Annotated in this window: 198 protein-coding genes and 1 riboswitch (2 of these 199 cut by a window edge); of the genes, 71 read left to right on the forward strand and 127 right to left on the reverse strand. The window is 67.8% G+C overall.

Going from position 1 to position 227,683, the window contains the following annotated elements:
* The 3 genes in view from AC07WC_RS07590 to birA are tightly spaced (at most 9 nt apart) and all read right to left on the reverse strand, a layout consistent with a single transcriptional unit that may run on beyond the window.
* Positions 1-7: the 5' end (the start) of an SPOR domain-containing protein gene (locus tag AC07WC_RS07590; RefSeq protein WP_495209462.1), read on the reverse strand. 812 nt of this gene lie to the left of the window's left edge; the window shows 7 of its 819 coding nt (coding positions 1-7); the start codon lies at positions 5-7; its stop codon lies off the left edge, out of view.
* Between the two features lie 9 nt (positions 8-16).
* Positions 17-754, reverse strand: a complete 738-nt coding sequence (locus AC07WC_RS07595; RefSeq protein WP_495209463.1) for a type III pantothenate kinase — start codon at positions 752-754, stop codon at positions 17-19.
* Entirely contained in the window at positions 751-1,716 is a 966-nt protein-coding gene (gene birA, locus AC07WC_RS07600; protein WP_495209464.1) for a bifunctional biotin--[acetyl-CoA-carboxylase] ligase/biotin operon repressor BirA, read from the reverse strand. Before birA ends, AC07WC_RS07595 begins: the two co-directional genes overlap by 4 nt.
* A 129-nt stretch (positions 1,717-1,845) precedes the next feature.
* On the opposite strand from birA, the gene AC07WC_RS07605 reads away from it, so the two are divergent.
* Complete coding sequence (locus AC07WC_RS07605) at positions 1,846-2,121, forward strand: hypothetical protein (protein ID WP_495209465.1); 276 nt, start codon at positions 1,846-1,848, stop codon at positions 2,119-2,121.
* Positions 2,088-2,873 (forward strand): M90 family metallopeptidase, encoded by a 786-nt coding sequence (locus AC07WC_RS07610; RefSeq protein ID WP_495209466.1) that lies wholly within the window; start codon positions 2,088-2,090, stop codon positions 2,871-2,873. Before AC07WC_RS07605 ends, AC07WC_RS07610 begins: the two co-directional genes overlap by 34 nt.
* A 5-nt stretch (positions 2,874-2,878) precedes the next feature.
* Here the strand turns inward: AC07WC_RS07610 and AC07WC_RS07615 are convergent, their stop codons facing one another.
* The 4 genes from AC07WC_RS07615 to dusA all read right to left on the reverse strand — a co-directional run bounded on the left by AC07WC_RS07615 (position 2,879) and on the right by dusA (position 6,681).
* Positions 2,879-4,303 carry an ATP-binding protein gene (locus AC07WC_RS07615; RefSeq protein ID WP_070474511.1) on the reverse strand — a complete coding sequence of 475 codons (1,425 nt, stop codon included), beginning with the start codon at positions 4,301-4,303 and terminating at the stop codon, positions 2,879-2,881.
* Positions 4,304-4,323: 20 nt separating this feature from the next.
* On the reverse strand, positions 4,324-5,007 hold the full coding sequence (locus AC07WC_RS07620) for a response regulator transcription factor (RefSeq protein ID WP_019185514.1): 684 nt from the start codon (positions 5,005-5,007) through the stop codon (positions 4,324-4,326).
* Positions 5,008-5,084: 77 nt separating this feature from the next.
* Positions 5,085-5,453 (reverse strand): hypothetical protein, encoded by a 369-nt coding sequence (locus tag AC07WC_RS07625; protein WP_495209467.1) that lies wholly within the window; start codon positions 5,451-5,453, stop codon positions 5,085-5,087.
* 211 nt (positions 5,454-5,664) lie between these two features.
* Complete coding sequence (dusA, locus tag AC07WC_RS07630) at positions 5,665-6,681, reverse strand: tRNA dihydrouridine(20/20a) synthase DusA (protein WP_495209468.1); 1,017 nt, start codon at positions 6,679-6,681, stop codon at positions 5,665-5,667.
* Positions 6,682-6,850: 169 nt separating this feature from the next.
* Between dusA and AC07WC_RS07635 the strand changes: the two genes are divergently transcribed.
* Positions 6,851-7,807, forward strand: coding sequence for a cation diffusion facilitator family transporter (locus AC07WC_RS07635; RefSeq protein WP_495209469.1), 957 nt, complete (start codon positions 6,851-6,853; stop codon positions 7,805-7,807).
* Between the two features lie 21 nt (positions 7,808-7,828).
* Here the strand turns inward: AC07WC_RS07635 and AC07WC_RS07640 are convergent, their stop codons facing one another.
* Positions 7,829-8,665 carry an AraC family transcriptional regulator gene (locus tag AC07WC_RS07640; RefSeq protein WP_495209470.1) on the reverse strand — a complete coding sequence of 279 codons (837 nt, stop codon included), beginning with the start codon at positions 8,663-8,665 and terminating at the stop codon, positions 7,829-7,831.
* A 110-nt stretch (positions 8,666-8,775) separates the two neighbouring features.
* On the opposite strand from AC07WC_RS07640, the gene AC07WC_RS07645 reads away from it, so the two are divergent.
* Complete coding sequence (locus AC07WC_RS07645) at positions 8,776-9,201, forward strand: organic hydroperoxide resistance protein (RefSeq protein ID WP_346469083.1); 426 nt, start codon at positions 8,776-8,778, stop codon at positions 9,199-9,201.
* Positions 9,202-9,373: 172 nt separating this feature from the next.
* Here AC07WC_RS07645 and mmsB read toward each other — a convergent pair whose 3' ends face one another.
* The 5 genes from mmsB to AC07WC_RS07670 are packed head-to-tail and all read right to left on the reverse strand — an operon-like array spanning position 9,374 to position 14,918.
* Positions 9,374-10,264 (reverse strand): 3-hydroxyisobutyrate dehydrogenase, encoded by an 891-nt coding sequence (mmsB, locus tag AC07WC_RS07650; RefSeq protein ID WP_483001666.1) that lies wholly within the window; start codon positions 10,262-10,264, stop codon positions 9,374-9,376.
* A complete protein-coding gene (locus AC07WC_RS07655) occupies positions 10,261-11,436 on the reverse strand; it encodes an enoyl-CoA hydratase/isomerase family protein (protein WP_495209471.1) in 1,176 nt (391 codons plus the stop codon). Before AC07WC_RS07655 ends, mmsB begins: the two co-directional genes overlap by 4 nt.
* The gene (locus tag AC07WC_RS07660; RefSeq protein ID WP_495209472.1) at positions 11,433-12,230 is read right to left on the reverse strand and encodes an enoyl-CoA hydratase; all 798 of its coding nucleotides are present in this window, start codon (positions 12,228-12,230) and stop codon (positions 11,433-11,435) included. Before AC07WC_RS07660 ends, AC07WC_RS07655 begins: the two co-directional genes overlap by 4 nt.
* Entirely contained in the window at positions 12,227-13,393 is a 1,167-nt protein-coding gene (locus AC07WC_RS07665) for an acyl-CoA dehydrogenase family protein (RefSeq protein ID WP_495209473.1), read from the reverse strand. The genes AC07WC_RS07660 and AC07WC_RS07665 overlap by 4 nt, the downstream gene beginning before the upstream one ends.
* A 19-nt stretch (positions 13,394-13,412) precedes the next feature.
* Positions 13,413-14,918, reverse strand: coding sequence for a CoA-acylating methylmalonate-semialdehyde dehydrogenase (locus AC07WC_RS07670; RefSeq protein ID WP_495209474.1), 1,506 nt, complete (start codon positions 14,916-14,918; stop codon positions 13,413-13,415).
* 111 nt (positions 14,919-15,029) lie between these two features.
* On the opposite strand from AC07WC_RS07670, the gene AC07WC_RS07675 reads away from it, so the two are divergent.
* Positions 15,030-16,400 carry a helix-turn-helix domain-containing protein gene (locus AC07WC_RS07675; protein ID WP_495209685.1) on the forward strand — a complete coding sequence of 457 codons (1,371 nt, stop codon included), beginning with the start codon at positions 15,030-15,032 and terminating at the stop codon, positions 16,398-16,400.
* Positions 16,401-16,555: 155 nt separating this feature from the next.
* Here the strand turns inward: AC07WC_RS07675 and AC07WC_RS07680 are convergent, their stop codons facing one another.
* The 12 genes from AC07WC_RS07680 to AC07WC_RS07735 form a co-directional block, all read right to left on the reverse strand.
* A complete protein-coding gene (locus tag AC07WC_RS07680) occupies positions 16,556-18,445 on the reverse strand; it encodes an RpoH suppressor (RefSeq protein ID WP_495209475.1) in 1,890 nt (629 codons plus the stop codon).
* A gap of 153 nt (positions 18,446-18,598) precedes the next feature.
* Positions 18,599-19,096, reverse strand: a complete 498-nt coding sequence (locus AC07WC_RS07685; RefSeq protein WP_495209686.1) for a lipocalin family protein — start codon at positions 19,094-19,096, stop codon at positions 18,599-18,601.
* 67 nt (positions 19,097-19,163) lie between these two features.
* Positions 19,164-20,237 (reverse strand): cyclopropane-fatty-acyl-phospholipid synthase family protein, encoded by a 1,074-nt coding sequence (locus AC07WC_RS07690; protein ID WP_495209476.1) that lies wholly within the window; start codon positions 20,235-20,237, stop codon positions 19,164-19,166.
* Entirely contained in the window at positions 20,234-21,031 is a 798-nt protein-coding gene (locus tag AC07WC_RS07695; protein ID WP_495209477.1) for a DUF1295 domain-containing protein, read from the reverse strand. Before AC07WC_RS07695 ends, AC07WC_RS07690 begins: the two co-directional genes overlap by 4 nt.
* A complete protein-coding gene (locus AC07WC_RS07700) occupies positions 21,028-21,585 on the reverse strand; it encodes a DUF2878 domain-containing protein (RefSeq protein ID WP_495209478.1) in 558 nt (185 codons plus the stop codon). Before AC07WC_RS07700 ends, AC07WC_RS07695 begins: the two co-directional genes overlap by 4 nt.
* A 1-nt stretch (position 21,586) precedes the next feature.
* Positions 21,587-22,843: a class I SAM-dependent methyltransferase gene (locus tag AC07WC_RS07705; protein ID WP_495209479.1), complete on the reverse strand. Its 1,257-nt coding sequence runs from the start codon at positions 22,841-22,843 to the stop codon at positions 21,587-21,589.
* Complete coding sequence (locus AC07WC_RS07710) at positions 22,840-23,607, reverse strand: DUF1365 domain-containing protein (protein WP_495209480.1); 768 nt, start codon at positions 23,605-23,607, stop codon at positions 22,840-22,842. Before AC07WC_RS07710 ends, AC07WC_RS07705 begins: the two co-directional genes overlap by 4 nt.
* Positions 23,604-24,884 (reverse strand): NAD(P)/FAD-dependent oxidoreductase, encoded by a 1,281-nt coding sequence (locus AC07WC_RS07715; RefSeq protein ID WP_495209481.1) that lies wholly within the window; start codon positions 24,882-24,884, stop codon positions 23,604-23,606. The genes AC07WC_RS07710 and AC07WC_RS07715 overlap by 4 nt, the downstream gene beginning before the upstream one ends.
* Before the next feature lies 1 nt (position 24,885).
* Positions 24,886-25,845, reverse strand: a complete 960-nt coding sequence (locus AC07WC_RS07720; protein ID WP_495209482.1) for an acyl-CoA desaturase — start codon at positions 25,843-25,845, stop codon at positions 24,886-24,888.
* Positions 25,846-25,935: 90 nt separating this feature from the next.
* Positions 25,936-26,721: an anti-sigma factor gene (locus AC07WC_RS07725; RefSeq protein ID WP_495209483.1), complete on the reverse strand. Its 786-nt coding sequence runs from the start codon at positions 26,719-26,721 to the stop codon at positions 25,936-25,938.
* Positions 26,718-27,287 (reverse strand): sigma-70 family RNA polymerase sigma factor, encoded by a 570-nt coding sequence (locus AC07WC_RS07730; RefSeq protein WP_495209484.1) that lies wholly within the window; start codon positions 27,285-27,287, stop codon positions 26,718-26,720. The genes AC07WC_RS07725 and AC07WC_RS07730 overlap by 4 nt, the downstream gene beginning before the upstream one ends.
* A gap of 70 nt (positions 27,288-27,357) precedes the next feature.
* Positions 27,358-28,140 carry a hypothetical protein gene (locus tag AC07WC_RS07735; protein WP_495209485.1) on the reverse strand — a complete coding sequence of 261 codons (783 nt, stop codon included), beginning with the start codon at positions 28,138-28,140 and terminating at the stop codon, positions 27,358-27,360.
* Positions 28,141-28,226: 86 nt separating this feature from the next.
* A riboswitch (cobalamin riboswitch) is annotated at positions 28,227-28,460 on the forward strand.
* A gap of 214 nt (positions 28,461-28,674) precedes the next feature.
* Between AC07WC_RS07735 and metE the strand changes: the two genes are divergently transcribed.
* The 3 genes from metE to AC07WC_RS07750 all read left to right on the forward strand — a co-directional run bounded on the left by metE (position 28,675) and on the right by AC07WC_RS07750 (position 32,411).
* On the forward strand, positions 28,675-30,972 hold the full coding sequence (gene metE, locus AC07WC_RS07740; RefSeq protein WP_495209486.1) for a 5-methyltetrahydropteroyltriglutamate--homocysteine S-methyltransferase: 2,298 nt from the start codon (positions 28,675-28,677) through the stop codon (positions 30,970-30,972).
* 70 nt (positions 30,973-31,042) lie between these two features.
* On the forward strand, positions 31,043-31,732 hold the full coding sequence (locus AC07WC_RS07745; protein WP_495209487.1) for an epoxyqueuosine reductase QueH: 690 nt from the start codon (positions 31,043-31,045) through the stop codon (positions 31,730-31,732).
* Positions 31,733-31,784: 52 nt separating this feature from the next.
* Positions 31,785-32,411: a nicotinamidase gene (locus AC07WC_RS07750; protein ID WP_495209488.1), complete on the forward strand. Its 627-nt coding sequence runs from the start codon at positions 31,785-31,787 to the stop codon at positions 32,409-32,411.
* 13 nt (positions 32,412-32,424) lie between these two features.
* On the opposite strand, the gene purU is transcribed toward AC07WC_RS07750, so the two are convergent.
* Positions 32,425-33,276 carry a formyltetrahydrofolate deformylase gene (gene purU / locus AC07WC_RS07755; RefSeq protein WP_495209489.1) on the reverse strand — a complete coding sequence of 284 codons (852 nt, stop codon included), beginning with the start codon at positions 33,274-33,276 and terminating at the stop codon, positions 32,425-32,427.
* A gap of 75 nt (positions 33,277-33,351) precedes the next feature.
* Positions 33,352-36,024 carry a pyruvate dehydrogenase (acetyl-transferring), homodimeric type gene (aceE, locus tag AC07WC_RS07760; protein ID WP_495209490.1) on the reverse strand — a complete coding sequence of 891 codons (2,673 nt, stop codon included), beginning with the start codon at positions 36,022-36,024 and terminating at the stop codon, positions 33,352-33,354.
* 224 nt (positions 36,025-36,248) lie between these two features.
* On the opposite strand from aceE, the gene AC07WC_RS07765 reads away from it, so the two are divergent.
* Complete coding sequence (locus AC07WC_RS07765; protein ID WP_495209491.1) at positions 36,249-37,181, forward strand: LysR family transcriptional regulator; 933 nt, start codon at positions 36,249-36,251, stop codon at positions 37,179-37,181.
* Positions 37,182-37,229: 48 nt separating this feature from the next.
* Here AC07WC_RS07765 and AC07WC_RS07770 read toward each other — a convergent pair whose 3' ends face one another.
* The 5 genes from AC07WC_RS07770 to AC07WC_RS07790 all read right to left on the reverse strand — a co-directional run bounded on the left by AC07WC_RS07770 (position 37,230) and on the right by AC07WC_RS07790 (position 43,888).
* Entirely contained in the window at positions 37,230-38,339 is a 1,110-nt protein-coding gene (locus AC07WC_RS07770) for an NADH:flavin oxidoreductase/NADH oxidase (protein WP_495209492.1), read from the reverse strand.
* A gap of 95 nt (positions 38,340-38,434) precedes the next feature.
* The gene (locus AC07WC_RS07775; RefSeq protein WP_495209493.1) at positions 38,435-39,253 is read right to left on the reverse strand and encodes an NAD-dependent protein deacetylase; all 819 of its coding nucleotides are present in this window, start codon (positions 39,251-39,253) and stop codon (positions 38,435-38,437) included.
* 54 nt (positions 39,254-39,307) lie between these two features.
* Positions 39,308-39,721 carry an acyl-CoA thioesterase gene (locus AC07WC_RS07780; protein WP_019184839.1) on the reverse strand — a complete coding sequence of 138 codons (414 nt, stop codon included), beginning with the start codon at positions 39,719-39,721 and terminating at the stop codon, positions 39,308-39,310.
* Positions 39,722-40,333: 612 nt separating this feature from the next.
* Positions 40,334-41,353, reverse strand: a complete 1,020-nt coding sequence (locus tag AC07WC_RS07785) for a ribonucleotide-diphosphate reductase subunit beta (RefSeq protein WP_019184840.1) — start codon at positions 41,351-41,353, stop codon at positions 40,334-40,336.
* Between the two features lie 150 nt (positions 41,354-41,503).
* Positions 41,504-43,888, reverse strand: a complete 2,385-nt coding sequence (locus tag AC07WC_RS07790; RefSeq protein WP_495209494.1) for a ribonucleoside-diphosphate reductase subunit alpha — start codon at positions 43,886-43,888, stop codon at positions 41,504-41,506.
* Between the two features lie 578 nt (positions 43,889-44,466).
* Between AC07WC_RS07790 and AC07WC_RS07795 the strand changes: the two genes are divergently transcribed.
* A complete protein-coding gene (locus tag AC07WC_RS07795) occupies positions 44,467-45,288 on the forward strand; it encodes a DUF2884 family protein (RefSeq protein WP_495209495.1) in 822 nt (273 codons plus the stop codon).
* A gap of 25 nt (positions 45,289-45,313) precedes the next feature.
* On the opposite strand, the gene zapE is transcribed toward AC07WC_RS07795, so the two are convergent.
* A complete protein-coding gene (gene zapE, locus AC07WC_RS07800) occupies positions 45,314-46,414 on the reverse strand; it encodes a cell division protein ZapE (RefSeq protein WP_495209496.1) in 1,101 nt (366 codons plus the stop codon).
* Entirely contained in the window at positions 46,411-47,097 is a 687-nt protein-coding gene (locus AC07WC_RS07805; protein WP_495209497.1) for an alpha/beta hydrolase, read from the reverse strand. The genes zapE and AC07WC_RS07805 overlap by 4 nt, the downstream gene beginning before the upstream one ends.
* A 56-nt stretch (positions 47,098-47,153) precedes the next feature.
* On the opposite strand from AC07WC_RS07805, the gene AC07WC_RS07810 reads away from it, so the two are divergent.
* Positions 47,154-48,020, forward strand: coding sequence for an EamA family transporter (locus AC07WC_RS07810; protein WP_495209498.1), 867 nt, complete (start codon positions 47,154-47,156; stop codon positions 48,018-48,020).
* A gap of 82 nt (positions 48,021-48,102) precedes the next feature.
* On the opposite strand, the gene AC07WC_RS07815 is transcribed toward AC07WC_RS07810, so the two are convergent.
* From AC07WC_RS07815 to AC07WC_RS07825, 3 genes are all read right to left on the reverse strand, one after another.
* A complete protein-coding gene (locus AC07WC_RS07815; protein WP_495209499.1) occupies positions 48,103-49,548 on the reverse strand; it encodes an ExeM/NucH family extracellular endonuclease in 1,446 nt (481 codons plus the stop codon).
* Between the two features lie 94 nt (positions 49,549-49,642).
* Entirely contained in the window at positions 49,643-50,161 is a 519-nt protein-coding gene (locus AC07WC_RS07820; RefSeq protein WP_495209500.1) for a c-type cytochrome, read from the reverse strand.
* A gap of 114 nt (positions 50,162-50,275) precedes the next feature.
* The gene (locus AC07WC_RS07825) at positions 50,276-50,881 is read right to left on the reverse strand and encodes a TetR/AcrR family transcriptional regulator (RefSeq protein WP_495209501.1); all 606 of its coding nucleotides are present in this window, start codon (positions 50,879-50,881) and stop codon (positions 50,276-50,278) included.
* Positions 50,882-51,026: 145 nt separating this feature from the next.
* Between AC07WC_RS07825 and AC07WC_RS07830 the strand changes: the two genes are divergently transcribed.
* From AC07WC_RS07830 to AC07WC_RS07840, 3 genes are read left to right on the forward strand one after another with little or no spacing between them, the layout of a single operon-like run.
* Positions 51,027-52,190, forward strand: a complete 1,164-nt coding sequence (locus tag AC07WC_RS07830) for an isovaleryl-CoA dehydrogenase (RefSeq protein WP_495209502.1) — start codon at positions 51,027-51,029, stop codon at positions 52,188-52,190.
* A gap of 10 nt (positions 52,191-52,200) precedes the next feature.
* Complete coding sequence (locus AC07WC_RS07835; protein WP_495209503.1) at positions 52,201-53,811, forward strand: carboxyl transferase domain-containing protein; 1,611 nt, start codon at positions 52,201-52,203, stop codon at positions 53,809-53,811.
* A gap of 55 nt (positions 53,812-53,866) precedes the next feature.
* Positions 53,867-55,849 carry an acetyl/propionyl/methylcrotonyl-CoA carboxylase subunit alpha gene (locus AC07WC_RS07840; protein WP_495209504.1) on the forward strand — a complete coding sequence of 661 codons (1,983 nt, stop codon included), beginning with the start codon at positions 53,867-53,869 and terminating at the stop codon, positions 55,847-55,849.
* A 6-nt stretch (positions 55,850-55,855) separates the two neighbouring features.
* Here the strand turns inward: AC07WC_RS07840 and AC07WC_RS07845 are convergent, their stop codons facing one another.
* Complete coding sequence (locus AC07WC_RS07845) at positions 55,856-57,025, reverse strand: putative peptide maturation dehydrogenase (protein ID WP_495209687.1); 1,170 nt, start codon at positions 57,023-57,025, stop codon at positions 55,856-55,858.
* 148 nt (positions 57,026-57,173) lie between these two features.
* Between AC07WC_RS07845 and AC07WC_RS07850 the strand changes: the two genes are divergently transcribed.
* Positions 57,174-57,482 (forward strand): NHLP-related RiPP peptide, encoded by a 309-nt coding sequence (locus tag AC07WC_RS07850; RefSeq protein WP_495209505.1) that lies wholly within the window; start codon positions 57,174-57,176, stop codon positions 57,480-57,482.
* On the opposite strand, the gene AC07WC_RS07855 is transcribed toward AC07WC_RS07850, so the two are convergent.
* The 4 genes from AC07WC_RS07855 to aceB form a co-directional block, all read right to left on the reverse strand.
* Positions 57,436-59,967, reverse strand: a complete 2,532-nt coding sequence (locus AC07WC_RS07855; protein ID WP_495209506.1) for a putative peptide modification system cyclase — start codon at positions 59,965-59,967, stop codon at positions 57,436-57,438. The two genes, AC07WC_RS07850 and AC07WC_RS07855, sit on opposite strands and share 47 nt — an antisense overlap.
* Positions 59,968-59,980: 13 nt before the next feature.
* Positions 59,981-61,027, reverse strand: a complete 1,047-nt coding sequence (locus tag AC07WC_RS07860; protein WP_495209507.1) for a GGDEF domain-containing protein — start codon at positions 61,025-61,027, stop codon at positions 59,981-59,983.
* Positions 61,028-61,251: 224 nt separating this feature from the next.
* Entirely contained in the window at positions 61,252-62,544 is a 1,293-nt protein-coding gene (gene aceA / locus AC07WC_RS07865) for an isocitrate lyase (RefSeq protein WP_421117192.1), read from the reverse strand.
* 52 nt (positions 62,545-62,596) lie between these two features.
* Positions 62,597-64,243, reverse strand: coding sequence for a malate synthase A (aceB, locus tag AC07WC_RS07870; protein ID WP_495209508.1), 1,647 nt, complete (start codon positions 64,241-64,243; stop codon positions 62,597-62,599).
* A 108-nt stretch (positions 64,244-64,351) separates the two neighbouring features.
* Between aceB and AC07WC_RS07875 the strand changes: the two genes are divergently transcribed.
* Positions 64,352-65,317 (forward strand): LysR family transcriptional regulator, encoded by a 966-nt coding sequence (locus AC07WC_RS07875; protein ID WP_495209509.1) that lies wholly within the window; start codon positions 64,352-64,354, stop codon positions 65,315-65,317.
* 10 nt (positions 65,318-65,327) lie between these two features.
* Positions 65,328-66,230, forward strand: coding sequence for a LysR substrate-binding domain-containing protein (locus AC07WC_RS07880; protein WP_088434797.1), 903 nt, complete (start codon positions 65,328-65,330; stop codon positions 66,228-66,230).
* Here AC07WC_RS07880 and AC07WC_RS07885 read toward each other — a convergent pair.
* Positions 66,220-67,497: an MFS transporter gene (locus AC07WC_RS07885; protein WP_495209510.1), complete on the reverse strand. Its 1,278-nt coding sequence runs from the start codon at positions 67,495-67,497 to the stop codon at positions 66,220-66,222. The genes AC07WC_RS07880 and AC07WC_RS07885 overlap by 11 nt on opposite strands.
* Before the next feature lie 132 nt (positions 67,498-67,629).
* Positions 67,630-68,262, reverse strand: coding sequence for a signal peptidase I (gene lepB, locus AC07WC_RS07890; protein WP_495209511.1), 633 nt, complete (start codon positions 68,260-68,262; stop codon positions 67,630-67,632).
* Positions 68,263-68,440: 178 nt separating this feature from the next.
* Here lepB and AC07WC_RS07895 point away from each other — a divergent pair, with 178 nt between their 5' ends.
* Positions 68,441-68,851 carry a hypothetical protein gene (locus AC07WC_RS07895; protein ID WP_046272279.1) on the forward strand — a complete coding sequence of 137 codons (411 nt, stop codon included), beginning with the start codon at positions 68,441-68,443 and terminating at the stop codon, positions 68,849-68,851.
* 3 nt (positions 68,852-68,854) lie between these two features.
* Positions 68,855-69,304, forward strand: coding sequence for a 3-dehydroquinate dehydratase (locus tag AC07WC_RS07900; RefSeq protein ID WP_046272278.1), 450 nt, complete (start codon positions 68,855-68,857; stop codon positions 69,302-69,304).
* Between the two features lie 123 nt (positions 69,305-69,427).
* Here the strand turns inward: AC07WC_RS07900 and dcp are convergent, their stop codons facing one another.
* The 3 genes from dcp to arfB form a co-directional block, all read right to left on the reverse strand.
* Entirely contained in the window at positions 69,428-71,584 is a 2,157-nt protein-coding gene (dcp, locus tag AC07WC_RS07905) for a peptidyl-dipeptidase Dcp (RefSeq protein WP_179460526.1), read from the reverse strand.
* A 146-nt stretch (positions 71,585-71,730) separates the two neighbouring features.
* The gene (locus AC07WC_RS07910) at positions 71,731-72,291 is read right to left on the reverse strand and encodes a lysophospholipid acyltransferase family protein (protein WP_253247775.1); all 561 of its coding nucleotides are present in this window, start codon (positions 72,289-72,291) and stop codon (positions 71,731-71,733) included.
* A 46-nt stretch (positions 72,292-72,337) separates the two neighbouring features.
* Positions 72,338-72,769: an alternative ribosome rescue aminoacyl-tRNA hydrolase ArfB gene (gene arfB / locus AC07WC_RS07915; RefSeq protein WP_293983559.1), complete on the reverse strand. Its 432-nt coding sequence runs from the start codon at positions 72,767-72,769 to the stop codon at positions 72,338-72,340.
* A gap of 138 nt (positions 72,770-72,907) precedes the next feature.
* Here arfB and AC07WC_RS07920 point away from each other — a divergent pair, with 138 nt between their 5' ends.
* On the forward strand, positions 72,908-73,444 hold the full coding sequence (locus tag AC07WC_RS07920; protein WP_495209512.1) for a DUF2059 domain-containing protein: 537 nt from the start codon (positions 72,908-72,910) through the stop codon (positions 73,442-73,444).
* 70 nt (positions 73,445-73,514) lie between these two features.
* Here the strand turns inward: AC07WC_RS07920 and AC07WC_RS07925 are convergent, their stop codons facing one another.
* The 3 genes from AC07WC_RS07925 to AC07WC_RS07935 all read right to left on the reverse strand — a co-directional run bounded on the left by AC07WC_RS07925 (position 73,515) and on the right by AC07WC_RS07935 (position 75,404).
* Positions 73,515-74,228: a pseudouridine synthase gene (locus AC07WC_RS07925; protein ID WP_495209513.1), complete on the reverse strand. Its 714-nt coding sequence runs from the start codon at positions 74,226-74,228 to the stop codon at positions 73,515-73,517.
* A gap of 64 nt (positions 74,229-74,292) precedes the next feature.
* Positions 74,293-75,171, reverse strand: a complete 879-nt coding sequence (locus tag AC07WC_RS07930; RefSeq protein ID WP_495209514.1) for a DUF7687 domain-containing protein — start codon at positions 75,169-75,171, stop codon at positions 74,293-74,295.
* A complete protein-coding gene (locus AC07WC_RS07935) occupies positions 75,168-75,404 on the reverse strand; it encodes a helix-turn-helix domain-containing protein (protein ID WP_495209515.1) in 237 nt (78 codons plus the stop codon). The genes AC07WC_RS07930 and AC07WC_RS07935 overlap by 4 nt, the downstream gene beginning before the upstream one ends.
* A 57-nt stretch (positions 75,405-75,461) precedes the next feature.
* Here AC07WC_RS07935 and AC07WC_RS07940 point away from each other — a divergent pair, with 57 nt between their 5' ends.
* Positions 75,462-76,346, forward strand: coding sequence for a DNA adenine methylase (locus AC07WC_RS07940; protein ID WP_495209516.1), 885 nt, complete (start codon positions 75,462-75,464; stop codon positions 76,344-76,346).
* Between the two features lie 169 nt (positions 76,347-76,515).
* Here the strand turns inward: AC07WC_RS07940 and ubiB are convergent, their stop codons facing one another.
* Both ubiB and AC07WC_RS07950 read right to left on the reverse strand, forming a co-directional pair.
* Positions 76,516-78,174 (reverse strand): ubiquinone biosynthesis regulatory protein kinase UbiB, encoded by a 1,659-nt coding sequence (gene ubiB / locus AC07WC_RS07945; RefSeq protein WP_495209517.1) that lies wholly within the window; start codon positions 78,172-78,174, stop codon positions 76,516-76,518.
* A complete protein-coding gene (locus AC07WC_RS07950) occupies positions 78,171-78,812 on the reverse strand; it encodes a ubiquinone biosynthesis accessory factor UbiJ (protein ID WP_495209518.1) in 642 nt (213 codons plus the stop codon). Before AC07WC_RS07950 ends, ubiB begins: the two co-directional genes overlap by 4 nt.
* 162 nt (positions 78,813-78,974) lie before the next feature.
* Here AC07WC_RS07950 and ddlA point away from each other — a divergent pair, with 162 nt between their 5' ends.
* The gene (gene ddlA / locus AC07WC_RS07955) at positions 78,975-80,081 is read left to right on the forward strand and encodes a D-alanine--D-alanine ligase (RefSeq protein WP_495209519.1); all 1,107 of its coding nucleotides are present in this window, start codon (positions 78,975-78,977) and stop codon (positions 80,079-80,081) included.
* An 81-nt stretch (positions 80,082-80,162) separates the two neighbouring features.
* Here the strand turns inward: ddlA and AC07WC_RS07960 are convergent, their stop codons facing one another.
* From AC07WC_RS07960 to oleC, 3 genes are all read right to left on the reverse strand, one after another.
* Entirely contained in the window at positions 80,163-80,318 is a 156-nt protein-coding gene (locus AC07WC_RS07960) for a DUF1328 domain-containing protein (RefSeq protein WP_019184873.1), read from the reverse strand.
* A gap of 63 nt (positions 80,319-80,381) precedes the next feature.
* Positions 80,382-81,392, reverse strand: a complete 1,011-nt coding sequence (oleD, locus tag AC07WC_RS07965) for a 2-alkyl-3-oxoalkanoate reductase (protein WP_495209520.1) — start codon at positions 81,390-81,392, stop codon at positions 80,382-80,384.
* Complete coding sequence (gene oleC, locus AC07WC_RS07970) at positions 81,389-83,044, reverse strand: olefin beta-lactone synthetase (protein WP_495209521.1); 1,656 nt, start codon at positions 83,042-83,044, stop codon at positions 81,389-81,391. The genes oleD and oleC overlap by 4 nt, the downstream gene beginning before the upstream one ends.
* A gap of 103 nt (positions 83,045-83,147) precedes the next feature.
* Here oleC and AC07WC_RS07975 point away from each other — a divergent pair, with 103 nt between their 5' ends.
* Positions 83,148-83,573, forward strand: a complete 426-nt coding sequence (locus tag AC07WC_RS07975) for a YkgJ family cysteine cluster protein (RefSeq protein WP_495209522.1) — start codon at positions 83,148-83,150, stop codon at positions 83,571-83,573.
* Between the two features lie 122 nt (positions 83,574-83,695).
* Here AC07WC_RS07975 and AC07WC_RS07980 read toward each other — a convergent pair whose 3' ends face one another.
* The 4 genes from AC07WC_RS07980 to AC07WC_RS07995 all read right to left on the reverse strand — a co-directional run bounded on the left by AC07WC_RS07980 (position 83,696) and on the right by AC07WC_RS07995 (position 89,150).
* A complete protein-coding gene (locus AC07WC_RS07980) occupies positions 83,696-84,586 on the reverse strand; it encodes an alpha/beta fold hydrolase (RefSeq protein ID WP_495209523.1) in 891 nt (296 codons plus the stop codon).
* Between the two features lie 107 nt (positions 84,587-84,693).
* Complete coding sequence (locus AC07WC_RS07985; protein WP_019184878.1) at positions 84,694-85,710, reverse strand: 3-oxoacyl-ACP synthase III; 1,017 nt, start codon at positions 85,708-85,710, stop codon at positions 84,694-84,696.
* Between the two features lie 112 nt (positions 85,711-85,822).
* Positions 85,823-86,140, reverse strand: coding sequence for a DUF4156 domain-containing protein (locus AC07WC_RS07990; RefSeq protein ID WP_046272272.1), 318 nt, complete (start codon positions 86,138-86,140; stop codon positions 85,823-85,825).
* A 127-nt stretch (positions 86,141-86,267) separates the two neighbouring features.
* On the reverse strand, positions 86,268-89,150 hold the full coding sequence (locus AC07WC_RS07995) for a M16 family metallopeptidase (protein ID WP_495209524.1): 2,883 nt from the start codon (positions 89,148-89,150) through the stop codon (positions 86,268-86,270).
* A gap of 342 nt (positions 89,151-89,492) precedes the next feature.
* Here AC07WC_RS07995 and AC07WC_RS08000 point away from each other — a divergent pair, with 342 nt between their 5' ends.
* The gene (locus AC07WC_RS08000; protein ID WP_495209525.1) at positions 89,493-89,972 is read left to right on the forward strand and encodes an XAC0231 family protein; all 480 of its coding nucleotides are present in this window, start codon (positions 89,493-89,495) and stop codon (positions 89,970-89,972) included.
* 43 nt (positions 89,973-90,015) lie between these two features.
* A complete protein-coding gene (gene trmL, locus AC07WC_RS08005) occupies positions 90,016-90,495 on the forward strand; it encodes a tRNA (uridine(34)/cytosine(34)/5-carboxymethylaminomethyluridine(34)-2'-O)-methyltransferase TrmL (protein WP_495209526.1) in 480 nt (159 codons plus the stop codon).
* A 35-nt stretch (positions 90,496-90,530) separates the two neighbouring features.
* Here trmL and AC07WC_RS08010 read toward each other — a convergent pair whose 3' ends face one another.
* On the reverse strand, positions 90,531-91,694 hold the full coding sequence (locus AC07WC_RS08010; protein WP_495209527.1) for an acyl-CoA dehydrogenase family protein: 1,164 nt from the start codon (positions 91,692-91,694) through the stop codon (positions 90,531-90,533).
* Positions 91,695-91,980: 286 nt separating this feature from the next.
* Here AC07WC_RS08010 and AC07WC_RS08015 point away from each other — a divergent pair, with 286 nt between their 5' ends.
* Positions 91,981-93,657: an electron transfer flavoprotein-ubiquinone oxidoreductase gene (locus AC07WC_RS08015; protein WP_495209528.1), complete on the forward strand. Its 1,677-nt coding sequence runs from the start codon at positions 91,981-91,983 to the stop codon at positions 93,655-93,657.
* A 47-nt stretch (positions 93,658-93,704) separates the two neighbouring features.
* Here the strand turns inward: AC07WC_RS08015 and AC07WC_RS08020 are convergent, their stop codons facing one another.
* A complete protein-coding gene (locus tag AC07WC_RS08020) occupies positions 93,705-97,277 on the reverse strand; it encodes an ATP-binding protein (RefSeq protein ID WP_495209529.1) in 3,573 nt (1,190 codons plus the stop codon).
* A gap of 74 nt (positions 97,278-97,351) precedes the next feature.
* Between AC07WC_RS08020 and AC07WC_RS08025 the strand changes: the two genes are divergently transcribed.
* Together AC07WC_RS08025 and AC07WC_RS08030 are read left to right on the forward strand one after the other, a co-directional pair.
* A complete protein-coding gene (locus tag AC07WC_RS08025; protein WP_495209530.1) occupies positions 97,352-97,990 on the forward strand; it encodes a response regulator in 639 nt (212 codons plus the stop codon).
* 257 nt (positions 97,991-98,247) lie between these two features.
* Complete coding sequence (locus AC07WC_RS08030) at positions 98,248-98,820, forward strand: OmpO family porin (RefSeq protein WP_495209531.1); 573 nt, start codon at positions 98,248-98,250, stop codon at positions 98,818-98,820.
* 286 nt (positions 98,821-99,106) lie between these two features.
* Here AC07WC_RS08030 and AC07WC_RS08035 read toward each other — a convergent pair whose 3' ends face one another.
* From AC07WC_RS08035 to AC07WC_RS08055, 5 genes are all read right to left on the reverse strand, one after another.
* Positions 99,107-100,132, reverse strand: coding sequence for an NAD(P)H-dependent glycerol-3-phosphate dehydrogenase (locus tag AC07WC_RS08035; RefSeq protein WP_495209532.1), 1,026 nt, complete (start codon positions 100,130-100,132; stop codon positions 99,107-99,109).
* Positions 100,133-100,152: 20 nt separating this feature from the next.
* Positions 100,153-100,668 carry a protein-export chaperone SecB gene (secB, locus tag AC07WC_RS08040; RefSeq protein WP_495209533.1) on the reverse strand — a complete coding sequence of 172 codons (516 nt, stop codon included), beginning with the start codon at positions 100,666-100,668 and terminating at the stop codon, positions 100,153-100,155.
* Positions 100,669-100,774: 106 nt separating this feature from the next.
* Positions 100,775-101,212: a rhodanese-like domain-containing protein gene (locus AC07WC_RS08045; RefSeq protein ID WP_495209688.1), complete on the reverse strand. Its 438-nt coding sequence runs from the start codon at positions 101,210-101,212 to the stop codon at positions 100,775-100,777.
* 78 nt (positions 101,213-101,290) lie between these two features.
* Positions 101,291-101,725, reverse strand: coding sequence for a hypothetical protein (locus AC07WC_RS08050; protein ID WP_495209534.1), 435 nt, complete (start codon positions 101,723-101,725; stop codon positions 101,291-101,293).
* A gap of 30 nt (positions 101,726-101,755) precedes the next feature.
* Positions 101,756-102,226 (reverse strand): YiiD C-terminal domain-containing protein, encoded by a 471-nt coding sequence (locus AC07WC_RS08055; RefSeq protein ID WP_495209535.1) that lies wholly within the window; start codon positions 102,224-102,226, stop codon positions 101,756-101,758.
* Between the two features lie 43 nt (positions 102,227-102,269).
* On the opposite strand from AC07WC_RS08055, the gene AC07WC_RS08060 reads away from it, so the two are divergent.
* From AC07WC_RS08060 to AC07WC_RS08070, 3 genes are all read left to right on the forward strand, one after another.
* Entirely contained in the window at positions 102,270-103,046 is a 777-nt protein-coding gene (locus tag AC07WC_RS08060) for a uroporphyrinogen-III synthase (protein ID WP_495209536.1), read from the forward strand.
* A gap of 109 nt (positions 103,047-103,155) precedes the next feature.
* Positions 103,156-104,133, forward strand: a complete 978-nt coding sequence (locus AC07WC_RS08065) for a uroporphyrinogen-III C-methyltransferase (protein ID WP_495209537.1) — start codon at positions 103,156-103,158, stop codon at positions 104,131-104,133.
* Between the two features lie 3 nt (positions 104,134-104,136).
* On the forward strand, positions 104,137-105,501 hold the full coding sequence (locus AC07WC_RS08070) for a heme biosynthesis protein HemY (protein WP_495209538.1): 1,365 nt from the start codon (positions 104,137-104,139) through the stop codon (positions 105,499-105,501).
* Positions 105,502-105,631: 130 nt separating this feature from the next.
* Here AC07WC_RS08070 and AC07WC_RS08075 read toward each other — a convergent pair whose 3' ends face one another.
* Complete coding sequence (locus AC07WC_RS08075) at positions 105,632-106,927, reverse strand: acetyl-CoA C-acetyltransferase (RefSeq protein WP_088434825.1); 1,296 nt, start codon at positions 106,925-106,927, stop codon at positions 105,632-105,634.
* Between the two features lie 92 nt (positions 106,928-107,019).
* Here AC07WC_RS08075 and AC07WC_RS08080 point away from each other — a divergent pair, with 92 nt between their 5' ends.
* Complete coding sequence (locus AC07WC_RS08080; RefSeq protein ID WP_495209539.1) at positions 107,020-107,907, forward strand: hypothetical protein; 888 nt, start codon at positions 107,020-107,022, stop codon at positions 107,905-107,907.
* A gap of 63 nt (positions 107,908-107,970) precedes the next feature.
* On the opposite strand, the gene AC07WC_RS08085 is transcribed toward AC07WC_RS08080, so the two are convergent.
* The 10 genes from AC07WC_RS08085 to glnA all read right to left on the reverse strand — a co-directional run bounded on the left by AC07WC_RS08085 (position 107,971) and on the right by glnA (position 117,879).
* Complete coding sequence (locus AC07WC_RS08085) at positions 107,971-108,606, reverse strand: superoxide dismutase family protein (RefSeq protein ID WP_495209540.1); 636 nt, start codon at positions 108,604-108,606, stop codon at positions 107,971-107,973.
* 53 nt (positions 108,607-108,659) lie between these two features.
* The gene (locus AC07WC_RS08090) at positions 108,660-109,226 is read right to left on the reverse strand and encodes a superoxide dismutase family protein (protein ID WP_495209541.1); all 567 of its coding nucleotides are present in this window, start codon (positions 109,224-109,226) and stop codon (positions 108,660-108,662) included.
* A 93-nt stretch (positions 109,227-109,319) separates the two neighbouring features.
* Positions 109,320-110,771 (reverse strand): nitrogen regulation protein NR(I), encoded by a 1,452-nt coding sequence (ntrC, locus tag AC07WC_RS08095; RefSeq protein ID WP_495209542.1) that lies wholly within the window; start codon positions 110,769-110,771, stop codon positions 109,320-109,322.
* On the reverse strand, positions 110,764-111,822 hold the full coding sequence (locus AC07WC_RS08100; RefSeq protein ID WP_495209543.1) for a two-component system sensor histidine kinase NtrB: 1,059 nt from the start codon (positions 111,820-111,822) through the stop codon (positions 110,764-110,766). Before AC07WC_RS08100 ends, ntrC begins: the two co-directional genes overlap by 8 nt.
* A 54-nt stretch (positions 111,823-111,876) precedes the next feature.
* Positions 111,877-112,227, reverse strand: a complete 351-nt coding sequence (locus AC07WC_RS08105; RefSeq protein WP_495209544.1) for a VOC family protein — start codon at positions 112,225-112,227, stop codon at positions 111,877-111,879.
* Positions 112,228-112,293: 66 nt separating this feature from the next.
* Positions 112,294-113,472 (reverse strand): murein transglycosylase A, encoded by a 1,179-nt coding sequence (mltA, locus tag AC07WC_RS08110; RefSeq protein WP_495209545.1) that lies wholly within the window; start codon positions 113,470-113,472, stop codon positions 112,294-112,296.
* Positions 113,469-114,218, reverse strand: a complete 750-nt coding sequence (locus AC07WC_RS08115) for an N-acetylmuramoyl-L-alanine amidase (RefSeq protein ID WP_495209546.1) — start codon at positions 114,216-114,218, stop codon at positions 113,469-113,471. Before AC07WC_RS08115 ends, mltA begins: the two co-directional genes overlap by 4 nt.
* A 141-nt stretch (positions 114,219-114,359) precedes the next feature.
* On the reverse strand, positions 114,360-115,793 hold the full coding sequence (locus AC07WC_RS08120) for an ammonium transporter (protein ID WP_495209547.1): 1,434 nt from the start codon (positions 115,791-115,793) through the stop codon (positions 114,360-114,362).
* An 18-nt stretch (positions 115,794-115,811) separates the two neighbouring features.
* A complete protein-coding gene (locus tag AC07WC_RS08125; protein WP_088434834.1) occupies positions 115,812-116,150 on the reverse strand; it encodes a P-II family nitrogen regulator in 339 nt (112 codons plus the stop codon).
* A 319-nt stretch (positions 116,151-116,469) separates the two neighbouring features.
* Entirely contained in the window at positions 116,470-117,879 is a 1,410-nt protein-coding gene (gene glnA, locus AC07WC_RS08130) for a type I glutamate--ammonia ligase (protein ID WP_179460567.1), read from the reverse strand.
* Positions 117,880-118,156: 277 nt separating this feature from the next.
* On the opposite strand from glnA, the gene AC07WC_RS08135 reads away from it, so the two are divergent.
* Positions 118,157-118,951: an undecaprenyl-diphosphate phosphatase gene (locus AC07WC_RS08135; RefSeq protein ID WP_495209548.1), complete on the forward strand. Its 795-nt coding sequence runs from the start codon at positions 118,157-118,159 to the stop codon at positions 118,949-118,951.
* Positions 118,952-119,022: 71 nt separating this feature from the next.
* A complete protein-coding gene (locus AC07WC_RS08140; protein WP_495209549.1) occupies positions 119,023-119,847 on the forward strand; it encodes an META domain-containing protein in 825 nt (274 codons plus the stop codon).
* A gap of 133 nt (positions 119,848-119,980) precedes the next feature.
* On the opposite strand, the gene AC07WC_RS08145 is transcribed toward AC07WC_RS08140, so the two are convergent.
* The 9 genes from AC07WC_RS08145 to AC07WC_RS08185 all read right to left on the reverse strand — a co-directional run bounded on the left by AC07WC_RS08145 (position 119,981) and on the right by AC07WC_RS08185 (position 129,007).
* Positions 119,981-120,592, reverse strand: a complete 612-nt coding sequence (locus tag AC07WC_RS08145) for a YbhB/YbcL family Raf kinase inhibitor-like protein (protein WP_495209550.1) — start codon at positions 120,590-120,592, stop codon at positions 119,981-119,983.
* Between the two features lie 10 nt (positions 120,593-120,602).
* Complete coding sequence (locus tag AC07WC_RS08150; protein ID WP_495209551.1) at positions 120,603-122,672, reverse strand: tetratricopeptide repeat protein; 2,070 nt, start codon at positions 122,670-122,672, stop codon at positions 120,603-120,605.
* A gap of 61 nt (positions 122,673-122,733) precedes the next feature.
* Entirely contained in the window at positions 122,734-123,729 is a 996-nt protein-coding gene (locus AC07WC_RS08155; RefSeq protein ID WP_495209689.1) for a YheT family hydrolase, read from the reverse strand.
* Positions 123,730-123,786: 57 nt separating this feature from the next.
* The gene (locus AC07WC_RS08160) at positions 123,787-124,578 is read right to left on the reverse strand and encodes a lysophospholipid acyltransferase family protein (RefSeq protein WP_495209552.1); all 792 of its coding nucleotides are present in this window, start codon (positions 124,576-124,578) and stop codon (positions 123,787-123,789) included.
* Between the two features lie 181 nt (positions 124,579-124,759).
* Positions 124,760-125,197 (reverse strand): hotdog fold thioesterase, encoded by a 438-nt coding sequence (locus AC07WC_RS08165; RefSeq protein WP_495209553.1) that lies wholly within the window; start codon positions 125,195-125,197, stop codon positions 124,760-124,762.
* Between the two features lie 24 nt (positions 125,198-125,221).
* A complete protein-coding gene (locus AC07WC_RS08170; protein ID WP_495209554.1) occupies positions 125,222-127,288 on the reverse strand; it encodes a phospholipase D family protein in 2,067 nt (688 codons plus the stop codon).
* Complete coding sequence (locus AC07WC_RS08175) at positions 127,285-127,839, reverse strand: YceI family protein (RefSeq protein WP_495209690.1); 555 nt, start codon at positions 127,837-127,839, stop codon at positions 127,285-127,287. The genes AC07WC_RS08170 and AC07WC_RS08175 overlap by 4 nt, the downstream gene beginning before the upstream one ends.
* Before the next feature lie 45 nt (positions 127,840-127,884).
* Positions 127,885-128,361, reverse strand: coding sequence for a SixA phosphatase family protein (locus tag AC07WC_RS08180; protein ID WP_495209555.1), 477 nt, complete (start codon positions 128,359-128,361; stop codon positions 127,885-127,887).
* Positions 128,362-128,374: 13 nt separating this feature from the next.
* Positions 128,375-129,007, reverse strand: coding sequence for a ParA family protein (locus AC07WC_RS08185; RefSeq protein ID WP_495209556.1), 633 nt, complete (start codon positions 129,005-129,007; stop codon positions 128,375-128,377).
* A 132-nt stretch (positions 129,008-129,139) separates the two neighbouring features.
* Here AC07WC_RS08185 and AC07WC_RS08190 point away from each other — a divergent pair, with 132 nt between their 5' ends.
* Entirely contained in the window at positions 129,140-130,624 is a 1,485-nt protein-coding gene (locus AC07WC_RS08190; protein ID WP_495209557.1) for an AAA family ATPase, read from the forward strand.
* Between the two features lie 25 nt (positions 130,625-130,649).
* On the opposite strand, the gene AC07WC_RS08195 is transcribed toward AC07WC_RS08190, so the two are convergent.
* The 3 genes from AC07WC_RS08195 to AC07WC_RS08205 form a co-directional block, all read right to left on the reverse strand.
* The gene (locus AC07WC_RS08195; protein ID WP_495209558.1) at positions 130,650-131,582 is read right to left on the reverse strand and encodes an AEC family transporter; all 933 of its coding nucleotides are present in this window, start codon (positions 131,580-131,582) and stop codon (positions 130,650-130,652) included.
* A 110-nt stretch (positions 131,583-131,692) separates the two neighbouring features.
* Positions 131,693-132,331, reverse strand: coding sequence for a tetratricopeptide repeat protein (locus tag AC07WC_RS08200; RefSeq protein WP_495209559.1), 639 nt, complete (start codon positions 132,329-132,331; stop codon positions 131,693-131,695).
* Positions 132,332-132,422: 91 nt separating this feature from the next.
* A complete protein-coding gene (locus AC07WC_RS08205) occupies positions 132,423-133,046 on the reverse strand; it encodes a DUF938 domain-containing protein (RefSeq protein ID WP_495209560.1) in 624 nt (207 codons plus the stop codon).
* Positions 133,047-133,190: 144 nt separating this feature from the next.
* Between AC07WC_RS08205 and AC07WC_RS08210 the strand changes: the two genes are divergently transcribed.
* The 9 genes from AC07WC_RS08210 to AC07WC_RS08250 all read left to right on the forward strand — a co-directional run bounded on the left by AC07WC_RS08210 (position 133,191) and on the right by AC07WC_RS08250 (position 145,774).
* Positions 133,191-134,819 carry a TldD/PmbA family protein gene (locus tag AC07WC_RS08210; protein ID WP_495209561.1) on the forward strand — a complete coding sequence of 543 codons (1,629 nt, stop codon included), beginning with the start codon at positions 133,191-133,193 and terminating at the stop codon, positions 134,817-134,819.
* Between the two features lie 132 nt (positions 134,820-134,951).
* A complete protein-coding gene (locus tag AC07WC_RS08215; RefSeq protein WP_495209562.1) occupies positions 134,952-136,586 on the forward strand; it encodes a TldD/PmbA family protein in 1,635 nt (544 codons plus the stop codon).
* A gap of 20 nt (positions 136,587-136,606) precedes the next feature.
* Complete coding sequence (locus AC07WC_RS08220; protein WP_495209563.1) at positions 136,607-137,941, forward strand: TldD/PmbA family protein; 1,335 nt, start codon at positions 136,607-136,609, stop codon at positions 137,939-137,941.
* A 67-nt stretch (positions 137,942-138,008) separates the two neighbouring features.
* Positions 138,009-138,710 (forward strand): DUF4159 domain-containing protein, encoded by a 702-nt coding sequence (locus AC07WC_RS08225; protein ID WP_495209564.1) that lies wholly within the window; start codon positions 138,009-138,011, stop codon positions 138,708-138,710.
* 61 nt (positions 138,711-138,771) lie between these two features.
* Positions 138,772-139,755, forward strand: a complete 984-nt coding sequence (locus AC07WC_RS08230) for an AAA family ATPase (RefSeq protein ID WP_495209565.1) — start codon at positions 138,772-138,774, stop codon at positions 139,753-139,755.
* Between the two features lie 10 nt (positions 139,756-139,765).
* Positions 139,766-140,662 (forward strand): DUF58 domain-containing protein, encoded by an 897-nt coding sequence (locus AC07WC_RS08235; RefSeq protein WP_495209566.1) that lies wholly within the window; start codon positions 139,766-139,768, stop codon positions 140,660-140,662.
* The gene (locus AC07WC_RS08240) at positions 140,659-141,780 is read left to right on the forward strand and encodes a BatA domain-containing protein (protein WP_495209567.1); all 1,122 of its coding nucleotides are present in this window, start codon (positions 140,659-140,661) and stop codon (positions 141,778-141,780) included. Before AC07WC_RS08235 ends, AC07WC_RS08240 begins: the two co-directional genes overlap by 4 nt.
* On the forward strand, positions 141,777-143,948 hold the full coding sequence (locus AC07WC_RS08245; protein ID WP_495209568.1) for a hypothetical protein: 2,172 nt from the start codon (positions 141,777-141,779) through the stop codon (positions 143,946-143,948). The genes AC07WC_RS08240 and AC07WC_RS08245 overlap by 4 nt, the downstream gene beginning before the upstream one ends.
* Positions 143,945-145,774: a hypothetical protein gene (locus AC07WC_RS08250; protein ID WP_495209569.1), complete on the forward strand. Its 1,830-nt coding sequence runs from the start codon at positions 143,945-143,947 to the stop codon at positions 145,772-145,774. Before AC07WC_RS08245 ends, AC07WC_RS08250 begins: the two co-directional genes overlap by 4 nt.
* A gap of 30 nt (positions 145,775-145,804) precedes the next feature.
* Here AC07WC_RS08250 and AC07WC_RS08255 read toward each other — a convergent pair whose 3' ends face one another.
* Positions 145,805-146,272: a hypothetical protein gene (locus tag AC07WC_RS08255; protein ID WP_495209570.1), complete on the reverse strand. Its 468-nt coding sequence runs from the start codon at positions 146,270-146,272 to the stop codon at positions 145,805-145,807.
* A gap of 186 nt (positions 146,273-146,458) precedes the next feature.
* Between AC07WC_RS08255 and AC07WC_RS08260 the strand changes: the two genes are divergently transcribed.
* Genes AC07WC_RS08260 through AC07WC_RS08270 form a run of 3 tightly spaced genes read left to right on the forward strand, consistent with a single transcriptional unit; the run spans position 146,459 to position 150,426 of the window.
* Positions 146,459-148,939, forward strand: a complete 2,481-nt coding sequence (locus AC07WC_RS08260) for a DEAD/DEAH box helicase (RefSeq protein ID WP_495209571.1) — start codon at positions 146,459-146,461, stop codon at positions 148,937-148,939.
* Positions 148,936-150,042: a ribonuclease H-like domain-containing protein gene (locus AC07WC_RS08265; protein WP_495209572.1), complete on the forward strand. Its 1,107-nt coding sequence runs from the start codon at positions 148,936-148,938 to the stop codon at positions 150,040-150,042. Before AC07WC_RS08260 ends, AC07WC_RS08265 begins: the two co-directional genes overlap by 4 nt.
* A 48-nt stretch (positions 150,043-150,090) precedes the next feature.
* A complete protein-coding gene (locus tag AC07WC_RS08270) occupies positions 150,091-150,426 on the forward strand; it encodes an I78 family peptidase inhibitor (protein ID WP_495209573.1) in 336 nt (111 codons plus the stop codon).
* An 80-nt stretch (positions 150,427-150,506) separates the two neighbouring features.
* Here AC07WC_RS08270 and AC07WC_RS08275 read toward each other — a convergent pair whose 3' ends face one another.
* Both AC07WC_RS08275 and AC07WC_RS08280 read right to left on the reverse strand, forming a co-directional pair.
* A complete protein-coding gene (locus tag AC07WC_RS08275; RefSeq protein ID WP_495209574.1) occupies positions 150,507-152,351 on the reverse strand; it encodes a M56 family metallopeptidase in 1,845 nt (614 codons plus the stop codon).
* A 15-nt stretch (positions 152,352-152,366) separates the two neighbouring features.
* Positions 152,367-152,753, reverse strand: coding sequence for a BlaI/MecI/CopY family transcriptional regulator (locus AC07WC_RS08280; RefSeq protein WP_495209575.1), 387 nt, complete (start codon positions 152,751-152,753; stop codon positions 152,367-152,369).
* 210 nt (positions 152,754-152,963) lie between these two features.
* Here AC07WC_RS08280 and AC07WC_RS08285 point away from each other — a divergent pair, with 210 nt between their 5' ends.
* Positions 152,964-154,115 (forward strand): serine hydrolase domain-containing protein, encoded by a 1,152-nt coding sequence (locus AC07WC_RS08285; protein WP_495209576.1) that lies wholly within the window; start codon positions 152,964-152,966, stop codon positions 154,113-154,115.
* On the opposite strand, the gene AC07WC_RS08290 is transcribed toward AC07WC_RS08285, so the two are convergent.
* Positions 154,072-155,193 carry an SDR family oxidoreductase gene (locus AC07WC_RS08290; protein ID WP_495209577.1) on the reverse strand — a complete coding sequence of 374 codons (1,122 nt, stop codon included), beginning with the start codon at positions 155,191-155,193 and terminating at the stop codon, positions 154,072-154,074. The genes AC07WC_RS08285 and AC07WC_RS08290 overlap by 44 nt on opposite strands.
* Before the next feature lie 205 nt (positions 155,194-155,398).
* On the opposite strand from AC07WC_RS08290, the gene AC07WC_RS08295 reads away from it, so the two are divergent.
* Positions 155,399-155,740: a hypothetical protein gene (locus AC07WC_RS08295; RefSeq protein ID WP_495209578.1), complete on the forward strand. Its 342-nt coding sequence runs from the start codon at positions 155,399-155,401 to the stop codon at positions 155,738-155,740.
* A 9-nt stretch (positions 155,741-155,749) separates the two neighbouring features.
* Here the strand turns inward: AC07WC_RS08295 and AC07WC_RS08300 are convergent, their stop codons facing one another.
* Positions 155,750-156,823 (reverse strand): DNA topoisomerase IB, encoded by a 1,074-nt coding sequence (locus tag AC07WC_RS08300; protein WP_495209579.1) that lies wholly within the window; start codon positions 156,821-156,823, stop codon positions 155,750-155,752.
* A 134-nt stretch (positions 156,824-156,957) separates the two neighbouring features.
* Between AC07WC_RS08300 and AC07WC_RS08305 the strand changes: the two genes are divergently transcribed.
* The 3 genes from AC07WC_RS08305 (at position 156,958) to AC07WC_RS08315 (ending at position 163,521) form a co-directional block, all read left to right on the forward strand.
* The gene (locus AC07WC_RS08305) at positions 156,958-157,359 is read left to right on the forward strand and encodes an I78 family peptidase inhibitor (protein WP_495209580.1); all 402 of its coding nucleotides are present in this window, start codon (positions 156,958-156,960) and stop codon (positions 157,357-157,359) included.
* Between the two features lie 166 nt (positions 157,360-157,525).
* Positions 157,526-161,980: a glutamate synthase large subunit gene (gene gltB / locus AC07WC_RS08310; protein WP_495209581.1), complete on the forward strand. Its 4,455-nt coding sequence runs from the start codon at positions 157,526-157,528 to the stop codon at positions 161,978-161,980.
* Between the two features lie 95 nt (positions 161,981-162,075).
* Positions 162,076-163,521 (forward strand): FAD-dependent oxidoreductase, encoded by a 1,446-nt coding sequence (locus AC07WC_RS08315; protein ID WP_495209582.1) that lies wholly within the window; start codon positions 162,076-162,078, stop codon positions 163,519-163,521.
* Between the two features lie 21 nt (positions 163,522-163,542).
* Here the strand turns inward: AC07WC_RS08315 and AC07WC_RS08320 are convergent, their stop codons facing one another.
* Positions 163,543-163,839 carry a hypothetical protein gene (locus tag AC07WC_RS08320; protein WP_495209583.1) on the reverse strand — a complete coding sequence of 99 codons (297 nt, stop codon included), beginning with the start codon at positions 163,837-163,839 and terminating at the stop codon, positions 163,543-163,545.
* A gap of 173 nt (positions 163,840-164,012) precedes the next feature.
* Between AC07WC_RS08320 and AC07WC_RS08325 the strand changes: the two genes are divergently transcribed.
* On the forward strand, positions 164,013-164,885 hold the full coding sequence (locus tag AC07WC_RS08325; RefSeq protein ID WP_495209584.1) for a methylglyoxal synthase: 873 nt from the start codon (positions 164,013-164,015) through the stop codon (positions 164,883-164,885).
* Positions 164,886-165,001: 116 nt separating this feature from the next.
* Here AC07WC_RS08325 and AC07WC_RS08330 read toward each other — a convergent pair whose 3' ends face one another.
* Genes AC07WC_RS08330 through ttcA form a run of 3 tightly spaced genes read right to left on the reverse strand, consistent with a single transcriptional unit; the run spans position 165,002 to position 167,715 of the window.
* Positions 165,002-165,790, reverse strand: coding sequence for a M48 family metallopeptidase (locus AC07WC_RS08330; protein ID WP_495209585.1), 789 nt, complete (start codon positions 165,788-165,790; stop codon positions 165,002-165,004).
* A gap of 57 nt (positions 165,791-165,847) precedes the next feature.
* Entirely contained in the window at positions 165,848-166,753 is a 906-nt protein-coding gene (locus AC07WC_RS08335; RefSeq protein WP_495209586.1) for a recombination-associated protein RdgC, read from the reverse strand.
* A gap of 50 nt (positions 166,754-166,803) precedes the next feature.
* Entirely contained in the window at positions 166,804-167,715 is a 912-nt protein-coding gene (gene ttcA / locus AC07WC_RS08340; RefSeq protein WP_495209587.1) for a tRNA 2-thiocytidine(32) synthetase TtcA, read from the reverse strand.
* 105 nt (positions 167,716-167,820) lie between these two features.
* Between ttcA and AC07WC_RS08345 the strand changes: the two genes are divergently transcribed.
* Entirely contained in the window at positions 167,821-168,015 is a 195-nt protein-coding gene (locus AC07WC_RS08345; protein ID WP_495209588.1) for a YdcH family protein, read from the forward strand.
* Positions 168,016-168,244: 229 nt separating this feature from the next.
* Here the strand turns inward: AC07WC_RS08345 and plsB are convergent, their stop codons facing one another.
* The 4 genes from plsB to AC07WC_RS08365 all read right to left on the reverse strand — a co-directional run bounded on the left by plsB (position 168,245) and on the right by AC07WC_RS08365 (position 173,723).
* Entirely contained in the window at positions 168,245-170,959 is a 2,715-nt protein-coding gene (plsB, locus tag AC07WC_RS08350; protein ID WP_495209589.1) for a glycerol-3-phosphate 1-O-acyltransferase PlsB, read from the reverse strand.
* A complete protein-coding gene (locus AC07WC_RS08355; RefSeq protein ID WP_495209590.1) occupies positions 170,959-171,927 on the reverse strand; it encodes a hypothetical protein in 969 nt (322 codons plus the stop codon). Before AC07WC_RS08355 ends, plsB begins: the two co-directional genes overlap by 1 nt.
* 150 nt (positions 171,928-172,077) lie before the next feature.
* Positions 172,078-172,803, reverse strand: a complete 726-nt coding sequence (gene pyrF / locus AC07WC_RS08360) for an orotidine-5'-phosphate decarboxylase (RefSeq protein WP_495209591.1) — start codon at positions 172,801-172,803, stop codon at positions 172,078-172,080.
* Entirely contained in the window at positions 172,800-173,723 is a 924-nt protein-coding gene (locus AC07WC_RS08365) for a 5'-nucleotidase, lipoprotein e(P4) family (RefSeq protein ID WP_495209592.1), read from the reverse strand. The genes pyrF and AC07WC_RS08365 overlap by 4 nt, the downstream gene beginning before the upstream one ends.
* Positions 173,724-173,834: 111 nt before the next feature.
* On the opposite strand from AC07WC_RS08365, the gene AC07WC_RS08370 reads away from it, so the two are divergent.
* Positions 173,835-174,500, forward strand: a complete 666-nt coding sequence (locus tag AC07WC_RS08370; RefSeq protein WP_495209593.1) for a YceH family protein — start codon at positions 173,835-173,837, stop codon at positions 174,498-174,500.
* 76 nt (positions 174,501-174,576) lie between these two features.
* On the opposite strand, the gene AC07WC_RS08375 is transcribed toward AC07WC_RS08370, so the two are convergent.
* Both AC07WC_RS08375 and AC07WC_RS08380 read right to left on the reverse strand, forming a co-directional pair.
* A complete protein-coding gene (locus AC07WC_RS08375) occupies positions 174,577-175,107 on the reverse strand; it encodes a GNAT family N-acetyltransferase (protein WP_495209594.1) in 531 nt (176 codons plus the stop codon).
* Positions 175,108-175,309: 202 nt separating this feature from the next.
* Positions 175,310-177,286, reverse strand: a complete 1,977-nt coding sequence (locus AC07WC_RS08380; protein ID WP_495209595.1) for a UvrD-helicase domain-containing protein — start codon at positions 177,284-177,286, stop codon at positions 175,310-175,312.
* Positions 177,287-177,418: 132 nt separating this feature from the next.
* Between AC07WC_RS08380 and AC07WC_RS08385 the strand changes: the two genes are divergently transcribed.
* Entirely contained in the window at positions 177,419-178,039 is a 621-nt protein-coding gene (locus AC07WC_RS08385; protein ID WP_495209596.1) for a thymidine kinase, read from the forward strand.
* Here AC07WC_RS08385 and AC07WC_RS08390 read toward each other — a convergent pair whose 3' ends face one another.
* From AC07WC_RS08390 to AC07WC_RS08415, 6 genes are all read right to left on the reverse strand, one after another.
* Complete coding sequence (locus AC07WC_RS08390) at positions 178,040-179,641, reverse strand: OpgD/OpgG family glucan biosynthesis protein (RefSeq protein ID WP_495209597.1); 1,602 nt, start codon at positions 179,639-179,641, stop codon at positions 178,040-178,042.
* Between the two features lie 92 nt (positions 179,642-179,733).
* Complete coding sequence (locus AC07WC_RS08395; protein WP_495209598.1) at positions 179,734-182,565, reverse strand: serine/threonine-protein kinase; 2,832 nt, start codon at positions 182,563-182,565, stop codon at positions 179,734-179,736.
* Between the two features lie 30 nt (positions 182,566-182,595).
* The gene (locus AC07WC_RS08400; protein WP_179460610.1) at positions 182,596-183,159 is read right to left on the reverse strand and encodes an ECF-type sigma factor; all 564 of its coding nucleotides are present in this window, start codon (positions 183,157-183,159) and stop codon (positions 182,596-182,598) included.
* Between the two features lie 65 nt (positions 183,160-183,224).
* Positions 183,225-184,037, reverse strand: coding sequence for a bifunctional DNA-formamidopyrimidine glycosylase/DNA-(apurinic or apyrimidinic site) lyase (mutM, locus tag AC07WC_RS08405; RefSeq protein WP_495209599.1), 813 nt, complete (start codon positions 184,035-184,037; stop codon positions 183,225-183,227).
* A 23-nt stretch (positions 184,038-184,060) separates the two neighbouring features.
* Positions 184,061-184,438, reverse strand: a complete 378-nt coding sequence (locus tag AC07WC_RS08410) for an EF-hand domain-containing protein (protein WP_495209600.1) — start codon at positions 184,436-184,438, stop codon at positions 184,061-184,063.
* A gap of 3 nt (positions 184,439-184,441) precedes the next feature.
* Positions 184,442-185,644 (reverse strand): DesA family fatty acid desaturase, encoded by a 1,203-nt coding sequence (locus AC07WC_RS08415; protein WP_495209601.1) that lies wholly within the window; start codon positions 185,642-185,644, stop codon positions 184,442-184,444.
* 150 nt (positions 185,645-185,794) lie between these two features.
* Between AC07WC_RS08415 and AC07WC_RS08420 the strand changes: the two genes are divergently transcribed.
* Complete coding sequence (locus tag AC07WC_RS08420) at positions 185,795-186,625, forward strand: ABC transporter ATP-binding protein (RefSeq protein ID WP_495209602.1); 831 nt, start codon at positions 185,795-185,797, stop codon at positions 186,623-186,625.
* Between the two features lie 135 nt (positions 186,626-186,760).
* Positions 186,761-187,609, forward strand: a complete 849-nt coding sequence (locus AC07WC_RS08425) for an acid phosphatase (protein WP_495209603.1) — start codon at positions 186,761-186,763, stop codon at positions 187,607-187,609.
* A gap of 148 nt (positions 187,610-187,757) precedes the next feature.
* On the opposite strand, the gene AC07WC_RS08430 is transcribed toward AC07WC_RS08425, so the two are convergent.
* The gene (locus AC07WC_RS08430; protein ID WP_495209604.1) at positions 187,758-190,025 is read right to left on the reverse strand and encodes a TonB-dependent receptor; all 2,268 of its coding nucleotides are present in this window, start codon (positions 190,023-190,025) and stop codon (positions 187,758-187,760) included.
* A gap of 240 nt (positions 190,026-190,265) precedes the next feature.
* On the opposite strand from AC07WC_RS08430, the gene AC07WC_RS08435 reads away from it, so the two are divergent.
* Complete coding sequence (locus tag AC07WC_RS08435; protein ID WP_495209691.1) at positions 190,266-191,264, forward strand: patatin-like phospholipase family protein; 999 nt, start codon at positions 190,266-190,268, stop codon at positions 191,262-191,264.
* Between the two features lie 107 nt (positions 191,265-191,371).
* Here AC07WC_RS08435 and AC07WC_RS08440 read toward each other — a convergent pair whose 3' ends face one another.
* The gene (locus AC07WC_RS08440) at positions 191,372-191,854 is read right to left on the reverse strand and encodes an Lrp/AsnC family transcriptional regulator (RefSeq protein ID WP_019184100.1); all 483 of its coding nucleotides are present in this window, start codon (positions 191,852-191,854) and stop codon (positions 191,372-191,374) included.
* Positions 191,855-191,981: 127 nt separating this feature from the next.
* On the opposite strand from AC07WC_RS08440, the gene phhA reads away from it, so the two are divergent.
* Positions 191,982-192,878: a phenylalanine 4-monooxygenase gene (gene phhA, locus AC07WC_RS08445; RefSeq protein WP_495209692.1), complete on the forward strand. Its 897-nt coding sequence runs from the start codon at positions 191,982-191,984 to the stop codon at positions 192,876-192,878.
* An 87-nt stretch (positions 192,879-192,965) separates the two neighbouring features.
* Here the strand turns inward: phhA and AC07WC_RS08450 are convergent, their stop codons facing one another.
* The 10 genes from AC07WC_RS08450 to AC07WC_RS08495 form a co-directional block, all read right to left on the reverse strand.
* Positions 192,966-194,069, reverse strand: coding sequence for a GDSL-type esterase/lipase family protein (locus AC07WC_RS08450; RefSeq protein ID WP_495209605.1), 1,104 nt, complete (start codon positions 194,067-194,069; stop codon positions 192,966-192,968).
* A gap of 173 nt (positions 194,070-194,242) precedes the next feature.
* Positions 194,243-194,998, reverse strand: coding sequence for a 2-dehydro-3-deoxy-D-gluconate 5-dehydrogenase KduD (kduD, locus tag AC07WC_RS08455; RefSeq protein WP_070426315.1), 756 nt, complete (start codon positions 194,996-194,998; stop codon positions 194,243-194,245).
* 66 nt (positions 194,999-195,064) lie between these two features.
* Positions 195,065-195,913 carry a 5-dehydro-4-deoxy-D-glucuronate isomerase gene (kduI, locus tag AC07WC_RS08460; RefSeq protein ID WP_495209606.1) on the reverse strand — a complete coding sequence of 283 codons (849 nt, stop codon included), beginning with the start codon at positions 195,911-195,913 and terminating at the stop codon, positions 195,065-195,067.
* 222 nt (positions 195,914-196,135) lie between these two features.
* Positions 196,136-197,194, reverse strand: a complete 1,059-nt coding sequence (locus AC07WC_RS08465; protein WP_495209607.1) for a LacI family DNA-binding transcriptional regulator — start codon at positions 197,192-197,194, stop codon at positions 196,136-196,138.
* A gap of 43 nt (positions 197,195-197,237) precedes the next feature.
* Positions 197,238-198,818, reverse strand: a complete 1,581-nt coding sequence (locus AC07WC_RS08470; protein WP_495209608.1) for a family 43 glycosylhydrolase — start codon at positions 198,816-198,818, stop codon at positions 197,238-197,240.
* Between the two features lie 38 nt (positions 198,819-198,856).
* Positions 198,857-200,014 carry a pectate lyase gene (gene pelA / locus AC07WC_RS08475; protein ID WP_495209609.1) on the reverse strand — a complete coding sequence of 386 codons (1,158 nt, stop codon included), beginning with the start codon at positions 200,012-200,014 and terminating at the stop codon, positions 198,857-198,859.
* Complete coding sequence (locus AC07WC_RS08480) at positions 199,987-201,270, reverse strand: TRAP transporter large permease (protein ID WP_495209610.1); 1,284 nt, start codon at positions 201,268-201,270, stop codon at positions 199,987-199,989. Before AC07WC_RS08480 ends, pelA begins: the two co-directional genes overlap by 28 nt.
* 3 nt (positions 201,271-201,273) lie before the next feature.
* Entirely contained in the window at positions 201,274-201,804 is a 531-nt protein-coding gene (locus tag AC07WC_RS08485; protein WP_495209611.1) for a TRAP transporter small permease, read from the reverse strand.
* Between the two features lie 11 nt (positions 201,805-201,815).
* A complete protein-coding gene (locus tag AC07WC_RS08490; RefSeq protein WP_495209612.1) occupies positions 201,816-202,820 on the reverse strand; it encodes a TRAP transporter substrate-binding protein in 1,005 nt (334 codons plus the stop codon).
* Positions 202,821-202,857: 37 nt separating this feature from the next.
* Positions 202,858-203,679, reverse strand: a complete 822-nt coding sequence (locus AC07WC_RS08495; protein ID WP_495209613.1) for a 2-keto-4-pentenoate hydratase — start codon at positions 203,677-203,679, stop codon at positions 202,858-202,860.
* 152 nt (positions 203,680-203,831) lie between these two features.
* Between AC07WC_RS08495 and AC07WC_RS08500 the strand changes: the two genes are divergently transcribed.
* The 5 genes from AC07WC_RS08500 (at position 203,832) to AC07WC_RS08520 (ending at position 208,931) form a co-directional block, all read left to right on the forward strand.
* A complete protein-coding gene (locus tag AC07WC_RS08500; protein WP_495209614.1) occupies positions 203,832-204,824 on the forward strand; it encodes an alpha/beta hydrolase in 993 nt (330 codons plus the stop codon).
* Positions 204,817-206,439: a carboxylesterase/lipase family protein gene (locus AC07WC_RS08505; protein WP_495209615.1), complete on the forward strand. Its 1,623-nt coding sequence runs from the start codon at positions 204,817-204,819 to the stop codon at positions 206,437-206,439. The genes AC07WC_RS08500 and AC07WC_RS08505 overlap by 8 nt, the downstream gene beginning before the upstream one ends.
* A complete protein-coding gene (locus tag AC07WC_RS08510) occupies positions 206,439-207,302 on the forward strand; it encodes a rhamnogalacturonan acetylesterase (RefSeq protein WP_495209616.1) in 864 nt (287 codons plus the stop codon). The genes AC07WC_RS08505 and AC07WC_RS08510 overlap by 1 nt, the downstream gene beginning before the upstream one ends.
* Positions 207,303-207,418: 116 nt before the next feature.
* Positions 207,419-208,009, forward strand: a complete 591-nt coding sequence (locus AC07WC_RS08515; protein ID WP_495209617.1) for a cysteine dioxygenase family protein — start codon at positions 207,419-207,421, stop codon at positions 208,007-208,009.
* Positions 208,010-208,169: 160 nt separating this feature from the next.
* On the forward strand, positions 208,170-208,931 hold the full coding sequence (locus AC07WC_RS08520) for a PhzF family phenazine biosynthesis protein (protein WP_495209618.1): 762 nt from the start codon (positions 208,170-208,172) through the stop codon (positions 208,929-208,931).
* Between the two features lie 27 nt (positions 208,932-208,958).
* On the opposite strand, the gene AC07WC_RS08525 is transcribed toward AC07WC_RS08520, so the two are convergent.
* From AC07WC_RS08525 to AC07WC_RS08535, 3 genes are all read right to left on the reverse strand, one after another.
* Positions 208,959-212,777 (reverse strand): LamG-like jellyroll fold domain-containing protein, encoded by a 3,819-nt coding sequence (locus tag AC07WC_RS08525; protein ID WP_495209619.1) that lies wholly within the window; start codon positions 212,775-212,777, stop codon positions 208,959-208,961.
* 151 nt (positions 212,778-212,928) lie between these two features.
* Positions 212,929-216,108 (reverse strand): TonB-dependent receptor, encoded by a 3,180-nt coding sequence (locus AC07WC_RS08530; RefSeq protein WP_495209620.1) that lies wholly within the window; start codon positions 216,106-216,108, stop codon positions 212,929-212,931.
* 262 nt (positions 216,109-216,370) lie between these two features.
* Positions 216,371-219,130 carry a TonB-dependent receptor gene (locus AC07WC_RS08535; protein ID WP_495209621.1) on the reverse strand — a complete coding sequence of 920 codons (2,760 nt, stop codon included), beginning with the start codon at positions 219,128-219,130 and terminating at the stop codon, positions 216,371-216,373.
* Between the two features lie 271 nt (positions 219,131-219,401).
* On the opposite strand from AC07WC_RS08535, the gene AC07WC_RS08540 reads away from it, so the two are divergent.
* Both AC07WC_RS08540 and eda read left to right on the forward strand, forming a co-directional pair.
* Positions 219,402-220,418 (forward strand): sugar kinase, encoded by a 1,017-nt coding sequence (locus AC07WC_RS08540; protein ID WP_495209622.1) that lies wholly within the window; start codon positions 219,402-219,404, stop codon positions 220,416-220,418.
* Complete coding sequence (gene eda / locus AC07WC_RS08545; protein ID WP_495209623.1) at positions 220,405-221,043, forward strand: bifunctional 4-hydroxy-2-oxoglutarate aldolase/2-dehydro-3-deoxy-phosphogluconate aldolase; 639 nt, start codon at positions 220,405-220,407, stop codon at positions 221,041-221,043. Before AC07WC_RS08540 ends, eda begins: the two co-directional genes overlap by 14 nt.
* A 19-nt stretch (positions 221,044-221,062) precedes the next feature.
* Here the strand turns inward: eda and AC07WC_RS08550 are convergent, their stop codons facing one another.
* The gene (locus AC07WC_RS08550; RefSeq protein WP_495209624.1) at positions 221,063-222,946 is read right to left on the reverse strand and encodes a sigma-54-dependent Fis family transcriptional regulator; all 1,884 of its coding nucleotides are present in this window, start codon (positions 222,944-222,946) and stop codon (positions 221,063-221,065) included.
* Between the two features lie 146 nt (positions 222,947-223,092).
* Here AC07WC_RS08550 and adh point away from each other — a divergent pair, with 146 nt between their 5' ends.
* The 4 genes from adh to AC07WC_RS08570 all read left to right on the forward strand — a co-directional run bounded on the left by adh (position 223,093) and on the right by AC07WC_RS08570 (position 226,637).
* Entirely contained in the window at positions 223,093-224,580 is a 1,488-nt protein-coding gene (adh, locus tag AC07WC_RS08555) for an aldehyde dehydrogenase (protein ID WP_495209625.1), read from the forward strand.
* An 86-nt stretch (positions 224,581-224,666) separates the two neighbouring features.
* Positions 224,667-225,695, forward strand: a complete 1,029-nt coding sequence (gene adhP, locus AC07WC_RS08560; RefSeq protein ID WP_481434681.1) for an alcohol dehydrogenase AdhP — start codon at positions 224,667-224,669, stop codon at positions 225,693-225,695.
* Between the two features lie 112 nt (positions 225,696-225,807).
* Positions 225,808-226,185, forward strand: coding sequence for a DUF779 domain-containing protein (locus tag AC07WC_RS08565; protein ID WP_495209626.1), 378 nt, complete (start codon positions 225,808-225,810; stop codon positions 226,183-226,185).
* A gap of 56 nt (positions 226,186-226,241) precedes the next feature.
* Positions 226,242-226,637 carry a hypothetical protein gene (locus AC07WC_RS08570; RefSeq protein ID WP_495209627.1) on the forward strand — a complete coding sequence of 132 codons (396 nt, stop codon included), beginning with the start codon at positions 226,242-226,244 and terminating at the stop codon, positions 226,635-226,637.
* Here AC07WC_RS08570 and ligD read toward each other — a convergent pair whose 3' ends face one another.
* Positions 226,638-227,683: the 3' portion of a DNA ligase D gene (gene ligD / locus AC07WC_RS08575; protein ID WP_495209628.1), read on the reverse strand. The gene runs 1,507 nt beyond the window's last position; 1,046 of the gene's 2,553 nt are visible here — the last part of the coding sequence; the start codon falls outside the window, past its right edge; the stop codon is at positions 226,638-226,640. It abuts the gene before it with no gap.

A 227,683-nucleotide genomic window follows, 5' to 3' on the forward strand; every position in this document is an offset into this window, starting at 1 on the left:
TAAGCATCGGCTGATCCTAGCCTGCCGACGGCGGTTGGTGCACGGCCCAGCGGGCCAGCCCATCGAGCACCAGCGAGGGCTGGAATTCGGCATCGCCAAGCAGCGGCAGCAGCGCGGGTGCACCGCCACCGTGCACCAGCAGATGTGGCAGCGAGCCGAGGCGCTCGCCGCCCTGCACGCGGCTGCGTTCGATCAACGCCACGGCCGCGCCATCGCAGCCGGAAGCCAGCGCGTCGGCGGTGTCGTTGGCGAACTCGCTGTAGTCACCGCCTGCGGCCGGCAACTGCACGGCGCGCGCATGCAGCGCTTCGCGCATGGTGGTCGGCGAGGCGGCAATGCGTCCGCCGTGATGCTGGCCATCGGCGTCGAGCAGGTCGATGGTGAGGGCGGTGCCCACCCCGGCGATCAACACGGCCTGGCCACGGTCCGCTACGGCCAGCAGGGCCAGGTAGCGATCCACGCCGAAGCGGCTGGGATCGGCGTAAGCGATCCGCACACCGGCGTACTCGGCTTCGGTGCGCGCGACCCGGACGTGGCGGAAGCGCGCCTGCAACACATCCAGCATGGCCGCCGTCAGCGACGGTGCCGCGACGCTGGCGACATAGGCGGTATCACCTGAAGGCAGTGCTTCCAATGCCAACGCAGGCATCGCTTCGGCGCCATGCGGCCACGCCTGCACGTCACCCGCGCGCACGCCCTGCAGCGGCGCGAACTTGAAGCGGGAATTGCCCAGATCAAACAACCAGTCGCTCATTGCGCCCTCACGCTGACTTCGCCCGCATGGAAACTCCGCTCGCTGCCGTCGATGCGCACGCGCAGCGCACCATCGGCGGCCAGACCCAGTGCCGTGCCGACGAACAGCGCGCCGCCCTCTTCCACCTGCACCTCGCGCCCGGCCAGGCTGTCCAGCGCGGCGTAACGGGCAAGGAACGGTGCCAGTCCCTCCTGCTCGAACGCTTCCAGCGCGGGCAGCAGGGCGGCCAGGATGCGTGCGACCACGGCGTTGCGCGAGGTCTGTTCGCCGGACAGTGTGTCCAGGTCGGTCCAGGGCTGGGTGATCTCTGCGGCAAAGGCCGCGGGCATGCGCACATTGACCCCCAGGCCGATCACCGCGCGCGCGGGGCCGGCGAATTCACCGCCCCCTTCGATGAGCAGGCCGCCGAGTTTGCGCCCTTCAACGATCAGATCATTCGGCCACTTCAGCGCAACGTCGCGGAAACCCGCGTCGCGCAGCGCTTCGGCCACCGCGACACCGGCGACCAGACTCAGCCCGCCCAGCCGCGATAATCCACCGGCAAAGCCGCGCAGCACCGAGAGATAGACATGCGCCGCCAAGGGCGAGGCCCAGACCCGCCCGCGCCGGCCACGGCCCCGGGTCTGCCGCTCGGCCAGCAGCACCGCTACGCCGCGCTCTGGCGCGCTGCAGCGCAACAATTCACTGTTCGTTGACGCAACCGACCAGGCGATCTCCAGCGAGGCCAGCTGAGTGGCGACTGCAGCCGGCAGCGCGGCCTGGATCGTCCCGGCGTCCAGCAGGTCCAGCGGCTGCTGGAGTTGGTAGCCGTCACCGGCGCGCCCGTCGATATCGACGCCAGCCGCCCTAAGTCCTTGAATCCGCTTCCAAATCGCGGCACGGGTCTGGCCCAGTTCGCGCGCCAGCGCGTCGCCGGACAGGCGACCGGCGCCCAGTTTGGCCAGCAGTTGGCGGTCGTCCACGGCAGCTTCCATCGGGTAAACGGGAAAAGTATGCGGGAAAGCCGGCGCCAGCGCCCGCCCGGGGCCTTCCAATCCCCTGACGGAATCGGGCTAGAATCGAGAACTTGACCCGCCCTGTGGATGTTGACGATGCGCCCGTTCGCCCATTGCCTGCTCCTCCTGATGGCCCCGCTGGTCGCGCACGCTTCCGATGCGCTCACCACGGCGGGCCGCGGCGCGTGTGTCTATTCGGGTAGCGAGAACGAGCGCAGTGCGCCCGCATCGGCGTCGGCCTCCGCAGCGCCGGCCACCGTCAAGCCCAGCGCCAGCAGCGGTACCAGCACCGGCGGCGGGGGCGATGACGACGTGCTGCCGCGCATGCGCGCGCCGAAGTGGCACAGCTTCCTGCCGGGTATGTTCCGCTGATCGAACGACTGTTGGGCTGGCTGCGTCGCACGCCACGCCAGATCGACCCCACCCTCTGGGAGAGCACCTGCCGCCGCGCCGCGTGGCTGCAGCAACTCGGTCCTGACCGCCGCGAACGCCTGCGCGCCCTCGCCGCCCGTTTCCTGCATGAAAAGACCATCAGCCCTGCTGCCGAGCTGCAGTTGGACGACGCCGATGGCGTGTTGCTGGCCGCGCTGTGCTGCCTGCCGCTGATGGAGCTGGGTGAGATCGGGCTGCGCGGCTGGTCGCAGCTGATCGTTTATCCCGATGCCTTCCGCGTGCATCGCAGCCATGTGGATGCGGCGGGCGTGCTGCACGAATGGGACGACGCGCTGATCGGTGAGTCGTGGGACAGCGGCCCGCTGATTCTGTCGTGGGCCGACATCCAGGCCGACATCGCCGATCCCGAAGCCGGGTTCTGCGTGGCGGTGCATGAGATGGCGCACAAGATCGATGCACTGGACGGCGCGATCGACGGCACGCCGCCGCTGCCGCGTGCGTGGCAGAAACAATGGGCGGCGGACTTCCAGCCGGCCTACGATGCGTTCTGCGCCGAGGTGGACAGCGGTCGGCAGACGCTGATCGATCCGTATGCATCCGAGGCGCCGGAAGAATTCTTCGCGGTGGTCAGCGAGTACCACTTCTCCGCACCCGCGCTGCTGGCGCGTGAGATGCCGGCTGTGGCCGGGCACCTGCGGCGGTTCTACGGTCCGTCGCCGCTGATGCGGTAAGGCCGTTACGGCCCCGGCGGCAGTTTCACTTCGAAGCGCGCGCCGCCCAGCTCCGGTGAGCGCTTGACCTGCAGTTCACCGCGGTAGTCCTTGATCAGGTCCTGCACGATCGACAGGCCGATGCCGTGGCCCTGCACCCGCTCGTCGCCACGCACGCCACGCTGCAGCACCTTGGCGATGTCTTCCGGCGCGATGCCCGGGCCATCGTCATCCACCGACAGCACCAGGCCGGCGCGGCGCGCGCCCGGTGCCGGCAACGGATGCGCGGTCAGCAGCACACGGCGCTTGGCCCACTTGAACGCGTTCTCCAGCAGGTTGCCGAGCAGTTCCTGCAGATCGCCGGGCTCGCCATGGAAACGCGCGGCCGGATCGATGTCGAATTCGCACAGGACACCCTTGGACGCGTAGACCTTCTCCAACCCGCGCACGATTTCTTCGGCGTTGGATTCGATCGGCAGTGGGGCGGAGAACAGCTTGTGCCCGGACGATGCCGCGCGTGCCAGCTGGTAGGACACCAGGTTGTTCATGCGCCGCAGCTGCACGTCGAACTCTTCGCGCAGATCTTCGTCACGTGCGCCGCTGTCGAGCTGCGTACGCAACACCGCGAGCGGTGTTTTCAGACTGTGCGCGAGATCGGCCAGGGTGTTGCGCTGGCGTTCGAGGTTCTCGCGCTCGCTTTCGATGAAGGCGTTGATGCTGTCGGTCAGCGGCTCGAGCTCGCGCGGATGACGTTCGCTCATGCGCTCGGTTTCACCGCGCTGGACCTTGGTCAGTTCGTTGATCACGCGCCGCATCGGGCGCAGGCTCCACTGCAGGATGACGGTCTGCAGCAGCAGCAGGATCAGGCCGATGCCGCCGAGGTAGAACCACACCCGCCCACGGAACACGCGCAGCTGGGCGCCGAGCGCGCGCGAGTCTTCGAGCACGTAGATGGTGTACGGGAATTCGGTGGCCGGGTCGGCGTCGGCATCCCAGACCAGGCCCATGCCATAGCGGTAGGCCGAGCCCTCGCTGCCGTCGATCTGGATCATCGGCAACGGGCCTTCGAAGACTTCCTGGCGCGGGGCCAGCATGCCGCCGCCCACGGTGGGCAGCATCGGGCCTTCGGCGGACATGGAGTTGCCCTTGCCGTCCGGCATCACGACCTGCAGATAGAGGCCACTGCCGGGAACATCGAAGCGCGGGTCCGGTGGCTGCTCGCGGATGTACAGCGAGCGGTCGCGGGTGAAATCGATGCCGGCCGCATAGGCGGTGGCGTAGTTCTTCAGCCGCTCGCGCAGGTTGGCCTTCGCGGTATCGGCGAAGGCAGCGTCCAGCGCGTAGCCGGCCAGGGCCAGGAAGGCCACCAGGCCCACCGAGGCGGCCAACAGCTGGCGCGCCTGCAGTGAGCGCGGCCGCCAGCGTTTAAAGAACCACAGACGACCGGACATCATCTATCGGCAGCCGCAGCTCAGCCTTCGTTGCGCGGAATGGCGAAACGGTAACCGCGGCCACGCACGGTTTCGATCGGCTTGAGTTCGCCGTCGGCGTCGAGCTTCTTGCGCAGGCGGCCGATGAAGACCTCCAGCACGTTCGAGTCGCGGTCGAAGTCCTGCTGATAGATGTGTTCGGTGAGGTCGGCCTTGGAGACCAGTTCACCGGCATGCATCATCAGGTACTCCAGCACCTTGTACTCGTAGCTGGTGAGGTCCACGTTGCTGCCATTGACGCTGACCGTCTGCGCGGCCAGATCCAGCGCGACCGGACCGCACTCCAGCGTCGGCTTGCTCCAGCCGGCGGCACGGCGCAGCAGCGCATTGACGCGGGCCAGCAGCTCTTCGACATGGAACGGCTTGACGAGGTAATCGTCGGCGCCCTGCTTGAGCCCTTCGACCTTGTCCTGCCAGCTCGAACGCGCGGTCAGGATGAGCACGGGGAACTTCTTGCCCTCGTCGCGCAGCGCCTTGATCAGTTCCATGCCCGACATCTTGGGCAGGCCCAGATCGATGATGCCCACGTCGAACGGTACTTCGCGGCCCATGTACAGACCTTCCTCACCGTCCTGCGCGGCATCGACGGCAAAGCCTTCGCGCTTGAGCCGGGCTGCCAGTGTTTCCCGCAGCGGGGCTTCGTCTTCGACCAGAAGGATACGCATGAACTCTCCCTAGTGTCCTGGGTATGGCCCCATGGGGCCAGTGGGTAATGCAGATGACTGCGGACAACTATCCCTGTTCAGGGGTTATCGCCGCGTAGTGATGACATATCCGAGCGCGGCGTGCGGGGCTGTGAACGCGATGTCGCGGGATCGTCCATGTAGCGGACGCGACCGCGGTCATCCATGTACTTGACCCGGTTGATGTCACGCCCGTCGAAGGGCACGCGCTCGGCGCCGAGGATGTGTCCACCGGTAGTCCGCTGTACCCGGCGCACCGCATCGGACAGCGAGCGCTCCTGCGGACCACCCCGTTCGGCCGTGCGCATCATCTCGGCACGGGCCGCTTCCGGCGGCATCTGGGCCCACGCACTGCCGGTGGAGGCAGCAGCGCCCGTCACCAACAAGGCGAAGGCGGCAATGCGGCGGTGGCGGGTCACGGAGAACATCGGTCTGATCCTAGCGGAGCGCGGCTAAACGTTCAAAAGTTGTGAATCGGCAACCGCCGGCCTGGGCCGGCGCTTTACGAATCTTTAGCGAATTCTTGGTTTTAGCCAGTGAATCCGGTCTGAACTTTTCCGGTTGCCCCTCCGCGCCGTTCATCTAAGTGAACATTGGCGGCCAAAGCAGCGCCCTTGTCAAGCCGACAAGGCAGGCGGCTTACGCCGCAACGCGTTCCGCCTGGGCGCGGGTCACCGCCAGCGCCTGCTCGATCAGGCTCCAGTCGGCCCCGGCGCGGTGCGAGCCCTCGCTCAGGATCTGGCGGAAGGCACGCCCCCCCGGCTGCCCGTGGAACAGCCCCAGCAGGTGGCGGGTGATGTGCTTGAGGGCCAGCCCGCTGGCCAGCCGGGCCTCGATGTAGGGCTGCATGGCGCGCAGCAGCGCCTCGCGTGACTGCAGCGGGGCACCGGTCTGGGCAGCCTCCAGCTGATGCAGCACGTAGGGGTCATGGTAGGCCGCGCGGCCCAGCATCACCCCGTCCAGCGCCGGCAGGTGGGCCTGCGCGGCCTCGACCGTGGCCAGGCCACCGTTGAGCACGATCCGCAGCTGCGGACGATCGGCCTTGAGGCGGTGCGCCCAGTCGTAGCGCAGCGGCGGCACTTCGCGGTTTTCCTTGGGCGACAGGCCCTTCAGCCACGCGTTGCGGGCATGCACCACCAACATCGAACTCCCGGCGTTGGCCGACTGATCGACGAAGTTGACGAAGCTTTCGTAGTCGTTGTCGTCATCCACGCCCAAGCGGCACTTGACCGTGACCGGGATGTCCACCGCGGCAACCATCGCGCCCACGCACTCGGCGACCAGCGCCGGCTCGCGCATCAGGCAGGCACCGAAGCGCCCGGCCTGGACCCGATCGGAGGGGCAGCCACAGTTGAGGTTGACCTCGTCATAGCCCCATTCCTGTGCGATGCGCGCGGCCTGGGCGAGCAGGGCCGGATCGCTGCCACCGAGCTGCAGCGCGAGCGGATGCTCGCTGCCATCGAAGCCGAGCAGGCGCTCGCGGTCGCCATGGATCACCGCGTTGGCGTGCACCATCTCGGTGTACAGCCGCGCGCCCGGCGCCAGCAGCCGGTGGAAGTACCGGCAATGGCGGTCCGTCCAGTCCATCATCGGGGCGACGGACAGGCGCAGGGAGGCGGCGTAACGCACGGCGGCGTCGGTGGCAGGCTGGGTCATGGGGCGCAAGGCTATCTGGATTCACTGGCAATGCCAGCGCAATCAATAGTTTACCCCCTTCCCATGAACGCTGCCCGAGGGTGCGGCCGGCCGCCGGATCGCGTGCGGAGTACCCGCCCGCAACGACGGCAGTAGACAATGCAGCCCTGCACGTCCCTCCCAGGCATCCATGCCCGCGCTTCGTCTGCCCAGTTTCGACCCCTCCACCGAGCAAGGCGTCCTGCGCCTGTCGATCGCCGCGTCGTTGGCGATGGCCGCCGCGGCCGTGGCGTTCGGCCTGTTGGCCAACTCCTCGCTGATCATCTTCGACGGCATCTACGGGCTGATCGACGTGGTGATGACGTGGCTGTCGCTGCTGGTGGTGCGCCTGATCAGCCTGTCGACCCAGGTCGATACCCTGCAGTCGCGCTTGAACCAGCGCTTCACCATGGGCTTCTGGCACCTGGAGCCGATCGTGCTCGGGGTCAGCGGCACGTTGATGATCGGTGCGGCGCTGTACGCGGCGGTCAACGCGGTGGATGCCCTGATGTCCGGTGGGCGCGAGATCGCGCTGGGGCCGGCGATCCTGTTCGCGGTCATTTCGATCGCGGCCGAAACCGGCCTGGCACTGTTCGTGCGCCGGGCGAACCGGTCGATCGGCTCGGACTTCATCGCCCTGGATGCCAAGAACTGGGTGGTCGCGGCCAGCATGTCCGCCGCGTATCTGGTCGCGTTCGTCGGCGGCTATGTGCTGGGCGGGACGCAGTGGGCATGGCTGGTGCCGTACATCGATCCGGCGATCCTGCTGGTGGTCTGCCTGTTCGTGGTCGTCGCGCCCATGGGTACGGTGCGCCAGGCGTTGTCGGACATTCTGCTGATCACCCCGCTGGATCTGCAGACCCATGTGGACGAGGTGGCGCGCGACATCGTCGCCAGGCACGGTTTCCTGGAATACCGCAGCTACGTGGCCAAGGTCGGGCGCGGTGAGCAGATCGAACTGTTCTTCGTGGCGCGCGCGGATGATCCGCCGCGGCCGCTGATCGAGTGGGACCGGCTGCGCGATGAGATCGGCGAGGCGCTGGGCGAGGAGTCGCCGGACCGCTGGCTCACGATCATGTTCACGACGGATCGGGAGTGGGCGATCTGAGCGAGGCCAACGTGCCTCGCCCTATCGTTCGGTCACCACGCTGCCCTGCTTCCACTGCCGCGGTGACTGCCCGGTCTGCGCCTTGAACGCGCGCGACAACGCCGCTTCGCTGCCGTAGCCCACATCGATGGCGATGCGCTTGAGCGGATGGCCGCGGCGCAGTGCCTGTTGCACCAGGCGGGTGCGCCAGCCCTGCAGATAGTGCCCGGGCGTGCTGCCGATGGTGTCGCGGAAGCTGTCGGCGAAGGCGCTGCGCGACATCCCGGCGCGCTGGGCGAGCGACGCCAGCGTCCACTCGTCGGCCGGTGCCTCGTGCATGGCCACCAGCGCGTGGCGCAACCGCGGATGGGCCATGCCGGCAAGCAGGCCGACGCGGATCTGGCCGCTCTCCATCAGCGCGCGCAGGATCTGGATCAGCACGACTTCAAACAGGCGATCCAGCAATGCCTGGCGGCCGCAGCGCTGCGCGAACGCTTCTTCGAACAACAACGAGAGCACCGGCTGGCCGCCATACAGGCCGTCCAACGGCAGGCAGACGACCGGCGGCAGTGCGGCGGCGACCGGGTTGTTGGCGCCGCCTTCGAACTGCAGGTTGGCGCAGGCAAAGTCGGCACCCCGGGTGGCATCGGTGACGAAGCGGTGCGCGAGCGGGCGCGGGTACAGCAGTACGCTGGGGGTGCTGATCTGCAGCACGCTGCCGTCCGGATGCTCGACGCGTACATCGCCATCGCGGATCAGATGCAGCTGGCCGCGCTCGCCGTCGGCCGGCAGATCGGTGATGCCGCACAGCGCGCCGGCATGGAAGACCTCGGCCGACACCGCGAAACGGTCCAGCAGGGATTGCAGTCGATCGACCATGGCGGACTCCAGATCAAGTTTTCTGGACTAAATGTTGCCACAAGTACGGTTCAGGCGCGCACAGTACACCTGCCATCTGGCCCACCCCTTTCACTCCGCAGGAGATTCCCATGTCCATTGCCAACGTTCTGTATACCGCCCAGGCCACTGCCAACGGCGGCCGCGACGGCCGCGCCGTCTCTTCCGACAACGTGCTGGACATCCAGCTCTCCACCCCGCGCGAGCTCGGCGGTGCGGGCGGCCCGGGCACCAACCCGGAGCAGCTGTTCGCCGCCGGCTACTCGGCCTGCTTCCTGGGCGCGCTGAAGTACGTGGCCGGCCAGGCCAAGGTCGCCCTGCCGGCGGAAACGCAGATCACCGGCAAGGTCGGCATCGGCCAGATCCCGACCGGTTTCGGCATCGAAGTCGCGCTGGAGATTTCGGTCCCGGGCCTGCCGCGCGAGCAGGTTGAAGACCTGGTGCAGAAGGCGCACATCGTGTGCCCGTACTCGAACGCGACCCGCGGCAACATCGACGTGACGCTGACGGTGGTCTGAAAAAAATGGGCGGCTGCCTGACTTGATCGTCTGGCAACCGCCCATCCCACCGCGGTGGATCCCGTGGGCGTGCCCGCAGGATGCATCTTGTTCCGTTGCAACGACCAACGGTCGTTGCCTACCTGGGGCACCGTCGTTGTCGGCCAGCGGCCGGCACTGCCGGAACCGGCTCTTATTTGTCGTGCGTGATCAGCTGCACCACGCTGGAGAAATCCAGCTTGCCGCGGCCGGCCTGGTGGTTCATCGAATACAGGTTGCGGGCCAGCTCGCCCAGCGGAATCGAGGCGCCGACACTCATCGCCGCTTCCACTGCCAGGCCCATGTCCTTGAGCATCAGGTCGCTGCCGAAGCCGCCGCTGTAACCACGCGAGGCCGGGGCGTTTTCCAGCACACCGGGCCACGGGTTGCACACTTCGGTGGCCCAGCTGCGGCCCGTGCTGACCGCCATCATCTGCGAGAGCACCTTCGGGTCCAGCCCGTGCGCGACGCCCAGTGCGATCGACTCACCGGTCACCGCCATGATCACGCCCAGCGCCATGTTGTTGCACAGCTTGGCGACCTGTCCGGCACCGCTGGCGCCGACATGGAAGATGTTCTTGCCCATCGCCTGCAGCAGCGGACGCGCACGCTCCAATGCTTCGGCTTCACCACCGACGATGAAGGTCAGGGTGCCGGCCTGGGCGCCAGCAGTGCCGCCGGAGACCGGGGCGTCCAGCATCTGCAGGCCACGTGCCGCGGCCGCTTCGGCGACCTTGCGGGCGGTGGCCGGGGCGATGGTGCTGCAGTCGATGACCAGCGCGCCACCGGGGATATCGGCCAGCAGGCCGTCGTCACCGAGGTAGACGCCTTCGACGTGGCGGCTGGCCGGCAGCATCGAGATGACGATCTCGGCGTCGGTCAGCGTATCCAGTGCCGAGCTGGCGGCGGTGGCGCCGGCATCGACGGCGGCCTGCACGGCGGCGGGCACCAGGTCGAACACGCGCACCGCGTGGCCGGCCTTGGCCAGGTTGGCGGCCATCGGGCCACCCATGTTGCCCAACCCGATGAATGCAATACGGCTCATGCGTGGCTCCTTTCAGGGACGGTGGCACCGAGGTCGGCCAGCGGATGCGCGGCATCGGACCACGGCGAAACGAAGAACGTGCGGGCCCACTCGCCAGTGGCTTCGGCCAGCGTGCGCGGCTGCCACTGCGGGTTGCGGTCCTTGTCGATCAGCAGCGCGCGGATGCCTTCGGCGAAGTCGCCATGGGCCGCCGCGTGGAGTGCTGCGACGTATTCGATGCGGTAGACCTCGGCCAGCGAGGCGCCCTCGGCCAGGCGCTGCAGCTCGAACGCGAGCCGTGCCGAACCCGGCGCGCCGGCGGCCAGCGTGGCCTGCGCGCTGGTCAGCCAGGCATCCTCGCTCTCCAGGGCAAGGATCGCATCGACGATCACGCCGACGTCGTCGCCAGCGCACAGCGCATCGACGGTGGCGGCATTGCGCAGCAACGGGCCGGTGGCCGCATCGCTGGCGTGCTGCTGCAGCAGTGCGGTCAGTTGTTCGTGGTTGCGCTTGGCCTCGCGGCTCCAGTGCACGTCTGCCAATGCGTTGAACACGGTCTCGCGCTGCGCCTCGGCGATGTGGATGTCGGCCAGGCCGGCGTAGATCGCATCGCCGGCGTTGAGCGGTGCACCGGTCAGGGCCAGGAACAGGCCGCCGTGGCCGGGCACGCGCGGCAGCAGCCAGCTGCCACCGACGTCCGGGAACAGGCCAACGGTGATCTCCGGGAACGCCAGCTTGGAGCGCTCGCTGACCACACGGTGGCTGGCGCCGGACATCAAGCCGATGCCGCCGCCCATGACGATGCCATGGCCCCAGCACAGGATCGGCTTGGGATAGGTGTGGATCGCGTAGTCGACGCGGTACTCGACGTCGAAGAATTCCGCTGCGTAAGCGTTGTCGCGGATGTCGGTCTTCCCGCGCTCGCGGTAATCGACCATGCTGCGGTACAGGCTGTGCAGGTCGCCGCCGGCGCAGAAGGCCTTTTCGCCTGCGCCCTGCAGCACCACCAGCGCGATGCCGTCATCAACGGCCCAGGCCTCCAGCCGCTCGCGCAGCAGGTGCGCCATCGGCAGCGAGAACCCGTTGAGGGTGCGCGCTGCGTTGAGCGTGGCGATGCCGATGCGCGTGCCATTGGCGGCGGCGCGCTCTTCGAACAGCACCGGCGCCTCGTCGTTGGCGACGACCGTGCTCATGCGTTCTTCCACTGGGGGGCGCGCTTTTCCAGGAAGGCGTTCACGCCCTCGGCCTGGTCGGCACTGTCGAACAGATCGACGAAGGCCTCGCGCTCGGCCACCAGCGCCGAGGCGTGGGTACCGGTGCGGGTGGCCTGCACCAGGGTCTTGCAGGCGGCGATGCTGGTCGGGCTCTGCTTGCCGGCTTTGTGCGCCCATGCCAGGGCCAGTGCCTTGGCCTCGCCCTTGCCGACCTTTTCTTCGACCAGGCCGATACGCAGTGCGGTGTCCGCATCGATGCGCTCGCCCAGCAGGATCATGCGCTTGGCCCAGCCTTCTCCCACCAGACGCGGCAGGTTCTGGGTGCCACCGGCGCACGGCAGCAGGCCGACGGTGGCCTCCGGCAGCGCCACCTGGGCATGTTCTTCGATGATGCGCAGGTCGCAGGCCAGCGCGCACTCCAGACCACCGCCCATCGCGTAGCCGTTGATCGCCGCGATGGACACCCCACGGAAACCGGACAGGGCTTCGAAGGCTTCGCCGAAGCGTCGTGCGGCTTCGCGTGCGGCGGCCTTGTCACCGGAGGCGAACTGCTTCAGGTCGGCGCCGGCGGAGAAGAACTTCTCGCCGTCGCCGGTGATCACCAGCGCGTAGATGTCGCGGTCCGCATTGAGCGCGCCGACCAGATCGCGCAGCGCCGACAGGCTGTGCACGGTCCAGGTATGCGCCGGCGGGTTGTCGAGGGTGATGACCGCGACGTGGCCATCGGCCTCGACCTTCAGGCCGACATGGTCATGCTGGCGCCATTCCATCATCGCAGTTCCTCTTCAGTGTTGAGCAGGTGGCGGGCGACGATCACACGCATGATCTCGTTGGTGCCCTCCAGGATCTGGTGCACGCGCGAATCGCGCAGCAACCGTTCAATCGGATATTCGCGGATGTAACCGTAGCCGCCGTGGATCTGCAGTGCGTCGTTGCAGATGTTGAAGCCGGCATCGGTGGCGAAGCGCTTGGCCATCGCGCACCACACGTTGGCGTCGCTGGCGCCGGCATCGAGCTTGCGCGCGGCGGTGTGCACCATCTGCCGCGCCGCGACCAGCTGGGTAGCCATGTCGGCCAGCTTGAACTGCAGCGCCTGGAACTCCGACAGCGCCTTGCCGAACTGGCGGCGCTCGCCCATGTAGCGGCGGGCGGCATCCACGGCGCCCTGCGCCGCGCCCAGCGAGCACGCGGCGATGTTGATGCGGCCACCATCCAGGCCCTTCATGGCCAGCTTGAAGCCGCTGCCTTCCTCGCCGAGCAGATGGCTGACCGGCACGCGCACGTTCTCGAACGTGATGCCACGGGTCGGCTGGCTGTTCCAGCCCATCTTCTCTTCCTTGCGGCCGTAACTGATGCCGGGCAGATCGGCCGGCACCGCGATCGCGCTGATGCCACCGGCGCCTGGGCCCCCGGTGCGCGCCATCACTACCAGCAGCTCGGTGGCACCGGCGCCGGAGATGAAGGCCTTGGAGCCGTTGAGCACGTAGTGGTCGCCATCACGCACCGCGCTGGTCTTCAGCGAGGCCGCGTCCGAGCCGGCACCCGGCTCGGTCAGGCAGTACGAGGCCAGCTTGGTGCCGGCGGCCAGGTCTGCGCCCCATTCGGCCCGCAGGCTCTCCTGGCCCCACTTGGCCACCATCCACGACGCCATGTTGTGGATGCTGACATAGGCCGCCGTGGACGGATCCACGTTGGCGAGCTCCTCGATGACGACGGCGGCGTCCAGACGGCTCAAGCCGCTGCCACCGACCTCGGGGTCCATGTACAACCCACAGAACCCGAGTTCCCCTGCCTTGGCGATCGCCTCGCGCGGAAAGATGCCCTCCGCATCCCATCGCGCGGCATGCGGCGCCAGTTCGGCCTGGGCGAAGTCACGCGCTGCCTCTCTATAGGCCTGCTGCGCTTCGTCGAGTTCCGTCGTCGTCGAGTGGCTCATGGTCGAACTCCGTTGTTGCTTACTTCAGGCTGATGGTGGTGTTGACGCCATGACCCAGCGTCTCGTCATCGAACCAGCGCGAGGTGATCGTCTTGGTCTGGGTGTAGAACATCACCACCTGCTTGCCGTACGGGCCCAGGTCGCCGAGCTTGGAAGCGCGCGAGCCGGTGAACGAGAACAGCGGCACCGGCACCGGGATCGGCACGTTGATGCCGACCTGGCCGACGTCGATGTCTTCCTGGAACTTGCGGGCGGCCGCGCCGGACTGGGTGAACAGCGCGGTGCCGTTGCCGTTCGGGTTGGCGTTGATCAGTTCGATGGCGTCTTCCAGCGTGTCCGCCTCCAGGATCACCAGCACCGGCCCGAAGATTTCCTCGTCGTACACGCGCATGCCCGGCTTGACGCCGGCGAAGATGGTCGGGCCGACGAAGTTGCCCTTCTCGAAGCCATCGACCTGCGGATTGCGGCCGTCGAGCACCAGCTTGGCGCCCTGCTCCACGCCCGAGGCGATCAGGCCTTCGACACGCTCACGCGCGGCGCAGGAGATCACCGGGCCGACATCGGTACCGGCCACGCTGCCACCGCTGACCTTCAGCGTCTTGGCCTTGGCGACCAGGTCCAGTACCCACTCGCGCGCTTCGCCGACCAGCACCAGGGTGGAGGCGGCCATGCAGCGCTGGCCGGCCGCACCGAAGGCGGCGCCGACCATGGCGTTGAGGCTCTGTTCCTTGTTGGCGTCCGGCAGCACCACGGCGTGGTTCTTGGCGCCCATCATGCACTGCACGCGCTTGCCGGCCAGCGAGGCACGGTTGTACACGTGGGTGCCGACGCGGGTGGAACCGACGAACGAAACGGCCTTGATGTCCGGGTGATCGCAGATCGCGTTGACCACGTCCTCGCCACCGTGGACGACGTTCAGCACGCCCTTGGGGATGCCGGCTTCCAGCGCCAGTTCGACCAGGCGCATGGTGACCATCGGGTCCTGTTCGGACGGCTTGAGGATGAAGGTATTGCCGGTGGCGATCGCCATCGGGAACATCCACAGCGGAATCATCGCCGGGAAGTTGAACGGGGTGATGCCCGCGCAGACGCCGAGCGGCTGCAGCAGGGTGTAGGTGTCCACGCCGTTGGCGACGTTGTTGGCCAGCTCACCCAGCTGCAGGTTGCCGATCGCGGCGGCGTGCTCGACCACTTCCAGGCCGCGGAACACATCACCCTCGGCATCCGGCACGGTCTTGCCCTGCTCGGCGCTGAGGATGTGGGCCAGCTCGCTCATGTTCTCGCGGATCAGCTGCTGGTACTTCAGGAAGATGCGCGCACGGGTGCCGATCGGGGTCTTGCGCCAGGTCTTGAAGGCTTCCTTGGCCGAGGCGACGGCGGCGTCGACTTCGCCGGGGGTGGCGAACGGGACCTGGGCCAGGACGTCCTGGGTGGCCGGGTTGACCACGTTCTGCCAATGCGAGCTGGCCGATTCGATGAACTGGCCATCGATCAACATGCGGATACGGGGCGCTGCAACAGTCATGGACAATCCCGACGGGTCGAAAGTTGTTGGCATTATTCACAGTGCCACCCTCGATTTCCGGGCTGTATACGCTTAATCTGGCCAATGCCCGCTACGATTCTTGTGAATTCTGTGAATAGCCAGCCTCCACAACGCCAGCTCGGCCTGCGCCTGCTCAAACTGCGCGAGCAGCGCGGCTACAGCCAGCTGGCGCTGGCCAGGGCGCTGGGGCTGTCGGCCAGCTACCTGAACCAGATCGAGCGCAACAAGCGGCCGTTGACCCCGGCGGTGCAGGGCAGGCTGCGCGAGGTGCTGGGCGACGTCAGCGAGCTGTTCGAGGTCGATGACCCCGCCGCGCTGCAGGAATCGCTGGGCGAGACCCTGCGCGACCTGGGCCTGGCCGATGTCAGCAGCACCGAGCTGCGTGCGATGGCCGGCAACCTGCCGCAGATCAGCCGTGCCCTGCTGGACCTGCACCGCCGCCACCTGATGCTGCGTGAACATGCCGCGGCCCTCGAGTTCCAGCTGGGCGACGTGCATGCCGGACAGGCGCTGCCCGCGGGCGACCAGGTCCGCGACTTCTTCAACCGCATGCACAACCACATCCCGGAGCTGGATGACCTGGCCGAGCAGTTGTTCGGCGAATGGGGGCTGGTGGCCGGGCATGTCGCGCCGCGCCTGCGCCAGCTGCTCGCGGACCGCCACGGCGTGCTGGTGGAGGTGGGACCACTGCAGGCCGGGCGCGAGAAGCGCGCCTACGATGGCGGCAGCCGCACCTTGTGGCTGCCGGATTACCTGGAGCCGGGCCAGCAGGCGTTCCAGATGGCGGCCGAGCTCGCCCTGCTTGGCTATGCCGCGCAGATCGATGCGGTGATCGCACGCGCGGGGTTCGGCGAAGCGGAGCAGATCGCGCAGGCGCGGATCGGCATGTCCAACTACTTCGCCGGTGCGCTGGTGATGCCGTACGCGCAGTTCCTGCGTGCCGCCGAGCACAGCGCGTATGACATCGATGCGCTTGCCCATCGCTTCGGCGTGGGCTTCGAGGCGGTCTGCCATCGTTTGAGCACGCTGGCCCGGCGCAGTGCGCCCGGCCTGCCGTTCTTCTTCATCCGCGTGGACCGCGCGGGGAATGTCTCCAAGCGGCACTCGGCCACCGACTTCCACTTCTCACAGGTGGGCGGCTCGTGCCCGCTGTGGATCGTGTACGAAGCCTTCAACCAACCGGGGCGGGTGCTGACGCAGACCGCGCGCATGCCGGACGGGCGCCGCCACTTCTGGCTGGCGCGGCAGGTGAGCAGCGGCCCGATCGGGCATGGCCAGCCACGCAAGACCTTCGCGGTGGCGCTGGGCTGCGATCTGCAGCATGCCGAGCGGTTGATCTACACACGTGGGCTGGATATCCAGAGCCCGGGCAACTCGGTCTCGATTGGCCCGGGCTGCCGGGTCTGCCCGCGCGAGGACTGCATGCAGCGCGCGTTCCCGCAGCTGCCGGGCCGCGGGTAGCGTCGACCGTTGGTCGACTTGCATCCGACGCCGCGAATGTCTGACCCGGATGCGAAGCGCAGCCGACCAACGGTCGGCTCTACCGGTCATGTCACGGTTTCTGGGGAAGCCGACCGGCGGCCGGCATACCGGATCGGGAAGCGGCCCATCCCGGCTCAATAGATCGGCGTCACCTTCATCTGCGGCAGTGGCCGTGGCGCACCGTCGGTGAGGTCCGGCCCCAGGTCTTCCCAGATCTGTCCCTGCTCGACCATGTGCCGCCACAACTGTTGCGATTCGCGGCGCTTGTCTTCCGAGCTCAAGCGGTACGACGGCGGCACCGGCGTCCCCGTGGCGACGCTCTGGTAGGCGTCCGAGTACGCTGCCACGCGCTGCGCCGGGTCATCGGTGCGCGCCACGTCCAGCGTGTAACGCTGGTAGGCCGAGGCCAGATTGCGCCAGCGGATCCAGTAGTGATTGGCGAACGAGAAATCGCAGAAGCGCTCGCCGGCGATGCTGCCCTTGTCGGCGATGCGGCTGAGCACGTCCTGCGGCATGTCCAGGTTCATGCCGCCTTCGTCGCCCTCCAGCGCGACATGCACGATGCGGTCGCGGTAGCCCGGGGCACGGGCCTGCAGCACATCGCGCCAGTTCTGCATGGTCGAGACGATCGAGAACAGGAAGCCGGACATTTCCGCCGCGGCCAGCGGCTGCGCGATGGAATGGTAGGTGCGCTGCCAGCCATGCCTGTTCTCGGTGGGCAGGAACACCGCCTGCTCCGCCCGCGCATGCGCATCCCCTTCGGCCAGCACGCTGATCGCCTCGGCGTGGCGCGGGTACACCAGATTGATGCCGAAGGTCGGCCAGCGCGGCAGCGCAGCGTCGAACAGGTGGATCGGGAAGTTGCTGCTGATCCCGCCATCGGAGAACCAGCACACCCGGAACGCGGTGATCACCGGGCCACAGCTCTGGCCGCCACTGGTGAGTCCTTCCATGCTGTCGGCGACGTTGGCGTTGTCGCGCCGTGGCTCGGCATCGGCGACCGGCTCGCAACGGCGTTCCCGACGGGCCGGCTCGTGCAGCGGCACCGCGCTGATCAGCAGCGGGAAGCTCAGGCTCATCCGCGTGGCCACCAGCACCGGCAGGTCCTCGCCATCGACCAGGCGGTAGTAGTCGCGCCCCTCGACATGCTCCGGAGTGCCGGCGCGCGCGACCAGCCAGTCGACCACGCTGGCCGGGAACAACTGCGCGAACTCCTCGCGCAGGAACCAGAAATGCGCGGCATTGAACGGCAGCGTGCGTGGCTCGGTATGGGAGATGCAGGTGGTGATCATCTGCAGCGTGATCGCGTGCGCCCCGCTCGGCTCGCCCGGATAGCGCGGCGCCGTGTGCAGATCGCCGAAGGTCAGCGGCTGCTCGTCCGGCTTGCCGGCCAGTGCCTGCAGCTGGCTGTGCAGCCAGTCGGTCAACGCCGGGGTGGAGGCATTCGGCGCGCTGCTGCCGTTGCACAGACCGAGCAGGTTGCGCCGCGCCACGCGCGCCACGCGCAGCGCCGAGGCCAGTACGCCGGCGCCGTACGCGCACAGCAGCGAGGGCAACAACGTCGCCCAGATGCCGTCGATCCCACCGGCCAGATAACCGATACCGAGCAGGCCGGCCAGCGAGACCAGCAGTTCCACCGGCGCGATCGCGAACACCGCGGCGAGCAGGCAGGCAATCTTGCGCAGCAGGCCCGCCTTGCCGGTCAGTATCACCAGCAGGCGGTAGGCGGTACGCGCGCCATACGCCGGCTGGAACAGGCTGTGGATGAAGCCCTGCCGGGACAGCTGCGCCGACACCCCGGCCAGCCCAGGAAAGCCTACCGCCGCGGCCACCGGCTCACCGGCATGGCGTCGCCGGTCACCCAGCGCCGCTGCAGCGGCCACGGCGGCGGCAATGGCGCCGGCCGAGGTGCCGCCGATGCTCTTGAAGCGGTACTCGCGGGCCAGCGACAGCACCGCGTTGGGATACACGATGCCGCTGGTGATGCCGCCCTTCATGACCAGATCGCAGTACTTGTCCGCCACGTTGCCGTCCTCTGTCCGCCCGTGCGCGGCCGATCCGCGCACCCTCCCCGCCTGTTCCCGCAACAATGCAGGGGCCAAAGAGGTCGATGGCGACAGTATCGCCCGCGCGCTTCTCAAGGCCTGAGAAGCGCCGCACGGAACGGCCTATTCGGCCTATTCGGCCTTGCCGGACTGCGGCACGCGCCGTACCTGCGACAGGTCATAGCCCAGCGCGGCGACACGGGTCATGGCGGCCTGATAGTCCGCATCCGAGATCGTCGGGGTGCGCGCCATCAGCCACATGTAGTCGCGCTTGCTGCGCCCGACGATCGTCTGCCGGTAGTCCGCGTCCAGGTAGACGATCACGTACTCGGCCTGGATCGGCCAGATGAACTGCATGCCCCAGATCGCACCGCCGGTGCCGTCCTTGACCGTCCCGACCGGGTGCATGGTCTTGAGCGGCGCCTCGAAACTGCCCTTGCGGTAGCGGAAGGTGGTCTGGATGCGCCCATCCGGCCGCAGCGCATAGGACTCCACCGCATCGTATGCCTCCCGTTCGGGCCGGCTGGGAATATGCGCGATCACATACCAGTCACCCATGAAGCGGGGCACATCGACGTGTGCCACCGGCGGGATCGGGCGGGTATTGCCGCTGCAGCCGCCGAGCATCATGCCGACAGCCAGCAGGGGGATGAGAGCGCGGATCGACATGACGGCTTCCTCCAGGAACGTGGGGTGATCACGGGCGGTTGAACAGGTAATGGGCCACCTGCCACTGCTGGCCGCGCTGGTAGCCGAACAGTTCCGCGCAGGCCATCCAGAACATGCGCCAGCGCTGGTGCCACAGCGCGGCCGAAGCGTCGCCATAGGTCTGCCGCAGTACGGCCATCACCGCCTCCTTCTCGCGGTCCTGGTTGGCCAGCCAGTGATTGGCGGTGCGCTCGTAATGGGTGCCATCGAGCAGCCAGCGCTGCTGCAGCTGCAGGTGCTGCTGGAAGCACAGCAGCGTATCGGCCGCGGGCATCAGGCCGCCGGTGAAGAAGTGGCGGCCCATCCAGTTGTCGTCGCCCTCGGTCTCGAACGGGTACATCAGCGTGCGGTGCACGAAGATGTGCACGAACAGCTTGCCCTCCGGCCGCAGCCAACGGTGGATACGCTGCAGCAGCTGCGGGTAGTTGCGCATGTGCTCGAACATCTCGATCGACACACAGCGATCGAAGGTCCCGGCATCCAGCATCAGATGGTTCACGTCACGGGTCAGCACCGTGACGTTGATCAGGCCCCGTGCACGGCATTGCCCCAGGATGTACTCGCGCTGGCTGTTGGAGTTGGAGACCGCGGTGATCTGCGCATTGGGGTAGCGCTCGGCCATCCACAGCGTCAGCGAGCCCCAGCCGCAGCCCAGCTCCAGGATGTGCTGTCCATCAGCCAGCTGTGCGCGCTCACCATACAGCGCGAGCATCGCCTCTTCGGCCTCGTCCAGCGTTTCGGTGCCGGTGGCGTAATAGCAGCTGCTGTACTTCAGGCGCTTGCCCAGGCAACGATGGAAGAATTCGGCCGGCACTTCGTAGTGCTGCCGATTGGCCGCATCCACATGCAGCGCCACCGCGCTGCTGGCCAGCCCGGCGATGCGCGCGGCGAAGCGCTGTGACTGGCCCTGTTGTCCACCGGCGAGTTCTTCGCGCAGGCGCTGCTCGCACTGGCGGCGGATGCCCAGCCGCAACAGCGCATCGGGGAGCAGCCCGCGTTCGGCCAGGCCGGTCAGGCCCGGTGCGTAGTCCGGCAGGGGCAGTTGGTCACTGGCGACATTCACGGTGAAGACTCCTTGCGGGCATGCGACGAACGGGAGGGGAACCACGGGAACAGCATCGGCGTGGTGCGCTGGTACTCGCGGTAATCCTCACCACGCGAGCGCAGCGCCTGCGCCTCGGTGAAGGGAATGCCGCTGACCCAGCGCAGGAACACGTACATCACCAACGGGCCCGACCACGCCAGCCACCACAGCGGCGAGTGCACGGCCAGCAGCACGTAGGTGAACCAGTGCAGCCACTCGAAGAAATAGTTGGGGTGCCGCGAATAGCGCCACAGCCCGTCACGACAGGTCTTGCCCTTGTTCGCGGGATTCGCGCGGAAGCGCGCCAGCTGGCGGTCAGCGATGGATTCACCACCCACGCTCAGCAGCCACATCGCCACCGCCGCGATCAGCCAGCCCCAGCCCTGCGGTCGCGGATTGACCGACACGGCCACGAACGGCAGTGCGAACAGCACGATCAGCAGGGCCTGGAACTGGAAGAAGCCGAAGATTTTCCCCTGGTGGCCGTTCCAGTGCCTGCGCAGATGCTGGTAGCGGCCATCCTCGGGCTCGCTGCGCACGCGGTGCCACAGGTGCAGCGCCAGGCGCGAGCCCCACAGGCCGCCGAGCACGGCCAGTGCGATCCGTGGCATCGCCGCGCCGCCGCCAAGCAGGGCCAGCAACAGTGCGGACGCGCCGACGCCCTTGGCCCAGAGCACGTCGACCCCGCCGATGTTCTGGTGCCGGCGCTGCCACCACCAGCCCCAGGTCATGATCACGGCCGCATACAGCCACACCACCCACAGCATCTTCATCGTGTCTCTCCCGGAGCAAGGGGGGTGAGCGGTGCCACGTGGGACTGCCAATGGCGGGCGCATGCCGCCAGCAGCGGCAGCGCGATCGCCCAGCCGAGGCCGAGCAGCAGCACGCCGTGCCACTGCGGCGCGGCGAACCCCACCGAGGACCAACCGCGCGCGGCAGACAGGTACGCCAGGGGCGCCAACAACAGGCCGACCATCGCAGCCGCGACCCGATGCCGCTGCAGCACCGCGAATGACACCGTGAGCGTCATTGCGAAGGCAGCCCACAGGGCAAGAATCCAGACCGGGGCGATCCACGCGGAATCATTCGCGGCCGCGTAGGTGACCCATCCGGACCCTCCCGCCACCCCATCCACAAGCAGGCCGCACCCGATCGCCACCAGCAGGAGCCTGAGCTCCACCGATGGCTGCGCCGACAACGCCAACTGGCTGCCCACGTAGGCCGTGGCCGCCACCAGCGCGGGCCAGCGCAGCCCATGGCCGGCGCCAATCACCGCGCACAGCCAGACCAGCTGGTTGCCGATCACGTTGGCCCAGAAACGTGGCACCTCAGCCCTCCCCCGCAATCAGCGCGGGGCGGTAGCCCGGGCGCGCCAGCAGCAGATGCGAGACGCCGATGGAGCGCTCCAGGAAGCCACCTTCGCAGTACGCCAGATAGAACTCCCACAGACGGATGAAGCGTGCATCGAAGCCCTGCGCGCGCACTGCCGGCAGCTGGGCCAGGAAGCGCTGGCGCCACGCGCGCAGCGTAAGCGCATAGGACGGGCCGAAATCATGCTGGCCGATCAACTGCAGGTCGCTGCTGCGGGTCTTGGCCGCGACGATCGCGTTGATCGACGGAATGAAGCTGCCGGGAAACACGAAGCGCTTGATGTAGTCGACGCTGCGCCGGGCCTGCTCGTAACGCTGGTCTTCGATGGTGATGGCCTGCAGCAGCGCCAGGCCATCGTCCTTGAGCAGGCGGGTGAGCGTGGCGAAGTAGGTGTCCAGGTACTGCGCACCGATCGCCTCGATCATCTCGATGGAAACCAGCTTGTCGTACTGCCCCTCCAGGTCGCGGTAGTCCTTGAGCAGCAGGGTCACCTTGTCCTGCAGGCCGGCCGCCTCCACCCGCTGCCTGGCCAGCGTGTACTGCTCGACCGAGATGGTGGTGGTGGTGACGTGGCAACCGATGTGCTGCGCTGCGTACAGCGCGAAGCCGCCCCAGCCGGTGCCGATCTCGACCACGCGATCGGCCGCGGTGAGCTGCAGCTGCTCGCAGATGCGCGCGAGTTTGCGCGCGGAGGCCGCCTCCAGTGTTTCGTCCGGTCCCGCATACAGCGCCGAGGAGTACATCAGGTCCGGGGACAGGAACAGCGAGAAGAACGGATTGCCCAGATCGTAGTGCGCCGCGATGTTGCGGCGGCTGCCTTCGCGCGTGTTGCGGCGCAGCCGGTTCCAGCCTTTCAGCAGCCAGCCGCCGATGCGCGCCGGGCCGCGTTCCATGCCATCGAGCAGATCCCGGTTGCGCACCAGCAGCTGCACCAGCGCGACCAGGTCATCGCAGCGCCAGTCACCGCGGATGTACGCCTCGCCCGCACCGACGCTGCCCTGTGCGGCGACCGCGCGGTAGAAGCCGGGATCATCCACCCAGACCGTTACCTGTGGGGTGGCCTGGGGATCGCCGATCACCACGTCACCCAGCGCGTCACGCAGGCGCAGATGGCCGCCACGCAGCGGGGCGAGCTGCGCCAACAGGCGCCCACGCAGGAATCCTTCAAGGGCGGACGGCTGCGGCAGGGCCACCGCACGGGTCATGTCGTTCATGGGGATTTTCCGGCAAGAGAAGGGTGGTCGTGGACGGGGTTGCGCTTGAGCCACAGGCGCAGCGCCTGCCAGTGGATCGCCACAACCACCTTGAGGGTCATCAGCGGGTAGCGCAGCAGCACGCCGGCCAGGCCGCGCCCGGTGAGCGGATGGCGCCGCATCACCAGATCGGCATCGAACTGGCACGTGCCTTCGCGCCATACCTGCATGTGCACGTGCAGGTCCTCGCCAGGCGCGGTGAAGCGCCAGCGGTACTCACAGTCCATCGGCATGAAGGGCGATACGTGGAACTGCTTGTCGAACGACCAGCACAGCGCGCGGCCCCGGGCATCGGCCTGCGCCACCGGCAGCACGTAGGCGTGGCGCTCCTTCCAGGGCGTGTTGGTGATCTCCGCCACGATGCTGTCCAGCGTGGTGCCATCGGCGGCATAGCAGTAGTAGAAGCTCACCGGATTGAACACGTGGCCGGCGTAGCGCGGATGCGTGAGCAGGCGGATCGGCCCGGCAGGCGCACGTCCCAGGGCCTGCGTGATGCGTGCGCGCACCGCATCGGCCAGCGGTTGCCCGGGCGCGCCGAGATAGTCGCTGCGGCGGAACTCCACCACGTTGCGGCGGCCGACCGACCACAGCCAGCGCCGCTCGAACAGGCGCGGCAGTTCGTCCAGGTCCAGCAACAACTGCGCGATCGGATAGCCGAACGCATGCGCATGCGGCGCATGCCGGCGGTGGCGCATCCAGCCGCGATAGATCGCACTGGCGGTCATGCCGGCAGGGCCTCGGCCAGCGGCCAGTAGGACTCCGCATCCAGCGCCTGCAGCGCGTCCACCACACGGCGCGCACTGCGGATGCCGTCTTCGTGGAAGCCCCAGCCCCAGTAGGCACCCGCGAACCAGGTCCGGCGATGGCCCTGGATCTCCGCCCAGCGCTGCTGGGCACGCACCATCGCGTGATCATGCACCGGGTGGGCATACTGCAGGCGGCGCAGCACGGTGGCGGGATCGATCGCGCTGCTGCGGTTGAGGGTGACCACCAACGGTGTGGGCGTATCGATGCCCTGCAGCAGGTTCATGCAGTAGCTCACCGTGCACGGCGCCAGCGGATCGCGCGGCACGTGCGCGTTCCAGGCGGCCCAGGCCTTGCGGTCACGTGGCAGCAGGCTGGCATCGGTGTGCAGCACTGCTTCGTTGGGCTGGTAGCGGATCGCGCCCAGCACCGCACGCTCAGTGAGATCGGCATCGGACAGCAAAGCCAGCGCCTGGTCGCTGTGGCAGGCCAGCACCAGCTGGTCGAACCCTTCGAGACCGGCAGCACTGTGCAGACGTACTCCATGCTCATGGCGCTCCACCCCGAACACCGGGCACTCCAGCCGCTCACGTACCTGCCAGCGGCTGCGCAGCGCATCCACATAGCGCGCCGAACCGCCCTGCACCACCCGCCACGGCGCGCGCCCGGTCATCTGCAGCATCTGGTGGTTGGCCATGAACTGCACCAGATAGCGCGCCGGGAAGGCGGCCAGGCTGGCGGTCGGCGAGGACCACAGCGCCGAAGCCATCGGCAGCAGGTGTTCGTCAATGAACGTGCGGCCGTAACGGCCCTTGGCCAGGAACTCGCCCAGCGACGGGCCGTCGTCCTCGCGCTCCAGCAACGCCGGTGCCTCGCGGTAGAACCGGCGCAGATCGCGCAGCATCCCCCAGAAGCGCGGCGAGACCAGATTGCGGCGCTGGCAGAACAGCGTGTCCAGCGAGGTCGCGTTGTACTCCAGCCCACTGCGCTCGCTGTGCACCGAGAAGCTCATGGTGGTCGGCTGCGAGGCCACGCCCAGCTCGTCGAACAGGCCGGTGAGCAGCGGGTAGTGCAGGGGGTTGAACACGATGAAGCCGGTGTCCACCGCGTATGTGCGGCCATCGACCTCCAGCGCATGCGTATGGGTGTGGCCACCCAGATAGTCATTGGCCTCGAACAGCGTCACTTCGTGCTGCTGGCTCAGCCACCACGCACTGGAGAGGCCGGCGATGCCCGATCCGATCACGGCGATGCGCATGTCAGTGCTCCGCCTTGGCCAGCACCCAGGCCGGCACGGGTTTGAGATCGCGCACCAGGCCCAGCACGGCCATCGTACGCAGGCCATACCAGGTGACATCCACTTCCCACCAGTAGAAGCCCTGGCGTGCGGTACCCGGGAAGAAGTGGTGGTTGTTGTGCCAGCCCTCACCGAAGGTCAGCAGGGCGAGCCACAGGTTGTTGCGGCTGTCATCGCCGGTGTTGAAACGTTGCCGGCCGAAGCGGTGCGCCAGCGAGTTGATCGTCACCGTCGCGTGGAACAGCACCACGGTGGAAATGAAGAAGCCCCACACCAGCATCTGCCCGCCGCTGGTGCCCCACGTCGGCGCGATGCGCTCGAGCAATGCACCGAGGCCGAACAGCGCGGCGGCCAGCGCAATCGGCACCAGGGTATCGAACCGGTCCAGCCAGCGCAGCTCCGGGTATCTGGCCAGGTCGGGAATGCGCGACCAGTCGGTGCGGAAACCCTCCACGGTGAGGAACCAGCCCATGTGGCTCCACCAGAAACCGTGCACCGAGGGCGAATGCGGATCGGCGGCGGTGTCGGTATGGCGGTGATGGTTGCGGTGATGCGCGGCCCACCACAGCGGCCCGCGCTGCACACTGGACGCGCCGATCAGCGCGAAGATGAACTGCACGGCGCGCGAGGTGCGGAACGTGCGGTGCGAGAAATAGCGGTGGTAGAAGGCGGTGATCGCGAACATGCGCACCGCGTACAACGCGACCGCCACGCCCACCGCGACCCAGGAGACGCCCACCCAGAGCACCGCGAGGCAGGCCAGGTGCATTGCCGCGAAGGGGATGGCCCGCACCCAGTCCACGCGCTGCGGCTGCTCCACCGCGACCGCCGCATCGGTGCTGGTATCGAACCAACGCCACAGCGTGGCCCAGCGGCGTCGCTGTGCGGTGCGTCCTGCGTCGGGGGTGGGGCTGACCGACATGACTCGCTTCTCCTGAGGCGTTATCAGGAGATACGGGAGCCCGCAGCGTTTGGATGCACGGATCCGGAAAAAAAAGCCGGACCCGTGCGGTTACAGGTTCGCGATGTCGCCCTTGGCGATGATCGGGCCGGTCGGAATGCCCTGCGGCGCACCGGTGGACGGCTCAAGCGTGATCGCCAGGACCGAACCGTTCACGAGCGCATCACGCAGCGCGTCCGGCACGGCCACGGTGTGGGCGCGGTTGATCGAGACCAGGCCCAGCGAGCGCGGCGCGCCGCCCGCCGGGATCAGCCACAGCTCCGGCGCGCGTCCGGCGGCGTCCGCCGGTGCCGGGACGGGCACCATCAGCACCTTGCCCTGGGTCTTGTCGACCGAGGCCAGCCAGCCGGGGGTGCCATCGTCATGCAGCAGCGGCGTGACCGGCTTGGTCGCCTGCTCCGGCTCGGCCGGCGTCGGCGTTGTGGTGGGTGTGACCGCGACCGGCGTGGACACCGGTGCGGTCGGCTCCAGGTCGCGGCGGCTGAACACCGCCACCAATGCCAGCGCCGCGGCCAGCGCGGTCATGCCCTGCCAGAACCCGGTGCGCTGCCACAGCCGGGGCGAGGCGGTGCTCACCGACGGCCAGCCCAGCGAGGTACGGATGCGCGGCCACAGATGCGCCGGCACCGCTTCGGTTCCGAGCGAGGCCAGCAACGGCGCAAGCCGGTTCTCCCATTGGGTCACCAGCCGGGCGAAGCCGGCATCGCTGGCGATCCGGCGTTCGACGTCGGCGCGCTGGCCGGCCTCGAGCACGCCGAGCACGTACTCACCGGCCAGGATGTCGGCGCTCGGTGGCTCGCCGTCGTCATGCAGATCGTGGAGGTCGCGGACGTTCATCGTTCCAGGCACACCCGAAGTTGGCCCAGACCGCGGCGGATCCAGCTCTTCACCGAGCCCAGCGGCGAGCCGATGCGGCGCGCCAGTTCTTCATAGCTGGCGCCATCCAGGAAGGCCAGCCGGATCAAGGACCGGCGGCGCGGCTCCAGGGTCTCCAGGCAGTCCTGCAGGCGCTCGTGGTCGGACGCCTGTTCGGCCACCTGGGCCGGCTGCGGGGCGAAATCGGGGAGTTCCTCGGCCACCGACAGATCCTCCAGCGCGCGCGGCGGCGCGGCCCGCAGGCGGTCGATCGAGCGGTTGCGCGCCATCATCGACAACCAGGTCATGGCCGCCGCCTTGGCGCGGTCGAACTGCGCCGCCTTGTGCCAGACCGTCGTGAAGACCTCCTGCAGGACCTCTTCGGCATCACCACGGTCGCGCAGGACATGCAGGCAGATCGCGAACAGGCGCCCGGAGGCGAGTTGATAGACCGACTCGAACGCCTGGCGATCACCGCCGGCGACCCGGACCAGCAGCTCGTCCAGGCGGTGTGATGCAGCAGTGTCGGCAGCGTCCAGCTCGGGCATCGCAGGCTCAATGTCGATAACAGGCGAACCCGCATCGTCCTTGCTTGCGGCGCTGGCTGCAAGGGGCCGCTCAGGCACCGCATGTCTTCACCAGCGGCTGCGTGCGCGCGGCGGAGAGCTCGGCGGCAGGCGTCGCAACGGGTGCGGCCGGAAACTCGACCCGCACCTGCGGGTACGTGCCGTTCTCGTCGCGGACGTTGCCGGTGCCGGTGAACTGCAGCAGGCGCTGGTCGGCGGTGGCATAGACCAGCGTGACCGCCGGCACCGCGAAGCCGAACCAGGCATCGAGCTTCATCTGCAGCTGCTCGGCCGGTTGGCCCCGCCAGTTCACCGCGCCGGTGCGCTGGAGTTTCAACGGCACCAGGCGCTGGCGGCTGGGCAGCAGGAACTGGAAGGCCACGCTCTGCCCGGCCTGCAGTGCGGCCCAATGGCTGCGCACGGCCGCATCGAAGCCGGCATCGACCACGGCCCCCGCCGGCATCGTGATGGCCCGGCTGAAGGTCGGCGCCTGCGCGCTCGCACGCACCGACACCTGGCGCGCATCGGCGGTGCCGCGCACGCCTTCGCGATAGCCGTCGCGGCCATCGTCCAGGGTGAAGTCCGGTGTCTGCGGGCTGCCCTGTGGGGTCATCCACTTGCGCGCGAACGGACGGCCGTCGCTGCAGCGGTACAGCACCAGCCGTGATTGGGCGCTTGCCGGTCCCTGCAGCCAATGCGTCTCGCGGTAAAGCAGGCGGCCATCGACGGTCGCATACGCGCGGCCTTCCTGGCGCTGCACGGTCTGTTCGGCGGCACTCCCGGGGCCGGCGCAGGCCGACATCAGCAGGAGCAGGCAGGGCAAGGGCTGGCGCATGGGGGTCCAAACGAGCGGGCTTGCAGGGAGATACGCAGGTGGCGGTGGTTTGGATGCAGGCGACTTGACCAACGCCCGCCTTCGGCCTACCTTGTGCTCGCCGAAGGTATCCATCGCTTCATGCCGATGAAGGGATGGATTTAAACGGGAATCCGGTGAAGGCGCCTCGCGCGCCCATTCCGGAGCTGCCCCGCAGCGGTGAATGGAAACGACGCCTGCCAACAGCACTGGGCCTTCGGGCCTGGGAAGCGGCAGGGAGTAGGTGGGCGCCCGCGCCCGTGTCCATCAGCCCGAATACCGGCCCCGGCCGGGGGACACGACCGTCCCCTGATTCGACCTGGAACGTCCGCGGGGAGGTTGCCGGGGCCTGCCGCCATGCCGCCTGCATGGCGCTGCCCCCGTGCGTCCGCTTCACGGCATCCGGTTCGCCCGCGGGGGCGAAGGTCGCTGGCGGGACGGAACGGGCTGCAAGGCCCCGGACGGCGCGCGGTTCCTTCGTTCCTCAATGCCCCTACGCAATGAGGACACGTTCCAATGACCACTGTTACCAACCTGGGTTTTCCGCGCATCGGCGCCAAGCGCGAACTCAAGCGCGCGCTGGAAGCGTTCTGGTCCGGCGAGAGCAGCGCAACGTCGCTGCAGGACACCGCGGCCGAACTGCGTGAGCGCCACTGGCAGCTGCAGCGCGAGGCCGGCGTGGATGTGCCGCCGAGCAACGACTTCAGCCTGTACGACCAGGTGCTCGATGCGGCCTTCCTGTTCGATGCGATCCCGGCCCGCTACCGTGCGCTCGCCGATGCCGAGCCGCTCAGCGGCTACTTCGCGATGGCGCGTGGCCTGCAGCGCGATGGCATCGACCTGCATGCGCTGGAAATGACCAAATGGTTCGACACCAACTACCACTACCTGGTGCCCGAACTGACGGCCGGCCAGAGCTTCACGGTGCGCGGCGACAAGCCGCTGGCCGAATACCGCCAGGCCAAGGCGTTGGGGATCGAGACCCGGCCGGTGCTGATCGGGCCGGTGACCTTCCTGCGGCTGTCCAAGACCACCGATGGCAGCAACGCGCTGGATCTGCTGGATGCGCTGCTGCCGGTGTACGTGCAGTTGCTCGGTGAGCTCAAGGCGGCCGGCGCGGCGTGGGTGCAGCTGGATGAGCCGCTGCTGGTGCAGGATCTGGATGATGCCACGCGCGTCGCGTTCGAGCATGCCTATGCGGTGCTGGCCCAGGCGGCGCGCCCCAAGATACTGGTGGCGACGTACTTTGGTGCACTGGACGACAACCTCGCGCTGGCCGCATCGCTGCCGGTCGATGGACTGCATGTGGATCTGGTCCGCGCGCCGGAACAGCTCGATGCGGTGATCAAGGCCCTGCCGGCCGGCCGCGTGCTCTCGGCCGGGCTGGTCAACGGCCGCAACATCTGGCGCACCCATCTGGACAACGCGCTGGTGCTGGCGCGCTACGCCCACGGTCATGTGGGCAGCGATGCGCTGTGGCTGGCGCCATCGTGTTCGCTGCTGCACACCCCGGTCGATCTGGACCACGAAAAGAAGCTCGACGACGAACTGCGCAGCTGGCTGGCGTTCTCCAGGCAGAAGCTCGGCGAACTGCGTGTGCTGGCCGACGCGATCGATGCACCGGCGCGTGCCGAAGCGCCGCTCGCCCATTCGCGCGCGTGCATCGAATCGCGCCGTCGTTCGCCGCGCGTGCACAACCCGGCCGTCGCCGCCCGCCTGGCCGCGCTGACCCCGGCCGATGCACAGCGCCACAGCCGCTATCCGCAGCGCCACCTGGCCCAGGCCGCGGCGCTGAAACTGCCGCGCTTCCCGACCACCACCATCGGTTCGTTCCCGCAGACGCTGGAAGTGCGTGAGGCACGCGCCCGCAACAAGTCCGGCAAGCTCTCCGATGCCGACTACGATGCGTTCCTGGCCACCCAGACCGAACACTGTGTGCGCGTGCAGGAGCAGATCGGGCTGGACGTGCTGGTGCACGGCGAGTTCGAGCGCAACGACATGGTCGAGTACTTCGGCGAGCAGCTCGACGGCTTCGCCTTCACCAAGAACGGCTGGGTGCAGAGCTACGGCTCGCGCTGCGTGAAGCCGCCGGTGATCTTCGGCGATGTGACCCGCCCGCAGCCGATGACGGTGCGCTGGTCCAAGTACGCGCAGTCGCTCACCCAGCTGCCGATGAAGGGCATGCTGACCGGCCCGGTGACGGTGCTGCAGTGGTCGTTCGTGCGCGATGACCAGTCCCGTGCGGACACCTGCCGGCAGATCGCCCTCGCGCTGCGCGATGAAGTGACCGACCTGGAAGCGGCCGGCATCGGCGTGATCCAGATCGACGAGCCGGCGATCCGCGAAGGCCTGCCGCTGCGCCGTGCGCAGTGGCGCGACTATCTGGACTGGGCCGTGGAAGCGTTCCGGATCAGCGCCAGCGGCGTGCGCGATGCAACCCAGATCCATACCCACATGTGCTATTCCGAGTTCAACGACATCATCCACTCGGTGGCCGCGATGGATGCGGACGTGATCTCGATCGAAACCTCGCGCTCGCGGATGGAGCTGCTGGATGCCTTCGTGCGCTTCCAGTACCCCAACGAGATAGGTCCGGGCGTGTACGACATCCACTCCCCGCGCGTCCCGGACAAGGCCGAGATGCTGGCGCTGCTGCGCAAGGCCGCCGAAGTGCTGCGTCCGGAGCAGATCTGGGTCAACCCGGACTGCGGCCTGAAAACCCGTGGCTGGCCGGAAACCCGCGCGGCGCTGGAGGCCCTGGTGGCCGCCGCGCGTGAACTGCGCGAGGAAACCGCGGACGCCAACGCCGCGTGATGCATTCTTTGTAGTCCGCCCCAAGCACCCCATCGCCGCCGTTGCCGGCGGTGGGGTCGACGAGAAACGCATGAACCCGCCATACCTGACCCCGATCGACCGCCCCACCCTGTCCCTGCCCGACGGGCACACCAAGCTGCTGCTGCACTCGTGCTGCGCACCGTGCTCGGGCGAAGTGATGGAGGCGATCACCGCCTCCGGCATCGACTACACGATCTTCTTCTACAACCCCAACATCCACCCGGCGAAGGAATACGAACTGCGCAAGCAGGAGAACATCCGCTTCGCCGAGAAACATGGTGTGCCATTCGTCGATGCCGACTATGACACCGACAACTGGTTCTCGCGTGCCCGCGGCATGGAGAACGAACCCGAGCGCGGGATCCGCTGCACGATGTGCTTCGACATGCGCTTCGTGCGCACCGCGCTGTACGCGCATGAGAACGGCTTTGCGGTGATCAGCAGCTCGCTGGGCATCTCGCGCTGGAAGGACATGAACCAGATCAACGACTGCGGCCACCGCGCCGCCGCGCACTACCCGGGCATCCAGTACTGGGATTACAACTGGCGCAAGGGCGGCGGTGCGGCGCGGATGGTGGAGATCAGCAAGCGCGAGCAGTTCTACCAGCAGGAGTACTGCGGCTGCGTGTACTCGCTGCGCGACGCCAACCGCCACCGCCGCGAGACCGGCCGCGAGCGGATCAAGCTGGGCGTGCTGTACTACGGCGACGGCACCTCCAGGCAGGGCGACGCCGACTGACCGCGGTGGGGGCGTCGGCTAGACTGGGCGCCCCCACTGTTGTGAAGCCGCCATGCGCCGTTACCCCACCGATGTCGCCCTGGTCGTGATCGACCTGCAGCCGGACTTCATGCCCGGTGGCGCGCTGGCCTGCGTGGACGGCGATGCGATCGTGCCCGACATTGCCGGGCTGCTCGCCGAACGCCGTTACCGCACCGTGGTGGCGACCCAGGACTGGCACCCGGCCGATCATGCCTCCTTCGCCAGCCAGCACCCGGGCCACCTCCCGTTCGAGGCGATCCTGCTGCACGCGCAGCCGCAGACCCTGTGGCCGGACCACTGCGTGCAGGGCAGCGACGGTGCCGTGCTGCACCCCGGGGTGGACTGGACGGTCGCCGACCTGATCCTGCGCAAGGGCACCCGCCGTGAGGTGGACTCGTACAGCGCCTTCCGCGAGAACCATGGCCCCGACGGCACCCGCCCGGCCACCGGCCTGGCCGGCTGGCTGAATGAGCGCGGCATCCGCGAGGTGCATGTGTGCGGCCTGGCGCGCGATTACTGCGTACTGTGGAGCGCCCAGGATGCGGTGAAATCCGGGTTCCGGGTCAAGTTCCATTGGGACCTGACCCGGCCGGTCACCGAGGCCAATGACGGCATGGTGCGCGAGGCGTTGGCGAAGGCGAAGATCGCGGTGATCTGACGCGCACCGCAGCTCAGCGGAACACCACCGTGCGATGCCCGTTGCGCAGGATGCGATGCTCCACATGCCGACGTACCGCGCGGGCCAATACCTGCGATTCGGTATCGCTGCCCAGCCGCACCAGGTCGCGCGGCGTCATCGCATGGTCCACGCGCGCCACGTCCTGCTCGATGATCGGGCCTTCGTCCAGATCCGGGGTCACGTAGTGCGCGGTCGCGCCGATGATCTTGACCCCGCGCGCGTGCGCCTGGTGATACGGCTGCGCGCCTTTGAAACTGGGCAGGAAGCTGTGGTGGATGTTGATCGCACGCCCAGCCAACGCCGCACACAGGTGCGGCGACAGAATCTGCATGTAGCGCGCCAGCACCACCAGATCGATCTGCTCGCGCTCGACCAGGTCGATGATCTGCTGCTCCTGCACGGCGCGGTTGTCCGCGTTGACCGGCAGGTGGTGGAACGGCACGCCATAGGAGCCGGCCAGCGCGGCGAAGTCCTCGTGATTGGAGGCCACCGCCGCGATGTCCACCTGCAGCTGCCGGCTGTGCGCGCGGAACAGCAGGTCGTTGAGGCAGTGCCCCTGCTTGCTCACCAGCACCAGCAGCCGTGCCCGGCGGCGGGCGTCATGCAGCTGCCAGTCCATGCCGAACTCGGCGGCCAGGGTCGCCATGCGGGCTTCCACGTCGTCCAGTGACTGCTCGGCGGCCCGATCGAAGTGCACGCGCAGGAAGAACCGGCCGCTCTCATCGTCGCCGAACTGCTGGGCATCGAGGATGTTGCAGCCCAGCTCGAACAGCAGGCCGGACACACGGTAGACGATCCCGGTACGGTCCGGGCATGACAGGGTGAGGATGGAGTCTGGGCGCATCCGGGCAGTGTAAGCGAGCACCGCCGGGCTGCGGTCGATGCTCTCGGATGCAACCAAGGGTGCCCGTGCCAGCGGTTACACCGCCGTCGGGTCCACCTTCTCCACATCGATCCCGTACCGGTCGATCGCCGCCTGCAGCTGGGCGCGTTCGATCCGGCCGTCATCGGCCAGCGACTTGAGCGCGGCGAGCACGATGAAGTGGCGGTCCACTTCAAAGAACGTACGCAATGACTCGCGCGTGTCCGAGCGGCCGAAGCCATCGGTACCCAGGGCAGTGAAGCGGCGGCCCTCGATGAAGGGGCGGATCTGGTCACCGACGATCTTCATGTAGTCGGTGGCCACGATCACCGGGCCCGGGTGCGCGGCCAGGCACTGTTGCACGTACGGCACCCGCGGTTCCTGCACCGGATGCAGCAGGTTCCAGCGCTCGACCGCCAGGCCATCGCGGCGCAGCTCGGTGAGGCTGGTGGCGCTCCACACATCGCTGGCGATGCCGAAGTCCTGCTGCAGCAGCGTCGCCGCTGCTTCCACTTCGCGCAGGATCGCGCCGCTGCCCATCAGCTGCACGCGCAGCGCGGGGTCGCTGTCGGCGGCGGCGGGATGCAGCAGGTACAGGCCCTTGAGGATGCCCGCTTCACTGCCTTCGGGCAGTGCCGGGTGCGGATAGGCCTCGTTGAGCACGGTGATGTAGTAGTAGATGTCTTCCTGGTCCACGTACATCCGGCGCAGGCCGTCCTGGATGATCACCGCCAGTTCGAAGTTGTAGGTGGGATCGAAGGACACGCAGCTGGGGATCACCGAGGACAGCACATGGCTGTGGCCGTCGTCGTGCTGCAGCCCCTCGCCCATCAGCGTGGTACGCCCGGAGGTGGCGCCGAGCAGGAAGCCGCGGGTGCGCGCATCGGCAGCCGCCCAGGCCAGGTCGCCCACGCGCTGCAGGCCGAACATCGAATAGAAGATGTAGAACGGAATCGTGGCCAGGCCGTGGTTGCTGTAGGCGGTGCCGGCGGCGATCCACGAGCAGATCGCACCGGATTCGTTGATGCCTTCCTGCAGGATCTGGCCGTCCTTGGCTTCCTTGTAATAGCTCAGCTGGCCGGCATCCTGCGGGGTGTACAGCTGGCCGAGGTAGGAGTGGATGCCGATCTGGCGGAACAGGCCTTCCATGCCGAACGTACGTGACTCATCCGGCACGATCGGAATGATCAGCTTGCCCAGTTCGGGGTCCTTGAGCAGCGTGGTGAGGATGCGCACGAAGCCCATCGTGGTGGACTGGCCGCGTTCGCCGCTGCCCTGCAGCTGGGTGGCAAACGCCGACAGCGCCGGCACCGGCAACGGATCAACGTGGGTCACGCGCGCCGGCAGCTGGCCGCCCGGGGCCTGGCGGCGCTGCGCGAAGTAGCGCTCCTCGGCACTGCCCGGCGCCGGGCGCAGGTAGGGCATCTCCTCCAGCTGGTCGTCACTGACCGGCAGATCAAACCGATCACGGAACGCACGCACGGCATCGGCGCTCATCTTCTTGAGCTGGTGATTGATGTTCTGGCCTTCACCGGCCTCGCCCATGCCGAAGCCCTTGACCGTCTTGGCCAGGATCACGCTCGGCCGGCCGTTGCCGGCGACCGCCTGCGCGTAGGCGGCGTAGACCTTCTGCGGATCGTGACCGCCGCGCGCGAGCGCCCAGATCTCGTCATCGCTCAGGTCCGCGACCAGCGCCAGCAGTTCGGGATACTTGCCGAAGAAATGCTCGCGCACATAGGCACCGTTCTGCGACTTGAAGGTCTGGTAGTCGCCATCCACGCATTCCATCATGCGCTGGCGCAGCAGGCCGGTGCGATCCTTGGCCAGCAGCGCGTCCCAGCCACCGCCCCAGATCACCTTGATGACGTTCCAGCCGGCGGCGCGGAAGGTGCCCTCCAGTTCCTGGATCACCTTGGCGTTGCCGCGCACCGGGCCGTCCAGGCGCTGCAGATTGCAGTTCACCACGAACACCAGATTGTCCAGGCGCTCGCGGCCGGCCACCGAGATCGCCGCCAGCGATTCGGGCTGGTCCATTTCGCCGTCGCCGAGGAAGGCCCAGACCTTGCGGCCCTGGTGCTCCTTCAACCCGCGGTATTCCAGATAGCGCATGTAGCGCGCCTGGTAGGCGGCGGTGAGCGGTCCCAGCCCCATCGAGACCGTGGGGAACTGCCAGAAGTCCGGCATCAGGCGCGGGTGCGGGTACGAGGACAGGCCGTCGCGGTCGGATTCCCGGCGGAAGTTGTCCATCCGTTCCGGCGCGATGCGGCCTTCGACGAACGCACGACCGTAGATGCCTGGCGCCGAGTGGCCCTGGATGTAGATCATGTCGCCGTCGAAGGTGTCGGTGCGGCCGCGGAAGAAGTGATCGAAGCCGACGTCGTACAGCACCGCTGCCGACTGATACGTGGCGATGTGGCCGCCGACGTTGGAGTGTTTGCCGGCGCGCAGCACCATCACCATCGCGTTCCAGCGGATCATCGCGTTGAGCCGGCGCTCGATGCCGAGGTCACCCGGATAAGCCGGCTGGCGTTCCACCGGAATGGTGTTGGTGTACGCCGTCCACACGCGGCCGTGCAGGTCACCATGGCGGGCCGTGTCCAGCTCGGTCAGCTGGTCCATCAGGTAATGCGCGCGCGGCCGGCCGGCGGCATCGATGACCGCCTCCAGTGACTCACGCCATTCCTGGGTTTCCTGCGGGTCGGTATCGAGGGGGGCGAGCGCTGGGTTCATGTCCATCTCCGGGGAAGGCTGCCAGGCCGTGCGCAGGACGCGACGGCAGCGGGGGCGGCACAACGCGGAAGCGGCGTCGCCCGGGCAGCAGACCCGGGCGAGCAGGCAACCTGGCGGTTGCGGGACAGGCACGATAAGCAGGCCCCAGCAGGGCGGGTAGACCGGATGGGCTTGGCGCTTTATAAAGAAATTCTTTCCAATGGAGCGCGAGAATGGCGGCCAGCATGAACATTCTCCAGTCAATCCGCAGCTTCATCCGTACCGCCGACGCCGGCAGCCTGGCCGCGGCCGCACGGACGCTGGGGGTGAGCCCGGCGGCGGTCGGGCAGAACATCGCCCGGCTGGAGGCCCATCTGGGCGTGCGCCTGCTCAACCGCACCACCCGCACCCTGGCCCTGACCGAGCGCGGTGCGCTGTACCTGGCCCAGGTACGCCACATCGAGCGCGACCTGCAGCGCGCCCAGGCGGCGGTCACCGATCTGGATGCCACGCCGGAAGGCCGGCTGCGGATCGCCAGCAGCACCGCATTCGGCCGGCACGCGCTGGCGCCCCTGCTGCCCTCGCTGCAGGCGCGCTTCCGGCGCCTGGCGATCGAACTGCTGCTCACCGACCGCAGCGTGGACCACGCACACGAAGACGTGGACGTCAGCATCCGGATCGAGCCGCAGCTGGAGGAAGGTCTGGTGGCGCGGCCGATCGCGCAGGTGCCGTTCGTGTTCTGTGCGGCCCCGGCCTATCTCGCGCGCGCTGGCATTCCACTGACCCCGGAGGCACTGCGCGAGCACCGCTGCCTGTTGCTGCGCTACCCGCTGGACGGGCGCTATCTGCCGTGGGGCTTCGTGCGCGACGGCATGCGGTTCGATGCCGAGGTAGCCCCGGCGCTGGTCAGCGATGACATCGATGCGCTGGCTGCGATGGCGGTAGCCGGTGGCGGGATCACCCGGCTGGCGGCGTTCGTCGCTGCGCCCTATCTCGCGCGCGGTGAACTGCAGGCGCTGTTCGAACCCGGCGATGCGGAGAGCACGCAGGCCTCACCGGAGCCGATGCGGCTGTTCCTGTGCGTCAGCGACCGCCGTGACCTCACGCCCAAGGTGCGGGCGCTGATGCAGCACATCATCGAGGGGCTGCCGCCGGCGTGGCGGGTGGACGCCGGCTGAGTGCAGGGGCTGCAGCGATGCGCCGCCGCCCCTGCCGATCTCATCGCCTCAGCGTTCCGGCGCGATGAACACACCGCGGGCTTCGCGTGGCTCGCAGCGCAGGTACTGCGGTGCCGGGGCGACCGAATCGCCCAGTGCGGCGGCGGCATGCCACGGCCAGCGCGGGTCGTAGAGAATGCCGCGGGCCAGCGCGATCGCATCGGCATGGCCATGGCGCAGGATCGATTCGGCCTGCGAGGGCTCGGTGATCAGGCCGACCGCGATGACCGGCATGCGCAGCTTGTGCGCCTTGATCGCCTGCGCGAACGGCACCTGGTAGCCCGGCGACAGCGGAATCTGCTGGCGCGGATCATTGCCGCCACTGGAGACATGCAGGAACTGGCACCCGCGCGCGTCCAGCACGTGCGCCAGGGTCGTGCTCTGCTCGATATCCCAGCCGCCGGCCACCCAGTCGCTGGCGGAGATGCGCACGCCGACCGCGATGCGATCGGAGACCGCCTCACGCACGGCATCGAACACGCGCACCAGCAGGCGCATGCGGTTCTCAAGCGAGCCGCCGTATTCGTCCTCGCGGCGGTTGCTCAGCGGCGACAGGAACTGGTGCAGCAGGTAGCCATGCGCGGCGTGTAGTTCGATCAGGTCCATGCCGACCCGCTCGGCGCGACGGGCCGCCGCCGCGAAGGCCTCGACGACGGCATCGATGCCGGCCAGATCCAGTTCGGTCGGGGTCGGATCGGTCTTGGCGAACGGCAGCGCGGACGGTGCGACGGTGGGCCAGGCGCGGGGATCGGACGGCTCCATCGCGCCACCGCCTTCCCACGGCTTGTTGACCGAGGCCTTGCGACCGGCGTGGCCCAGCTGCACGCCCAGCGGCATCGGCGACCACTGCCTGACCGAGGCCACGACCGAGGACAGCGCGGCTTCGGTGGCGTCATCCCACAGGCCCAGGTCGGCCCAGCTGATGCGGCCTTGCGGCAGCACGGCGGTGGCTTCCAGGATCAGCAGGCCGGCGCCGGACTGCGACAGCTGCCCGAGATGGATGCGGTGCCAGTCATTGGCGAGGCCGTCGGTGCAGGAGTACTGGCACATCGGCGCGATCACGATGCGGTTGGACAGTGACAGCGGGCCGAAGGAAATGGGGGAGAAGAGCTGGCTCAAGGGGGGAACTCGGAAGAGGAAATGTAACCGGGCGCCATTGCACTCCTGTGCGGCGGCGGAGGCAACCGTGCCAGTGGATCAGTGTTTCGCAGGGGTCAGGCGACGGCGGTTCCGGGCAGCAGGAAGGCCAGCGCGTCGGCGCAGGAGTGGTCGACTTTCAGGCTCAGCAGCGCGTCTGCTCGGGTAAGCCCGCGGTTGAGCGCGGCGATCGGCAGCCCGGCCTGGGCCGCAGCCTGCACGAAGCGGAAACCGGAATAGACCATCAGCGAGGAACCGACTACCAGCACCGCATCGGCCCGCTGCAGATGGTCGTGGACGATGGCCACGCGGTCGCGCGGCACGCTTTCACCGAAGAACACCACGTCCGGCTTGAGCACGCCCCCGCACTGCAGGCAGGCCGGCACCTGGAAGGCAGAGAAGTCCATCTCCAGATCGGCATCGCCATCGGGCGCCTGCGCGGCCTCCAGGTGCTCCCAGCCGGGGTTGTGCTCCAGCAGCCGGTGCTGGAACGCCTCGCGCGGGCTGCGTGCTTCACAGCCCATGCAGCGCACCTGGTCCAGCCGACCGTGCAGGTCGATCACCGCCTCGCTGCCGGCCCGCTGGTGCAGGCGATCGACATTCTGGGTGAGCAGCAGTTCGACCTGGCCACGGGCTTCCAGCGCGGCGAGCGCGGCATGCGTGCCGTTCGGCTGGGCCCAGCCGAACCGCGGCCAGCCCAGCAGGCTGCGCGCCCAGTAGCGCTGGCGGGTCGCCAGCTCGCCCATGAACGCCTGGTAGGTGACCGGTGGCGTCCGCTTCCACTGCCCATCGGCATCGCGGTAGTCCGGGATGCCCGAATCGGTGCTGCAACCGGCGCCGGTCAGCACGAACAGGCGCTGGGCGCGATCGATGAACTCGGCGAGAGGTGTGCTCATGGACAGCAGATGGGGGCGCAGGGGCAGTGAGGCAATCCGGAGATCGGGAGCCGCTTACGGACCCGGGATGTCACCCGGCAGCGACGGGACGCTGGTCGGATGGCCGTCGGCATCCAGCGCGATCATCACGAAGTGACCGCGCGTGCACAGCTTGCGCTCACCGGTGTGGAGATCTTCGGCGATCAGTTCGACCTCGACCTTCATCGAACTGCGCCCGACCTCCACGATGCGGCCGACGGTTTCCACCATCTGGCCGATGCGGATCGGCAGCTTGAAATCGACCTGGTCCGAGCGCGCGGTGACCACGGTGCGGCGCGAGTAGCGGGCCGCGGCCAGGAACGCCGCCTTGTCCATCCACGCCAGTGCCTGGCCACCGAACAGGGTGCCCAGGTGATTGGTGTGGTTGGGGAACACGATCTCGGCCATGCGGACTTCGATGGGCGGGATGGTTTCGGGGATGGGAGTCATGGCGGGGGCCGGCAATGGTGGGGTGGCGCGGATGATACGACAGCGGGGTGGTTGGTCGCGTAGAGCGTTCTTGGCGCTTTTATCTCTATCGGTTCGAGGAGGTCGGGGGCCCCTTTGCTGGACGCGCCGTAAATACGTCCCTGTAGGCTCGTAAGCGGCATCCATGCCGCTTACCGGTCCTGCAAAGGGGCCCCCGACCTCCTCTGGATAGTGCGTCGTTGCGCGGTGGGGAGAGCGGCTTTGGCGGATGCTTACGCGACTTGGGGGGAAGAGCAGCCGAGCATCGCTCGGCTCTACACGATGTATGTGGATACCACGGGGTGCATTGATGGTCATGGCACGTTGGTAGCAACCGCCTCTCCAACCGCAATGGGATATCCATGGGAGTGACCCGGGCAGGCGAATGCAGGACCGTTGGGGCCGCATGGATGCGGCCCACGAGCCCACAAGGATGTGTTTACGGCGGGTCCAGCATTTGCCTGCCCGGGTCACTTCTACTCGCAGTATCAGGGCGCCAATGCTCTTGCTTCAACGCTTGAGCGAGTAAAGCGGAAAACGAAAAAGCCCCGGAACATGTCCGGGGCTCTTCGGAATCACGACGTAAGCGTCAGATCAGAACGACATGTCGAACGACACTTCGCCCTTCACGCCCACCTGGTAGGCCGACGAGCGGCGCTCGAAGAAGTTGGTCAACTCCTGCACGTCCTGCAGCTCCATGAAGCTCAGCGGATTGCGCACGTTGTACTTCTTCTCCATGCCCAGGCGATGGAAATGATTGTCCGCGCAATGCTGCAGATACTGGCGCATGTCACGCGTCGAAATGCCCGCCACGCCGCCCGACAGCACGTCCTCGGCGAACTGCACTTCGCACTCGATCGCCTCGGCCAGCATGTCGTACACCTGCTGCTTCATCGCATCGTCAAACAGGTCCGGCTCTTCCTCGCGGATCACGTCCACGCATTCGAAGGCGAACTCCATGTGCGCGCTCTCGTCGCGGAACACCCAGTTGGTGCCCGAGGCCAGACCGTTGAGCAGGCCGCGCGAACGGAAGTAGTACACGTAGGCGAAGGCCGCGAAGAAGAACAGGCCCTCGATGCACGCCGCGAAGCAGATCTGGTTGAGCAGGAACTGGCGACGCTCGTCACGGGTCTCGATGCGCTTCAGGTTCTGGATCGAGTCGATCCACTTGAAGCAGAAGTCCGCCTTCTTCTTGATCGAATCGATGTTCTCCACCGCGTCGAACGCCTTCGCGCGCTCATCCGGATCCGGCAGGTAGTTGTCGAGCAGGGTCAGGTAGAACTGCACGTGCAGCGCTTCTTCGTACAGCTGGCGCGACAGGTACATGCGCGCTTCCGGCGCATTCAGATGCTGATACAGGTTCAGCACCAGATTGTTGGACACGATCGAATCGCCGGTGGCGAAGAACGCGACCAGGCGGTGGATCAGGTGGCGCTCGCCCGGCGACATCTTGCCGTGCAGGTCGCTGATGTCGATCTGGAAATTGATTTCCTCGACCGTCCAGGTGTTCTTGATGGCATTGCGATACATGTCATAGAACTGCGGGTAGCGCATCGGGCGCAACGTCAGTTCGAAACCTGGATCGAGCAGCATTTGACGAGGCTTGTCGGCCATGGTGTTTCGTCCTTCTTGGCAACTACCGACCAACGGTCGGTAGCTACCGTATGTGTGATTTTTCCGGCGGAACCGGTGTTCCCGGATAGGCACCGACCGTTGGTCGGTGCACCCGGCGGTGCCGGCCCGGTGGGCCGGCACGCCTTGTTTTTACTGGCACGCCTCGCAGCTTTCCGGGTTTTCCAGCGAGCAGGCGACGGCTTCGACCGGGGTGTAGCTGCTGACGGTCGTCTTGGCGATCTTGGTCGCCGGGCGCGAACGCAGGTAGTACGTGGTCTTGATGCCCTGCTTCCAGGCGTACATGTACATGGAAGACATCGCACCGATGCTCGGGCTTTCCATGAACAGATTGAGCGAGGCGGACTGGTCGATGAAGGCGCCACGGTCGGCGGCCATGTCGATCAGCGAACGCATCGGCAGTTCCCAGGCGGTGCGGTACACGTGGCGCAGGGTTTCCGGGATCTGGGTGATGCCCTGGATCGAGCCTTCGGCCAGCTTGATCGCGTCGCGCATTTCCGGGGTCCAGTGGCCGAGCTTCTTCAGCTCGTTCACCAGGTAACGGTTGACCTGCAGGAAGTCGCCGGACAGCGTTTCGCGCTTGAACAGGTTGGACACCTGCGGCTCGACGCACTCGTAGCAACCGGCAATCGAGGCGATGGTCGCGGTCGGGGCGATCGCGATCAGCAGCGAGTTGCGCAGGCCGTGTTCCTTGATGCGCTCACGCAGGGCATCCCAACGCGCGGTGTCTTCCGGCACCACGTTCCAGGCATCGAACTGCAGCTCGCCGCTGGCCGCACGGGTGTCGGCGAAGGACGGGTGCTTGCCGCGTTCCTGGGCCAGTTCGCACGAGGTTTCCAGCGCGTGGAAGTAGATCGTCTCGGCGATCTTCTTCGACAGCGTACGGGCTTCGGCACTGTCGAAGGCCAGGCGCTTGCGGAAGAACACGTCCTGCAGGCCCATGCAGCCCAGGCCGACCGGACGCCAGCGCAGGTTGCCGCGGCGGGCGGTTTCGATCGGATAGAAGTTCAGGTCGATCACGCGGTCGAGCTGACGCACGGCCAGGCGCACGGTGTCGGCCAGCTTGTCGAAATCGAACTCACCGTGGCCATCGAAATGATTGCCCAGGTTGATCGAGCCCAGGTTGCACACCGCGGTTTCTTCGGCCGAGGTGATCTCCAGGATTTCGGTGCACAGGTTGGACAGGTGGATCACGTTGCCCGGGCGCAGCGTCTGGTTGCTGGCGCGGTTGCACTTGTCCTTGAAGGTCATCCAGCCGTTGCCGGTCTCGGCCAGGGTACGCATCATCCGCGAGTACAGCTTGCGGGCGGAGATCGTACGCTGGGCCTTGCCTTGGGCTTCGGCCTGCAGGTAGGCCTGCTCGAAGGCTTCGCCGAACAGATCGGTGAACTCGGGCACCACGCTCGGATCGAACAGCGACCATTCCTGGTCGGCCTCGACGCGCTGCATGAACAGGTCCGGCACCCAGTTGGCCAGGTTCAGGTTGTGCGCACGGCGCGATTCGTCACCGGTGTTGTCACGCAGCTCGAGGAAGTCCTCTACGTCGGCGTGCCAGGTCTCCAGGTACACGCAGGCCGCGCCCTTGCGCTTGCCGCCCTGGTTCACCGCAGCGACCGAGGAATCCATGGTCTTCAGCCACGGCACGATGCCGTTGGAATGGCCGTTGGTCGACTTGATCAGCGAACCACGCGAACGCACGCGGCTGTAGCTGACGCCGATGCCGCCGCTGAACTTGGAGAGCTGGGCGATATCGCCGTACTTGGCGTAGATCGATTCCAGCGAATCCTGCGGCGAATCCAGCAGGAAGCACGAGGACAGCTGCTCATGCGTGGTACCGGAGTTGAACAGCGTCGGGCTGGACGGCAGGTAGTCCAGGTTGCCCATGCGCTTGTACAGCGCCAGGGTTTCCGGCACGTCTTCGCTGAGCGCGCTGGCGATGCGCAGGAAGAACTGCTGCGGGGTCTCGATCACCTTGCGGGTGTGCGGATGACGCAGCAGGTAGCGGTCGTACAGGGTACGCAGGCCGAAGTAATCGAAATGCAGGTCCAGCGACGGATCGATTGCGTCGTTGAGCTTGCGGGCGTTGATCTGCACGAAGTCGAGCAGGCGTGCGTTGATCAGGCCCACTTCGTGGCCGCGGCTGACCGACTGCGAGAACGCATGGATTTCCTGGCCGGACACTTCCTTGGCGATGAAGTTGGCCAGCAGGCGCGCGGCGAGGCGGCCGTATTCGGGTTCTTCACCGATCAGCAGCGCCGAGGTGCGGATGGACAGTTCGTCCAGTTCCTGGGTGGTCGCGCCGTTGTACAGACCGGAGATGGTGCGGGTCGCCACGCGCATCGGATCCACCGCATGCAGACCTTCGCAGCAGCGCTGTACGGCGCGCACGATCTTGTTCAGGTCCACCAGTTCGGTCGTGCCATTGCGCTTGGTCACGCTCATGGCGGTCGCCGTGGGCGGCGAGGTCAGCAGGAATTCGCTTTCCTTATCGATAGCTGCGCTGGTTTCGGTGCTCACGGCGTTTTCCTCTTGGCGTGATTTGGGGTGGTACAGCGGGGTCTGCCTGGCAGGCGCCGGAACCGATGCAGGGATGCTCAGGGTGGACCATCGGCGTCGCAGGAGCCGCGACCCGGGCAGGCAAGCCTGCGGGCGGTTCCCCTGCGTCACCGGTCCTCTCCCCCCGGAGAATCCTGCGACCGGCACCACACGCTGTACTTCGTGCGGTTGTCAGTAGGTCTTCAGGCCATCGGCATGAAGGCAATACTCCCGTCGACTTGTGGTCGGCGGTACCGACGGCCACAAGATAGTGGGGGTACCAGGTGTCGTCAACGCCAAATGTAGTGAATTTCCCTAATCCCTTGCGGCGCAAGGACCGGGCCGGAAAGGCGTCCGACGAACGGTCTGGACCCGTCGAAAGCGAGTGCGCAGTCAAGGCCAAAACGTCGACACCGGATGCGACGCAGGGTCGCGAAAAACGGAACAGCGGCCTCACGCGACGCTAACGAACTGCCGCCGGTCAGGGGTGACTTCCGACCCGCGCCGGGGTGGCTCCGGAGTGACACGCTGCAACGCGTCTCCTTTATATGAACGCGACCATGCGCCTGCCCCTGACTGGATGTCTGTTGCTGGGCCTGACCCTGGCCGGCGCCGCCGCTGCCGACCAAAGCAAGGTGCCGGAACTCTCCTCGCGCCAATGCGGGGTGAGCACCCCCTACGACGTGCTGGTGGACAGCGGCGGGATCTGGCTGCGCAACCGCGACCAGGTGCCGGCGGAGATCTTTTTCCACGATGGTGAGCTGAACATCGATCGCCAGCCGATTCCGGTCAGCGACGCCGACGCCCAGCGCCTGCGCCAGCTCGAATGGGGCACCCGCCAACTGGTGCCTGCGGTCGCCGGGGTGGCGGGGGAAGCCACGGACATCGCGTTCGATGCGCTCGGCGCCACGGTGGAGATCATGACCGGCAGCCGCCGCAAGGCACGCGAGGTGGAAGGCCTGCGCAGGGATGCCCATGATTACGTTGGCCGCACCCTGGGCCGCGGGATCTGGGAGCAGGACCTGTTCGGCGAGCAGTTCGAGGCGCGCATCGAGCAGGCCGCCGAGTCGATGTCCGGCTCGCTCGCCCGCGGGGTGATGTGGACGATGCTGACCGGCGGCGCCGGCCGGATCGACGCCCGTGCCGAGAAGATGGAGGCCGACCTGGAGCGCCGCATGGAGGCCCGTGGCCAGGCGCTGGAGGCACAGGCCCGGTCGCTGTGCACGCAGGTGCTGGCGCTGGATGCGATCCAGCAGTCGCTGGAGGTGCGCTACCAGGGCAAGCCGTTGGCGATGATGGTGATGGACCGCGACGAGGACGCGGCGGCGCCGATCGCGCACGAACAACCGCGCGCGGATGCGCTGGTGTTGCCGCCGCTGTAGGGGCGCATCCACGCTTGGCGTGGATCTACGCCCGGTGCGGGGTACCCAGGTACTCGGCGCTCTGCATTTCGATCAGGCGCGAGGCGGTGCGTTCGAACGCGCCCTGCAGGCGGACGCCCGAATACAGCCCGACCGGCGAATCGGTCGCGGTGCACACCAGGTTGACGTGGCGGTCGTACAGCTCGTCGATCAGGTTGACGAAGCGACGCGCGGCATCTTCGTTGAGCTTGTCGAAGTGCGGGATGTCGCCCAGCAGCACGGTATTGAACTCGTGCGCGATCTCGATGTAATCCGAGGGGCCGCGCGGGCCTTCGCACAGCGCCTTGAAATCGAACCAGACGATGCTCTTGCCGCGGCCGCGCACCGGAATCTTGCGCGCTTCGATCTCGATGTTGCCGGCCTTGGCCGGCTGTCCACCACTGAGCTCGGCCCAGCGGCCGGCCAGCCAGGCGTCGCTGCCGGCGTCGATCGGGGCCTGGTACACCGGCGAGCGGGTCAGCGCGCGCATGCGGTAATCCTCGGTGCCTTCGGCGTACAGCTCCACGCAATACGTCTGCAGCAGCCCGATCGCGGGCAGGAAGCTGTCGCGCTGCAGGCCGTTGAGGTAGAGGTTTTCCACCGCCGTGTTGGAAGTGGTCACCAGGGTCACGCCCTCGGCGAACATGCGCTCGAGCAGGCGCGCCAGCAGCATCGCATCGCCGATGTCGGTGACGAAGAACTCGTCCAGCACCAGCACGCGCAGCTTGCTGCGCCATTCCTGGGCGATCTTCGCCAGCGGATCGCTTTGCCCCTGGTGCTCGCGCAGGCGTTCATGGATGCCGCGCATGAAGCGATGGAAATGGGTGCGGTACTTCTGTTCGATCGGCAGGCCGTCGTAGAACAGGTCCACCAGGAAGGTCTTGCCACGCCCCACCCCGCCCCAGAAGTACAGGCCCTTGACCGGCTCGGGCTTCTTCCAGAAGGCGGAGAGGCGGTCCAGCCAACCCTCCTGCGCACTGTCGACCAGCGCGAGGTGGATGCGGTCCAGCTCGGCCAGGGCCGCGTGCTGGGCCGGGTCGTTCTGCCATTCGCCCCGGGCCACGCCATCGGCGTAGCGCTGCGACGGGGTCATCACGGTGTCGCTCATGCCGCGTCGGGCGCCGTATCGGGTGCGGGATCCGGCAGCCATTGCTTGACGCCATGGATCAGCGCGCCACGCAGGTCGACGATCTTGCGATGGAAGAAGTGGCTGGTGTCGGGCATGCGCACCAGTTCGTGCGGTGCATCCAGGCCATCCAGCCAGTCATAGACCGCCTGCGGATCGACGATCTCGTCTTCCTCGCCCTGGATCACCAGCCACTGGGCCGGCGGCTGCATGCCCTCGAAATCCCAGCGCCCGGCGGGCGGCGCGATCGAGATCAACGTGGTCGGCTGCAGCTCGCCCGCGGCGCGCAGCGAGACATACGCACCAAAACTGAAACCGGCCAGCCACAGGGCCTGGCCGGGCCGCTGCGCACGGACCCAGGCGGCGACGGCCTTGAGGTCGTCCTGCTCGCCCACGCCGTTGTCGAACGTACCGGCCGAGTCGCCGACGCTGCGGAAGTTGAAGCGCACGGTGGCGATGCCCAGGTCGCGCAGCGAGCGCGCCGCCATGGTCACCACCTTGTTGTGCATGCTGCCGCCCTCGGTCGACAGCGGGTGGCAGACGATCGCCACCACTGGCTGCACCGCGACACCGGCCTCGGGCAGATCAACCACGACATCCAGCGGACCGACCGGTCCGTCCAGCGTCAGCGCAGCGCTTTCTTGGGGAAATGGGGGATTGTGCATGGCGTCATAATACCGTCCCTCCGCGTGCTTCACCGCCGCCCCCGCCGGGTCCGTACATGCACTATCTGGTTTTCAGTGTTTTCTGCAGCGTGCTGGTCTCGGTCCTGCTGAAGCTGGCGCCGCGCCAGCGGCTGGACATGCCGCAGGTGGTGACCTGGAATTACCTGGTCGCCAGCGTGCTCAGCGCGGTCCTGCTGCAGCCCTCGCTGGCTTCGCTGCAGGCCCCGCATGCACCGTGGGCCGCCCTGCTCTGCCTGGCCGTGGCGCTGCCGGCGATCTTCCTGATGATGGCCCGCGCGGTCACCCGCGCCGGGATCGTTCGCAGCGATGTGGCCCAGCGGTTGTCGCTGCTGCTCTCGCTGCTGGCCGCGTTCCTGGTGTTCGGCGAGACCGCCAATGGCTGGAAGCTGGCCGGCCTGGGGTTGGGCCTGCTGGCGATCCTGGGCATCAGCGTGCGCCCGCGCGCCGGTGCGACCGAACCCACCGGCGGACGGGCCTGGCCGTGGCTGCTGGCGGTGTGGGTGGGCTATGCCCTGGTCGACATCCTGCTCAAGAAGGTGGCGTTGTCGGGCACACCCTCGATGGCCGCGCTGCTGGCCAGCTTCAGCCTGGCCTTCGTGCTGATGCTACTGCTGCAGCTATGGCGCCACCTGCGCGGCATCGCCCGCCTGCAGTGGCGCAACCTGGTTGGCGGCGCCCTGCTCGGGCTGCTCAACTTCGGCAACATCCTCTTCTATGTGCGCGCCCACCAGTACCTGCCGGACAGCCCGGCGGTGGTGTTCGCCGGCATGAACATCGGCGTGGTGGTACTGGGTGCGCTGGTGGGCATCGTCGGCTTCGGCGAGCGCACCAGCGTGTGGAACCGGGTGGGCCTGGGGTTGGCCGTGGTGGCGATCGGGTTGATCGCGTGGGGCACCTGGTAATCGATTGACGCGGTGCCGGCCAGCGGCCGGCACTCCCAGAGCAACGCACCAGTGACCGGGTGCACTGGCGCGCCGTGCAGGATCAGCGATCGAAACCCAGCAGCAGCGGATCATGGTCCGAACTACGCCACGGGCCGGCTTCGTTGCGGTCGCGGTAGCCGACATCGTCGGCTTCATCGGCATTGATGTGCCACTCCGCCGCCGCGCGCAGGCGCTGGGCCATGCCCGGGCTCAACAGCGCGTGGTCCAGGCGGCCGGACATGCCGTTGTAGACATAGCTGTAAGGCCGTTCGACCTTGGCCACCGCGAACGCATCCCGCCACCCGGCCGCGTGCAGGGTGCGGATCGGATCTTCCATCGCGTAGGCGTTGAAGTCGCCCAGCAGCACCGCATCGCGGGTGCCGGCGCCGGTCGGGTCGGTCGCCAGCCACTGGTCCAGCAGCGTGGCCGAGGCGACCCGGGTGGCATTCCAGCAGGCCTGGCCGTCCTTCTGGTCGGCATCGGCGCCGGTCGCGTCCGAGCAGCCCTTGGATTTGAAGTGATTGGCCACGACCACGAACGGCGCCCCCTTGCCGGCACGGAAGGCCTGCGCCAGCGGCACGCGGCTGCGTTCGCCGAAGGGCTCTTTTTCCAGCACGGCTGGCGCCCCGACCGGGGTCACGCGCGAGGCGCGGTAGATGATGCCGACCCGGATCGGGTTGTCACCCGGGCCCTGCGTCGCGTCGATGAAACGCCAGTCGGCACCCTCGCCGCGATCGGCATTGAGCGCGTCGACCAGCTGGGCGATGGCCGACTGCGGGCCGTAGCCGTCGTTCTCCAGTTCCATCAGCGCGGCGACATCGGCGCCCAGGGCATTGATGGTGGCCACGAGTTTGGCCTTCTGCGCCTGGTGCTCGGCCAGGGTGCGGGCGCCGCGCAAGGTCGGGTAGCCGCCGCCCTGACCGTCGCCATTGAAGAAGTTCTCCAGGTTGAACGCCGCCACGTGCAGCGCGCCCGCCACCACCGGCACCGCCGGGCGTTCCAGCGCCGGCAGGTTCAGCGGGCGGGTCACCTGCAGACGCGTGTTGCCCTTGGGATCGATACGGACGACGCCTTCCACATTGCGCAGGACCATGCCGGTGCGCAGGTTCGCGGCCGCCGGCAGGTAGGCCACCGGGCCCGGGTCGCGGGCGTCGCTGCCATCGTCGAGCACCAGCCGGCGGTGCAGGTTGTCGGCCACCACCTGGGCATGCCCGGCGGTGCCGGGTGCAGCGACTTCGCTGGGCTGCCAGAGGCGGCCACCGAAGGCCACGGTCAGCTCACCGAAGTGCGACAGGCCATCGGTACCGGCCAGGGTCAGCGGCGCAGCAATGCGGACCTGCTGGCCGTCCAGCGTGCGCCAATCGATGGGCGGCGCGGTCAGGGTGACCGTGGCCGACGTGGTCGGCGCCGGGCGCACCTGCGGCGAGGTGGCGGGCTGCGGCTGGGCGGCATGGACTGCGCCGGACAACGCCAGCGCGAGAGCGAACACGAGGGGGGTACGGCGCATCGGAAGCAGGACTCCAGGGAAGTGCGACAAGGCTAACCACATAACGTGAAACGCCGCCCTTCGGCGGCGTCGGTGGCCTGATCCGGCAAAGCCGTCATTTCAGGTTGGCGAGCATCCAATCGACCGTGGCATGGATCTGCTCCTCGGTCAGCGCCGGATTACCGCCCTTGGGCGGCATGATGCCACCGTCCGGGCCGGTATAGCCCTCCACGGCATGCTTGTAGAGCGTGTCCTTGCCCTGGGCGATGCGCGCATCCCAATGGCCGTGGTCCAGCGTGGGCGCATTGCCGACGCCATTGGTATGGCAGGCGGTGCAGAGGTTGTCGAAGATCACCTTGCCATCGGTGGTGCCGCCATAGGCGACCTGCGAGGCGGCTTTGACCAGCGCCGCGGCATGGGCGGCGGCCTGCGCGGCGGCACCGGTGCTGCCGGCGTAGACCGCCCCGGCCGGCGCGATGCGCTGCTCGGTGCGTTTGGCCGCCATCGGCGAGACTTCAGGGGGAATGCTGGTATGCAGGTAGGCCGCGAAGATGATCAGGCCAAGTGTGATGGCCATCAGCAGCGCGATGACCATGGAGAAGCGTTTCAGGAACTCGAGGTCGTAATTCCGCACTCTCTATACCCCTGGCTGGTAGTCGTTGGACCACGGCTTGTCGGCCGAGTATGACCAGCGTCGGCGGCGCTGCGCAAGCGACCCGCCGGTGTCGCAATGCAGCATCAGCGCCGCTCAGGCGCCGGCGGCACGCAGGCAGAAAATGCAGATCGACTCGACCAGCGCATCTTCGTCGCCATGCGCATCGCGGCTGAGTGCGGTCGGGCCGACCAGCGCCTCGGTGAACGCGCCCACGATGCAGGCCGCGGCGACATGGGTGTCCTGCTGCGGAAAGGTGCCCGCCTCCACGCCATCGGCGACGATGCGCCGGAATACATCGCCGAACAGGCGGCGGCAGCGGATGCGCTCGGCTTCCACTTCCGGGTCGACCGGCTCGGCGATGAAGGCATAGGCCAGCCCGGGACCGGCCAGCGCGCGGCGCACGAAGGCGGTGATCGCCCGGCGCAGGCGCTCGGGCGCGGGCAGCGGTTCGGCCGCGATCGCCTCGAAGATGCGCAGCTCGTGCTCGACGGCGGCGGTGAGCACCTCCACGAACAACTCGGCCTTGGAGGGAAAGTGCCGGTAGATCAGGCCGGTGGAGACCCCGGCTTCGGCCGCCACGGCGGTCACCGGCGCATTGCGGTAGCCGCCGGCCGCCACCAGCGCACGGGTCGCCAGCAGGATGCGTTCGCGGGCGCCGGCAAGGCGTTCTTCCATCAGGGCGGAGCGTTTATAGGCCATTTGTTGATTCTATGTTCAATTTTTGAATTTGTGTTCACTTCTTTGTCGAACCGGGCTACGCTGGGGTACATCGCCCGCGGGACGGCCCTGTCAGCCCGTCCATCCCTCCCGGCGCGTCCCATCCCTTGTTGTTGCGGAGTCGCCCATGCACGTCCCGACCATGAACTTCGATCTCGGCGAAGAGATCGACCTGCTGCGCCAGAGCGTGGCCCATTTTGCCTCCGCTGAAATCGCCCCGCTGGCGGCCAAGGCCGACGAAGAGAATCTGTTCCCCAATGCGCTGTGGCGCAAGCTCGGCGAGCAGGGCCTGCTCGGCCTGACCGTGGAAGAGGAATACGGCGGCAGCGGCATGGGCTACCTCGCGCACGTGGTGGCGATGGAAGAGATCTCGCGCGCCTCCGGTGGCATCGCGCTGTCCTACGGCGCGCACTCCAACCTGTGCGTGAACCAGCTGCGCAAGAACGGCAACGAAGACCAGAAGCAGCGCTACCTGCCCGGCCTGTGCAGCGGCGAGCTCGTGGGCGCGCTGGCGATGAGCGAGCCGGGCGCCGGCTCGGACGTGGTCTCGATGAAGCTGCGCGCGGACAAGCGCGGCGATCACTACGTGCTCAACGGCAACAAGATGTGGATCACCAACGGCCCGGATGCCGATGTGCTGGTGGTCTACGCCAAGACCGATCCGGATGCGGGTGCCAAGGGCATCACCGCGTTCCTGATCGAGAAGGGCATGAAGGGCTACTCCACCGCGCAGAAGCTGGACAAGCTGGGCATGCGCGGCTCCAACACCTGCGAGCTGGTGTTCGAGGATTGCGAAGTGCCCGAAGCCAACGTGCTCGGCGTGGTCGGCGGCGGCGTCAAGGTGCTGATGTCCGGCCTGGACTATGAGCGCGTGGTGCTTTCCGGCGGCCCGCTCGGCCTGATGGCCGCTGCCATGGACGTGGTGATGCCGTACGTGCACGAACGCAAGCAGTTCGGCGAGGCGATCGGCACCTTCCAGCTGATCCAGGCCAAGCTGGCCGACATGTACGTGGGCCTCAACGCCTGCCGCGCCTATGTCTACGCGGTGGCACGCGCCTGCGACCAGGGCCGCACCACGCGCCAGGACGCGGCCGGCGCGATCCTGTATTCGGCCGAGAAGGCCACCTGGCTGACCGGGCAGGCGATCCAGATCCTGGGCGGCAACGGCTACATCAACGAGTACCCGACCGGACGGCTGTGGCGCGATGCCAAGCTGTATGAGATCGGCGCCGGCACCTCGGAGATCCGCCGCATGCTGATCGGCCGCGAACTGTTCCAGCGCACCAAGTAAGGGCCCTGCCATGACCGTATTGAGCACCCAGCTGCAACCGGGCAGCGACACCTTCGAGGCCAACCGCGTCGCGCTGCAGGCGGTGGTCGACGACCTGCGCGCCACCCTGGCGCAGACCGCGCTGGGCGGCAGCGAAGCGGCACGCGCCAAACACACCGCGCGCGGCAAGCTGCTGGTGCGCGACCGCATCGATGCCCTGCTCGACCCGGGCAGCGCCTTCCTGGAAATCGCCCCGCTGGCCGCGCACGGCATGTACGGCGACCCGATCCCCAGCGCCGGCGTGGTGGCCGGCATCGGCCGGGTCTCGGGCGTGGAGTGCGTGATCGTGGCCAACGATGCCACGGTCAAGGGCGGCACCTACTACCCGATGACGGTCAAGAAGCACCTGCGCGCGCAGGAAGTGGCCGAACAGAACCGTCTGCCCTGCATCTACCTGGTGGATTCGGGTGGCGCGTTCCTGCCGCTGCAGGACGAGGTCTTCCCGGACCGCGACCATTTCGGCCGGATCTTCTACAACCAGGCCAACCTGTCCGCGCAGGGCATCCCGCAGATCGCCTGCGTGATGGGCAGCTGCACCGCCGGTGGCGCCTACGTGCCGGCGATGAGCGATGAAACGGTGATCGTGCGCGAGCAGGGCACCATCTTCCTCGGCGGTCCACCGCTGGTGAAAGCGGCCACCGGTGAAGTGGTCACCGCCGAAGAACTGGGCGGTGCCGATGTGCACACGCGCATCTCCGGCGTGGCCGACCACATGGCCGACAACGACCTGCAGGCGCTGGCCCGGGTCCGCGCGATCATCGCCCAGCTCAACTGGCGCAAGCCCGAGCCGGTGCTGGCGGTGCAGGCCCCGGTGGAACCGCGGCATCCGGCCCACGAGCTGTATGGCGTGATCCCGGCCGACACCCGCAAGCCCTACGACGTGCGCGAAGTGATCCTGCGCCTGGTCGACGATTCGCGCTTCGATGAGTTCAAGCCGCGTTACGGCAACACCCTTGTCACCGGCTTCGCGCATCTGCACGGCTATCCGGTGGGCATCATCGCCAACAACGGCATCCTGTTCTCCGAGTCGGCACTGAAGGGCGCGCACTTCATCGAACTGTGCACGCAGCGCGGCATTCCGCTGGTGTTCCTGCAGAACATCACCGGCTTCATGGTCGGCCGCAAGTACGAGCACGGCGGCATCGCCAAGGACGGGGCCAAGCTGGTCATGGCCGTGGCCTGCGCCAAGGTGCCCAAGTTCACCGTGGTGATCGGCGGCTCGTTCGGCGCCGGCAACTACGGCATGTGCGGCCGCGCCTACTCGCCCAACTTCCTGTGGATGTGGCCGAACGCACGCATCGGCGTGATGGGCGGCGAGCAGGCCGCCAGCGTGCTGGCCACGGTCAAACGCGATGGCATCGAAGCCAAGGGCGGGCAGTGGTCGGCCGAGGAAGAAGACGGCTTCAAGTCGCCGATCCGCGAGCAGTTTGAATCGCAGGGCCACCCGTACTACGCCAGCGCCCGGCTCTGGGATGACGGCGTGATCGATCCGGCCGACACCCGTCGTGTGCTGGGCCTGGCGCTGTCGGCCAGCCTCAACGCCCCGGCGAAGAAGACCGACTTCGGCGTGTTCCGCATGTAATGCACGGGCGGTGCCGCGTGGCACCGCCGCCCCTGGCCCGCGCAACGAGACCACCATGTTCACCAAGATCCTGATCGCCAACCGTGGCGAAATCGCCTGCCGCGTCATCGCTACCTGCCAGCGCCTGGGCATCGCCACCGTGGCGGTGTACTCCGACGCCGATCGCAACGCGCGCCACGTGCGCCTGGCCGACGAGGCCATCGCGATCGGCCCGGCGCCGGCGCGTGAGAGCTACCTGCGCGGCGACGCCATCCTGGCCGCCGCCCGCCGCACCGGTGCGCAGGCGATCCATCCCGGCTACGGCTTCCTCTCGGAGAACGCCGGCTTCGCGCAGGCCTGCGCCGAGGCGGGCATCGTGTTCATCGGCCCCTCCGCTGCGGCGATCCGCGCGATGGGCGACAAGAGCGCGGCCAAGGCGCTGATGCAGCAGGCCGGCGTGCCGCTGACCCCGGGCTACCACGGCGACGAACAGATCCCCGAGTTCCTGCGCAAGCAGGCCGACAGCATCGGCTACCCGGTGCTGATCAAGGCCAGCGCAGGCGGCGGTGGCAAGGGCATGCGCCGCGTGGACGACAGCGCGACCTTCACCGAGGCGCTGGCCAGCTGCCAGCGTGAGGCGCAGTCGGCGTTCGGCAACGCACACGTGCTGGTGGAGAAGTATGTGGAGCGTCCGCGCCACATCGAGATCCAGGTGTTCGGCGACAGCCACGGCAACGTGGTGTACCTGTTCGAGCGCGACTGCTCGGTGCAGCGCCGCCACCAGAAGGTGCTCGAAGAAGCGCCCGCGCCCGGCATGACACCCGAGCGCCGCGCCGCGATGGGCAAGGCCGCCGTCGATGCCGCGCGCGCGGTCAACTACGTCGGCGCGGGCACGGTGGAGTTCATCGCCGGCCCGGATGGCGATTTCTACTTCATGGAAATGAACACCCGCCTGCAGGTGGAACACCCGGTCACCGAGTGCATCACCGGCACCGACCTGGTCGAGTGGCAGCTGCGCGTGGCCAGCGGTGAGCCGCTGCCGCTGCAGCAGGATCAGCTGCAGATCCGCGGGCATGCACTGGAAGCACGCCTGTACGCCGAAGACGCCGACCGCGGTTTCCTGCCGTCCACCGGCACCCTGCGCCACCTGCGCCTGCCGGCCAACACCGCGCACGTGCGCGTGGACGCCGGTGTCGAGCAGGGCGATGCGATCACCCCGTTCTACGACCCGATGATCGCCAAGCTGATCGTCTGGGACGTCGACCGCGATGCCGCGCTGCGCCGCATGCAGCAGGCGCTGGCCGAGTGCGAAGTGGTCGGCGTGACCACCAATGCCGCCTTCCTGCGCCGCCTGGTCATGACCGATTCGTTTACCCAGGCCAAGCTGGATACCGCGCTGATCGAGCGCGAGCAGGCCGCCCTGGCCCCGAACGACGACGACAGCGATCCGGCGCTCTGGGCGCTGGCCGCGATTGCCGGCGTAGCGACCAGCGAGGCTGCCAGCCGTGATGCGCGTGACCCACACTCGCCGTGGCAGGCCCAGGATGGCTGGCGCCTGGGCGCGGCGGCCGCGCGCGCGCTGACGCTTGAGCACCGGGGTGCCCAGCGCAGCGTGGCCGTGCAGGGTGCGGGCGAACAGTGGACCGTCCACATGGACGGCAACACGCTGCAGGGCAGCGGCCGCCTGGCCGGTGATGCACTGCGCGTGCAGATCGGCGAGCAGCTGCACCGTGCCACCGTCATCCGCGACGGCAATGAGCTGTACCTGTTCGGCAGCGAGGGCGTGCAGCGCTTCACCCTGCATGATCCAGTCAGCGAAGCGGACCAGTCCGTCGCCGATGCCGGCAGCCTGGTCGCGCCGATGCCGGGCCGTATCGTTGCCACGCTGGTGGCGCCGGGCACGGCGGTCAAACGCGGCGCGCCGCTGCTGGTGCTGGAGGCGATGAAGATGGAGCACACGCTGCAGGCACCGGCGGATGGCGTGGTGCAGGGGTACCGGGTCAAGGCCGGGGATCAGGTTGGTGATGGAGCGGTGCTGGTGGATTTCGAGGCGGGGTGAAAACCCTCAATCGACCGGCTGCCATACTTGATGGCCAGGGTCGAACTCGCTGGTGGTCATCTGTTCGCTGCGCCACCCGATGCCGCAGATGGCCATCGGGCTCTGCTGCATTGGATCCAGGCCCAGTACCTGCTCGATATCCTTCTCGTTGATGGCCGCAGTAACGAATGCACCCAGTCCCTGTTCGGTGGCGCAACTCAACAGCAGCTGGGACACGTGGCCCACATCGAGAATGACGGCGCGGTAGGCTTTGGGATGCTGGCGATACTTCCAGAAAGTGCGCGCAAAGCGCGGTGCAAGAATCAGCAGCACGTGCGCATTGGAGAACCACTCCTGCCCGGCGACGAAGCGACGCGCCAGCGCCGCACTGTTCTGCTCATGTGTGTCTACCGGATCGAGTGCGTGGCTACCCGCGTGGTAGCGATAGAGACCGGGCTTCAGGCCGTCGACCGCCTGTACCAGCAGATAGGCATCGGTGGGGTGCAGTCCACCAGCCGATGGCACGTTCTTCTTCAGGAAAACCGCTTGCTCGCCCTCGCGTTGTTCGCCATGGCTACCCAGCGTACGCCACAGCAGCCGCGACACGGACGCCAGGTCCACATTGCGCATGCGATCGAAGTTGCGGCAGGTCGCACGCCGTTTCAACCAGGCGTCGAACGGCATGTCTGCCGGTGCCGGCAACGCGACAGCATCCGGGCCGGTATCAAGCATCGCGGGCGGTGGTGACCCCAGCCGGGCGCAAAGGCCGGCCGCAGTCTCCATGCCCGCCTCGCGCAAGGCCTCCACGCTGTCCTGGTTCTCCCAACGCGCCAGCTGATGCATCACCGCGGCCGGTGTCCACCATGCCGTAGTGGTAAAGGCCTCTTCGTTCTGCAGCATGGGGGTCTGCGGGCCGTCTTCACGGAACGCCAGACCCACCGCCACAAGGCGTTCCAGCACCGGCACCGCCGTCGGCGCATCCGGGACCGACCAGCGCTCGGGAGGTAGTCGGCCGATCGCCAATAGCATTGCCTCATCCAGCGGGATCGGCGCAGACAAGTGAGGAGCCAACGCGACCCACTGCAGCGTCGACGTCACCGAGGTGCCTCCGGCAAGCAGGTCAGCCACGGAATACTGCTCGACGATCCGGGGCTCGGTCATCAACTGGTTGCAGCGGCGGTAGCGGACTGGAAGCATATGGCTCACGAGTAGGTACATTGCAGTAAGAGTTTCGGCCGGCGAGGGCTATTCTTTTGCCTCAAGCTGTTGACGCATCAGCCGCTACCTGCAGAGGCACCGTGCATGGTCGCCGCCCCTCCACCCGCCGTCCATACGAGTGCTTTCCATGAGTCCTGACCTTCCTCTCCTCTCCCCCGAACAGGCACTGCAGCTGCTGGACCTGTTATCCAGCGATGATGCTTTTCGCAGTGAGTTTCATGCTTCGCCGGGCAAAGCGCTTGAGCGCATCGCACCGGAGGTAGCCGCCACCTGCCGTAGCTGCGAAACCCAAGGCCCGTTGGCAACCAAGGAAGAGTTCCAGCAGGAACGGGAACGCCTGGCCGCACGCCTCAGCGCCAAGGCCATCTTCCGTGTCCCGCACTGTTTCGTCAGCGGAGAGATCGACGCGCAACTGAGACATCCGCCGTCTCGGTGAGCTGCGGTGGCCCTGAAGTTCCGTGCAAGCGTGCCATGCGGAGATCGTAGGTGTTGAACACCTGCAGCACATAGGATCCTGCGCTCTCCGCATACGCACGTCCCGCTTGGGCAAGCAACCAGTTACGTGCGTCCTGTTGCTGTGCGCCCTTTTGCGCGTCAAGCGCCTGCCAAAGCACTACGCGTGCTTGATAGAGCTCTGTGCCATCCAGCAGGGGCTGCAAGCGTTTCACAGCCAGTGCATTGGCGCCGGCCAACCGTTCACTGTTGGCCTCGACGATCGTGACGAGTTCAGCACAGCGCGCATCGTTGAGTTCATTCGATGCAGTTCGCAGCGGCTCCAGCAGACGCGTGGCGACCTCCGCATGTCCGGCGCGCTGGGCGCCGTAGGCCGCAGCTGCAGCCATGAACAGCCAGTCCTGGCGATCATTGCCCTTGGCGTCTGCTGCCAGCTGCAGCAATTGGCGTGATTTCTTCTCGAAGATCTCGGCGCTCGCCGGCTTGCCTGTAGCCACGCCGAGCATCAGTTCCTGCAGGTCAAACAACGCACAGGCAAGTGTGCTCTCACCGCACGTTGCGCGTGCGTGCTTGTTCACTGCCCAGGCGCGAGCGGCATCGCCTGCATCGATGGCAACCGCGACTCCTTCCAGGCCACTGCTCAGCTCGTCCTCCGGCTCGCCTTCAATCATCCGCATCGCAGCGGCGAGATCGCCGGAAGCTGCAGTCGCGGCAATGACGTGACGATTGCTCGTCCAACGCCCTAACTTGGCAGAGCGTCGGTAGCTCTCCAATGCATCGTCATAGCGATTCTGGGCGAGCTGTGCGCGCCCAACGTCCTGCCAGGCGATCGATTGCAGAGCATTAGACGCCACGGCAGCGCGACGCGCGGCAGCTTCGGATTCGGCGTAATGCCCCAAGGTCTGCATGGCCCAGGCGTAATTGGCATTGGCACCGTGGTAATCGGGATACAGGTCGGCCAGCAACTTCCACTTTGCAGCTACGTCCTCGACGCGGCCGCCTCGTAGCTCAACGGCCCATGCGTCCAGGTAGAGGCGGTCGCGACCCGGAAGACGCGTGCGGATGGCGGTCGCTTTGTCGAGCATCGCCCTGGCTTGGTCGAGGTTGCCTCTCGATACGTCGATCCTCATCTGCCCGAGGTAGGCGAATGCAAATTGCGGATCGAAACGGATTGCCTGTTCGAAGTAGCGCGTCGCCTCGGCGTGGTGTCCGTCGGCGTACGCCTGCAGGCCCACGGCATAGGCATGCAGCGCATCCAGATCAGTGGTCGCCACCTGCGGCAAAGGCAATGAGCTCTGCGAGACTTGTTGAAGCGCTTCACCCAGTTCCTGGCGCAGCGCGGCGGTCACCGTATCTGTAGAGGCGAACAACGTCTTCATGCCGCGGTCTTCAGCTGACGTTGACCAGACCACTTTGCGACTTGCGGGATCAACCAGTTGCACCGTCACACGTAACCGGCCACTGACCTCCTCGACGCGTGGCACCACCACTGCCCGTGCGCCCTCCCGACTGGCCACTTCGATGGCGGTACTCATATCCAGCACAGGACGCTCGCGTTGCATGCGACCCAGCGCCTCGTCCGCCTTGAGGTTGCTCAGTACATTAACGTAACGGGACTGCTCCAGACTGATGCGGAACGCCTGTTCAAAGCCGTCGTCGAGCAGCATGTTGCCTGACAGGTTCTGCACATCAGCCAGCACCACCCAGTCACGTTCGGCAAACGCTATCGCCGGCACGGGCCGCAGCAACGCCCAGCCTCCCACCAACAGGATGGCGGCAATCACCAACTGCATTCCGACCGCCATCGGCTTGCGCCACCATGGCGTCGATGGCCGAGCCTTGCTGTGCCCGCGTGGACGACGGAACTGGGCGACGTCACTCTCTCCGACTTCGAACACCTCCTGCACCTGCTCTACGCCCTTGAACCGCCAGCGGCCGTGCGATTTCCATTTCAATCCTGCGCCGCGCTCACCCAGTTCGGCACTACTGCGCCGAACCATCGATTCGGCCGCAGAGGACAGCAGAATCTGGCCAGGTCTTGCCAACTGCATAAGGCGCGCAGCCATGGGCTTGGCCAGCCCCTCGACCTCCACCGGCTTGGCACCGTGCGCAACCGCCTCCGTGCTGTTGTTCCACAGGATGACTTCGCCCACGTTGAGACCGGCTCGGGCACGCACTTCGATGCGGCGCTGCGTGCCTAGCGCACTGAGGCTGCGTTGGTAATCCAGGGCGAAACCCAACGCATCCACCGGCCGCTCAAAGAGGAGAAACAAGCCATCGGAACGATCAATCAGCTGACCGTTCCAGCGCTGCTGCAACGCCAGCACCAGCCGGTCATGCTCCTGGAACAACTCCGCGGCCCCCGCGTCGCCAATCCGCTCGACCAGGATCAGCGAGTCACACAGGTCAGTGAACAACAGTGCCCGCATCTGCGGGGCCTGGGTCGACGTTCCGTTGTCGCCGTTCATGCCGATCTCCCGATCAGGGTGTGGCGGTCGCCGGCCGCGACCAGTGCAGGCGATTGCCGCCCAGCCGTTTGGCCTGGTACAGCGCATTGTCGGCGCGAGCGTACCACTCGCTCCAGTCGGTCCGTGGGTCGATCAGGCAGACGCCGATGCTGACCGGGCAGACATGCGGTACGCCCTGCGCGCGGCCCATCAGGCCATGCACTGCGCTGAGGATGAACTCGGCGGCGTGCTGCAAGCTGTCCTGGTCGGCGCTGCGCAGCAGCAGGCAGAATTCGTCGCCGCCCAGCCGGCAGGCCACGTCCGGCTCGGTGGCCACCGAGCGCAGGATGTTGGCCACGCTCTGCAGCACGCGGTCGCCGGCCTGGTGGCCGTGCACATCGTTGACCTGCTTGAACTGGTCGCAGTCGATCAGCAGCAGCCCCTGCGGCGCGCTGTCTTCCTGCGCGCGGCAGTCCTGCAGGTACAGGGCCAGCCCGCGGCGGTTGTGCAGCCCGGTCAGTTCATCGGTGCGCACCAGCTCGCGGGTGTGGGTGAGCTGGTGGGTGGTGACGTAGAGATTGTCCAGCGCGGTTTCGAGATCGTGGTTGCGGCGGCGCAGCTGACGGATCAGCACCTGTTCGTTGCTGACCACGCGCATGATCGTGCGGCGCAGGAAGTAGGCCAGCAGGCCGGGATCGCGGTCGACCAGGCGCTGGAAATCCTCGTGGTCCAGTTCCAGCACGACGCTGTCCTCGACCGCACGCGCGCCGGCGGTGCGCTGGTGATCGCCGATCAACAGGCCCAGCTCGCCGAAGAATTCATTGGGACCGAGCGACTTCACGACGAGGTCTTCGCCGAAATCCAGCTCGACACAGCCGCTGACGATCACGTACATCGTGTTGCCGGCGTGGCCGCGATGGAACAGATGCGTGCCCGAGGGCAGCTTGCGTTGCCGTCCGAATTCGGAGAACAATGCGGACTCGCCGTTGCTCAGGATGGCGTGCACGATCTCAGCCATCGCCTTGCGGTCGATGTCTGTTTCCTGTTCGCACATGATCGCCGTCGCACCCTTGCCGGTCATTTCCGAACACCCGCTTCCCAGCGCCCCCTGGTGAGCGAAGGAGGATAGCACTCCTCAAAACTGTGCGCCCTATCCCATTTCCGACTTTCAGCCCCCAACATCGTGAAAAGACACGGGTTCCCCGGTGTCCGACGATGTGAAGACGCGGGTCTGAAGACGGCACCGGGCGGCAGGTCCCCCCGACCGGCCGCCCTGCAGGCCTTCCCTGGCCTCCCCTCGCCGGGTCAGGCCGCCCGTTCGGCGTTGAACTGTTCTTCCTCGGTGGACCCGCTCAGGGCGGTGGTCGAGGACTGGCCCTGCTGGATCGCCTGGGTCACCGCGTCGAAGTAGCCGGTGCCGACCTCACGCTGGTGCTTGACCGCGGTGAAGCCCCGGTCGGCGGCAGCGAACTCGGCTTCCTGCAGCTCCACGAAGGCGCTCATCTGGCGGCGGGCGTAGCCGTGGGCCAGGTTGAACATCGAGTAGTTCAGGGCGTGGAAGCCGGCCAGGGTGATGAACTGGAACTTGTAGCCATAGTTGGCGATCTCCTTCTGGAAGGTCGCGATGGTGGCGTCGTCCAGGTTCTTCTTCCAGTTGAAGCTGGGCGAGCAGTTGTAGGCCAGCAGCTTGCCCGGGAATTTCGCGTGGATGGCCTCGGCGAACTTCCGGGCGAACTCCAGGTCCGGCTTGCCGGTCTCGCACCAGATCAGGTCGGCATAGGGCGCATACGCCAGGCCGCGGCTGATCGCCTGGTCCAGGCCGTTGCGGGTCTTGTAGAAGCCTTCCACGGTGCGCTCGCCGGTGGTGAACGGCTGGTCGTTGCCATCGACATCGCTGGTCAGCAGGTCGGCGGCCTCGGCATCGGTGCGTGCCACCAGCAGGGTCGGCACGCCCATCACGTCGGCGGCCAGGCGCGCGGCGTTGAGCTTCTCGATCGCCTCGCGGGTCGGCACCAGCACCTTGCCGCCCATGTGCCCACACTTCTTCACCGAGGCCAGCTGATCCTCGAAGTGCACCCCGGCCGCACCGGCCTCGATCATCGCCTTCATCAGTTCGAAGGCGTTGAGCACGCCGCCGAAACCGGCTTCGGCATCGGCTACGATCGGCTGCAGGAAGTCGATGTCATCCTTGCCCTCGGCGTGGTGCAGTTGGTCGGCGCGCAGCAGGGTGTTGTTGATGCGCTTGACCACCGCCGGCACCGAATCGGCCGGGTACAGCGACTGGTCCGGGTACATCTGGCCGGCCAGGTTGGCATCGGCGGCGACCTGCCAGCCGGACAGGTAGATCGCATTCAAGCCGGCCTTGACCTGCTGCATGGCCTGGTTGCCGGTCAGCGCACCCAGCGCGTTGACGAAGTCCTTCTCCTGCAGGTAAGTCCACAGCTTCTCCGCGCCCAGCCGCGCCAGCGAGTGCTCCACGTGCACGGTGCCACGCAGGCGCACCACATCGGCGGCGGTGTAGTTGCGGGTGATCCCGGCCCAGCGCGGGTCGGTGTTCCAAGCGTGCTGGATCTGTTCGGCGGTCTGCAGGGTGCTCATGTCGAATCTCCAAAGGGAACGGATGCGGTAACAGCAGGTGGATGGATGGCGCTCAGTCGAGACGGTCGTAGGCCGGCAGGGTCAGGAAGTCGGTCAGCGCGTCGCGGCGGCTGAGTTCGGCCAGCAGCGCGATGGACTCGGGGATGCGCGCGCCGCCGGGCAGCGCGGCGGTGTCACCCAGCCGCGCCGGCAGCTGGGCCAGGGTGGCGTCGAGCAGGGCCAGGTCGATGGCGGTGCCGTCGTCCAGGTGCTGCCCGGGGGTGTGCAGCCACTGCCACAGCTGGCTGCGGCTGATCTCGGCGGTGGCCGCGTCTTCCATCAGGTGGTGGATCGGCACGCAGCCGTTGCCATCCAGCCAGGCGGCCAGGTAACGCACGCAGACTTCGACGTTGCCCTCGAAACCGGCGCGGGTGATCGTCCCGGTGGGCGCGGCGATCAGGTCATCACGGCCGACCTGCACGTCGTTGCGCAGCACGCGGTGCTGGTTCGGCCCGGGCATGTGTTCGTCGAAGATCGCCTGCGCGACCGGGATCAGCGCGGGGTGGGCGACCCAGGTGCCGTCATGGCCGGCGGTGACTTCGCGCAGCTTGTCCGCCCGCACCCGCGCCATCGCCTGCTCGTTGGCGGCCGCATCGTGGTTGATCGGAATCTGCGCGGCCATCCCGCCCATCGCATGTGCGCCACGGCGGTGGCAGGTACGGATCAGCAGCTCCGAATAGGCCTTCAGGAACGGCTGGGTCATCGTCACCTGGCCGCGCTCGGGCAGCACCTTGTCGGCGTGCCGGCGGAAGGTCTTGATGTAGGAAAAAATGTAATCCCAGCGGCCACAGTTCAGACCGACGATGCGGTCGCGCAGCGCGTGCAGGATCTCGTCCATCTCGAACACGGCCGGCAGCGTTTCGATCAGCACCGTGACCTTGATCTGGCCGTGCGGCAGGCCGAGCATGCCCTCGATGTGCGACAGCGCGGTCTCCCACAGCGCGGCCTCTTCCATGCTCTGCAGCTTGGGCAGGTAGAAGTACGGCCCACGCTGCTTGCACATCAGCGTGCGGGCATTGTGGAAGGCGAACACCGCCGCATCGAACAGGCCACCGGCGATCGGCTGGCCGTCGATGCGCACGTGCTTCTCATCCAGGTGCCAGCCACGCGGACGCACGATCAGGACAGCCTGCTCGTTGAACGGACGCAGCGTGTACTGCTTGCCCGGCTTCCCATCGACGGACGGGCCGGTATAGGTCAGATCGCCACGCACCGCGCCGATCAGCGCCTGCTGGCCGGCCAGCAGATTGCGCCAGGCCGGGGCGGTGGAATCCTCGAAGTCGGCCATGAACACCTTGGCGCCGGAGTTCAGCGCGTTGATGACCATCTTCGGATCGGTCGGGCCGGTGATCTCCACCCGGCGGTCCTGTAGCGCCTCCGGCAGCGGGGCGACCTGCCAGTCGCTGGCGCGGATCTCGGCGGTATCGGCACGGAAGTCCGGCAGGCCGCCGCCATCGAAGAAGGCCTGGCGGGCCACCCGTGCCTGCAGCCGGCGCTGGCGCTCCGGCTCCACCGCCCGGTGCAGGGACACCAGCAGCGCCAGTACCCCCGCCGGCAGCAGCGCGGACTGGCCGGCCAGCTGGGTGGTGAGGGCGATGCCAGGGGTGGCCGGTGCATCGGCGGGGGTGGGCTGGGCGGTGGCGTAAGCGACGGCGGACATGGCGGGCTCCTGCGGTGCGGTTGAGCTCCACCGTGCGCCGCCGCGCCGATATTTGACAAAGCAGTTATTGCAATGGCTTACATAAGGTGTGCTTATACTCATGACGCCATGACCACGCCGCGCACGCCAAGTCCCCGGTTTTCCTACAAATCCGACCGGCTCAAGCCGCTGCGGGCGTTCTGCCAGACGGTCCGCCTCGGCTCAGTCTCACGGGCAGCTGAGGCGCTTTTCGTCAGCCAGCCGGCCATCAGCCAGCAGTTGCAGGCCCTTGAGCGCGAACTCGGGGTCAACCTGTTCGAGCGCAGCGGCCGCCGCCTGGTGCCCAGCCGCGAAGGCCAGCTGCTGTATGACATGGCGCTGCCGCTGGTGGAGAACCTGGACGGGCTGGAGGCCAGCTTTCGTGACAAGGTGAAGGGGCTGGATGCCGGCGAACTCAACATCGCGGCCAACAGCTCGACCATCCTGTACCTGCTGCCGCGCATCGTGGAGCGCTTCCGCCAGCGCCACCCGGACGTCCGCCTGACCCTGCACAACGCGATCAGCGCCGACGGCACCGACCTGCTGCGCAGCGATGCGGCAGACCTGGCGGTGGGCTCGATGACCGACGTGCCGGCCGACCTCAGCTACGCCCCGGCCTACCGCTTCGAGCAGGTGCTGATCGCCCCGCCCGAGCATCCCCTGGCGCACGGCGAGCTCAGCCTGGACGCAATCTCGCAGTACCCGCTGGTGCTGCCGCCCAAACGCCAGATCACCTACCGATTGGTGGACCAGGTGTTCCAGCGGCATCGGCTGCCCTACACCGTGGCGCTGGAGGTCGGCGGCTGGGAAGTGATCAAGCAGTACGTCGCGATGGGCATGGGCATCTCGATCGTGCCGGCGCTCTGCCTCCACGATGCCGACCGCGAAAAGCTGGTGACGCGCTCGATGAGCGCCTGGTTCCCAGAGCGGAGTTATGGCGTGATCGTGCGCCGCGGACGGTTTCTGTCACCGCAGGCGCGGGCGTTCATCGAGCTGATCCAGCCGGACCTGTTCAGTCCGCGCAGCTATGATGAAAGCGGTCATTCCGAGCGCTGACGCACGCCCCATGTCCATCGAACTCCGCCACCTGCGCTACTTCCTGGCCGTCGCCGAGACGCTGCACTTCGGGCGGGCGGCCGAGCGGCTGGGGATGTCGCAGCCGCCGCTCAGCCAGCAGATCCGCCAGCTGGAGACACTCCTTGGCGCGCGGCTGTTCCTGCGCGCGAACCGGCGCGTGGAGCTCACCGATGCCGGGCGCGTGCTGCAGGAGCAGGCGCGCGAGGTGCTGGCGCGGGTGGACACCGCGATCGATCTGACCCAGCGCGCACAGCGCGGGGAAACCGGCGAGCTGCGCATCGGGCTGACCCGGGCCACGCCGCTGTCCACGCAGATTCCGCGCGCGATCTTTGCCTACCGCCAGCAGTTTCCGCAGGTGCAGTTGACGCTGCGCGAGATGAACACCCTGCAGCAGATCGATGCGCTGATGGCCGGCGAACTGGATGTCGGGTTGATCCGCAAACGTGCCCTGCCCGCGCCGCTGATGTCACGCAAACTGTTCAGTGATCCACTCGCACTGGTGGTGCACGACCAGCATCCGCTGGTGCGTGAGTTGCCGGCCGATGCGGCGGTGGCGCTGCGGCTGTTCGCGCATGAGCCGTTCGTCGGGTTCCTGCGCGAGGTCGGCGCGGGCATCCACGATCACTTCATCGCGTTGTGCCGGGGCGCCGGCTTCACGCCGCGCATCGTGCAGGAAGCCGGGGAAGCCTCGACACTGATCAGCCTGGCGGCCTCAGGCCTGGGCGTGACGGTGCTGCCCGCCTCGTGCAGCCATATCCAGGTGGACGGCGCGCGCTTCGTCGCACTCAGTGATCGCGCGGCCAGTTCGGAAGTGCACGTCGCCTGCCGACGCGGTGCGGCGTCGCCGCTGATCGGTCACTTCACCCGGCTGCTGCAGGGCGTCAGCGGCTGAGCGCGAGCGCGGCGGCGGCCGGTTGCACGCGCTGGCCCAGGCGCCAGGCGATCACGCCACCGGCCACGGTCAGTACGCCGACGAAGCCGCACACGCCCAGCCAGTCCCAGCGGGTGTAGAACACGCCGCCGAGCACACCGGCCACGCTGGAACCCAGGTAGTAGGCGAACAGGTACAGCGCGGACGCTTCGGCCCGCATCGCACCGGCGCGGCTGCCGACCCAGCTGCTGGCCACCGAGTGACCGCCGAAGAAGCCGAACGTCACCAAGGCGATGCCGGCCGCCATGCAGCCCAGCCACGGCATCGCCAGCAGCACGATGCCCAGCGCGATCAGCCCGTAGCAGATCGCCAGCACGCGGCTGCGTCCATGGCGATTGGCCTGCTGCCCCATCCACGCCGAGCTGAAGGTGCCGACCAGGTATACGCTGAAGATCAGGCCGACCACGGTCTGGCTGAGGCCATACGGCGGCGCCAGCAGGTGGAAGCCGAGGTAGTTGTAGAGGGTGACGAACACACCCATCAACACAAAGGCGGTGGCGAACAGCCACGGCAGGCCGGGATCGCCGAACAGACTGCGCCAGCGCGCGGGCAGTTCGCGCAGGCCGCCACGACGGCTCTGGAAGTGGCGCGAGGGCGGCAGCTGGATCCACAGCAGCACGGTACTGAGCAGCGCGATCAACGAGACCACGCCGATGCCCCAGCGCCAGCCCCAATGGTCGGCCACGATGCCCGCGATGAGACGACCGCTCATGCCGCCGATCGCGTTGCCGCCGATGTACAGGCCCATCGCCAGGCCCAGCGCGCGGCTGTCCATTTCCTCGGCGAGGTAGGTCATGCCCACCGCCGGTACGCCACTGAGCGCGATGCCGAGCAGCGTACGCAGCACCAGCAAGGTGGTCCAGTCGTCCACCATCGCGGTGGCGACGGACAACACGCTGGACGCCAGCAGCGCCGCGACCATCACGCTGCGGCGGCCGACGCGGTCGGAGATCAATCCCGCGATCAGCATCGAGACCGCCAGCAGACCGGTGCTCAGCGACAGGGTCAGCGCACTGTTGGCCGCGGAGACGCCGAAGTGGCGACTGAACTCGGGCAGCAGCGGCTGCACCGTGTAGAGCAGCCCGAAGGTGGAGAAGCCGGCCAGGAACAGCGCGGCGGCCGTGCGCCGGAAGGCCGGGGTGCCCTGCTGGATCTGGTCGCCGGCCGCCACTGCGGTGGTGGTCGCCGGAGGGCTGCGGTCGGGGACCGCTGCGGTGTCGCCATTCATGCCGGTAAGGCCCGCGTGGACGGGCCGGAGCGAAGAGTCAGCGCTCAGGATAGGCAGCGCCGGCAGGTCGATCCATAACCTGATAGGTCTTGATCGAGACGTTACAGATATCGATTCAGTTCGCGGGCGCGATTACAGCGCCTGCCAGGTCAGGCCTTCGCCGCGCCGGTAGTAGACATGCGAGGCCTTGCCGTACAGCGCGCTGGCCTGGACCAGGCCGAAGAAGCGGCCATCGGCGCTGTTGCCGCGGTGGTCGCCGAGCATCAGCACCTGCCCGGCCGGCACGGTCAGGCCGGTGATCTCCGGGCCGCCGCCCTGGCCCAGGTCCAGCTGGGCCAGATGCTGGCCGAAGTCTTCGATCTCGCCCACGCCTGCCTGCGCCAGCGGATGGCCATTGATGCTCAGATGGCCATCGTGCAGTTCGACCCGATCCCCGCCGACCGCCGCGATGCGCTTGATCAGGCGGGTGCCATCCTGCGGTGAATCGAAGATCGCCACGTCGCCGCGCTGCGGTTGGCCGGTGTGCAGCAGCTCCACCGAGGTGAACGGCAGGCGCACGCCATAGGCGCGCATGTCCACCACTACCCGGTCGCCCGGCATCAGCGTGTGCTGCATCGAGCCGCTGGGCACCTGGTAGTGGTTGGCGAGGGTGTCGCGCGCGGCGGCAAGCAGGCCGAGCATCAGCAGCAGCGGCAGGGCTTCTTTCTTCAGCCAGCGCAGCAGGCGGTGGTCGGCAGGGGCAGAGGCGGCGGCGGGGGTGTCCATGCGGGCGCTCCAGGGAGGATGTGGCTGTGACCGGACAGGCGATGGGCAAGTTCCCTGCCCCGGCCTGAAAAAGCTACGCACTGTTTACGCCGGCCCGGCCCGGTCGGCATCGCGGTTTTACGGGGCGCGGCCGCATCGTGGCGACACCGCGCCGAAGGGCGCTTCGAAGAGACGTTCCATGACCATCCTGCTGATCCGGCATACACCGTCGAACGCCGTGCCGGACGCGTCGCCGCTGCCTGCGCGGGTCGCCGGGCACCGCCTGGCCTGCCGCGACTGCGACTCCCTGCCGGCCCTGGTGCGCTGCCTGCAGCGTGCCCAGCGCAGCCGTCCGGCGCTGGTCCTGATCGCCACCGCGGCGGTCGATGCACCGCAGTGGGCCCGTTATGGCCAGGCACTGCGCACCGCGCTGGAGGACCTGCCGGCGCCGTACATCGAGATGGCCAGCAACGACGATGACGCGCTGGACGAGCACCTGCATCCGCAGCATGCTCCGGCCGCGCGGGTGGTGTGCAGCAGTGGCCGCCAGGATGCGTGTCGCCTGTCGTTGGCGATCGCCGCCCATCGCCTGCAGGCCGTGGAGGGCTGAGCCATGTCGATCTTCATCATCCGCGGGCCGGAAGCGGCCGGTCAGCTGATCCGTACCGCGCAGCCGTTGCCGGCGCTGGTCCTGAAATCCCTGGTGCATCGCGCGATCGATGCGGGCACCACGGTGGCGATCCGCGCGTGTGGCTCGGAGCAGGAGCTGCTGGATGCGCTGCGCGTGGCCGATCACAGCCGCGGCGAAGTCACCCTGCTGGATCCGGGTGCGTGCGTGGACAGCGCGCGCCTGCAGCGCCTGCTGCCGCATCTGCACAACGCCTACGTGGAAGTGCACGACGACGATGCGCGCGCGCCGGAAGCGTGCCTGCCGGCGGATGTGGGCCAGCGCATCGGGGTGGCGCGCGGCTACTGCGCGCAGAGTTACATGCACGCGCTGGAGATCGCGCTGGATCACCTGGGGTGCAGCGAGATCGCCGAAGGCGTGCACGTGGGGACGTGATGCGCGGGGTCGGTGGGGCGGCATACCAAAAAAAACGGCAGGGTTTCCCCTGCCGTTTTCGTTTCAGCGTGTACCGGTGGCAGGCGTACCGACCAACGGTCGGTACCTACCGCGATGCCGCGATTACTTCAGGCCACGATTGACCAGCAGCGGCTCCACCGACGGATCCTTGCCGCGGAATTCGCGGTACAGATCGGCCAGCTCCACGCTGTTGCCGCGCGAGAGAATCTTGTCGCGGAACACCTGGCCGTTCTCCGGGGTCAGGCCGCCGTTCTCCTTGAACCACTCGAAGGCGTCGTGGTCCAGCACTTCGGCCCAGAAGTAGGCGTAGTAGCCGGACGAATAACCGCCGCCCCAGATGTGATCGAAGTAGCTGGTGCGGTAGCGCGGCGGCACCTGCGGCAGGTCGACCTTGAACTTCTTCAGCGCGGCCGCTTCAAACGGGGCCACGTCCTGCAGCTTGGCGTCGGCCGGCTGGGTGTGCCAGGCCAGGTCGAGCAGGGCCGCCGAGAGGTACTCGGTGGTCGCATAGCCCTGGTTGAAGGTGCGCGCCTTGAGGATCTTGTCGACCAGCGCCTGCGGCATCGGCTCGCCGGTCTTGTAGTTCTTGGCGTAGTTGGCGAAGACCTTCGGGTCCAGCGCCCAATGCTCGTTGAACTGCGAGGGGAACTCGACGAAGTCACGCGAGGTGCTGGTACCGGCGATGGACGGGTACTTCACCTTCGAGAACATGCCATGCAGCGCGTGGCCGAATTCGTGGAACATCGTGGTCACGTCATCGAAGCTCAGCAGCGCGGGCTGGCCGGCGGCGGGCTTGGTGAAGTTGCACACGTTGTAGACCACCGGCTTGGCACCAGTCAGGCCGTCCTGTTCGACGAACACGTCCATCCAGGCGCCACCGGACTTGCTGTCACGCTTGAAGTAGTCGGTGTAGAACAGGGCCAGCGAGGTGCCGTCCTTGTCGAACACTTCGTAGACCTTCATGTCCGGGTGGTAGGTCGGGATGTCGGTACGCGGCTTGAAGGTGATGCCGTACAGCTGCGTGGCGGCGTAGAAGACGCCGTTCTGCAGCACGTTGTCCATCTCGAAGTACGGCTTGATCTGCGATTCGTCCAGGTCGTACTGGGCCTTGCGCACCTGTTCGGCGTAGAAGTCCCAATCGGAGGCGGCCAGCTTGAAGCCGCCCTTCTGCGCGTCGATCACCTTCTGCATTTCGCTGATCTCGCCACGTGCCTTGGCGGTCGCGGCCGGCACGGTGTCGGTCAGCAGCTTGAGCGCGGCGGCCGGGGTCTTGGCCATCTGGTCGGCCAGGCTGTAGGCAGCGTAGTTCTCGAAGCCGAGCAGCTTGGCTTTCTGCGCGCGCAGCTGGGCCAGACGCTGGATGGTCTCGCGGGTGTCGTTGGCGTCGCCCTTCTCGGCGCGGGTTTCCGAGGCCTTCAGCACGGCGGCGCGCTGCTCGCGATCGCTCAGCGAGCCGAGCACCGGCTGCTGGGTGGTGTTCTGCAGCGGCAGCAGGTACTTGCCCTCGAGGTTGCGGGCCTTGGCATCGGCGGCGGCGGTGTTGATCGCATCCTCGTCCAGGCCGGCCAGCTTGGCCTTGTCATCGACGACCACGGCACCGGCGGCGGTCGCGGCGACCAGGCGGGTGTGGAACTGCGTGGCCAGCGTGGTTTCTTCCACGTTGAGCTTGCGCAGCGAAGCCTTGTCGGCGTCGTTCAACTGCGCGCCGGCGCGCACGAATTCCTGGTAATCACGCTCGACCAGGCGCTTCTGCACCGGGTCCAGGCCCAGCGCGTCGCGCTGGTCGTAGATGGTCTTGATGCGGGCGAACAGCTTCGGGTCGAGGTTGATCTCGTCCTGGTGCTCGGCCAGCTTCGGGGCGACTTCTTCCTGCACCTTCTGGCGGGCATCGTTGGTGTCGGCCTGGACCAGGCCGAAGAAGATGCGCGACACGCGGGTCAGGGTCTCGCCGCTGCGCTCCAGCGCTTCGATGGTGTTGTCGAAGGTGGCCGGCTCGGGGTTGTCGGCGATCTTGCGGACTTCGGCCAGGTGCTGCTTCATGCCTTCGTTGAAGGCCGGCAGGTAGTCACTGTCCTTGATCCTGTCGAACGGCGGCGCCTGGAACGGCAGCGTGCTGGCGCTCAACAGCGGGTTGGCCGAGGCATCGGCCGGCTGCTGGGTCGGGGCGGGCTGGGTATCGGTCACGGGGGTGGACTCCTTGCCGGAACAGGCCGCCAGCGCCAGGCTGATGGCAGCGGCCAAAACTACGGTACGCGACATGAAACGGGCTCCTTGGATGAGGGCGCGGGACGGAAAATCCCGCAGCCGGTCACCCTACTCCCAAAGCCCGCAGGCGGCATGTGCCGGTCGTGGCGCGTGGCTGTGCGGGCCGTGGGGGCTACCCGGTCCGGCCCGCCCGGCGGCGCTCAGACGGTGCCGCGGGTCTTGCCCTGCCAGGGGCGGTAGTACTCGCGGATCGCGGCCATGTCGGCCACGTCGTTGCCGGTGGGATGGAACAGCGGGCCGATGCCGATGGTCTTTTCCGGGTAGTGGAAATAGGCGGCCAGCACCGGCACATCGGCCATGCGCGCGATCTTGAGGAAGCCGGCCTTCCAGTGCTGCACCGCCTTGCGCGTGCCCTCCGGGGTGATCGCATACCACAGGCGGTCCGAGCCACGGATCAGGCTGACCGCCTGCTCCACGGTGCCCTGCGGCGAACTGCGGTCCAGCGGGATCACACCAAGCCTGCGCAGCAGCGGGCCCAGCGGCCACCAGAACAGCGAGGCCTTGCCCAGCACCTTGACCTGCATGCCCAGCGCGATCTTCGCCGCCATGCCCCAGAAGCCGTCCCAGTTGGAGGAATGCGGGGCAATGATGAAGACCAGCTTGGGTACGTCCGGCAGGGTGCCGGTCACTTTCCAGCCGCCCAGGCGCAACGTGCAGCGGGCCAGCCAGCGGAGGAAGCGGTTCGGTTTGACCTGCGGCATGTTCGGCGGAACCACCGGCAGCAACGGACTTCGGTTGTTCAAGCAATCACTCCCAATTGCGTGTGGTGCGCCCGCGCTTGATCTGCGCGCGCCCCTTTTTGGCGTCCAGACGACGCAGTTTCGACCCATGGGTCGGCTTGGTGGCCACGCGTGCCTTGGGCACGCTCAGCCCCGCCTGGATGAAGGCGGCCAGTCGATCGCGCGCGTCCTCGCGGTTACGGTCCTGGGTACGGAAACGCTGTGCATCGATGACCAGCACGCCTTCGCCGGTCATGCGCCGGTCGCGGCGGGCCAGCAGGCGCGCGCGCAACGGCTCGGGCAACGAGGGCGAGCCGGCCACGTCGAAACGCAGTTCGACGGCGGTGGAGACCTTGTTGACGTTCTGGCCACCGGCGCCGCTGGCGCGCACGAACCGCTCGACGAGTTCCGTATCCGGAATCGTCAGGTGCGCGCTGATGGTGACTGGCCCGTTGCCCATGGGCGGCATTGTAAGGGGAGGACCCGCCGGCCGGGTGACTGCAACGTGCGCGGATATCGCCGATAACGTCCTCAATTACGGCCTGATGACGCCATCGCAGGTATTCTCCGGACTCCACGCAACGCAGGATGCTCCACCATGTCACTGATCCGCCCGCTGGCCCGCCGCGGCCTGACCCGCCTCACCCTGGCGCTCGCGCTGGGCCTGGCCGCGATCGCGCCGGCCCTGGCCGCACCGCCGTCGGATGCCGACATCAACCGCCTGCTGGCCGCCTCGCGCGCGCAGAGCATGCTCGATACGATGCTGCCGCAGATCGAGGCGATGCAGCGCCAGCAGTTCCAGCAGGTGGCCCAGCAGCGTCAGCTGGATGCGGCGCAGCAGGCGCAGCTGCAGCGGATCGAGCAGCGGACCAGCCAGACCGTGCGGCAGGCGCTGTCGTGGAAGGAACTGCGCCCGATGTACGTGGATCTGTACAAGCAGACCTTCAGCAAGGAAGACGTGCTGGCGATGGCCGAGTTCTATGAGAGCTCGGCCGGACAGAGCCTGTTGGATAAGACGCCGGCGCTGATGCAGAACGTGATGGTGGCAATCCAGGCCAAGATGCAGCCACTGTTCGTGGATCTGCAGAAGGACCTGGAGGCGATCGTGAATGAGCCAACACCAGCAAAAAAGTAGAGCCGACCGTTGGTCGGCTGTCGTGAAGCGCGCGGTGTGCCGTAGAGCCGACCGTTGGTCGGCTACGGCGTCAGCCCAGTTCCCAGCCAAACAGCTCCATCGCCTTGCGGAACTCGCCGTCCACCGGTGCGCTGATGTCCATCGGCGTACCGTCCGGATGCGGGAAGCGCAGGCGCTCGGCGTGCAGGAGCATGCGGTGGATGCCCTGCATGCGGAAGCTGCGGTTGTGGCGACCGTCGCCGTGGCTGGTGTCGCCGATCAGGTGGTGCGAGAGGTGCTTGAGATGGCGGCGGATCTGTCGGAACCGGCCGGTCTGCGGCTGGCAGCGCAGCAGGGCGTAGCGTGAGGTCTCGAACCCGCCCATCGGGATGGCGATCTCGCCCGCGGCGACGCGCTGGAAGTGGGTGATCGCCTGTTTCTTGACCGGCTTGCCGGGGCCGCCATCGAGGTCGTGGTCGACGGTGAAGGCGTCTTCGGCCGGCCAGCCGCGACAGATCGCCAGGTAATCCTTGGTGACGTCGCCGCCCATCAGCGACTTGCCGAGCACGCTGGCGCTTTCGCGATCAAAGGCGAGCAGCAGGCAGCCGCTGGTGGCGCGGTCCAGGCGATGGACCAGGAAAATCGGCTTGCCGAGCTGCTCGCGCAGGCGGTCGGCGAGGAAATCATCTTCGCCGCGGGCGAGCTTGCTGTCGTGGACCATCAGCCCGGCGGGCTTGTTGACCACGGCCAGCTGGTCGTCCAGGTGCAGCAGCTGCAGGGAACTGGCCTCTGCATCTTCGGTCATCAATTCGGCCCATTCACGTCAATTGGGGTGTCGCTCTCGAAGCTGCTAATCGGTATGACTTCATCTAATGCGACGACAATCCCACCTGTTTGAGCCAGCTTCGCGCCAAAAGAGGAATGCGATCAACAACCTCACGACCAAAAACTACCTCTGAGACGAGGCCCATGTTCAACATGTCAACAATACGGCATAGGTACGACTTGCCACATACCCACCAAGTGTAATGAGCGTCGACGACAAGTACATGTTCTGCGCGCCTACCGGCGCTACGATTCAGCTCATCGAGTTCCATTCCGTCCAACAGAGTCTCGTAGACTCCGTCAGCAACTCGGCTCCCGAATGAAGTCGTGTAGTAGTACTCCTTAATTTCCCAAACTGCGACAGGGTTAACCACGCTAGGGAACGCTCCATCAACGCGCCGAGCGAGCGTCCGGACTGGAACCCCGTTGTGCGTAAAAGTCGTCAGCTGTCCGGGAGCGTAGTTGCATTTAGCATCCCCTATTGCCTCATAGATGAGCATATTGACCAGCCCCGTAAGGTATGCAGGAGCCTGCATTGCACCTTTCTGCTTGTTCATCGGCAGTGGGCAGGCAGAAGATGGCCGCACTCTCATCAAGACGTCGTCGAACAGAACTTTCGCCTGTTCGGCATTCATAAGCTGGTGCTGGACAAAGTTCGTAAGCACGTCAGCCCGATACGCAAAGTACCGGACAAGTCTTACTCCAAGTTCAGTGGGTACGCCGTTCTTTAGAACTAGCGTTGGGTCTAGACTCAATCTATCAAGACCATTCGCTAGCTCTTCGACTGTATGGACCTTGATTACGCTAGTGCCCCTCGGGGCCCCCCATGCTGCACGCTTTGTGTATCCCAGTTGCTCAGACAGGGTGCGGACAAGAGCCCAAAAGCTAGGATCCTGCCACATGAACTCATCGTTACCTCTCATCGACTCTCCTTCTCAAACATTGAGACGAAGTCATGCAGACTTACGCCTAGAACTTTGCAGAGCTCCGCAAGCTCAACCAGATCCAGACGGCGCTCTCCGGACTCGTACTTGCTGACGTACGACTGAGGCTTTTGAAGAGCATGCGCAACCTCCGTCTGGGTCAACTGAGCTCCCGCTCGCAGGTCCCGAAGAAGGGTGGATAGGATTGCACTGAGATCTTGGCCCGTATTCATCGATGGCAACTTTAGTCCCAAGTTGCCTTTTATCCCAATTTAGGATATTGTTTTACCATGAACCGGCTTGCCCAAATCCCCCAGCTTACTCTCCATCTGCCCCGAAATGACTTCAAGGGGCAACTCCTAAAGTGGGTCGGCAATAAGCAAAGGTTCGCTGGGGAGCTTATCTCTCATTTTCCCTCGAAGTTTGGCACCTACATCGAGCCATTCATTGGTAGCGGCGCTGTGCTAGCCACGCTTGCTCCACAACGCGCAATCGCGGGTGACGCATTCAAGCCTCTTATCGAGATCTGGAATGCCCTCAAGCGCAATCCGGAAGAGGTTGTCGGTTGGTACAGTGACCGCCATGCCCTTGTCGCTGAGCTGGGGAAGGAGCAAGCATACAAATCCGTCCTAGCTTCGTTCAACAATGGCGCGAACGGGGCTGATCTTCTGTTCCTTTCACGCACCTGTTACGGGGGCGTAGTTCGCTTTCGCAAGTCTGACGGTTTTATGTCAACACCTTGCGGCCCCCATCGACCAATGCCTCCAGAAAATTTTGCCCAACGCGCAAGGATCTGGCATGACCGAATTAAGGGAGCCGCGTTTTTTCACACGGACTATCGTGAACTCATGAACAAGGCTAAGCCTGGAGACCTTGTTTACTGTGACCCTCCATATGTGGACTCTCAATCAATTCTCTACGGTGCTCAGACGTTTCGTCTATCGGAGCTGTTTGAAGCGATCGAATCGTGCAAGCGTCGAGGTGTTTCGGTTGCGCTAAGCATCGATGGAACGAAAAAGTCTGGTGCCAGCATAATCCGCTTAGACCCGCCGGAAGGATTATTCGAAAGAGAATTATTGGTTAATTGTGGGCGCTCGATGCTCAAACGTTTCCAAATGGATGGAAAGACGCTTGAGAGCGAGGTCGTGGCTGACCGATTACTGCTTACCTACTAATAAGCGCCACCGCCCTAGTTACGAGTACGTTTTCACCCTCACGGTTATGAAGGGCATTTCTGCACCGACTGGCTCATAACATATGCAACATATGCACTTACGGGAGGGCCGCGCCGAATGCCTGCAGTGCCATTGAACGCGCCTTGACCCTTTAAACTGCAGCCCAAGGTCAGCGCCGCCACCAGGCGCTGGCCAGCGAGAACACGCCCGCCGCGCCGGTCACCCAGCTCCACACCGGGGCATCGCCGAAGTACCAGCCCCCCGGCTGCAGGCCGTACAGCACCGCGGCGACGATCATCAGGCCGACGCCGGCGATCGCAGCCACGGCGCGCTTCTGCAGCTTCTGCACGCTGACGTTCAACGCCGCCAGATCGCGCGAGCGCATCGACAGCTCATGGTCGCCTTCCACCTGCTGGCGCAGCCAAGCGTGGACCAGGCGCGGCATGTCCGGCGTATGCGTCATGATTTCGGGCAGGCGTTTGCGCACTTCCTTGAGCACGCGGCGCGGGCTGTAGCGCTCGCGCAGGATGCGTTCGAGCACCGGCCGCGCGACCGCCCAGATATCCAGTTCCGGATCGAGCTGGCGGCCGACACCTTCGATGTTGAGCAGCGTCTTCTGCAGCAGGATCAGCTGCGGCTGCAACGTGAGCTCGTAGCGCTGGGCCACGCGGAACAGCTTGATCAGCACCTCGGCCAGCGAGATCTGCGAGAGCGGGCGGGTGAAGTACGGTTCGCACACCGAACGCGCGGCCGCTTCGAGTTCATCGATGCGCACGTTGTTCGGCATCCAGCCGGCTTCCACATGCAGCGCGGCCATGCGCCGGTAATCCTTGTTGAAGATGGCCATGAAATTCTCGGCCAGGTAGTACTGATCTTCTTCGGAGAGCTGGCCCATGATGCCGAAATCCAGCGCGATGAAGCGCGGGTTGTCGCGGCGCGCCGGATCGGTGTCGACCCAGATGTTGCCGGCGTGTGCATCGGCGTGGAAGAAGTTGTCGCGGAACACCTGGGTGTAGAACACCCGCACGCCCTTGGCGGCCAGCGCCTTGCGGTCGATGCCGGCCTTGTCCAGCGCGACGATGTCGTCCGATGGGATGCCCCACACCCGCTCCAGGGTCAGCGCGCGCTCGGCGGTGTGGCTCCAGATCACCTCGGGCACGTACAGATCATACGACTCCATCCAGAACCGGCGCAGCACGCTGGCATTGGCGCCTTCGCGCTGCAGGTCCAGCTCGGCGGCCAGGGTATTTTCGACTTCGGCGACCACTTCGCGCGGGCGGATCTTGTCAGCGCGCGGATGCGCGCGCTCGATCAGCGCGGCAGCCGACTTCAGCAGCGCGATGTCGGCGTCGATCTGCTTTTCGATGTCCGGGCGCAGCACCTTGACCACCACCTGGCGACCATCGGCCAGCGTGGCCGCGTGCACCTGCGCGATCGAGGCCGAGGCCAGCGGCTGCAGATCGAAGCTGGCGAATGCCTCGCTGACCGGGCGGCCGAGCGCGCGCTCGACGATGGCCTGGGCGGTGGCGCCATCGAACGGTTTGACCCGGTCCTGCAGCAGGGTGAGTTCGTTGGCGACGTCGGCCGGGATCAGGTCACGGCGGGTCGAGAGGATCTGGCCGAACTTGACGAAGATTGGGCCGAGGTCCTGCAGCGCCAGGCGCAGGCGCGCGCCGCGCGACTGTGCGGCGATGTCGGCCGAGGCACGGGGCACGAACGGCTTGGCCAGGCGCAGCCAGCGCTCGGCCGGGGTGCCATGGAGCAGATCGTCGAGCCGGTAGCGCAGGATGATGCGGCCGATGCGGCTGGCCCGGAAGATCGCCTTCATGCGCCCACCTGCCGCAGGCGCTGCACGCGCACGGCCATGCGTTCGACGTCATCACGCATCACGTCCACGTCGTCGTGGAAGGCATCCAGTTCTGCTCGCGGTACCACGTCGCGCGACTCCTCGGTGACAAATTCAGCGGCGCTGTGCGCCAGGTCGGACGCGCCGCGGCGCGCGTGCTGCAGGGCCGAACGCAGGGTGTTGGCGATCTGCACGCCCACCACTTCGCCGAACACGCGCACGAACGGCTGCTGCCAGTCCGGATCGAAACGGGTGGCCAGCTGCTGCAGGCGGCGGGCCAGCTCGGCATCGCCGGAGACCTTGACCCGCCCGGCCGGCGCATCGCCGCCACGGCGGGCATTGGCCAGGAACGGCAGCTGGGCCAGCACCCCGCCCAGCGTGCTGCGCACGGCCAGGTCCGGCTCCTGCTGCGGATCGACCGGGCCGACGGTGAGGCGCTCACCCTCCACCCCGATCCGCATCGCCAGCGCGGGCGATTCCAGGGTCAGGGCGATGTGGCGGCCATCCAGCGCGGCCAGCGCGCTGCGGGTGTCCGGGTCCAGCGCCAGCGCGCGGTTGAGCGTGAGCTGCAGCGCATTGCCGGCCAGCGGCTTGAGGGAAGAGAGCAGGGAACGGGCCATCGCCGCATTCTACCGTGTGCCCTTGAACGGCGGGCGTGCGCAGGCATCACGCGCCGCCACGCGGCCGATGTCCACCGGATCGACACCGGGCACGCGTTTTCCCGGGCGCCGACTCGGTTCATGCTATGCCTCCCCAACACAGCGACAGGAGCGGCAACAGGCATGGGCAAGACCCGGGTAGGCATCATCTTCGGCGGCCGGTCGGCCGAGCACGAGGTCTCGCTGCAATCGGCGAAGAACATTCTCGATGCGCTGGACAAGGACCGGTTCGAGGTCAGCCTGATCGGCATCGACAAGCAGGGCCAGTGGCATGTCAGCGACCCGCGGGACTTCCTGCTCAACGCCAGCGACCCGGCACGGATCGCACTGCACCGCTCAGGCAATGCGGTGGCGGTGCGCCCCGGCCTGGAGCGCCAGCAGCTGGTTCCGAGTGATCCAGCGACCGCGCTGGAGCAGATCGACGTGGTCTTCCCGATCGTGCACGGCACCCTGGGCGAGGATGGCTCGCTGCAGGGCCTGCTGCGCATGGCCAACCTGCCCTTCGTCGGCTCCGGCGTGCTGGGCTCGGCGGTGGCGATGGACAAGGACGTGGCCAAGCGCCTGCTGCGCGATGCCGGGCTGGCGGTGGCGCCGTTCGCGTGCTTCAACCGGGTCAGCGCGACCAAGGCCGACTACACCGCATTGGTCGCCGAATTCGGCACGCCACTGTTCGTGAAGCCGGCCAACCAGGGCTCGTCGGTCGGCGTCAGCAAGGTGCGCAGCGAGGCGGAGTTCCACAGCGCACTCGCGCTGGCGCTGTCGTTCGATCACAAGGCGCTGGTGGAATCTGCGATCACCGGCCGCGAAATCGAGTGCGCGGTGCTCGGCAACGAACATCCCGAGGCCAGCGTCTGTGGCGAGGTGGTCGTGCACGATGATTTCTATTCCTACGACACCAAGTACATCAGCGAAAGCGGTGCGGACATCGTGGTCCCGGCGGCCATCACCGAGGCCGAGCAGTCCCGTATCCGGGAGATCGCGGTGCAGGCCTACCAGGCTCTGGATTGTGCCGGCCTGGCCCGCGTGGATGTGTTCCTGACCGCGGCCGGCGAGGTGGTCATCAACGAGATCAACACCCTGCCCGGCTTCACCCGCATCAGCATGTACCCGAAGCTGTGGGCGGCCAGCGGGCTGGATTACACCGCCCTGATCACGCGGTTGCTGGAACTGGCGATGGCCCGGCATGCGCACGAGCGCGACCTGCGCAGCTCCATCGCAACGACGGCCTGATCATCGTTGCCGATGTCAGGCCGTCATGGTTTCCGCAGCGCGTCCCACGCCGGAGAGAGGTGGCGCGGGACGCGCCGGACACTAGGTCCGCTTGCGGAACATCGACACCACCGCCAGGATCAGGAAGACGACGAACAGGATCCAGGCGACGTTGCTGGCGGCGCCGGCAATGCCCGAGAAACCCAGTACCGCCGCGATGATGGCGATGACAAAAAAGATGACGGCGTAATGCAGCATGTCGACCCTCGCGTTGATGCGTGCCGGAGTTGGCGTGGGGCCATGTTCACCAACCTGCGGTGTTCAGGGAGTGATGGATTCCTGTGCGTTCGATGAAGATGCCAGCCGGACCAGCCCTTCTTCGATGCTGACCCGGGGCACATAGCCGAAGTCACGGCGCGCCGGTTCCATGCTGTACCAGTGCGGCGTGCACAGCTGCTCGGCGAGGAAACGGGTCATCGGCGGTTCGCCGCGCAGGCGCAGCAGCGGCCACAGCCGTTCGCAGACCGCACCGATCCGGTAGGCGGTCTTGAAGCTGATCGACTTCGTCACTGGCGGGGCACCGACGGCGCCCAGCAGCTTGTTGAGCAGCTCGCGCATCGGCAGCGGCTCGCCGTTGGAGATGAAGTACGCCTTGCCGGCGCAGGCTGCGCGCGGGACCAGGTGTTCCAGGGCGAGGAAGTGGGCCAGTGCGGCGTTGTCGATGTAGGTGGTATCGACCTTGTTCTGGCCATCGCCGACGAAACGCAGGCGGCCGGCGCGGGCACGCTCGGCCAGGCGCGGGACCAGCTGCTGGTCGCCCGGTCCCCAGATCAGCCGCGGGCGCAGCGCGATGGTCGCCAACTGCGCATCGTTGGCCGCCAGCACGCGCTGCTCGGCGATGGCCTTGGTGGCCGCATAGGGCGCCTGGAAGTTTTCGCCATACGGCACCGCGTCCGCGCCCAGGCCCTCGACCGGGTGGGTGGCGCGATGGGTCACGCTGGGCGTGGAGGTGTACACCAGCTTGCCCACGCCATGCGCGCGGCAGGCCGCGATGACGTTGTCGGTGCCGACCACGTTGGCCTGGTGATAGCTGTCATAGCTGCCCCAGGCACCGGCCTTGGCCCCGTTATGAAAGACCGCATCGACCCCGGCCACCGCGTGCATCACCGCCTGCGCATCGGCCAGGTCGCCGCGGATCTGGCCCACGCCCAGCGCCTGCAGCGCCGGGTAGTGGCCGCGGTTGAACGCCAGCACCTGGTGGCCGCGCTCGAGCAGTCCTTTGCACAGGGCCTGGCCGAGGAAGCCACCGCCGCCGGTAACGAGGATCTTCATGCGTGCTGCTCCAGTTGCGCAGTGGCCCAGGCCGTGAGCTTCTCGCGGCCGATCTTGGCGTTGTGGCGGATGTCGACCGGGAAGGCCGGGTGTGGCAGGAAGCGCTCGATGCGCGCGGTGTGCGCGTGCGCGGCCGCTTCCCGGCGCAGGCGTTCGACCAGGGCGGGCGAATCGACGGTGCCGGGCTGCAGTTCGTAGCACAGCACCGGCAGTTGCCGACCCGGTACACCCACGCCGACCAGCGCGGTGCGCGCGATGCCGTCCAGCGCGTTGAACACCGGCTCGACCTGCTCGGTATACAGCGGGCCCTGGGCGGTCTCCACGCGCTGGGTCTTGCGTCCGCAGAACCACAGCCGGCCCTGCGCATCGAAGTAGCCGACATCGCCCATCCGGTGCACCACGCGGGTGCTGCCGTCGGCCAGGGGTTCGGTGATCTTGGCGGCGGCGGTGGCCTGCGGGCGGTTGAAGTAGCTGTCGGTGGTGGTCGGGCCGGCCACGGTGATCTCGCCGACCTGGCCGGCGGCCAGCATGCGGGCCTGCGACCAGCCCGGCAGCGGCGCGTCGTCGATGGCGATGATGCGCACCTCGTTCGGCGCGACCACCCGGCCGACACAGGTCCCGGCGCCGGCCTCGGTGGCCTGCCGGGTGTTCTCCAGCTCGCGGCCTTCGATCACGGCCACGGGCAGGCACTCGGTGGCGCCATAGGGGGTCCAGAACTGGGCGTCATCGGGCAGCAGGCGGCGGATCCGCGCGACCACGTCCGGCGGCACCGGCGCCCCGGCCGAGGTCACCCGACGCACGTTGGGCAGCGGCTGGCCGTGATCGGCCAGGACCCGCATCAGCGCCGGCGAGCCGAACAGCTGGGTGACGCCGAAACGGTTGATCGCGTCATGCAGCTTGCGCGGATCGGCCTGGGCCGGGCGGGTCGGGTCCATGTCCGGGATCACCGAGGTCAGCCCGAGCGCCGGATCGAACAGCGCGAACGGCGGGAAGGTCGGCAGGTCCACCCCGCCCGGCTCCATCCCGAAAGCGGCGCGCAGCAGCTCGACCTGGCCGACGAAATGACGGTGGCGGTAGACCACGCCCTTGGGCACGCCGGTGGAGCCACTGGTGAACAGGATCGCGGCGACCTCCTCGCCATCGGTCGGGGCCAGCGCAGGGGTGGCCGTGGCGCCCTGGGCTTCCAGCCGGGCCAGGGTGGTGCCACCCCAGCCCCAGCGGCGGCCCACGGTCACCAGCAGCCGCGCGGAACGGCACCAGCGCAGCGCCAGGCGCGCCACGTGGGCCAGGCCGATGCCGATGAAGGCCTCCGGCTGCGCTTCGTCCAGGCATTGTTTCAGCGCGCGCTTGTCGATGCCGGGGTCCACCAGCACCGGCACCGCGCCGTTCTTGAACAGCGCGAACATCAGCAGGAAGAACTCCGGCGAGGGCCGCACCATCACCACCGCGCGCACGCCGCGGCCGATGCCATGGGCGGCCAGGCCCGCCGCCATCGCGTCGCTGCGGGCGTTGAGGGTGCGGTAATCCAGGGTGACGTCATAGCGCGCCATGCCGCCAGGCCCGGGCTTGCCGGGGCAGCGGATGGCGATCTGGTCGGGGCGTTCACGGGCCAGCTCGGGCAGGCGCGCGGCGATATTGATGGCGCTGTTCATCCGTTCATTGTCGCCGCTGCAGAAAATTCTTGCGCGCCGGACGTTGGCGTGGAAAATTCGCGCCCTTCCCTCCTGCTTCGCTGCCGCCCAAGGCCGGTGCCCCATGCCCCATCCCTGCCTCACCTGCGGCGCCTGCTGCACCCAATACCGTGTGGCCTTCCATTGGATGGAATCGGACGAGGTGACCCCCGGCGGCGTCCCGCACGAGCTCACCCAGGTGCTGGACCCGCACCGGCTGTGCATGCGCGGCACCCTGTCCAAGCCGGTCTACTGCGTGGCGCTGGATGCGGAGATCGGCGTGTACTCGCGCTGCAGCATCCATCCCAACCGCCCCAGCGTGTGCCGTGAGGTGGACGCCTCGTGGGAGTACGGCAAGGCCAGCCCGCAGTGCGACAAGGCGCGGATCGCGCACGGCATGCCGGCGCTGACCCTGGCGGACTGGGGCTGGCGGGACGAGGCGGGCAATGACGATGATCATCCCGATGACAATGGGAATTCGCCGGCCCCGCAGGCGCCGATCGCGGCGTGAGTTGGGCCGTCCGGGGTTCATGGCCCGGAACGAAGGGCAGCCGACCAACGGTCGGCGCTACCGGGGGTGGGTTCGGACCCACCGGTTGATGGGCGGGTGACGACCGTTGGTCGTCACGCCGATCAGATCGGGTTCGCGTCCAGGAAGGCGCGGATCTTCGGCACCAGCACCTCGTGCTTGTCCTCCAGCACGTAATGCCCGGCATCCTCGAAGGCATGCACCTGCGCCTGCGGCAGCGCGGTCTGGAAGCCCTTCAGGAAGTGATGGTCGAACACGAAGTCGCGCAGGCCCCAGCCGATGAACGCCGGTCGATCGGCGTAACTGGGCAGGGTCTGGCCGGAACGCTCCAGCAGCGACCAGGCCTTGTCGGCCGGTGACAGCGGGATGTCCTGCATGAAGCGGATGGTGCTGATGCGGTTGGCGTAGCTGTTGTACGGCGACACGTAGGCGCGGCGCACATCGGCCGGCATCTTCCGTTCCACGCCCAGCCACGAAGCACCGGACGAGAAGGCGTTGAAGGTGCGGATGAGCCACTCGCCGATCTTCCAGTGGCGGCCCAGCGCAATCTGCCACGGCATCTTCTTCGCGGCCGGCATCGGGAAGGCGGCGGTGTTGAGCACCACCAGGCGCTTGACCTGCGCGTGGTGCGACAGCGCCCAGCCGAAACCGATCATGCCACCCCAGTCGTGCACGGCCAGGGTCACCGGGCCGGTGATGCCCAGGTGCGCGAGCAGCGCATCCAGGTCATCCACGCGCGATTGCAGGGTGTACTCGTACTGCGCATCGTCGGGCTTGTCGGACAGGCCCATGCCGATGTGGTCGGGCACGATGCAGCGGTACCTGTCCGAGAGGCCGGCCACCAGGGTGCGCCAGTAATAGCTCCACGACGGGTTGCCGTGGACCATCACCACTACCTCGCCATCGCGCGGACCTTCGTCGAGATAGCTCATCGACAGACCGGGGCGCACCTGGAAGCGGTGCGGATGGGCGGGGTAACCGGGCAGCTGGGGCATTCAATCGCACCTGTGAAAAGGGCCGGCAGAACCGGCCCTTGATGTTCAATTCCAGGGCGGCAGACGCGGCCCCGGAAGCAACGCCGCAGCAGGCTGCGGCGAATGGGTTACCAGACCACTTCGGCCATCGAGCAGTTCAGGCCCGAGCCGATGCCGAGCAGCGCGATGCGATCACCCTTCTTCAGCTTGCCCAGCTGCTTGAGCTTGCTCAGCACGATCGGCACCGAGGCCGGACCGATGTTGCCGTGCTCGCCGAAGATCGTCATCACCTTCTTCGGGTCGATGCCGAAGTTCTTGATGAAGGCAGCGGTGTGCGGCTGGCTGACCTGGTGGATCACGAACTGGTCCAGTTCCTCCACGGCCCAGCCGAGGGCTTCGCGGGCGGCGACGAAGGTCTTCTGCGCCAGCTTGATGCCTTCGATCAGCAGCATGCGGGTGTCGGTGACCATGCGGTCCAGGTTGCCGCGGCACAGCTGGTTCCACTCGGTCGCCGAGCGGGTCACGCCACCGCGGTAACGCGGGGCATCGGGCACCAGCTCGGTGCGCGCCATGACCATCGCCGCGGCACCGCAGCCCAGGGTCAGGGCGGCCATCTCGTTGCGGAAGTCATCGGCGGTCACGCCCGGCAGGGCCATGCGCTCGAGGGTCTTCTCGTACACCAGGTTGGCGGTTTCACCGTCGACGATCAGCGCATAGTCGATCTCGCCGCGTTCCAGCATGCGGGCGGCGATGTCCATGCCGTTGATGAAGGCCAGGCAGGCATTGGCGACGTCGAAGGTCATGCATTCGTCGCCGACCCCCAGGTTGCCCGAGACGATGCTGGCCGTGGACGGCTCCAGGTAATCGCGGCTGACCGAGGTGTTGACCAGCAGGCCGATCTTGTCGGCGCCGATCCCGGCGTCTTCCAGTGCTTTGCGGGCGGCCAGCGTGGCGGCGTCGGAGGCCAGCATGTCGGCATCCCACAGGCGGCGGGCATGGATGCCCGCGATGTCGCCGAGCACGTCGGTGCGGATGCCAAGGCGATCCAGCGTCGGCTTCAGCCGTTCGTTGATTTCCTTGGACGTCAGCGTGTGCGGCGCGTCGATGTGCGCCAGGCCGGCGATCGAGACATTCTTGAAGAGCATCAGTTAGCGCCAAGGCTCAGGCGAAGGGGGCGCTATTGTAAGCCGGCACGGCTTTCACCGCACCTTTACGAATTCACGCCCGGGCGTATGGTCCGGGCGCGGGGTGAAGGGTTCAGCGTGGCGGACACTGGAAGGCCAGGAAACGCTGGCTGCCATCGGCCGGCAGGCCCGACGCCTGTACGGCGTTGGCACCGGCGCTGGGCGCCTCGTTGCGGGCGAGCGTTTCCAGCTCTTCCTGCACGCGCAGCGGATTGCGGTTGTAGAAGCCGACCTTGCTCTTCACGGTCACCACCACTTCGCCCTTGCTCTGGCAGCCGCTGGGGACCGCACCGGCCGGCAGCACGCGGACCGTCTTGCCGGACGACTCGATCGGCACCCAGGTGCAGGCGGAAACGCTGAGGATCAGGGCGGACAGAAGCAGAATGCGCATGGACAAGGCCTGGCTGGAATACGTAAGGGAGTGTGCGGGACACAACTGAATCGGGGGTGATCAGGCGCCGGGGGGATCCCCGGCACCCGAGGTGCTGGCCGGCACGGTGGCCGGCCAGCGGCGGCCATCACCGGGACTTCGACGTCGGGGCAGCGGGCGCAGCCGGAGCCTCGACCACCTTGCCTTCGGCATCGATGACCTGGACCTGGCCGAGGTTGAGCGCACGCACCGGCGCCTCGGTCTGCTTGAGGTCACCCACCACCACCCAGGTCAGCGCGTTCGGGTCCAGCGTGGCCGCGGCCTGCTGCACCTGGGCCGGGGTCATCGCCTCGATCTCGGCCTTGCGCTGGACCACATAGTCGTCCGGGCGCTGGTAACGCACGATCCCGCTGATGGTGCCCATCACCGCGCTGGCGGTCTCGTAGGCGCCGGGCAGGCTCAGGTTCTGGATGTTGCGGATGCGCGCCACTTCGGCCGGGGTGGCCGGCTTGGCCCCGCTGGCGAACTCGGCGATCTCCTTCTGCATCTCCTGCATCGCCTCGGCGGTCTTGTCGATCTGCACCGGTGCGCGGGCACCCCACGGGCGCTGGCCCAGGGTATTGCTGGCACTGCTGCCGGCACCGTAGGACCAATGCTTCTGCTCGCGCAGGTTCATGTTCAGGCGCGAGGTGAAGTCGCCGCCGAGCACGCCGTTGGCGATATCGAAGCGGGTCGAGCCCGGGTCCTTGGACGAGGGCACCACCTGGCTGGCGAACAGGTTGGCCTGCACCGCGCCCGGCTGATCGATCAGGTACACGCGGGCATGCGCCGGACGGGCGACGTCCACCGGGGCCTTGACCTGCGGCGCCGGGCCTTCGGCCTTCCAGTTGCCGAGCTGGCGCTCCAGCAGCGGCACGATCTCCTTCAACGTGGTGTCGCCGACCACGATCAGCGTGCCCTGCTCCGGGCGCAGCCAGTCACGGTGGAAGTCGACCAGGTCTTCGCGGGTCATGGACTGGATGTCCACTTCGTTGCCACTGCCGGTGAACGGAATCGCATACGGGTGGCCCGCGCCGTACAGCAGGGTCGGCATCACGCGCATCGCCACCGCGCTGGGGTTGACCTTCTCCTGCTGGATGCCGGCGATCCAGGTCGCCTTGACGCGGTCGATCTCGGTCTGGTCGAAGCGCGGCTGGCGCAGCATGTCCGCATACAGGGCCAGCGACGGGGCCAGGTTTTCCTTCAGCGCGGACAGGTACACGCTGGTGCTGTCCAGCGAAGCGGAAGCGTCGAGCTTGGCGCCCAGTGCATCGGCCGCATCGGCGAACGGCAACGCGCCGAGCTTGCCGGCACCTTCGGTGAGCAGGCCCATGGTGAAGTTGGCCGTGCCGGACTTGCGGCCCTGGTCGGCGGTGAAGCCACCCGGGAATTCATAGCTGAACTGCACGACCGGGATGTCGTGACGCTCGGCCAGGATCACCTGGGTGCCGTTCTTCAGCGTGGCGCGGCGCAGTTCGGGGAATTTCAGGTCCGGGAAGGTCTTGGTCTGCGGCACCCCGGTGCTGCGGTCGACCTGCTTGGGCAGGGTCGTGAACCGGGCATCCACGGCGGGCACGGTGAACGGCTTGGGCGTTTCCGAGGGCAGTTCGGCCAGGGCAACGCGCGCGCCCGGCTCGACCACGATGGTGTGATCGCCAACGCCCAGCCACTTGGCGCCGACCTCGCGCACCTGCGCCGCAGTGGCCGCATCGATGGTGGCCAGTGACTTGCGGAAGCAGCCCGGGTCGCCTTCGTACACGGTGCACTCGGCCAGCGCGTCGGCCTTGCCGCCGAACCCGCCGATGCGCTCGATGCCACGGATGAAGCCGGCGCGGAACGCGGTCTTGCCGCGGCTCAGCTCATCGGCGGTCGGACCGTCCTTGGCCAGGCGCTTCACTTCTTCATCGATGATCGCCTCGACCCTGGCCGGATCCACGCCCTGCTTGACGCTGGCCATGATCACGAAGTTCGAGCCCAGCTGCGAGCTGTAGGCGCCGGCGCTGATGTTGTCCACCAGCTTGTCCTGGTGCAGCAGGCGCTGGTCCAGGCGCGAGGACTTCGCACCACCAAGGACCTGCGCGAACAGCTGCAGCTGGTCGATGTCGGTGGTGCCGACCTGGGCGACGTTCCAGGCGCGGTAGATGCGCGCCTGCGGCACCTTGTCGGTCATCACTTCGCGCGTGCTCTTCTCGCGCTTGGCTACGTCCACCTTGGGCTGGGCCATGCTCGGGCCGGCCGGAATGTCGCCGAAGTAGCGGGCGACCTTTTCCTTCGCGGTGGCCACGTCGATGTCGCCGGCCAGCACCAGCACCGCGTTGTTGGGGCCGTACCAGGTGCGGAACCAGGTCTTCACGTCATCCAGCGAAGCGGCATTGAGATCGTTCATCGAGCCGATCACGCTGTGGTGATACGGGTGCCCTTCCGGGTACATCGCGCGGGTCAGCTTTTCCCAGACCTGGCCATACGGCTGGTTCTCGCCCTGGCGCTTCTCGTTCTGGACCACGCCGCGCTGCTCGTCGAGCGCGGCCTGGTCGATCGCGCCGAGCAGATGGCCCATGCGGTCGGACTCCATCCACAGCGCCATGTCCAGCGCGGTGGTCGGCACGTTCTCGAAGTAATTGGTGCGGTCGGTATTGGTGGTGCCGTTCTGGCCGGTCACGCCGACCTGCTTGAAGGGCTCGAAGTACTCACCGTCATGGTTCTCGCTTCCCTGGAACATCAGGTGTTCAAACAGGTGGGCGAAGCCGGTGCGGCCGGCGGGCTCATCCTTGCTGCCCACGTGGTACCAGATGTTGACGGCCACGATCGGCGCCTTGCGGTCGGTGTGCACCACCACGCGCAGGCCATTGGGCAGGGTGAACTGCTCGAACGGAATGTCGACCTTGGCCACCGTGGCCGGCTTGGCCAGGACCGGTGCCGGCGCGAGGGAGCCCAGGGCGGCGGAGAGCGCTACGGCCAGCAGCGCGGCACGCGGTCGAAGTTGGACGGTCATTCCGGTTCCTTGGTCATGAAAGTGAAGCCGGATGCTAGCGCGCCGCCCGTGCAAAAGGCATCGGCCAACAGTCATTGGGCAGCGGCGCGGACAGCTGCGGACCGTGTGGCGGACAAGTGTCCGGACAGCGGACACTTCATTTCGGCAAAAAATCGTTTGAAATCAATGGCTGAAAGTTGGCACGCGACCTGCTTGGTACAGGGCGAGGGAAATAGGGATCAAACCGAAACTGACTGGATGCTGAACAAAAACAAGAAAGTTCAAATTGTTCTTGCAAGCCCCGAATCGGTGCACTACCTTACTACCACACCACTGCTCACCAACACTAAACAGGACCTCGCCATGAACACCAAGACTCTCGCCATCGCCATCGCCTTCGCCGCCGGTTCCGCGTTTGCTTCGTCCGTGCAGGCCGCTCCCGCCATCGTCACCCTCGACACCGTGCAGGTCCGCCCCTCGGCCGACCAGATCGCCCAGGCCGAGGTTGAGCGCACCAGCAACATCCCGACCCTGGCCGTCGTGGAAGTCCGTCCGACCGCCGGCCTGATCGCCGACTACCGCGCCGAACTGGCCGCCAACCGCCGCGTCACCACGCTGGCCGCCGTCGAAGTGCGCCCGACCGCCGAACAGCGCCAGGCCCTGGCTGCCGAGCAGACCAACGATCGCGGCTACGTCGCCACCTTCACTGCTGCCGCCACCGCCGTGGCCAATGAAGTGATCATCAACCTGCCGACCCTGCAGGTCCGTCCGTCGGCTGCCGATCTGCAGGCCCTGGCCCTGGAAACCGCCGCCGCCGCCGCCTCCACCCTGATCCGCCAGTAAGCCGTAGCTGCGGTCCCCCGCAGCCACGGCGTACACTTCGCCGATGACTGCCACGCCCACGTTCCATGTCGTCCTGTTCCAACCTGAAATCCCGCCGAACACCGGCAATGTGATCCGCCTCTGCGCCAATACCGGCGCGCGGCTGCACCTGATCGAGCCGCTCGGTTTCGACCTGAGCGACAAGCAGCTCAAGCGCGCCGGCCTGGACTATCACGAATACGCTCGACTGCAGGTCCATCCTGATCTGGAGACCGCCCTGCAGGTCATTGCTCCCAAGCGCCTGTTCGCGCTGAGTACCCGCGGCAGCGTGCGTTACGACACCCAGCAGTTCGCCGATGGCGATGCCTTCCTGTTCGGCCCGGAAACCCGCGGCCTGCCCCAGGCGCTGCTCGACAGCCTGCCCCACGGCCGTCGCCTGCGTCTGCCGATGCAGCCGGACAACCGCAGCCTCAATCTGTCCAACACCGTTGCGGTGGTGATGTATGAGGCCTGGCGCCAGAACGGGTTCGCCGGCGGGGAATAAGACGCCGTGCCGACCACCGGTCGGCACCGCCCCGCTCAGAACGCGTTGATGCCGGTCAGTTCGCGGCCGATCACCAACTGGTGCACGGTCTCGGTGCCCTCGTAGGTGATCACCGATTCCAGATTGAGCGCATGCCGGATCGCCACGTGTTCGGTGGTGATGCCCGCGCCGCCGAGCAGGTCGCGGCATTCGCGCGCGATATCGATGGCCATGCGGCAGTTGTTCCACTTGGCCAGGCTGACCTGCTGCGGCTGCAGTTGGCCGGCGTCTTTCAGGCGTCCCAGCTGCAGCGCGAGCAGCTGTGCGGTGGTGATCCGCCGCGCCATGTCGGCCAACTTGATCTGCGCGCTCTGCGTGGCCGCCACCGGCCGGCCGAACAGCACGCGCTGCTTGGTGTACGCCAGTGCTTCATCCAGGCAGGCGACCGCAGCACCGATCGGGCCCCAGCTGATCCCGTAGCGCGCCTGGTTCAGGCAGCCCAGCGGACCCTTCAGGCCCTGCACGTTCGGCAGGCGGTTGCGGTCGGGGACGCGTACGTTGTCGAAGAACAGCGCGCCGGTGAGCGAGGCGCGCAGGCTCATCTTGTGCTTGATCTCCTGCGTGGTGAACCCGGCCATGCCTTTTTCCAGCACGAAGCCCTGGATGCCATCTTCGGTATGCGCCCAGACGACCGCGATGTCGGCCACCGGGCCGCTGGTGATCCACATCTTGCTGCCATTGATCAGCCAGTCACCGCCATCGCGCACCGCACGCGTCTTCATGGCCGCCGGATCGGAACCCCCGTGTGCTTCGGTCAGGCCGAAGCAACCGATCACCTTGCCGGTGGCCATCTCCGGCAACCAGCGCAGGCGCTGTTCTTCGCTGCCGTAAGCGTAGATGGGGTACATGCACAGCGAGCTCTGCACCGAGACGAAACTGCGCAGGCCCGAATCACCACGCTCCAGTTCCTGGCAGATCAGGCCGTAGCTCACTGCGTTCAGTCCGCCGCCGCCGTACTGCTCGGGCAGGCTGGAGCCGAGCAGGCCGAGCGCGGCGATCTCGGGGATCAGCTCATCGGGAAAGCGGCCGTCGTCGAAGGCATCGCCGATGATCGGCAGCACCCGCGTGTCGGTGAAGCGCGCCACCGTTGCCTGCACCGCGCGCTCCTCCTCGCTGAGCAGCGAACGGATATCGAACAGATCGAACGGATTCAGTGACATGGCATCCCGGCAGGTGGCGGTGGAACAGGCCCCCATTGTGGTCGTTGTGCAGGAAGGGGCCAAGCGACGTCGTCCCGAGCAGTTGCTGCACCGCAGCATCGCGGTGTGGAAATCGCGGTGTCGAACATGCAGCGACACCGCTGTCATCGTCCGCGATCTAGGCTTAAATGCGCCAGGCCGGTACTCTGGCGCACTGATCCACTGTTTCGCCGTGACGTGACACGCGCGATTCCCAGGCAACCGCCGCCGTTCCGCCCGCGGCACTACCCAAGAGTTACGCAGCCCCATGAGCGAAGAAATCAACGTCCTGCCCCCGCGTGAAGTGATGGAATTCGATGTGGTGATCGTCGGTGGCGGCCCCGCTGGCCTGGCCACCGCGATCCGGCTGCGCCAGCGTGCCATCGAGGCTGGCCGCGAACTGTCGGTCTGCATCCTGGAAAAAGGCTCCGAACCGGGCGCGCACATCCTGTCCGGCGCGGTGATGGACCCGCGGGCGCTGAGCGAGCTGTTCCCGGACTGGGCCGAGCGCGGCGCACCGCTGAAGCAGAAAGTCACCCGCGACGAATTCCTGTTCCTCAACGAGACCGGTGCGCGCAGCACGCCCAACGCCCTGCTGCCGGAGTGCTTCCGCAACGAAGGCAACTACATCGTCAGCCTGGGCGAGGTCACCCGCTGGCTGGCGCAGCAGGCCGAAGCGCTGGAGGTGGCGATCTTCCCCGGCTTCCCGGCCGCTGAAGTGCTGTACAGCGACGATGGCGCGGTGATCGGCGTGGCCACCGGCGACATGGGCATCGAGAAGAACGGTCAGCCCGGTCCCGCATTCGAGCGTGGCATGGCGCTGCACGCCAAGTACACGATCTTCGCCGAAGGCTCGCGCGGCCATCTCGGCATCGAGCTGATCGCACGCTTCCAGCTCGATGCCGGCAAGGATCCGCAGGCCTACGGCATCGGCATCAAGGAACTGTGGCAGATCGATCCGGCCAGGCACGAGCCGGGCCTGGTGGTGCATGCCGCCGGCTGGCCGCTGGACAACGACACGTACGGTGGCGCGTTCCTGTACCACGCTGAAGGTGGCAAGGTATCGATCGGCTACGTGGTCGGCCTGGATTACAAGAACCCGTGGCTGAGCCCGTTCGAAGAATTCCAGCGCTTCAAGACCCATCCCTCCATCCGCAGGCATCTGGAAGGCGGCAAGCGCATCGGCTACGGCGCCCGCGCGATCACCGCCGGCGGCCTGATGTCGCTGCCCAAGACGGTGTTCCCCGGTGGCGCACTGGTCGGCTGCGAGGCCGGCTATCTCAACGTCAGCCGGATCAAGGGCAGCCATGCCGCGATCAAGACCGGCATGCTCGCCGCCGATGCCGCCTTCGATGCGCTCGCCGCCGATCGCCAGCACGATGAGCTCAGCGCCTACCCGCAGGCGTTCGAGACCAGCTGGCTGCACGCCGAGCTGCAGCAGGCCAAGAATTTCAAGCAGTGGTTCAAGAAGGGCCAGACCGTGGCCACGCTGATGACCGGCATCGAGCAGTGGCTGCTGCCGAAGCTGGGCATCCGCAACCCGCCGTGGACGCTGCGCCACAGCACGCCGGACCACGCCTGCCTGGAGCCGGCGTCGAAGCACGCCAGGATCAACTATCCCAAGCCGGACGGCGTGCTCACCTTCGACCGGCTCAGCTCGGTATTCCTGAGCAGCACCAACCACGCCGAAGACCAGCCCAGCCACCTGACGCTCAAGGACGCCAGCGTGCCGGTGCGGATCAATCTCGCCGAGTACGCCGGTCCGGAAGCGCGCTACTGCCCGGCCGGCGTGTACGAGTTCGTTGGCAGCGACGGGCACGAGCAGTTGCAGATCAACGCGCAGAACTGCGTGCACTGCAAGACCTGCGACATCAAGGACCCGACCCAGAACATCGTGTGGGTGACCCCGCAGGGCGGCGGCGGCCCGAACTACTCGGGCATGTGATCGGATACCTGCGGCAGCAACGCTGAGGCTTGCTGCCGCGGCCCGTCTCAGGACGCCTGGAGGTGCGCCAGGTAGGTTCGCAGGGACGCGTCGAACGCAGCGATGGCATCGGCGTGCGCGGCCACGCCCGCAACCTCGACGCCGTCCATCAGCGTGCGTGCCTGCACCGCCAGCGATTGCGCACCCAGCGTTCCCAGGCCTCCCGCCAGCCGATGCAGGACGTCGGCGGCATCCAGGCGCTGCTCATCGCGCAGGGCAGCCTGCAGGCGCAGCAGATCCTGCGCGGACGTGGTGCACAGGCTCTCGATCAGCACCCCGGCCACGTGCGCCGATCCGAACCGGCGCACCAACGCGGCCCGATCGGGGGGCACATCGATGGCATCCGGCGCTTCCGCGGTGCTGGGCGGTGACGGACCCTCGTCGGACAGCCAGCGCAGCAGTGTCTGGCGCAGGGCCTCCAACGCCACCGGCTTGGCCAGCAGATCATCCATGCCGGCCTCGCGGCAGCGCTGCAGATCGTCCTCCATGGCGCTGGCGGTCAACGCGATCACCGGCATCCGCTCCCCTCCGCGATCACGTTCCTGCTCGCGGATGCGGCGGGTCATGGCGTAGCCGTCCATGATCGGCATCCGGCAATCGGTGAGGACCAGATCGAAGCGGGCGCGCGCCAGCAGCGCCAGCGCCTGCTCGCCGTTCTCGGCCAGTACGTGACGCACTCCCAGCTGCTGCATGCGCCAATCCATCAGCGCCTGGTTGGTGGGGTGGTCCTCTACGACCAGCACGCGCCGCTGCAGCAGTGCGGCCGGCAGTGGCAGCGTCGGGGTCCGTGCGTCGACGGCGTCCAGCTGTTCCTCCGCCGGCACGGTCGGCACGGTCAACAGCACTTCCACCCGGGTGCCTTCGCCGGGCACGCTGTGCAGCGTCAACGTGCCATGCATCATCGCCACCAACCGCTGGCAGATGCTCAGGCCCAGGCCGGTGCCACCGTACTGACGGCTGATCGCCACCTCGGCCTGCGCGAACGGTGCGAACAGCCGCTCACGCTGTTCGGGCGAAATGCCGATGCCGGTATCGTGCACGGTCAGGCGCAGCGTCTGTGCGCCGTCCGCCTCGGAATCGAGGACCGCCAGGGCGATACCGACCTCGCCGGCGTGGGTGAACTTGATGGCATTGCTGAGCAGGTTGAACGCGATCTGGCGCAGGCGCATGCCGTCGGCCAGGTGCATGGCCGCCACGTCGTCGTCGATCTGGATCTGCAGCGCCAGTCCTTTGGCCACCGCCTGCGGCGCCAGCAGCTGCTGCACATTGCCGAGCAGCGCGCGCAATGCGACGGGATGCGGCTGCAACGAGAGCGCGCCGGCCTCGATCTTGGAGTAGTCCAGCAGGTCATCGAGGATCTGCCGCAGCATCTGCGCCGAATCTTCGATGACGGCGATGATGCGGCGCTGCTCCACGTCCAGCGGTGTGTGCGAGAGCACCTCCACCATGCCGAGCACCCCTGACATCGGCGTGCGGATCTCGTGGCTCATCGTGGCCAGGAATTCGGATTTGGCCGCGGTGGCGCGCTCGGCAGCGGCCTTCGCCAATGCCAGCGCATCGGCCTGCGCCCGCGCCTCGGTGACGTCCACCCAGTAGCCGCTCCACAGCAATGCCCCGTCTTCGGCGTCGTAGGGCAGTGCGCGTGACCGCACCCAGCGCAGCACACCTCGCGGGCAGGTGCGGAATTCCATGTCCAAGGGGGCGAAATCGCGTGCGGCACGGTCCATCGCGTGGAGGACTCCGGCACGGTCGCGCTCGTCGATGCGGTCCATCAGGGCGCTTTCATCGGCCATCGCCTCGGCCGCGCTGAGGCCGAACAATGCTTCGGTGTCACCGGCGATGTACGGCAGCGACAACCGGCCATCGCGTTCGCGTCGGCCCTGGTAGACGATTGCCGGGAGGTTGTCGGTGATTTCGGCCAGGCGCTGCTCGGCACGCCGGCGCATCGCCACTTCCTTGCGCAGGCGCCAATAGCCCCATCCATGGACGAGCAGCGCGGTCAGCAGCACCAGCGCCAATGGTATCGCCCAGCGCGCGATCCCGCGCCAGTCCAGGTCGCTGCGGTACTCGGCCGAGAGCCAGTCGCTGCGGATCGCTTCGTGCTCGCGGGCGCTCATGTCGACCAGCATGCGATCGAACGTGGTGGCCAGCGGTGCGTGCTCGCGTTTGACCGCCAACGACAGGCGGTCGCTGAAGCCCGCGGGCGCGGCCACGTGCAGCTGCGCCGGATAGCGCTCGCGCACGATGCGATCGATGACCGCCAGGTTGCCGATGTAGGCGTCGGCGTCGCCGTTGGCCAAGCGTGCCAGTGCCAGTTCGGTGCTGCGCGCCGGGACGATGCGCGCATTGGGGGCCTGCTGCAGGACGTAGCCACGCAAGCGGTCCGGGTCGGACAGCAGGATGCTGCGCCCATCGAGATCGCGCACGCCCAGCACCGACGGGCTGCCGCTGGCCGTGACCACGACGTTGGGCACGGTGATGAAGGGCTGGCTGAACACCCAGTCCTCGCCCAGATAGGTCGAGTCGTTGGGAATGCCCACGATCGCGTCGACGTCGCCGCGGCGCAGCTGTTCGCGCACATCGAACCAGTCGTGGGCCGGCAGCTGGGTGAGGTGCGCGCCCAGCAAGCGCAGCAGCCTGAGGTATTCGCCCGATACCCCACTGGGTCGGCCGGCACCGTCGACGAAGGCAAGCGGCGCTGCATTGGGCGCGAACGCCAGGCGCAGCGGCGTCGCCAGCACGCGCTTCTCGGCATTGCCCAGGATCATCTGCGACTGGGCCGACCACTCCGGCAGCTGCAGCCACCGCCGCTGCAGTCGTTCGCGCTCGCTGTCTGCCAGGGCCGCCAGGCCCATGTCCAGGGCTTCGGCCAACGGCTGTTTGGCGTTGGGCACACCGAAGTGCAGGCGCTCCGGGGGCAGGTCGCTGGGGCGCAGCAGCGCGACATCGGTCAGCGCCCGCTCGGCGATCAGGGCCGTGGCCACGTAGGCATTGCCGATATACACATCGGCCTCGCCTTTGCCGACCATGGCCAGCGCCGCGGCGGTGTTGGGGGCCGTCACGCGATGGGCGGCCGGAAAGCGCGCGCGCACTTCGTCGCTGGTGACGAACTCGCGCTCGGTGACCACGCGCAGGCCACGCAGGTCCGGATCGGCCGAGGCCCGCGTACCGCCGGGACGGCCGACCAGGGCCAGCGGCGCCTCGGCGTAGGGACGCGTATAGACCATGCAGCGCGTGCGGTCGGCGGTGAGGGTGATGTTCATCACCACATCGACGTCGCCGCGGCATGCCGCGTCCAGCACATCGGTCCAGTCGTGGTACATCCGCACCTTCACCTGCACGCCCAGCTGCCGCGTGAGCAGGCTCAGGTAGTCATACCCCAGGCCGACCGGTTGTCCATCGCGCATGGATTCGAACGGCGGCCAGCCGCTGTCGTACATGCCCAGGATGATGGTAGGGTGCCCGCCAAGCCACTCGCTCTGCCGGGGCGACAAGGCAGGGGGCTTGGCCATGGATGCCGGCACGCTGCTGGCCATTGCGAGCACGAACAGCACCAGCCAGCGAACGACGTGGGTACGCATGCTGCCTGATCTCCGTAGAATATTATCCCCATCCAGGCACGGCCCGACGGCTGCCTTACAGGCAATACTAGTCCATGACCCTGCGCATTATCATTGCCGATGACCATCCGGTCGTGCGGATCGGCACGAAGGCCGTGATTGAATCCAGTGGCGTTGGCCAGGTGGTGGCCGAGGCCAGCACCGTGGCCGAGCTGATGTCCGCGCTGTCCGACCATCCGTGCGATGTCCTGGTGACCGATTACTCCATGCCCGGCGGCCAGCAGGCCGACGGCTTCGCGATGATCGCCATGATCCGCCGGCGCTTTCCGGAGCTGCCGGTGCTGATGCTCAGCGTGTCCAACAATCTGGCGATCCTGCGCATGGTGGTGGCCACCGGCGTGCTGGGCCTGGTCGACAAGACCTCTTCGATGGATGAGCTGCCACTGGCGATCCAGACCGTGCAGCGCGGCCTGCCGTATGTCAGCCAGGCGCTGAAGGAACGCATTGACGCGATCGGCACGAACAGCGTCGAGGAGGGCGAAGGCCGCCCGCTGTCCCCACGCGAAGTGGAAGTGCTGCGGCTGCTCGGCAGCGGCATGACGGTCAAGGAGATCGCCATCCACCTGCACAAGAGCGTGAGCACGATCAGCCGCCAGAAAGGCGATGCGATGTTGAAGCTCGGCCTGAAGGGCGACGCTGAGCTGTTCGATTACCTGCGCGACGGCGAGCGCTGATCGCAGCGGGCCGTTACCGGACACTTCGCGGCAGCGTGCGGCGACGATGCACCGCCATCGTCGCGATGCAGTGCGCGCGTACATAGCAGATCGTGCGGATAAAGTTCCCTCGAATACCCTTGTATTTATGTACTGCTCAGTTTGATATTCAGGGCTAATTGGGGTGCCTAACGGATAATTCACACCTGTCGCCAGCAGCGATTCCCCCTCCCCTCTGCTGGCGGACAAAACCAAAAAATATAAAGGTGTCCCCGATGATGAAGACTTCCCTGCTTGCCCTGGGTCTGCTCGCTGCACTGCCGTTCGCTGCTTCGGCAACCGACGGTCTGTCGTACAACTATGTCGAAGGCGGCTACGTCAACACCGATGCCAAGGGCGGCGACGCCGATGGTTGGGCGGTGAAGGGCTCGGTCGCCGTGGCGCCGAACTTCCACGTCTTCGGTGACTACAACGCGCAGGAAACCAAGCGCGGCAGCAATGATGTGGACCAGTGGAAGGTCGGTGTCGGCTACAACTACGGCATCGCCCCGACCACCGACCTGGTGGCCCGCGTTGCTTACCAGAAGTTCGATCCGAAGCACGGCCTGGACTTCAATGGCTACTCGACCGAAGTCGGCGTGCGCAGCGCGTTTACCCCGAACCTCGAAGGCTACGTGATGGCCGGTTACGAGGATTACAGCAAGAAGCACGGCGTCAATCCGGACGGCGAGTTCTACGGCCGCGTCGGCGCCCAGGCCAAGCTCAACCAGAACTGGGGCCTGGCCGGCGAAGTGAAGCTGGCCAAGGGCGGCGACAAGGAATGGTTCGTCGGTCCGCGCTTCACCTGGTAATACGCGTTACGCAACACCGCGGTACGTTGTTGGATGGCGCGGTCTCTCTCCCCTGCGCCATGAAGCCCGGCTCACGCCGGGCTTCGCTTTTTGCAGCAGCCGACCAACGGTCGGCTCTACCTGCACGGCCGGCCGTCGCGGTTTTCTGCGGTTGGCATGGCGACACCCTCGTCGGTACGCCACGAAAGAACCCGGCCTGGTGCCGGGTTTTTTCGTATCCGGGGGCCGTGTGTCCGGGCGTGGATGCCTACAAAAAACCCCGGCGTCTGCCGGGGTTTTTCGTGCATCACTTGAACAGCGTGTCCGGGTATTCCGGTTTCTGTTCGCGTGCCAACAGCGCACGCAAGCCTTCTTCAGGGGTCTGCTCACCGTGCAGCACGGCGCGCACCCGATCGGAGATGGGCAGGTCGATGCCGTGACGCCGCGCCTGGCGCATCACTTCATCGGCGGTCTGCACCGATTCCACCACCTGGCCGATCTCGCGCACCGCATCGTTCAACGATTGGCCGCGGCCGAGGGCCAGGCCCAGGCGACGGTTGCGCGAAAGATCGCCGGTGCAGGTCAGCACCAGATCGCCCAGCCCCGCCAGACCCATCAGGGTTTCCGGCTTGGCACCGATCGCGGCAGCCAGCCGCAGCATTTCATTGAGGCCACGGGTGATCAGGCCGGCACGGGCGTTGAGGCCCAACTGCATGCCATCGGCCACGCCGGTGGCGACCGCCAGCACGTTCTTCATCGCGCCGCCGAGCTCGGCACCGACCATGTCATCGCCGGTGTAGGCGCGGAACGCCGGGCCGTGCATGGCATCGGCCACCTGCTGGGCGAAGTCCGGCGCGTCACCGTGGACGGTGATCGCGGTCGGCAGCCCCTGGGTGACTTCCTTGGCGAACGAGGGACCGGTCACCACCGCCAGCGGAACGTCCGGTCCGAGGACCTCGCGCGCCACTTCGTGCAGGAACCGGCCGGAGCCGGGTTCGAAGCCCTTGGTCGCCCAGGCCACGCCGGCATCGGCCGGGCGCAGCGGTGCCAGGGCACGCACGGTTTCACCGAAGGCGTGCGAAGGCACCACCACCAGGATCCAGGCGGCGTCCTTGACGGCAGCGGCCAGGTCGGTGGTCGCGCGCAGCGACCCGGGCAGCGGAATGCCCGGCAGATAACGGGTGTTCTCGTGGCGCTGGTCGATGGCCTCGACCATCGCCGCATCGCGCCCCCACAGCACGGTCGGATGACCGTGCCGCGCGAGCAGGCTCGCCAGGGCGGTGCCCCAGGAGCCGGCGCCGAGAACCGCGATTTTGTCTGCGTGGTTGCTCATCCGTACGACTGCAGCGCCGATCAGGCGTTGCCGGCCGGCTCGGAATCGGCGAGCGAGGTCTCGCCCTGTTCCTGGCGCTGGCGCAGGGTTTCGGCGTACAGGCCTTCGAAGTTGATCGGCTGCAGGAAGAACGGCGGGAAGCCGCCGGCCTGGACCAGATCGCTCACCAGCGAACGCACGTACGGGAACAGGATGTTCGGGCACTGGGTGCCGAGCAGCACGTCGATCGACTGCGGGTCCAGGCCGACCAGGCCGAACACGCCAGCCTGCTGCACTTCGACCACGTAGGCGGTCTTCTCGCCGGCCTTGCAGGTCAGGGTCACCGCCAGCACGACTTCGAAGGCGCTCTCGCCCAGGCGCTGCACGCGCTGGTTGAGGTTGAGCTGCAGTTCCGGCTGCACGGCATCATTGAAGATGGCCGGAGCGTTCGGCGATTCGAACGAAACGTCCTTGACGTAGATCTTCTCGACGGTGAACGAGGGACCGGTGGCGGCGTCGACCGGCGCGACCGCGCCGTTGGTGTTCTCTTCGGACATTATCCTGTTGCTCCAAAAATGAATGCTGTAAAAACGGATTGTTACATGCCCTGCGATGGGGGCGCTGTACGCCGCGCACAAGGCGTGCGCTGCACTCCGAGGGGAATCAGTTGCGGCCCTTGACCAGCGGCAGCTCGGCCTGCTGCCACGCCGGGAGGCCACCGTCGAGCACGTTGACCTGGGTGAACCCGGCCTTCTTGAGCGCCTTGGCGGCCGTCTCGGAGGCGTTGCCACTGCGGCAGACCAGCACCACCGGGCTCTGCTGGGCCTTGGCGACCAGCTTGTGCTCCGGACCGAACTGGGCCGGCTGCACGTTGCGGCTGCCGGCGATGTGGCCCTTCTCGAAATCGCTGCTCGAGGACAGGTCGACCACGATGGCGCCACCGGCATTCATCAGCTGGGTCAGCTCAGCCGGCTTGAGTGACTTGAAGCCACGGAACAGGCGGCGGACTTCGGTCACGATGATGGCCACGGTCAGGCCGACCAGGGCCATCGACAACATCGGGTTTCGGCCGGCAAAGGCCAGCAACTCTTCGTAATTCACTAAGATCACGGGTCGATAAGCGGGCGCCGATTGTCGCACATGCGGGCGAATCGGCGTCCAGCCCCCTGCGGGCGGGGGTCAGCGCTCCTGCCAGAGGTCCGGCAGGCCATTGGCCTGCAGCCAGCGCTTGCCCTCGGCGTCCCAGCGCCAGATCTCCCGGACGCGGACCATGCGCTCGGCCTGGGTGTTGTTGTTGATCACCCGCACCTCGGCGGTGCGGCCGACCCGGCCGTCCGGCATCGGGACGTTGTCGCCGGCGCGATAGCTGGAGATCTTCACCTGCTCGAAGCGGCGCAGTTCCAGGTCGGTCATCGGGTGAACCCGGGCGTATTCCGGATCCAGATACGGCAGGGCATCCTCGACGGTGCCCCAGCGCATCGTGGAGTCGTACTTGACCTGGGTCTCCTCCAGCTCCTTGCGCTGCTTCTTGGTGGTCTTCTGCTCGGCCGCCAGCGCACTCACGCTGGTCAGCGCGAACAGGGCGATCAGCAGGATCTGAAGCGTACGGCGCATGCGAATTCCCCAATAGGCAAGGCGCCCATCCTACCGCTTGGCGAAGGCCACGAAACGACCGGTCAGCTCAGCGGCGGCCTTGTCGCCCTCGCCCGGCTGGCGGGCGGTCAGGCTGATGCGCGCTTTGCCGCGCTGGGCGAAGGTGGCCAGGAAGCTGTCCCAGTCGGTTTCCGCATCGGCCTGGGCCTGCGCGTGCAGATCACCATAGACCGGGGCGAGGTAGCGGATGTGGCTGTCGGCCACGTAGACATCGGCATCGAACCCCGCCAGGCGCAACCGCAGCGTCACCAGGGCCCAGCCGGACAGGGTGAGGGCCGAGGCCAGGCTGCCGCCGAAGGCATTGCCTTTGTCGTTGACGTTGGCGGCCAGCGGGGCATGGATGTGCAGGACGCCGTCGCGATAGTCGTGCACACGGATCTGCATGGCCGCCACCGGCGGCATCGCATCCAGGACATGCTGCAGCGCGGACACCTGCGCCGGCAGGGAATCGGTTACGGACATCTGGCTGATCACGTCACATCGAAGGGCTCGCATAATGCCCGCAATGGACACCGAAACGAAAGTCGCGCCCTGGACCCTGATCTCGCTGCGCCCGCGTGGCCAGCATGCGCCACTGCGGCATGTGGCCAATGCCGCGGGGGCACATGTCATCGCGCTCTCGCCGTGGGCGCTGCACGCCTGCGCGGACGCCACGACCCGCAGCGCACTGGACCTCGCGCTGGCGGCCGAGCGCGTGATCTTCAGCAGTCCGGCCGCAGTGCAGGCGGCGGCGCGCCTGGTGGACCTGGCCGCGCCCCATCCGGGCCAGTGGCTGGCGGTGGGCGCGGGCACCGCGGCGGCGCTGGGCCGCCACGGCGCGCAGGACATCGCCGCGCCGATGCGGATGGACAGCGAGGGCCTGCTCGCCTTGCCGTCGCTGGCCGACCTGCATGGTCTGCGCGCAGGCCTGGTCACCGCGCCGGGCGGCCGCGGGGTGATCGCACAGACCCTGGAACAACGCGGCGCCCACCTGCTGCGCGCCAATGTATACGTGCGCCGGCCGCTGCCACTGGCCCCGCGCACGCTGCAGCGGCTGCGGCGCGCAGCCATGCCCTGGGTGCTGGCACTGAGCAGCGGCGAGGCACTGACGCGGTTGCTGGCGCAGCTGCCGGACGATCTGCAGGCACCGCTGCGCGCGGCCATCGTGGTCGCCGCCAGCGAGCGGCTGGCCGCGCAGGCGCGCGCCAGCGGCTTCGGGCAGGTGCAGGTCGCGGCGGGGCCGCTGCCCGCACAGCTGGTTGCAGCTGCATGCACCGCGCTCATGCCGCCCGCATCTTCCTGAACAGGGAACCCGGGCGCTCTTGCAGGCGGATCGGGCGGCGGGCGATGCTGTGCGCCACGTCGCTCGCCAGCCAAGCGGATTGCCCGGCGCGCGCGACAAGGATGCCCGTATGAATGACTCTGTTTCGCCCCCTTCTCCGAGCCGCCCCCTGCGCTGGATCGTGCCGATCGCGGCGCTCGCGGTGCTGGCCGGTGGCGGCGCCTGGGGCTGGACGCAGTGGCAGTCGCGACAGGCGCAGGAGCGGCTGCGCGAAGAAAATGCGCAGCTGCAGGCGCAGGGCCTGCTGGACAGCGTCGAAGCCTTGCGTCGCGACCAGCGCTCGACCTCCCAGCGCGTGCAGGACGCCGCCGCCACCAACCGGGTGCTGCGCGATGAAATGCTCGGCCTGAGCCAGCGCAACGCACTGCTCGAAGAGAACCTGGCCAAGCTGGCCGACAGCACCCGCCACGGTGCCCAGGCGCTGCAGCTGGAAGAGGCCGAACTGCTGCTGAGCCAGGCCGGCCAGCGGCTGGCCTATGCCGATGACGCCGAAGGTGCCAAACGCCTGTACGCGTTGGCGGCCGCCTCGCTGGACGATGTGCAGGGCAGCGAGTACCTGAACCTGCGGCAGGCGCTGATGCAGGAGCGCAATGCCGTGGACGCGCTCGGCCCGGGGGTGCGTGCGCAGACGCAGGCGCGGCTGGGCCGGTTTGCCCAGGCCCTGACCACCCTGCCCGAACAGGTCGATGCACCGGCCGATGCCGCCGCAGCCACCCCGTGGTGGCATAAGCTGCTGGCCCCGTTCGTGACCATCACCCCGACCCGGTTGCAGGGGCCGCTGACCGACGCCGACCGCGTGGCCGCGTGGGATTCGCTGCAGCTGGAACTGACCCTGGCGCGGGCAGCGGTGGAGCGCGGCGATCAACCTGGGTATGTGCAGGCGCTGGACCGCGTGGCCCTGTGGCTGCCGCGGCTGTGGCCGGATTCACCTGCTCTGCGCGAGCAACGTGCTGAACTGCAACAACTACGCGCCTGCGAGCTGCGTCCATCGCTGCCCGAACTGGGCAGCACCCTGCAGCAACTGCGCTCGATGCGTAACGGGAGGTAATCGATGAAGCCCTTTCAATCTCTGGTGGTCCTGCTCCTCGCCGTGGCCTTGGGCGTGATCGCCTCACAGTGGCTCGGCACCGAACAGCTGCGCCAGTTCGGCGAAGTGATCTACCGCTACGGCGGCACCGACTATCGCTCCAACGTGCCGCAGGTCGCCCTGATGGTGCTGGTGGGTGTGCTGGTGCTGTGGCTGCTGTGGAGCCTGCTGGCTTCGCCGTTCCGCGCCTGGGGCCGCTACCGCCGCAAGCAGGGCCGTGCGCGCCTGACCGAGGGCCTGCAGGCCCATGAACAGGGCCATTGGCAGCGTGCGGAAAAGCTGTTGACCAGCGCCGCCGAAGACAAGGAAGTGAGCGCGGTCGCCTTGGTCACTGCGGTGCGCAGCGCGCAGGCGCGTGACGACGATGCCGCGGTCAACCAATACCTGCAGCGGCTGGCCACCGAAGATGCCACCAGCCATGCCCTGCTGCTGGCCGAACGTCTGCTGGCACAGGAGCGGCCGGTGGATGCAATCAATGTGCTCGACATCGCCGCGATCCAGCCGCTGCCGCCGCGCGGCCTGTGGCTGCGCACCGAAGCGCTGGCCCGTGCCGATCGCGCGCACGAGGCCTACGGGCAGCTGGGCGCGCTGCGCAAGCAGAAGGTACTGCCCGACGCGGCCGTGGCCGAACTGGAAATCCGCCTGGCGGCCCAGTCGCTGCTGGAAGCCGGTGACGTCAACGCGCTGGCCGCGCAGTGGGAAGCTACGCCGAAGGCCCTGCGCAGCGATCCGGAGGTAGTGTCGGCGTACGCCCTGCGGGCGGTTGCGCTGGACTGGGACGAACCGGCCCTGCTGAACCTCGAACAGGCGCTGGACACGCGCTGGGACGAATCCGTGGTGACGCTTTACGGCCAGATGCCGGTCGAGAAACTGGCCACGCGCCAGGCCAACCTGCAGCGCTGGTTGGGCACGCAGCCCTCCAGCCCGGCACTGCTGCTGGCGCTGGGCCGCATTGCCGCCCGTCAGCGCCAGCACACCCTGGCCGAGGATTATCTGCACCGCGCCATCGCCGCTGGCGCAGGTCCGGCCGCATGGGAAGCGTTGGGCGAGCTGTTCCTGGATCGCGGCGAGACCGCGCTGGCCTCGCAGTGCTTCGCCAATGCCCTGCGCCAGCAGCGTGGCGATGACAGCGTGGCACTGGCACGTGCATCCACCACCGCACCACTGGACCCGATCGTGCCCGAGCGCGCCACCATCGAAGAGCAATCACTGATGGGCGAACCGGCACCGGTGCAGGATCGCCTGCACGTGGATCAGGGGCGCATGCACGTCGAAGAAGATCGCCTGCACGTGGAACGTGACGAGTTCGGCAATCCGCGGTTGCCGTAAAAGGCGGCGTGGTTCCTGGTGGTGCCAGCCGCTGGCCGGCACCACCAGAGCCGAATGGTGCACACCTCCGCCGGATGCAAAAAAGAAGGCCGCCCTTGGGCGGCCTTCGTCGTTCCATGCAGCGGGGCGATCAGCGCTCGACGATCGCCACCACGCCCATGCCGCCGGCGGTGCAGATCGAGACCAGCGCGCGGCCACCGCCGCGTTCGGCCAGCTGCTTGGCCGCCGTGGCGATCACGCGGGCGCCGGTGGCGGCGAACGGGTGGCCGGTGGCCAGCGAAGAACCCAGCGGATTGATCCTGGCCGGGTCGATCTTGCCCAGCGGTGCATCCAGGCCGAGACGGTTACGGCAGTAATCTTCGCTTTCCCACGCGCGCAGCGTGCACAGCACCTGCGCAGCGAACGCTTCGTGGATTTCGTAGATATCAAAATCCTGCAGGGTCAGCCCATTGCGCTTGAGCATCTCCGGCACGGCGATGGTCGGGGCCATCAGCAGGCCTTCGCCGTGCACGAAATCCACCGCCGCTACCTGCGAATCACGCAGGTAGGCCAGCGGCTCGTGGCCATGCGCGCGCGCCCATTCTTCGCTGGCCAGCAGCACCGCCGAGGCGCCGTCGGTGAGCGGGGTGGAGTTGGCGGCGGTCAGCGTGCCGCGGCCGGACACCTTGTCGAAGGCCGGCTTCAGCGTGGCCAGCTTCTCCAGCGAGGTATCGGCACGCAGGATGTTGTCGCGCTCCACGCCGCGGAACGGCGCGATCAGATCGGTGAAGAACCCGCGCTCGTAGGCGGCGGCCAGCTTCTTGTGCGAGGACACCGCCCACTCGTCCTGCGAGTCGCGGGAGATGTTCCACTCCTTGGCCATGTCTTCGCAGTGGTCGCCCATGCTCTTGCCGGTACGCGGCTCGGCCACGCCCGGGAATTCCGGCTTGAGTTCGCTCAGCTTGAAGCCGCGGGTCAGTGCCCTGAGCTTGTCGCCGGTGCTCTTGGCACGGTTGGCCGCCAGCAGGCGCGCACGCAGCTTCTTGCCGTAGACGATCGGCACGTCGGAGGTGGTGTCCGAGCCGCCGCCGATGCCCGAGTCGATCTGGCCCAGCGCGATCTTGTTGGCCACCGCGATGATGGTGTCCAGCGAGGTGCCGCAGGCGCGCTGCATGGTGATGCCCGGGGTCAGCGGGGACAGCCCCGAGGACAGCGTCGCTTCGCGCCCCAGGTTCCAGTCGCTGGAGTGCTTGATCACCGCGCCCATCGCCACTTCGCCCAGCTGCTGGCCGTGCAGGCCGAAGCGCTCGACCAGCGCACCGAGGGTGCGCACCGACATACCGAGATTGCCGACGTCCGAATAAGCCGTGTTCTGGCGACAGAACGGAATGCGGACGCCGCCGAGGATGGCGACGGGACGGGCGTTGGGCATGGAGATACCTGGCATGGGAGGGGTGTCTGCAACATGGCCTGCACGAAGGAGCAGGCATAATGGGGCCAAGTGTAGCTGCCGCCCTGTGATGGGCCAACCGTGAAACCATGAGCAAACCCGACCACGGCATGAATGCCATTGGCGTACTGGCATTGGAACTGGCCGGCGGCGACGCCCCGCGCCATGCCGCGCTGTCCTCCGAACAGGCTGGTGAACTGGCCGAACGCGTCGGCCGCGATCTGGCCAAGCTGGTGCCCGGCGTCAGCGGGCTGGACTTCGTGTTCGCCGGCGCCCATTTCGATCCGGCTGAAATCCTGCGTCCGGGCTGGCCGGTGCACCGGCGCCTGGAAGAACTGCAGATGCGTGCTCCGGGCCGCAACCAGGGCCCGCGCGTACTGGCCTTTGGCGCCGGCGCCGACGGCGATGTGCCACTGCCGTTCCAGGCCGATGCCAGCCTCACCGGCGGCGGGCTGCGGGTCGTCCCGTTCCTGCTGACAGGCAGTGAAGTCGCCCAGACCCAGGCCGTGGCCGAGGCGCTGGAAGACGTGCTGCTGGCCCAGGGCATGGCGCAGGCCGATACCGCGCTGCAGGCGCAGAACGCCTTCGGCGCGCAGATCGAGCACGCCCGCTACTTCACGGTGAATGACCTCGCCGCGATGATGTCGATGCAGTACGACAACCAGGGTCTGGCGATCCTCTGGCCGCTGATCGAGACCGCGCTGATGGCGCCGCACGTGGAGGAGTGGCTGGACGCCGCGCCGGAGCCGCTGCTTCGATACGCTGACGGCGAAGTGCGTATGGCGCTGTTCGACCCTGCCGGCTGGTGTGCGTACTACAGCCACGGCACCGGCGACTGCGATCGCCTGCAGGGTATCTACGACCAGTACCTGATCCGCCAGCGGCAGATGGCCGCCGTGCTGGAAGCGCATGGCCTGCCGGTGCTGTTCGTGCATTGCGAAGCCGGGCAGGACGCGCGCGAGCTGCTCGCGCGTTGATTGGGGACCGTTTAAAAAAAACGCCGGCGAATGCCGGCGTTTTTTCGTCGGACACGACCCGGTTTACGGGGCCGCCTTGATCACGGCGCAGGCAAGGCGCGCGCCGGCGTTGCCGGTCGGCTGGGTCTTGTAGTCATCGGCGTCGGCGTGGACGATCAGGCCGCGGCCGATGATGTCGAAGTCATCCCCCTTGCCGATGTTGACGTTGGTCGAGACCGGGGCGTCGACCACGGCGTTGCCCTGGGCATCGGCCTTGATGTTGGGCATGTCGCCGCCGTGATGCGGCTCGCTGGCGACGCTGCCGTGGTCTTCCTTGCCCGGATTGAAGTGGCCACCGGCACTGGCGCCGTCCGGCGCGCTGCAGTCGCCCTTCTCATGGATGTGGAAGCCGTGCTCGCTGTTCGGCTTCAGGCCGCTGACCTGGCCTTTCACGTGGACCTTGCCGTCGACGATGCTGAAGGTCACGTTGCCTTTGACATCGTTGCCCTGGGTGGGCGCAAGCTCGGCGCTGGCGGTGTGGTTGGCGTGCGCTTCGCTGGTCATCGCCGGCGGTGCATCGGTGGCGGGCGCGGTCTCGGCGACCGGTGCGGTGTCTGCGGCCGGCGCAGCTGCTTCCGGGGTGGTGTCGGCCGGCTTGTTGCAGGCGGTCAGACCAAGCGCGGCGATGGCCGCGAACAGCGTGGTGTGGATCAGGCGCATGTGGATCTCCTTGCGGGTAGCGTTGGAAGAAACGACGTCCTCGGGCTGCGCGATCAGCGCACGACCCGGATGACGCCGCAGGCAATTCGGGCGCCGGCGTTGCCGGCCGGCTGGCTGCGGTAATCGTCGGCGTTGGCATGCACGATCAGTGCACGTCCGGCGATATCGGTGGCTGCGCCGCCGCCAAGGGTAACCGCTGGCAGGCGGATGTCGACATTGACGCGTCCCTGCGCATCGGCGCGCAGATTGTCCATGTCACCGGCGTGGTGCGCGCCGGCGCTGTTGCGGCCATGCGGCTGCCCGGCCGGATTGAAATGTGCACCGGCGCTGCTGGCATCGACAGCACTGCAGTCGCCGCGCTCATGCACATGGAACCCGGCCACCTGCAGCGGCTGCAGGCCACCGATGACACCCGTGATGTGCACGCCACGCGCGTCCGGCACCAACGCCAGACGACCACTGACCAGACTGGCCGAGGCCGGCGACAGGTTGGCTTCGGCCATCTGCGCGGTGCTGACCACCGGTACGGCGGGAGCGACGGGGCGCGGCGGCGGCGTGCTGCCGCAGGCGGCCAGACCGACCGCGATCATCGCAGCGAGGACGACATGGGAACTGCGCATGGGAAGACTCCTTGGTTGCAAACTAACCGTGTGCTCGTCCACAGGCCATGAAAGTGACCCGGACGTGGCGCACACGCGGTGTGGACATGCGGTTCATCCGCCGCGCCGGCGGCCGGCGCCGAGCTTGCGGGTGAGCGTGTTGCGGCCCATGCCCAGCCGCGCGGCGGCCTCGGCACGGCGGCCATGGGTGATCTGCAGGGCGGCCTCGAGCAAGGCCTGGTCCACCCGTTCGCGCACCTGGGCGTGCAGGCCTTCGGCACCTTCGGCCAGACGCTGGCGGGCCCATGCCGAGAGCAGCGTTTCCCACTGCCCTGGATCGCCGGCACTGCGCGAGCGTGGCGCACCGGCACCGCGATGCAGCGCGCTGTCCACGTCGGCCACGCCGATGCTGTCGGCTGCGGCAAGCGCGGCCATGCGCCAGCACACGTTCTCCAGCTCCCGTACGTTGCCGGGCCAGTCATGTTCGCGCAGCGCCTGCAGCGCGGCAGCAGTGAGCCGCTTGGGCGGCGTATCCAGTTTGTGTGCCGCGGCCGCGAGGAAGGTCTCGGCCAGCTGCGCGATGTCGTCGCGACGCTCGCGCAGCGGCGGCAACCGCAGCCGCACCACATCCAGCCGGTGCAGCAGGTCGGCACGGAAGCGACCCTGCGCCACCAGCGTTTCCAGGTCCTGGTGGGTCGCGGCGATCACCCGCACATCCACGCGGATCAGCTCACGCCCGCCGACACGGAAGAACTCGCCCTCGGCCAGCACGCGCAGCAGTCGCGTCTGCAGCGGCAGCGGCATGTCACCGATTTCATCCAGGAACAGCGTGCCGCCATGGGCCTGCTCGAAGCGGCCGATGTGGCGGCGCTGCGCGCCGGTGAACGCGCCGGCCTCATGGCCGAACAGCTCGCTCTCCAGCAACTCGGAGGGAATCGCCGCGGTATTGAGTGCGACGAACGGGCCCTGCACGCGCGGCGACTCATGGTGCAACGCATGCGCGACCAGCTCCTTGCCGGTGCCGGTCTCGCCATTGATCAGCACCGACAGCGGTGCCTGCGCCAAGCGCCCGATCGCGCGGAACAGCGCGCGCATCGCAGGCGTATCGCCGACCAGCTGCGGGCGCTGGTCGGGCGGCGTCGTGCTGGCGGTCTCGCTCGGCTCGGCCAGGGTGACATCCGGGGCCGGCAGCACCCGCTGCGCCAGCGCGACCGCATCGTCCAGATCGAAGGGCTTGGACAGGAATTCCTGCGCACCACCGCGGAAGGCACCGGCCGTGCTCGCCACATCGGTATAGGCCGACATCACGATCACCGGCAGCTGCGGATGCGCCGCCTTGAGCTTGTCCAGCAGCACCAGCCCGTCATCGCCGGGCATGCGGACGTCGGTGAACAGCAGATCCGGCGGCGCCTGCCCGGCCAGCATCGCCAATGCGGCCGCCGCACCGTCGAACCCTTCGACGCGGTAGCCGGCCTCGCGCAGCGCGGTGCACAGCACGAAGCGCACCGCGCGGTCATCGTCGACCACCCAGACGCGCTGGGCAGTGGTATCGACCTGGTCAGCCATGGGCGGCGGTGTCCTCGGCGGGGGTGCCCTGCCCGATCGGCAGCAGCACGGTGAATACGGTGTGGCCCGGGCGCGAGCGGTAGGTCAGGGTGCCGCGATGCTCGCGCGCGACCTGCTGGGCCAGCGCCAGGCCCAGCCCGGTGCCCTCGGCACGACCGCTGACCAGCGGCAGGAACAGGTGCTCGGCCAGGTCTTCGGGCACGCCACGGCCGTCATCGGCGATTTCCAGCCGCAGTGCCAGCGGATGCAGCTGATCGGTGATGCGCACACCATGTTCCACGCGCGTGCGCAGGGTGACGGTGCCCGCACCGGCCTGGATCGCATTGCGGACGAGGTTCCACACGGCCTGGGTGAGGCGATCGGCATCGCCATCGAACTCGGGAATGCTGGGATCGTAATCGCGCTGTATCCGGACCGCCCAGCCACCTTCGCTTTCGGCCAGCCGCAGCACGCGCTCCAGCGAGGCATGGATATTGAGCGGTGCGTGCGGCGCGGCCGGCGCGGGCGACAGCAGTTGCTCGAGCAGGCCGTTGAGGCGCTCGATCTCCGAGCCGATCAGCTCGATCAGTTCGCGCTCATCGGGATCGCGTTGCGCGTTGCGGCGTGCCAGCAACTGGGCCGCGCCCTTCAACCCGGCCAGCGGATTGCGCAGCTCGTGCGCCAGACCCTTGAGCGCGGCACTGAGCGCGCTGGGCAGCGCCTGGGTGGGATCCAGCCCCGGGAATTCGTCGACGGGATGCGCCTCCAGCAGCCAGCCGCCCTCGTCCCAGCGGCTCAGCCACCCCTCGGCAAAACGGGGCGCATCGCCCGGCAGCGCCAGGGCCAGCCGGTGCAGACGCAGGGTGTCGCGCTCATCGCGGGCCAGGAAGTGGGCCAAGGCGTCGCCCTGTGCCTCCAGTGAGGCCAGCGGCTGGCCCAGCAGGCGCCGCACACTCACGCCCAGCCAGCGCGCGAACGCAGGATTGCAGCCCACCAGGCGGCCGCTGGCATCGGCCCAGGCGACCGGAGTGCCGAGGGCGTCGAGGGCGGGGGGCGACAGCGCGGTGGTCATTGCACCAATGTAGTGCAAAACGGCAGGCCTGTTGATCCCGGTTTCCTGCCTCGCTCACGCATGCTGCAGGATGTTGACCAGCCGGCCCAACGGATCGCGGAGGTAGAACCGTCGCACACCCCACGGTTCGCTGGCTGGGCCATACGCGATGGGCAGGTTTGCCGCGCGCACCCGCCGCAGCGCTTCGTCCAGATCGTCGACCTCTATGGAGAGATCCGGCACGAGGGTACCGGAACCGCCTTCGGACGCCACACTCACCTGGACAGTCATATCCGCGGATCCCGCATAGGTGCGGATCCAACCGTGATCCATGGCCAGCTCCAGGCTGAGGATGTCCCGATAGAAACTGTCCGCAGCGGACGGATCGGACGCGGCGATATTGGCGATGATGCGTTTGACCTTCATGAGTCCTTCCTCGCGGGCGCTGCAACGGACGCACGTACACGCGAACGGAGTGATCGCCCCGCGTCGTCAGTCAGCTGCGGCAGGTGCCTTCGGCAACGCCACACCCTTCGGCCACAGCATCCAGATCGTACCCTTCTGCTTCATGTGCCCGGCCAGCTCACCAGCCGCATCGCCGGTGCCCCAGAACAGGTCCGCGCGCACCTCGCCGGTGATGGCGCCACCGGTATCCTGCGCGGCGACCGGGCGCACCAGCGCGGTGCCGTCCGGGCGCGTGGTGGACAGCCACAACAGGCTGCCCAACGGCACCACGTTGCGGTCCACCGCGACGCTGTAGCCGGCGGTCAGCGGCACGTTCAACGAGCCGCGCGGGCCTTCGTCGCTGTCTGGCCCACGGGTGAAAAATACATAGCTGGGGTTGCTGGCCAGCAGCGCGGGCACGCGCGTGGGATGGGCATCGGCCCAGGCGCGGATGGCGGCCATGCTCACGTCGGCCTGCTTCAGCTCGCCCTGCTCCACCAGCCAGCGCCCGATCGGGCGATAGGGATGGCCGTTCTGGTCGGCGTAGGCGATCCGCAGCTGACGACCATCGGCCAGCTGGACGCGACCGGAGCCCTGGATCTGCAGGAACTGCAGGTCCATCGGGCTGGTCAGCCAGGCCAGTACGGGTGCCTTGACGCCGTTCGCGGCGATCCGCGCGGCATCGTCATACGGCTTGAGCACGCGGCCTTCCACGCGGCCGCGCAGGCGCTTGCCCTTGAGTTCGGGATAGAGACTGTCGAGCTGGACGCTGATCATGTCGTCGGGCACGCCGTACACGGGTACCGCTGCCTTGGCCGTGCGGCTGAGGCTGCCGGCATAGATCGGCTCGTAGTAGCCGGTGATCAGGCCATCGGCCCGGTTGCCACCGGCGCGCAGCGCATAGACATCCAGATTCGCCTGCAGGAACTGGTGGATGGCGGCCGGCGTGGTGGCAACGTTGGCCGCCGCGGCGCAGGTAGGTGCCCAGTTGGCCTCCGTCTTCAGGCGCGGGCAGGCACTGCGCCAGGCCGCGAAGCCGGCCTGCAGATCGGCGTCTGCGACGGCGGGCAACGCATTCCAGTTCGCCTTCGCATAGGTGCTGGTGGGCACGGTCGATGGCGATGACGCGGGGCGCTGCGGCGCGACCGCGCAGGCGCTCAACACGGCCAACCCGACCCCCAACAGCGCGATGTGCTTGAGTGCGGGAAGACATGGCGTGGACTTCATGGGCGGCGTTCCTGTTGCAGCAGCAGCGAGTGCAGGATGCGGGCGTCTTCGGCATCCAGCACTGCGGGGAGATCATCACGGCCGCGGAAGCGGCGATGGAAGGCGCCGGCGGCGGCCGCCCGGTCGTCCATCGGGTAGCCGAAGGCCTGCAGGGCCATCCAGGCATCGAAGCCAACCGGGGCGGGGCCATCGGCTGCGCGCGGCCATACGCCGAAACCGGCTTCGGCCAGTTGCTGCCACGGGAAGAAACGGCTGGGATCCTGCTTGCGCGAGGGCGCCAGATCGGCATGCGCGATGATCTGGCTGGGCGGAATGCGCAGGCGCGTGCACAGGTCATCCAGCAGGCGGATCAGGGCCGCGATCTGTGCCGGTGCGAACGGCGTGTCGCCATCGTTGTCGATCTCGATGCCGATCGAGGCCGAGTTGAGATCGGTGATCGTTCCCCAGCGACCGGGACCGGCATGCCAGGCGCGCCGGTCATCGCCGACCAGCTGGTAGATGTGGCCATCGGCGCCGACCAGATAGTGCGAGCTGACCTTGCCGCCGCTGTTGGCGCTGCGCAGCGTGTCCAGGCTCTGCTGCACGGAGTGCTGATCGGTGTGGTGCAGCACGATCACCACCGGCGCGCGCGCGTTGTGGTTTGGCGATGGCACCCAGGTGGCGAGCGGACTGCGGACCTCGGTGCTGGCGCAGGCGGCGAGCAGCAGAAGGGCGAGCAGGACGAGGGAAGTGCGAATCGGGCGCATGCCTGCATTGTGCGTGATCCGGCGATCGGCTGCCAAAGCATGGTGCCGCCCAGCATACGCCCACAAAAAACCGGCGACCCGAAGGCCGCCGGCAAAGGTAAAACATCTCTCTCTCGTTGCTGATGCGGTATAGCGCGCGGATCAGGCCTCGTAGGCCGACTCGCCGTGCGAGGTGACGTCCAGGCCGGTGCGCTCGGCTTCTTCGGTGACGCGCAGGCCGAACACCATGCGCACCACCAGCAGGATCAGCACGGTGGCCACGGCACACCAGACGATGGTGAAGCCGACGCTGACCAGCTGCACCCACACTTGGTGGCCGATATCGAGGTCGGCCTTGGTGCCGCCCAGCGATTGCGCGCTGAACACACCGGTGAGCAGTGCACCGACGATGCCGCCGATGCCGTGCACGCCGAACACATCGGCGGTGTCATCGACCTTGAGCAGGCGCTTGAGGCCGGTGACACCCCACACGCAGACCACGCCGGCGACCAGGCCGATCACGATCGCACCCAGCGGGCCGACGGTGCCGCAGGCCGGGGTGATGCCGACCAGGCCGGCCACGGCGCCGGAGGCCGCGCCCAGCGCGGACGGTTTGCCCTTGCTGACCGCTTCGACCAGGGTCCAGCCCAGTACCGCGGCGGCGGTGGCGAGGATGGTGTTGATGAAAGCCAGCGAGGCGACGGTGTCGGCCGCGGCCGCCGAGCCGGCATTGAAGCCGAACCAGCCCACCCACAGCAGCATGGCGCCGATGTACGTGAACGGCACGTTGTGCGGCTTCAGGGCGGTCTGGCCGTAGCCGATGCGCTTGCCGACGAAGTAGGCGCCCACCAGGCCGGCCACGCCGGCATTGATGTGGACCACGGTGCCACCGGCGAAGTCGATCGCGCCCATCTCACCGAGATAGCCGCCGCCCCACACGATGTGCGCCATCGGGATGTAGCTCAGGGTGAACCACAGGGCGGAGAACAGCAGCACGGCCTTGAACTTGATGCGCTCGGCGAAGGCACCCACGATCAGCGCGGTGGTGATCCCGGCGAAGGTCGACTGGAAGGCAACGAACAGGTAGTCCGGCAGGCCGGCGATCGGCGTGTTGCCGACGGTATCCGGGCCGAAGCCCTTGAGGAAGGCGAACTCGGTGAACGAGCCGAAGAAGGCGTTGCCTTGGCTGAACACCGCGCTGTAGCCGTAGGCCACCCACAGCATCAGCACCAGCGAGAACACCACCAGGATCTGGCTGAGGATGGACAGCACGTTCTTGGAGCGCACCAGGCCGCCGTAGAACAGCGCCAGGCCCGGCACCACCATCAGCAGCACCAGCAGGGTGGAGGTGAGCATCCAGGCCACGTCACCGTGGTCGAAGGTGGCCGCAGCGGCAGCTTCGGCGACCGGGGCAGCGGTGGCCTCCGGCGTGGCCGGCAGCGGCTCGACCGCGACCGTCTCCGACGGCACCGGGGTGACCTGGGCCTGGGCGTGCGCGCTGCTGGAGAAGGCACCGACAGCCAGCGCGCTGAGCAGCATCATCAGGCACACGGCATGGAACCGGGCTTGCCACCCGGTGAACAAAGAGGTCTTCATTGTGGGCTCCGAGTGGGGTTAGAGCGCGTCAGCGCCGATTTCGCCGGTGCGGATGCGGACGACCTGTTCGACCGCGGTGACAAAGATCTTGCCGTCGCCGATCTTGCCGGTGCCGGCCGCGGTCTGGATGGCCTCGACCACGGCGTCCAGGCGATCGTCGGTCACGACGGTCTCGATCTTGATCTTCGGCAGGAAATCCACGACGTACTCCGCGCCGCGATACAACTCGGTGTGGCCCTTCTGGCGCCCGAAGCCTTTGACTTCGGTCACGGTGATGCCCGACACGCCAGCGTCGGAGAGGGCCTCGCGGACCTCGTCGAGCTTGAACGGCCGGATGATGGCGGAGATCAGTTTCATGCGCATATCCCGATGGTGGATGGAACCGGCCCGCGTGGGGCCGATGTCAGGTCAACCGGCGGCCACTTGCACATGGCCGCCGGTCGTTGCGCCGAACGTTGCATGAGCCACGCCGTTGCCGACGCCCGAAGGGCGACGCCAGCGGTGACGCGGGAGGGAGGAAGGGCCCATGACACGCGTCCGGTCTCTCTTGCCCCTGGTGGTGCAGCGGACCCACGGTCCGCTTTACAACATGATTACCTTGCCGGCTCCCCAGCCGGAAAGGCGGCGACGATGACGAAGGGTGGGAGGGAAATCCTTCGTCATCGTCACCAGTTGCTCAGTTCGCGTAGTACATCTGGTACTCGAGCGGGTGGGTCGCCGCGCGGAACCTGGTGACTTCCTGCATCTTCAGCGCGATGTAGCCGTCGATGAAGTCGTCGCTCATCACGCCGCCGGCCTTGAGGAACTCGCGGTCCTTGTCCAGCGCTTCCAGGGCCTGGTCCAGCGAGGAGCAGACCTGCGGGATCAGCTTCTCTTCTTCCGGCGGCAGGTCGTACAGATCCTTGTCGCTCGGTGCACCCGGGTCGATCTGGTTCTTGATGCCGTCCAGGCCGGCCATCATCAGCACGGTGAAGGTCAGGTAGCCGGACTGGATCGGATCGGGGAAGCGCATTTCGATGCGGCGTGCCTTCGGGTTGGACACCCACGGAATGCGGCACGAGGCGGAGCGGTTGCGGGCCGAGTAGGCCAGCATCACCGGCGCTTCGAAGCCCGGGACCAGGCGCTTGTAGCTGTTGGTGCCGGAGTTGGCGAAGGCGTTGATCGCCTTGGCGTGCTTGAAGATGCCGCCGATGTACCACAGCGCCAGCTGGCTCAGGCCGCCGTAGCCGTCACCGGAGAACAGATTGGTGCCGCCCTTGGACAGCGACTGGTGCACGTGCATGCCGCTGCCGTTGTCGCCGACCAGCGGCTTGGGCATGAAGGTGGCGGTCTTGCCGTTGCGGTGGGCGACGTTCTTGATGACGTGCTTCATGCGCAGCAGTTCGTCGGCCTTCTGCACCAGGGTGCTGAACTTGGTGCCGATCTCGCACTGGCCGGCGGTGGCCACTTCGTGGTGCTGCACTTCCACTTCGATGCCGACCTGTTCCAGCGTCTTGCACATTTCCGCACGCAGGTCGTGCAGCGAATCGGTCGGCGGGACCGGGAAGTAGCCGCCCTTCACGGCCGGACGGTAGCCGCTGTTGGCGCCGTCGTACTTGTCACCGGTGCTCCAGGCCGCTTCTTCGGAATCGATCTTGAAGAAGGTGTGGCCCATGTCATTGGCGAAGCGGACCGAATCGAAGATGAAGAATTCCGGCTCCGGGCCGAAGAAGGCCTGCTCGGCGATGCCGGAGGACTTCAGGTAGGCCTCGGCGCGCTTGGCGATGCCGCGCGGGCAGCGGCCATACGGCTGCATGGTGGCCGGATCGAGGATGTCGCAGCTGATGACCAGGGTCGGGTCAGCGTAGAACGGGTCGATGTAGGCGCTGGACGGGTCCGGCAGCAGGACCATGTCCGACTCGTTGATGCCCTTCCAGCCGGCGATCGAGCTGCCATCGAACATCTTGCCTTCTTCGAACAGCGACGGCTCCACGATGCTGACCGGGAAGGTGACGTGCTGCTCGATACCACGCATATCGACGAAACGCAGGTCGACGAACTCGATCTGGTTGTCCTTGATCAGCTTCTCAACATTTTCCACGGACATCGGTGAAACCTCAGATGGGTGATTGCCTGAGTGGATAGAGCAATCCCCGTGCCAACTTTTCAGACTTCACAAACCCTTGATTTCACTGGGGTGGCGATCAGCATGGTGCGAGTGCGCACGCACCAAAGCAGTGCAAACGCCGCACCACGCACACCTTTGGTGCGATGCGGGATGCTCTATGCTTTACCCCCACGGGCCGTCGACAGGCGACGTTGGCCACAGCTCCGGGCTGTCGCCGCTGCCCGATTCCATCCCTCCGCGAGCCCCAGTACCGCCGATGTCCGACCTGCTCTCCGCCCTCCTTCTGGGCATTCTTGAAGGCCTCACCGAATTCCTGCCGATCTCCAGCACCGGCCACCTGCTGATCGCCCAGCACTGGCTGGGCGCACGTTCGGACTTCTTCAACATCATCATCCAGGCCGGTGCGATCCTGGCGATCACGCTGGTGTTCCGGCAGCGGCTGTGGACCCTGGCGACCGGCCTGCATGAGCGCGCCAACCGCGACTACGTGCTCAAGCTGGGCACCGCCTTCCTGGTGACCGCGGTGGTTGGCCTGCCGGTCCGCCTGGCCGGCTGGGAACTGCCCGAGACGGTCACCCCGGTGGCCTGGGCGCTGATCATCGGCGGCCTCTGGATGATCCTGGTGGAGGCCTACACCGCGCGCCTGCCCGAGCGCGACGAGGTGACCTGGAAGGTCGCCATCCTGGTCGGCGTGGCGCAGGTGGTGGCGGGCGTGTTCCCGGGCACCTCGCGGTCGGCCGCGGCGATCTTCATCGCGATGCTGTTCGGCCTGAGCCGCCGCGCGAAGGCCACCGAGTTCGTGTTCCTGGTCGGCATCCCGACCATGTTCGCCGCCAGCGGCTATGCCTTCCTGGAACTGGCCAAGGACGGCAAGCTCGCCAGCGAGAACTGGACCGATGTCGGCGTGGCCTTCCTTGCCGCGGTCGTCACCGGCTTCGTCGTAGTGAAGTGGTTGCTGGGCTACATCAAGTCGCACAAGTTCACGGCGTTCGCGGTCTACCGCATCGCGCTGGGCGCGGCGCTGCTGCTCTGGTTGCCGGCTGGCAACTGAACGGCCCGGCGCCGGCGCAACCCCATCGGGGACGCACCGGCGTTTTTCCCCAGGTTCCCAAGGAGATGTACATGAAACGCACCCTGATGCTGATGCTGCCGCTGGCCCTGATGGCCGCCTGCAGCAACCCCTCGACCGCCCCGGCCGGCCGCGATGACCTCGCCCCGGCACCGACCGCCGCCGCCGACCAGGCCGCGGTCGCCCGCCTGGACGTGCAGCGCCTGCAGGGCAGCCACTGGCGCCTGGATTCGGCCACCGACGCCAACGGCAAGCGCATCGATGCGCTGTTCGCGCGCGCCGACAAGCCGGTCACCCTGGACTTCAAGGATGACCGCATCGCGATCAGCAATACCTGCAACCGCATGGGTGGCGGCTACACGCTGGCCGATGGTTCGCTGACCATCTCGCCGATGGCCTCGACCATGATGGCCTGCACCGACAAGAACCTGATGGCGCTGGACCAGGCCGTCGGCAGCCGCCTGGAAGGCGCGCTCAAGACCGAGCTGGGCGATGCCGGCCAGCTGACCCTGCGTACCGCCAATGGCGATGTGCTGGTGTTCACCCCGGAGCCCACCGCTGAAACCCGCTACGGCGGCGAAGGCGAAACCGTGTTCCTGGAAGTGGCCGCGCAGACCAAGCCGTGCCCGCACCCGCTGATCCGTGACAAGCAGTGCCTGCAGACCCGCGAGATCCGCTACGACGACAACGGGGTCAAGCAGGGCGAGCCGGGCGAGTGGCAGAACTTCTACGACGTCATCGAGGGCTATACCCACGAAGACGGCGTGCGCAACGTAGTGCGCGTGAAGCGCTACAAGATCGCCAACCCGCCGGCCGATGCCTCGTCCAACGCCTACGTGCTGGACATGGTGGTCGAGTCCGCGAACGAGAAGAAGTAATAAAGCAGAAGGGCGGCCACGGGCCGCCCTTCTTCATTCTGTAGTGCCGGCTGCTGGCCGGCTCCCGACAGCGCAGTACCGACCAACGGTCGGTACCTACCGGGGCGCGCGCCGACCAACGGTCGGCCTCACCTCACCCCAGCGCCGGGTTCAACGTGTAGGTGCCATGCAGCGATGCTTCGGCCAGCACCTGCCCGTGCATCGCACGCAGCACGTCCGCGGCGGTGAACGGATCGGGCAGATCAAGCGTCGGCACGCCCAGCGCGAACACGCGGAAGAAATAACGATGCACGCGCTCGTCGTTGAATGGCGGGTACGGGCCGTCATAGCCCAGATACTGCCCGGCCATGTCCGGATTGCCGGCGAACCAGCCGGTGAAATCGTTCAGCCCCTGGCGGCTGCCAGCCGGGCCGGCCGGCTGGGTCTTGCCACGTTCGCTGAAACCATCGCTGCAACTGCCCGCCGCCAGTGCGCGCACGTCGGCCGGGATATCGGCCATCGCCCAGTGCACGAACTGCGCGCGCGGTTGATCGCGTGGCACCGTGCAGTCCTGGCGGCCGACCGTATCCGGCACGGTCGGCACGTCCGGATCGATGCACAGCAGGGCGAACGAACGGGTGCCGACCGGCACGTCGTGCCACGCCAGCTGCGGGTTTCGGTTGGGCGCGAAGCCCTCGGCATCGCCGGCCGCGAACGTCGCGGCGATCGGCAGGCCGTTGGTGATGCTGTCACTGCTCAGCTGCATACAGGTCTCCTCACTCTTCCGGGTAGCCCAGGCGCACTGCGACCGAGGTCAGCAGCGCGAACGCCGGCCCCATCACCTCGCGGTAATCGCGCCAGTGGCCGGGGGCCATGCGGGCCGGGCCAAGCGTGGCCGCCGGCGGGAAGCGCATGCCGAACAGCTTGCCCAGGTGCTCGGCCATCGCGTGCGCGTCATGGCCGATGTCGTCGACCCGTACCAGCGCGTTCGGGTACAGATCCTGTTCGTGCAGGGTCGCGACCTGGGCCAGCGAGCGCGCCAACCATTCGGCGGCTTCAAGCACCGAACTCACCGCGAACGGGGCCGGTGCACCAAAGGCGATCCACTCCAGCAGCATGTCGCGCGGGTCACGCAGTGCAACGATCAGACGGCCTTCCGGCAGCTGCGGGCGCAGCGCCCACAGCAACGCGTTGTCCCACCACAGCAGCCAGTCGATCACCGCGCCATCGTTGAGCCCGCGTGCCGGCAGCTGCTCGCGCCACTGGGCCACCAGGGCCTCCGGCGTCAACTTGCCGGTGGAGAGGTCCTGCAGCGTGTGATAGTTCTGGAAGGCATCATTGGGCGGGTTGGGCCCGAAGCGGTCGCCGCGGACCACGGGGCTGGCGGCCGCCATCGCGGCGACCACGCGTTCGACGCCCGAGCCCGGCGCACCCCAGACGAAGATCGGCGCGATCGTGTTGTCCTCGGGAATCGGCGCCAGGTCCGGCCAGCTCAGCGGGGCCTTGGCCTGCGGCGGCAGCGGCAGGCGCTGCGGCGCATCGGCGGCATGCAGGTCGATCCACGTGCGCAGCGCATCGTGATGCTGGCCGGCACGGTCCTGGACCGAGCCCAGCCAGGCGCGCAGTGAGGATCGGGAGACATCCGGCGCAGCATCGTGCAGCGCCTGCACGTGGGCGATCGCGCCGGCCGGATCGCGCTTGAGCAGGCCTTCCACCAGGCGCATTTCGCCGCTGGCACGGCCCGGCTCCAGGGTGACGATGCGTGCGGCCATCGCTTCGGCCGCCTCTTCTTCGTCGTTCATGTCGTGCAGGCGCAGGCGTGTCTCAAGCGCCGGCAGGTGGTCGGGCATCGCCTGCAGCCAACGCTCACCGACGGCAACCGCTTCGGCGCCACCCACTGGCTCGACGGTGAGGCGGGCCATCCACAGGTCGTGGATCCCGGGGTGATCCGCCAGCGTGGCATCCAGCGTTTCGCGGGCCTGCTGTTCGCGGCCCAGGCGCTGCCAGGCCATCAGCAGCAGTTGCAGCGTGTGGCGGTCGGCCGGCCACTGCGCCAGCACCGGCAGCAGCTGCTCGAGAGCCTGCAGCGGCTGCCCGGCCTGCAACTCCAGCTCACCGGCCAGGCGGCGCATGGCCGGGCTGTCGCCGGCCGGGGTCGCCAGCACCTGGCGCATCATCTCGGCGGCCACGTCCACGTGGCCCTGGCGCAGCGCCAGCTGGACGATCAGGCCCTGCAACGAGGTCACGCTCGGGTTCAGTTCCAGCACGCGGCGGAAGGCCTGCTCGGCGAAGGCCAGCATGTCCTTGCCCAGGTACGCGAAGCCGAGGGCGTACAGCACCCGCGAATCGCCCGGCAGGGCTTCACTGGCGGCCGACAGCAGGGCCAGCGCGCGATCCACCTCGCCCCGGCGCAGGGCCACCATGCCCGACAGGGCGGCCAGTTCCGGGTGGTCTTCTTCCACGCGGGTGGCCAGGCGGGTCAGGCGTTCTGCTTCGTCAACGTCGTTGCGGGCCAGCGCCAGGTGCGCCTGCATCACGTACGCGGACAGCTCGTTGGGGTTGAGTTCGGCGGTGCGGTCCAGCGCCGAGCCGGCTGCATCGAACTGGCGCAGGGCCAGCAGCAGGCCGGCCTGCTGGAGATGCAGGTCGGCGTTGTCGGGGGCCAGTGCCAGTGCCTGCTGCAGGCTGGTCAACGCGGCATCGAACTGACCCTGCTGCTGCAGCGACAGCGACAACCAGCGATGCGCCTGCGGCTGCTCCGGCTCGGCCGTGGTCCACTCGCGCGCCAGCTGCACGGCGTCGTCCACCGCATTGCGGCGCAGGGCTTGGAGAATCTGGTCTTGCATGACGGTCCGAACTCGAGGGCAAACCCCGATTGTAGCGGGGCGGGCCAGCGAGAACGGCCTGTCAGGCGGGCGTATTCGCCTCGATCCGCAACCGCTGGGCCACCCAGCGCTCGGAGAAGCCATCGCCGCGCCAGTTCTCCAGGAAGCCGCAGTGGCCGCCCCACGGGGCGATTTCCAGATGGGCATGGGCCGGCAGCCGCCAGCCATTGAAGGTGGCGAACGGGATGACCGGGTCGTCCTGCGCCATCAGGATATCGGCCGGCACCTGCAGCCCGGCCAGGCCGTCGCCGGCGATCGAGTACCCATCGAAATAGGCCTGCAGCGAGCCGAATTCAGTGTGGTGCTCGACCAGCCAGGCGGTCAGCGCGCGGATGTCCAGCTTGAGCACGCGGTCGTCCCAGTCGCTCAGCTCCGGGAACAGATCACGCTTGCGACGCAGCGAGCCGGCCCATTTGCGCCGGAAGTACCAGTCGTACATCGCCGGGCCGTTCTCGATGCTTTCCATCGTGATCGCCGGGTCCAGCACCGGGCACACCGATGCCACGCGGCGCAGCGGCACGCCGGCCGAGGGCGCGCGCAGCGCCAGGCGCAACACGAAGTTGCCGCCCAGCGAGTAACCGGCGGCGACCAGCGGCAGCGCCGGCCAGCGCCGGGCGATGTCACCGGCGGCCTGCACCACTTCGTCGATCCGGTTGGAGTGGAAGATGCCGGGATTGAGATGATGGGTGTTGCCGTGGTCGCGGAAGTTCAGCCGGACCACGTCGTAGCCCTCTTCCAGCAGCCGCGCGGCCGTCATGCGCATGTAGCTGGACTCGGCACTGCCTTCCCAGCCATGCAGCAGCAGCGCCATGCCGACCGGCTGGCGCCCCTGGATATAACTGTGCCACCCCTGCAGGCGCACGCCTTCGCCGCCATCGAGGATGAGTTCGTCGGTGTGCGCCCCGGTGGCCGCAAGCAGCACCAGCCCGCGCTGCATGCGCATCCGGCTGGAGCTGAGCATGGACTGCAGGTGCGGATTGCGCAGCCAACGCGGGGGGTGGTAGTCGGCAGCAGTCAACATGGGCGCGAGCCTGCTCCCGGCCGCGACGCTGGCGCGTGAAGGAACACCACCAGCTTACTCGGCGGCCATGGCCGCCAGGATGCGCGCACGCGAGGTTTCCGCGATGCGGCGACGGCCTTCCAGATCGTGGGTATCAATGGGCGCGAGGAAGTGCACCTCGGCCCGCCGCGCCGGCTCTCCCAGCAGACGCAGGAAGTTGGCGAAGAAGCTTTCTTTCGGCCCGAACGCGACAATGGTCTGCGCGTCGCCGCGCCAGCCATACCGCAGCGCGACCGGCTGGATCGGAACCTGGGTCTCGACCGCGGCCTGGAAGATGCGGGCGTGGAACGGGCCGACTTCATGGCCGCCACGGGTGCGCCCTTCCGGAAACACGCCAACCGCCTTGCCCTCGCGCAGGCGCACGACCATTTCCTGCATCACCCCGCCCAGCGATTCGGTGCTGCCACGCTGGTGGAAAATGGTCTGCCCACGCGCGGCCAGCCAGCCGACCACCGGCCAGCCGGCGATCTCCTGCTTGGCCACGAAACCCATCATGCGCTGGCTGTGCAGCATCGAGATGTCGACCCAGCTGACATGGTTGGCCACGAACAGCACCGCACCCGGCAGCGGTGTGCCGATCCGGTGCAGGCGGAAGCCGAAGATCCACATCAGGCCGGCCGACCAGGCATTCACCGCCGCATGCTCGAACGTGCGCTCGCCCACGCGCACGCACCCCCACGGCGGCAGCATGGCGATCAGCAGCATCGGCAGGAACAGCAACAGGTGGACCAGCAGCAGCGGTACGCGGTACAGGTAACGGCACACACGCGCCACGCCGCCACGTGAGGCCGGAGTGGGGGAATTCATCCGCGAACGATACCCGAGCGCCGCAGGCTCTGCCAGCGGAATCCGGACAAATCGATGACGTGCGCAAGCCAGCCGCCGCAAGCCGTCAAGCCAATGGCCACCGCCGGCACAACGGCCGTCCCGGCCGGCGCCCGCGCACTGTCGCAGGCCACGCAACACAGCATCCGTGCCATGCGTGTGATCAGCCCGGGCGCACGGCCGGCACCACCGCCAGGGTCAGGCGCGAGGTACAGACCAGCTTGCCGGCCGCGTCCTCGATGCGGATGTCCCACACCTGGGTGCTGCGGCCGACGTGCACGGCGCGCGCGGTGCCGGTGACGGTGCCGGCACGCACTGCGCGGATGTGGTTGGCATTGATCTCCAGCCCCACGCAGACCTGCTGGGCGGTATCCACGCACAGGTTGCCGGCGCTGCTGCCGAGGGTTTCGGCCAGCACCACCGAGGCGCCGCCGTGCAGGATGCCGTACGGCTGGCGGGTGCGTTCGTCGACCGGCATGGTCGCACTGATCCAGTCCTCGCCCGCCGCGGTGAACACGATGCCCAGATGCTCGATGAGGGTGTTGCGGCTGAGATCGTTGAGGGTCTCGATCGACACCACGTCGCGGAATACCTGGGACATGCAGCTCCTCCGTGGGTTGCAGCGTTACAGAATCGGAACCAGCCCGGCGCCGAAGGCGGTGAGCATGCGCACCAGCAGCCACTTCGGCCCGACATTCACTTCGGGGAAGTCGCCGACGGCGACATAGCAGGTATGGAATGCCGGGTCCTGCCGCTTGAGCGGATCCGGACAGTCGGGCCCGGGCTGGAATTCGTAGTCGGTGGCGTAGCGCCACGGCCAGAAATCAAGCACCGGCAACGCCTCGGAGGCCTTGCCGACGCTGTAGTTGAGGCCGGACAGCACCGGCGGCTTGGCACGCGGCGCGACCACCCAGGAGTTCTGCGGGTGGATGTCGCGCAGGATGCTCTGCGCCAGCGCTTCGGCGAACACCGGATCATCGATGATCACCGCGCCTTCAGTGTTGTAGTTTTCGCTGCGCGGATCGAAGTTGTGCGTCCCGATCACGCCGATGCGGCGGTCCACCACCATCGATTTGGCATGCAGGCCCATGCGGGCACCCTTGCGGGTGACCGGCAGCGGCTTGTTGACCGCTTTGGTCCCCAGGAACGACGGCCGGGTTTCGGCGCGCAGCACGCGGCGCTCGACCACGCTGCCATCGGTGCGCCGGCGCGCGGACGGCCCCGGCGTGGGCTGCCGCGTGACCCGGGCGTCGGCGCTGCCGGCCGCGTCGCTGCCGGCAGCGCGGCCACGGCGGGGATCGGCATTGCCGCTGCCACGTGCATTGCTGCCGGCCGCACTGCCGCCGAGCAGACTGCTGCGCTTGCCCGGCGAGGCCGGCACTTCGGTGCCCAGCGGTGCCGGCAGCAGGTTGCGGTAGTCCACCGGCGCATCGAGTGGGAACGGCTTGAACTCGTAGATGTTGAAGCCCAGCTCGCGCAGGTTGCGGCGTTTGTACTTGTAGGACAGCGCGTAGACGATCGGGTTGTCGGTGGCGGCCAGGCTGTTGGTCGAGACCACCACGCGCGGTGCCTGCTCGCGTTTGCGCAGGTCACGGAACAGGCGCTGCGCCGGCTTGGACAACACCAGGTACGGGGTCTGCAGCAGCACTTCGGACTGCGCACTGGCGATCAGCGCGTCCAGCTGCGGTTCGGTCACGTGCTGGCCGTTGGCCGGCTGGCTGGGGCGTTCACGGCGATGCTTGCGCGGCAGGTCGGCGACGTACTGCACCGAGGCCACCGGCAGGGCGGTGTCGACGAAGGCGCGGCGCACGAAGTCCGGATCGTCGGCCTCCTCGCTGACCCGCTCGATCCGCTCCGGTCGCCGGACGTCGGCCGGCGGCATGGCCGGTACGCCCTGGCGCAGCAGGGTGCGGCCGACATCGTTGAGGCGTTCGGCCGGTACGCTGCGTGGCGCGCGCCAGAACGCATCGAAGTTGGCGGCCATCTCACGCACTTCCGGGCCGGCCACGATCACATCGCGGTCGCGGAAGTTGTATTCGCTGTCCCAGTCGTAATAGTCGTCCTGGTAGTTGCGCCCGCCGACCACGCCGAGCGCATCGTCGACCACCAGCAACTTGTTGTGCATGCGCTGGTTGAAGCGGCGGAAGCAGCACACCACGCTGGCGGCATAGTCGAAGTAGTTCAGCCGTGCCTTGCCGAACGTCGGGTTGTAGACGCGCAACTCGAAGTTCACATGGCTGCCGGACAACGCCCCGAGGATCTCCAGGTCGGAGATCGCCGAGAGCTGGTCGATCAGCACGCGCACCTTGACCCCGCGGCGGGCGGCCGCCTGCAGTTCGTCCAGCACCAGCCGGGCACTGTCGTCCTTGTCGAAGATGTAGGTCTGCAGGTCGATGCTGCGGGTGGCGCTGCGGATCAGGTTCAGCCGCGCGACCAGCGAGACCTCGCCCTCGTCCAGGATGGTGGCGTAATGCCGGGGCTGGCCCGCATGGGATTCGGCGAAGGCACGGCCGCCGAGGGCACGCAGCGGCGAATCCAGTGCGCAGCGGTCCAGCTGGTCGCAGTCGACCACGGTCGAACGGGCCTGCACGGCGATACCGGCGGCACGGTCGCGCTCGGCGTTGGACAGCGAGGCACAGCCGCTGCCCAGCAACAGCGTTGCCAGCACCAACAGACGCAGCAATGGGTTCACGGTTTCGGCGCCTCGCTCAGACGCGCACGCAATACAAAAGTCACTCGATCACTCAGGGCAAGCTGCCAGCTGTCCATTCCATACCGGCCACGCTGGACGGTACCGCGGCTGACCACATCGCAATCATACCCGGCCCGGGCACACGACGGCGGCTCGACCCGCAGCGTCTCCGGGTGGCTGACTCCGCGCAGGATCAGCCGGCCCTCGATGCGGCCGCCCTTGTCGACCACCTCGGGCCAGTAGGGCAGCGAGTCGAACTCGACGACCGGGTAGCGTGCCGAGTCGAAGAACTCCTCGCCCCGCATCCAGCCGGTGTAGCGGGCCTTGCCGGGAATCTCGACATAGCGGGTGAACATCCGCAGGTGCACCTGGTGGCGACCGTCGGAGAGCACCTCGATGTTGCCCTCAAAGCGGGGGAATATTCCCTCGATGCGCTGGCCCAGCCGCGTCCGGATCTCGAAGCCGAAACGCGACGTGGACGTATCGAAGGCCAGGGCATGCGAGCTGGCGACCGGCGCCGGCGGCGGGACGGCATCGGCCGTCCCCGCCATGCACAGCAGCAGCCCGACCCACGCCGCGCGGACTGCCCACACTGCTTACGGCCACCAGAAGGCGGTCAGGCTGGCCACACCGGGCTCGATGGCAGCCTCGCGGTCGAAGGCCAGCACCGCGATCCCGGCCGGCGGCATGCCCCGGTAATCGCTGCTGGTGCCCTCGCTCATCAGGGCCACCAGTTGTTCCAGGCCGGGATTGTGGCCGACCACCAGCAGGCGGTCGACGTCCCGACGTGCATCGATCAACCCCATCAACGTGCCGGGGGTGGCCTCGTAGACGGCATCCTCGAGACGCTTTTCGACGAAGCCGGTGATGCCCAGCACGGCCTCGAGGGTTTCGCGGGTCCGCCGCGACGGCGAGCACAGCACGCAGTCCGGCAGCAGGTTGTGTTCCTTGAGCCAGCGGCCGGCGGCCTCGGCTTCGGCCAGGCCGACCGGCGACAGCGGGCGGTCCAGATCGGCCTGGCCGGTGCTGGCGGCTTCGGCATGGGCGTGACGCAGCAGTATCAGTTCTCGCATGGGATCTCTCGTGTCAGGCTTTCTTCAGCCACTTCAACAGCGGCTCCCAGTCACTCTGGTGCTCGCGCACCTGGGCCGAGCGGTAGTCGAACAGACTCCGTCCCAACCCGACCATCACCACATAGCTTTGGCTGTCGCGCAACTGCGCGACCACTTCGTAAGGCCAGTCGGCCAACATCTGTATCGCCTGTTGCGAGGTCTGCGTCCAGGGTTTGGTGCGGTTGAGCACCAACCCGACCGGCAGGCTGCGGTTGTGGACGCGGGGCACGCGCGACAGGCTGTTGAGGAAGCCGACGATGGCCTCGATATCCAGCGCCGAGGGCAGCACCGGGACCACCACGGCATCGGCGACCTCCAGGAAATGCGGAATATCGTCGGCCATCGCACCGGCCGGGGCATCGATGATGACCTCGTCGGTGCCGTCGGGAACCAGTCGCTCCCAACTCTTTTTGCGATATACGTCGATCGGCAGCACGGCACTTTCCAGGACCGAGCGGCGTTGTGCCCAGCGGGTGCTGGAGCCTTGTGGATCGGCATCGGCCAGGACGGTCCGCTTGCCTTCCAATGCCGAATGCGCCGCCAGGTGGGTGGCGACGGTGGTCTTGCCCACCCCGCCCTTGGAACCGGCCACCAGGATCGTCTTCATGCAAGCCTCGCTTCCGGGGAACGTTCCCGCAGCCTACACCGGCGCCTGTGACGGAGATAGTCGCAGCGCTGAACCAGAACCGACGGTCACGGCTTTGCTATCGTTGGTGGTTCCAATGGATTGACCGCCCGCATGAGCGAACTACAGGACCTGAGCGCGCTGATCCGCGCCAACACGCCGCTGATCATCATCGAGACCCAGGATGAGGGCCGGGTCGTGGAGTTGTTCCGGCAGACCCTGATGCACGTCTGGCGTGCCCTGCACCGCTGGTCGATCACCGAGGGCCTGCGCCGGATCGACATGGACCGCGAGGACGACCCGGTCGGCCCGCCCGATGCCAGTGCCGCCCTGCAGATGATCCGCCAGGCCGAACAGCGCGGCATCTACCTGCTGCTCGATTTCCACCCCTACCTCGGTTATGCCAGCCACCAGCGGGCGCTGCGCGACCTCATCCAGCGGCGCCACTGCGAGGCTCACGTGCTGGTCCTGATCGGGGCCAAGGTGGAGCTGCCGGCCGAGCTGGAAGCACTGGCCACCCGCTTCAATCCGCGCCTGCCCGACCCCAACGCGCTGCTGAAGATGCTGCGCGAGGAAGCCGAAGCCTATGCCCGCGAGAACGGCGGGCGACGCGTGGAGGTGGACAACGAGGCGGTCCAGAAGATCCTGCACAACCTGCGCGGGCTGAGCCTGGTGGATGCACGGCGGATCGCCCGCCAGCTGATCTTCGCCGACGGCGCGCTCAGCCAGGACGACCTGCCGCAGCTGGCCCGGCTCAAGTTCGAGCTGCTCAACCGCGCCGGGCACCTGCACTACGAGTACGACACCACCCGCTTCGCCGACGTGGCCGGTGCCAACCGGCTCAAACGCTGGGTCAACCAGCGCCGCCCGGTGTTCCTCGGCGGTGCCGGCCCGGCCGGCCTGGACCCGCCCAAGGGCATGCTGCTGCTGGGCGTGCAGGGCTGCGGCAAGTCGATGCTGGCCAAGGCGACCGCCGCCGGTTTCGGCGTGCCGCTGCTGCGGCTGGACTTCGGCAGCCTGTACGACAAGTACCACGGCGAGACCGAGAAGAACCTGCGCGATGCGCTGGCCTCGGCCGAGCAGCTGGCGCCGTGCGTGCTGTGGATCGATGAGATCGAGAAGGGCCTGGCCAGTGGCGGCGAAGACGGCGGGGTATCCCGCCGCGTGCTCGGCCACCTGCTGACCTGGCTGGCCGAGCGCAAGAGCACGGTATTCATCGTCGCCACCGCCAACCAGGTGCATGAGCTGCCGGCCGAGCTGCTGCGCAAGGGCCGCTTCGATGAGATCTTCTTCGTCGATCTGCCCGATGCCAACACCCGGGTGGAGCTGCTGCGGCTGCACCTGGGCAAGCGCCAGCTCAATGCCGACGACTTCGCGCTGCCGGCACTGGCGGCCGCGGCGGACGGCTTCTCCGGGGCGGAGATCGAGCAGGCGGTGGTCTCGGGCCTGTACGCCGCGCACGCCGAATCACGCGTGCTGGATACCGAGCTGCTGATGCAGGAGATCCGTGGCAGCCGGCCGTTGTCGGTGCTGATGGCCGAACAGGTCACCGCACTGCGCGAGTGGGCGCGCGGGCGCACGCTCAGCGCGGACGCGTAGCGCCGACCATTGGCCGGCGGCCGGATCATGGCTGCCCGTGAAGACCGGCCCCGCGCTGGAGCAGCCACACCCATGCCGGCAGCGTCACCAACGACAGCAGGATGCCGTAACCGACCAGTGCGGCGGCCAGGCGCGGTGCCAGGCGGTGCGCGATCGCCAACGCCGCCGCGGTGATCATGGTCGGCATCGCCGATTCGAGCACATTGGCCTGCAGCATCGTGCCCTGCAGCCCGAACGCCCAGCTGATCGGCAGCGCCAGCGCCGGCATCACCAGCAGTTTCAGCAACAACCCGATGCCCAGCGGCTTGAGCTCATCCCGCGGCAACCGCAGCTGGATCGAGAAGCCGACCGCCAGCATCACCAGCGGCAGCATCGCATCGGCCAACTGCTTCAGCCCGGTGCCGATCCAGGCCGGTGGCTGCTCGGGCATCAGGGTCAAGGCGAACAGCAGCGCCCACAGCGGCGGGAACTTCGCGATCCGCAGCAGGATCTGTGCGGCGGTGGGCGGGGTATCGCCGCTGTAGCGCGCGATCACATAGAGACCGAACGTGGAGAGCAGCACGAAGGTGCCGAACTGGTCGTAGACCACCGCATACGGCAGTGCGTGATCGCCGAGCAACGCACGTACCATCGGGTAGCCGATGAAACTGGAATTGGCCAGCGCCACGCAGATCAGCAGCACCGCGTGTACATCGCGGGCGAACCCGAACAGGCGCGTGGCCAGGCTGACCAGCGCCAGGGAGGCGAGCATCAGCAGCCACGGCGTGGCGACCAGCCCGACCAGGCGGGTATCCAGATGCAGGCGCGGCACGTAGATCAGCACCGCCGCCGGCAGGCACACGTACAGCACGATGCGGTTGAGCACATCGGCCGTGTTGTCGGGCAGCACGCGCAGGCGCGAGAACGCCATGCCCAGGCCGAGCATGGTCAGGATCAGGGCGAACGCATCGAAGGCCATCGCGACAGCCTAGCCCACCCGCCGTGGCAATCGGCCCCGACCATGGTCGAAGCCGGCGTGTCCTGCGCCACTGGCTGGGCCGGCCCGCCTGCAGGGACGGGCCCGCAGGATCACGGCCAGGCGGGCGGCTTCTCCGCCCAGGCCTGCTGGATCTCGGCCAGCGTGCTGCGTTCACTGTCGCGCCAGCCGGGCAACAGCGTTGCATAGCCTTCGGTCCCGCTCCACTGCTGCGGCTCGGTGCGTACGGCCGCGGCATACCACTGCACCGCGTCGCTCTTGCGGCCGAGCGTCCACAGGGCCAGCGCGTAGGTCGGCGGTATCCACGACGGATTGCCGCGCATCCCGCCCTGGGCCGCGCTCCACTGCGCCAGCGCCGCCTCGGGTTCGCCGAGGCGGAACAGATCCCAGCCATAATTCCAACGCACCGAACGGCCCTGCACGGTACTGACCGCGGCCGTCGAGGTGGCCTGCTCGTAGAGGCTGCGCCCCAGCTCCGGCCTTCCCTGCGCGAACGCCACGCCGGCCAGCTGCACGGTCGCTTCCAGCGTCTTGCGGCCGCGCTCGCGCTGCTTCATCAGCTGGTCGACCAGATCCGCGCTGCTGCCCGCCACCGCCACCATCGGTGCGGCGGCTGAATCGGTGTCGAAGTAGAACTCCTGCACTGCCGGCAGCGATTGCGCCGACACGTTGAACACACAGGCCCCCATGGCCAGCACCACGCCGGCCAGCATCTGTCTTGCAACTGCCATGCAAACTCCCCCAGGTTGTCACAACAACCTCCCCTCCTGATCCTAACCGCAGCGCAGGCCCGGCACCAAGCGCCGCGATCGGTGGCCGGTGCTAGCGGAGGCGCCGCCAGACCCGCAACCGGTTGTTGGCCGGCATCGCCACGTCCTCGATCACCTGCAGGCCCACCCCACCCGCCAAGGCGTCCACCGCCTCGGCGTCGCGGATCCCTGAGGCGGGATCGCGCGCTTTCAGCCACGCATCGAACTGGCGGTTGCTGTCGCTGCTGAACTCGCCGTGGGTGTTGAAGGGGCCGTAGATGCACAGCACGGCATCGTCGGCCATGACCGCCGGCAGTCCGGCGAACAGCGCCTGGACATGCGCCCAGCTCATGATGTGCAGCGTGTTGGCACTGAACACCGCATCGAAGGCCAGCGGCGCGTCAGGCAGCGGACCGAGCCCCGGCGTGGGGGACAGCACCGCCTGCAGGGGCCACGGTGGCGATGCATTGGGCAGGCCTGCGGCCTGCAGCCGCGCGCCGATGCCGGGCAGGTGGTCCGGGTGATCGCTGGCCTGCCATTGCAGGTGGGGCAGCGCGGCGGCGAAGTATTCGGCGTGCTGGCCGGTGCCACTGCCGATCTCCAGTACCCGATGGCGGTCGGCAAGGTGGCGCTGCAGCACTGCCAGGATCGGTGCGCGGTTGCGGTCGCAGGCCTCGGACCAGCGTATCTGGCTCATCGGGATGTCACATCGGCGGGGAATCGGTGTCCATCCAACCATGACCGCAGTCACTTGTGCCACTGTGCGATGCCACCGAAAGTCGACGACTTGTCCAACGCCGGTGGCCTGCGCGCCGTCGGCCGTCCTTGGGGGATGTGAGCTGTGCAACGTCGTGAGTTTCTAGCGCTGTCTGGAATGGGCCTGGCGGGCCTGGTACTGCCGCACGGCCGGCTGATCGCCGCCGAGCAACTGCTCGAGCCGGGCGACGTGGGCCGCCGCAAAGCCCTGGCCGAGGCCGCGCTCGCCGCCGCCAAGCGCGCTGGCGCCAGCTACTGCGATGTGCGCATCGGCCGTTACCTCAACCAGGCGATCATCACCCGCGAGGCCAACGTCCAGAACGTCACCAACAGCGAGTCCTCGGGCATCGGCATCCGGGTGATCGTCAACGGCGCCTGGGGCTTTGCCGCCACCCACCAGCAGACCCCGGCCGCGGTGCTGGCCACGGTCGAGCAGGCCGCGGCGATCGCCCGCGCCAATGCGGGCATCCAGAGCCGCCCGGTGCAGCTGGCGCCGGTCACCGGCGTGGGGGATGTGAGCTGGAAGACCCCGATCCGCAAGAATGCGATGGCGGTGCCGATCAAGGACAAGGTCGACATGCTGCTGTCGCTGAACGCGGCCGCGCTCAACGCCGGCGCCGACTTCATCAACTCCACCCTGTTCCTGGTCAACGAGCAGAAGTTCTTCGCCTCCAGCGACGGCTCCTTCATCGACCAGGACGTGCACCGGATCTGGCTGCCGTTCACCGCCACCGCGATCGACAAGGCCAGCGGCAAGTTCCGCACGCGCGCCGGGCTGTCCTCGCCGATGGGCATGGGCTACGAATTCCTCGATGGCGACGCGCGCGGCAAGATCAGCCTGCCGGGCGGCGTGGTCGCTTACCGCGATTCCTACGACCCGGTCGAAGATGCCATCGCCGCGGCCCGCCAGGCCCGCGAGAAGCTCAAGGCGCCCTCGGTCAAGCCGGGCAAGTACGACCTCGTGCTGGATCCGTCCAACCTGTTCCTGACCATCCACGAGAACGTCGGCCACCCGCTGGAACTGGACCGCGTGCTCGGCTACGAGGCCAACTACGCCGGCACCAGCTTCGCCACGCTGGACAAGCGCGATGCGGGCTTCCGCTGGGGCAGCGACATCGTCAACTTCTTCGCCGACAAGACCGCCCCGGGCAGCCTGGGTGCAGTGGGTTACGACGATGAAGGGGTGAAGACCAAGCGCTGGGATCTGGTCAAGGACGGCATCCTGGTCAATTACCAGGCCACCCGCGACGAGGTGCACATCCTCGGCGAAAACGAATCGCATGGCTGCAGCTACGCCGACTCCTGGTCCAGCGTGCAGTTCCAGCGCATGGCCAACGTGTCGCTGGCGCCGGGCAAGACCCCGCTGAGCGTGGCCGACATGGTCAAGGACGTGGAGAACGGCATCTACATCCACGGCCGCGGCTCATATTCGATCGACCAGCAGCGCTTCAACGCGCAGTTCGGCGGCCAGCTGTATTACCAGATCAAGAACGGCCAGATCACCGGGATGGTCGAAGATGCCGCCTACCAGATCCGCACGCCGGAGTTCTGGAATGCCTGCAGCGCGATCTGCGACGAGCGCGATTTCCGCTTCGGCGGTTCGTTCTTCGACGGCAAGGGCCAGCCCGGCCAGGTCTCGGCGGTCTCGCACGGCTCGTCCACCACCCGTTTTGATGGCATCAACATCATCAACACCGCGCGCAGCCTGGGATGAGCCCGTCCGCGCTCCGTGCCGAAAGTCACTACCGCCGTGCGTGGACCGCCGCAAGAATCGGCAGTACCGCCGCGGCGGTCCCCCTGATGTCGCTGTTTCCCTGCCACCCCCACACCGACGTGGAGAGCTGCCTTGCAAAGACGTGACTTTCTCGCCCTGACCGGGCTTACCGCTGGCGGACTGATCGTGCCGTCGTTCTTCGGCAAGGTCATCGCCGCCGAGCAACTGCAGAGCGCGCTCGATCCGGCGCTGAAGAAGCGCCTGGCCGATGCCGCCCTGGCCGCCGCACGCCAGGCCGGTGCGACCTACTGCGACGTGCGTATCGGCCGCTACCTGCGCCAGTACGTGATCACCCGCGAGGACAAGGTCCAGAACGTGGTGAACACCGAATCGACCGGCGTCGGCATCCGCGTGATCGTCAACGGTGCGTGGGGCTTTGCCGCCACCAACCAGCTCGGCACCACCGACGTGGCGCGTGCCGCGCAGCAGGCCGTCGCGATCGCCACCGCCAACGCCCGCGTGCAGACCGCGCCGGTGCAGCTGGCGGCCACGCCGGGCGTAGGCGAAGTTTCCTGGCGCACGCCGATCCGCAAGAACGCGATGGACGTGCCGATCAAGGAAAAGGTCGAGCTGCTGCTGGACGTCAATGCGGGCGCGATGGGTGCCGGTGCCAGTTTCGTCAACTCGATGCTGTTCCTGGTCAACGAGCAGAAGTATTTCGCCTCCACCGATGGCTCCTACATCGACCAGGACGTGCATCGCATCTGGGCACCGATGACGGTCACCGCCATCGACAAGGCCAGTGGCAAGTTCCGTACCCGCGAGGGCCTGTCCGCGCCGATGGGCCTGGGCTACGAGTACCTCGACGGTGCGGCCGCCGGCAAGGTGATGACACCCAACGGGGTGGTCAACTACGGCACGTCCTACGACATGAAGGAAGACGCCATCGCCGCCGCCAGGCAGGCGCAGGAGAAGCTCAAGGCCCCGTCGGTGAAGCCGGGCAAGTACGACCTGATCCTCGACCCGTCGCATACCTGGCTGACCATCCACGAGTCGGTCGGCCACCCGCTGGAACTGGACCGCGTGCTCGGCTACGAAGCCAACTATGCCGGCACCAGCTTCGCCACGCTGGACAAGCGCGAGCAGCATTTCCAGTACGGCAGTGACAAGGTCAACATCTTCGCCGACAAGACCCAGCCGGGCAGCCTCGGTGCGGTCGGCTACGACGATGAAGGCGTGAAGACCAAGCGCTGGGACCTGATCAGCGAAGGCAAGCTGGTCGACTACCAGACCATCCGCGACCAGGCCCACATCCTCGGCAAGACCGAGTCGGACGGCTGCTGCTACGCCGATTCGTGGTCCAGCGTGCAGTTCCAGCGCATGGCCAATGTCTCGATGGCGCCGGGCAAGACCAAGCTGAGCGTGGCCGACATGATCAAGGACGTCGAAAACGGGATCTACATCATCGGCGACGGCTCCTTCTCCATCGATCAGCAGCGTTACAACGCGCAGTTCGGCGGCCAGCTGTTCTATGAGATCAAGAACGGCAAGATCACCCGCATGCTCGAGGACGTGGCCTACCAGATCCGCACGCCGGAGTTCTGGAACGCCTGCACCGCCGTGGCCGATGAAAGCGACTACCGCCTGGGCGGCTCGTTCTTCGACGGCAAGGGCCAGCCCGGCCAGGTCTCGGCGGTCTCGCACGGTTCGTCCACCGCGCGCTTCAACGGCATCAACGTCATCAACACCGCGCGCAGCCTCGGCTGACCGGTCAGGAGCCCCAATCCATGAGTATCTTCACCGAAGCCCAGGCCAAGGCCATCCTCGACAAGGTCATCGCGCTGTCCAAGGCCGATGAGTGCACCGCCGTGCTGGCCGGCTCGATCGACGGCAACATCCGTTTCGCGCTGAACAACGTCTCCACCAGCGGCATCGTCGACAACACCGAACTGGCCGTCACCGTGGCCTTCGGCAAGCGGGTCGGCACTGCCTCGATCAACGAATTCGACGACGCCGCGCTGGAGCGCGTGGTGCGCCGCGCCGAGGACCTGGCCCGCCTGGCGCCGGAGAACCCGGAGTTCATGCCGGCGATCGGCAAGCAGACCTATACCCCCAGCCCGACCTTCAGCGAATCCACCGCCGCCATCGACCCGGCATTCCGCGCCAAGGTCGCCGCTGATTCGATCGCGCCCTGCCGTGGCAACGGCCTGATCGCCGCCGGCTTCCTGGAGGATGGCCAGAGCTTCTACGCCACCGCCAACAGCAACCGCAACTTCGGCTACCAGCGCGGCACCAACTTCAACTACACCTGCACCGTACGCACCGAAGACGGGCGCGGTTCGGGCTGGGTCGGTCGCAACCTCAAGGACGCCGCCGACTTCAAGGCCGACCAGGACATCCGCATCGCCATGCGCAAGGCCACCGAATCGGCCGAGGCCAAAGCGCTGGAGCCGGGCAAGTACACGGTGATCCTGGAGCCGGCCGCTGCCGCCGGGCTGATCAGCTTCATGATGAACTTCTTCGATGCGCGCTCGGCCGACGAAGGCCGCAGCTTCCTGTCCAAGAAGGGCGGCGGCAACAAGCTGGGCGAGCAGGTCTACGACCCGCGCGTGAGCATGGTCGCCGACCCGTGGCACCCCGATGCCGCCGTGCTGCCGTGGGACAACGAAGGCCAGCCGCGCGAGAAGCTGGACATCATCAAGGACGGCAGGATCGCCAACCTCAACTACTCGCGCTTCTGGGCACAGAAGCAGGGCAAGACCGCCAACGCGCGGCCGGGCAACCTGCTGATGGCCGGTGGCGACAAGAGCACCGCCGATCTCGTCCGTGGCACCCAGAAGGGCATCCTGGTCACGCGTACCTGGTACATCCGCATGGTCGATCCGCAGACCGTGCTGCTGACCGGCCTGACCCGCGATGGCACCTTCTACATCGAGAACGGCCAGATCAAGCACCCGGTGAAGAACTTCCGCTTCAACGAGTCGCCGGTGATCATGCTCAACAACATCGAAGAGCTGGGCAAGCCGGTGCGTGTGGCCGGTGATGAATCCAGCCTGGTGATGATGATCCCGCCGATGAAGCTGCGCGACTTCACCTTCACCTCGTTGTCCGACGCGGTCTGATGGACGGTCGTGGCGGCCACTGGCCGTCTCCCCGTCTGGCCGGTTGCTCCCGGGAACGTGCGCGGCGATGAACCGCGCACAGTTCCTGCGCCTGATGCTGGGCAGTGCGGCGTTCGCGGCCTTGCCCGCGCCGGCGCGCGCCCAGGCCGGGCGCTACGACTTCTGGTTCACCCGCCTCAAGTACGACTCCGGCGACTGGGACGTGGACGCGCGCATGCCGTCCAACGTGATCACCTCGCTGATCGATTACACCTCCCTGCGCGTGGACCCGACCGAGCACGTGATCGCGCTGTCCGATCCCCGCATGCTGGAAGCGCCGTTCTGCTATCTGGCCGGGCACAAGCTGGTCGAGTTCAACGCGGCCGAGCGGCAGAACTTCGTGCGCTACGTGCGCAATGGCGGCTTCGTGTTCGTCGATGACTGCAACCACGACATCGACGGCCTGTTCGCCAGATCGTTCGAAGCGCAGATGGCCAAACTGTTCGGGCCCAGGGCGCTGAACAAACTGCCGAACAACCACGCGCTGTACCGCAGCTTCTTCCGCTTCCCCGAGGGTCCCCCGGCCACGGGCTTCGAGCTCAATGGCTGGGGCGATGATCTGGTCCACGATTACCTCAAGGGCATCGAGATCGACGGTCGGCTCGGCGTGCTCTACAGCAACAAGGATTACGGGTGCGAGTGGGACTACGACTGGCGCAACAAGCGCTTCCTGGCCGAAGACAACACCCGCTTCGCGGTCAACATCGTGATGTATGCCTTGAACGGTTGAGTCTCCTCATGCTTTCAGCCACGCATGGCGTGGCTCTATGCCGAATTCCTGCGAGTGCCTTATGAATACCGACAGCCTTGATGCTCTCCTGCCCAAACTGCAGCAACTGCGCAGCGCGCTGGCCCAGGCCGTGGTCGGCCAGCACGCCGTGGTCGAACAGCTGCTGATCGGCCTGCTCGCCGGCGGCCACTGCCTGCTCGAGGGCGCGCCCGGGCTGGGCAAGACCCTGCTGGTGCGTTCCCTCGGCCAAGCGCTGGAGCTGCAGTTCCGGCGCGTCCAGTTCACCCCGGACCTGATGCCCAGCGACATCCTCGGCACCGAACTGCTGGAAGAGGACCATGGCACCGGCCACCGCCACTTCCGGTTCCAGAAGGGCCCGATCTTCACCAACCTGCTGCTGGCCGACGAGCTCAACCGCACCCCGCCCAAGACCCAGGCCGCGCTGCTGGAAGCGATGCAGGAGCGCACCGTCAGCTATGCCGGCACCACCTATGCGCTGCCGGCGCCGTTCTTCGTGCTGGCTACGCAGAACCCGATCGAACAGGCCGGCACCTACCCACTGCCGGAAGCCCAGCTGGACCGCTTCCTGCTGCATGTGCGGGTGGATTACCCCACCGAACAGGAAGAGCGCGACATCCTGCTGCAGACCACCGGCAGCGCCAGTGGCACGGTGCCCCAGGTGATGCATGCCGACGACGTGCTGGCACTGCAGGCCGCGGTGCGCCAGGTCCACGTCAGCGAGGACGTACTGACCTGGATCACCCGTCTGGTGCGTGCCAGCCGCCCCGGCGGCGAGGCACCGGCCGCAGTGAACCAGTGGATCAAGTGGGGCGCCGGCCCGCGTGCCGGCCAGTCGCTGGTGCTGACCGCGAAGGCACGTGCGCTGCTGCAGGGCCGTTTCGCGGCGACCCGCGAAGATGTGCAGGCGCTGGCGGCACCGGTGATGCGTCACCGCCTGCTGCTGTCCTTCGCCGCCGAGGCCGAGCAGAAGAGCGCCGACGACGTGGTCGCCGCGCTGCTGCAGGCCGTGCCGTTCCCGGGTTGATCCACACGCCGTGAGCCGCAACGCACCGATCGCGATCCCCGCCGATGTCCGCAGCCGCCTGAAGGCGCTGCGGCTGCTGCCACGCCGCGCGCGTGGCGCGCATGGCATCGGCCAGCACGCCAGCCGCAGCCGCGGTGCGGGGCTGGAGTTCGCGCAGTACCGCGCCTACGAACCCGGTGATGAACTGCGTCAGATCGACTGGAAGCTCTACGCACGCTCGGACCGTTTCTTCGTGCGCGAGTCCGAACGCGAAAGCCCGATCACCACCTGGGTGCTGATCGATGCGACCGCCTCGGCGCGACAGCGCGATCGTGCACAGCCGGAGTGGTCGCGGCTGGACCATCTCTGCGCCACCGCAGCCTGCCTGGTGGAACTGGCCCTGCAGCAAAGCGACCGCTTCGGCGTGATCGTCGTCAGCGGCGAGGGCGTGCAACTGGTGCCCGCCGGACACGGCCCGCGCCAGCGCGACCGCGTGCACCTGCTGCTGCGCCAGGTGCAGGCGAATGGCACGTGGCCGCCGGTCACCTCGTTGGCCCCGGTCTGGGAGCGGGTGCAGGCCGGCGACCTGCTGGTCGCGCTTGGCGATGGTTTCGACGAAGCCGGCACCGTGCTGCTGGAGCGGCTCGCCGCCGCGCGCCGCGAGGTGCTGCACCTGCAGGTGCTGACCGCGGAAGAGCGCGATTTCCCGTTCACCGAGGGTCACCGCTTCCGCGATCCGGAAACCGGCGAAGAGGTGCTGGGCGATGGCCGTGCGATCCGCGAGGAGTATCTGGCCCGCTTCGACGCCGCCCAGCGCGCGTTGCAGGCGCGCCTGCAGAGCAGCGGCATCGTGCATGCCACCGGCTACCTCGATCAGCCGCTGGATCACCCCTTGCGCGCGCTGCTCGGTACCGGGGGGAGTGCATGAGCCTGCTGTTCCCACTGGGGTTGCTGGCACTCGCGGCATGGCTGGTGCCGCTGCTGGTCCACCTGGCGCGGCGCCACCAGTACCCGCCACTCGACTTCGCTGCGCTGCGCTGGCTGCGGGCCCGGATCCGGCCGCGCCAGAGGATCCGTTTCGATGAATGGCCGCTGCTGCTGGTGCGGCTGCTGCTGCTCGCCGCGTTGGCCTTGCTGCTGGCACGTCCGGTCCTGCACGGGGGCACGGCCGACACACATCCGGTCACGGTGGTCGCGCCCGGTCTGGATGGCGCGGCCCTGCGTGGCCAGGACACCAAGGGCGACTGGCGCTGGCTGGCACCGGGCTTCCCGGCGCTGGCCGACGGCACCCCGGCGTTGCCGCAACCACTCGTCAGCCTGCTGCGCGAGCTGGACCAGACCCTGCCGGCCGGCGCACCGCTTACCGTGTACGTGCCCGACCCGATGCCCGGGCTGGATGGCGAGCGCCCACGCCTGTCGCGCGCCGTGAACTGGCGGCCGGTGCCGTTGGCGACGCCGGGTGTGCGCGCCGCGGGAGCATCGCCTGTGCTGCAGATCGGCGGCGATATCACTGAAGGTGAGCAGCGCGTGCTGGCCGCACTGCAGCGCGCCTGGTCCAACCGGCCGCTGTCCCCTGCACGCGGTGCCGATACCGCCCCCGATGCCGGACAGACCGGCGTGTGGCTCACCGCTGCGCCACTGCCTGCTGCCTGGCGAACATGGATTCATCAGGGCGGCAGCGTGCTGGTCGCGCCCGGTTCTACCGATGCCGGTTGGATGCCGGCCCTGCGCGATGCGCAGGGCGCGGTGGTGTTGGAACAGCGCTCAGAGGGCAACGGGCGCCTGTTGCGCTTCACCGCGCCGCTGACGCCGGCGGCGCTGCCGATGCTGCGCGATCCCGGCTTCCCGCGCCAGTTGCTGGCCGTCATCGCCCTGCCGGCCCCGCCCACGCTCGCGGCCGCAGCGACACAGCAGCCGTTGCGCGGCGGCGCCACGCCGCTGCCCGCACCGCGCGAGCTGGGCCCATGGCTGCTGGCGCTGATCGTGCTGCTGTTCGCGCTGGAACGGGTGATGGCGACCTCGCCACGCCGCGGGGCAGGCGCATGAACGCGGCCATCCAGCACGCCTGGCAGCGCGCGCGCCGGCGCCAGTGGTGGATCACCACCCTGCCCGCGATGCCGGTTGCGTTGGCGATCAGCGCGGTGGCGTGGCGGGTGGCCGGGTTCAACACGGGCACCGTGGTCCTGCTGCTGACGTTGCTGGTCAGCGTCGGCGTGGCCACCTGGCGCGCACGTCGTCTGGATCGCCGATGGCTGGTCCGCCGGTTGGACGACCACCCGGTCGCGCAGGACAGTGCCGACCTGCTGTTCGCCCTGCCGGAGGCATTGAACCGGTTGCAGCAGCGGCAGCGCACGCATGTCGCCGCCGCCCTGCAGGCGCGCATGCCTGAACTGCGGCCGCGCTGGCCGGGCCGGTGGGTGCTGGCCTCGGTGATCACGTCGCTGCTGGTGATGGCGCTGGCGCTGGGCTGGCCACGCGGCCAGAACGCGGCGCCCCTGTTCCCGGGCGCGGCGGCACCGCCGGCAACGCCCGCGCAGCCACCACAACTGCGTTCCACCCGGTTGGAGATCACCGCCCCGACCTATACCGGGCAGGCCGCGCGCGTGCAGAACGCACTGGATGGCAAGGTGCCGCAGGACAGCCGCCTGCAGTGGTCGCTGCGCTTCTCGGCGCAGCCGCAGACTGCGTCGCTCCAGTTCCATGATGGCCAGCGCATCGCGCTGCAGCGCGAGGGTGAGCAGTGGATCGCGCAGTGGACGGCGACACGTCCGGCGCTGTACCGCGTGGTGACCGAGCCTGCCCTGCGTGATACCCGCCTGTACCGGCTCGATGTGGTGCCCGATCGCCCGCCGGTGGTGCGGGTGATCGCCCCGGATCGCAGCCTGGTCCTCGGTACGCCCGGGCAGCGTCAGTGGGTGCTGCAGTTCGAGGCCACCGACGATTACGGCGTGATGCCCACGGCACAGTTGAAGGTCACCCTGGCCCAGGGCAGCGGTGAGAACATCACCTTCCGCGAACAGACCTTCAGCCTGTCCGGTACCGGCCCGGCAGCGCAGCGGCGCTTCGCGCGCACGCTGGATCTCGCCGCGCTGGGCGCCACCGAAGGCAATGACGTGATCGCGCAGCTGACGGTGCGTGACACCCACACACCCACTGCGCAGAGCGCCCAGAGCAGCAGCGTGATCCTGCGCCTGCCGAGCGCTGCGGAAATCCAGGGCACCGATATGGAAGGCATGGTCAAGAAGACCCTGCCGGCGTACTTCCGCAGCCAGCGCCAGATCATCATCGACGCCGAAGCGCTGATCAAACAACGCCGCCAGCTGCCAGCAGAGGAGTTCGTCAGACGCGCCGATGCGATCGGCGTGGACCAGCGCATCCTGCGCCTGCGCTATGGCCAGTTCCTCGGCGAGGAAAGCGAAGGCGGAGCCAAACCGCCGCCGACCAGTGATGCCCTGCCGACCAGCGACACACCGGCGGGCGCGCATGACGACGATCATGATCACGATGGCGAGCATGTGCAGGCTCAGCGCCAGGCGGGTCACGATGATCACGGCCACGGCGCCCCGACCGACGGCAGCGCCGCTGTGTTCGGCAGCGCCACCGACGTGCTCTCCGAATACGGCCATACCCATGATCACGCCGAGGCCGCCACCCTGCTGGATCCCAAGACGCGCGCCACGCTGAAGGCCGCGCTCGATCAGATGTGGTCTTCAGAAGGCGAGCTGCGCCAGGGCCAGCCCGAGCGCGCCCTGCCCTACGCCTACAAGGCACTGGGTTTCATCAAGGAAGTGCAGCAGGCCGAGCGCATCTATCTGGCGCGGGTCGGCCCGGAGCTGCCACCGATCGACGAGGGCCGGCGCATGACCGGCGATCGCGCCGACCTGGCCAGCCGCACGTTGCCACTGCGTGCGCTGGACGCACCCGACCAGGCCATCGTGCAGGTCTGGCAGCAGCTTGCCGATCCCGCCAGCGCGCCGGATCTGGACGCACTGACCCAGTGGCTGCGGCGCAATGAAGCACGCCTGCCGGACCCGCTGAGCCTGGCCGCCGCCATCGAAACCCTGCGCATCACCCCGGGCTGCGCCGACTGCCATCAGGCCCTGCGTGCGCAGCTGTGGCGTGCGCTGCTGCGGCCGCTGCCGCAGGTCCCCCGGCGCAACGCACCCGATGCCATGGGTCAGCGCTATCTGGATGCGTTGGAGGCCACACCATGAGCGAACCGCGCTGGATCCTGATCGCGCTGCTCGCGGTGTTGGCGCTGGCCAGTGCGCGTCTGTGCTGGCAGCAATGGCGTGGACCGGCACGGGCGCGCGGCGTGTTCGCCGGCCTGCTGTTGATGCAGGCTGCGGTGACCGTGCTGCTCTATCTGACTCTGGTGCCGCCGTTGCAGCGTGTGGCCGGTGGTCAACTGACCGTGCTGACGGCCGCGGCCGATCAGGTGCGCTGGTCGGCGGTGCCGGGCGAGACCGTGGTCGCGCTGCCGGAAGCGACGAAGGTGGCCGGCGCGCTCGCGGCACCGGACCTGGCCAGCGTGCTGCGCCAGCATCCGGGCACCCGCTCCCTTCGGCTGATCGGCGATGGCCTGTCAGCCCGCGATCGCGATGTCGTGCTGCCCCGTGGCGTGCGCATCGAATCACCCAACGCGCCGCAGGGCTGGATCGCGCTGCAGCCGCCGGCGGTCACTGCGCCCGGTGCGGTGTTCACCGTCAACGCGCGTGCGCAGGGCGTGCCGCACGCGCGCGCCGAACTGGTGGATCCCGCCGGCGTGGTCATCGACAGGACCACGCCAGGCGCCGATGGGCGGGTGCAGCTCAGCGGTGTGGCCCGCGTCGCCGGACAGAGCGTGTTCGGCCTGCGCCTGCTGGATGCCGAACAACATCTGATCGATACGCTCGCCGTTCCCGTGGACACCGCCGCCGCCGCGACGCCTCGCCTGTTGATACTGGCCGGTGCACCCGGCCCGGAGTTCAAGTACCTGCGCCGCTGGGCCACCGATGCCGGGCTGCGGGTGCAGGCGCAGGCGAACGCGGGCGGTGGCGTATCACTCGGCGATGCACCGACCGCGCTGACCGCTGCCACCTTGGCCGAGACCGATGTGGTGCTGCTGGATGAGCGCAGCCTGGCCGGGCTGTCGGCCGCGCAACGCAGCGCGCTGCAGCAGGCGATCCGCGGCGGGTTGGGCGTGCTCGTTCGCACCGGCGGCCCTCTCGACGACAGCGCGCGCCAGGCGCTGCGCGGCTGGGGGATGACCGTCAGCGGCAACAACCAGGCCGTCCCCCTGACACTGCCGGCCGACGCTGATGCCGCCCTGCTGCAGGCACGCCGTGGTCCCCAGCGGCCCGCGTCGGACACCACGGCCTACATCGAAGAAGCCGACACCGCATCGCATCAGGCCAGCGTGCCGGTACTGGAGCGGCTGGGCGTGGCAGTCAACGACGCGACGCCGCTGCTGCACGATGACAAGGGCACTGCGATCGGCGGCTATCGCCCGCTGGGCCGGGGCCGTGTTGCGCTGCTGCCGGTCACCGACAGCTATCGACTGGTCCTGGCCGGTCGCGACGATCGCCACGCCGAGCTGTGGAGCGGCGTGCTGGCCAGCGTGGCGCGCCCACTTCCGGCCGCAGATGCACCACGCGTCGACTCCGACACCCCGTGGGCCGGCGAGCGCGTAGCGCTGTGCCAGCTGCGGGAACCTGCACAGGTGCGCGCACCAGATGGCGCGCTCATCGCGCTGCGCGTCGATCCGGCCAGCGGCGCGGAACGCTGCGCCGGCTACTGGCCGACGCAGGCCGGCTGGCATCAGCTGCAGCAGGGTGAGAACCGCCACGCGGTCTACGTGTTCGATCCGGCCACGGCGTGGTCGCTGCATCGCCAACAGCTGCGGGAGGCCACCGCGCAGCGTCTGGCGGTGGGCACCGCAGCAACGTCGACCGGCGTGATCGAGACGCCGGGACCGCGTTGGCCATGGCTGCTCGCCTTCGTGCTGGCGGCCGGGCTGCTGTGGTGGCTGGAACGGCGACGGGTGGCAAGGCCCGCTTGACGGTCGATGGAGCGATGCTGCCCTGCCCGCTCAGCGCTCCGGCGGCGCCGGGCATCCCCCCTGCTGCACGCACACGTCCTGCGCCCGGCGCTGCTCGTCGTCGGTCAGCTCCGGCGGTGGGCGGGCAGTCGCGGACTGGATCTGGTCGGGTCCGCCGGTGAGCTTGTTCACGCCCTGCGCCGCGGCGGCCAGCCCCTTGTTGATGCCCATCATCAGATAGCCGCCGCTCATGCTGACCTGCTCCGGCGACGGCGGTTCGCTCCACGTGCGGCTGAACCGGTTCGGCTGCACCTGCACCGGATTCTTGAAGCGGTACAGATCCAGCGGCTCGTCGTCGGGCTTGAGCGCCCGCACCTCGCCCAGCGTGGTGACATCGCCCTGCGTCGGCGTGGGCGGCGGGTCCACGGGTTCGGGTGGCGCCGCCTGCTGTGCCTGCGCGGCGGCGGCCAGCAACAGGCCGGCCAGCAGCGCTGCACCTTGATGTCCACGTAATGCCACAGCGACTCCATCCGTGTTGGTTGCGGGCTGGCCTCAAGGATACGGAGGCCGGCGTCAGGTTTCGTTGATGGCAGCTGTCCAGGCAGCGCGGGCAGGCACTGAACCATTCACCCGCGCGCATCGCGATGTCTCAGACATTGAGACGCCGTCATGTTTCCATAGCGTCCTTTGCAGACCGCTGTGACCATGGCCTACGAACTCGCCAAGCGTACCGAGGACGCCGAGCGCCGCCTCGCCACCACCGAAGGGCTGCCTTCGCGCGATGGTGCGCTGCTGACCGCGCGCCTGCAGCGCCGCTACCACGACCGCATCACCGGCAGCTTCACGATTCCCGCCCGCGAGGGCCAGTACGCGCCGATTCCGGCCGATGTGCCGGCCGCGCTGGTCAATGCGTTGAAGGCGCGTGGCATCGAGCAGCTGTACAGCCACCAGGCGCAGGCCTGGGAAGCCAGCCAGCGCGGCGAACACGTGGCCATCGTGACCCCGACCGCCAGCGGCAAGTCGCTGTGCTACACCCTGCCGGTGGTCAGCGCAGCGATGCAGGGCAAGGCCAAGGCGCTGTACCTGTTCCCGACCAAGGCGCTGGCCCAGGACCAGGTGGCCGAGCTGCTGGAGCTCAACCGGGCCGGCGATCTGGGCGTGAAAGCCTTCACCTTCGACGGCGATACCCCCGGCGATGCGCGCCAGGCGATCCGCCTGCACGGCGACATCGTGGTCTCCAACCCGGACATGCTGCACCAGGCGATCCTGCCGCATCACACCAAATGGGCGCAGTTCTTCGAGAACCTGCGCTACGTGGTGATCGATGAAGTGCACACCTACCGCGGGGTGTTCGGCAGCCACGTCACCAACGTGCTGCGCCGGCTCAAGCGGATCTGCGCGTTCTACGGGGTGGAGCCGCAGTTCATCCTGTGCTCGGCCACCATCGGCAACCCGCAGGCGCATGCCGAGGCGCTGATCGAAGCCCCGGTCACCGCGATCACCGAATCCGGTGCGCCCAGCGGGCCGAAGCACGTGCTGCTGTGGAATCCGCCGGTGGTCAACGCCGATCTCGGGCTGCGTGCGTCTGCCCGCTCGCAGAGCAACCGCATCGCCCGCATCGCGATCAAATCCGGCCTGAAGACCCTGATCTTCGCGCAGAGCCGGTTGATGGTCGAAGTGCTGACCAAGTACCTCAAGGACATCTTCGACCACGATCCGCGCAAGCCGGCGCGCATCCGTGCCTACCGCGGCGGCTACCTGCCGACCGAGCGACGCGAGACCGAGCGGGCGATGCGCGCCGGGCACATCGACGGCATCGTCAGCACCTCGGCGCTGGAGCTGGGCGTGGATATCGGCAGCCTGGACGTGGTGATCCTCAACGGCTACCCGGGCAGCGTCGCCGCGACCTGGCAGCGCTTCGGCCGCGCCGGTCGCCGCCAGCAGCCCGCACTGGGCGTGATGGTGGCCAGCTCGCAGCCGCTGGACCAATACGTGGTGCGGCATCCGGACTTCTTCGCCGAGGCCTCGCCCGAGCACGCACGCATCGCACCGGACCAGCCGCTGATCCTGTTCGATCACATCCGCTGCGCCGCCTTCGAGCTGCCGTTCCTGGCCGGCGATCCGTTCGGGCCGATCGATCCACTGGTGTTCCTGGAAGCCCTGGCCGAAACCGAGGTCGTGCACCGCGAAGGCGATCGCTGGGAGTGGATCGCGGACAGCTACCCGGCCAACGCGGTCAGCCTGCGCTCGGTGGCCGACGGCAACTTCGTGGTGGTGGACCGCAGCGACGGCAAGCAGCAGATCATCGCCGAGGTGGATTACTCCGCCGCGGCGCTGACGCTGTACGAAGGCGCCATCCACATGGTGCAGTCCACGCCCTACCAGGTGGAGCGGCTGGACTGGGAAGGCCGCAAGGCCTACGTCACCCGCACCCACGTGGACTACTACACCGACAGCATCGACTTCACCAAGCTCAAGGTGCTGGACCGCTTCGATGGCTGCATTGCCGGGCGCGGCGATTCGCAGCACGGCGAGGTGCACGTGGTGCGCCGCGTGGCCGGCTACAAGAAGATCCGCTATTACACCCACGAGAACATCGGCTACGGCCCGGTCAACCTGCCCGACCAGGAGCTGCACACCACGGCGATGTGGTGGCAGTTGCCGCAGGCGCTGCTGCTGACTGCGTTCGACAGCAAGCAGGAGGCGCTGGACGGCTTCCTCGGCGCCGCCTACGCGCTGCACATCGTCGCCACGGTGGCGGTGATGGCCGATGCGCGCGACCTGCAGAAGGCGGTCGGCAATGGCGATGGCGCGTGGTTCGCGGTGGCCGACCAGAGTGGCCGCGGGCAGCTGCGGGGCGCCGAGTTCGATGCGAGTGCGATCGAGCTGCAGCAGCAGTTCGTGCCGACGGTGTATCTGTACGACAACTTCCCTGGCGGGGTAGGCCTGAGCGAACCGCTGTGGGTCCGCCAGGCCGAGCTGCTGCTGCGCGCGCGCGAGCTGGTGCAGGGCTGTGACTGCAAGGCCGGCTGCCCGGCCTGCGTCGGCCCGGTGCTGGCCGGCCAGGAAGATGACGCCACCACGCCCAAGGCGCTGGCGCTGAAAGTGCTGGATCTGTTCGACAGCGCAGCGCTGCCGTCTGCCGCCGAGCGTGAGCGCCGGAGCGCCGAGGTGGTCGCCCCGTGAGCCTGAGCCTGGACAAGCTGCGGCTGCTGCGCCGGCAAGCCGGTGAGGCAACGCCGGCACCGGCCCGTGACCCGGCCACCACCACCGCTGGCGGATCCGATGCGGGTGACACCGGCGCTGCCGGCCGCGCAGCCACCGCGCCCCTCCCGGCCGCGGCCAACGACGCACGTGCACGCAAGCCCGCACCCGCCTCCGTTTTCGGCTGGGTGGAGCAGGAGATCCGCCACAAACCGACCGGTGGGGCCGCCCGCGATACCGCACCGGCAGCGCCCACCCTCCCGGCGCCCGCGCTGCGCAAACCCGAACTCGGTGGCCTGCGCCGGTTGCTCGGCCTGCGCGAGCGCGGCACCGGGACGGCCAACCTGCGCGAGCACGCCAAGGACCGCCATGTACCGGGCGAGGAAATCGCGCCGGGCCTGTTCCTGATCGAGTCGTTCGTCGCGCAGGCCATTCCAACCGAGCCGCTGTCGTTGGCCTTCGCCAAGCGTGAGGGGGAGCAGGTACGGCCGCAGGACCTGCTGTTCTTCGATACCGAGACCACCGGCCTGGCCGGCGGTACCGGCACCCGCGCCTTCATGATCGGCGCCGCGGACTGGCACGCGCATCCCGAGCGAGGCGACGGCCTGCGCATCCGCCAGTTGCTGATGACCACGATGGCGGCCGAAACCGCGATGCTGCGCGAGTTTGCCGGCTGGCTGCGGCCGAGTACGGTGTTCTCCAGCTACAACGGCCGCTGCTACGACGCCCCGCTGCTCAAGACCCGCTATCGGCTGGCCCGGCAGCGCTGCCCGATCACGCCGCTGGACCACGTCGACCTGCTGTTCCCGACCCGCCGCCGCTATCGCGGTACGTGGGAAAACTGCCGGCTGGCCACGATCGAACGCCAGCTGCTGCAGATCGTGCGCGAGGACGATCTGCCCGGCTCGGAAGCGCCGGCCGCATGGTTGAATTACCTGCGTGGCGGCAGTGCGGTGAACCTGCGCCGCGTGGCCGAGCACAACCACCAGGACGTGGTGACCCTGGCGCTGCTGATGCGGCGGCTGGTGGCCGAGGAGCAGCGCGATCGGGAGACCTTGGCGCTGCAGGCCATTGACGCGGTGTAAAGGCCTGCCCACGGACACTGCGGTTACTTTCCGTGGGAGGACCACCACATGCGTCTGAACCTTCTGTTCGCCCTGGGCTGCGCCCTGCCGCTGGCCGCCTGCAGTCATCCCGGCAAGACGGCGGCGACACCCGCCGACAGCCCGACCTCGGCCGCGCCGCCGGCGGTGGCCGGCAGCGCCTCGCAATGCGACCCGGAAAAACTCACCGGCCTGGCTGGCCAGACCGCCACCGAGGCGGTGATCCAGAAGGCGGTGAAGGACAGCGGTGCGCGCAACGCCCGCGTGCTCAAGCCGGGCATGGCGATGACCATGGATTTCCGCGAGGACCGGTTGAGCATTGAAGTGGACGCACAGAACAGGATCGTGCGCGCCAACTGCGGATGATCGGTTGAAACCTGCCGCGTACTGCGGCTGAGGGCGGCGGCCAGCCGTCATGGGCAGGCCGCCGTGCCGGTCAGGCGAGGTCAGTCACGCAGGCGCTCGGCCTTGCCGCTGGCCAGCGCCTGATCAATGGCCGTGCGAACCTCGCGCACAGCACGGGCCGAGGCCAGGCTCTGCTGCTGCGCCAGTCGCGCCTGTTCACGCCCCAGTTCGGCCTGCTCGCGTGCCGCCCGGGTGATCTGGCGGGCATCCACCGCTTTGGCCGCGGCGACGCGCGCCTCGCGTGCTGCCTGGCTGGAGCTGGCCGAGGCCGCACGCGCCTGGCGGGCGGCCAGGTTGGCCTCGGCGGCCGCATCCAGGCCGACCTGGCGCATGGCGCGGTTTACCACCGCCGCGACATCCACCGCCGCCAGCGCATCTGCGGTGACCTGCATCGAGACCTTGGCCAACTGCTGGCCGATCACTGCCTGGCGGTCGCCCAGCTCGGCCTGCGCGTTGCCCAGCGCAGCCACGTCGGACTGGCTGCGGCTCAGCTGGCTGAGCACGGCAGGATCGCGGATCAGATAGCGCGCCTGGCCACGGCGTACCCACAGCGCCGGCTCGTGACCACCTGCATCACGACGCGCCTGCTTGAGGTCGGCCACCGAGGCATCGACGAAGTTGTCGTCCTGGCCCATCAACACGAAGGCCTGCGCGGGCTGCCGGCTGATGTTGAGCTGGCCATGGGTGACGAAGGACATGCCGTCATCCAGGTCCTTGGGCGGTTCCGGCGCACGGGGTGGGGCGGGGGCGGCCGGCGGTTCCGGGGCGGGCACCGGCTCGTGAGCCGACAGCGGTTCGGGCGCAGGCGCCGGAGCAGGTGCCGGGCGCGGCGCGGGCAACGGCGTTGGCGGCGTTGGTGCGCTGGGTGCGGACGGCGCGTGCGGAGCCGATGGCGGCGGCGGCGCAGCCACCAGGCGCAACGGCGCCACGCCGACCACCACGAACAGCGCGGTGATCGCCAACGCGGCCACACGCGGCACGCTGGGGGTCTGCTGCAGGGTCAACAGGCGGCGCTTGAGACTGCGCAGGTTGGGCGAGGCGCTGGCCACGCCCACCGCAGGACGCGGCGCAACACCGAGTTGGACCAGCAAGCGACCATAGTCATGGCGGCAATGGCCATGCCCGGCCACCACGGCACCATCGCAGGCTTCTTCGCGGGCCAGCGCGTACTCGCGGGCTGCCAGGTGCACCAGCGGATGGAAGAAGAACAGATGCTGCGACACCGCCGGCAGCAGGCCCCACCACAGGTCACGACGCTGCAGATGGATCAGCTCATGGGTCAGCGCCATGTCCAGGTCGTCCGCCGACATCGCCGGCAGCTCGCGCGCCGGCAGCAGCAGCACTGGCCGCCACGGGCCGATCAACTGCGGCGAACGGATCTGCGCGGACAGCTTCAGGCGCGGCGCGCGGCGCAGTCCATGCGCTTCGGCAGCCAGCTGCAATGCCTGCTGCAGCCCGACGTCGGTGCACTCGGTGGCGCTGCGGACCAGCGCGCGGCTGGCGCGGTAGCCGCGCAGGCTGTGCATCACCATCAACAGCACGCCGGCGCCCCACAGGGCCAGCAGCAGCGAGGGCCAGGACCACGCCATCGTCGCCGTATCGACCGCGGCCGGCGCGTCGGCGACCGGCGCGGCCTGCAGGGCGGCATCGAACGCGGGCAACGCCATCGCCGGTGCCGTCACGGCGGCGGGTGCGGGCAGCACCGCCAGTTCCAGCGGGCTGCTCCAGACCAGGCCCAGCACCGCCTGCACGGCCACCAGCCACCACAGGCGGCAGCGGGTGGCCGCCGGCAGCTGCGGCAGCAGCCGGCACACGCCCCACACCAGCGCCACCAGCACTGCGCTCTGCACGCTGGTCCAGCCCAGCCGCGCCAGCAGTTCACTCATCATCATGTCCATGGCTCAGCCCTCCCGCTTGCGTGACTGCAACTGTGCGACCAGCGCTTCCAGCTCGGCCAGCTCCTGATCGCTGACATCCACCTTGTGCGACATGAACGCCACGAACGGCGAGACCGAGCCCTGCAGCGTCTTCTCCACGAAGCTGGCCACGGCGCCCTGCACCACGCTGTCCTGGCCACTGGTGGTGGCATAGCGGTACACCCCATCCACCTGTCTGCGGCTGAGATAGGACTTGGCGCGCAGGCGCTCCATCATGGTCAGCACGGTCGACCGCGCCAGCCCACGCTGCTCGCCGAAGCCGGCGGCGACCTCGCCCACACTCGGGCGCTCCTGTTCCGCGATGTACTGCAGCAGGGCCAGTTCCTGGTCCCCGATGGTCTTGCCGCGCATGACGCACTCCCTATGACTACACGTGTCGCCACCGTGCCAGTGACTACAGATGTCGTCAAGTGCCGGATGGACCGTGCCGACGAACGGTAGTCGCGGCGCGACAGCGACAGCGGGGGACTTAAACCTTTTCGTCCCGGACCGCATCCAAGCCTTCGAGCTGCGGCATTCCGCCCTGGCCACGGCCACCTGCCTCCGCCAAGGAACTGCTCAATGCGCTGCACTTACCGCGTGATCATGATCGTCGCCCTGTTGTTCCCGCTGGGCGTGCACGCGCAAGCCGGCAACGTGGACACGGCCAACCAGCAGACCCGGCAGTTCATCGGCCAGACCATGGAGACCCTGCGCATTCCCGGCCTGCAGATCGCGGTGGTCAAGGAGGGCAAGGTGGTGCTGTCCGAAAGCCTAGGGCTGGCCAACGTCGAGAACCAGCTGCCGGCCACGCGCACCACGCGTTTCCCGCTCAACTCGGCGACGAAGTCGTTCACCGGGGTGGCGATGATGCAGCTGGCCGAGGCGGGCAAGGTGAACCTGGATGCGCCAATCTCGACCTATCTCGCCGATCTGCCCGAGGCATGGCACGGCGTTCGGGTCAGGCAACTGCTGGCGCATACCTCGGGATTACCGGACATCCTGGACGCGCAGGGACTGCTGGGCGGAGGCACCGAGCAGGCGGCGTGGACGGCCGTGACCCAGCTGCCGGTGGAGGCCGTCCCCGGCGCGCGCTTCACCTACAACCAGACCAACTATGTGCTGCTCGCGCGGATCATCGCCGCGCAATCCGCGATGCCGTACGACCGCTATGTGGCCACGCATCAATTCGATGTCGTCGGGATGCCGTCCACGACGTTCGGCGACAGCTACGACCTGATCGCCAACAGCGCCACGATCTACAGCTGGTTCCCGCGCCGCACCGATGCGCCGGAGGCGACGCCACGGCTTTCGCACTGGTTCTACGACATGACCCCGGGGCTGTGGGCCGGCGGCGGCATGCTGACCACCGCCGATGACGTCGCGCAGTGGCTGGTCGCGTTGACCGGCAACCGCCTGATCAACGCCGCCAGCACCCGCCGGATGTGGACACCGGAACGGCTCAACGACGGCACCGACGGTGCCTGGGGCAACGGCTGGGCGGTCCTCCAGCACAGTCCGCAACGCCAGGTGGCCGGAATGGGCGGCGCGCGCTCGGCGTTCATCGTCTACCCCGACCAGGGGCTGGCCATCGTGGTGCTGACCAACCTGGTCGGGGCCAACCCGCAGAACTTCATTCCGCAGATCGCCGCGTTCTATGGTGCCGGTGCGCCGGCGTCGGCGCCGACGGTCAGCCGCGCGGTCCGCCCATCACCGGCAGGATCACGCCACTGATGTAGCTGGCGGTGATCGGCGAGGCGAGGAACACGTACGCCGGCGACAGCTCTTCCGGCTGTGCCGGACGACCCATGTCGCTGTCCTGGCCGAACTCGGCCACATCCGGTGCCTTCTTGTCGGCCGGATTGAGCGGGGTCCAGACCGGACCCGGGGCAACGGCATTGACGCGGATGCCGCGCGGCAGCAACTGGCTGGCCAGCGCCTTGGTGAACGCATGGATCGCGCCCTTGGTCGCCGAATAGTCCACCAGCGACTTGCTGCCGAACAGGCCGGTTTCCGAGCCGGTGTTGATGATGCTGGCGCCCTCGCCCAGATGCGGCAGCACCGCGCGCGCCATCTGGATGTAACCGCCGATGTTGGTCTGCAGGGTTTCCTGCAGGTGCGCGTCCTCGAGGTCTTCAAGGCGATCACAATGCAGCTGGAAGGCGGCATTGTTGACCAGGATGTCGATCCCACCGAACGCCTTGACCACCTGTTTGACCGCCTTGTTGCAGAACGCCGGATCGCGCACGTCGCCTGCGATCACCACGCAGCGCGCGCCTTCCTTCTCGACGTGCGCACGGGTGATCTGCGCGTCCTTCTTTTCATCCAGGTGAAGCACCGCGACATCGGCACCTTCGCGGGCGAACAGCACCGCCACCGCGCGGCCGATGCCGGAGTCGGCGCCGGTGATGATGGCGCGCTTTCCCTTGAGCTTGCCGCTGCCCTGGTAATCCGGCGCCAGGAAGCGCGGGGCCAGCTGCATCGCGTGTTCGTTGCCCGGTTTGGCCAACTGCTGGGCGGGCATCTTCTCCGGCTGGCGCCGCGGGCCGGCCTGGGTCGCCTTCTTGGTCGTGGTTTTGGCGGCCTTTTTCGCTGCTCGTGCGTCCTTGGCTTTTTCTTGGTCCTGCAGACGGCGCTGGCGGGCGGCCACGCGCGCAGCGCGCGGATCGGTGGCGGCCGCCTTGCGGGTCGCGGTTTTGACGACCGGGGTGCGGGTACGCGGTTCGGTCGCCGTGGCGGCCGCTTCCGCCGGACGCGGGCGCTTGCGGGAGGTGGGGGTCTTGGTGGTCTTACGGGTTTTGGCCGTGGCCATGCTCGACTCCTGTTGCCGGATCAGATGCGTGGATCAAACTCAGATGCGCGCCGGGTCGGGAAACCGTGCCGGCATTGCGCGCCTCCACTATGGTCGTCCCCGCGGCCAGGCACGGTGAATGGAGCGTGCCCACCCCGTGTAGGGATTCATGCGCCGCATACGGGCATCGATGCACCCTGAGCGCAATTCCCATGGAGTGCGTCGCATGCTTCGTTACCTGTCCGCGGCCGTGGCCGTCCTTGCCCTGTCCGCCTGCAGCACTACCCCCGTCGCGCAGGTCCAGCCGATCGATGGCGTCATTTCCGGCCAGTGCCATATCGACAAGGTCCGCGGTGCCACCGGGTTGGCCGCATCGGCGGCGACCGTGGAGCGGGCCCGCGTGGACAGCGACAGCCTGGAAGTGGTCGTGCTGCGTGGTCAGCGCCAGGAAAGCGGCCCGACCGCCAGCGGCGCGGTGCCGTCCACCACCGGTGCGGAAAGCGGCGGCGAGCGGCTGACCATCGAGACCGGCAGCACCAACAACATCACCGCGATCTACTGCGGCTGATCGCCTCGCTCAGGCCGCCGCGCGCCTGGTCTTCGCCGAGGCGCGGCGGCGTGAGGCGGCCAGGAAACGCAGCGTGGCCTGCTCCCACTGACGGTCCCCGCGCAGCCCCTCCAGCGACGCCAGCCCTCCGTCGCGCCAGCCCTCGAACACGCAGGGATCGATATAGGCCTTGCGGCACACCGCCGGCGTATTGCCCAACAACCTGGCCACCTCGCACACCACCTCCCGCTGCAGCGCGGTCAATGCGCGCTCGCTGGACGGCTCTGGCAATGCCGTCGCCGCCAGTTGCCGCAGCGCGGCCACGGTACCGCCCCAGGTGCGGAAGTCCTTGGCGCTGAAATCCTCCCCCATCGCATCGCGCAGGTAGTCATTGACCATGCCCGAGTCGACCGGCTGCACGTTGCCGTCATCATCGCGGTACTGGAACAGCGCCTGGCCCGGCAGCTGCTGGCAGCGCCGGATCAACTGCACCAGCCGACGGTCGTCGACATCGATCTCCTGGGCCTGCCCCGATTTCCCACGGAAACGCATCTGCGCCCGGCCGCCCTTGAGCATGGCCAGATGGTGGTTGCGCAGGGTGGTCAGACCGTAGGAGCGGTTCTCCCGCGCGTAGGCCGCGTTGCCCACGCGCACCAGCGTTTCGGACAGCAGCGCGACCACGATGGCCAGCACTTTGTCACGCGGGAATCCCGGCAGTTTGAGGTCACGGCGCAGGCGCCGGCGCAGTTGCGGCAGCGCCTTGCCGAAGGCGATCACGCGGTCGAACTTGCCATCGCCGCGCACCCGCGCCCAGTCGGCGTGGTAGCGGTACTGCTTGCGCCCCCGCGCATCGCGGCCGGTGGCCTGCAGGTGGCCGTTGGGCAGCGCGCAGATCCACACGTCGGTGTAGGCCGGCGGGATGGCCAGCGCGCGGATCCGGGCCAGGGTGGCCGCATCGCGCACCGCCGCGCCCTCCGTATTGCGATAGGCGAAACCCTTGCCGGCCTTGCGGCGGGTGATGCCGGGCAGTTCGTCGCTGACATAACGCAGGCCGGCCTGGCGGGCGGCGGCGGCTTCGGGGGTGACGGTGCGGCTCGGGCTCATGGACGCGGCGCGGATCAGGGAAGCGCAGTGTCACCGCTGCCGGTGCGGCACCGCGTCAATAACGCAACACAAACACCTCACACCGCGCTTGGCGATATCCTCCACCGTTTACTGGCTCGCTTTCTGGAGTACCGATGTCGTCTTTGTCGTTCCGCCGCGTGCGGCGTTCTTTCGGGCTGATCGCCCTGTTCCCCGCCCTGTTGGTCCTCGGTGCCTGCAGCGCACCGCCCATGGACGAGCAGGAAGCGGTCGCCACCGATGCACAGAAGGCGGCTGAAGCCGCCGCCGCGCCGACCGACGAAGCCGGCAAGGCAACCGAAGCGCCGCCGGTCGGCAGCTGCGATGCCACCCAGGTGCAGAGCCTGGTCGGCCAGCCCTATACCGCCGAGATCGGCAACCAGGCCCAGCAGGATGCCGGCGCCACCAGTGTGCGCGTGCTCAAGCCGAACGACATGACCACGATGGAGTTTGTCGGGGAGCGCTTGAACGTCGAAGTGGATGCCAAGAACGTCATCGACGGCCTTCGTTGCGGCTGAACAGGCGGTAGGGAAACCCCTGAAACACAAGGGGTTGGTTGCGCCTGCAACCGTGTATTGCGGCGTTGCAGCAACTATGCTCTAGTCGAGTCATCCGGTGCCTCCAGATGCGCTCAACGGATTGAGCGGGGACGAGTGTCGCCGCTCACCCGACATTGAGGCAGAAATGGCCCCCCGCAACCGCCAAGGGCTTTACGACCCGCAAGATGAGCGAGATGCCTGTGGTTTCGGCATGGTCGCCCAGCTCGACGACCAGCCGTCCCGACTGCTGGTCGACACCGCCATCGCCGCGCTCTCGCGCATGACCCACCGCGGCGGCGTTGCCGCCGACGGTGTCACCGGAGACGGCTGCGGTCTGCTGCTGCGCCGCCCCGATGTCTTCCTGAAAGCACTTGCCGCCGAGGCCGGGCTCACCCTCGGTGCCCGATTCGCCGCCGGCGTGGTGTTCCTGCCACACGACACCGCCGCCGCGCAGGCGTGCCGCGACACGCTGGAGCAACAGCTGCGTGACGCCGGCTGCCAGCCGGTCGGCTGGCGCGTAGTGCCCACCGATCCCAGCGTCTGTGGCCAGCTTGCACGTGACACGCTGCCGCATATCGAACAGGTGTTCGTCGATGCCGGTGCCGCGCAGGACGAGGCCGCTTTCACCCTGGCCCTGTTCCTGGCCCGGCGCCGCAGCGAACAGCAGCTGCGTGGGCACGCCGACTACTACGTCACCACGCTCAGCCCGAACGCGATCAGCTACAAGGGCATGGTGCTGCCGGACAAGCTGAGCCGCTTCTACGTGGACCTGCAGCGCAACGACCTGGCCTCCAGTGCGATCGTGTTCCACCAGCGTTTCTCGACCAACACGCTGCCACGCTGGCCGCTGGCGCATCCGTTCCGGATGCTCGCCCACAACGGCGAGATCAACACCATCGAGGGCAACCGCCGCTGGGCCCAGGCGCGCAGCAAGGTCTGGAAGACCCCGCGCTTCGATATCAGCGAGTTCGACCCCGTGATCTCCATGCATGGCTCGGATTCGCAGAGCCTGGACAACATGCTCGAGCTGATGGTCAGCGTCGGCATGGAGCTGATCCAGGCGCTGCGCATCCTGGTGCCGCCGGCGACCCAGTCGCTGGAGTTCAAGGATCCGGACCTGGCCGCGTTCTACGAGTTCTACGGCCTCAACAGCGAGCCGTGGGACGGTCCGGCCGGCATCGTCGCCTGCGATGGCCGCTATGCGGCCTGCACGCTGGACCGCAACGGCCTGCGCCCTGCGCGTTGGATGCTCACCTCCGACCGCCATTTCCTGGTCGCCTCCGAAGCGGGCGTGTGGGAAGTGCCGGCCGAGCGCGTGGTGCGCAAGGGCAAGCTGGGCCCGGGCGAGATGATGGCCATCGACCTCAAGCGCGGTGACCTGCTCGATTCGGACGCCATCGACCGCATCAACCGTGGCCGCGCGCCATACAAGCAGTGGCTGCAGCAGGGCGTGACCTACCTGCAGACCGAGCTGATCGATCCCTCGCTGGTGGAAGAACCGTTCGACGAGCGCACCCTGCGCAGCTATCACAAGCTGTTCCAGCTCAGCACCGAGGAAGTGGAGCAGATCCTGCGCCCGCTGGCCGAGACCGAGCAGGAAGCCACCGGCTCAATGGGCGATGACACCCCGATGGCAGTGCTGAGCCAGCACAGCCGGCCGCTCTACGATTATTTCCGCCAGGCATTCGCGCAGGTCACCAACCCGCCGATCGATCCGCTGCGCGAAGACTGCGTCATGTCGCTGTCCACCCAGCTCGGCAAGGAGACCAACATCTTCCATGCCGGCGCGGAGACGGTGAACCACGTCATCCTCAACTCGCCCGTGCTCAGCCAGCGCAAGCTGCGCCAGCTGATCAAGATGGAGCAGTACGCCGACAAGAACCGGCTGATCGATCTGTCCTACAGCCTGGACGAAGGCCTGAAGGCCGGCATCGAGCGCATCTGCGCCGAGGCCGAAGCCGCCGCCCGCGAAGGCATCGTCATGCTGCTGCTGAGCGACCGCTACCCGGTCGCCGACCGGCCGATGGTGCATGCGCTGCTGGCCACCAGCGCGGTGCATCACCACCTGTCCAACACCGGGCTGCGCTGCGATGTCAACCTGATCCTGGAAACCGGCACCGCGCGCGATCCGCACCACATGGCCTGCCTGCTCGGCTTCGGTGCCACCGCGGTGTACCCGTACCTGGCCTACCAGACCCTGTTCGACCTCGGCCGGCGTGGCATCCTGCAGCTGAGCAAGGGCGGCGAGCAGTCGCAGATCGGCCGCCGCTACCGCAAGGGCATCTACAAGGGCCTGTCCAAGATCATCTCCAAGATGGGCATCTGTACCGTGGCCAGTTACCGCGGCGCGCAGCTGTTCGAGATCGTCGGCCTGGATGACGAGGTGGTCGACCTGTGCTTCCCGGACACCGCCTCGCGCGTGGCAGGCGTTGGCTTCGCCCGTCTGGACGATGAAGCGCGCGAGCTCACCGTGCGCGCCTGGAACGACCTGCTGCGCCCGGATGTCGGCGGCGTGCTCAAGTACGTGCACGGCGGCGAATACCACATGTACAACCCGGACGTGGTCATGACCCTGCAGCGCGCCGCGCGCAGTGGCGATGCCGCGGACTGGCAGCGTTACTGCGAGGCCGTGCACGGCCGCCCGGTCTCGGCGCTGCGCGACCTGCTGCAGCTCAAGGCCGCGCCCACGCCGACCCCGTTGGACGAGGTGGCCCCGGCCGAAGACCTGTTCCGCCGCTTCGACACCGCGGCGATCAGCCTCGGTGCGTTGTCACCGGAGGCGCATGAAGCACTGGCGATCGCGATGAACCGGCTCGGCGGACGCAGCAATTCCGGCGAAGGCGGCGAAGACCCGGTGCGCTACGGCACCGAGAAGCGCAGCAAGATCAAGCAGGTGGCCTCGGGCCGCTTCGGCGTCACCGCCGAGTACCTGGTCAACGCTGAAGTCCTGCAGATCAAGGTCGCGCAGGGTGCCAAGCCCGGCGAAGGCGGCCAGCTGCCCGGGCACAAGGTCAACGAACTGATCGCGCGGCTGCGTTATGCCAAGCCGGGGATCGGGCTGATCTCGCCGCCCCCGCACCACGACATCTACTCCATCGAAGATCTGGCCCAGCTGATCTACGACCTCAAGCAGGTCAACCCGACCGCGCTGGTCTCGGTGAAGCTGGTCAGCCACGCCGGTGTCGGCACCATCGCCGCGGGCGTGGTCAAGGCCGGCGCCGATCTGATCACCGTCTCCGGCCATGACGGCGGCACCGGCGCCAGCCCGGTCAGCTCGATCCGCTATGCGGGCGTGCCGTGGGAACTGGGCGTGGCCGAATCGCACCAGGCACTGGTGGCCAACGATTTGCGCGGGCGCACCCTGCTGCAGACCGACGGTGGCCTGAAGACCGGCCTGGACGTGATCAAGGCCGCACTGCTGGGCGCGGACAGCTTCGGCTTCGGCACCGCGCCGATGATCGTGCTGGGCTGCAAGTACCTGCGCATCTGCCACCTCAACAACTGCGCCACCGGCGTGGCCACCCAGGACGAGCGCCTGCGCGCGCAGTACTTCACTGGCCTGCCCGAGCGCGTGGAGAACTTCTTCCGGCTGCTGGCCGAGGAGGTGCGTGGCTGGCTGTCGTACCTGGGGGTGCGCTCGCTGGACGAAATCGTCGGCCGCACCGACCTGCTGCAGCAGCTGGAGGTCTCGCCGCGCCCAGGGGTCAAGGTGGACCTGTCGCGCCTGCTCAACCCGGCCGAGTACGCCGGCAGCCACTGCGCCGCGCAGCGCCTGTACGAATCGCCGGACAGCCTGGCCACGCAGATGGATGGCCTGCTGGCCCCGGCGATCGCCGGCAAGCTCGGCGGCGAGCACCGCTTCCTGATCCACAACACCGACCGCTCGATCGGCACCCGCCTGTCCGGCGAGATCGCGCGGACGCACGGCAACCAGGGCATGGCCGAGGCGCCGCTGATCCTGCGCTTCCGTGGCACCGCCGGGCAGAGCTTCGGCGCGTTCAACGTCGGTGGCCTGCAGCTGGAAGTGGAGGGCGAAGCCAATGACTACGTCGGCAAGGGCATGGCCGGCGGCCGCCTGGTGGTGCGCCCGCCGCGCGGCGCGCGCTTCGAGGCGCGCAATACCGCGATCATCGGCAACACCTGCCTGTACGGCGCCACCGGCGGCGAGCTGTTCGCCGCGGGCCGCGCCGGCGAGCGCTTCGGCGTGCGCAACTCCGGCGCGCTGGCGGTGATCGAGGGCGCCGGTGACCACTGCTGCGAGTACATGACCGACGGCATCGTGCTGGTGCTGGGCAAGGTCGGGCTGAACTTCGGCGCCGGCTTCACCGGCGGCCTGGCCTACGTGCTGGATATCGACCGTGATTTCGTGGACCGCTACAACCACGAACTGATCGACATCCACCGCATCTCGGCCGAAGGCTTCGAGAACCATCGCCAGCACCTGCATACGCTGATCAGCCGCCACCGCGAACTGACCGGCAGCATCTGGGCGCAGCAGATCCTCGATGAGTTCCGCGATTACGTCGGCAAGTTCTGGCTGGTCAAACCCAAGGCCGCCAGCATCGAATCGCTGACCGACTCGCTGCGCCGCGCCGCCTGATCGGGGTCAAGGCGCCGGCTCCCACGCCGGCGCTGCACATCCCACCGCTGTAGTGCCGGCCGCTGGCCGGCAACCCACCACCGCAGGGCCCACCCATGAGCCGCAAGCAAGCTTTCCAGTTCCTCGATCTGCCCCGGACGATGCCGCAACGCATCCCGGTCGAGCTGCGCACCTCGGGTGACTGGGGCGAGCTGTACGGCAAGTTCGGCAAGGAGGACGCGCAGTTCCAGGCCGGGCGCTGCCTGGATTGCGGCAATCCGTACTGCAGCTGGAAGTGTCCGGTGCACAACGCGATCCCGCAGTGGCTGCAGCTGGTGCAGGAGAACCGCATCCACGAAGCGGCCACGCTGTGCCATTCGACCAACCCGCTGCCGGAAGTGTGTGGCCGGGTGTGCCCGCAGGACCGGCTGTGCGAAGGCAGCTGCACGCTGGAGGAATTCGGCGCGGTCACCATCGGTGCGGTCGAGAAGTACATCGTGGATACCGCGCTGGCCACCGGCTGGCGCCCGGACATGAGCGCGGTGGAAGCCACCGGCAAGCGCGTGGCGGTGATCGGCGCCGGCCCGGCCGGGCTGGCGTGCGCCGACAAGCTGGCCCACGCCGGCATCCAGGCGGTGGTGTATGACCGCTACGAACAGATCGGCGGGTTGCTGCAGTTCGGCATCCCCAGTTTCAAGCTGGACAAATCCGTGATCAGTCGCCGCCGCAACGTGCTCGAGGGCATGGGCGTGCAGTTCCGCCTCGGCGTGGAGATCGGCCGCGATGTCAGCATCGACGAGCTGCTGGCCGAGTACGACGCGGTGTTCGTCGGCACCGGTGCCTATCGCTATACCGATGGTGGTCTGCTTGGCCAGGACCTCAAGGGCGTGCTGCCGGCGCTGCCGTTCCTCGTGCAGAACAGCCGCATCGTCAGTGGCAGCGACGCGCACGGCCGACCGATCGCCGGCTGGGAAGACCAGATCGCCCTGCCCGACCTGGAAGGCAAGCGCGTGGTGGTGCTCGGCGGCGGCGACACCGGCATGGACTGCGTGCGCAGCGCGATCCGCCTGGGCGCCGCCAAAGTCACCTGTGCCTACCGCCGCGACGAGGCCAACATGCCCGGCTCGGCGCGCGAAGTGGCCAACGCCCGCGAGGAAGGCGTGCGCTTCCTGTTCAACCGCCAGCCGCTGTCGATCGAGGCCGGTGCGGACGATGAAGTGATCGGGGTGATGGTGGTCGAAACGCACCTGGATGAACCGGATGCACAGGGCCGCCGCAATGCGGTGCCGATCGCCGGCAGCGAATCACTGCTGGAAGCGGACGTGGTGATCATCGCGTTCGGCTTCTCGCCGAGTGCGCCGGGTTGGCTGACCGGGCAGGGGGTGGAGGCCGGCAACAACGGCCGCATCGTGGCCGGTGGCAGTGGCCGCCTGCCGTTCCAGACCGCCCACCCGCGCCTGTTCGCCGGTGGCGATGCCGTGCGTGGCGCAGACCTGGTGGTGACGGCCGTGGCCGAGGGCCGCGACGCCGCCGGCAGCATCGTGCAGCTGCTCTCAGCGTAACCGCACGGCCCCGCGGGCTGGTCAGGCCGCGCGCGCTACCGCGGGTGAAGGTGCATGACGTACCCCGGCGCGCTCGATCTCCAGCGCCATCAGCAGCTCGATGTTGTCGAGCTGGTCGCGGATGCGACGGTTGCTGACCACATCATCGTGGCCGCGGCCGATATGCGCATCGAGCATGCACGCCAGCCCGGCCAGCAGCATCTCGGCATCGGCCTGGGGGGCATCGCGCAGGACAGCGGCCAGCGCGCGGAGGCGGCGGCCCGGGTCCATGGCAGCGGCCGCGGATGAGGCGATGGTGGAAGAAGGGGAGAGGGTCATGGCAGGGGTTTCCTGATTGACGGACGGCCGTCACTGTCGGATATGCCCCCTGTCGAGACCATGCAACAAATACGAAAATGCGTGATGACGCGTGATCGTCATCACTGTTCGATGCTTGCTTCGTTGCAACCTGAACGGCTTACACTGGCTGGGTCACCCTCTGGACTGCTCCCATGCGCATCGGCCTGGCCGCGAACCGCCTGCACCATCACGACAAGCACGCCGCGCTGTTCCGCTGGCTGCGCGCCAGCGATACCGGACTGCGCGAACTCGGGGTCGAGCTGCATGCGGTCGGGCGCACCTTCGATGCGATCCAGCGGCTTGGCTTCCTGCAGGACTTCGCCCCGCTGCGCCGCTATCCGAACGGCCGCGAGGGCGGCCTGATGAAGCTGGTCGCCGAGGTGGTCGGCATGGGGACGCCGGAGCGCACTCTGGACGGTGCCATCTACCTGATGGATCCGGTCGATCCGTCGTCCGTCTTCCCGGAGGCCACTGCGCTCAAGCGCCAGTGCGTGATCCATGGCAAGCCCTTCATCTCCACCGTCGCCACCGCACGCGACTGGGTCGAAGTCGAGCGCCTGCACGCCGGCCTGGTGCCGGATGCGGGCGCCGATGATCTGCACGCCTTCGAGCAGCACACGCTGGCCCTGATCGCGCATGACGCAATGAAGCCGGCGATGCTGGCCTTCGCCGACGAGCACTTCGAGGTGCTGTCGCGCTTCCGCAGCCGGATCGGCACCGGCACCACCGGCCAGCGCCTGAACGAACTGGCCTGGAGCCGCGGTTGGCCGCAGGGCGAGGAGTGGGTGACCCGCTACCAGAGCGGCCCGATGGGTGGTGATGCGCAGATCGCCGACCGCGTGCTGGAAGGGCATTGCCAGCGCGCGATCTTCTTCGAGGATCCGCACGTGGCCCGCCAGCACGAGGCCGACATCCAGCTGCTGGAGCGCGCGGTCACCACCGTGACCGACCAGGCGGTGTGCATCACCGCGCCGCGCGTGGCGGCGCGGTGGGCGCAGGCGGCGGCAGTGCGGGCGGGGAACTGACGGAACCATCGCACCGGTAGTGCCGGCCGCTGGCCGGCAATCGCGCGAGGGTGGGTTTGATGGGGAGACGGGCAGCGGCCGGCACTACCCGGTGGGAGCACCCGTTGCCGCCGCCGTTACGGTGTCGGGGTCAGCAGCTGCCGCAGCGTGGCCTTGAGGCGTCGCCCTTCGAGCTGGAAGTAATCCCGCTCGGCGTGCCACGCCGGGAAGCGCTTCGCCACTTCGGCCCAGAACGCCGGGGAGTGATTGGCCTGGATCAGGTGGCAGAGCTCGTGCACCAGCACGTACTCGAACGCCGAGGGCCGCCCCAGCACCAGGGCCAGGTCCAGCGCCATGCTGCCATCCGGCGCCAGCGAGCCCCATTGCGAGGACATCACCTTCAGCCGCAGCCGTGCCGGTGCACGTGGCAGGCCGGGCAGGTAGCGCGGCAGCCACTGGCCGACGTCGGCACGGGTCTGTGCTTCGTAGAACTCGCGCAGGGTGCGGCGCAGCGTGGCGTCGGTGCCACGCGTGGGCCAGTGCAGGCAGGCACCCTGCTCGTCCACGTGCATGTGTGCGTAGCGACCGGTTTCCCAACGCAACGGCAGCAGTTCGCCGCGCAACGGCAGCACGCCCGGCTCGCCGATCACCAGCGGTGGCGGCAGATTGGTGGCCTGGTAGCTGCGCAGTTGTTCCGACAGCCAACCGCGATGCTGGTCGAGGAAACGCTCGCCCATCACCAGGCTGGCGCGCGGCGGCAGGGTCAGGCGGACACCGCGCTCATCGACGCTGAGCTTGATCCGGCGCGCCCGCGGATCGCGCACGCGCAGCACATCGATCTCGGCATCCTCCAGGCGCAGCCGTACCGTATCGCGCTGCAGCGTGCTGGCAGCCGGCGAAATCAGGCGGCGGAGGAATCCGGACATGGGTACAGCATAGCGCCGGCCGTGACCGGCGCATGACTGGGGACTGATCGTTACCGGTCAGTCCGCCTTGCTCAGCTTGAAGGCCTCTTCCAGCAGCAGGAACAGGCGACGCACTTCGCCGCTCTGCAGGGCGAAACGGGCGTCCAGTTCGGCGCGGCGGCCGTCGTCGTCGGCATGCTCGAGCTGGTCCAGCGCGCCATCCAGGAACTTCAGCTTGCGCACGATCAGGTCATCGCCCAGCACGAAGGACAGGTTGTCCTCGAACACCAGGGCCAGCTTGGTCACCTGCTTGCCGGCATCCAGGTGCTTGTCGATCTCGTCGCAGCGCAGTTCCTGGTGCTGGCACTTGACCACCGCACCGCCCTCGGCCGGGTCCTTCATCTCGCACTCTTCGCCCAGGCTCAGCCCGGTCGGCAGCGCTTCGCCGGCAATCCAGCCGGTCAGGATCGAGCGCGGCGCGACTTCGGCGTTCAACGGCATCGCCGGGAAGCTGCCGAGCAGGCCGCGGATGTCGGACATCATGTTCTCGCCCTTCTTGCTGCTCGAACAGTCCACCGCCACGTAGCCATGGGTCAGGTCGATCAGCGCGTCGGTACGCGAGCTCTTCACGAAGGCGCGCGGCATCAGTTCGTGCAGCAGGTCGTCCTTCATGCGCTTGCGCTCGCGGCCGCCGGGCTTGCGGCCTTCCTTCTCCTCGATCTCCTCGAGCTTGCGCGCGAGCAGATCATTGACCACCGCACCCGGGAGGATCTTGTCCTCACCGCCGACGGTCAGCCACAGCGCATCGCCGACGCGGTGCGAGAACACGGCTTTTTCTTCGCGGCCGAACGGCGAGATGAAGCCGCGCGAATTCATTTCAAGCGGACCGACCGGCTTGAGCAGCACCTGCGGCAGCAGAGTGTCTACCTCGGAGAAATCGGTGGCGGTCGGGAAGCGGAACAGCGTCAGGTTGCGAAAGAACATGGACGTCCAGGGTAAGAGCGTGAAAGGGAGGGCGGGCGCACCGGCGTGGCTCAGGCCGGGCCGGGGGCGTGCGCGGGGTCGTGGGCAGTGCCGGCACAGGCCGGCGGGTCGGGCAACGGGGCGGCCGCGGCGCGCCCCAGGGCCATGAAATCAAACAGCGCCGGATCGGCCAGCTGCGAGGGGTGGATGTTGCCCAGCGCGCGTGCGATCTGGTCGATGCGGCCGGGCTGGTCGCGCTCCCACTGCTGCAGCATCTGCTCCACCTGGCGGCGCTGCAGGGTGTCCTGGCTGCCACACAGCGTGCAGGGAATGATCGGGAACGCGCGCGCCTGCGCGTAGGCGCTGATGTCCGCTTCGCTCACATAGGCCAGCGGGCGGATCACGATGTGCTGGCCGTCGTCGCTGCGCAGCTTGGGCGGCATCGCCGAGAGCTTGGCGTGGTGGAACAGGTTGAGGAAGAACGTGGCCACGCTGTCGTCGCGGTGGTGGCCCAGCGCGATCTTGGTGAAGCCGTGTTCGGCCGCATGCCGGTACAGCGCGCCACGGCGCAGGCGCGAGCACAGCGAACACATCGTGCGGCCTTCGGGGATCACCCGGCTGACCACCGAATAGGTGTCCTGCTCGATGATCTGGAACGGCACGCCGATCGAGGCCAGGTAGGTGGGCAGCACGTGCTCGGGAAAGCCGGGCTGCTTCTGGTCCAGGTTGACCGCGACCAGCTCGAACGGCACCGGCGCTTTTTTCTGCAGCTGCAGCAGGATGTCGAGCAGGGTGTAGCTGTCCTTGCCGCCGGACAGGCACACCATCACTTTGTCGCCGGCCTCGATCATGCCGAAATCAGCCACCGCCTGGCCCACCTGGCGGCGCAGCTGCCGCGCCAGGCGGTCCTGCACGCCGCCGGGCGCGCGCGGATCGCGGGCGCGCGGGACGGGATCGGGCAGGCAGATGACAGCGGCGCTCATGGCCTCATTCTACCGGCTGGCGCGCACCCTCACAGGGGCCGGGAAGTGACTCCGTTCACTCCCGGCAGTCATCGGGGATGTGTATGCTCGGCGCTTGTGGACACCATGACGCCCGCCGATATCAGTGCCCGCCTTGCCGCGCTCCGGCAGGAGCACCGTGCGCTGGATGAGCAGATCCTGCGCATGGCCGCCAACGGTGATGACGAGCTGGAAGCCAAGCGCCTGAAGCGGCGCAAGCTGCAGTTGAAGGACTGCATCGCCAAGCTCGAGGACATGTTGATTCCAGACGAACCGGCGTAGAGCCGACCGTTGGTCGGCTGCTGTTGCTCCCGGCGGCATGAACCCCTGGCGTGTGGCTTCGGACGGTGGTCAGCGTCGGTCAGCCGGTGCACGCCGTGTTGCCCGGTCTGCGGACGCTTGTGCCGCGCTTGCGCGCGGGTACCGACCAACGGTCGGTACCTACGAATTGCTGGCGAACGCAATACGATCCGGATACGTCCGGAGACGTCGGATCGACGACGTGCCGTCGTCAATCCTGGGCTACCGGTTCCTCTGGCTTGGCCGCTTCCGGGCTGACCCGCTCGATGGTGTGGCGCAGTTCGCGACCGAGGATGAACTTCGCATCCTTCGCCCACGCATCCAGGCGCGCATCGAACAGCAGCTTGCTGTTTTCATCCGGCCACACCAGGCGCAGCTCGCGCAGCTTCTGGATGAAGCCGCGGAACAGCGTACGGTCGAAGAACTCCGGCGCGGCCGGCGCATAGAGCAGGCTCAGGCGCTGCGCGGCCTGCTGGCACAGGCTTTCCAGCTCGGCCGCACCCAGCGTGCCCGGACCGTTCTTCACCAGCACCGAGATCGCGATGTAATAGCGCTCGAACGCCTGCTGCAGCGAATGGCCGATGGCACGCAGGCGGAAGACTTCGTCGGTCTGGCCGGTATTGCGCGCCAGGATGCCGCCGTCGTCGTCGTTGATGTTCTGCAGCAGGCCTTCGCGCACGAATACGTTGATGGTCTGCTCGATGCGCTGGGCGAACTCGTCCTCGGTCCACGGCAGGAACAGCTCGGCCTGCAGGAACGGGTATACCGTGCGGCCCAGCTGGACCAGCCCGGTGCGGCTCATGCGGCGATTGTTCTGGAAGCAGCAGGCCACCCACGACGAAGCCGTGAACAGGTGCAGCACGTTGTTGCGGAAGTAGCTCAGCAGCACCGCGGTATCCCCGCTGACGCTGAGCACGTCGCCCAGCGGGTGCTTGATGCGGGTGAGGACGTTGATCTCCTCGGCGTGGGCGATGATCCGCTCCGGCGAGTGCGGGGTCACCGTCACCCGGTCCGAGTACGGCATCTCGACCAGCAGGGTCTTGCACAGCTCGATCTGCGCGATCAGGTCCGCCTCGCCCATCGCGTGCTTGGGCGTGGACAGCAGCGCCAGCGCGAGCAGGTTGATCGGATTGACGTCGGCGGCACCGTTGATGTGCACCTGGATGCGTTCGGCCAGGTGATCCACGGTGCCGGACAGCCACGAAGGCTTCTCGTCTTCGCCGACCGGCTGGCCGTTCCACTCCGGCGCACGCTGGGCGAGCACGTCATTGAGCGCGATCGGCTCGCCGAAGTTCACCACCACCTGGCCGTAGTTCTGCTTGAGCACTTTCGGGATCGACCACAGCAGCGACCAGATCGATTCCTTTTCCTTCGGCCGGCCGGACAGCTCGTCCAGGTAGCTGCCGCCTTCCATCAGCTTTTCATAGCCGATGTAAACCGGCTGGAACAGCACCGGCTTGCGCGGCTGGCGCAGGAACGCGCGCAGCGTCATCGAGATCATCCCGCCCTTGGGCTGCAGCAGGCGCCCGGTGCGCGAGCGCCCGCCTTCGACGAAGTATTCGATCGAGTAACCGCCGGCGACCAGCTGTGCCACGTATTCGCTGAGCACCGCCGAGTACAGCGCGTTGCCACGGATCGAGCGGCGGATGAAGAACGCACCGCCCTTGCGCAGCAGCGTGCCGACCACCGGCAGGTTCAGGTTAATGCCGGCCACGATGTGCGGCGGCACGATGCCGCGGTCGTACAGCAGGTAGGACAGCAGCAGGTAATCCATGTGGCTGCGGTGGCTGGGCACGTAGACCACTTCGTGGCCGGGCGCGGCCGCCTTGAACTTGTCCAGGTGGTGGACCAGTACGCCGGCGTAGATGCGGTTCCAGACATGGCTGAGCATGAAGCTGGCCGAACGCACCACCGGACTGGAGTAGTCCGCGGCGATTTCCCACGCATAGGCGTGGGCTTTCTTCCAGGCATCAGCCGGCTTGGAGTTGTCGCGCTTGGCCTGCGAGGCGATCGCCTCGCGCACGGTGTCGGCGTCGAGCACCTTGTCCACCAGCAGGCGGCGGGTCGACAGGTCCGGCCCGATCACCGACTCGCGGATGCGGCGGAAATGGGTCCGCAGCACGCGCTGCAGCTTGCGCACGGTGCGCTCGGGGTCCAGCCCCTCATCGACCGTGGTGCGCAGTGAGATCGGCGGGGCGAAGCGCACGATCGTGCTGCGGCCATTGAGCAGCACTGCCAGCAGGCGGCGGAAGCGCCCCACCAGGGCCCAGTTCTCCGAGAACAGCACGGCGAACCAGCCGCTCTGCTTGTCCGGCGCGCGGCCGACGAAGATCGAGACCGGCACCAAATGCACGTCCAGCTCGCCACGGGCACGGTGCGCCTGCAGGACCTTGGCCAGTGAATCGGAATGGGTCTTGGCGCCACGCTGCTCGGGAATCAGCGAGTTGCTGCTGCTCCGGCGCGACAGGGCCAGGTAGGCGCGCTTGCGCCCGGTCGGGTCACCGGCGATCGGTACCAGCGGCGACGGCAGGCCGGCCTCGCGGCAGGCCTTGTCGAGGATCAGCGCGTTGGACAGGCCATAGTCCTCCAGCACGTAGACCACCGGCCGGCCATCGTTGTACTGGCCGGGATGTTCGGGTTCGATCTTCAGCGACAGCCACGGCTCGACCAGACGGCCGAGCAGGCGCGACCACCACGGCGGGCGGCCGCTGGGCGCGCGGGCACCGGGCACGATCGCGGACGGCACGATGGCCGCCGGCTCCGCGTCGACCGCAGCCGCCTCCGCAGGCGCGCCGGCGACCGGCGGCACCGGGGCGGCGGCACCGTCGGACGGCACGGTATCGGGCGACGAGGACGTGGCGTCCGGCGTCTTGGGCGGCTCTTCGCCGGGGAAAGGCAGGGGATTCTGGTTCGGCATCGGCTTCATTATGGCTTAGCCGATGCGGAAGCATCGTCCTTGACCGCTGCAGCGGCTTCTGCCTCGGCCGCCTGGCGGGCGTCATGTTCAGCTTGCGCGGCGTCGGCGGCCTGCAGCAGCGCGTCGGTATCTTCCAGCGTGCGGGTCACGTACCAGTGCCCGTCGCGCCGGGTCATCCGCACCTGCGCTTCGATCTGCTCACCGGCCAATGTGTACTGGATGCGCACCACGGCGTCGTCGCCAAGCTCGGAGGTCAGCTCGCCGCGCAGCTCGCTCAACGCACCATCCAGCGACAACCCGTAGCTGGCCAGCGCGGTCTTGAAGGCCTTGATGAAGGGGCCAAGCCGCCGCAGGCTTTCTTCCATGCCTGCGGCCTGCAGTTCCGCATCGGTGGACAACCCGGCGGTACGCGCGGTGGCAGTCAGCAGGGTGATGGTGGTCCTGGCCCGCTGTTTGTCGGTCAGCGGCGCGGCGGCGGCCCAGCGGCTGAGCGCGTTCACCACCTGGGTGTAATGGGCGCGTTCGCTGTCGCTGTACTCATTCTGGTTGCGCAGGTACTGCACGCCGAACAGACCCATCGAGTGGGCCGCCTGCCGGACCTGGGCAGCCTGGCCGGCGATCTGGGTATCGAATGAACGCTGCAGCCGCTGCGGCGCATCCGGCCGCGACAGCGCGGCCAGCATCGGCAGCAACTGCCCATCCAGCGGCAGTTCGGTGAGCGGCCAGCGGCTGTGGCCCTGGCTCCACGCGCCCTGCAGGCGCGCGTACTGGGTCGGCGGCACCGCCGCCTTGGCATACCCGACCAGATCGTTGTCGGCGACCCGCTGGGCCAGCTGCTGCAGGGCCGCGACCGGCTCGGACGCCGGCGCGTCGGGGTCGATCCGCTTGTCCTTGCAGGCACTGAGCAGCACCAACCCGCACAGGGCCAGTGCCAACGCCTGCCCTCGGTACTGCCACGGCTTCAACGACATGGACATGAATTCGGACTCCCCGGACCGGTCCGCATCTTGCGGCCTGTTCAGTGACAGCGGCAAGCCGACAGACCTGCCGACCCTGCGCTCTATGCGCAAGCCCTTGAATGTACAGAAAAACCGGTGGTGACGGGGCGACTCCGCCCCGTCAGTGCCTCAGCGCGCGGCGAGCGCCAAGGCGATCTCGGCCTGGATGGCGCGGGCGGCACCCTGCGGGTCCGTGGCGAGCCGGATCGGACGGCCGACCACGATCGCATCGGCGCCATCGGCAAAGGCCTGGGCAACGCCCACGGTGCGCTTCTGGTCATCGCCGACCGGGCCCCCGGGGCGGATGCCCGGGCAGACGATCGAGAAGCCGGCGCCGGTGGCCGCGCGGATCGGCCCGGCCTCCTGGCCGGAGGCGATCACCCCGTCGATGCCGGCGGCCTGGGCGGCCAGCGCGCGCTCGACCACCACCTCGACCGGCTCGCGGTCGATGCCCATGCCGGCCAGGTCGCTGCGGCCCATCGAGGTCAGCACGGTCACCGCCAGCAGGCGCATGTCGCTGCCGTTGGCGGCCGCGCAGGCCTCCATCATCGCCGGGTGCCAGCCATGGATGGTGGCGTAGCTCACCGGCCACTGCGACAGCCGCTGGATCACCGCCGCGGCGGTGGCCGGGATGTCGAAGAACTTGAGATCGACGAACACCCGCTTGTCGCGCGCGGCCAGCGCATCGAGGACCTCGAAATACTCGCCGGAGGCCAGCAGTTCCATGCCGATCTTGTAGAACGACACCGCATCCCCCAGGCGATCGACCCAGGCCAGCGCATCGTCACGGCCCGGCACGTCAAGCGCGAAGATCAGGCGCTCCTCGTCCCGCAGCGGCAGCGGCGCGCGGCTCACGGTGCGTAATCCAGCGCGGCGCGCTTGGCGTCGTGGCGGGCCTGGCGCGACTGGCTGTAATCGTTGTTGAACTGGGCCGGCTCGAAGCCGCCGTAGGTCGGGTTGGGCAGCATCCACCAGCGCTCGCCGAACCAGTCGTGGTACTGCTGCAGCAGCGCATCGCGGCCCTCGTTGGTGTTGGCGGTGACTTCCACGAAGTCGCCCAGCTGGTCACCGAACTGCATCAGCACGCGGTATTTCTGGCCGGCCAGGCGGCGGCGGCAGTTCTTCTCGCTGCCAGCCTGCTCGCAGCCGTCCACCACCGTGCCCAAGCCGAGGAACACGCTGTCGTCGGCCACCGGCAGGCCCTGCTCGCGCAGGTTGGCCAGCGTGGCGTCCTTGAGATGCACCGCGCGGTTGGAAATGTACAGCAGGGTCACGCCCTTGGCGTTGGCGGCCTTGGCGAAATCGACCACCCCCGGAATCGCCTTGGCCTTCTTTTCGGCCACCCACTGGTCCCAGCTCAGCTCGTCGTACTCCTTGCCGTCGCGCACCAGGCGCGCCTGGTAGGGCGAGTTGTCCAGCACGGTTTCATCCACGTCCAGCACCACGGCCGGCTTCAGGCCCTTGGCGGCGTTGCCGCGTTCCTCGGGCACCAGCGCGTCCCAGTTGGCTTCCTTCAGCGCCTTGTCCAGGTGATCGGCCGCCGCACGGTAGGTCTGCTCGGTGATCGCCCGGTACTCCTGCGAGCGCTGCATCCACAGCACCGCATTGAGGTTGTCGTTGGCGGCCACGGCGGCATCGCCGGTGGCGGCCGGCGCACTCACGGCGGCAGCAGCGGCCGGCGGGGCGGCATCGGCCGGGGTTTCGGTGCGCTTGCAGGCACTCAGTGCCAGCACGGCACAGGCAAGCACGGACAGGGAAACAGCACTACGACGCATGGCATTCACCGGCAACAGATTCGCGCCAGTTTACCGGCTTGTCCCGCGGCATTCATGCGGCAGGCGGGGCTCGGCTATGCTGCACGCCCCTGAAACACCCCGGAGCGCCCCATGACCGACGACACCCAGACCCCTGCCCTACCCGTGCTCAGCGCGGCCCAGGCCCGCGCGTTGGGCTGCCTGATCGAAAAGGAGGCGACCACGCCGGATGCCTACCCGCTGACGGTCAACGCGACGCAGGTGGCGGCCAACCAGAAGACCGCGCGCGAGCCGGTGATGGCCCTCTCGGCCGGTGATGTGCACCACGCGCTGCGCCAGTTGGAGACCCTGGGCCTGGCGCGCCAGCAGTACTCCTCGCGCGCCGAGCGCTACGAGCACCGCGCCGGTGCCGCGCTGGACCTGACCCGCCAGCAGCTGGCGATCCTGGGCCTGTTGCTGCTGCGCGGCCCGCAGACCCTCAACGAGCTGCTGACCCGCAGCGAGCGCCTGGTCCGCTTCCAGGACGTGGAGGAACTGCGCCATCACCTGGAGCGCATGATCCAGCGCGGCATGGCGGTCCAGCTGCCGCGGGCCAGCGGCCAGCGCGAAGACCGCTACATGCACCTGCTGGCTGGTCCCGTGGATGTGCAGGCGTTGGCGGAGCAGTATCGGTCGGCCCCGTCCAGTGGCGGCAACGCCGCCAATCCGGCACTGGAGGGCCGCGTGCAGCAGCTGGAGACCACGGTGGCCGAGCTGCAGGAACAGCTGGCGGAGTTGCGCGCGCAGTTGGGGGGGTGAAGAGCAGCCGACCAACGGTCGGCTCTACCGGCCGTATGCGCGTGGATCGAGCGCCGCGCCGTGCCCGTCGCCGGTGTCAGGGGGCCGGCGCGCCCGGAGTGGCGAACAGCAGCACCACCTCCTCGTGTGGCGGCGGCAGCAGCAGGTCGCCCCGATCTTCCATGCCCAGCTTGCGCAGCAGCGCGGCCGAGCGCAGGTTGTCCGGGGACACGATGCCGTACAGATCGGTGTGGCCAAGCACATCGCGCGCGTAATGCATCACCCCGCGCGCGGCCTCGAACGCGTAGCCGTGGCCTTCGTATTGCGACAGCAGCGCATAACCGATATCCGGTGCCGGCAGCCCGGCACGGCGGACCAGGCCGGCATTGCCCAGCCATGCGCCATCTTCGCGGCGGACGATGGCGTACATGCCAAAGCCGTTGAGCGTATAGCTGCCGAGCACGCGCTCGGCGGTGTAGTCACGTGCCTGCGCCAGGGTGCGCACGCCGCGGTCGGCGATGTTGCGGATGAAACCCGGCTCGTTGAGCAGGGCCAGCATGTCGGCCGCATCGTGGTCGGGATCGATCAGGCGCAGGTGCAGGCGGTCGGTCTGGATCACGGCGGACATGCGGGTACCGGTGAAAGGTGATGCATCGATTGTGCAGTGCGCGTCGCGAACACGGTAGAGCCGACCGTTGGTCGGCTGCCGGACGAGGCTAGAGCCCACCGTGGGTCGGCTGCCGGAAGAGGGTGGAGCCAACCGTGGGTCGGTTGCCGTATGCCGGGTCGAGGACCAGCCGACCAGCGGTCGGCTCTACCAGGGCGTTGGGTCAGTCGAACAGGGCCTGGATCGCGGCCAGGCCGGCGCTGGCGCGCTCTTTCTTGCGCGCCGCGTCGGCGACCGGATCGGCACCGTCGCGCTGCATTTCCTCGGCCGGTATCTCATCGAAGAAACGGCTGGGCTTGAGCCGCACGTGCTCGCCGAATTTGCGGGTGAGTTTGCTGTAGCTCATCCACAGCTGGACCTTGGCGCGGGTGATGCCCACGTACAGCAGGCGCCGCTCTTCCTGCAGGTTGCCTTCGTCCAGGCTGACCTGGTGCGGCAGCACGCCGTCCTCGCAGCCGATGATGAACACGTACGGGAATTCCAGGCCCTTGGACGCGTGCATGGTCATCATCCGCACCTGGTTGCCACCGTCATCCTTGTCATTGCGCGAGAGCAACGCCAGCTGCGCGGCCAGATCGGCGGTGGAGGCCCCGCGTGGGCCACCTTCGAACCACTGCGCCAGTTCTTCCAGGTTGCCAAGGCGGCGCTGGTACACGGACTCTTCCTTGCACGAACTGCGCAGGTCCGAGACCAGCCCGGAGTCCTTCACCAGCTTGCGCACCAGGTCGCCGGAACTGAGCTTGGGCATCTCCGCGCGCAGGTCGCGCAGGATGTCGGTGAAGCGGCTCAGGCCATTGGCGGCGCGCGGCGGCAACTGCGAGAGCGCGCCGATCGCTTCGGCCGCATGCGCCATCGGCAGGTCTTTTTCCGAGGCCAGTTCGGCGAGCTTGGCCAGGGTGCCGGCCCCCACTTCGCGCTTGGGCGACTGCACCGCGCGCATGAACGCCGTATCGTCATCCGGGTTCACCAGCAGGCGCAGCCAGGACAGCGTGTCCTTGACCTCCTGCCGCTCCAGGAACGCGGTGCCGCCGGTGATGTGGTACGGCGCACGCACCAGCTGCAGCGCTTTTTCCAGCGGCCGCGACTGGAAGTTGCCGCGGAACAGGATGCAGAAATCGCTCCACGGAATCTTCTTGGAGGTGGCCAGGAAGGAGATCTCCGCCGCGACTTTTTCTGCTTCGTGCTCGCTGTTGCGGCACTCCCACACGCGGATCCGCTCGCCGTCGGCCTGGTCGCTCCACAGCTTCTTCAGGTGCTCGTGCGGGTTGTTGGCGATCAACGCATTGGCCGCGCGCAGCACGCGGTTGGAACAGCGGTAATTCTGCTCCAGCTTGATGATTTCCAGCGCCGGGTAGTCGCGCGCCATCTGCTGCAGGTTTTCCGGGTTCGCACCGCGCCAGGCGTAGATCGACTGATCGTCATCGCCCACGCAGGTGAAGTTGCCCTTGCTGCCGGCCAGCTGCTTGAGCAGCCGGTACTGCGCATCGTTGGTGTCCTGGCATTCGTCCACCAGCAGGTAGCCGATGCGCTCGCGCCAGGCCAGCGCGATCTCCGGATTCTCTTCCAGCACCTGCACCGGCAGCCGGATCAGATCGTCGAAGTCGACCGCGTTGAACGCGGTCAGGCGCAGCTGGTAGCGCTCGTAGACGCTGGCCGCTTCCTTCTCGCGGGTACTGCGTGCGGCCGCCATCGCCTGCTCGGGCGAGAGCCCGGCATTCTTGGCGCGCGAGATCAGGTTCTTCACGTCCTCGATGTCGTCCGGCTTGGCCCCGTACATCAGGTCCTTGACCTGCGCGGTCGAATCGTCGGCATCGAAGATCGAAAACCCGCGCTTGAGCCCCACCGCGGCGTGCTCGATCTGCAGGAACTTCAGCCCCAGCGCGTGGAAGGTGCAGATGGTGACTTCGTCGGCGTCTTCGCCGCGCAGGCGCTTGGCCACGCGCTCACGCATTTCCTTGGCCGACTTGTTGGTGAAGGTGATCGCCGCGATCCGCCGCGCCGGATAGCGCTTGCTGGCGATCAGCTGGCCGATCTTCTCCACGATCACGCGCGTCTTGCCGCTGCCTGCGCCCGCAAGCACCAGCAGAGGACCTTCGCAGTGCATCACTGCCGCGTGTTGGGGAGGATTGAGACCGTGCATGCCATCTCCAGGGGAGGGGCATTGTAGCGGGCCGTCAGGCCGGGGGCGTGGAGATCTCCAACCGCGGACGAAAGCGTCCGGCCTCCGCGCCTGGCGGCCCACGGGACGCGGCCAGGCGTCTAGAATTGGCCGATGGCCAAGCTCTATTTCTATTATTCGGCGATGAACGCCGGCAAGACCACGACCCTGCTGCAGTCGGCGCACAACTACCGCGAGCGGGGCATGCGCGTGGCCATCCTGACCCCGCGGCTGGACGATCGCGCCGGGCGCGGCGTGGTCGCCTCGCGGATCGGCCTGAAGGCCGACGGCATCGCGTTCAACCAGGACACCGACCTGCAGCAGCTGATCGCCGAGGACATCGGCACCCACGGTGCGCTGGGCTGCGTACTGGTCGATGAGGCGCAGTTCCTGACCCGCAGCCAGGTCTGGCAGCTCAGCGAGGTGGTCGACCAGATGCGCATCCCGGTGCTCTGCTACGGCCTGCGCACCGATTTCCGCGGCGAACTGTTCGAAGGCAGCCAGTACCTGCTGGCCTGGGCCGACGAGATGCAGGAGATCAAGACGATCTGCCACAGTGGCAAGAAGGCCACGATGACCGTGCGCGTGGACGAGCATGGCCACGCGGTGCAGGACGGCCCGCAGGTGGAGATCGGCGGCAACGAGCGCTACGTGTCGGTGAGCCGCGCGGAGTTCAAGAAGATCACGCGCGGTGAGGGAAGAATCGACCCGGCACAGGTCCCATTGCCGCTTTGATCAATACAACGTGCGTTCCGGCGCGCCCTTCGGCGGCGGGCTGTACTGGTACAGCCAGGTTTCGGTCAGTGTCTTGCCGCCACTGCGCAGGTACAGGCGGATGTCGATCTGGTCGGTCGAGTCATCCGGCGGCACCACGTCGAACATCGCGCGGTAGCCCTTGATCTCGCGCAGCGGACGCGCCGAAACGATTTCGGTGCGGCCACGGCTGACCTGCACGACGGCCTCGACCTCGCCCTTGTCGATCAGCGCGGCCAGTTCGCCGCCTTCGAAATCGACCGCGAAGCGCCACGAGAAGTACTCGCGTTTCTTGCCGATCACCCCGCCCAGGCCGGTACGGCTGGCCACGCAGTGCGCCAGCGGCGGGCGGGCGGGCGGCTCGGCGCCCCAGTACAGGCGGTAGCCGAGCAGCAGTTCCTGGCCCGGCTGCGGCTTGGCCTCGGGATTCCAGAACGCCACGATGTTGTCGAAGGTCTCGTCCACCGTCGGGATTTCAACCAGCTGCACCGAGCCCTTGCCCCACTGCCCCTTCGGTTCCACCCACAGGCACGGACGCTTCTCGTAGAAAACGCCGTCGTCCTGGTAATGGTCGAAGTTGCGGTCGCGCTGGAGCAGGCCGAAGCCGCGCGGGTTGTTGTCCACGAACATGTTGAAGCGCAGGTGGTACGGATTGCACAGCGGGCGCCAGATCCATTCGCCGGCCCCGGTCCACATCGACAGGCCGTCGGTATCGTGGATCTCCGGGCGCCAGTCCCAGGCCATGCGGCGGTCGTTCTCGCCGACCTGGTACATGCTGGTGCACGGGGCGATGCCCAGCCGCTCGATCGCCTTGCGCGGGTACAGCGCGCAGTCGATGTCCATCAGCAGCACGTCACCGTTGGTGATCGCGAAGCGGTAGGCACCGGTGGTGCTCGGCGAATCCAGCAGGGCGTAGACCACCAGCGTGTCGGAGTCGGCGGCCGGCTGCTCCAGGTAATAGGCGATGAAGTCCGGGAACTCCTCGGGCTTGCCCATGCCGGTGTCGATCGCCAGGCCGCGCGCGGACTGGCCGTACTGGCCTTCCTTGCCGACCGCGCGGAAATAGCTGGCACCGAGGAACGCGGCGAAGTCGCGGTCGGTGTCCTTGCGGGTGTTGAGGCGGAACCCGGCGAAGCCCAGGTCGGCCGGCAGGTGGCTGCCCTTCAGGCCGCTCTTGCCGTAGTCGAAGGCCGCGCCGTCGTAGGCCAGTTCCTGGGCCTTGCCGTCGACCACGTCGAACATCCGCACCGGCGAGTGGAAGTACAGGCCGAGGTGGAAGAACTTGGCCTGGTAGCGGCCGGGTTGATCGGCCCACAGGGCGTGGTCCTGACGGTACTGGATCGACTGGTACTGGTCCCAGTCCAGCGCTTCCACCGGCCCCGGCAGGGTGCGCTTGTGGCTCTGGTAGGCGGCCTGGGACAGCGCGCGCGCCTGCCCCTTCAGCGAAGCGAAATCGAACGGCTGCGGCTGGCCCAGCCGGCGCAGGCCGACCTGGTTGCCCTGCGCGGCACAGGCCGGCAGTGCGGGCAGGCCGAAGGCGGCCAAGGCCACGGAGGCATTGCGGAGGAAGTCGCGTCGTTGCATGCAGGCAGCGATGGCAGGGAAGGGCCGGCCATCATAGGCACGCAGACGTTAAATCGCCGAGGTGAATGCGCGGTGGCGTTCAGCCAGCGCGCTCAGGGGCCGGCCGCGAGCTGCGCCGGTGCGCAGTCCTGGCGCGCCCGGCTCACCTCCTGCGGCAGCTGCCCGCCCTGCGGCCACTGCGCCTGCAGCTCCTGCTGCAGCTGCCCCAGCGCCTCGCGCGCGCGCGCCGGTGCGCGGCTGCAGTCCAGCTGCGCCATCGCCGCGCGCGCGCGCCAGCGCAGCGCACGGCTGTCGGGGTCGGCCGCATCGCCCACCAGCAACGGCGCCAGCGCCCGGCGCGCTTCCACGGTCTGGCCCATGCGGCCCAGGTTGCGGCCCCAGGCCAGCTGCAGCGCGCGCTGCACGGCCGGGCTTCCCGGTCCGGCACGGTCGACCCGGCGCATCAACGCCGCCAACTGCTCCCCGGCCTGGCGGGGATCGCCGTACGCGCTGACGAGCTCGGCCATCTGCCGATCGGCCTGCTGCACGGACGCATCGTCATCGCCCCGCTGCGCGGCCTGCCACTGCCGACCTTCATGCAGGGCGGCCAGCGCGGCCTGCCAGCGGCCGGCCTGGGCCTGGGCCGCGGCATAGTCGTACAGGCCCTGCGGCAACAGGCCGACGCAATCGGGCTGGCGCCAGATCGCCACTGCGCGGCCCAGGTCATCGATGGCGGTGGCACTGTCGCCGCGCTCCAGCGCCAGCCGACCCAGTGCATGCCAGGTCAAACCGGTGTCGCGGTGCTGTTCGCCGAGCGCCTGGCGGGTCAGCCGATGCACCTGCTGCAACTCGGTTTGCGCCTGCTGCAGATCACCGCGCTGCAGCGCCAGGAGGGCACGCAGACGGCGGATCGACAGCGTTTCCGGGTGATCCGGTCCGTACAGACTCACCGCGTCGGCACCGGCGAGCTGCAGCGCCTGCCCGGCAGCGTCGAGGTCGCCCTGCGCGGCCAGCGTCTCGCCCATGTGCCGGCGCAGCGCGATCAATTGCGGGTGGCGCTCGCTGACCCCGGCCTGCAGCAGCTGCAACGCCTGGCGGTAACCGGCCAGCGCCGCCGCGGCACGTCCATCGTCGCTGTCCAGCGCGGCCAGATCGGCCAGGCTCTCCGCGGTACCCGGGGTATCGCGCAGCACGTCGCGACGCAGCCCCCGGGCCTGCTCGAAGGCCGCGCGCGCGTTGTCGCGGTAGCCCAGCAGCTGTTGGCAGCGCCCGAGCTGGGTGTGGTACTCGGCCACCACCGTCGGCAGCCGCAGCCGCTGCTGTGCGGCCAGCGCCTGCATCGGCATGAGGTGGGTGACGCACTCGCGCGAACGGCCCAGCATGCGCAACGCACGCCCCCGCTGGGTCACCGCCTCCAGCTGCAGCGCCGGCGGCACCTCGCCGGCCTGCTCGAGCAGCGCGCGCTGCCGATCGAGCGTCTGCAGCGCCAGCTGGTAGTCGCCCATGCCGATCCGCAGCCGGCCGATCACGCCCTCCAGTTCGGCCAGCGACAGCGGCTGATCCTGCAGTTCCGCCTCGCCCCGCTGCTGCCCGGTGGCCAGCAACTGGCGCAGGTCGAAGCTGCCGTGGCGCACCCCGGCGGCCTTGTCGAACAGCCCGACCGTGAAATCCTCCATCGCCTGGGCGCGTGCCACTTCGCGGCGGGCCTGCTGCATCTGCCACAGCGCGGTGAGCGCCAGTGCAACCAGTGCCAGCACACTCAGCGAGCCCAGCGCCACGCCCCAGCGGTGCCGGCCCAGGTACTTGCGCAGCCGGTAGCCCACGTGGTGCGGCCGCGCATGGATCGGGCGACCTTCAAGGAAACAGCGCAGGTCCTGGGCCAGTGCTTCCACCGAGGCGTAGCGCTGCGCGGGTTCCTTCTGCAGGGCCTTGAGCAGGATGGTGTCGAGGTCGCCGCGCAGGCGCCGCGACAGGCGCCTGGCCGCCACTGCCTGCTCGCCACCGGCGGCAGCCTGGCGGGTCATCACCACCGAGGCGCGCGGGGCCTGCACGTCCAGGATCGAGCGCTCCCACTCGGCGTCGCTGTGCCGGCGCAGGCGATAGGGCTTCTGCCCGGTGATCACTTCGAACAGCACCACGCCAAGCGAGTACACGTCGGTGAGCGTGGAAACCGGCTCGCCACGCACCTGTTCCGGCGCGGCATAGTGCAGGGTGAAGGCGCGCGCTTCGGTAGGCGGATGCGCGGGTGGCCTGCCGTCGTCATCGTCGAGCAGCTTGGCGATGCCGAAGTCCAGCAGTTTCACCTCGCCTTCGGCGGTGACCAGGATGTTGGAGGGCTTGAGGTCGCGGTGCACGATCAGGTTGGCATGCGCGTGGCTGACCACCGCGCATACCTGCAGCATCAACTGCAGCCGGCGTTCCAGCGGCAGCGCCAGCCGCTGGCAATGGTCGGTGATCGGCTCGCCTTCCACGTACGCCAGTGCAAGGTAGGGCTGCCCCTGCAGATCCACGCCGGCATCGAACAGCTCGGCCAGGTGGGGGTGCTGCAGCCGGGCCAGGATTTCGCGTTCGCGGCTGAAGCGCTGGCGCAGGCCGGGATCGGCGTAGCCGCTGCGCAGCAACTTCAGGGCGACCTGGCGCTCGTACAGGCCATCGGCGCGTTCGGCCAGCCAGACCTCGCCCATGCCGCCCTCGCCCAGCGGGCGCAACAGTCGGTAAGGGCCGACCCGCGAGCCGACCCGGCTGTCTTCCGGCGCGGCGGTCCACAGCGGCTGGGCCAGGAACTCGTGGCTGTCGCGCTCGTGCGCGAGCAGGCGCTCCACATCGACGGCCAGGCCCGGGTCTTCCTCGCGCAGGCGCAGCAACCGCTGCTCGCGCGCCGGTTCGGGCAGTTCCAGCAATTGATCCAGCAGGCAGGACAGCTGCCGCCAGCGTGACGCCTCCATCGCTCCTCTCCCCGGACGATGCGTGGCCGCTCAGGACGCCCCGACCGAGGCCAGCAGGAACATGCGCGCCTTCTGCCAGTCGCGGCGGATGCTGCGCTCCGAGCGCTGGCAGAGGTCGGCGATTTCCTGCTCGGACAGGCCGGCGAAGTAACGCAGTTCCACCACCTTGGCCAGGTGCGCATCCACCGCATGCAGCTGCGCCAGCGCGACATCCAGCGCCAGCAGGTCTTCATCCAGGCGTACGCCGCTGCTGCTGTTCTCCGGCAGTTCCACCCGCTTGAGATCGCCGCCACGTTTGCGCGCCAGCCGGTTGCGTGCGTAATCGACCACCACGCTGCGCATCGCCGAGGCGGCATAGGCGAAGAAATGGGCGCGGTCCTCGAAGCGGGCGGCACCTCGCGAGCCGAGCAGCTTCAGGTACGACTCGTGCACCAGCGAGGTGGCATCCAGGGTGCGTCCCTGCTGCCCGGCAAGCTGCCGACGGGCCATGCTGTGCAGCTCGTGATAGAGCAGGGTCAGGACCCGGTCGAGCGCGGCGCGGTCCCCCGCCCGGGCCGAATCCAGCCACACGGTGATATCCGGTCCTTCGTCCATCGCACACCCCCGCCGGTGACGTTGGCCGGACTATACCGCCGGGCAGGCGACAGGCGCGCGACGAGTCAGCGCTGGCAGTGCCCGCACCACACGCTGGCGCGCTGGCCGATGGTGGCGTGGCGGAGCAGCCGGCCGCACTGGCGGCAGGGCTCGCCTTCACGCCCATAGACCAGCAGTTCCTGTTCGAAATACCCTGGCGCCCCGTCCGGGTTGATGAAATCGCGCAGGGTGGTGCCGCCGCGGGTGATCGCATAGGCCAGGATCTGCTTCACCGCGTCGGCCAGGCGCTGGTATCGCGCGCGGGAGATCTTCCCGGCCTCGCGCAGCGGGTTGATCCCGGCCATGAACAGGCTTTCGGCGGCGTAGATGTTGCCGACCCCGACCACGATAGCCTGGTCCATCAGGAACGTCTTCACCGAGGCGCTGCGGCCGCGGCTGCGGGCGAACAGATAGTCGCCGTCGAAGGCCGCGTCCAGCGGCTCCGGGCCCAGCCCGGCCAGCAGCGGGTGGATCTCCCCGGCCGGCTGCCAGAGCAGGCTGCCGAAGCGGCGCGGGTCGTTGAAGCGCAGCAGCCGGCCGTTGTCCAGGCTGATGTCCACGTGATCATGGGCGCGCACCGGCGTATCACCCGGCAGCACGCGCAGGCTGCCGGACATGCCCAGGTGCAGCAGGGCGCTGCCCACGGCGGTATCCAGCAGCAGGTACTTCGCGCGGCGGCGCACCCCTTCGATGGCCTGGCCGGGCAGCTGCGCGCTGACCTCGGGCGGGATCGGCCAGCGCAGATCGGGCCGACGCAGGATCACGCCATGGACGCGGCGGCCCTCCAGGTGCGGCGCGAGGCCTCGTCGGGTGGTTTCTACTTCGGGAAGCTCGGGCATGCGGAGATTCTAAGACCTCAGGCTCAGCGCGGCGGCGCGGCCAGTTCGCGCGCGCTCAGGAATCCATCGCCGTTCGCGTCCTGTGTGTGGAATCGCTGGATCAGCGTCTGCCGCTGCTGCTCACGGGTGATGGACGGGCCTTTGCCGCCGGGCAGCTCATCGGCGCTGAGCACGCCATCACCGTTACGGTCCATGCGATCGAAGGCGTAGAGCATCCACCGCACGTACTCGTCCACGCTGACCCGGCCATCACCGTCGGTATCCATGCGCTGCAGGTAGCTGCCGGTATCGGTGACCTGGGCCTGTGCCGTCGCGCCCAGCAGGCCGATGGCCAGGCCCAGACACGCAGAACGCCGCACAAGGCGGCGTTTCGCGGATACGTTCCCGGTCGGGAGACGCATCGATCAGTGCGCCGTCAGCGCGTAGCCCTTCAGGCGCGCGGCGTAGTTCTGCAGCGCGGCGATGCCACTGGCTTCTGCTTCGTGGCACCAGGCCTGGAGCAGCTTCAACCGCTCGGCGGCGTCGTTGCCGCGCGCTTCCAGCAGGGCCGCCAGGCGGGCACGGTGTTCAACCAGCACGCGGATGCGCGGGCGCTGCTCGACCCAGGTGCTGAGCTGGGCGCGGCAATCCGGCTTGAGCCAGCGGCCATCGTTGACCAGGCCACGGCGCATGCGGCGCGGCAGCAGCTTGCGCAGCTTGGCGCCGGCCATCGCGGCCTCTTCGCGCAGGGCCGGCACGAACACATTGCGCTGGTAGTCGGTCATCGCCTGGAAGCGATGCGACAGCAGGGCCTTGAGGGTTTCGGCATCCGGCACGGCGATGTTCGGGCGCACGTCCATGCTCGGCGCCACGCGCAGCACCTTGGCCAGGCGCACCGCCTGCAGGCCACGGATCACCGCCCAGCCGATATCGAACTCCCAGCGGCGCATCGAGAAGCGGGCCGAGCTCGGGAAGGCATGGTGGTTGTTGTGCAACTCTTCACCGCCCACCCAGAACGCCCACGGGGTCAGGTTGGTGGAGGTATCGGCCGATTCGAAGTTGCGGTAGCCCCACCAGTGGCCCAGGCCATTGATGACGCCGGCCGCCCAGAACGGGATCCACGCCATCTGGATCGCCCACAGGGCCACGCCGGGCAGGCCGAACAGCACGCTGTTGATGACCAGCAGGGCGACCGGGCCGAGATTGGCATGCGGGGTGTACAGATGGCGCTCGATCCAGTCATCCGGCGCACCGCGGCCGTACTGCTCGATGTCCGCGCGCATCGCGCGGGCCTCGCGGTACAGCTCCACGCCACGCCAGAACACCATGCCGATGCCCTTGGTCACCGGGCTGTGCGGGTCTTCCTCGGTTTCCACCTTGGCGTGGTGCTTGCGATGGATCGCCACCCACTCCTTGGTGATCATCGAGGTGGTCAGCCAGGTCCAGAACCGGAAGAAGTGCGCGATGACGGGGTGGAAATCCACGCCCCGGTGCGCCTGGCTGCGGTGCAGATACAGGGTCACGGCAAAGATGGTCAGCTGGGTGAAGACCAGCAGCACCAGGCCCATGCCCCACCAGCCGAGGCCGACGACACCGCCGGTCAGGAAGTTGAGGAGCGTATCGAACATCGCAGGACTCCGGGCCGCACTGGGCCAGCAAGGAAACGGGTGCACTTTCGGACATGATGGGGCCTGACGTTGCAAACTTCATCCCTTCGATGCCATTTTTGCGCAGTCATTCAGTTCTTCCCTTACCTTCGTGAGCATGCCCCCGCATTCATGACAGTCGCAGCCTCGCCGGTGGTGCCGGCCTCCCCCGTTCCCTTGATCGAGCTCGACCGCGCCTGCGTCATCCGCGGCCAGGTCCGGGTCCTGCACGATCTCAGCCTGCGCATCGAACAGGGCCAGCACACTGCCCTGCTCGGCCCCAACGGCTGTGGCAAGTCGTCCTTCATCAAGCTGATCACCCGCGAGCTGTATCCGCTGGCGCACGGCGACGGCACGGTGGCGGTGCGCGTGCTCGGCCAGAACCGCTGGCAGGTGGACCGGCTGCGCTCGCAGCTGGGCATCGTGACCGGTGACCTGAGCAGCAACCTCTCGGACATGCCCGGGCTGACCGTGGAAGAGGCGGTGCTGACCGGCTTCTTCGCCAGTTTCGTGGTGCCGGCGTTCCGCGAAGTGACCCCGGAGATGCGCGAACGCGCGCGTGAAACCCTGGCCATGACCGGCGCCCTGCCCTTGCTGCAGCGTGGCTATGCCGAGTTGTCGGCCGGCGAAACCCGGCGCGTGCTGATCGCCCGGGCGCTGGTCAACCGGCCGCAGGCGCTGCTGTTGGACGAGCCGTCCACCGGGCTGGACCTGATCGCCCGCGAACAGCTGATCGCCACCATGCGTGGGCTCGCCCGCCAGGGCATCACCCTGGTGCTGGTGACCCACCATATCGAAGAGATCATTCCCGAGATCGAGCGGGTGGTGATGCTGCGCGGTGGCAAGATTCTTGCCGATGGCTCACGCGCGGAACTGCTGCGCGATGGACCGTTGTCCGAGCTGTTCGGCGGCCCGATCCGGGTGGTGGAACAGGCGGGCCGGTTGAGCGCATTCGCGGGCTGAGCGCAGCCGGCCCACCCCGGCGCATGTGGGAAGCGAAAGGACGCGGCCATGCCGGATCTGGCCGGATGACGAACGGCCGCTGTCGCCGCCGGAGGAAGCTGCGATCATGCGGCTCCCCCTCTTCGAGACCTGCCGATGTCATCGTCCCTGCGCTCCGCTGCCGTCCGCCCGATGCTGATGACCGCCCTGCTCGCCGCCCTCGCCGGCTGCGCGTCAACGGTCGCACCGGGCACCACGCCGGTGGAAGCCTCGGTCACCACCAAGGCGGTCGGCTACCTGCAGGGCAGCGCCGTGCCGGACAGCCTGGCACTGGTACCGGCCCCGCCGGCCGCCGGTTCGGCCGGCTTCGCACTGGACGAACAGGTCAGCCGTGAAGCGCGCGCACTGCGCGGCAGCCCGCGCTTCGAGCAGGCCCACCGTGACGCTGAGCTTGCCTTCCCGGCCGGTGCCAACCAGTTCTCCTGCGCGATCGATGTCGAGGTGGATGCGGTGAAGACGCCGGCGCTGTACCGCCTGCTGGAACGCAGCCGGATCGATGCCAGCGCGGCCACCCGCACGGCGAAGAAGCACTACCAGCGCGCGCGGCCGTTCATGGTCAACAACGAACCCACCTGCTCGCCGGAAGACGAACAGGACCTGCGCGGCAATGGCTCCTATCCCTCCGGCCACACCTCGATCGGCTGGGCCTGGGCGCTGATCCTCTCGGAGATCGCCCCGGACCGCGCCGACGCGATCCAGGCACGCGGCCGCACCTATGGCGAGAGCCGCCTGGTCTGCAACGTGCATTGGCAGAGCGACATCCTCGAAGGCCGCTTCATGGGTGCCGCCGCGGTGGCACGCCTGCACGACAACGCCGCGTTCAACAGCGACCTGCTGGCCGCACGCAAGGAGATCGTGGCGGCGCGCAAGGCGGGGCTGCATTCGGCACGCGATTGCGCAGCAGAAGAAGCAGTGCTGAAGGTGCGGCCGGCGAGCGCGTTGTAAGGCGGGGGGGGGGCAGCCGACCAACGGTCGGCTCTACCGAAGCGGCGAAATGGCAGAGGCCATCAACGAAAACGGCGCGGATTTCTCCGCGCCGTTTTCGTTTCAGGAGCGTGCGCACCAACGGTGGGCACCTACCGCATGACGTGCATCAGAACTTCGCGGTGAACTCCACGCCGAACGTGCGCGGTTCGTTGAGGAAGCCGGTCAGGTTGTTGAAGTCGATCGCGCCGACCACGCGGACCTGATCGGTCAGGTTGCGGCCGTACACGGCGACGTCGTACTGGCCGTAATCCCAGTTGTAGCCCAGGCGCAGGCCCCCTTCCAGCGAGGAGCGGCTGCGGAACTCCGGCGACTCGTACAGGAAGAAGTTGACCGGGCTGCGGTACGCCCAGTCGGTGTAGACGTAGAACTCGCTGGCATCGTTGACCGGGAAGCCGGCGCGCAGGGTCAGGTTGTGGATCCACTTCGGCGCCTGCGGCAGCGGGTTGCCGTTGACCAGCGCATAGGTGGCGCCATCGATGACCGTGGTCGGATCGGTGATGGTGCAGCCGCCGCCACAGATCGCCACCGCCAGATCCTTGTCCTTGATCTCGGTGTCGTTGTAGCTGCTGCCCAGGGTCAGCAGGACGTGGTCGGTCAGGTAGGCTTCGAAGTCGAGCTCGGCGCCCTGGCCGATGGTCTTGTCGGCGTTGAGCAGGGTCGCGGTATTGTTGCTGCCACCCACGGCGATCAGCTGCTGGCCGTCGACGTTGTAGCGGAACACGTTGAAGCCCAGGCGTGCGCGGCGGTCGAACAGGTCGGCCTTGATGCCGGCTTCATAGGAGATCACCTTTTCCGAATCGGCCTGCGAGACGCCACCAAAGGCCAGGCGGCCCTGGATCGACGGCGCGCGGAAGCCCTTGGCCACGCGTGCGTACGCGTTGAGGTTGTCGGTGATCTGGTAAACGCCGCTCAGGTCCCAGCTGACGTCGTTGACGTCGGTCTTGGCGATGTACGGGCCGCTGACCGGGGTGCCGAACGGGACGGCCTGCAGCACGCTGGCGCTGAAGTCCTTCTTGTCCTGCGTGTAACGCACGCCACCGCGCAGCTTGAAGCGCTCGGTCACGTCGAAATCGCCGGAGGCGAAGGCGGCCCACGCCTTGTTGCGCTGCTGCTGGACGGCATGGCCGGTCTGCGGATTGCCCGGGGTCAGCGAGTCGTAGTTGAAGCTGTCGATGGTGACGTCTTCATCGAAGTAGAACACGCCGGCCTGCCAGTCGAAGCGACCCCACTCGTTGGATTCCACGCGGAATTCCTGGGTCCACTGGCGGTGGTGCGGCAGGCCATCGGCCGATTCGGAGGCGAACGGGATGTTGCCAGGGCCGTAGTTGCCAGCGCCGAGGAAGCTGGCACCGTAACCGCCGTCGATGTCGCCGTGGTTCAACGATTCGGCGGTCTCGTAACCGGTGATCGAGTGCAGCGTCACGCGGCCCAGGTCCCACTTCAGGCGCGCGCTGCCGCCCCAGGTTTCCAGGTCGGAGAAGTTCTGGCCATCGGTGGAGACTTCATCGCGGTCGAAGTTCTCGACCAGCTGGTTGGTGCCCGGCTTGATGATGTTGGCGCGGAACAGGCGCGCGGTGCCGTTGAGCTTGCGCTTGTGCAGGTTGAACAGCGCTTCGACGTCATCGCCTTCGTACAGGAACTGCACGCGGGCGGCGGCTTCGTCATAGCCTTCGAAGCCCTGCGCCGGGGCGCCCTGGCGGGTGTTGGTGACCCAGTCGTCGCGACGCTGGTACAGCGCGGACACGCGCGCCGACCAGCGGTCGGTCAGCGGGCCGCCGTAAGCACCCTGCGTGTTCCAGGTGTTGTAGCTGCCGTAGGCGACCTTGATGTAGCCGTCGGCATCCTGCGAGGGACGCGCCGAATCGAACTTGACCACGCCGGCCGGCGTGTTGCGGCCGAACAGCGTGCCCTGCGGGCCGCGCAGCACTTCCACACCGGCCAGGTCGAACAGCGGGAAGCCCTTCAGCAGCGGGCTTTCCTGCACCACGTCGTCATACACCAGCGAGACCGGCTGCGAGGCATTGAGGTCGAAATCGGTGTTGCCCAGGCCGCGGATGTAGAAACGCGGGAAGGCACGACCGTAGGACGATTCGATGTTCAGGCTGGGCACACGCGCCGACAGGAAGCGGATGTCATCGCCGGCCGAACCGAGCACGTCGAGCTTTTCACCCTGGATGGCCGAGATCGAGACCGGCACGTCCTTGGCGTTTTCGACGCGGCGTTGTGCCGTCACCTGCAGGGTATCGAGGGCGACCGGGTCCTTGGTGGCAGGGGCGTCCTGGGCTGCGGCCGTCAATGGCAGCAGGGCGGCGAGGGCGACAACGAGCGGGTGCACGGACGGGAAACGGCCGTGGGCAGTGCGGTTCGGGAACATGGCGTTTAGGCTGTGTTGGGAGGGGTGGTGGACCGGCGCTACCAGACAATTGTTGCAGTACAGCAACAGAGCCGCAAACAGCTGCTATTCATTACCTCCTCCCGGGCCCGCGCGTTGTGACGGCGGTCGCGGCCTGACATCCCCGGTCATGGCCTGAATGCCCGGCCCTGCTGCCCTGCCGGGTCCGCGATCGCTTCGGTATGCTGGCGCCCCTCGATGCCCATTCACGTTGCCACGCCGATGACCTCACTGCGCCGTACCCGCCTGACGCTGTCCGTTGCCCTGCTCGGCCTGCTCGCCGGCTGCGGCGGTGATCCCGTGCGCCCGACCCCACCGCCGGCGGCGGTTCCCGTGATCCCGGCCAAGCCGGTCAAGATCGGCATCGCGCTCGGCGGCGGCGCGGCCAAGGGCTTCGCCCATATTGGTGTGATCAAGATGCTGGAGGCCAACGGCTTCGAGCCGGTGGTGGTGTCCGGTACCAGCGCCGGCAGCGTGGTCGGCGCGTTGTACGCCAGCGGCATGGATGCGTTCCAGATGCAGTCCAAGGCGGTGGCCCTGGATGAGGCCAGCATCCGCGACGTGCGCCTGTTCTCCGGCGGCCTGGTCCAGGGCCAGAAGCTGCAGGACTACGTCAACGCACAGGTCGACAACCGCCCCGCCGAAAAGCTGAGCAAGCCCTTCGCCGCGGTCGCCACCCAGCTGGAGACCGGCGAACGCACCGTGTTCGTGCGCGGCAACGTCGGCCAGGCCGTGCGCGCCTCCAGCAGCATTCCCGGCGTGTTCGAGCCGGTGAAGATCGGCAAGTACAACTACATCGACGGTGGCGTGGTCAGTCCGGTGCCGGTCGATGCGGCGCGCCAGCTCGGCGCGGACGTCGTCATCGCCGTGGACATCTCCAGCAAGGCCAGCGGCAAGGCCCCGACCGGCATGCTCGGGATCGTGAACCAGTCGATCTCGATCATGGGCCAGCGCCTCGGCGAGCAGGAACTGGCGCGCGCGGACGTGATCATCCGGCCCAAGGTGCTGGACATCGGCGCGGCCGATTTCGGCCAGCGCAACAACGCGATCCTGGAAGGCGAGAAGGCCGCGATGGCGGCGATGCCGCAGATCCGTGCCAAGGTCCAGCAGCTGCAGAAGGCGCGCGCAGCGGCACTCGCCCCGCCACCGCCGAAGCCCAAGTGCGATGAACCCTCGCGCGTGGGCCGCCTGATGGGACGCAAGGAAAAGTGCGAGGGCTGACGCCCCGCCACCGGTAGAGCCGACCGTTGGTCGGCTGCTTCTGGTCCTGGTCTCCACGAAGCCGACCAACGGTCGGCTCTACCGTGCGATCGCGAGGGCGGTCCGCGTCATTCCAGCTGCGACAACGGCAGCGCGCGGAATTCCTTGACCGTGCGCAGCACGAAGCTGGAATTGACGTCGGCCACGCCGGCGGCATTGAGCAGTTTGTCGAGCAGGAAGCTGGAGAAGTGCTCCAGGTCGCGCACATAGATGTGCAGCAGGTAGTCCATGTCGCCGGTGAGCGCATGGCAGGCCACCACTTCGTCCCACTCCACCACGCTGTCGGCGAACACGCCGATGGCGTGCTGGTCGTGCTTTTCCAGCTGCACGCGGACGAAGGCCTGCAGGCCCAGGCCGATCTGGCGCGGTTCAAGCCGGGCCCCATACCCGGCGATCACGCCCTCGCTCTCCAGCCGCTGGACACGACGCAGGCAAGCCGACGGGGACAGATTCACCCGGGCGGCGAGCTCGGCGTTGGTGGCGCGCCCGTGTTGCTGGATTTCCGCCAGCAAGCGCAGATCCGTGCGGTCGAACTGGGCATCTCCGGTCATTGCTGCCCCGCAACATGAGGTGGACGCAACGATATTGCGCCAACAGGCTATATCCGCGCAACTTTGCAAACCTCTTGCGCGCGCCCTGCCCTAGCATCGACAGATGACTTCCCAGGAGACCACCACGATGGAAACCGCCACCGCCCCCCGCCGCGTCGAACACCAGCAGACCGACAAGGGATACGTGCCGGTCTATACCACTGCCATCGTGGAACAGCCCTGGGACAGCTACACCGCCGACGACCACGCCACCTGGAGCACCCTGTTCCAGCGCCAGCGCGAGCTGCTGGTCGGCCGGGCCAGCAAGGAGTTCCTGCACGCGCAGGACGAGATGGGCATGAGCGCGCACATGATCCCGCGCTTCGACCAGCTCAACGAAGTGCTGGGCGCCGCCACCGGCTGGACCCTGGTCGGGGTGGAAGGCCTGCTGCCGGAACTGGATTTCTTCGATCACCTGGCCAACCGCCGCTTCCCGGTGACCTGGTGGATCCGGCGGCCGGACCAGATCGACTACATCGCCGAGCCGGACATGTTCCATGACCTGTTCGGGCACGTGCCGCTGCTGATGAACCCGGTGTTCGCCGATTACATGGCCGCTTATGGCCGTGGTGGCGTCAAGGCGCATGCGATCGGCCCGGAAGCGTTGCAGCACCTGACCCGGCTGTACTGGTACACGGTGGAGTTCGGGCTGATCAACACCGACGAGGGCCTGCGCATCTACGGCGCCGGCATCGTCTCGTCCAAGGGCGAATCGCTGTACTCGCTGGAGTCGGCCGCGCCCAACCGGATCGGCTTCGACCTGGAGCGGATCATGCGTACCCGCTACCGCATCGACACCTTCCAGAAGACCTACTTCGTCATCGACAGCTTCGAGCAGTTGATGGAAGCGACCGCGCCGGACTTCACCCCGATCTACGCAGCGCTGGAAGCCAAGGCGCATCTGCCGGCCGGGGACGTGCAGGACGGCGACACGGTGTTCCAGAAGGGCACCGGCGAAGGCTGGGAAGACGGCGGCGACGTCTGATCGGTAGCGCCGACCGTTGGTCGGCTGCCGTTCGCGCGGCGTCGCGGCGGGCGCCGTGGAGCTGGAGCAGCCGACCAACGGTCGGCGCTACCGGGGATAGGCGAGCAGCAGCACCAGGTCATCGTCTCCCACCTGCTGCAGGGCATGCGAGCTCCCTGTTCGGGTCAGCAGCGCATCGCCCGCCGCCACGGCGTACTGCTTGCCATCCAGCACGTAGCTGCCCTGCCCGCTGACGATGTAGTAGATCTCGTCCTTGTGCTGCGGGTGCAGGCCGATGCCCGCGCCCTTGTGCAGCACGCGCTTGCGCAGCACGAACGGCAGGTCGGTGTCATTGGCGAAGAACGGGTAAGCGGTGGTGGGGCCGGCGCCTCCATGTGGGCCCGGCTGGGCGATCGCGATGTCGCGCTCGTGCACCACGCGCGAGGGTTTCGACGCATCCGCGCCCTGCCCTGCATTGCGGACCTCGCAATCGATATCGCGTTTGAGCGCGGGTTTCAGCGCAGGCTGCAGCGCAACCCAGTCGCGCACGACCAGGCACGCGACAGCGTTCGCACCGGCGCTACTGAAGTGGGTGCCGTCGGACTTGTTCTGTTCGGGCACGAACAGGAAGTACCGCCGCGCGCCCTGCTCGCCCAACGCGCGGATCCAGCGCGTGGAGCTGTCGTTGAGGTCGATCAGCGCGACCTGCTCGCGCGTGGCCAGCTGCTTCATCGCCTGGGTGTACAGCGCGTGGGTGTCCAGCAGCGACCCGAAGTCGTACAGCAGCCGCGCCACCGGGGTGATCAACACGGGCGTGGCGCCCTTGTCGCGGGCCAGCTGCACGTAACGCATCAGGAACTGCGGGTAGGCAACGGCAGGATCGGTATAACGGGTGGGGTCTTCAACCTTGGCGTCGTTGTGACCGAACTGGATCAGCAGCACGTCACCACGCTGGAGCTCGGCGGCGATCGCATCCAGGCGCTTCTCATCGATGAAGCTGCGCGTGCTGCGGCCGCCCTTGGCGTGGTTGCGGACCTCCCACACGGCGGGATCGAGATAGCTCTGCAAGGCCTGGCCCCAGCCGGCCTGTGGCGCGCGCTCCGGGCCGTACTCGGCGGCGGTGGAATCCCCGGCAATGAAGACGCGGTGCGGGGCGCACAGCGCGCTGGGGGCCGCCATCAGCAGCGACAAAGACAGCAGCAAACGCAACATGGTCATGCTCCTGGGTGGAGAGCTGCCGGCCAGCGGCCGGCACTACCGGCGTGCATCTGAGGAACGCCCCCTGTATCAGAGGGCGACCGCGAGGCGGTGGGGGTCTGGTGGCAATTGCTCGGTCCCACGAACCGCAGCGCAGATCGTGGGAGCGCCAGCGCAGGGCAATGGTGTTATCGGGCGAGCCAACCACCGTCGACAGGCAGGACCGCGCCGTTGACGTAGTCCGAGGCGCTGGAGGCCAGGAACACGGCGGTACCGCCGAGGTCTTCCGGCGTGCCCCAGCGCGCGGCCGGGATGCGGTCGAGGATGGACTTGTTGCGGTCCTCATCGGCGCGCAGCGCGGCGGTGTTGTCGGTGGCCATGTAGCCCGGGGCGATCGCGTTGACGTTGATGCCCTTGCTGGCCCACTCGTTGGCGAGCAGGCGGGTGATGCCGGCGATGCCGCTCTTGCTGGCGGTGTAGGACGGCACGCGGATACCGCCCTGGAAGGACAGCATCGAGGCGATGTTGATGATCTTGCCGCGGCCCTGCGCGATGAAATGCTTGCCGGCGGCCTGCGAGATGAAGAACGCGGACTTGATGTTGACGTTCATCACGTCGTCCCAGTCCTGCTCACTGAACTCCACCGCGTCGGCGCGACGGATCAGGCCGGCGTTGTTGACCAGGATGTCCAGGCCGCCCAGGCCTTCGATGGTTTCGCGGATGACCCGCTCGACCGGCTCGATGCTGATCAGGTTCGCTTCGATCGCCAGGCAGCGGCGGCCCAGCGCGGTGATCTTCTCGATGGTCTCGGTGGGCGGCGCGATGCCCGCCACGGCGACGTCGGCACCGGCCTGCGCCAATGCGACCGCGATGCCCTGGCCCAGGCCGGTGTTGCCACCGGTGACGAGGGCGACCTTGCCTTCCAGACTGAACGGATTAGCCATTGCGTATGTGGTCCTTGTCCAATGCATAACAGACGCCGCCGGCGCGATGCCGGCGGCGCGTCGGGGTCACTTGAGCTGACAGATGTCCAGCACGTGCATGTCGGTGTAATCGAGGTTTTCGCCGCCCATCGCCCAGATGAAGGCGTAGTTGCTGGTACCGGCCCCCATGTGGATGGACCACGGCGGCGACACCACGGCTTCGTTGTTCTGGATGACGATGTGGCGCTGCGCGTCCGGCTCGCCCATGAAGTGGTACACGCGGTCGTTCTGGCCCAGATCGAAGTAGAAATAGACTTCGCTGCGGCGGTCGTGCAGGTGCGGCGGCATGGTGTTCCAGACGCTGCCCGGCTTGAGCACGGTCAGGCCCAGCAGCAGCTGCGAAGACTGGCAGGTGGCCGGCACGATGTACTGGTAGATGGTGCGCTCGTTGCTGGTTTCCAGCGCGCCACGGTCCAGCGCCACGGCGTCCTTGATCGACAGCGCCTTGGTCTCGAAGCGCGCATGCGCCGGGGTCGAGGCCAGGTAGAACTGCGCCGGGGTGGCCGCGTCATCGGAGGCGAACACGACGTCTTCGCTGCCCATGGCCACGTACAGGCCATCCTTCGGGCCCAGCGTGAACACGGTGCCATCCACGGTGACGGTGCCGCTGCCGGCGCCGACGTTGATCACGCCCAGCTCGCGGCGCTCCAGGAAGGCATGGCCGGCGGCCGAGGCCGGTTCGGTCTGCCGGGGCAGCGACACCGGGCCGTTGACCGGGGCCGCACCGCCGAGCACGAAGCGCTCGTAGTGGGTGTACTTCAGGGTCACCGCATCGGCGTTGAACAGACCATCAAGCAGATACAGATCGCGCAGGTCGTCATTGCTGGCGCCCTTGATGGCGTCGGGATGGGTGGCGTAGTGGGTCTTGCAGTACATGGCGTCTCCAGAGCAGGGGTGGGGCGATGCGTCGGCCCCGGCGCGATTTCAAGTGATTGTAGCCATTTGGTAAACCGGTGTCATTTTGCAGCGCACGATAGGCCGGGTCGGACCCGGGCGAGAGTGTCAATGTCAGAAAGACCGGGCGGTCGACAACCGATTGCACGGGCGCAGGGCGACCCGCGTTGATCATGAACGCGCGTCGTTGCCAACGCGGTGCGGTCAATCCTCGGGCGGCTGGCAGGAGTCGCGCACGATCAGGTGCGGGCGCACGCTGGCGTGCTGCATCACGGCCTGGCCTTCGGGCTGGATCAGCATCGCGGCGGCGGTCCGGCCGGTGTCGCGGGTGTGACGGCGCACCGAGGTCAGCGACGGCCACAGGCGCGAGGCCAGCGGGCTGTCGTCGTAGCCGATGATCGAGAGCTGGCGGGGAATGTTGATGCCCGCCCGCAGGGCGACCTTGTAGATACCGGCGGCCATTTCATCGTTGCCGGTGAAGATCGCGGTCGGGCGCTGCTTGCCCAGCAGCAGCTTCTCGGCTGCGGCGACACCGGATTCAAAGGTGTAACCGGCTTCGACGATGCGTGCCGGGGGCAGCTCGATGCCGCGCTTGGCCAGCGCATCGATGAAGCCGGCGGTGCGTTCGTGCGCCGAGCGGTACGCGCTCGGGCCGGTCACCAGGGCGATGTCGCGATGGCCGAGCGAGAGCAGGTAATCGGCTGCCTCGGCGGCACCGTCGCGGTCGTGGGTAACCACCATCTGCGAGGTGTCATCCAGCGGCAGCGAGGCGATCCGGGTGAAACGGCAGCCGATTTCATCGAGCATGTCCACCAGCGCCTGGTCTTCCGAGGCACGCGGCACCAGGATCACGCCATGCAGCTTCTGCTGCTGCACGAAGCGGCGCACGCCTTCGATGTAGCCGGGGCTGCGCGAATCGCAGGGGTGCACGACCAGTTCGAAACTGGAGCCCCGCAGCGCGTCCAGCGCGCCGTACTGCATGTCCACGATGTACTGCGCGGTCGGGTTGTCGTACACCATGCCGATCAGGAAGGAGCGCCGGAATGCCAGCCCACGGGCCAGCGGGTCCGGCGAATAACCAACCTCACGCATCAGCGCTTCGACTTTCTCGCGCGTGTCCTTACGCACCAGCGGCGAGTTGTTGATGATGCGCGAAACGGTCTTCTTCGATACCCCGGACAGACGCGCGATGTCGTTGATCGTGGCGGCCTTGCCTTTGGTCAATCCGTGCGGCGACGGATCGGTTTTGCTGCGCAATGACATGTCGTTCAAACCGGGGATGAGTCAAGGGATTCTAGCGGGGAGCTCAATCGAGGGCGCGGTAGCGGAAATTCCGGAACTCGACCTTGCCGTCACCGGCAGCATAGATCGCCGGCTTCAGGGCCAGGAACTTGCCCGCCACATTGTGATGGTAGCCGGAGACTTCCATCTGAACCGGGTACTTCTGCCAGGTTTTACCGTCGGTGCTGGAGTGGAGGGTGACGATATGGCGGTTGTTGGTCACCCGCAGCCACAGCCTGCCGCCGGTGGCGCTGGGGGCCAGCCGGGTGGGGCGCTCCTCGCCGTAGCGGTGCGTGATGAACTTCTCGCCGTTGCTGCCCACGCCCACGTAGAGGCGGTCGCTGTAGAAGAGCAGGGCACCGCCCACCGCGCCCGGGGCGATCACCATCTCGACCTCGAACTGGTACGCCTTGTCGCCGGCGATGGCGGTCAGCGGCGAACTGTCGCGCGGGGTGCTGCCCTTGCCCTGCAGCACCAGGCCCTGGCCGGTGAAGGCCAGGCGCTTGTATTCGTCCTGGGCCGGGTTGAAGAACGACCATTGCGGGCCGAGGGCCTTGCCGCGGAAGTCATCGCTCAAGGCCATGCCGTGCGCGCCGACCGAGGTGCCCGAGGGCATCGCCAACGGCTGGCCGAGGTCGCCGCCCTTGGCTACGAACCAGCCGTCGGCGGTCCATTCGATCGGCTCCAGCAGCGCCTGCCGGCCCAGCGTCCAGTACCCGTTCTCGTAGCCGTGGTACATCATCCACCAGCGCCCGTCGGTGCCTTCGATCACCGTGGCATGGCCGCGCGACCACCACGGCTCGGCGGCCGACCGGGTGCGCATGATCGGGTTGTTCGGTGCGTTCACCCACGGACCGTGGATCGAGCGCGAGCGCGCGGTGATCACCATGTGCCCGGTCGGCGGGCCGGCGGTGCCGCCCACGGCGGTGGTCATGTAGTACCAGCCGTCGCGGAAATTGATCTTGGGGCCTTCCTGGGCATAGGCCTCCACGTCCCAGCTTTCCGGGTACTTCCAGCCGTCGTAGACGTGCTTGGGGGTACCGACCACGCTCAGGCCGTCATCGGCCAGCTGCACGTAGTCGCCGCCGCTGAGGAACAGGTAGCGCTTGCCATCTTCGCCCACCGCATGGCCGGGATCGATGTAGCTGCCCAGGCCGATGTCGATCGGCTCGCTCCACGGGCCCTGGATGCTGTCGGCCCAGACCACGAAGTTGCTGCGGGTCTCGCCGGTCCGCGCGGGGAAGTAGATGTAGTAGCGGCCGCCATGCTTGACGATGTCCGGTGCCCAGATCGCGCCCACGTTCCTGGTGATGGCATGGCCCAGCGGCTGCCAGTTGACCAGATCGCGCGAGTGCCAGATCGGCAGGCCGGGGTAGGCATCGAACGAGGACAGGGTGAGGTAATAGTCGTCACCATCCTTGAGCACCGAGGGGTCAGGGCGGTCGCCAGCGAACACCGGGTTGAGGAAGGTGCCATTGCCCAGGTCGGCCTGGCGCTGGTTCTCGATCCCGCGCTTCCAGGCGGTGGACGGCTCGGCGGCGTGGCCGGCGCCGGCCAGCAGCAGGCAGGCGGTGGCGACGCTCGCCAGGGTCTTCCTCAGGTGCATCGTCTCTCTCCCTTGAACGTATCGTGGGCCGGCGGCGCTCAGCGCGCCCTGGTCCCGGCAACACGCTGTTGCCAGCGTGGGTACTCGGTGGTGATCAGGGCCTGCGGCCAGGTGCCGTACCAGTGATAGCCGGTGCGGCGCTCGCGCGGGACCTGATCGAAGGTGGCCACGCGTTCGCCCGCCCGGTTGGCCAGCAGCACGCCACTGTCGCGCAGGTCATGGAAGCGCCCCCACAGCAGCGGGGCGCCCGCCTCGGCGACCAGGCGGCGATCCACCGTGGTGCGATGGAACTGGAACTGTTCCGGCGTGGTCTCGAAGGTCTCCAACCGCCATCCGGTCAACGCGTGCGCCTGGAACCACGCCACGGCGGCATCGACCGAGGCGACCACGTCCGGCGAAGGATCCGGGATCGACATCAGGTAGCGGACCACGCCGACACTTTCGTCGGTGACCAGCGCCGGCAGTTCGAACGCCCGGCCCTGCGCAGGCTGCAGCGTGGTGGCGTCGTACTGACCGGCCCAGATCGTGGGCACACCGCTTTGGCGCACCTGCAGGCGCAGCAGACATGCATCGCCAGCGGCCACGGCAGCGTCCACGCGCGCGCGCTGATCGGGAGTGATGAAACCGAACACCGGCTCGCGCTGCACCCGCCGCAGCGTGGTCAATACGCCGCTGGTGACGTCATCGGCGAAGGTGATGTGGCCGTGATACGAGGTACGCGATGGCACCGAATGCGGCCAGCCACCACACGTTGGAATCTGCTCGGCGAGGATGAAGTCCAGGCCGCGCACGGCCGCGTCGCGATAGCGGCTATCCCCGCTGCGCGCGAAGGCCTCGGCCAGGTAGCCGACCTGGGTGTAGATGTTGCGGTTGTCGAAGCTGCCGCCGGGCGTGGCCTGGTCGGCCGATACCTGGGCCCTGGCGGCCTCGTCGAGGATCCGCTGCGGATCCTGGTTGACCACCCAGCCACCCCCACTACGCTGCAGCGCGACCAGGTTGTCGGCGATCTGCCGGTACTGGTCGGGCCGGTAGCGCGGGTAGTCCGTGCCGTGCCCGCTCTGCCAATGGTTGATGCCGTCCTGGAAGCCGCGCAGCGGGATGTCCTGGCCCTGCGCCATCGCGGCGCAGGGCAGGGCGATCCACAGCAGGGCTGCCAGCCTCCGCACGCTTACGCGCGCAGCAGGGCGGGCAGCCACAGCGACATTTCCGGGAAGAAGGTGACGATCAGCAGCACGCCCAGCGCGGCGAACCAGAACGGCCAGATCGAGCGCATGCTCTCACCGACGCTGATCTTGCCGATCGCGGTACCGATGAACAGCACCGAGCCCACCGGCGGCGTCACCAGGCCCAGGCCACCGGTCAGCACCAGCACCAGGCCGAAGTGGATCGGATCGATGCCGTAGGCCTTGGCCACCGGCAGGAAGATCGGCGTACAGATCAGGATCATCGGCGCCAGGTCCATGAAGGTGCCCAGCAGCAACAGCATGATCACGATCATCAACAGCACCATGAACTGGCTGTGCGCGAACGACTGCAGGAAGTTGACCGCGGCCGCGGGCACTTCGAGATAGGCCAGCAGCCAGCCGAACACCGCCGCGGTGGCGATCACGAACAGGATCACACCGGTGCTGCGCGCGGCATGGGTGACCGTGCCGAGGAACTCGCGCCAGTCCAGCTGGCGATACAGCACGGTGGTCACCAGCAACGCGTAGACCACGGCGATCGCCGCGCTCTCCACCGCCGTGAAGATACCCGCACGGATGCCGATGAAGATCAGTGCGACCAGGCCCAGGCCGGGCAGCGCCGAGACCAGCCGCAGCAGCACCGCGCGCCAGCCCGGGAAGATCTCCACGCCGTAACCACGGCGACGCGCCACCACGTAGCCGGTCACCATCAGGGCGACGGTCATCAGCAGCGCCGGCACGATGCCGGCCGCGAACAGGTCGGCGATCGACAAACCACCACCGGCAGCGGCCGAGAACAGGATCAGGTTGTGCGACGGCGGCACCAGCAGCGCGACCAGCGCCGCAGTGATGCTGACGTTGACCGCGAAGTCACGGTCATAGCCGCGCTTGACCATCTGCGGGATCATCGTGCCGCCGACCGCCGAGACATCGGCGATGGCCGAACCGGACACACCGCCGAAGAACAGCGAGGACAGGATCGAGACCTGGCCCAGGCCACCACGCATGCGCCCGACCAGCGAGGACGCCAGCGAGATCAGGCGCTCGGAGATGCCGCCGCGCATCATGATTTCGCCGGCGAAGATGAACAATGGAATGGCGATCAGCGAGGCCGAGCCGGTGCCGGCCGAGATCTGCTGGACCAGCACCAGCGTCGGCAGATCCAGATACCACAGCGTGGCCAGGGCAGCAGCGGCGAGCGCGAACGCGACCGGCACGCCGAGCAGCAACAGCACCGCGAACACGGTGAAAAGAATGGTGATACCCATGACTCAGCGATCTCCCTCGGCAACGGCATCGGCCGGCCGTACAGCCAGCGCCATCTGGTTCACGGCGAAGATCGCCATCAAGGCGCCACCGATCGACAGGGGCAGGTAGTTGATGCTCTGCGGCAGGCTGGCGCCGGCGGCCTTGATGTCCAGGCCGTCCAGCAGCAGCACCGCGGCCCACCAGGCAATGACCACGCCCAGCACGGCCACCACAAGCGCGGCGAATACATCGACCGCGCGGCGCAGGCCCGGGCCCATGTGCGCGGCCAGCAGGAAGAAGCCGAAATGGCGCCGGGTATGCACGCCGGTGGCCGCCCCCAGGCTCATCGCCGTGGCCAGCAGCAGCAGCGTGACCGGCTCGGTCCAGCTGGGCGAATCATTGATCACGTAGCGGGCGAAGACCTGCCAGCCCTGTACCACCACCAGGCCCAGCAGGGCGATGACGGCAATATGGATCGCCACATCGGCGATGACGTTGAGCACGCGCTGCGGCACGGTCGGGGTGATGATGGTGTCGGAACTCGAGTCGGACATCGCGGCGGGCCTCAGGCGAAGTCGCGGATGCGACGGGTGAGGGCAGCCAGGTCCGGCTGCTGCAGGTAGCGCTGCAGCAGCGGGTCGGCGGCCCTGCGGAAGGCCGGCATGTCGACCTCGTTGAATTGGATCCCGAAATCGGCCACGGCCTGGCGGGCCGTGTTTTCCGAGGCATCCCACTGCGCGCGCATCACCTGCACCGATTCGCGCGCGGTCTCGATCACCAGGGTGCGATCGGCCGGGCTCAGCGCATCGAAACTCTGGCGCGACATCAGCAGCACGTCCGGCGCGTAGGAGTGATCGCTCTGCGACCAGTAGTGCGCGGCCTCGAAATGGCGGCTGGAGTGGAAGCTGCGCATGTTGTTTTCCGCCCCGTCGATCATGTGCGTTTCCATGCCCGAGAAGGTGTCGCCCAGCGACATCGGGGTGGGGTTGGCACCGAGCAGGCGCATCAGCTGGATGAAGATGTCCGAGGACGCCACGCGCAGCTTGAGGCCATGCAGGTCCTTGGGTTCCACGATCGGGTGCTTGGTGTTGTAGAAGCAGCGCGCGCCGGAATCGTAGATGGCCAGGCCGACCAGATCGCGGGTTTCAAAGCCCCGCAGGACCGTATCGGCGACGCCGCCATCCAGTGCACGGCGCATGTGCGCCACCGACTCGAACACGTACGGCAGGCACAGGCCCTGGGTCAGCGGGAACGCGTTGTTGAGCGCGCCGGAGTAGACGCGGGTGATGTCGATGGCACCGAAGCGGGCCATGTCGATCGCCTCGGACTCACGGCCGAGCTGGCCGGAGTGGTACTGGCGCAGCCGCAGCCGGCCGCCGGTTTTTTCTTCCAGCGTCTGCCCGATCCATTTCACCGCGGTGACGGTGGGGTAGTCGGCAACGTGGACATCGGTGGCGGTCAGCAACTGCGCACCGGCCGGTGCGGCGTTGGACGACCGCGAACAAGCCGTCAGCGCCGGCGCGGCAAGCGCGCCGACACTGGTGGCCAGGAAACTTCTGCGAGTGAACATCTGCGCCCTCCCAAGCGTGCTCGCCATGTCCGCGCGGTTATCCGGCGGCGATGGCCTTGCAGGTAATGTCGCCGTAGCCGACGAAACGGATCAATGCTTGCTGGCCCACGGCGATGTCGTGAATGCCGGTGGCGTTGCCACTGGCGATCAGATCGCCCGCCTTCAACGGCCGCCCACGCTGCGCCGAACGACCCAGCGCGAACGCGTAGGCGGTGCGCAGGCCACCGGGCAGCAGGGTCGCGCCACCGGTGCCGACCACTTCGCCCTCGATGCGGGTTTCCGCACGCAGGTCGGCATCATCCAGGCGGGTCCAGTCCGCGATCTCGGTGCCGAGCACCAGGCCGTTGTTGTTGCCGAAGTCCGACACCACCACGCGCGGGCCGAGCTTGTTGATCGTGGCCAGCGGGCTGCTGGCGACTTCCACGCCGATGAAGAGCCTGGCGGGCAGCGCCTCGGCTTCTTCGGGGGTCCAGTGCAGCTTGTCCGCCGGGGCGTCCTCCTGCAGCTGGATCACGTACTCCGCCTCGACCGCGCCGAAGCCGCCGACGAACACCGGAATCTCCACTGTTCCACCGGTAGCATTCCAGAGCTGGCGCGAAAAGATCGGGCCCAGCAGACGGTCATCCCCCGAGCCATCGCGGCGCTCGGCGGCGATGTAGCCGACCTTCCAGCCCACCACCTGGTCGTCCCACAGCGCGATGGCCTGGTCCTGTACCTGGTAGGCGGTGACGAGGTCGTCCGGGATGGTTCCCGGGAAATCCGGCAGGGATTGGCCGTGTTGGCGGGCGCTGACGAAGTGCCGGGCGATCTCGCCCAACCCCTGGTCGGGCAGGTCCTGTTTGCCGTGGTCGTTGCTCAAGCGGGTCTCCCGGAAAAATTGTTGCACTGCCAATCGACAGCGGTTGGATGTGCTGTATATGGTAAACCGGTGTCATTGGCAATGTGCAGCGCATCAGAACGGCTGCGGGTCAGGCACGATGCCTGTTCCCTCTGCCCGAAGGACGTACCCGGATGCGCCGCCCCCTCGTATTGCCGCTGTTGACCCTCCTGCTGCTGGCCAGCGGTCTGGCCCACGCCGCCGGGCGTGCCGTACCGGACACCGAACCGGCCGTCGGCGCCCCGGACCGGATCGCGCTGTGGCCGGAGGGCCAGGTGCCGGGTGAATCCGGACCTGCCACCGTGCCCGATGTGATCGAACGCAGCCACGATCCGGCGCTGCCGGACCGCTACATCGACAACGTCAGCGCACCCTACCTGGTCGTTTACCGGCCGGCACGCCCGAACGGCAGCGCCCTGCTGGTGGTGCCCGGTGGCGGCTACCAGCGCATCGTGCTGGACAAGGAAGGCACCGCCCTGGTGCCGGCTTTCGTCGACCAAGGGGGCGTGACCCTGTTCGTGCTGCGTTACCGGCGGCCTGCAGGCCGCAGCGATCGCCAGGCCGCACTGGCCGATGCGCAGCGTGCAATGCGGGTGATCCGCGCCGATGCCACCCGCTGGCAGATCGATCCGCAGCGCATCGGGGTCATGGGCTTCTCGGCCGGCGGGCACATCGCGGCGCGGCTGAGCAACGGCTTCGATGCGCCGGTCTATCCCCACCGCGATGCCATCGATGCGCTCAGCGCGCGCCCGGATGTGGCGCTGCTGATCTACCCGGTGATCGACATGGGCACGCATGCGCATACCGGCTCGCGTGCGCGCCTGCTCGGCCCGCATCCGGAAGCCGCGCTGCAGGCACGGTTCTCGATGCAGGACCAGGTCCGCGCGGAGACGCCGCCGACCTTCCTGGTGCATGCGCAGGACGACAACGTGGTCTCCGTGCACAACAGCCTGCTCTATTACCAGGCGCTGCTGCGCGCAGGCGTCTCCACCGAAATGCATCTGTTCCCGTTCGGCGGCCACGGCTTTGGCGTGCGCATCCCGGCCGGTCGGACGGTTGCGCAGTGGCCCGGACTGGCCCTGCGCTGGATTCCCTCGCGCCACACGGAGCCTGCGCGCCATGACTGATTCTCCCGCCGATCTGCAGCGGCGTCGTTTCCTGGGCGACAGCGCCCGCTACGCACTGATGCTCGGTGCCACCAGCCTGCCGCTGCTGCCTGCCTTCGCCGGGGTGCCCGGGCCGCGCCACGATGCCGCGCCGCTGGCGCGCGTGCGCAGTGGCCGCGTGCGTGGCCAGCTCGAGCAGGGCATCAATGTTTTCCGCGGCATGCCCTACGGCGCCGATACCGCCCCCCGGCGATTCCAGCCGGCATTGCAGGAGACGTCATGGCGAGGGGTCCGTGACGCCCTCGCGTACGGCAACGCCGCGCCGCAGGGGGGCAAGGAAGGGCCGGGCAGCGAAGACTGTCTGTACCTCAACGTGTGGACCCCGGCACTGCGCGACGGCGGCAATCGACCGATCGTGTTCTACATCCACGGCGGTGCCTACAACAACGGCTCCGGCAGCGACCCGCTGTACGACGGCAGCGCGTTGTGCCGGCGTGGCGACGTGGTCGTGGTGACCGCGAACCACCGGCTCAATGTGTTCGGCTACCTGTACCTGGCGCAGCTGGGCGATGCGCGCTTCGCCGATTCGGGCAATGTCGGCCAGCTCGATCTGGTCCAGGCATTGCAGTGGGTACGCCAGCATGCGCACGAGTTCGGTGGCGATGCGGACAACATCACCGTGGTGGGGCAATCCGGCGGCGGTGCGAAGATCGCCACGTTGATGGCCATGCCCGCCGCTCGCGGCCTGTTCCAGCGCGCCTGGACCATGAGCGGGCAGCAGGTCACCGCGGCCGGCCCGCGCGCGGCTACCCAGCGCGCACGGATCGCGATGCAGGCGGTGGGGGCGGCCGATGCCGAGGCGCTGCGCACGATGCCGATGGACGCACTGCTGGCCGCCACCCGGGCACGCGATCCCTCGCGCGTGGAGAACAGCAGCCTGTACGTGGGCCCCGTGCTGGACGGTCGTTCGCTGCCGGTGCATCCGTTCTGGCCGGAAGCACCGGCGCAGTCCGCCGGGATCCCGCTGGTGATCGGCAACACCCACGATGAAACCCGCGCCTTCCTCGGCAACGACCCGGCCAACTTCGCCCTGACCTGGGAGACGCTGCCGGCCAAGCTGGAGAAGGAGCAGTACGTGGATCTGCTGCCCTCGGTGGTGATCGCCGAGTACCGCCGCCTGTATCCGCACTACACCCCTTCGGAGGTGTTCTTCGCGGCCACCACCGCCGGTCGTTCGTGGCGCGGTGCGGTGGAGGAGCTGGAGGCGCGTGCGCGCCAGGGCGCGCCGACCTGGGCGTATCAACTCGATTGGGGCTCCCCGCTGGACGGCGGCCGGTTCGGCGCGTTCCACACGCTGGATATCCCGCTGGTGTTCGACAACACCGACCGCCCCGGCTCGCGCACCGGCGACGGCGAGGAGGCCAGCCGCGTGGCCGCCACGATGAGCGAGGCGTTGATCGCGTTCGCCCGCCACGGCGATCCGAATCATGGCGGACTGCCACGCTGGCAGCCCTATTCGCTCGCGCGCCGCGAAACGATGCTGTTCGATGCCACCCCACAGCAGGCCGACGACCCGCGCGGTGGCGAGCGTCGGCTGTATCAGCAGGCCCCCTTCATCCAACGCGGTACCTTCTGATGCGCTGCGTGTCCTGGCTGTTGGGCAGCGCGCTGTTCGGCCTGATCAGCGCGGCGCAGGCCGCGGTGGATCCGGCGTTGCTGGATCGCCCGGCACCGACCCCGATCCGGCCCAGCAAGATCGTGCTGGTCGGCGATTCCACCACGGCGGTGCAGGGCGGCTGGGGGCCGGCCTTCTGCGCGCGGCACGTCACCTCGGTGCTGACCTGCACCAACCTGGCCCGTGGCGGCCGCAGCACCTACAACTACCGCGCCGAGGGCTCGTGGGCGCTGGCCCAGGCGGAGATGCGCACGCCGGGCTATGCACGCACGTGGGTGCTGGTCCAGTTCGGCCACAACGACCAGCCCGGCAAGCCGGGCCGCTCCACCGATCTGCAGCGCGAGTTCCCGGAGAACCTGCGCCGCTACGTGCGCGAGATCCGCGCCGCCGGTGCGCAGCCGGTGCTGCTGACCCCGTTGACCCGACGCCAGTTCGCCGATGGCGTGCTGATCGATGACCTGGCGCCCTGGGCCGAGGCGGTCCGCACCGTGGCGATCGAGATGCAGGTGCCACTGGTGGACCTGCACGCACGCAGCCGCGCGGTCGTGCAGGCGCTGGGGCCGGTGGCGGCCATGCCGCTGGCCCAGGCCGCGGCCACACCCGCACAGGTCAGTGCGGCGCTGGGCGGTACCACCGTGGGCGCGGCGCCGGTAGCGGGCGCCCCGGCCGCGCAGAACAACGCCACCACCGAGCCGATGGGCCAGGCCAAGGTCGCCTTCGATTACACCCATCTGGGCCCGGACGGCGCGGCGCTGTTCGCCACGCTGGTGACCGAGGAACTGGCCCGGCAGGTCCCGTCGCTGCGGCCGTTGCTGATTCCCTGATCGATAGGCAAACCCCACGTTTTCTTTCGAATGGATCGCTACGTCGGGGATTGTGGGTCGATTGGATGTGATTCAGGTCAAACACGCTGTTCACCGGGATCGCCTAGACTCGACCCATGCAAGACCAATGCAACCCGTTCCCGCCGTTCCATGGCCGTGATCGACTGATCGCCGCCGTGGACCATGCCGTCCAGCACGAACACGCGCACCAGATCGCCGCCACGCTGCGCACGGCGCTGCGTGACGCGATCGCCGACAGCCGCATCCAGCTGCCGGCCTGCGTGCACCGGCCGATCGAGGATCACTATGCCCGCCGCGAGCTCTATCGCAGCCCGGTGCACGGTTACAGCATCGTCGCGATGAGCTGGGGCCCCGGGCAGGGCACGCCACTGCACGATCACAGTGGCCTGTGGTGCGTGGAAGGCGTCTGGCTGGGCCAGCTGGAGATCACCCAGTACCAGCTGCTGGAGCGCGACGGTGAGCGGTTCCGGTTCCGCCCCGAGCCTGCGGTACTGGGTGACTGCGGCAGTGCCGGCAGTCTGATCCCGCCGCACGAGTACCACACCATCCGCAACACCAGCGAAGAGGAGCTGGCGATTTCGGTGCATGTGTACGAGGGGGAGATGACCCGCAGCGCCATGTTCGACCCCGAGGGCGATGGCTGGTACCAGCGCCGCCTGCAGGAGATGGAAACCGACGCCGCCTAGGCCGCGACCGGGCGCAGCGCTCGACCGGACGCCGCGGTGGCGCGCATCATGCCTGCTGCACCCGCTTACCGACGTTCCGCCATGCGTACGCTGCCGTTCCAACAGGTCAATGTCTTCAGCCGGGATCCGCTGCGCGGCAATCCGCTGGCCGTGGTGCTCGATGCCGACGGCATCGAGCACCACGCGCATGGCCGCGTTCGCGCAATGGACCAACCTGAGCGAAACCACCTTCCTGCTGCCGCCGACCGATCCGCAGGCGGACTATCGGGTGCGCATCTTCACCACGCTGGAGGAACTGCCGTTCGCCGGGCATCCCACCCTGGGCAGCTGTCATGCGTGGCTGGCGCGCGGCGGCGTGCCGAAGGGCGAAGAGATCGTGCAGGAGTGCGGCATCGGCCTGGTGCGGATCCGCCGCAGCGAGGCGGGCCTGGCGTTCCTGGCGCCGCCGCTGCTGCGGGGCGAGGCATTGGCACCGGCGCTGCGCGAACAGGTGCGCCGCGGGCTCGGCGTGGCGGCGGAGGACGTGGTGGACGCGCGCTGGGCGGACAACGGCACTGGCTGGCTCGCGCTGCGCCTGCGGGATCGCGCGGCGGTGCTGGCGATCCAGCCGGACTACGCGCAGCTGCAGGGCCTCAAGGTCGGCGTGTTCGGGCCATGGCAGGCCAGCGATGGCGACGACGCCCAGTATGAAAGCCGCGCGTTCATCGCCGGCGATGGCGCGCCGGAAGATCCGGCCACCGGCAGCCTCAATGCCGGCATCGCGCGCTGGCTGCTGAGCACCGGCGAGGCGCCGGACCGCTATGTGATCAGCCAAGGCACCGCCATGGGCCGTGCCGGACGGCTGCGGGTGGAGCGCATGGGCGATGCGCTGTGGATCGGCGGAGACTGCGTCACCTGCATCGAGGGCCGGGTCACGCTGTGATCCGACGCTGCCATGCATGGCATGGCACTACCGGTCCAGCACCACCAGGTTGTTGCGCTGGGTCACCTCGGCGGCGCCATCGGCCTGCATGACACGCACGCGCAGCCCACCGCGATCACCCGCGGGCAGCGGCAGGCTGACGGTGGTGGTCTTCGGCACCAGATCGCGCGGCGCGGCCAGGCTCGGAATCTCGACCCGGGCCAGTTCACGGCCCTTGGCATCTTCCAGCACCGCCACGCCCACGCCGGTGCCGACATGACCCAGGCTGTGCACGGTGACCTGCAGCTGCCCACCGTCCACGCGGACATCGCCCCGGCCAATGCCGAGATCGGCCCGCTGCTCGACCGGGGTCCCGGCCTGCACCAGCTCGAACTCGAACACCTGGCTCTGGCCCGGCGCGAAGCGCAGCGTGGTCGAGGCACTGCGTTCCAGCGCCAGATCGCGCGTGGTGGCCTTGCCGTCGATGCGGTCATCGCCGTCACGGTCCACGCCGCTGGTCATCCGCCATTGCCCGGCGGTGACGTTCCAGGTGCTCATCTCCGCATCCACCGCGTGCGTGCCCAGGTTGTAGGCGATCACCTTGAAGCGGTCCGGCGAGGGCGCGTGCACCAGCAGCGCGACCTGCTCGGCCGCGTCCGGCTGGGCGAAGCGCCAGCTTACGGTGTGGCCCGGCCAGCTCTGGTTGCGTTTCAGCGCGATGCCGCCCAGGCGCGCACGCTGCAGGAACTCGCTGGGCGCTTCGACACGGTCGGACCACCAATGACCCTCGGTGTTCATGTATTCGCGCTGCGCCTTGGCCTGGATGCCGTCGGCGTGCAGGGCTTCAAGGTACGTCTTGTCGCCGGTGGCCTGCCACGCCATCAGACTGGAAAAGCCGGTGTTGCCACTGTCGGCGTCGCTGATGAACCGCGGGTTCCATTCGGCGCCGCGCCCCAGCACTTCAACATAGTTCTCGCCCAGGTTGGACAGCGCCCCCGGCCCACCGCGCTCCACGCGGTAGTCCAACGCCTTGAGGTACTTGTCATCGCCGGTCCAGCGCCATGCCGCCCAGAAGGTATGCATGATGTCGCCGCTGCCCGAGCCGTTGTTGAGCTCGCCGCCGCGGGTCTTGCCGGTCGCCCAGTGGATCTCGTTCGGCAGCGCCCAGCGGCCCTTGTCGTCGGTGTAGGCATGGGCGAGGTAGCCGTCGGCCAGGCCGGTGACCAGCTTTCGCCCGGTCGGGTCGGCGTTGTACTGACCGATCAGGAACGCCGGGTGCAGCACCGGGAAGGAGTATGGTTTCTGCCACTGCCAGTTCGGCTCGCGGTACACCTTGTTGCCACCGAACCAGTTGCTGGAGAACAGCAGATGTCCCTGCGGGTTGGGCAGGATGATGCGTTCGTCGAAGGCCCTCACCGTCTCCATCAGGCGCTCGACGGTGAGCGGATCGCCCCAGTTGAGGTAGAGCATCGCGCTGTTGGTATTGATGCCTTCCTCGTAGGAATGCAGCTCGTCGGTCTCGATGGTGCTCAGGCCATGGCTGAACATGCCATTGCGATACACCGCATCGGACAGTGCGGTGAGCGAGGCGTTGAGCTTGTCCGGCTGCACGCCCATCAGGGCCAGGCCGGGCCACTGCTGGGTGAGGTCGGAATCGTCGGAGATGCCGCCACCGAAATCTCCGTACGCAATCTGGCGGTTGTCGATCCACCAGTCGATGAAGCGGCGCACGTACTTGAGGTCTTCGGTCTGCCGGAAGGCCCACAGCGGTACACCCTTGGGCGCGTCGGGCTGGGTGAACGGCGGTTTGCCCTGGCTGTTGTAGCTGATGTAGTTCCAGTACAGGCGGCCGAGCGCGTGGTCCGGGTCGACCCGCAGCAGGTCGCTCAGATCGGCGTAGACACGCGCATACAGGCGTTGGCGCTTGGAGGTGGTGTGTTCCTCGACCAGGAACCCCCAGTTGTCACGGACCTGGTTGAAGCGATCGGCCAGGTGTTCTTTCTTCGCCTCTTCGCGGTCCTTGTAGACCATGCGGATTTCCGCACCGTCCAGCGAGGCGGCGTTGAAGCCCGGCGCCGCCGAGGCGATCGAGATCCACAGGCTGTCAGCGGTCAGGATGCGATCGCGCAGGTCCAGCCACAGCGTGCGCTTCTGGCCCGGCTTGACCGAGACCGACACGTCGATCATGTCGCGCGCCGGCCAGATCGGGTCCTTGATGCGGATGTTGAGCGGGATCAGGCCGTCATGCGTGGCCGGCAGATCGAGCCCGGGTAGATCGATCGCGACGCCGTCCAGGCCGTCGTGCATGTTCTCCCAGCTGTGCGCCCAGCTGCGGATCAGCGGCTGTGCGGCGGGTGCGTCGCTCACACCGGAGGGAATCAGCACGTGCACGATCGGCAGTGCCTGCGCGGGCAGCGTGTCGGCCGGACGCCTGCGCGAGCCGGCGCCCTTGGGCAGCGCCATCACCGTGCTGCGTTCGGCCGCCGGGTAGCGGCCGTCGATGTACTCGCGCAGCGCGGCGATGTTGGTGTAATCCGGCAGCGCCTGGCTGTCGATCAGGTAGCGCTGCTTGACCGTGCCTTCCGGCTCGGCCGCGTCGCTGACCTGGTAGGCCCAGATCTCCTGGATCGGGGTTTCCTGCTCGGCATTGCGGAAGTGCAGCACGCCGCCGGTCTGTGCGGCAATGGTGTTCACGCTGCGCACCACGCCCTGCGGGCGCTGGAACAGGGTCTGCGGTGGCTGGCCATCGGCGCTGTGGCTGAGCCCGCCGAAGGCGGCACCACGCACTTCGATGCGGTTGACGGTCTCACCGGCCGGCAGGGTCAGGTCCAGCTGCTGGCCGCCCTCGACGTAGGTGTTCCAGTCGGGCAGCTGGAAGTAATCATTGCGGCCTGGCAGGCGCGAGCGGTTGTACACGCCCGGCCAGGTGGTTTCGGCGATGCCGTCGGTGGCCTTCCACATCCACTGCTTGTGGTCCTTGGTATCGGCGAACTCGACCTTGCGGATCGTGGTGGTCGCGGCGGTCAGCGCCGGCGGCGGGCTGGCGTCCCAGCCATGGCGGTGGCGCCAGGCGCGCATCGGGTCCGGCGCGGCCACGGCGGTGGTGGGGGCGGCATTGCGCGCCAGGGCGGCCATGCCGGCCGGATCGAGCAGGCGGTCGTAGACGCGGATCTCGTCGACGTCGCTGCCGCGCAGGAAGTTGTAGCGGCTCTGCACCTGGTAGGGCGCCATCACGCGGGCCGCCAGGCCGAGCTGGTCGAGCGCGGCGTCATAGTCGGCGGTGGTCTCCTGGCGGGCGACCTCCTTGCCGTCCACGTACAGGCGCACGCCGTGGTTTTCGTCCCAGCCGAAGGCGATGTGCTGCCACTGCTGCGGCGAGGGGTTCTGGTCGAGCTTGAACGACACGCGCGTGCGCGCCAGGTTGGCATCGGTGACGAAGGCATCGAAGCCGTGGCCGTTCCAGTCGATGCGCAGCCAGGCCATGTCCCAGCTGCTGTGGTCGGCATAGCCGACCCGGAAGATCACGAACGGCGCTTCGCCCACCGCGTAGCGCGAGCGCCAGAAGAAGCCCAGCGTGCCGCGCTGTGCCTGGATGTTGCCCGGCGCGTTCCACGACAGTACGCCGTCGTCGGCCCATTCGATGGCGCTGCCGTACGCCCCGTTCGGCACCCGCTTCACCTTGTCCACGAAATTCGGTACCGGATCACCGGCGGCGGTGTCGGCCTGCAGGCCCTGGTCGGCAGAGACGTGGAACAGCAGCTGCGGCGCGGTCTGCGCCCAGGCGGAGCCACTGCCGGCGAGCAGCAGCGCCAGCAGGCTGGCGGACAGGCGGGAGGGGCGGATCGAGGCGACGACAACGCGATGCATGAGACCTTCCTTTCGACAGCAGAAACAGTACAGCGGAACCAGCAGCGGGGCTCAGCCGCTCACGGTGGCCTCCCGCCGCCGCACCGCGCCCGCCATCCCGGAGAGAAGGACGGGGACGGGCGCGATACCGGTGGCGGAAGACGCAGCACGGTCAGAACTTGTAGCGCAGGCCGAGGTAGTACTGGCGGCCGGTGTGGGTGTAGCGGTCCGGCAACGACAGGGCCGAATCGACATAGCGCTCGTCGGCGGTGTCCAGCAGGTTGATCGCCTCGAAGGTCAGCGAGAGGTTCTTGTTGACCTTGTAGGACATGTTGAAGTCCACGTTCTCCACGCTGTACTTGCCCTGCACATCGGCGGTGGCGTACGGGTTGCCGTCCAGGTCCCACACGTTCTCCTGCGACAGGATCGTGCTGATGTACGCGTCGCGGTAGCTGGTGGAAACGCGGGCGCTGAAGCGGCCGTCGTCGTAGTACAGGGTGGCGTTGTACGAGTTCGGCGACAGGTTCAGCAGGTCGTTCTCGGTGTAGGTGGTGACGATGGTGCTGCCGGTGCCCGAGCTGAACATGTACTTGATCTTGGATTCGACGTGCGTGTAGTTCAGCTGCACGCCGAAGTTGCGCCAGAAGCCGGGCAGGAAGCTGAAAGGCTGCTGGTAGGACACTTCATAGCCCTTGAGCGGGCCGCCCGGGGTGTTGAAGTAGCTCTGCACGTTGAACACGGTGTCCGCGCTGAAGCCGGTCGGCAGCAGATCCAGCGAGTAACCCATGTCGGCCCAGGTGGTGAGCAGGCGGGTGCGCTGCACGTAACTGTCGATGTCCTTGTAGAACACCGCCGCCGACAGCAGCGCGCCTTCGTCGAAGTACCACTCCGCGCTGAGGTCGTAGTTGGTCGAGCGGAACGGGTCCAGCTTGGGGTTGCCCAGGTTGATCGAGTACGCGCGGTCATCGTCGAAGTAGGCGGTCGGGCCACCGCTGACGCTGGGCGACAGGTTGGACAGGGTCGGGCGGGCCATGGTCTTGGCTGCGCCGAAGCGCAGCACGAAGGTATCGCTCAGGTCCCAGGCCAGGTTCAACGAGGGCAGCCAGTCGTCGTACTTGTGGCCGACCCGGGTGGCGACCTGCAGGCGTTCGCCCGGGTCGGCGGTGGCGCTGGCCACGCCGAAGAACGGTGCGCAGGCCGCGGACAGCTCGTTCGCATTGGCCGCGGTGCACGGCGCATAGCCATCGGCGGTGATGCGGGTCTGCACATAGCGCACGCCGAGGTTGCCGCGGAACGCGCGGCCGAGCAGATCGGTGTTGAAGTCCAGCTGCAGGTAGCTGCCGTAGCTCTTCTCGTTGACGTCGAAGTTGTTGTTGGACGCGCCGAAGTGGCCGACGCTGGCCAGGCGGTAGTCGCCGCCCAGCGCGCCGGTGTCGCAGTTGCAGTAGATGTCCAGCAGCTTGGCGATCTGGTTGAAGTCCGGCACCAGCCAGGCATTGGGCAGGTTGCCGTGCATGCCCTTGCCGAAGCCGCCCAGCGTATCGCTCAGGTCACCCACGCCCACACCGTCCGGCAGGGCCTGCGACAGGCGCCCGTAGCTGATGTTGCGGTACTCCTGCGTGCTCATGTCGTAGTCCTTGTAGGCCAGACCGCCGCGCAGGGTGAAGGTGGGACTGATGTCGAAGGTCAGGTCGACCTTGGCCGTATCGAAAGCGTTGTCGACGTACTGCGGATTCAAGCGCACTTCACTGATGTTGCCGCCGCGCGCGGTGCCGTTGGCGTTGACCGGCGTGCTGCCGTAGCCGAGCCATTGCCAGTTGTCGACGGCGTTTGGATCGAACGGGAAGGACATCGCCGGCACCTTGCCGTTGCGCATGTCCAGCACGAAACCGTCCAGGTTGCTGTTGTCGAAGCTGACCATCGAGAAGATCGGCCGCTCGTAGTTCGATTCGGAATGTCCGACCACCGCATCCAGGCGCACCGCGTCGTTGAAGCGATGCTCCAGGTTCAGGCTGAACTGCTTGAACTCGGTGCTTTCTTCGATGGCAGTGGATTCGGTGCGGAAGTCGACGTTGTCGAACACCCCGTAAGTGAGGCGGTTCTGCGCATCGGCCTGTGCCTCGCGGACCACGATCTGGGTCTTGCCGCCGTACTGTGCGGTGCGGTGCAGGTTGGCGCCGAGGGAATCTTCGCGCACGTTCTTGTCGAGCTTCGAGTACAGCAGGTCGAGGTTCAGCTGCGTATCGTCGTTGACCTTGAACTGCAGCGCGCCGGTGACACCCAGGCGCTCGATCTCGTGCTCGGTGCGGACGTAGCGCGGGTAGCGCGGGATCCACGCATTGGTCGCGGTCTCGTAGGCAGCGATGTTCCCGGCCGTCGCCGCAGGGCGATCCAGGCCGGGGCCGCAGTGGGTGGCATCGATCCCGTAGCTGCCCCAGCCGTTGCTGCGCGCCTGGTTGGCGGCGCTGCCGACGCCGGCGGCGGTTTCGTTGGCCAGCGGGTTGCGTGGGGTCTGCGGGTCGTAGCCGGCCGGGCTGCAGAAACCGTACGTGCCGTTGTTGGCCGCGGTGCTCTGGTTGGAATTGCGGTAGTTGCCATGCTCCCAGCGGACCGGGTTGTAGCCTTCTTCGAAGATGGTGCGCTTGCTGTACGCCACCGACATCAGCGCGCCCACCCGGCCATCGGCCCAGGTGTTGCTGATCAGGCCGGAGATGCGCGGATCCTTGTTCCTGGACAGCTCGTTGTAGCCATACTGGCCGCCGAGCGACGCCTGGAAGCCGTCGAAATCGAACGGGCGTGAGCCACGCAGGTCGACCGTGGCGCCGAGCGAGCCCTCGTCGGTCTGCGCCGACTGGGTCTTGTTGATCTTGACCCGGCTGAACAGCTCCGAGGCGAACGTGTTGAAGTCGAAACCGCGGCTGCGGTTGACCCCGGTGGTGCCGCTGCCTGCGGTGGACAACGCTTCCAGGCCATTGATGCGCACGCGGGTGAAGTCCGAGCCCAGGCCGCGCACGGAGATCTGTTGGCCTTCGCCGCCTTCGCGGTCGATTGAAACACCGGCGATGCGCTGCATCGACTCGGCAAGATTCAGATCGGGGAACTTGCCGATGTCTTCGGCGTAGATCGCATCGACCTGCTCGACGCTGTAACGCTTTTCATCCAGCGACTGCTGCAGGCTTTCGCGGTAGGTCGCTTTGACCTCCACCTTGTCCAGGTCGACCGCGTTGAGTGCAGCGGCCTGTTCGGGGGTCTGCTGGGCGGCGGCGATGCCGGCCGCGCTCTGCAGCGCCAAGGCGATCGAGACCGCGAGCAAGGTAACCGGTGTCTTTTTGCGGGTGTCCTGTCGTTCCATCGTGTGTAACCCCCTCCCAGGGTGCGCCGCCATGCGACCAAGATGTTGATGAGTCATGACGTCCGGCCTCCCCCGGAGCGTCTGTCGCGCGTTGCCGCGGTGACACCGCTGGTCATCCGAAACGTAACAAACCCTTCACGGGGCGGCATCTTGCGCCGCAGCAGCGTGCGTGTGCTGGCAAGGGTCGGGGATGGCAGCGATGGCGGCGGGCGCGCAGCCGGCGGCGTGATCACTCACGCCGCCGGTGGGTATCGCCGTTGCATCAGAACTTGTAGCGCACGCCCAGCAGGAACTGGCGGCCGGTTTCGGTGTACTGCAGCGGCAGCTGACCGGTGGCCGGCGAATAGACCCACTCGTCGGACGCTTCGTTGGTCAGGTTGATGCCTTCCAGGCTCAGTTCGAGCTGGTCGCTGATGGTGTAGCGGATCGAGGCATCGATGACGGTGGTGCCGGTCATGCCGTGGTAGCCGTCGATGTTGAAGCCGGTTTCGGTACCCGGGGCCTGGGTCAGGTAATCGTCGCGGTTGGTCGCCGAGACGCGGCCGGAGAACACCTTTCCTTCGTAGAACAGGGTGGCGTTCCAGGACGACTTGGACAGGCCGGTCAGGTCGGTCTTCATCACCGGCTGGCCGGCGGCGTTGAGGTACTGGATCTGCGACTCCACCCAGGTGTAGTTCAACTGCACGCCCAGGTTCGACCACTTGCCGGGCAGGAAGGTGAAGGGTTGGGTGTAGTTGGCTTCCACGCCGTGCAGTTCCCCACCCGGGGTGTTGACCGGCCGGCTGTAGGTGAAGTCATCGGTGGGCGATGCGCCGGTGCCGATCAGCAGCGAGGCGGGCAGCCCGCTGTCGGAGTACGGACGCACCTCGCGGGTGGTCTGCACGAAGCTCTCGATGTCCTTGTAGAACAGACCGATGCCGGCCATCGCGCCTTCGGCGAAGTACCATTCGAAACCGAGGTCGACGTTGGTCGCGCGGATCGGCTCCAGGTCCGGGTTGCCGCTGGAGATGGTGCGTGCACCACCGGCCACGGCCACCGTTGCGCCCGGCGTCAGGCTGCCCAGGCCCGGGCGGCTCATCACTTTGGCCGCGCCAAGGCGGATCAGGAAGTCCGGAGTGACTTCCGCCACCAGGTTGAACGAGGGCAAGGTGTCGTTGTAGGTGCGGTTTTCAGTGGTGGAGACCGTACCGGTGGCCAACGTGGACAGGCCGGTGGAGCTCTGCTTGGTGCGCACGTAACGCACGCCGACGTTGCCCGACAGCGGCAGGCTGCCCAGCTCGGTGGAGAACTCGCCCATCAGGTAGGCGCCACGGTCCTTTTCTTCGACGCTGCGCACGTTGTTGGCGCGCGGAGCGACGGCGAAGATGCCGCTGTTGCTGTAGATGTCGAACTGATCGGCGATGGCGTTCAGATCCGGCACCACCCAGTTGGACGGCGTGCCGTTGATGCCCTTCAGGCCGGCCTGCTCGGTCATGTCCACCGGCACGATCTTGGTGCCATCGGGGAAGTTCGGCACGGCCAGTTCGCTGGCGCGGCGCAGTTCAGTGGTCTTGAACGTGTAGTCCTTGGCCAGCACGCCGCCCTTCAGGCGGAAGCCCGGGCTGATGTTCCAGTTGAAGTCCAACTGGCCGGTATCGAAGTCATTGTCCACGTATTGCGGGCGCAGGCGGATCTCCGCCAGTTCCCAGCCGGCCGGGTTGGTCGGATCGATGCCGTAGTTCAGCGTCGGGAACCGGCTGTTGCCCCGGTAGTCGTAGCTGTAGTTGTCGACATCGTACTTGTCCATGATGACCGTGGTCTGGATCGGGTTCTCGTGCTTGGAGCGCGAGATACCGACCTTGCCGGACAAGGTGAAGTCGTCGCCGAAGCGGTGCTGGCCGTTGAGGCTGAGCTGCTTGAACTCGGTGCTCCACTCGTCATGGCGGTTTTCGGTGCGGATGTCGACATTGTCGAACTCGCCGTAGACCAGGGCGTTGTTTTCGATCACGCCGTTCTTGACGATGGTGGCCGGTTTGCCGACCAGGCGTGGCGTGGTGCTGGTGCCGCGGCTGAAGGAGATCGCCTCGATGTAGTGCTCGTCGCGGGTGGCATCGATCTTGGAATACAGCGCGTCGAGCGAGAACTCGGTGGCATCGCTCGGCTTCCACTGCAGGGTACCGGTCACGCCCAGGCGCTTCTGCTCATGCTCCATCTGCACGTAGCGCGGGAAGCGCGGGTGGTAGACGTCGGCCGAGCGCGCTTCGGCGAACGGCGAGGCCGCGCTGAAGTTGCCGTTGCTCGGGCCATTGGCCCAGCGGCCGGTGTTGGAGCCTTCTTCCAGCGCCTGGCGCTCGGAATAGGCGACCGACAACAGCGCACCGAAGGTGCCATCGGCGAAGGTGTTGGAGATCAGTGCGGCCATGCGCGGGTCGGCCTTCTCAGCCATCGCGTTGTAGCCGGCCTGGCCGCTGGCGGCGAAGGTGAAGCCGTCATAATCGAACGGGCGCGCCGTGCGCAGATCGACCGTGGCCCCCAGCGAGCCTTCCTCGACATCGGCCGAGGCGGTCTTTCGCACCATCAACTGCGAGAACAGGTCGGAGGCGAACACGTTGAAATCGAAGCCGCGGCCACGGTTGGTGCCGCCACTCTGGTCACCAGCGCCAACCGTGGTCAGTGCTTCCATGCCGTTGATGCGCACGCGGGTGAAGTCCGGGCCGAGACCACGCACGGAGATGTTGCGGCCTTCGCCGGCTTCACGGGTGATGACCACGCCCGGAATACGCTGCAACGACTCGGCCAGGTTCAGATCCGGGAACTTGCCGATATCCTCGGCGACGATGGCATCGACCACGCCGGCTTCGCCACGCTTGATGTCCAGCGCCTTCTCGACACTGGCGCGGTAGCCGGTGACGGTGACGGTATCCAGATCGGTGGGGTTGGTGGTGCCCGCATCCTGGGCCAGCGCGGTACCACTCAGCGCCAGGCCAATCGACAATGCGAGCAAGGTAACCGGTGTCTTTTTCTGCGTGTTCTGGACTTGCATGTTTTCCCTCTCCCAAGGTGCTACATGAAACAGCTATCCAACGACATGTCAGTGCAATGACACCGCTGGTCAGGGCGGACGTTAACAGCACGTTAGCGATCCGGCATCTTGCACCGCAGCAGATACGCAATGTCCCGGAGACGCTTGCGGGACAATGGTTCCGACATTCGGGACAGGTGGACGGGACGGCGTCCATCGCTAGAATGACACCGCTAGCCATTGCTGTCGGGCGCCTTGGTGGTGCCTGCAGCCCTCACAAGGATCCAGGACCATGAGTCGTGTTGTCTGTTTCGGAGAGTTGTTGCTGCGCATGAGCGCTCCCGGCCGCGAACTGCTGCTGCAGCGCCCGCAGTTGGCCGTGCATGCCGGTGGCGCGGAAGCCAATGTGGGTGTCTCGCTGGCCCATCTGGGGCATGCGGTGGCGGCGGTCAGCACGGTGCCGGCCAACCCGCTGGGTGAGTATGCCGTGGGCGAACTGCGCCGGCATGGCGTGGATACCACGGCGGTGCGCCGCACCGAAGGCCGCATGGGCCTGTACTTCCTGACCACCGGCGCCGTGCAGCGCGCCAGCGAAGTGGTCTACGACCGCGCCGATTCGGCCTTCGCCAACAGCAGCGCCGCCGACTACGACTGGGACACGCTGCTGACCGGTGCCGACTGGCTGCACCTGTCCGGGGTCAGCCCGGCGCTCAATCCGGCGATGGCCCAGGCCACGCTCGCTGCCGCGCGCGCGGCCTGCGCGCGCGGGGTGAAGGTGTCCTTCGATGGCAACTTCCGTCCGTCGCTGTGGGCACGCTGGCAGGGCGATGCGCCCGGCATCCTGCGCGAGCTGTTTGCCTGCGCTGATCTGGTCTTCGCTGACTACCGCGACATCGGCGTGGTGCTTGGCGGTGACTTCGCGCAGGCCGATGTGCGTGAGCGAGTCGATGCGGCCGCGGCGCAGGCCTTCGCCGCCTTCCCGCGGCTGCAGTGGATGGCCTGCACCCAGCGCACGCCGCACAGCGTGGACAACCATGCGCTCGGGGCGATGCTGATCGGCCGCGACGGCACCCGCGCGGTGGCGCCGACCCGCGAGATGATCGGCATCGTGGACCGCATTGGCGGTGGCGATGCCTTCGCCGCCGGCATCCTGCATGGCATGATGCGCGGCTTCGCGCCGGATACGATCGTGCGCTTCGGCCTGGCTGCAGGCTGCCTGAAGCATTCCATCCCCGGCGACTTCAACCCTGTCAGCGAGGCTGACATCATGGCCCTCACGGGCGAGGAGCGATTCGATGTCCGGCGCTGATCCGCGCGTACGCGCAGTCCTGAAACTGGCCCCGGTGATTCCGGTATTCACCCCGGAAAACGTCGACGATGCCGTCGAGGTCGCGCGTGCACTGTTCAATGGCGGCCTGCCGGTGATCGAAGTGACGCTGCGCACGCCGATGGCGATGGACGCGATCCAGGCGATGGTCGAGGCCGTACCCGATGCCGTGGTCGGCGCCGGTACCGTGCTGACGGCCGCGCAGATGGAGAAGGTCAAGCAGGTGGGTGGGCGCTTCGCGGTGTCGCCGGGCGCGACCCCGCGCCTGTATGCCGCTGCACGCGATACCGACCTGCCGTTCCTGCCGGGCGTGGCGACTTCCTCGGAGTTGATGCTCGGCCTGGAACACGGCCTGGACACCTTCAAGTTCTTCCCGGCGGTGCAGGCCGGCGGCGCGGCGATGCTGTCGGCGTGGAACGGCCCGTTCGGCGATGTGCGCTTCTGCCCGACCGGCGGGATCAGCGCGCAGATCGCGCGCGACTTCCTGCACCTGCCCAACGTATTGTGCGTGGGCGGTTCCTGGCTGACCACGCGCGCCCTGCTGCAGGCCAGGGACTGGGCCGGCATCGAGCAGCTCGCACGCGATTCGGCCGCGCTGGTCGGCTGAGCCCGCATGGCCTGCCGCCTCAGTGGCGGCGGGCTGTCGCGCCGACGCGGCGATACAGGGTGCTGCGGCTGATGCCCAGCGCGCGTGCCGCCTGGGCGACATTGCCATGGCTGGCCCGCAGCGCGTCGCGCATCGCGGTTTCGGTCATTGCGTCCAACCCCTCGGCCGTGGACGGCATCACCGGGGTGGGCGCTGCCTGCAGATAGGCCGGCGGCATCGCATGCCGGATCACCTCACCCGGATCGCTCAGCGCCACCAGCGTGCGCAGGCACGAACACAGCTGCCGCACGTTGCCCGGCCAGGAATACCCGGCCAGCGCCTCCAGCGCCGCGCTCTCCAGTTGCCGGCCCTGGCCGAGCCGTTGCCACAGGCCCCGCACGAGCGCCGCACGGTCGGCATGCTCGCGCAGTGCCGGCAGGCGTACACCGTGGTCGGCGATGCGGTAGTAGAGATCGCTGCGGAAGCCACCGGCGGCCATGGCCTGATCCAGGTCGCGGTGGGTGGCGCAGATCAGGGCGAAATCCAGCTGCACCGGCTTGCCGCCCCCCAGCGGTGACAGCGTGCGCTCCTGCAGCACGCGCAACAGGCGCGGCTGCAGGGCCAGCGGCATGTCGCCGATTTCATCGAGGAACAGCACCCCGCCCTGGGCCTGCCGCAGCAGGCCGGCATTGCCGCTCTTGCGCGCGCCGGTGAAGGCACCTTCCTCGTAGCCGAACAGCTCGGCTTCGATCAGACCTTCCGGCAGCGCCGCGCAGTTGACCGCCACGAAGGGCTTGTCGGCACGCAGGCTGCGCCGATGCAGTTCGCGGGCGAAGACTTCCTTGCCGGTGCCGGTTTCCCCCTGCAGCAGCACCGGCAGCTGCGCATCCAGCACGCGGCAGGCGCGCTCGAGCACCTGTTGCTGGGCTGCGTCGAACAGAGGGGCGGCATCCACCCGCACCGCAGCCGCGGCGGCTCGCGCGGGTGCCGCCGGGGTCGGACGCGCGGGCAGCGGCGAGCGGACCGTGGCGCCACCGCATGGGCTCACGTGGCCGTACAGCGCGCGCCCCTGGCGGTCGACCAGCGCGCCGTCATCGTGCAGGCGGGAGAGCGGAGCATCGAACAGCGCCTCGTAAGGCGCTCTGCCGATGTCGCCGTGGTCCAGACCGAACAGCGCCAGCCCGGCACGGTTGGCGGCCACCAGGCGACCATTGCGAAAGCCCAGCACGCCTTCGCGCGCGGTGCCGAGCAGCCCGGCGTCGTGATGCAGGCGGACCACCTCGCAGTCGCCCAGCCCCGCCTCGAAGTAGCGGTGCTCGATATGCGCCACCGCCTGCCGCGCCAGCACACGCGCATGCAGGTGCTGCTGGCGCGCATCACCGGAGATATCGAGCACGCCGACCCGCTGACCGTACGGATCGAAGATCGGCGTCGCCGAACAGGTCAGGATCCCGTGCGGGGCGAAGTAGTGCTCGCCACCGCGCACCTCCACCGAGCGGCCTTCGACGATCGCGGTGCCGATCGCATTGGTGCCCACCGTGGTTTCATCCCAGCGCACGCCCGGCATCAACGCCACCCGCCCGGCCTTGTCCAGAAACGCCGGGTTGCCCTCGGCATCCAGGATCCAGCCGGCTTCGTCGGTGAGCAGCGCGATGCTGCCGGTGGCGGCGATGTCCGCGGCCAGGCCATCCAGCTCCGGCCGCGCCAACCGCCACAGCGTTTCCTGGCGCTGGCGCAGCTCGCGCAGGCGTGCGTCCGGCAGCGGCTCGACCTCCGGCTGTGCGTCCACCGAGAGCCCGCCGCGCTGGCAGCGCTGCCACGACTGCAGGATGGTGTCGGGCACGATGCCGACCGGCGCCGCACCGCGCTCGAAGAACGAGCGCCGTGCATTACCGAGACGGTGCTGGAGCGGAAGCTGGGACACCTGGACTCTCCAGTGTCGCAATCTGCGACAGTTGTAGCGGGGCCTGTTCCGATAAACACCACACCCGTCGTTACCGTGCAATGACCGGCCGTGGTGCACCGCATCAGTTTCCGGGGTGTTCTCCAATCCGTATGCCGGGTGAGGCCATGCCGCACTGCACCACACCGAACCTGGCATCGTCCTTGCGCCATGGAACAGACCCTTACCGGGCCTGTCCACCGCCATCCGGAGATGCACATTTCGAAAACACCACCCCGGTGACCGGCAAGGTGTTCACCGAGGTCGCCCGTTCCAACGCCGAAGACATCGAAGCGGCGCTGGACGCGGCTCACGCGGCCAGGACCGCCTGGGGCCAGGCCTCGACCACCGAGCGCGCCAACATCCTCAACAGGATCGCCGACCGGATCGAGGAGAACCTCGAGCTGCTCGCCCACGCCGAAACCTGGGACAACGGCAAGCCGATCCGCGAAACGCTCAACGCCGACGTGCCGCTGATGGCCGATCACTTCCGCTACTTCGCCGGTGCGGTGCGGGCGCAGGAAGGCAGCCTGTCGGAGATCGACAAGGACACCATCGCCTACCACTTCCACGAACCACTCGGCGTGGTCGGGCAGATCATCCCGTGGAACTTCCCGATGCTGATGGCGGCCTGGAAGCTGGCGCCCGCGCTGGCCGCCGGCAACTGCGTGGTGCTCAAGCCGGCCGAGCAGACGCCGGCCTCGATCCTGGTGCTGATGGAAGTGATCGGCGACCTGCTGCCCAAGGGCGTGCTCAACGTGGTCAATGGCTTCGGCGTGGAGGCGGGCAAGCCGCTGGCCTCCAACCCGCGCATCGCCAAGATCGCCTTCACCGGCGAAACCACCACGGGCCGCCTGATCATGCAGTACGCCAGCCAGAACCTGATCCCGGTGACGCTGGAACTGGGCGGCAAATCGCCGAACATCTTCTTCGCCGACGTGATGGCCGAAGACGATGACTTCCTCGACAAGGCCGTGGAAGGCTTCGTGCTGTTCGCCTTCAACCAGGGCGAGGTGTGCACCTGTCCCTCGCGCGCGCTGATCCAGGAATCGATCTACGAGAAATTCATGGAACGCGCGCTCAAGCGCGTGGCCGCGATCAAACAGGGCAATCCGCTCGATCCCAACACCATGGTCGGCGCACAGGCCTCCTCCGAGCAGCTGGAGAAGATCCTTTCCTACTTCGACATCGGTCGGCAGGAAGGCGCGCAGGTGCTGATCGGCGGCGAGCAGGCCGGGGGCTTCTACGTGAAGCCGACCGTGTTCAAGGGCCACAACAAGATGCGCGTGTTCCAGGAAGAGATCTTCGGGCCGGTGGTCTCGGTGACCACGTTCAAGACCGAGGAGGAAGCGCTGGAGCTCGCCAACGACACCCTGTACGGCCTCGGCGCCGGCGTGTGGAGCCGCGATGCCTCGCGCCTGTACCGCATGGGCCGCGGCATCCAGGCCGGGCGGGTGTGGACCAACTGCTACCACGCCTATCCGGCGCATGCCGCGTTCGGCGGCTACAAGCAGTCGGGCATCGGCCGCGAGAACCACAAGATGATGCTCGACCACTACCAGCAGACCACGAACCTGCTGGTCAGCTACTCGCCCAGGAAGCTGGGCTTCTTCTGAGCCTGCCCCGGGCTTGATCCCGATCAAGGCGCCGGCATGCGGCCGGCGCCACAGTGCTGTCATTGGCAATCCACGGAGATCCACGCATGAACAAGACCATGAAGGCCGCTGTCGTCCGCGAATTCGGAAAGCCGTTGCGCATCGAGGAAGTCGAGGTGCCGCGCCCCGGCCCGGGCGACATCCTGGTGAAGATCGAAGCCTGTGGCGTGTGCCACACCGACCTGCACGCGGTGGACGGTGACTGGCCGGTCAAGCCCAACCCGCCCTTCATTCCCGGCCACGAGGGCGTGGGCCATGTGGTGGCGGTCGGCGCCGGGGTCAGCCATATCCGCGAAGGCGACCGTGTCGGCATCCCGTGGCTGTATTCGGCGTGCGGCTACTGCGAGCACTGCCTGGGCGGCTGGGAAACCCTGTGCGAAGCCCAGCAGAACACCGGTTACTCGGTGAACGGTGGTTTCGCCGAATATGCCTTGGCCAATGCGGCGTATGTCGGCCTGCTGCCCAAGAGCGTGGGCTTCATCGAGGTCGCGCCGATCCTGTGTGCCGGCGTCACCGTCTACAAAGGCCTGAAGGTCACCGATACCAAGCCCGGCCAGTGGGTGGTGATTTCGGGCATCGGCGGGCTCGGCCACATGGCCGTGCAGTACGCCAAGGCGATGGGCCTGAACGTGGCCGCGGTGGATATCGACGATGGCAAGCTCGCGCTGGCCGAGCGGCTGGGCGCGACGATCACCGTCAACGCGCGCAACACCGATCCGGCCGCGTTCCTCAAGAAGGAGATCGGCGGGGCGCACGGCGCACTGGTCACCGCGGTCTCGCCGAAGGCCTTCGAGCAGGCACTGGGCATGGTCCGCCGCGGCGGCACCGTCTCGTTGAACGGCCTGCCGCCGGGCAACTTCCCGCTGGATATCTTCGGCATGGTGCTCAACGGCATCACCGTGCGTGGCTCGATCGTCGGCACCCGCCTGGACCTGCAGGAATCGCTGGAATTCGCCGAGCAGGGCAAGGTGGCCGCGACGGTCACCAGCGATTCGCTGGAAAACATCAACGACATCTTCGCGCGCATGCAGGCCGGCAGGATCGAAGGCCGCGTGGTGCTGGACATGAGCGCGTAACCCGCTGCGCGTTGCCGTCCTGCGCCGCTTCCCCTCTCCCGGTGGCAGCAGGACGGCAGCGCCGGTTCTTCTGCCCTGCCGGCCACTGGGCGGCGCCCATGGCACCCCGATCATGACCGACCTCCCGCTCCAGGTAATGGCCACCCTCCCGGCGCTGCAGCTGATCGAGACACTGCAGGCACGCCACGGCGACCTGCTGTTCCACCAGTCCGGTGGCTGCTGCGACGGCTCCTCGCCGATGTGTTTCGCCCAGGGCGATTTCATCGTTGGCGACCGCGACGTGCGCATGGGCGAGATCGGCGGGGCGCCGTTCTACATCAGCCCCGCGCAGTTCGAGTACTGGAAGCACACCCAGCTGATCATCGACGTGGTGCCCGGCCGGGGCGGGATGTTTTCACTGGAGAACGGTGAGGGCGTGCGCTTCCTGGTCCGCTCGCGCTTGTTCAGCGATGAGGAGTTCGCCCGGCTCCAGGCCGCCGGCCGGGTCTGAAACTCCCTGCGGCAACCCGTCCATAATGGCGGCTCTCCCGCCGTGACGTCCCTGCCATGCCTGTGTGGTCCGCCCTGAAGAATCCCGTGCTGTCGGTGCTGGCCGTCGTGTTCGCCTTCGCGGTGATGGTGCTGGTCAACAGCCTCGGCTCCTGGCTGGTGCCGCTGCTGCGCATCCCGCCCGGCGGCGAGCCGCAGCTGGCCTGGGACCTGGCCTGGACGATCCTCAGCGGCATCGCCGCGATCGCCTTCGCCAGCCGCTACGCGCCGACCTGGCCGCGTAGCCATGGTGGCGTGGTGTGGGCGGTGATCGCAGCCGCGTCGATCTACACCGCCTGGGATTTCGGCAGCGATTTTCCGTTCTGGTTCGTGGTGATCCTGCTGGTCTCGCTGCCGGTGCAAGCGGTGGTTGGGCTGTGGCTGGGGACCCGCTTCAGGCCAGGGCGGCCCTGATCAGCTGCCGGGCAGCACCTGCTTCACCTGCGCGATGCCCTCCCATGGGTCCTGCTTCAAGCGCTCCGCGCGCTGCAGCGCCTTCGCCATCGGGAAGGCGTCCGGCGCCGCGATGCGACCCAGTTCTTCCCAGCGCAACGGCACCGCCACGCCGGCCCCCGGCCGCGCCCGCAGCGACCACGAGCTCACGCTGGTGGCGCCGCGCGCATTTCGCAGCCAATCGATGAAGATCACCCCGTCGCGCTTGGCCTTGCTCATCGTCGCCACATAGCGGTCCGGTGCCTGGGTCGCCATGGCCTGCGCGAACGCCTCGCAGAAGTCCTTGGCGTGCGCCCAGTCGGCCTTGGGTTGCAACGGCACCACCACGTGCACCCCCTTGCCGCCGGACAGCCGGACGAAGCTTTCCAGCCCGGCTTCCTCCAGGCGCGCGCGCACATCGCGTGCGGCGGCCTTGATCTGCGTCCAGTTCACGCCTTCGCCGGGATCCAGATCGAACACCAGCCGGTCCGGATGTTCGGGATCATCGACGGTGGCGCCCCACGGATGCAGCTCCAGGGTGTTCATCTGTACCAGCTGCAGCAGGCCCTCCACATCCTCGATGTAGAGGTAATCTTCGCGCCCGCTCTTCTGCTCCAGCGGAATCGCCTTCACCGCCCCGCCCAGGCCGGTGCCATGGTGTTTCTGGAAGAAGCAGGGTTTGTCCACGCCGTCCGGACAGCGCAGCACCGACAGCGGACGGTGCGCGACCCCGGGCAGGATCCAGCGGGCCATGCGCCGGTAGTAGTCGGCCACCTCGCCCTTGGTGATCTTCGCCTTGGCGAACACCATGCGCTCGGGATGGCTGATCGTCACCGCGTTGTCGCCCTGCGCGGCGGCAGCCTTCTTGCGGCCGCTGGCGTTGGCCGGCGTGGCGGCGGTGGCGACAGCGGCGGTGGCAGCGACGCCCAGGTCCTTTGGCTGTTTGTCCTCGCGCAGGCGCTTGAAGCTGGCCTGGCGCAGCAACCCTTCCTTTGCCCAGCCGCGGAAGGCGACTTCGGCCACCAGCA

It is taken from the genome of Stenotrophomonas sp. GW821-FHT01H02A (assembly GCF_059422145.1).

Excerpts from the sequence above, each read along its gene's own strand:
- AC07WC_RS07595 (WP_495209463.1), bottom strand. The coding sequence starts at position 754 with ATGAGCGACTGGTTGTTTGATCTGGGCAATTCCCGCTTCAAGTTCGCG.
- AC07WC_RS07605 (WP_495209465.1), top strand. The coding sequence starts at position 1,846 with ATGCGCCCGTTCGCCCATTGCCTGCTCCTCCTGATGGCCCCGCTGGTC.
- AC07WC_RS07615 (WP_070474511.1), bottom strand. The coding sequence starts at position 4,303 with ATGTCCGGTCGTCTGTGGTTCTTTAAACGCTGGCGGCCGCGCTCACTG.
- AC07WC_RS07620 (WP_019185514.1), bottom strand. The coding sequence starts at position 5,007 with ATGCGTATCCTTCTGGTCGAAGACGAAGCCCCGCTGCGGGAAACACTG.
- AC07WC_RS07625 (WP_495209467.1), bottom strand. The coding sequence starts at position 5,453 with ATGTTCTCCGTGACCCGCCACCGCCGCATTGCCGCCTTCGCCTTGTTG.
- dusA (WP_495209468.1), bottom strand. The coding sequence starts at position 6,681 with ATGACCCAGCCTGCCACCGACGCCGCCGTGCGTTACGCCGCCTCCCTG.
- AC07WC_RS07635 (WP_495209469.1), top strand. The coding sequence starts at position 6,851 with ATGCCCGCGCTTCGTCTGCCCAGTTTCGACCCCTCCACCGAGCAAGGC.
- AC07WC_RS07640 (WP_495209470.1), bottom strand. The coding sequence starts at position 8,665 with ATGGTCGATCGACTGCAATCCCTGCTGGACCGTTTCGCGGTGTCGGCC.
- AC07WC_RS07645 (WP_346469083.1), top strand. The coding sequence starts at position 8,776 with ATGTCCATTGCCAACGTTCTGTATACCGCCCAGGCCACTGCCAACGGC.
- mmsB (WP_483001666.1), bottom strand. The coding sequence starts at position 10,264 with ATGAGCCGTATTGCATTCATCGGGTTGGGCAACATGGGTGGCCCGATG.
- AC07WC_RS07655 (WP_495209471.1), bottom strand. The coding sequence starts at position 11,436 with ATGAGCACGGTCGTCGCCAACGACGAGGCGCCGGTGCTGTTCGAAGAG.
- AC07WC_RS07660 (WP_495209472.1), bottom strand. The coding sequence starts at position 12,230 with ATGATGGAATGGCGCCAGCATGACCATGTCGGCCTGAAGGTCGAGGCC.
- AC07WC_RS07665 (WP_495209473.1), bottom strand. The coding sequence starts at position 13,393 with ATGAGCCACTCGACGACGACGGAACTCGACGAAGCGCAGCAGGCCTAT.
- AC07WC_RS07670 (WP_495209474.1), bottom strand. The coding sequence starts at position 14,918 with ATGACTGTTGCAGCGCCCCGTATCCGCATGTTGATCGATGGCCAGTTC.
- AC07WC_RS07685 (WP_495209686.1), bottom strand. The coding sequence starts at position 19,096 with ATGATGCTCGGCGGCTGCAGCGGCAATACCCGCCCGATCCCGCCGGTG.
- AC07WC_RS07695 (WP_495209477.1), bottom strand. The coding sequence starts at position 21,031 with ATGAAGATGCTGTGGGTGGTGTGGCTGTATGCGGCCGTGATCATGACC.
- AC07WC_RS07705 (WP_495209479.1), bottom strand. The coding sequence starts at position 22,843 with ATGAACGACATGACCCGTGCGGTGGCCCTGCCGCAGCCGTCCGCCCTT.
- AC07WC_RS07710 (WP_495209480.1), bottom strand. The coding sequence starts at position 23,607 with ATGACCGCCAGTGCGATCTATCGCGGCTGGATGCGCCACCGCCGGCAT.
- AC07WC_RS07715 (WP_495209481.1), bottom strand. The coding sequence starts at position 24,884 with ATGCGCATCGCCGTGATCGGATCGGGCATCGCCGGCCTCTCCAGTGCG.
- AC07WC_RS07720 (WP_495209482.1), bottom strand. The coding sequence starts at position 25,845 with ATGTCGGTCAGCCCCACCCCCGACGCAGGACGCACCGCACAGCGACGC.
- AC07WC_RS07725 (WP_495209483.1), bottom strand. The coding sequence starts at position 26,721 with ATGAACGTCCGCGACCTCCACGATCTGCATGACGACGGCGAGCCACCG.
- AC07WC_RS07730 (WP_495209484.1), bottom strand. The coding sequence starts at position 27,287 with ATGCCCGAGCTGGACGCTGCCGACACTGCTGCATCACACCGCCTGGAC.
- AC07WC_RS07735 (WP_495209485.1), bottom strand. The coding sequence starts at position 28,140 with ATGCGCCAGCCCTTGCCCTGCCTGCTCCTGCTGATGTCGGCCTGCGCC.
- metE (WP_495209486.1), top strand. The coding sequence starts at position 28,675 with ATGACCACTGTTACCAACCTGGGTTTTCCGCGCATCGGCGCCAAGCGC.
- AC07WC_RS07745 (WP_495209487.1), top strand. The coding sequence starts at position 31,043 with ATGAACCCGCCATACCTGACCCCGATCGACCGCCCCACCCTGTCCCTG.
- AC07WC_RS07750 (WP_495209488.1), top strand. The coding sequence starts at position 31,785 with ATGCGCCGTTACCCCACCGATGTCGCCCTGGTCGTGATCGACCTGCAG.
- purU (WP_495209489.1), bottom strand. The coding sequence starts at position 33,276 with ATGCGCCCAGACTCCATCCTCACCCTGTCATGCCCGGACCGTACCGGG.
- aceE (WP_495209490.1), bottom strand. The coding sequence starts at position 36,024 with ATGAACCCAGCGCTCGCCCCCCTCGATACCGACCCGCAGGAAACCCAG.
- AC07WC_RS07765 (WP_495209491.1), top strand. The coding sequence starts at position 36,249 with ATGAACATTCTCCAGTCAATCCGCAGCTTCATCCGTACCGCCGACGCC.
- AC07WC_RS07775 (WP_495209493.1), bottom strand. The coding sequence starts at position 39,253 with ATGAGCACACCTCTCGCCGAGTTCATCGATCGCGCCCAGCGCCTGTTC.
- AC07WC_RS07780 (WP_019184839.1), bottom strand. The coding sequence starts at position 39,721 with ATGACTCCCATCCCCGAAACCATCCCGCCCATCGAAGTCCGCATGGCC.
- AC07WC_RS07785 (WP_019184840.1), bottom strand. The coding sequence starts at position 41,353 with ATGGCCGACAAGCCTCGTCAAATGCTGCTCGATCCAGGTTTCGAACTG.
- AC07WC_RS07795 (WP_495209495.1), top strand. The coding sequence starts at position 44,467 with ATGCGCCTGCCCCTGACTGGATGTCTGTTGCTGGGCCTGACCCTGGCC.
- zapE (WP_495209496.1), bottom strand. The coding sequence starts at position 46,414 with ATGAGCGACACCGTGATGACCCCGTCGCAGCGCTACGCCGATGGCGTG.
- AC07WC_RS07805 (WP_495209497.1), bottom strand. The coding sequence starts at position 47,097 with ATGCACAATCCCCCATTTCCCCAAGAAAGCGCTGCGCTGACGCTGGAC.
- AC07WC_RS07810 (WP_495209498.1), top strand. The coding sequence starts at position 47,154 with ATGCACTATCTGGTTTTCAGTGTTTTCTGCAGCGTGCTGGTCTCGGTC.
- AC07WC_RS07815 (WP_495209499.1), bottom strand. The coding sequence starts at position 49,548 with ATGCGCCGTACCCCCCTCGTGTTCGCTCTCGCGCTGGCGTTGTCCGGC.
- AC07WC_RS07825 (WP_495209501.1), bottom strand. The coding sequence starts at position 50,881 with ATGGCCTATAAACGCTCCGCCCTGATGGAAGAACGCCTTGCCGGCGCC.
- AC07WC_RS07830 (WP_495209502.1), top strand. The coding sequence starts at position 51,027 with ATGCACGTCCCGACCATGAACTTCGATCTCGGCGAAGAGATCGACCTG.
- AC07WC_RS07835 (WP_495209503.1), top strand. The coding sequence starts at position 52,201 with ATGACCGTATTGAGCACCCAGCTGCAACCGGGCAGCGACACCTTCGAG.
- AC07WC_RS07840 (WP_495209504.1), top strand. The coding sequence starts at position 53,867 with ATGTTCACCAAGATCCTGATCGCCAACCGTGGCGAAATCGCCTGCCGC.
- AC07WC_RS07845 (WP_495209687.1), bottom strand. The coding sequence starts at position 57,025 with ATGCTTCCAGTCCGCTACCGCCGCTGCAACCAGTTGATGACCGAGCCC.
- AC07WC_RS07850 (WP_495209505.1), top strand. The coding sequence starts at position 57,174 with ATGAGTCCTGACCTTCCTCTCCTCTCCCCCGAACAGGCACTGCAGCTG.
- AC07WC_RS07855 (WP_495209506.1), bottom strand. The coding sequence starts at position 59,967 with ATGAACGGCGACAACGGAACGTCGACCCAGGCCCCGCAGATGCGGGCA.
- AC07WC_RS07860 (WP_495209507.1), bottom strand. The coding sequence starts at position 61,027 with ATGACCGGCAAGGGTGCGACGGCGATCATGTGCGAACAGGAAACAGAC.
- aceA (WP_421117192.1), bottom strand. The coding sequence starts at position 62,544 with ATGAGCACCCTGCAGACCGCCGAACAGATCCAGCACGCTTGGAACACC.
- aceB (WP_495209508.1), bottom strand. The coding sequence starts at position 64,243 with ATGTCCGCCGTCGCTTACGCCACCGCCCAGCCCACCCCCGCCGATGCA.
- AC07WC_RS07875 (WP_495209509.1), top strand. The coding sequence starts at position 64,352 with ATGACCACGCCGCGCACGCCAAGTCCCCGGTTTTCCTACAAATCCGAC.
- AC07WC_RS07880 (WP_088434797.1), top strand. The coding sequence starts at position 65,328 with ATGTCCATCGAACTCCGCCACCTGCGCTACTTCCTGGCCGTCGCCGAG.
- AC07WC_RS07885 (WP_495209510.1), bottom strand. The coding sequence starts at position 67,497 with ATGAATGGCGACACCGCAGCGGTCCCCGACCGCAGCCCTCCGGCGACC.
- lepB (WP_495209511.1), bottom strand. The coding sequence starts at position 68,262 with ATGGACACCCCCGCCGCCGCCTCTGCCCCTGCCGACCACCGCCTGCTG.
- AC07WC_RS07895 (WP_046272279.1), top strand. The coding sequence starts at position 68,441 with ATGACCATCCTGCTGATCCGGCATACACCGTCGAACGCCGTGCCGGAC.
- AC07WC_RS07900 (WP_046272278.1), top strand. The coding sequence starts at position 68,855 with ATGTCGATCTTCATCATCCGCGGGCCGGAAGCGGCCGGTCAGCTGATC.
- dcp (WP_179460526.1), bottom strand. The coding sequence starts at position 71,584 with ATGTCGCGTACCGTAGTTTTGGCCGCTGCCATCAGCCTGGCGCTGGCG.
- AC07WC_RS07910 (WP_253247775.1), bottom strand. The coding sequence starts at position 72,291 with ATGCCGCAGGTCAAACCGAACCGCTTCCTCCGCTGGCTGGCCCGCTGC.
- arfB (WP_293983559.1), bottom strand. The coding sequence starts at position 72,769 with ATGGGCAACGGGCCAGTCACCATCAGCGCGCACCTGACGATTCCGGAT.
- AC07WC_RS07920 (WP_495209512.1), top strand. The coding sequence starts at position 72,908 with ATGTCACTGATCCGCCCGCTGGCCCGCCGCGGCCTGACCCGCCTCACC.
- AC07WC_RS07925 (WP_495209513.1), bottom strand. The coding sequence starts at position 74,228 with ATGACCGAAGATGCAGAGGCCAGTTCCCTGCAGCTGCTGCACCTGGAC.
- AC07WC_RS07930 (WP_495209514.1), bottom strand. The coding sequence starts at position 75,171 with ATGAGAGGTAACGATGAGTTCATGTGGCAGGATCCTAGCTTTTGGGCT.
- AC07WC_RS07935 (WP_495209515.1), bottom strand. The coding sequence starts at position 75,404 with ATGAATACGGGCCAAGATCTCAGTGCAATCCTATCCACCCTTCTTCGG.
- AC07WC_RS07940 (WP_495209516.1), top strand. The coding sequence starts at position 75,462 with ATGAACCGGCTTGCCCAAATCCCCCAGCTTACTCTCCATCTGCCCCGA.
- ubiB (WP_495209517.1), bottom strand. The coding sequence starts at position 78,174 with ATGAAGGCGATCTTCCGGGCCAGCCGCATCGGCCGCATCATCCTGCGC.
- AC07WC_RS07950 (WP_495209518.1), bottom strand. The coding sequence starts at position 78,812 with ATGGCCCGTTCCCTGCTCTCTTCCCTCAAGCCGCTGGCCGGCAATGCG.
- ddlA (WP_495209519.1), top strand. The coding sequence starts at position 78,975 with ATGGGCAAGACCCGGGTAGGCATCATCTTCGGCGGCCGGTCGGCCGAG.
- AC07WC_RS07960 (WP_019184873.1), bottom strand. The coding sequence starts at position 80,318 with ATGCTGCATTACGCCGTCATCTTTTTTGTCATCGCCATCATCGCGGCG.
- oleD (WP_495209520.1), bottom strand. The coding sequence starts at position 81,392 with ATGAAGATCCTCGTTACCGGCGGCGGTGGCTTCCTCGGCCAGGCCCTG.
- oleC (WP_495209521.1), bottom strand. The coding sequence starts at position 83,044 with ATGAACAGCGCCATCAATATCGCCGCGCGCCTGCCCGAGCTGGCCCGT.
- AC07WC_RS07975 (WP_495209522.1), top strand. The coding sequence starts at position 83,148 with ATGCCCCATCCCTGCCTCACCTGCGGCGCCTGCTGCACCCAATACCGT.
- AC07WC_RS07980 (WP_495209523.1), bottom strand. The coding sequence starts at position 84,586 with ATGCCCCAGCTGCCCGGTTACCCCGCCCATCCGCACCGCTTCCAGGTG.
- AC07WC_RS07985 (WP_019184878.1), bottom strand. The coding sequence starts at position 85,710 with ATGCTCTTCAAGAATGTCTCGATCGCCGGCCTGGCGCACATCGACGCG.
- AC07WC_RS07990 (WP_046272272.1), bottom strand. The coding sequence starts at position 86,140 with ATGCGCATTCTGCTTCTGTCCGCCCTGATCCTCAGCGTTTCCGCCTGC.
- AC07WC_RS07995 (WP_495209524.1), bottom strand. The coding sequence starts at position 89,150 with ATGACCGTCCAACTTCGACCGCGTGCCGCGCTGCTGGCCGTAGCGCTC.
- AC07WC_RS08000 (WP_495209525.1), top strand. The coding sequence starts at position 89,493 with ATGAACACCAAGACTCTCGCCATCGCCATCGCCTTCGCCGCCGGTTCC.
- trmL (WP_495209526.1), top strand. The coding sequence starts at position 90,016 with ATGACTGCCACGCCCACGTTCCATGTCGTCCTGTTCCAACCTGAAATC.
- AC07WC_RS08010 (WP_495209527.1), bottom strand. The coding sequence starts at position 91,694 with ATGTCACTGAATCCGTTCGATCTGTTCGATATCCGTTCGCTGCTCAGC.
- AC07WC_RS08015 (WP_495209528.1), top strand. The coding sequence starts at position 91,981 with ATGAGCGAAGAAATCAACGTCCTGCCCCCGCGTGAAGTGATGGAATTC.
- AC07WC_RS08020 (WP_495209529.1), bottom strand. The coding sequence starts at position 97,277 with ATGCGTACCCACGTCGTTCGCTGGCTGGTGCTGTTCGTGCTCGCAATG.
- AC07WC_RS08025 (WP_495209530.1), top strand. The coding sequence starts at position 97,352 with ATGACCCTGCGCATTATCATTGCCGATGACCATCCGGTCGTGCGGATC.
- AC07WC_RS08030 (WP_495209531.1), top strand. The coding sequence starts at position 98,248 with ATGAAGACTTCCCTGCTTGCCCTGGGTCTGCTCGCTGCACTGCCGTTC.
- AC07WC_RS08035 (WP_495209532.1), bottom strand. The coding sequence starts at position 100,132 with ATGAGCAACCACGCAGACAAAATCGCGGTTCTCGGCGCCGGCTCCTGG.
- secB (WP_495209533.1), bottom strand. The coding sequence starts at position 100,668 with ATGTCCGAAGAGAACACCAACGGCGCGGTCGCGCCGGTCGACGCCGCC.
- AC07WC_RS08050 (WP_495209534.1), bottom strand. The coding sequence starts at position 101,725 with ATGCGCCGTACGCTTCAGATCCTGCTGATCGCCCTGTTCGCGCTGACC.
- AC07WC_RS08055 (WP_495209535.1), bottom strand. The coding sequence starts at position 102,226 with ATGTCCGTAACCGATTCCCTGCCGGCGCAGGTGTCCGCGCTGCAGCAT.
- AC07WC_RS08060 (WP_495209536.1), top strand. The coding sequence starts at position 102,270 with ATGGACACCGAAACGAAAGTCGCGCCCTGGACCCTGATCTCGCTGCGC.
- AC07WC_RS08065 (WP_495209537.1), top strand. The coding sequence starts at position 103,156 with ATGAATGACTCTGTTTCGCCCCCTTCTCCGAGCCGCCCCCTGCGCTGG.
- AC07WC_RS08070 (WP_495209538.1), top strand. The coding sequence starts at position 104,137 with ATGAAGCCCTTTCAATCTCTGGTGGTCCTGCTCCTCGCCGTGGCCTTG.
- AC07WC_RS08075 (WP_088434825.1), bottom strand. The coding sequence starts at position 106,927 with ATGCCAGGTATCTCCATGCCCAACGCCCGTCCCGTCGCCATCCTCGGC.
- AC07WC_RS08080 (WP_495209539.1), top strand. The coding sequence starts at position 107,020 with ATGAGCAAACCCGACCACGGCATGAATGCCATTGGCGTACTGGCATTG.
- AC07WC_RS08085 (WP_495209540.1), bottom strand. The coding sequence starts at position 108,606 with ATGCGCCTGATCCACACCACGCTGTTCGCGGCCATCGCCGCGCTTGGT.
- AC07WC_RS08090 (WP_495209541.1), bottom strand. The coding sequence starts at position 109,226 with ATGCGCAGTTCCCATGTCGTCCTCGCTGCGATGATCGCGGTCGGTCTG.
- ntrC (WP_495209542.1), bottom strand. The coding sequence starts at position 110,771 with ATGGCTGACCAGGTCGATACCACTGCCCAGCGCGTCTGGGTGGTCGAC.
- AC07WC_RS08100 (WP_495209543.1), bottom strand. The coding sequence starts at position 111,822 with ATGACCACCGCGCTGTCGCCCCCCGCCCTCGACGCCCTCGGCACTCCG.
- AC07WC_RS08105 (WP_495209544.1), bottom strand. The coding sequence starts at position 112,227 with ATGAAGGTCAAACGCATCATCGCCAATATCGCCGCGTCCGATCCGTCC.
- mltA (WP_495209545.1), bottom strand. The coding sequence starts at position 113,472 with ATGAAGTCCACGCCATGTCTTCCCGCACTCAAGCACATCGCGCTGTTG.
- AC07WC_RS08115 (WP_495209546.1), bottom strand. The coding sequence starts at position 114,218 with ATGCGCCCGATTCGCACTTCCCTCGTCCTGCTCGCCCTTCTGCTGCTC.
- AC07WC_RS08120 (WP_495209547.1), bottom strand. The coding sequence starts at position 115,793 with ATGAAGACCTCTTTGTTCACCGGGTGGCAAGCCCGGTTCCATGCCGTG.
- AC07WC_RS08125 (WP_088434834.1), bottom strand. The coding sequence starts at position 116,150 with ATGAAACTGATCTCCGCCATCATCCGGCCGTTCAAGCTCGACGAGGTC.
- glnA (WP_179460567.1), bottom strand. The coding sequence starts at position 117,879 with ATGTCCGTGGAAAATGTTGAGAAGCTGATCAAGGACAACCAGATCGAG.
- AC07WC_RS08135 (WP_495209548.1), top strand. The coding sequence starts at position 118,157 with ATGTCCGACCTGCTCTCCGCCCTCCTTCTGGGCATTCTTGAAGGCCTC.
- AC07WC_RS08140 (WP_495209549.1), top strand. The coding sequence starts at position 119,023 with ATGAAACGCACCCTGATGCTGATGCTGCCGCTGGCCCTGATGGCCGCC.
- AC07WC_RS08145 (WP_495209550.1), bottom strand. The coding sequence starts at position 120,592 with ATGCAGCTGAGCAGTGACAGCATCACCAACGGCCTGCCGATCGCCGCG.
- AC07WC_RS08150 (WP_495209551.1), bottom strand. The coding sequence starts at position 122,672 with ATGCAAGACCAGATTCTCCAAGCCCTGCGCCGCAATGCGGTGGACGAC.
- AC07WC_RS08160 (WP_495209552.1), bottom strand. The coding sequence starts at position 124,578 with ATGAATTCCCCCACTCCGGCCTCACGTGGCGGCGTGGCGCGTGTGTGC.
- AC07WC_RS08165 (WP_495209553.1), bottom strand. The coding sequence starts at position 125,197 with ATGTCCCAGGTATTCCGCGACGTGGTGTCGATCGAGACCCTCAACGAT.
- AC07WC_RS08175 (WP_495209690.1), bottom strand. The coding sequence starts at position 127,839 with ATGGCGGGGACGGCCGATGCCGTCCCGCCGCCGGCGCCGGTCGCCAGC.
- AC07WC_RS08180 (WP_495209555.1), bottom strand. The coding sequence starts at position 128,361 with ATGCGAGAACTGATACTGCTGCGTCACGCCCATGCCGAAGCCGCCAGC.
- AC07WC_RS08185 (WP_495209556.1), bottom strand. The coding sequence starts at position 129,007 with ATGAAGACGATCCTGGTGGCCGGTTCCAAGGGCGGGGTGGGCAAGACC.
- AC07WC_RS08190 (WP_495209557.1), top strand. The coding sequence starts at position 129,140 with ATGAGCGAACTACAGGACCTGAGCGCGCTGATCCGCGCCAACACGCCG.
- AC07WC_RS08195 (WP_495209558.1), bottom strand. The coding sequence starts at position 131,582 with ATGGCCTTCGATGCGTTCGCCCTGATCCTGACCATGCTCGGCCTGGGC.
- AC07WC_RS08200 (WP_495209559.1), bottom strand. The coding sequence starts at position 132,331 with ATGGCAGTTGCAAGACAGATGCTGGCCGGCGTGGTGCTGGCCATGGGG.
- AC07WC_RS08205 (WP_495209560.1), bottom strand. The coding sequence starts at position 133,046 with ATGAGCCAGATACGCTGGTCCGAGGCCTGCGACCGCAACCGCGCACCG.
- AC07WC_RS08220 (WP_495209563.1), top strand. The coding sequence starts at position 136,607 with ATGAGTATCTTCACCGAAGCCCAGGCCAAGGCCATCCTCGACAAGGTC.
- AC07WC_RS08225 (WP_495209564.1), top strand. The coding sequence starts at position 138,009 with ATGAACCGCGCACAGTTCCTGCGCCTGATGCTGGGCAGTGCGGCGTTC.
- AC07WC_RS08230 (WP_495209565.1), top strand. The coding sequence starts at position 138,772 with ATGAATACCGACAGCCTTGATGCTCTCCTGCCCAAACTGCAGCAACTG.
- AC07WC_RS08240 (WP_495209567.1), top strand. The coding sequence starts at position 140,659 with ATGAGCCTGCTGTTCCCACTGGGGTTGCTGGCACTCGCGGCATGGCTG.
- AC07WC_RS08245 (WP_495209568.1), top strand. The coding sequence starts at position 141,777 with ATGAACGCGGCCATCCAGCACGCCTGGCAGCGCGCGCGCCGGCGCCAG.
- AC07WC_RS08250 (WP_495209569.1), top strand. The coding sequence starts at position 143,945 with ATGAGCGAACCGCGCTGGATCCTGATCGCGCTGCTCGCGGTGTTGGCG.
- AC07WC_RS08260 (WP_495209571.1), top strand. The coding sequence starts at position 146,459 with ATGGCCTACGAACTCGCCAAGCGTACCGAGGACGCCGAGCGCCGCCTC.
- AC07WC_RS08270 (WP_495209573.1), top strand. The coding sequence starts at position 150,091 with ATGCGTCTGAACCTTCTGTTCGCCCTGGGCTGCGCCCTGCCGCTGGCC.
- AC07WC_RS08275 (WP_495209574.1), bottom strand. The coding sequence starts at position 152,351 with ATGAGTGAACTGCTGGCGCGGCTGGGCTGGACCAGCGTGCAGAGCGCA.
- AC07WC_RS08280 (WP_495209575.1), bottom strand. The coding sequence starts at position 152,753 with ATGCGCGGCAAGACCATCGGGGACCAGGAACTGGCCCTGCTGCAGTAC.
- AC07WC_RS08285 (WP_495209576.1), top strand. The coding sequence starts at position 152,964 with ATGCGCTGCACTTACCGCGTGATCATGATCGTCGCCCTGTTGTTCCCG.
- AC07WC_RS08290 (WP_495209577.1), bottom strand. The coding sequence starts at position 155,193 with ATGGCCACGGCCAAAACCCGTAAGACCACCAAGACCCCCACCTCCCGC.
- AC07WC_RS08295 (WP_495209578.1), top strand. The coding sequence starts at position 155,399 with ATGCTTCGTTACCTGTCCGCGGCCGTGGCCGTCCTTGCCCTGTCCGCC.
- AC07WC_RS08300 (WP_495209579.1), bottom strand. The coding sequence starts at position 156,823 with ATGAGCCCGAGCCGCACCGTCACCCCCGAAGCCGCCGCCGCCCGCCAG.
- AC07WC_RS08305 (WP_495209580.1), top strand. The coding sequence starts at position 156,958 with ATGTCGTCTTTGTCGTTCCGCCGCGTGCGGCGTTCTTTCGGGCTGATC.
- gltB (WP_495209581.1), top strand. The coding sequence starts at position 157,526 with ATGGCCCCCCGCAACCGCCAAGGGCTTTACGACCCGCAAGATGAGCGA.
- AC07WC_RS08315 (WP_495209582.1), top strand. The coding sequence starts at position 162,076 with ATGAGCCGCAAGCAAGCTTTCCAGTTCCTCGATCTGCCCCGGACGATG.
- AC07WC_RS08320 (WP_495209583.1), bottom strand. The coding sequence starts at position 163,839 with ATGACCCTCTCCCCTTCTTCCACCATCGCCTCATCCGCGGCCGCTGCC.
- AC07WC_RS08325 (WP_495209584.1), top strand. The coding sequence starts at position 164,013 with ATGCGCATCGGCCTGGCCGCGAACCGCCTGCACCATCACGACAAGCAC.
- AC07WC_RS08330 (WP_495209585.1), bottom strand. The coding sequence starts at position 165,790 with ATGTCCGGATTCCTCCGCCGCCTGATTTCGCCGGCTGCCAGCACGCTG.
- AC07WC_RS08335 (WP_495209586.1), bottom strand. The coding sequence starts at position 166,753 with ATGTTCTTTCGCAACCTGACGCTGTTCCGCTTCCCGACCGCCACCGAT.
- ttcA (WP_495209587.1), bottom strand. The coding sequence starts at position 167,715 with ATGAGCGCCGCTGTCATCTGCCTGCCCGATCCCGTCCCGCGCGCCCGC.
- AC07WC_RS08345 (WP_495209588.1), top strand. The coding sequence starts at position 167,821 with ATGACGCCCGCCGATATCAGTGCCCGCCTTGCCGCGCTCCGGCAGGAG.
- plsB (WP_495209589.1), bottom strand. The coding sequence starts at position 170,959 with ATGAAGCCGATGCCGAACCAGAATCCCCTGCCTTTCCCCGGCGAAGAG.
- AC07WC_RS08355 (WP_495209590.1), bottom strand. The coding sequence starts at position 171,927 with ATGTCCATGTCGTTGAAGCCGTGGCAGTACCGAGGGCAGGCGTTGGCA.
- AC07WC_RS08365 (WP_495209592.1), bottom strand. The coding sequence starts at position 173,723 with ATGCGTCGTAGTGCTGTTTCCCTGTCCGTGCTTGCCTGTGCCGTGCTG.
- AC07WC_RS08370 (WP_495209593.1), top strand. The coding sequence starts at position 173,835 with ATGACCGACGACACCCAGACCCCTGCCCTACCCGTGCTCAGCGCGGCC.
- AC07WC_RS08375 (WP_495209594.1), bottom strand. The coding sequence starts at position 175,107 with ATGTCCGCCGTGATCCAGACCGACCGCCTGCACCTGCGCCTGATCGAT.
- AC07WC_RS08380 (WP_495209595.1), bottom strand. The coding sequence starts at position 177,286 with ATGCACGGTCTCAATCCTCCCCAACACGCGGCAGTGATGCACTGCGAA.
- AC07WC_RS08385 (WP_495209596.1), top strand. The coding sequence starts at position 177,419 with ATGGCCAAGCTCTATTTCTATTATTCGGCGATGAACGCCGGCAAGACC.
- AC07WC_RS08390 (WP_495209597.1), bottom strand. The coding sequence starts at position 179,641 with ATGCAACGACGCGACTTCCTCCGCAATGCCTCCGTGGCCTTGGCCGCC.
- AC07WC_RS08395 (WP_495209598.1), bottom strand. The coding sequence starts at position 182,565 with ATGGAGGCGTCACGCTGGCGGCAGCTGTCCTGCCTGCTGGATCAATTG.
- AC07WC_RS08400 (WP_179460610.1), bottom strand. The coding sequence starts at position 183,159 with ATGGACGAAGGACCGGATATCACCGTGTGGCTGGATTCGGCCCGGGCG.
- mutM (WP_495209599.1), bottom strand. The coding sequence starts at position 184,037 with ATGCCCGAGCTTCCCGAAGTAGAAACCACCCGACGAGGCCTCGCGCCG.
- AC07WC_RS08410 (WP_495209600.1), bottom strand. The coding sequence starts at position 184,438 with ATGCGTCTCCCGACCGGGAACGTATCCGCGAAACGCCGCCTTGTGCGG.
- AC07WC_RS08415 (WP_495209601.1), bottom strand. The coding sequence starts at position 185,644 with ATGTTCGATACGCTCCTCAACTTCCTGACCGGCGGTGTCGTCGGCCTC.
- AC07WC_RS08420 (WP_495209602.1), top strand. The coding sequence starts at position 185,795 with ATGACAGTCGCAGCCTCGCCGGTGGTGCCGGCCTCCCCCGTTCCCTTG.
- AC07WC_RS08425 (WP_495209603.1), top strand. The coding sequence starts at position 186,761 with ATGTCATCGTCCCTGCGCTCCGCTGCCGTCCGCCCGATGCTGATGACC.
- AC07WC_RS08430 (WP_495209604.1), bottom strand. The coding sequence starts at position 190,025 with ATGTTCCCGAACCGCACTGCCCACGGCCGTTTCCCGTCCGTGCACCCG.
- AC07WC_RS08435 (WP_495209691.1), top strand. The coding sequence starts at position 190,266 with ATGACCTCACTGCGCCGTACCCGCCTGACGCTGTCCGTTGCCCTGCTC.
- AC07WC_RS08440 (WP_019184100.1), bottom strand. The coding sequence starts at position 191,854 with ATGACCGGAGATGCCCAGTTCGACCGCACGGATCTGCGCTTGCTGGCG.
- phhA (WP_495209692.1), top strand. The coding sequence starts at position 191,982 with ATGGAAACCGCCACCGCCCCCCGCCGCGTCGAACACCAGCAGACCGAC.
- AC07WC_RS08450 (WP_495209605.1), bottom strand. The coding sequence starts at position 194,069 with ATGTTGCGTTTGCTGCTGTCTTTGTCGCTGCTGATGGCGGCCCCCAGC.
- kduD (WP_070426315.1), bottom strand. The coding sequence starts at position 194,998 with ATGGCTAATCCGTTCAGTCTGGAAGGCAAGGTCGCCCTCGTCACCGGT.
- kduI (WP_495209606.1), bottom strand. The coding sequence starts at position 195,913 with ATGTACTGCAAGACCCACTACGCCACCCATCCCGACGCCATCAAGGGC.
- AC07WC_RS08465 (WP_495209607.1), bottom strand. The coding sequence starts at position 197,194 with ATGTCATTGCGCAGCAAAACCGATCCGTCGCCGCACGGATTGACCAAA.
- AC07WC_RS08470 (WP_495209608.1), bottom strand. The coding sequence starts at position 198,818 with ATGCACCTGAGGAAGACCCTGGCGAGCGTCGCCACCGCCTGCCTGCTG.
- AC07WC_RS08480 (WP_495209610.1), bottom strand. The coding sequence starts at position 201,270 with ATGGGTATCACCATTCTTTTCACCGTGTTCGCGGTGCTGTTGCTGCTC.
- AC07WC_RS08485 (WP_495209611.1), bottom strand. The coding sequence starts at position 201,804 with ATGTCCGACTCGAGTTCCGACACCATCATCACCCCGACCGTGCCGCAG.
- AC07WC_RS08490 (WP_495209612.1), bottom strand. The coding sequence starts at position 202,820 with ATGTTCACTCGCAGAAGTTTCCTGGCCACCAGTGTCGGCGCGCTTGCC.
- AC07WC_RS08500 (WP_495209614.1), top strand. The coding sequence starts at position 203,832 with ATGCGCCGCCCCCTCGTATTGCCGCTGTTGACCCTCCTGCTGCTGGCC.
- AC07WC_RS08505 (WP_495209615.1), top strand. The coding sequence starts at position 204,817 with ATGACTGATTCTCCCGCCGATCTGCAGCGGCGTCGTTTCCTGGGCGAC.
- AC07WC_RS08510 (WP_495209616.1), top strand. The coding sequence starts at position 206,439 with ATGCGCTGCGTGTCCTGGCTGTTGGGCAGCGCGCTGTTCGGCCTGATC.
- AC07WC_RS08515 (WP_495209617.1), top strand. The coding sequence starts at position 207,419 with ATGCAAGACCAATGCAACCCGTTCCCGCCGTTCCATGGCCGTGATCGA.
- AC07WC_RS08520 (WP_495209618.1), top strand. The coding sequence starts at position 208,170 with ATGCCGACGGCATCGAGCACCACGCGCATGGCCGCGTTCGCGCAATGG.
- AC07WC_RS08525 (WP_495209619.1), bottom strand. The coding sequence starts at position 212,777 with ATGCATCGCGTTGTCGTCGCCTCGATCCGCCCCTCCCGCCTGTCCGCC.
- AC07WC_RS08530 (WP_495209620.1), bottom strand. The coding sequence starts at position 216,108 with ATGGAACGACAGGACACCCGCAAAAAGACACCGGTTACCTTGCTCGCG.
- AC07WC_RS08535 (WP_495209621.1), bottom strand. The coding sequence starts at position 219,130 with ATGCAAGTCCAGAACACGCAGAAAAAGACACCGGTTACCTTGCTCGCA.
- AC07WC_RS08540 (WP_495209622.1), top strand. The coding sequence starts at position 219,402 with ATGAGTCGTGTTGTCTGTTTCGGAGAGTTGTTGCTGCGCATGAGCGCT.
- eda (WP_495209623.1), top strand. The coding sequence starts at position 220,405 with ATGTCCGGCGCTGATCCGCGCGTACGCGCAGTCCTGAAACTGGCCCCG.
- adh (WP_495209625.1), top strand. The coding sequence starts at position 223,093 with ATGCCGCACTGCACCACACCGAACCTGGCATCGTCCTTGCGCCATGGA.
- adhP (WP_481434681.1), top strand. The coding sequence starts at position 224,667 with ATGAACAAGACCATGAAGGCCGCTGTCGTCCGCGAATTCGGAAAGCCG.
- AC07WC_RS08565 (WP_495209626.1), top strand. The coding sequence starts at position 225,808 with ATGACCGACCTCCCGCTCCAGGTAATGGCCACCCTCCCGGCGCTGCAG.
- AC07WC_RS08570 (WP_495209627.1), top strand. The coding sequence starts at position 226,242 with ATGCCTGTGTGGTCCGCCCTGAAGAATCCCGTGCTGTCGGTGCTGGCC.